General features: G+C 70.2%; 161 protein-coding genes and 2 pseudogenes (1 of these 163 only partly in view). 62 read left to right on the top strand and 101 right to left on the bottom strand.

All coding sequences use genetic code 11. From position 1 onward, the window contains the following. The 4 genes in view from ACFYVR_RS13730 to ACFYVR_RS13745 are tightly spaced (at most 10 nt apart) and all read left to right on the top strand, a layout consistent with a single transcriptional unit that may run on beyond the window. A protein-coding gene (locus tag ACFYVR_RS13730; RefSeq protein ID WP_387473846.1) for an APC family permease crosses the window boundary here: on the top strand, nucleotides 1–86 show its final stretch. It extends 1,366 nt beyond the left edge of the window; the window shows 86 of its 1,452 coding nt (coding positions 1,367–1,452); the start codon falls outside the window, past its left edge; it ends in the stop codon at nucleotides 84–86. Beyond that, the gene (locus tag ACFYVR_RS13735; protein WP_387473849.1) at nucleotides 86–493 is read left to right on the top strand and encodes a hypothetical protein; all 408 of its coding nucleotides are present in this window, start codon (nucleotides 86–88) and stop codon (nucleotides 491–493) included. Before ACFYVR_RS13730 ends, ACFYVR_RS13735 begins: the two co-directional genes overlap by 1 nt. Nucleotide 494: 1 nt before the next feature. After that, nucleotides 495–2,069, top strand: a complete 1,575-nt coding sequence (locus ACFYVR_RS13740) for an MFS transporter (RefSeq protein ID WP_387473852.1) — start codon at nucleotides 495–497, stop codon at nucleotides 2,067–2,069. Between the two features lie 10 nt (nucleotides 2,070–2,079). After that, nucleotides 2,080–3,435: a dipeptidase gene (locus ACFYVR_RS13745; RefSeq protein ID WP_387473855.1), complete on the top strand. Its 1,356-nt coding sequence runs from the start codon at nucleotides 2,080–2,082 to the stop codon at nucleotides 3,433–3,435. 78 nt (nucleotides 3,436–3,513) lie between these two features. Here ACFYVR_RS13745 and ACFYVR_RS13750 read toward each other — a convergent pair whose 3' ends face one another. Further along, complete coding sequence (locus tag ACFYVR_RS13750) at nucleotides 3,514–4,176, bottom strand: DedA family protein (RefSeq protein WP_387473858.1); 663 nt, start codon at nucleotides 4,174–4,176, stop codon at nucleotides 3,514–3,516. A 101-nt stretch (nucleotides 4,177–4,277) separates the two neighbouring features. Between ACFYVR_RS13750 and rfbA the strand changes: the two genes are divergently transcribed. Then, nucleotides 4,278–5,153, top strand: a complete 876-nt coding sequence (gene rfbA / locus ACFYVR_RS13755; RefSeq protein ID WP_387473860.1) for a glucose-1-phosphate thymidylyltransferase RfbA — start codon at nucleotides 4,278–4,280, stop codon at nucleotides 5,151–5,153. Nucleotide 5,154: 1 nt separating this feature from the next. Further along, a complete protein-coding gene (locus tag ACFYVR_RS13760; RefSeq protein WP_387473862.1) occupies nucleotides 5,155–5,736 on the top strand; it encodes a dTDP-4-dehydrorhamnose 3,5-epimerase family protein in 582 nt (193 codons plus the stop codon). Nucleotides 5,737–5,918: 182 nt separating this feature from the next. Here ACFYVR_RS13760 and ACFYVR_RS13765 read toward each other — a convergent pair whose 3' ends face one another. After that, entirely contained in the window at nucleotides 5,919–6,836 is a 918-nt protein-coding gene (locus ACFYVR_RS13765) for a hydroxymethylglutaryl-CoA lyase (RefSeq protein WP_387473865.1), read from the bottom strand. Then, nucleotides 6,833–8,092, bottom strand: coding sequence for a CaiB/BaiF CoA transferase family protein (locus ACFYVR_RS13770; RefSeq protein WP_387473868.1), 1,260 nt, complete (start codon nucleotides 8,090–8,092; stop codon nucleotides 6,833–6,835). The genes ACFYVR_RS13765 and ACFYVR_RS13770 overlap by 4 nt, the downstream gene beginning before the upstream one ends. Before the next feature lie 501 nt (nucleotides 8,093–8,593). Between ACFYVR_RS13770 and ACFYVR_RS13775 the strand changes: the two genes are divergently transcribed. The 6 genes from ACFYVR_RS13775 to ACFYVR_RS13800 all read left to right on the top strand — a co-directional run bounded on the left by ACFYVR_RS13775 (nucleotide 8,594) and on the right by ACFYVR_RS13800 (nucleotide 14,901). Further along, nucleotides 8,594–9,808, top strand: coding sequence for a homogentisate 1,2-dioxygenase (locus tag ACFYVR_RS13775; protein WP_387473871.1), 1,215 nt, complete (start codon nucleotides 8,594–8,596; stop codon nucleotides 9,806–9,808). Beyond that, on the top strand, nucleotides 9,805–10,998 hold the full coding sequence (locus tag ACFYVR_RS13780; RefSeq protein WP_387473874.1) for an alpha/beta hydrolase: 1,194 nt from the start codon (nucleotides 9,805–9,807) through the stop codon (nucleotides 10,996–10,998). The genes ACFYVR_RS13775 and ACFYVR_RS13780 overlap by 4 nt, the downstream gene beginning before the upstream one ends. Continuing rightward, nucleotides 10,995–11,627 (top strand): IclR family transcriptional regulator, encoded by a 633-nt coding sequence (locus ACFYVR_RS13785; protein WP_387473877.1) that lies wholly within the window; start codon nucleotides 10,995–10,997, stop codon nucleotides 11,625–11,627. Before ACFYVR_RS13780 ends, ACFYVR_RS13785 begins: the two co-directional genes overlap by 4 nt. A 119-nt stretch (nucleotides 11,628–11,746) precedes the next feature. Further along, a complete protein-coding gene (locus ACFYVR_RS13790; protein WP_387473880.1) occupies nucleotides 11,747–12,682 on the top strand; it encodes an SDR family NAD(P)-dependent oxidoreductase in 936 nt (311 codons plus the stop codon). Between the two features lies 1 nt (nucleotide 12,683). Continuing rightward, nucleotides 12,684–13,775, top strand: a complete 1,092-nt coding sequence (locus ACFYVR_RS13795; protein ID WP_387473883.1) for a MaoC family dehydratase N-terminal domain-containing protein — start codon at nucleotides 12,684–12,686, stop codon at nucleotides 13,773–13,775. Then, on the top strand, nucleotides 13,768–14,901 hold the full coding sequence (locus ACFYVR_RS13800) for a thiolase family protein (RefSeq protein WP_387473885.1): 1,134 nt from the start codon (nucleotides 13,768–13,770) through the stop codon (nucleotides 14,899–14,901). Before ACFYVR_RS13795 ends, ACFYVR_RS13800 begins: the two co-directional genes overlap by 8 nt. Nucleotides 14,902–14,937: 36 nt before the next feature. Here the strand turns inward: ACFYVR_RS13800 and ACFYVR_RS13805 are convergent, their stop codons facing one another. Together ACFYVR_RS13805 and ACFYVR_RS13810 are read right to left on the bottom strand one after the other, a co-directional pair. Then, on the bottom strand, nucleotides 14,938–15,516 hold the full coding sequence (locus ACFYVR_RS13805) for an alcohol dehydrogenase catalytic domain-containing protein (RefSeq protein ID WP_387473888.1): 579 nt from the start codon (nucleotides 15,514–15,516) through the stop codon (nucleotides 14,938–14,940). Nucleotides 15,517–15,558: 42 nt separating this feature from the next. Further along, complete coding sequence (locus ACFYVR_RS13810; RefSeq protein ID WP_387473891.1) at nucleotides 15,559–16,281, bottom strand: IclR family transcriptional regulator; 723 nt, start codon at nucleotides 16,279–16,281, stop codon at nucleotides 15,559–15,561. 212 nt (nucleotides 16,282–16,493) lie between these two features. On the opposite strand from ACFYVR_RS13810, the gene ACFYVR_RS13815 reads away from it, so the two are divergent. Continuing rightward, complete coding sequence (locus ACFYVR_RS13815) at nucleotides 16,494–18,104, top strand: FAD-dependent oxidoreductase (RefSeq protein WP_387473894.1); 1,611 nt, start codon at nucleotides 16,494–16,496, stop codon at nucleotides 18,102–18,104. Next, nucleotides 18,101–18,298 carry a hypothetical protein gene (locus ACFYVR_RS13820; protein ID WP_387473897.1) on the top strand — a complete coding sequence of 66 codons (198 nt, stop codon included), beginning with the start codon at nucleotides 18,101–18,103 and terminating at the stop codon, nucleotides 18,296–18,298. Before ACFYVR_RS13815 ends, ACFYVR_RS13820 begins: the two co-directional genes overlap by 4 nt. 191 nt (nucleotides 18,299–18,489) lie before the next feature. On the opposite strand, the gene ACFYVR_RS13825 is transcribed toward ACFYVR_RS13820, so the two are convergent. Next, the gene (locus ACFYVR_RS13825; RefSeq protein WP_387473900.1) at nucleotides 18,490–19,395 is read right to left on the bottom strand and encodes an MBL fold metallo-hydrolase; all 906 of its coding nucleotides are present in this window, start codon (nucleotides 19,393–19,395) and stop codon (nucleotides 18,490–18,492) included. Nucleotides 19,396–19,613: 218 nt separating this feature from the next. Between ACFYVR_RS13825 and ACFYVR_RS13830 the strand changes: the two genes are divergently transcribed. Continuing rightward, nucleotides 19,614–20,735, top strand: a complete 1,122-nt coding sequence (locus ACFYVR_RS13830; RefSeq protein ID WP_387473903.1) for a S1C family serine protease — start codon at nucleotides 19,614–19,616, stop codon at nucleotides 20,733–20,735. Nucleotides 20,736–20,764: 29 nt separating this feature from the next. Here the strand turns inward: ACFYVR_RS13830 and ACFYVR_RS13835 are convergent, their stop codons facing one another. Continuing rightward, the gene (locus ACFYVR_RS13835; RefSeq protein WP_387473906.1) at nucleotides 20,765–21,223 is read right to left on the bottom strand and encodes a GtrA family protein; all 459 of its coding nucleotides are present in this window, start codon (nucleotides 21,221–21,223) and stop codon (nucleotides 20,765–20,767) included. A gap of 126 nt (nucleotides 21,224–21,349) precedes the next feature. Here ACFYVR_RS13835 and ACFYVR_RS13840 point away from each other — a divergent pair, with 126 nt between their 5' ends. Further along, nucleotides 21,350–22,798, top strand: coding sequence for an FAD-binding protein (locus tag ACFYVR_RS13840; protein WP_387473908.1), 1,449 nt, complete (start codon nucleotides 21,350–21,352; stop codon nucleotides 22,796–22,798). Further along, the gene (locus tag ACFYVR_RS13845) at nucleotides 22,798–23,559 is read left to right on the top strand and encodes a decaprenylphospho-beta-D-erythro-pentofuranosid-2-ulose 2-reductase (protein WP_387473910.1); all 762 of its coding nucleotides are present in this window, start codon (nucleotides 22,798–22,800) and stop codon (nucleotides 23,557–23,559) included. The genes ACFYVR_RS13840 and ACFYVR_RS13845 overlap by 1 nt, the downstream gene beginning before the upstream one ends. 80 nt (nucleotides 23,560–23,639) lie before the next feature. Here the strand turns inward: ACFYVR_RS13845 and ACFYVR_RS13850 are convergent. The 8 genes and pseudogenes from ACFYVR_RS13850 to ACFYVR_RS13885 all read right to left on the bottom strand — a co-directional run. Next, nucleotides 23,640–23,843 (bottom strand): annotated as a pseudogene (locus tag ACFYVR_RS13850) (LLM class F420-dependent oxidoreductase); the annotation flags it as partial. Between the two features lie 11 nt (nucleotides 23,844–23,854). After that, nucleotides 23,855–24,916: a DUF1214 domain-containing protein gene (locus tag ACFYVR_RS13855; RefSeq protein ID WP_387473913.1), complete on the bottom strand. Its 1,062-nt coding sequence runs from the start codon at nucleotides 24,914–24,916 to the stop codon at nucleotides 23,855–23,857. 26 nt (nucleotides 24,917–24,942) lie between these two features. Continuing rightward, nucleotides 24,943–26,103, bottom strand: coding sequence for a sulfotransferase family protein (locus tag ACFYVR_RS13860; protein ID WP_387473916.1), 1,161 nt, complete (start codon nucleotides 26,101–26,103; stop codon nucleotides 24,943–24,945). A gap of 23 nt (nucleotides 26,104–26,126) precedes the next feature. Next, on the bottom strand, nucleotides 26,127–26,933 hold the full coding sequence (locus ACFYVR_RS13865; protein ID WP_387473919.1) for an SDR family oxidoreductase: 807 nt from the start codon (nucleotides 26,931–26,933) through the stop codon (nucleotides 26,127–26,129). Then, a complete protein-coding gene (locus ACFYVR_RS13870; protein WP_387473921.1) occupies nucleotides 26,930–27,289 on the bottom strand; it encodes a nuclear transport factor 2 family protein in 360 nt (119 codons plus the stop codon). Before ACFYVR_RS13870 ends, ACFYVR_RS13865 begins: the two co-directional genes overlap by 4 nt. 40 nt (nucleotides 27,290–27,329) lie before the next feature. Next, on the bottom strand, nucleotides 27,330–29,231 hold the full coding sequence (gene cysN / locus ACFYVR_RS13875) for a sulfate adenylyltransferase subunit CysN (protein ID WP_387473924.1): 1,902 nt from the start codon (nucleotides 29,229–29,231) through the stop codon (nucleotides 27,330–27,332). Continuing rightward, on the bottom strand, nucleotides 29,231–30,136 hold the full coding sequence (gene cysD, locus ACFYVR_RS13880) for a sulfate adenylyltransferase subunit CysD (RefSeq protein WP_387473931.1): 906 nt from the start codon (nucleotides 30,134–30,136) through the stop codon (nucleotides 29,231–29,233). The genes cysN and cysD overlap by 1 nt, the downstream gene beginning before the upstream one ends. Continuing rightward, nucleotides 30,133–30,924, bottom strand: a complete 792-nt coding sequence (locus ACFYVR_RS13885) for a 3'(2'),5'-bisphosphate nucleotidase CysQ (protein WP_387473934.1) — start codon at nucleotides 30,922–30,924, stop codon at nucleotides 30,133–30,135. Before ACFYVR_RS13885 ends, cysD begins: the two co-directional genes overlap by 4 nt. Nucleotides 30,925–31,036: 112 nt before the next feature. On the opposite strand from ACFYVR_RS13885, the gene ACFYVR_RS13890 reads away from it, so the two are divergent. Beyond that, a complete protein-coding gene (locus ACFYVR_RS13890) occupies nucleotides 31,037–31,663 on the top strand; it encodes a TetR/AcrR family transcriptional regulator (protein WP_387473937.1) in 627 nt (208 codons plus the stop codon). A gap of 163 nt (nucleotides 31,664–31,826) precedes the next feature. Continuing rightward, complete coding sequence (locus ACFYVR_RS13895; protein WP_387474223.1) at nucleotides 31,827–33,662, top strand: galactan 5-O-arabinofuranosyltransferase; 1,836 nt, start codon at nucleotides 31,827–31,829, stop codon at nucleotides 33,660–33,662. A gap of 73 nt (nucleotides 33,663–33,735) precedes the next feature. Here the strand turns inward: ACFYVR_RS13895 and ACFYVR_RS13900 are convergent, their stop codons facing one another. The 6 genes from ACFYVR_RS13900 to map form a co-directional block, all read right to left on the bottom strand. After that, nucleotides 33,736–35,007 (bottom strand): lipase family protein, encoded by a 1,272-nt coding sequence (locus tag ACFYVR_RS13900; protein WP_387474225.1) that lies wholly within the window; start codon nucleotides 35,005–35,007, stop codon nucleotides 33,736–33,738. A 109-nt stretch (nucleotides 35,008–35,116) separates the two neighbouring features. Further along, nucleotides 35,117–35,317 (bottom strand): PspC domain-containing protein, encoded by a 201-nt coding sequence (locus tag ACFYVR_RS13905; RefSeq protein ID WP_387473940.1) that lies wholly within the window; start codon nucleotides 35,315–35,317, stop codon nucleotides 35,117–35,119. A 149-nt stretch (nucleotides 35,318–35,466) separates the two neighbouring features. Beyond that, the gene (locus ACFYVR_RS13910) at nucleotides 35,467–35,895 is read right to left on the bottom strand and encodes a DoxX family protein (protein ID WP_387473942.1); all 429 of its coding nucleotides are present in this window, start codon (nucleotides 35,893–35,895) and stop codon (nucleotides 35,467–35,469) included. A gap of 141 nt (nucleotides 35,896–36,036) precedes the next feature. Continuing rightward, nucleotides 36,037–36,615, bottom strand: coding sequence for a TIGR03086 family metal-binding protein (locus ACFYVR_RS13915; protein ID WP_387473945.1), 579 nt, complete (start codon nucleotides 36,613–36,615; stop codon nucleotides 36,037–36,039). Further along, nucleotides 36,612–37,592, bottom strand: a complete 981-nt coding sequence (locus ACFYVR_RS13920) for a sigma-70 family RNA polymerase sigma factor (RefSeq protein ID WP_387473948.1) — start codon at nucleotides 37,590–37,592, stop codon at nucleotides 36,612–36,614. The genes ACFYVR_RS13915 and ACFYVR_RS13920 overlap by 4 nt, the downstream gene beginning before the upstream one ends. Nucleotides 37,593–37,660: 68 nt before the next feature. Then, the gene (map, locus tag ACFYVR_RS13925) at nucleotides 37,661–38,425 is read right to left on the bottom strand and encodes a type I methionyl aminopeptidase (RefSeq protein ID WP_387473950.1); all 765 of its coding nucleotides are present in this window, start codon (nucleotides 38,423–38,425) and stop codon (nucleotides 37,661–37,663) included. A gap of 46 nt (nucleotides 38,426–38,471) precedes the next feature. On the opposite strand from map, the gene ACFYVR_RS13930 reads away from it, so the two are divergent. Continuing rightward, nucleotides 38,472–38,741 (top strand): helix-turn-helix domain-containing protein, encoded by a 270-nt coding sequence (locus tag ACFYVR_RS13930; RefSeq protein WP_387473952.1) that lies wholly within the window; start codon nucleotides 38,472–38,474, stop codon nucleotides 38,739–38,741. A 6-nt stretch (nucleotides 38,742–38,747) separates the two neighbouring features. On the opposite strand, the gene ACFYVR_RS13935 is transcribed toward ACFYVR_RS13930, so the two are convergent. After that, on the bottom strand, nucleotides 38,748–39,491 hold the full coding sequence (locus ACFYVR_RS13935) for an esterase/lipase family protein (RefSeq protein ID WP_387473954.1): 744 nt from the start codon (nucleotides 39,489–39,491) through the stop codon (nucleotides 38,748–38,750). Between the two features lie 153 nt (nucleotides 39,492–39,644). Between ACFYVR_RS13935 and ACFYVR_RS13940 the strand changes: the two genes are divergently transcribed. Together ACFYVR_RS13940 and ACFYVR_RS13945 are read left to right on the top strand one after the other, a co-directional pair. After that, a complete protein-coding gene (locus tag ACFYVR_RS13940; RefSeq protein WP_387473956.1) occupies nucleotides 39,645–40,040 on the top strand; it encodes a hypothetical protein in 396 nt (131 codons plus the stop codon). 175 nt (nucleotides 40,041–40,215) lie between these two features. Beyond that, on the top strand, nucleotides 40,216–42,150 hold the full coding sequence (locus ACFYVR_RS13945) for a glycosyl transferase (protein WP_387473958.1): 1,935 nt from the start codon (nucleotides 40,216–40,218) through the stop codon (nucleotides 42,148–42,150). A 330-nt stretch (nucleotides 42,151–42,480) separates the two neighbouring features. On the opposite strand, the gene ACFYVR_RS13950 is transcribed toward ACFYVR_RS13945, so the two are convergent. Further along, a complete protein-coding gene (locus ACFYVR_RS13950; RefSeq protein WP_387473960.1) occupies nucleotides 42,481–43,701 on the bottom strand; it encodes a GDSL-type esterase/lipase family protein in 1,221 nt (406 codons plus the stop codon). After that, entirely contained in the window at nucleotides 43,702–44,289 is a 588-nt protein-coding gene (locus ACFYVR_RS13955) for a TetR/AcrR family transcriptional regulator (RefSeq protein ID WP_387473962.1), read from the bottom strand. A gap of 117 nt (nucleotides 44,290–44,406) precedes the next feature. Between ACFYVR_RS13955 and ACFYVR_RS13960 the strand changes: the two genes are divergently transcribed. Together ACFYVR_RS13960 and ACFYVR_RS13965 are read left to right on the top strand one after the other, a co-directional pair. Further along, complete coding sequence (locus ACFYVR_RS13960; RefSeq protein WP_387473964.1) at nucleotides 44,407–47,718, top strand: arabinosyltransferase domain-containing protein; 3,312 nt, start codon at nucleotides 44,407–44,409, stop codon at nucleotides 47,716–47,718. A 58-nt stretch (nucleotides 47,719–47,776) separates the two neighbouring features. Beyond that, on the top strand, nucleotides 47,777–51,070 hold the full coding sequence (locus tag ACFYVR_RS13965; RefSeq protein ID WP_387473966.1) for an arabinosyltransferase domain-containing protein: 3,294 nt from the start codon (nucleotides 47,777–47,779) through the stop codon (nucleotides 51,068–51,070). Nucleotides 51,071–51,274: 204 nt separating this feature from the next. Here the strand turns inward: ACFYVR_RS13965 and ACFYVR_RS13970 are convergent, their stop codons facing one another. From ACFYVR_RS13970 to ACFYVR_RS14035, 14 genes are all read right to left on the bottom strand, one after another. Beyond that, nucleotides 51,275–52,819 (bottom strand): acyl-CoA carboxylase subunit beta, encoded by a 1,545-nt coding sequence (locus ACFYVR_RS13970; protein WP_387473968.1) that lies wholly within the window; start codon nucleotides 52,817–52,819, stop codon nucleotides 51,275–51,277. Beyond that, nucleotides 52,820–57,802: a polyketide synthase Pks13 gene (gene pks13, locus ACFYVR_RS13975; protein WP_387474227.1), complete on the bottom strand. Its 4,983-nt coding sequence runs from the start codon at nucleotides 57,800–57,802 to the stop codon at nucleotides 52,820–52,822. A gap of 66 nt (nucleotides 57,803–57,868) precedes the next feature. After that, nucleotides 57,869–59,755, bottom strand: coding sequence for a long-chain-fatty-acid--AMP ligase FadD32 (gene fadD32, locus ACFYVR_RS13980; RefSeq protein ID WP_387473970.1), 1,887 nt, complete (start codon nucleotides 59,753–59,755; stop codon nucleotides 57,869–57,871). Between the two features lie 171 nt (nucleotides 59,756–59,926). Then, nucleotides 59,927–60,919, bottom strand: a complete 993-nt coding sequence (locus tag ACFYVR_RS13985) for an LLM class F420-dependent oxidoreductase (protein WP_387473972.1) — start codon at nucleotides 60,917–60,919, stop codon at nucleotides 59,927–59,929. A gap of 103 nt (nucleotides 60,920–61,022) precedes the next feature. Continuing rightward, complete coding sequence (locus ACFYVR_RS13990; protein ID WP_387473974.1) at nucleotides 61,023–61,997, bottom strand: cutinase family protein; 975 nt, start codon at nucleotides 61,995–61,997, stop codon at nucleotides 61,023–61,025. Between the two features lie 3 nt (nucleotides 61,998–62,000). Continuing rightward, nucleotides 62,001–62,546 (bottom strand): DUF732 domain-containing protein, encoded by a 546-nt coding sequence (locus tag ACFYVR_RS13995; protein ID WP_387473976.1) that lies wholly within the window; start codon nucleotides 62,544–62,546, stop codon nucleotides 62,001–62,003. A 120-nt stretch (nucleotides 62,547–62,666) separates the two neighbouring features. Continuing rightward, nucleotides 62,667–64,745 carry an alpha/beta hydrolase-fold protein gene (locus ACFYVR_RS14000; protein ID WP_387473978.1) on the bottom strand — a complete coding sequence of 693 codons (2,079 nt, stop codon included), beginning with the start codon at nucleotides 64,743–64,745 and terminating at the stop codon, nucleotides 62,667–62,669. A 252-nt stretch (nucleotides 64,746–64,997) separates the two neighbouring features. Continuing rightward, complete coding sequence (locus ACFYVR_RS14005; protein WP_387473980.1) at nucleotides 64,998–65,993, bottom strand: alpha/beta hydrolase; 996 nt, start codon at nucleotides 65,991–65,993, stop codon at nucleotides 64,998–65,000. A 279-nt stretch (nucleotides 65,994–66,272) separates the two neighbouring features. Further along, nucleotides 66,273–68,198 (bottom strand): flagellar motor control protein ZomB, encoded by a 1,926-nt coding sequence (gene zomB, locus ACFYVR_RS14010; protein ID WP_387473982.1) that lies wholly within the window; start codon nucleotides 68,196–68,198, stop codon nucleotides 66,273–66,275. Continuing rightward, complete coding sequence (locus ACFYVR_RS14015; protein ID WP_387473984.1) at nucleotides 68,176–69,081, bottom strand: decaprenyl-phosphate phosphoribosyltransferase; 906 nt, start codon at nucleotides 69,079–69,081, stop codon at nucleotides 68,176–68,178. The genes zomB and ACFYVR_RS14015 overlap by 23 nt, the downstream gene beginning before the upstream one ends. Next, nucleotides 69,078–69,593: a phosphatase PAP2 family protein gene (locus ACFYVR_RS14020; protein ID WP_387473986.1), complete on the bottom strand. Its 516-nt coding sequence runs from the start codon at nucleotides 69,591–69,593 to the stop codon at nucleotides 69,078–69,080. Before ACFYVR_RS14020 ends, ACFYVR_RS14015 begins: the two co-directional genes overlap by 4 nt. Next, on the bottom strand, nucleotides 69,577–71,496 hold the full coding sequence (locus ACFYVR_RS14025; protein ID WP_387473987.1) for a glycosyltransferase: 1,920 nt from the start codon (nucleotides 71,494–71,496) through the stop codon (nucleotides 69,577–69,579). The genes ACFYVR_RS14020 and ACFYVR_RS14025 overlap by 17 nt, the downstream gene beginning before the upstream one ends. After that, on the bottom strand, nucleotides 71,493–72,713 hold the full coding sequence (glf, locus tag ACFYVR_RS14030) for a UDP-galactopyranose mutase (RefSeq protein WP_387473989.1): 1,221 nt from the start codon (nucleotides 72,711–72,713) through the stop codon (nucleotides 71,493–71,495). Before glf ends, ACFYVR_RS14025 begins: the two co-directional genes overlap by 4 nt. Before the next feature lie 75 nt (nucleotides 72,714–72,788). Then, on the bottom strand, nucleotides 72,789–73,532 hold the full coding sequence (locus ACFYVR_RS14035) for a MerR family transcriptional regulator (RefSeq protein WP_387473991.1): 744 nt from the start codon (nucleotides 73,530–73,532) through the stop codon (nucleotides 72,789–72,791). A gap of 107 nt (nucleotides 73,533–73,639) precedes the next feature. Here ACFYVR_RS14035 and ACFYVR_RS14040 point away from each other — a divergent pair, with 107 nt between their 5' ends. After that, nucleotides 73,640–74,446, top strand: coding sequence for an arylamine N-acetyltransferase (locus ACFYVR_RS14040; protein ID WP_387473992.1), 807 nt, complete (start codon nucleotides 73,640–73,642; stop codon nucleotides 74,444–74,446). Between the two features lie 62 nt (nucleotides 74,447–74,508). After that, the gene (locus ACFYVR_RS14045; RefSeq protein WP_387473994.1) at nucleotides 74,509–75,231 is read left to right on the top strand and encodes a VIT family protein; all 723 of its coding nucleotides are present in this window, start codon (nucleotides 74,509–74,511) and stop codon (nucleotides 75,229–75,231) included. Here ACFYVR_RS14045 and ACFYVR_RS14050 read toward each other — a convergent pair. Together ACFYVR_RS14050 and ACFYVR_RS14055 are read right to left on the bottom strand one after the other, a co-directional pair. Continuing rightward, nucleotides 75,207–75,794, bottom strand: a complete 588-nt coding sequence (locus ACFYVR_RS14050) for a TetR/AcrR family transcriptional regulator (RefSeq protein ID WP_387473996.1) — start codon at nucleotides 75,792–75,794, stop codon at nucleotides 75,207–75,209. The genes ACFYVR_RS14045 and ACFYVR_RS14050 overlap by 25 nt on opposite strands. Continuing rightward, on the bottom strand, nucleotides 75,791–77,026 hold the full coding sequence (locus ACFYVR_RS14055; protein ID WP_387473998.1) for a cytochrome P450: 1,236 nt from the start codon (nucleotides 77,024–77,026) through the stop codon (nucleotides 75,791–75,793). The genes ACFYVR_RS14050 and ACFYVR_RS14055 overlap by 4 nt, the downstream gene beginning before the upstream one ends. A gap of 81 nt (nucleotides 77,027–77,107) precedes the next feature. Between ACFYVR_RS14055 and ACFYVR_RS14060 the strand changes: the two genes are divergently transcribed. Beyond that, a complete protein-coding gene (locus ACFYVR_RS14060) occupies nucleotides 77,108–77,329 on the top strand; it encodes a hypothetical protein (protein WP_387474000.1) in 222 nt (73 codons plus the stop codon). A 207-nt stretch (nucleotides 77,330–77,536) separates the two neighbouring features. Here the strand turns inward: ACFYVR_RS14060 and ACFYVR_RS14065 are convergent, their stop codons facing one another. After that, a complete protein-coding gene (locus ACFYVR_RS14065) occupies nucleotides 77,537–79,048 on the bottom strand; it encodes a SpoIID/LytB domain-containing protein (RefSeq protein WP_387474002.1) in 1,512 nt (503 codons plus the stop codon). 239 nt (nucleotides 79,049–79,287) lie between these two features. On the opposite strand from ACFYVR_RS14065, the gene ACFYVR_RS14070 reads away from it, so the two are divergent. Beyond that, on the top strand, nucleotides 79,288–81,387 hold the full coding sequence (locus ACFYVR_RS14070; RefSeq protein WP_387474004.1) for an N-acetylmuramoyl-L-alanine amidase: 2,100 nt from the start codon (nucleotides 79,288–79,290) through the stop codon (nucleotides 81,385–81,387). Between the two features lie 144 nt (nucleotides 81,388–81,531). Here the strand turns inward: ACFYVR_RS14070 and ACFYVR_RS14075 are convergent, their stop codons facing one another. Both ACFYVR_RS14075 and ACFYVR_RS14080 read right to left on the bottom strand, forming a co-directional pair. Then, nucleotides 81,532–82,371, bottom strand: coding sequence for an HAD family hydrolase (locus tag ACFYVR_RS14075; RefSeq protein WP_387474006.1), 840 nt, complete (start codon nucleotides 82,369–82,371; stop codon nucleotides 81,532–81,534). A gap of 88 nt (nucleotides 82,372–82,459) precedes the next feature. Continuing rightward, entirely contained in the window at nucleotides 82,460–83,131 is a 672-nt protein-coding gene (locus tag ACFYVR_RS14080; protein ID WP_387474008.1) for a TetR/AcrR family transcriptional regulator, read from the bottom strand. A gap of 83 nt (nucleotides 83,132–83,214) precedes the next feature. Here ACFYVR_RS14080 and ACFYVR_RS14085 point away from each other — a divergent pair, with 83 nt between their 5' ends. Further along, a complete protein-coding gene (locus tag ACFYVR_RS14085) occupies nucleotides 83,215–84,375 on the top strand; it encodes an FAD-dependent oxidoreductase (protein ID WP_387474010.1) in 1,161 nt (386 codons plus the stop codon). Nucleotides 84,376–84,380: 5 nt separating this feature from the next. On the opposite strand, the gene ACFYVR_RS14090 is transcribed toward ACFYVR_RS14085, so the two are convergent. Together ACFYVR_RS14090 and ACFYVR_RS14095 are read right to left on the bottom strand one after the other, a co-directional pair. Further along, nucleotides 84,381–85,046 carry a vancomycin high temperature exclusion protein gene (locus tag ACFYVR_RS14090; RefSeq protein ID WP_387474012.1) on the bottom strand — a complete coding sequence of 222 codons (666 nt, stop codon included), beginning with the start codon at nucleotides 85,044–85,046 and terminating at the stop codon, nucleotides 84,381–84,383. Nucleotide 85,047: 1 nt separating this feature from the next. Continuing rightward, a complete protein-coding gene (locus tag ACFYVR_RS14095) occupies nucleotides 85,048–85,800 on the bottom strand; it encodes a lysophospholipid acyltransferase family protein (RefSeq protein ID WP_387474014.1) in 753 nt (250 codons plus the stop codon). Nucleotides 85,801–85,953: 153 nt separating this feature from the next. On the opposite strand from ACFYVR_RS14095, the gene ACFYVR_RS14100 reads away from it, so the two are divergent. Then, nucleotides 85,954–87,501: a Rieske 2Fe-2S domain-containing protein gene (locus ACFYVR_RS14100; protein ID WP_387474016.1), complete on the top strand. Its 1,548-nt coding sequence runs from the start codon at nucleotides 85,954–85,956 to the stop codon at nucleotides 87,499–87,501. Between the two features lie 83 nt (nucleotides 87,502–87,584). Here the strand turns inward: ACFYVR_RS14100 and ACFYVR_RS14105 are convergent, their stop codons facing one another. Next, entirely contained in the window at nucleotides 87,585–89,387 is a 1,803-nt protein-coding gene (locus ACFYVR_RS14105; protein ID WP_387474018.1) for an AMP-dependent synthetase/ligase, read from the bottom strand. Nucleotides 89,388–89,523: 136 nt separating this feature from the next. Here ACFYVR_RS14105 and ACFYVR_RS14110 point away from each other — a divergent pair, with 136 nt between their 5' ends. Next, nucleotides 89,524–90,120 carry a TetR/AcrR family transcriptional regulator gene (locus ACFYVR_RS14110; RefSeq protein WP_387474020.1) on the top strand — a complete coding sequence of 199 codons (597 nt, stop codon included), beginning with the start codon at nucleotides 89,524–89,526 and terminating at the stop codon, nucleotides 90,118–90,120. Between the two features lie 44 nt (nucleotides 90,121–90,164). Here the strand turns inward: ACFYVR_RS14110 and serS are convergent, their stop codons facing one another. Beyond that, nucleotides 90,165–91,424, bottom strand: coding sequence for a serine--tRNA ligase (serS, locus tag ACFYVR_RS14115; protein WP_387474022.1), 1,260 nt, complete (start codon nucleotides 91,422–91,424; stop codon nucleotides 90,165–90,167). 125 nt (nucleotides 91,425–91,549) lie between these two features. Between serS and ACFYVR_RS14120 the strand changes: the two genes are divergently transcribed. Both ACFYVR_RS14120 and ACFYVR_RS14125 read left to right on the top strand, forming a co-directional pair. Next, nucleotides 91,550–92,695, top strand: coding sequence for a septum formation family protein (locus ACFYVR_RS14120; protein WP_387474024.1), 1,146 nt, complete (start codon nucleotides 91,550–91,552; stop codon nucleotides 92,693–92,695). Then, a complete protein-coding gene (locus tag ACFYVR_RS14125; RefSeq protein WP_387474026.1) occupies nucleotides 92,695–93,045 on the top strand; it encodes a metallopeptidase family protein in 351 nt (116 codons plus the stop codon). The genes ACFYVR_RS14120 and ACFYVR_RS14125 overlap by 1 nt, the downstream gene beginning before the upstream one ends. A gap of 1 nt (nucleotide 93,046) precedes the next feature. Here the strand turns inward: ACFYVR_RS14125 and ACFYVR_RS14130 are convergent, their stop codons facing one another. The 3 genes from ACFYVR_RS14130 to ACFYVR_RS14140 form a co-directional block, all read right to left on the bottom strand. Further along, entirely contained in the window at nucleotides 93,047–94,651 is a 1,605-nt protein-coding gene (locus ACFYVR_RS14130; RefSeq protein WP_387474028.1) for a sigma-54-dependent Fis family transcriptional regulator, read from the bottom strand. 93 nt (nucleotides 94,652–94,744) lie between these two features. Next, nucleotides 94,745–96,196 carry an aldehyde dehydrogenase gene (locus tag ACFYVR_RS14135; RefSeq protein ID WP_387474030.1) on the bottom strand — a complete coding sequence of 484 codons (1,452 nt, stop codon included), beginning with the start codon at nucleotides 96,194–96,196 and terminating at the stop codon, nucleotides 94,745–94,747. Between the two features lie 30 nt (nucleotides 96,197–96,226). Next, a complete protein-coding gene (locus tag ACFYVR_RS14140) occupies nucleotides 96,227–97,336 on the bottom strand; it encodes an NDMA-dependent alcohol dehydrogenase (protein ID WP_387474032.1) in 1,110 nt (369 codons plus the stop codon). Between the two features lie 174 nt (nucleotides 97,337–97,510). Here ACFYVR_RS14140 and ACFYVR_RS14145 point away from each other — a divergent pair, with 174 nt between their 5' ends. From ACFYVR_RS14145 to ACFYVR_RS14160, 4 genes are read left to right on the top strand one after another with little or no spacing between them, the layout of a single operon-like run. Further along, entirely contained in the window at nucleotides 97,511–97,819 is a 309-nt protein-coding gene (locus tag ACFYVR_RS14145) for a PE family protein (RefSeq protein WP_387474034.1), read from the top strand. 31 nt (nucleotides 97,820–97,850) lie between these two features. Beyond that, nucleotides 97,851–99,053: a PPE domain-containing protein gene (locus tag ACFYVR_RS14150; RefSeq protein WP_387474035.1), complete on the top strand. Its 1,203-nt coding sequence runs from the start codon at nucleotides 97,851–97,853 to the stop codon at nucleotides 99,051–99,053. Continuing rightward, complete coding sequence (locus ACFYVR_RS14155) at nucleotides 99,050–99,844, top strand: ESX secretion-associated protein EspG (protein ID WP_387474037.1); 795 nt, start codon at nucleotides 99,050–99,052, stop codon at nucleotides 99,842–99,844. Before ACFYVR_RS14150 ends, ACFYVR_RS14155 begins: the two co-directional genes overlap by 4 nt. A 54-nt stretch (nucleotides 99,845–99,898) precedes the next feature. Beyond that, nucleotides 99,899–100,534, top strand: coding sequence for a TetR/AcrR family transcriptional regulator (locus tag ACFYVR_RS14160; protein WP_387474039.1), 636 nt, complete (start codon nucleotides 99,899–99,901; stop codon nucleotides 100,532–100,534). 117 nt (nucleotides 100,535–100,651) lie between these two features. Here the strand turns inward: ACFYVR_RS14160 and ACFYVR_RS14165 are convergent, their stop codons facing one another. Both ACFYVR_RS14165 and ACFYVR_RS14170 read right to left on the bottom strand, forming a co-directional pair. Beyond that, a complete protein-coding gene (locus ACFYVR_RS14165; protein WP_387474041.1) occupies nucleotides 100,652–101,440 on the bottom strand; it encodes an enoyl-CoA hydratase in 789 nt (262 codons plus the stop codon). A gap of 19 nt (nucleotides 101,441–101,459) precedes the next feature. After that, nucleotides 101,460–102,428, bottom strand: a complete 969-nt coding sequence (locus ACFYVR_RS14170) for an NADPH:quinone oxidoreductase family protein (protein WP_387474043.1) — start codon at nucleotides 102,426–102,428, stop codon at nucleotides 101,460–101,462. A gap of 192 nt (nucleotides 102,429–102,620) precedes the next feature. Here ACFYVR_RS14170 and ACFYVR_RS14175 point away from each other — a divergent pair, with 192 nt between their 5' ends. The 7 genes from ACFYVR_RS14175 to ACFYVR_RS14205 all read left to right on the top strand — a co-directional run bounded on the left by ACFYVR_RS14175 (nucleotide 102,621) and on the right by ACFYVR_RS14205 (nucleotide 109,184). Continuing rightward, a complete protein-coding gene (locus ACFYVR_RS14175; RefSeq protein ID WP_387474045.1) occupies nucleotides 102,621–103,424 on the top strand; it encodes a crotonase/enoyl-CoA hydratase family protein in 804 nt (267 codons plus the stop codon). A 112-nt stretch (nucleotides 103,425–103,536) separates the two neighbouring features. Next, nucleotides 103,537–104,730: a thiolase family protein gene (locus ACFYVR_RS14180; protein ID WP_387474047.1), complete on the top strand. Its 1,194-nt coding sequence runs from the start codon at nucleotides 103,537–103,539 to the stop codon at nucleotides 104,728–104,730. Nucleotides 104,731–104,785: 55 nt separating this feature from the next. After that, complete coding sequence (locus tag ACFYVR_RS14185; RefSeq protein WP_387474049.1) at nucleotides 104,786–105,547, top strand: 3-hydroxyacyl-CoA dehydrogenase; 762 nt, start codon at nucleotides 104,786–104,788, stop codon at nucleotides 105,545–105,547. Between the two features lie 25 nt (nucleotides 105,548–105,572). Beyond that, the gene (locus ACFYVR_RS14190) at nucleotides 105,573–106,196 is read left to right on the top strand and encodes a TetR/AcrR family transcriptional regulator (protein WP_387474051.1); all 624 of its coding nucleotides are present in this window, start codon (nucleotides 105,573–105,575) and stop codon (nucleotides 106,194–106,196) included. A gap of 22 nt (nucleotides 106,197–106,218) precedes the next feature. Continuing rightward, nucleotides 106,219–107,214, top strand: a complete 996-nt coding sequence (locus ACFYVR_RS14195) for an NAD(P)H-dependent flavin oxidoreductase (protein WP_387474053.1) — start codon at nucleotides 106,219–106,221, stop codon at nucleotides 107,212–107,214. Nucleotides 107,215–107,234: 20 nt separating this feature from the next. Continuing rightward, nucleotides 107,235–108,392, top strand: a complete 1,158-nt coding sequence (locus ACFYVR_RS14200; RefSeq protein ID WP_387474055.1) for an acyl-CoA dehydrogenase family protein — start codon at nucleotides 107,235–107,237, stop codon at nucleotides 108,390–108,392. Between the two features lie 30 nt (nucleotides 108,393–108,422). Beyond that, on the top strand, nucleotides 108,423–109,184 hold the full coding sequence (locus tag ACFYVR_RS14205) for an SDR family NAD(P)-dependent oxidoreductase (RefSeq protein ID WP_387474057.1): 762 nt from the start codon (nucleotides 108,423–108,425) through the stop codon (nucleotides 109,182–109,184). Between the two features lie 178 nt (nucleotides 109,185–109,362). Here the strand turns inward: ACFYVR_RS14205 and ACFYVR_RS14210 are convergent, their stop codons facing one another. From ACFYVR_RS14210 to ACFYVR_RS14245, 8 genes are all read right to left on the bottom strand, one after another. Continuing rightward, nucleotides 109,363–110,337 (bottom strand): NAD(P)H-dependent flavin oxidoreductase, encoded by a 975-nt coding sequence (locus ACFYVR_RS14210; RefSeq protein WP_387474059.1) that lies wholly within the window; start codon nucleotides 110,335–110,337, stop codon nucleotides 109,363–109,365. A gap of 113 nt (nucleotides 110,338–110,450) precedes the next feature. Continuing rightward, nucleotides 110,451–111,083, bottom strand: a complete 633-nt coding sequence (locus ACFYVR_RS14215; protein WP_387474061.1) for a TetR/AcrR family transcriptional regulator — start codon at nucleotides 111,081–111,083, stop codon at nucleotides 110,451–110,453. Between the two features lie 47 nt (nucleotides 111,084–111,130). Continuing rightward, the gene (locus ACFYVR_RS14220; RefSeq protein WP_387474063.1) at nucleotides 111,131–112,000 is read right to left on the bottom strand and encodes an enoyl-CoA hydratase-related protein; all 870 of its coding nucleotides are present in this window, start codon (nucleotides 111,998–112,000) and stop codon (nucleotides 111,131–111,133) included. Between the two features lie 4 nt (nucleotides 112,001–112,004). Continuing rightward, nucleotides 112,005–113,522 carry a class I adenylate-forming enzyme family protein gene (locus ACFYVR_RS14225; RefSeq protein WP_387474065.1) on the bottom strand — a complete coding sequence of 506 codons (1,518 nt, stop codon included), beginning with the start codon at nucleotides 113,520–113,522 and terminating at the stop codon, nucleotides 112,005–112,007. Nucleotides 113,523–113,551: 29 nt separating this feature from the next. Then, nucleotides 113,552–114,418: an SDR family NAD(P)-dependent oxidoreductase gene (locus tag ACFYVR_RS14230; RefSeq protein WP_387474067.1), complete on the bottom strand. Its 867-nt coding sequence runs from the start codon at nucleotides 114,416–114,418 to the stop codon at nucleotides 113,552–113,554. Between the two features lie 163 nt (nucleotides 114,419–114,581). Then, complete coding sequence (locus ACFYVR_RS14235) at nucleotides 114,582–116,012, bottom strand: MFS transporter (protein ID WP_387474069.1); 1,431 nt, start codon at nucleotides 116,010–116,012, stop codon at nucleotides 114,582–114,584. Continuing rightward, nucleotides 116,009–116,800, bottom strand: coding sequence for an enoyl-CoA hydratase-related protein (locus tag ACFYVR_RS14240; protein WP_387474071.1), 792 nt, complete (start codon nucleotides 116,798–116,800; stop codon nucleotides 116,009–116,011). Before ACFYVR_RS14240 ends, ACFYVR_RS14235 begins: the two co-directional genes overlap by 4 nt. Before the next feature lie 31 nt (nucleotides 116,801–116,831). Further along, complete coding sequence (locus tag ACFYVR_RS14245; RefSeq protein ID WP_387474073.1) at nucleotides 116,832–117,782, bottom strand: PDR/VanB family oxidoreductase; 951 nt, start codon at nucleotides 117,780–117,782, stop codon at nucleotides 116,832–116,834. Between the two features lie 152 nt (nucleotides 117,783–117,934). Between ACFYVR_RS14245 and ACFYVR_RS14250 the strand changes: the two genes are divergently transcribed. From ACFYVR_RS14250 to ACFYVR_RS14260, 3 genes are all read left to right on the top strand, one after another. Further along, nucleotides 117,935–118,717 carry an SDR family NAD(P)-dependent oxidoreductase gene (locus ACFYVR_RS14250; RefSeq protein WP_387474075.1) on the top strand — a complete coding sequence of 261 codons (783 nt, stop codon included), beginning with the start codon at nucleotides 117,935–117,937 and terminating at the stop codon, nucleotides 118,715–118,717. Nucleotides 118,718–118,735: 18 nt separating this feature from the next. Further along, the gene (locus ACFYVR_RS14255) at nucleotides 118,736–119,602 is read left to right on the top strand and encodes an alpha/beta fold hydrolase (protein ID WP_387474077.1); all 867 of its coding nucleotides are present in this window, start codon (nucleotides 118,736–118,738) and stop codon (nucleotides 119,600–119,602) included. 91 nt (nucleotides 119,603–119,693) lie between these two features. After that, entirely contained in the window at nucleotides 119,694–120,335 is a 642-nt protein-coding gene (locus ACFYVR_RS14260; protein WP_387474079.1) for a TetR family transcriptional regulator, read from the top strand. Nucleotides 120,336–120,338: 3 nt separating this feature from the next. Here the strand turns inward: ACFYVR_RS14260 and ACFYVR_RS14265 are convergent, their stop codons facing one another. The 4 genes from ACFYVR_RS14265 to ACFYVR_RS14280 all read right to left on the bottom strand — a co-directional run bounded on the left by ACFYVR_RS14265 (nucleotide 120,339) and on the right by ACFYVR_RS14280 (nucleotide 124,280). Next, complete coding sequence (locus ACFYVR_RS14265; protein WP_387474081.1) at nucleotides 120,339–120,680, bottom strand: antibiotic biosynthesis monooxygenase; 342 nt, start codon at nucleotides 120,678–120,680, stop codon at nucleotides 120,339–120,341. A gap of 125 nt (nucleotides 120,681–120,805) precedes the next feature. Further along, entirely contained in the window at nucleotides 120,806–122,299 is a 1,494-nt protein-coding gene (locus ACFYVR_RS14270; RefSeq protein WP_387474083.1) for an aldehyde dehydrogenase, read from the bottom strand. Nucleotides 122,300–122,309: 10 nt separating this feature from the next. After that, complete coding sequence (locus ACFYVR_RS14275; protein ID WP_387474085.1) at nucleotides 122,310–123,134, bottom strand: mycofactocin-coupled SDR family oxidoreductase; 825 nt, start codon at nucleotides 123,132–123,134, stop codon at nucleotides 122,310–122,312. Nucleotides 123,135–123,266: 132 nt separating this feature from the next. Beyond that, nucleotides 123,267–124,280, bottom strand: coding sequence for a GNAT family N-acetyltransferase (locus ACFYVR_RS14280; RefSeq protein ID WP_387474087.1), 1,014 nt, complete (start codon nucleotides 124,278–124,280; stop codon nucleotides 123,267–123,269). A gap of 190 nt (nucleotides 124,281–124,470) precedes the next feature. Here ACFYVR_RS14280 and ACFYVR_RS14285 point away from each other — a divergent pair, with 190 nt between their 5' ends. Further along, nucleotides 124,471–125,640: an SRPBCC family protein gene (locus ACFYVR_RS14285; protein ID WP_387474089.1), complete on the top strand. Its 1,170-nt coding sequence runs from the start codon at nucleotides 124,471–124,473 to the stop codon at nucleotides 125,638–125,640. 20 nt (nucleotides 125,641–125,660) lie between these two features. Continuing rightward, nucleotides 125,661–126,812: an acyl-CoA dehydrogenase family protein gene (locus ACFYVR_RS14290; protein WP_387474091.1), complete on the top strand. Its 1,152-nt coding sequence runs from the start codon at nucleotides 125,661–125,663 to the stop codon at nucleotides 126,810–126,812. 779 nt (nucleotides 126,813–127,591) lie between these two features. Here ACFYVR_RS14290 and ACFYVR_RS14295 read toward each other — a convergent pair. From ACFYVR_RS14295 to ACFYVR_RS14325, 7 genes and pseudogenes are all read right to left on the bottom strand, one after another. After that, the gene (locus ACFYVR_RS14295; RefSeq protein WP_387474093.1) at nucleotides 127,592–129,238 is read right to left on the bottom strand and encodes an FAD-dependent oxidoreductase; all 1,647 of its coding nucleotides are present in this window, start codon (nucleotides 129,236–129,238) and stop codon (nucleotides 127,592–127,594) included. 286 nt (nucleotides 129,239–129,524) lie between these two features. Continuing rightward, nucleotides 129,525–130,166, bottom strand: a complete 642-nt coding sequence (locus ACFYVR_RS14300) for a TetR/AcrR family transcriptional regulator (RefSeq protein ID WP_387474095.1) — start codon at nucleotides 130,164–130,166, stop codon at nucleotides 129,525–129,527. 15 nt (nucleotides 130,167–130,181) lie between these two features. Then, entirely contained in the window at nucleotides 130,182–130,850 is a 669-nt protein-coding gene (locus ACFYVR_RS14305) for a TetR/AcrR family transcriptional regulator (RefSeq protein WP_387474097.1), read from the bottom strand. A 173-nt stretch (nucleotides 130,851–131,023) separates the two neighbouring features. Continuing rightward, nucleotides 131,024–132,304: a cytochrome P450 gene (locus ACFYVR_RS14310; protein ID WP_387474099.1), complete on the bottom strand. Its 1,281-nt coding sequence runs from the start codon at nucleotides 132,302–132,304 to the stop codon at nucleotides 131,024–131,026. 46 nt (nucleotides 132,305–132,350) lie between these two features. Then, a complete protein-coding gene (locus tag ACFYVR_RS14315; RefSeq protein ID WP_387474101.1) occupies nucleotides 132,351–132,572 on the bottom strand; it encodes a ferredoxin in 222 nt (73 codons plus the stop codon). A 338-nt stretch (nucleotides 132,573–132,910) separates the two neighbouring features. Further along, a pseudogene (locus ACFYVR_RS14320) lies at nucleotides 132,911–133,112 on the bottom strand (rhodanese-like domain-containing protein); the annotation flags it as partial. A 146-nt stretch (nucleotides 133,113–133,258) separates the two neighbouring features. Further along, nucleotides 133,259–133,411 carry a hypothetical protein gene (locus ACFYVR_RS14325; RefSeq protein WP_387474231.1) on the bottom strand — a complete coding sequence of 51 codons (153 nt, stop codon included), beginning with the start codon at nucleotides 133,409–133,411 and terminating at the stop codon, nucleotides 133,259–133,261. Between the two features lie 255 nt (nucleotides 133,412–133,666). Here ACFYVR_RS14325 and ACFYVR_RS14330 point away from each other — a divergent pair, with 255 nt between their 5' ends. Continuing rightward, entirely contained in the window at nucleotides 133,667–135,124 is a 1,458-nt protein-coding gene (locus ACFYVR_RS14330; RefSeq protein WP_387474103.1) for a CHAD domain-containing protein, read from the top strand. A 476-nt stretch (nucleotides 135,125–135,600) separates the two neighbouring features. On the opposite strand, the gene ACFYVR_RS14335 is transcribed toward ACFYVR_RS14330, so the two are convergent. The 10 genes from ACFYVR_RS14335 to ACFYVR_RS14380 form a co-directional block, all read right to left on the bottom strand. After that, nucleotides 135,601–136,962, bottom strand: coding sequence for an MFS transporter (locus ACFYVR_RS14335; RefSeq protein ID WP_387474105.1), 1,362 nt, complete (start codon nucleotides 136,960–136,962; stop codon nucleotides 135,601–135,603). Nucleotides 136,963–137,123: 161 nt separating this feature from the next. Then, nucleotides 137,124–138,383, bottom strand: a complete 1,260-nt coding sequence (locus ACFYVR_RS14340) for a hypothetical protein (protein WP_387474107.1) — start codon at nucleotides 138,381–138,383, stop codon at nucleotides 137,124–137,126. A gap of 106 nt (nucleotides 138,384–138,489) precedes the next feature. Further along, nucleotides 138,490–140,898 (bottom strand): CaiB/BaiF CoA transferase family protein, encoded by a 2,409-nt coding sequence (locus ACFYVR_RS14345; RefSeq protein WP_387474108.1) that lies wholly within the window; start codon nucleotides 140,896–140,898, stop codon nucleotides 138,490–138,492. Nucleotides 140,899–140,924: 26 nt separating this feature from the next. Further along, entirely contained in the window at nucleotides 140,925–142,364 is a 1,440-nt protein-coding gene (locus tag ACFYVR_RS14350) for an aldehyde dehydrogenase (protein WP_387474110.1), read from the bottom strand. Between the two features lie 23 nt (nucleotides 142,365–142,387). After that, complete coding sequence (locus ACFYVR_RS14355) at nucleotides 142,388–143,572, bottom strand: transporter (protein WP_387474112.1); 1,185 nt, start codon at nucleotides 143,570–143,572, stop codon at nucleotides 142,388–142,390. Beyond that, entirely contained in the window at nucleotides 143,569–144,015 is a 447-nt protein-coding gene (locus ACFYVR_RS14360) for a Zn-ribbon domain-containing OB-fold protein (protein WP_387474114.1), read from the bottom strand. The genes ACFYVR_RS14355 and ACFYVR_RS14360 overlap by 4 nt, the downstream gene beginning before the upstream one ends. Further along, nucleotides 144,012–144,326, bottom strand: a complete 315-nt coding sequence (locus ACFYVR_RS14365) for a hypothetical protein (RefSeq protein WP_387474116.1) — start codon at nucleotides 144,324–144,326, stop codon at nucleotides 144,012–144,014. The genes ACFYVR_RS14360 and ACFYVR_RS14365 overlap by 4 nt, the downstream gene beginning before the upstream one ends. A gap of 130 nt (nucleotides 144,327–144,456) precedes the next feature. Then, nucleotides 144,457–146,007: an acetyl-CoA acetyltransferase gene (locus ACFYVR_RS14370; protein ID WP_387474118.1), complete on the bottom strand. Its 1,551-nt coding sequence runs from the start codon at nucleotides 146,005–146,007 to the stop codon at nucleotides 144,457–144,459. Further along, a complete protein-coding gene (locus tag ACFYVR_RS14375; RefSeq protein WP_387474120.1) occupies nucleotides 145,994–147,028 on the bottom strand; it encodes an LLM class F420-dependent oxidoreductase in 1,035 nt (344 codons plus the stop codon). Before ACFYVR_RS14375 ends, ACFYVR_RS14370 begins: the two co-directional genes overlap by 14 nt. Nucleotides 147,029–147,063: 35 nt before the next feature. Beyond that, the gene (locus tag ACFYVR_RS14380) at nucleotides 147,064–147,873 is read right to left on the bottom strand and encodes an enoyl-CoA hydratase-related protein (RefSeq protein ID WP_387474122.1); all 810 of its coding nucleotides are present in this window, start codon (nucleotides 147,871–147,873) and stop codon (nucleotides 147,064–147,066) included. A 121-nt stretch (nucleotides 147,874–147,994) separates the two neighbouring features. Here ACFYVR_RS14380 and ACFYVR_RS14385 point away from each other — a divergent pair, with 121 nt between their 5' ends. After that, on the top strand, nucleotides 147,995–148,819 hold the full coding sequence (locus ACFYVR_RS14385) for a glucose 1-dehydrogenase (RefSeq protein WP_387474124.1): 825 nt from the start codon (nucleotides 147,995–147,997) through the stop codon (nucleotides 148,817–148,819). Nucleotides 148,820–148,846: 27 nt separating this feature from the next. Here the strand turns inward: ACFYVR_RS14385 and eutC are convergent, their stop codons facing one another. The 15 genes from eutC to ACFYVR_RS14460 form a co-directional block, all read right to left on the bottom strand. Further along, complete coding sequence (eutC, locus tag ACFYVR_RS14390; protein ID WP_387474126.1) at nucleotides 148,847–149,632, bottom strand: ethanolamine ammonia-lyase subunit EutC; 786 nt, start codon at nucleotides 149,630–149,632, stop codon at nucleotides 148,847–148,849. A gap of 1 nt (nucleotide 149,633) precedes the next feature. Continuing rightward, a complete protein-coding gene (locus tag ACFYVR_RS14395; RefSeq protein ID WP_387474128.1) occupies nucleotides 149,634–151,046 on the bottom strand; it encodes an ethanolamine ammonia-lyase subunit EutB in 1,413 nt (470 codons plus the stop codon). Beyond that, a complete protein-coding gene (gene eat, locus ACFYVR_RS14400; protein WP_387474130.1) occupies nucleotides 151,043–152,494 on the bottom strand; it encodes an ethanolamine permease in 1,452 nt (483 codons plus the stop codon). Before eat ends, ACFYVR_RS14395 begins: the two co-directional genes overlap by 4 nt. A 290-nt stretch (nucleotides 152,495–152,784) precedes the next feature. Beyond that, on the bottom strand, nucleotides 152,785–153,525 hold the full coding sequence (locus ACFYVR_RS14405; protein ID WP_387474132.1) for an SDR family oxidoreductase: 741 nt from the start codon (nucleotides 153,523–153,525) through the stop codon (nucleotides 152,785–152,787). A 2-nt stretch (nucleotides 153,526–153,527) separates the two neighbouring features. After that, nucleotides 153,528–155,051: a class I adenylate-forming enzyme family protein gene (locus tag ACFYVR_RS14410; protein ID WP_387474134.1), complete on the bottom strand. Its 1,524-nt coding sequence runs from the start codon at nucleotides 155,049–155,051 to the stop codon at nucleotides 153,528–153,530. Between the two features lie 122 nt (nucleotides 155,052–155,173). Then, the gene (locus tag ACFYVR_RS14415; RefSeq protein WP_387474136.1) at nucleotides 155,174–157,294 is read right to left on the bottom strand and encodes a molybdopterin-dependent oxidoreductase; all 2,121 of its coding nucleotides are present in this window, start codon (nucleotides 157,292–157,294) and stop codon (nucleotides 155,174–155,176) included. Further along, entirely contained in the window at nucleotides 157,291–158,910 is a 1,620-nt protein-coding gene (locus tag ACFYVR_RS14420; RefSeq protein ID WP_387474138.1) for an FAD-dependent oxidoreductase, read from the bottom strand. The genes ACFYVR_RS14415 and ACFYVR_RS14420 overlap by 4 nt, the downstream gene beginning before the upstream one ends. Next, nucleotides 158,910–161,150, bottom strand: coding sequence for a molybdopterin-dependent oxidoreductase (locus tag ACFYVR_RS14425; protein ID WP_387474140.1), 2,241 nt, complete (start codon nucleotides 161,148–161,150; stop codon nucleotides 158,910–158,912). Before ACFYVR_RS14425 ends, ACFYVR_RS14420 begins: the two co-directional genes overlap by 1 nt. Next, a complete protein-coding gene (locus ACFYVR_RS14430; protein WP_387474142.1) occupies nucleotides 161,147–163,270 on the bottom strand; it encodes a molybdopterin-dependent oxidoreductase in 2,124 nt (707 codons plus the stop codon). Before ACFYVR_RS14430 ends, ACFYVR_RS14425 begins: the two co-directional genes overlap by 4 nt. 4 nt (nucleotides 163,271–163,274) lie before the next feature. Beyond that, a complete protein-coding gene (locus ACFYVR_RS14435; protein WP_387474144.1) occupies nucleotides 163,275–164,681 on the bottom strand; it encodes an MFS transporter in 1,407 nt (468 codons plus the stop codon). Nucleotides 164,682–164,733: 52 nt separating this feature from the next. Next, the gene (locus ACFYVR_RS14440) at nucleotides 164,734–166,275 is read right to left on the bottom strand and encodes a class I adenylate-forming enzyme family protein (RefSeq protein ID WP_387474146.1); all 1,542 of its coding nucleotides are present in this window, start codon (nucleotides 166,273–166,275) and stop codon (nucleotides 164,734–164,736) included. Between the two features lie 264 nt (nucleotides 166,276–166,539). After that, nucleotides 166,540–167,790 carry a CaiB/BaiF CoA transferase family protein gene (locus ACFYVR_RS14445; RefSeq protein ID WP_387474148.1) on the bottom strand — a complete coding sequence of 417 codons (1,251 nt, stop codon included), beginning with the start codon at nucleotides 167,788–167,790 and terminating at the stop codon, nucleotides 166,540–166,542. Continuing rightward, nucleotides 167,787–168,449 (bottom strand): hotdog fold domain-containing protein, encoded by a 663-nt coding sequence (locus tag ACFYVR_RS14450; RefSeq protein WP_387474150.1) that lies wholly within the window; start codon nucleotides 168,447–168,449, stop codon nucleotides 167,787–167,789. The genes ACFYVR_RS14445 and ACFYVR_RS14450 overlap by 4 nt, the downstream gene beginning before the upstream one ends. Then, nucleotides 168,446–169,204, bottom strand: a complete 759-nt coding sequence (locus ACFYVR_RS14455; protein ID WP_387474152.1) for an enoyl-CoA hydratase/isomerase family protein — start codon at nucleotides 169,202–169,204, stop codon at nucleotides 168,446–168,448. Before ACFYVR_RS14455 ends, ACFYVR_RS14450 begins: the two co-directional genes overlap by 4 nt. 5 nt (nucleotides 169,205–169,209) lie before the next feature. Next, nucleotides 169,210–170,397 carry a Rieske 2Fe-2S domain-containing protein gene (locus ACFYVR_RS14460; RefSeq protein WP_387474154.1) on the bottom strand — a complete coding sequence of 396 codons (1,188 nt, stop codon included), beginning with the start codon at nucleotides 170,395–170,397 and terminating at the stop codon, nucleotides 169,210–169,212. An 86-nt stretch (nucleotides 170,398–170,483) separates the two neighbouring features. Here ACFYVR_RS14460 and ACFYVR_RS14465 point away from each other — a divergent pair, with 86 nt between their 5' ends. After that, nucleotides 170,484–171,080 (top strand): TetR/AcrR family transcriptional regulator, encoded by a 597-nt coding sequence (locus ACFYVR_RS14465; protein ID WP_387474156.1) that lies wholly within the window; start codon nucleotides 170,484–170,486, stop codon nucleotides 171,078–171,080. Between the two features lies 1 nt (nucleotide 171,081). Here ACFYVR_RS14465 and ACFYVR_RS14470 read toward each other — a convergent pair whose 3' ends face one another. From ACFYVR_RS14470 to ACFYVR_RS14485, 4 genes are all read right to left on the bottom strand, one after another. Beyond that, nucleotides 171,082–171,687 carry a TetR/AcrR family transcriptional regulator gene (locus ACFYVR_RS14470; RefSeq protein ID WP_387474158.1) on the bottom strand — a complete coding sequence of 202 codons (606 nt, stop codon included), beginning with the start codon at nucleotides 171,685–171,687 and terminating at the stop codon, nucleotides 171,082–171,084. Nucleotides 171,688–171,711: 24 nt separating this feature from the next. Continuing rightward, nucleotides 171,712–172,383, bottom strand: coding sequence for a histidine phosphatase family protein (locus ACFYVR_RS14475; RefSeq protein WP_387474160.1), 672 nt, complete (start codon nucleotides 172,381–172,383; stop codon nucleotides 171,712–171,714). 1 nt (nucleotide 172,384) lies between these two features. Further along, nucleotides 172,385–173,305 carry a prephenate dehydratase gene (pheA, locus tag ACFYVR_RS14480; protein WP_387474161.1) on the bottom strand — a complete coding sequence of 307 codons (921 nt, stop codon included), beginning with the start codon at nucleotides 173,303–173,305 and terminating at the stop codon, nucleotides 172,385–172,387. 66 nt (nucleotides 173,306–173,371) lie between these two features. Beyond that, the gene (locus ACFYVR_RS14485) at nucleotides 173,372–174,103 is read right to left on the bottom strand and encodes a hypothetical protein (RefSeq protein WP_387474163.1); all 732 of its coding nucleotides are present in this window, start codon (nucleotides 174,101–174,103) and stop codon (nucleotides 173,372–173,374) included. A gap of 118 nt (nucleotides 174,104–174,221) precedes the next feature. On the opposite strand from ACFYVR_RS14485, the gene ACFYVR_RS14490 reads away from it, so the two are divergent. The 7 genes from ACFYVR_RS14490 (at nucleotide 174,222) to ACFYVR_RS14520 (ending at nucleotide 180,774) form a co-directional block, all read left to right on the top strand. Next, the gene (locus ACFYVR_RS14490; protein ID WP_387474165.1) at nucleotides 174,222–174,989 is read left to right on the top strand and encodes a DUF2470 domain-containing protein; all 768 of its coding nucleotides are present in this window, start codon (nucleotides 174,222–174,224) and stop codon (nucleotides 174,987–174,989) included. 74 nt (nucleotides 174,990–175,063) lie between these two features. Beyond that, a complete protein-coding gene (locus ACFYVR_RS14495) occupies nucleotides 175,064–175,759 on the top strand; it encodes a HEAT repeat domain-containing protein (RefSeq protein WP_387474167.1) in 696 nt (231 codons plus the stop codon). A gap of 252 nt (nucleotides 175,760–176,011) precedes the next feature. Continuing rightward, nucleotides 176,012–176,737, top strand: coding sequence for a GAF and ANTAR domain-containing protein (locus ACFYVR_RS14500; protein WP_387474169.1), 726 nt, complete (start codon nucleotides 176,012–176,014; stop codon nucleotides 176,735–176,737). Nucleotides 176,738–176,811: 74 nt separating this feature from the next. Beyond that, nucleotides 176,812–177,570 carry a GAF and ANTAR domain-containing protein gene (locus ACFYVR_RS14505; RefSeq protein WP_387474171.1) on the top strand — a complete coding sequence of 253 codons (759 nt, stop codon included), beginning with the start codon at nucleotides 176,812–176,814 and terminating at the stop codon, nucleotides 177,568–177,570. Between the two features lie 17 nt (nucleotides 177,571–177,587). Next, the gene (locus ACFYVR_RS14510; protein ID WP_387474173.1) at nucleotides 177,588–178,400 is read left to right on the top strand and encodes a CPBP family intramembrane glutamic endopeptidase; all 813 of its coding nucleotides are present in this window, start codon (nucleotides 177,588–177,590) and stop codon (nucleotides 178,398–178,400) included. 17 nt (nucleotides 178,401–178,417) lie between these two features. Further along, nucleotides 178,418–179,830 carry an LCP family protein gene (locus ACFYVR_RS14515; RefSeq protein ID WP_387474175.1) on the top strand — a complete coding sequence of 471 codons (1,413 nt, stop codon included), beginning with the start codon at nucleotides 178,418–178,420 and terminating at the stop codon, nucleotides 179,828–179,830. 377 nt (nucleotides 179,831–180,207) lie between these two features. Continuing rightward, nucleotides 180,208–180,774 (top strand): ferritin, encoded by a 567-nt coding sequence (locus ACFYVR_RS14520; protein WP_387474177.1) that lies wholly within the window; start codon nucleotides 180,208–180,210, stop codon nucleotides 180,772–180,774. A gap of 47 nt (nucleotides 180,775–180,821) precedes the next feature. On the opposite strand, the gene ACFYVR_RS14525 is transcribed toward ACFYVR_RS14520, so the two are convergent. Then, nucleotides 180,822–181,541, bottom strand: coding sequence for a FadR/GntR family transcriptional regulator (locus tag ACFYVR_RS14525; RefSeq protein ID WP_387474179.1), 720 nt, complete (start codon nucleotides 181,539–181,541; stop codon nucleotides 180,822–180,824). Between the two features lie 160 nt (nucleotides 181,542–181,701). Here ACFYVR_RS14525 and ACFYVR_RS14530 point away from each other — a divergent pair, with 160 nt between their 5' ends. From ACFYVR_RS14530 to ACFYVR_RS14540, 3 genes are read left to right on the top strand one after another with little or no spacing between them, the layout of a single operon-like run. Then, nucleotides 181,702–182,457: a (Fe-S)-binding protein gene (locus tag ACFYVR_RS14530; protein WP_387474181.1), complete on the top strand. Its 756-nt coding sequence runs from the start codon at nucleotides 181,702–181,704 to the stop codon at nucleotides 182,455–182,457. Then, nucleotides 182,454–183,968, top strand: a complete 1,515-nt coding sequence (locus ACFYVR_RS14535; RefSeq protein WP_387474183.1) for a LutB/LldF family L-lactate oxidation iron-sulfur protein — start codon at nucleotides 182,454–182,456, stop codon at nucleotides 183,966–183,968. The genes ACFYVR_RS14530 and ACFYVR_RS14535 overlap by 4 nt, the downstream gene beginning before the upstream one ends. Continuing rightward, on the top strand, nucleotides 183,965–184,588 hold the full coding sequence (locus tag ACFYVR_RS14540) for a lactate utilization protein C (RefSeq protein ID WP_387474185.1): 624 nt from the start codon (nucleotides 183,965–183,967) through the stop codon (nucleotides 184,586–184,588). Before ACFYVR_RS14535 ends, ACFYVR_RS14540 begins: the two co-directional genes overlap by 4 nt. Nucleotides 184,589–184,683 lie beyond the last annotated feature (95 nt).

A 184,683-nucleotide genomic window follows, 5' to 3' on the forward strand; every position in this document is an offset into this window, starting at 1 on the left:
TGCTGGGGCTGATCATTCCCCTGGCACTGGTCAAGGCCCGGAAGCCGAGTTGGAAGCTCCCCGCGGACGACACGGAGGTGGCGTGATGCCGAGCAACAAGGTCGTCTACTGGACCGCCGGCGGTCTCCTGGCGGTACTGCTGCTGATCATGGTGCTGTCGTGGGACTACAACCGCGACAACGCCGTCGCCCGGGACAAGGCGAACGAGTTGATCGCCGCCTACGAGGAGGCGGGGCTGCCGACACCGGCGTCCGCGGACCAGGTCGCGCGGGTGCTCGGCGACGACGGCGGCAACGTCTGCGCGACCGCGGGCAGCCGTCAGCAGCTCGGTGAGCTCAAGACCCGGATGGCCGTCGGCGGCGAGTTCTACCAACGCCCCGTCCTGGTCCCGCGCAACACCCTCGAGGGGCTGCGCCTGATCGTGGAGGTCTACTGCCCGGAGAACCTTTCGGTCGTGTCCGAGTTCGTCGACGGCCTCGAGTACTCGGACTGACATGACGAGCCGGGTGAGCGGAGACGTCACGACGTCACGACGGTGGGTGTCGCTGGCGGCGATCTGCACGGCCGCGGGCCTGGTGTGGCTGGCGTTCGCCGACCTCGGGGTGGCCGTCCCGACGATCGCGGACGACCTGAACGCGGACATGTCGGCGTTGGCGTGGGCCAACAACGCGTTCAGTCTCGTCGCGGGCGCCCTGGTGATCGCGGCGGGCAAGTTCGGGGACGTGTTCGGGCGCCGACGGATGCTGCTCCTCGGCATCGTGCTGTTCGCCGCGTTCTCGGTCGTCGCGGCGCTGGCGTCGACCGTGCAGATGTTGGTCGCGGGGCGCGCGCTGATGGGCATCGGTGCGGCACTGATCCTTCCGGCCACCCTCGCGCTCATCCCGCCGCAGTTCTCGGGGAAGGCGCAGCTGACGGCGTTCGGCGTGTGGCAGGCCGTCGCCTGGGGCGGGCAGGCGGTGGCACCGGCGATCGGCGGTGTGATCACCGATACCGTCGGCTGGTCGTGGCTGTTCTGGATCAACGTGCCGCTCAGCCTGGGGGCGTTCGCCGTCGTCCGGGCGTTGACGCCGGAGTCGTCGGACCCGACCGCGTCACGCCGGGTGGACTGGGCCGGACTCGCGACCATCGGACTCGCGGCGTTCGCGCTGCTGTTCGCGCTCACCGACGGACCGAGCGTCGGCTGGTCGTCGCCGCTGGTGATCGGGCTGCTGGTCGCGACCGTGGTGCTCGTGCTCGCGTGGGTGTGGATCGAACGGACGGTGTCCGATCCGCTGGTGGACCTGTCGCTGTTCCGGCTGCGCCCGTACGACGGCGCGCTCACCGCGAATCTCGTGATGAACCTCGCCTACGCGGGCCTGACGTACCTGCTCGTCCTGTGGCTGCAGAACGCCCGCGGCTACAGCGCCGTCGAGGCGGGCATGCTGATGCTGCCGGCGACCATCGGGATCTTCGCGTTCATTCCGCTCGGCAGTCGCCTGGACTCCGCGCGCGGCGGACGTCTGCCGGTGCTGCTCGGCCTGCTCGTGCTCGGTCTCGGATTGTTCGTGTTCACGCCGATGCGCGCCGGCTCGGGGCTGTGGCTGCTGGCCCTCGGCCTGGTCGTGGTGGGCGTCGGCCTGGGCACCCTGTCGACGCCGATCTCCAACACGGCGGTCGGCGACGTGCCCGAGCAGCTCGCAGGCACCGCCGCCGGTGTCTTCAAGATGTCGAGCATGGTCGGCGGTGCGCTCGGCGTCGCCGTGCTGACAGCGCTGGCCCGAGGATTCACCGTCAGCGACAGCCAGGACGCGATCACCGAGGCCGGACTCACCAGCGACGACGTCGCCGCCGCCCAGAGGGCGCTGGTGAACTCCGCGTCGTACGCGGACGCGCTGTCCACGCTGCCGCAGGACCTGCGCGACAAGGTGACGGCCGCCGTCGTCGACGCGTTCTCGTTCGGCGTGGCGCAGGCCGTGCTCGTCACGGGTGTCGTCACGCTGATCGCCGCCGTCGCGGTCGCGTTCGTCTGGCCGCGACAGCACGATGAGGAAACGAGCCGGACCACCCGTTCGGCGGACTCGACACAGTGAGGTGGAACCGATGCCCGACGACGCCCTGCGTGAGCGTGTGCACGAGCTGATGCCGCGTGCGAAGACCGATCTGACGGAGATGGTCTCGTTCCGGTCGGTGCACGACCCCGCACAGTCGCCGCCCGAAGAGTGCGACAAGATGGTCGACTGGCTGCTGGAGGCGTTCAGCGTCGCCGGACTGCAGGACGTCGAAGCGCACGTGACCAGCGACGGCAGCAAGGCGGTGACGGGCCACGCGGAGGGGCCGCCCGACGCACCGACGGTGCTGCTGTACTTCCATCACGACGTCCAACCGCCCCTGAACGACGCGGCCTGGCACTCGCCGGTGTGGACGCTCACCGAACGCGACGGACGCTGGTACGGCCGCGGCGCCGCCGACTGCAAGGGCAACATCGCCGCCCACCTGACGGCCCTGCGCGCGCTGGGCGGCGACCTGCCCGTGAACGTGAAGATCATCGGCGAGGGGTCCGAGGAGCAGGGCACCGGCGGCCTCGAGGACTTCGTCCCGAAGAACGCCGATCTGCTGCGGGCGGACGCGATCGTCGTCGCCGACGCCGGCAACTTCGCGGTGGGCGTGCCGGGCCTGACGACCAGCCTGCGCGGAATCGCGAACGTCGTCGTCACGGTCGAGACGCTGGGCTCGGCGATGCACTCGGGGATGTTCGGCGGCGCCGCGCCCGACGCGCTGGCGGCGCTGATCCACATGCTCGCCACCCTCCGCGACGACGCAGGCAACACCACCGTGCGGGGGCTCGACAACACCGCGACGTGGCCGGGCGTCGACTATCCCGTCGAGCAGTTCCGCACCGACGCGACCGTCCTCGACGGCGTCGACCTGCTCGGCAGCGGCCTGGTGTCCGACATGGTGTGGGCGCGTCCCGCCGTCACCGTCCTCGGGATCGACTGCCCGCCGGTCGTCGGGTCGTCCGCCGCGATCCAGCCGGTCGCGCGGGCCCGGATCAACCTGCGGGTACCGCCGGGATCGGACGCCCGACAGGCGCAGGACGCGCTGATCGCGCACCTCGAGGACGTCGCGCCGTGGCACGTCCGCGTCACCGTCGTCCGGGAGGCGGACGGTCAGCCCTTCATCGGATCCACCAGCGGCGACGCCTACGAGTCGATGGTGTCGTCGATGCGTGACGTGTACGGCAGGGACGTCGTGCTGCAGGGCCAGGGCGGGTCGATCCCCCTGTGCAACGTCTTCGCCGACACCTATCCCGACGCCGAGATCATGCTCATCGGGGTGGAGGAACCGGCGTGCCTCATCCACGCCCCCAACGAGAGCGTCGCCCCGAGCGAGATCGAGCACATGGCACTCGTCGAGGCCACCTTCCTGCGTGACTACTCCCGCCGCCGGTCGGCGTAGGCACCCCGGTCACGACGCGGCGCGTCGGCCACATCAGGACGCGGCGCGTCGGTGTCATCGGGACGCGGCGCGTCGGTGTCATCGGGACGCGGCGTGTCGGCGCGCGGCGGTGATCTTGCGCCACCCGTACAGGCAGACGAGCACCACCAGGGCGACGATCACCACGTACTGGAGCACCGACGCGTACCTCTCCACCTGCGACCAGTTCTCCCCCAGGCAGTACCCCGCCAGGACGAAGATCGAATTCCAGATTCCGCTGCCCAACGCCGTGTACAGCACGAACACGCCCACCGGCATTCGCGCGACACCGGCGGGCACCGAGATCGCGCTGCGCACCAGGGGGACCATGCGCCCGAAGAACACCGCCCTGGTGCCGTGCCGCGCGAACCACTCCTCCCCCTTGCGCAGATCGTCGACGGACACCAGGGGGAGACGGTCGACGATCCGGCGCAGCCGGTCCATGCCGATCGCGCGGGAGATCCAGTAGAGGAGCAGGGCACCTACCACCGAGCCGGCCGTGGTCCATGCGATCGCCTCGATCAGCGACATCGCGCCGCGGGCGGCGGCGAACCCGGCGAGCGGGAGGATCACCTCGCTGGGGATCGGCGGGAAGAGGTTCTCGATCGCGATGGCGATGCCGGCGCCGGGACCGCCGATGGCGTCCATCAGGCCCACCGCCCAGTCGGCGACGGCGTCGAAGAGTCCGCCGGAGGTCGTGTCGGCTGCGAGTGCGTCGGTCACCGCAGCGATCGTACCGACAACTCCGCCCGAACCGGACTATAGGGACATAACGGGAAGGGAGGGCGGCGGACGGGCGGCCGATCCATGGAACACTGCAACCTATGCGCGGAATCATCCTGGCCGGCGGCACGGGCTCACGGCTGCACCCGATCACCCTCGGGGTCAGCAAGCAACTCGTGCCCGTCTACGACAAGCCGATGATCTACTACCCGCTGTCCACGCTGATCCTGGCCGGAATCCGCGACATCCTGGTGATCACGACACCGTGGGACGCCGAGCAGTTCCGGCGCCTGCTCGGCGACGGCGCACAGTTCGGCGTCTCGATCACGTACGCGGTCCAGCCGCAGCCGGACGGCCTGGCGCAGGCGTTCGTGATCGGCGCCGACCACATCGGCAACGACACCGTCGCGCTGGTCCTGGGCGACAACATCTTCTACGGTCCGGGCATCGGAAGCAGACTGAACCGGTTCGAATCCCTCAGCGGCGGAGCGGTGTTCGCGTACCAGGTGTCCGACCCGTCCGCGTACGGCGTGATCGAGTTCGACGCCGACGGCCGCGCCGTGTCGCTCGAGGAGAAGCCCGCGGTGCCGCGGTCGCGGTTCGCGGTGCCCGGACTGTACTTCTACGACAACGACGTGGTGTCGATCGCGCGGGACCTGACGCCGTCCGCGCGTGGCGAGTACGAGATCACCGACGTGAACCTCGCGTACCTGGAGGCGGGGCGACTGCAGGTCGAGGTGCTGCCCCGCGGCACCGCGTGGCTCGACACCGGCACCTTCGACTCGCTGCTCGACGCGTCGAACTACGTCCGCACCATCGAGCAGCGGCAGGGCCTCAAGATCGGGGTGCCCGAGGAGGTGGCGTGGCGGCGCGGGTTCATCGATGACGACGAATTGCGTTCGCGCGCAAACAGTCTGGTCAAGTCCGGGTACGGAGGCTATCTGCTCGGGCTGCTCGAGCGCGGCAAGGACTGGTGACGTGGAGTTTCGTGAACTGAGTATCGCCGGCGCGTGGGAGATCACGCCGCGTCAATTCGGCGACGACCGCGGGGTCTTCCTCGAGTGGTTCAAGGACTCGGCGTTCCGGGAGGCCGCCGGGAAGCCGCTCGATCTGAAGCAGGCGAACTGCTCGGTGTCCGCCGCCGGAGTGCTGCGCGGCGTGCACTTCACCGACAACCCGCCGGGGCAGGCGAAGTACGTCACCTGCGTGCGCGGCGCGTTCCTCGACGTGATCGTCGACCTGCGCGTGGGTTCACCCACGTTCGGGCAGTGGGATTCGGTGCTCCTCGACGACGCGGACCGTCGCGCCGTCTACCTCTCCGAAGGGCTCGGGCATGCGATCCTGTCGCTCGAGGACCACTCGACGGTGATGTACCTGTGCTCGATCGAGTACACGCCGGCCCTCGACCGGGACCTCAGCCCGCTCGACCCCGACCTGGCCATCGACTGGCCCACCCACGGCCGGGACGGGACCCCGCTGACGTACCAACTGTCCGAGAAGGACAGCGCCGCACCGTCGTTGGCGGATCTCCTCGCCGCCGACGTCCTCCCCCGCTTCTGACCCCCTTCCCCCTGCCCCCCTTTTCCGGCTGAAGGCGGCCTTCGTTCGGTTGAACAGGACGAAGGGCGCCTTCAGCCGAAAAGGGGGGCGGGTGGCCGAGGTGCGGCCACACCGGCTGAAGGTGACCTTCGTGCGCGTGAGCCGCACGAAGGGCGCCTTCAGCCGAAAACGAGGGGGGTGGGTCAGGCGGGGCGGGGGCTGGGGACGGGCGGGCCGCCGGCGGCGAGCATGCCGCTGGGGAGTTTCTTGCCGAGGTGTCCGGAGATCAGCCGGGCGGCGTCGAGGGCGCGGTCGATGTCGACGCCGGTGGGGATGCCGCCGTCCTCGAACATGTAGACCAGTTCCTCGGTGGCGATGTTGCCGCTGGCGCCGGGCGCGAAGGGGCAGCCGCCGAGCCCGCCGACGGACGAGTCGAACTGGCGGATTCCGAGCGTGTACGCCGCCCACGCGTTGGCCAGGCCCTGCCCGCGGGTGTTGTGCAGGTGCAGGCCGACGTCGACACCCGGCGCGGCGGCGAGCACTCGTCCCAGCACGTCGGTGACGCGAATCGGGGTAGCGGTGCCGATGGTGTCGGCGACGGCCAGCGCGTCGGCGCCGTCCTCGACTGCGCGACGGGCGATCTCGGCGACCCGCTGCGGCGGCGTCGGGCCGTCGAAGGGGCAGTCGAAGGCGATCGCGACGATCACCTCGAGGTGTCCGCCGGCCTCATGGACGAGTTCGGCGATCGGCGCGATCAGCGCGATCGACTCCTCGCTGCTGCGACCGACGTTGGCCCGGCTGTGCCCGTCGGACGCCGACACGACGTACTCGAGCCGGGTGACGCCGGCGGCCAGTGCACGGCGGACGCCGCCCATGCCCGCGACCAGCGCGGAGAACTCCACGTCGGGCCACCGCTTCAACTGCGCGGCAACGGCTTCCGCGTCGGCGAGCGACGGGATGGCCCGCGGGGACACAAACGAGGTGACCTCGATGCGCCGCACCCCGGTCGCGACCAGGGCATCGATGAACTCGAGCTTGGCATCGGTGCCGATCGGTTCCTCGATCTGCAGTCCGTCCCGCGGCCCGACCTCGCGGATGTCCACTTCCGCAACGAAACTCATGCGATCGTTCCTTCCTCACGCAGGCGGGCGAGGGTGTCGGCGTCGTAGCCGAGGACCTCGCCGAGCACCTCGTCGGTGTGGGTACCGGGCTCGCTCGCCCCGCCGAAGCGGACACTGCCCGCGGTCTCGCTGAGCTTGGGGATGATGCCGACGCCCTTGACCGGCTCGGGGTCGTAGCCCTCGTCACCGGGCGACTTGGACGGGTCGACGTGGTCGACGAACATGTCGCGGGCGTTGAACTGCGGGTCGACCATCACCTCGGCGACGGTGTTCACGGGGCCGGTGACGACCTCGAACTTGTTGAGGATCGCGACGAGGTCCTCCGCGGTGTACTGCGCGGCCCACTCGCCGATCATCTCGTCGAGTTCGTCCTGGCGGTCGCCGCGGGCGTTGTGGTCGGCGAAGCGCGGGTCGGTGCCGAGCTCGGGCTTGCCCATCGCGGCGGCCAGACGCATCCACAGGGTGTCCTGGTTGGCGGCGATGATCACCCACAGCCCGTCCTTGGACTTGTAGATGTTCGACGGTGCGACCCGCTCGAGGCGGGTGCCCGACGGCTGCCGCACGTGCCCGGTCTTGTGGTAGTCGGGCACCGTCGACTCCTGGATGGCCAGCGAGGCCTCGCTCAGCGCGGCGTCGACGACCTGACCGCGGCCGGTGCGCTCGCGGGCGTAGAGGGCGGCGAGCACACCCTGGAAGGCGAACATGCCGCCGAGGCTGTCGCCGAGGGACAGGGCGATGCGCGGCGGGGCCTGGCCGGGGAAGCCGTTGAGGTGCCGCAGGCCGCTGATGCCCTCGGCGACGGACGCGTAGCCGGGACGCACCGAATAGGGACCGGTCTGCCCGTAGCCGGAGACGCGCGCCAGGATCAGGCGCGGGTTCAGCTCGCTCAGCACGTCGTAGCCGATGCCCCACCGCTCGAGGGTGCCGGGGCGGAAGCTCTCCACGACGACGTCGGCGGTGCGGGCGAGCTCGAGGAAGATCTCCTTGCCCGCGTCGGTGCGCAGGTCGAGGCTGATGCAGCGCTTGTTGCGCGCGTGCACTCGCCAGAACAGCTTCTGGCCGCCCTGTCCCCAGTCGCGCAGCGGGTCCGGACGGTCCGGCGCCTCGATCTTGACGACGTCGGCTCCCATGTCGCCGAGCAGACGGCCGCAGTAGGGGCCGGCGATGAGGGTGCCGAGTTCGAGGACCCGCACCCCGTCGAGAGCGCCGCGGGCAGTGCCGGTCTCGTCCGGCGCGATCGGGGAGTTCGTTGTCATCAGGCTTGCCTTCGAGGGTTGGGACGGATTGGGAGGCGGCGAACGCGCGAGCCCACGAGCGTCCGGAGCAGGGCCCGACTGCCACGGTACCGGCTCACGGACGCGTCCGGCCGGATGTGACGCCAGGCTTCGCATTGGCGCTGGTAGAGCGCGTACATTCGGATGCATTCGGTTGTGAGGTGCATCATCACCCGACACAGCCACCGCGGTCAAGGCTTCGGCGTCCGATATCCCACACTGTAAAACCGATATTCGGAAACGACCAGGGACGCGGGCGCGTCGCCCGGCCCGGCACCCGCCGCCGACCGCCGACCCCGACACCGCCCCGCCGACGTGCGCACCACCTGCCGGCAGTCAAGCGACACAGGGCGATTGACCCGACCGTGCCACCCGGCAGCCGCCGCCGACCCGTCCGATAATCACGCTTGATCAATCGATAATCGGACGTTATCGTCCCAATATCGTACGTCTGTCGAATCCGGCCAGAAGGAGACCGTTCCGGTGCCGTACTACCGTCGGCTGGGCGAAGTGCCCGGCTCGCGCCATGTCGCGTTCACGTCGTCCGCGGGCGACCCGTGCTTCGAGGAGTTCATCGGCGAGGAGGGTTTCTCCGGGACCGGCTCGCTGCTCTACCACACCGGTGTCCCGTCCAACCTCGTCGATTCACAGCCGTGGGACCTCGGCAACCAGGGCACCGTCGCGAACGACCCGCTGCGGGCCCGGCACCTGCGCCTGCCCGACCTGTTTCCCGCCGGGCGCACCGGACTCGACGTCGCCCGGGACCGGATCACGGTCCTGGCCAACAGCGACGTGCGTCTCGCCTACGTCGTGGCGGACGCCGAATCCCCGCTGTACTGCAACGCGATCGGCGACGAGGTCGTCTACATCGAGAGCGGCACGGCCCGCCTGGAGACCATCTTCGGCGCGATCGACGTGACGCAGGGCGACAACGTCGTGGTCCCGCGGGCGACGATCCACCGCTGGATCCCGACCTCCGACGAACTGCGCGCCTACATCGTCGAGGCCACCGGCCACGTGCGCCCGCCGTCGCGGTACCTCACCAAGTACGGCCAGTTCCTCGAGGGGTCGCCCCTCAACGAACGGGACATGCGCGGCCCCGAGGCGATCCTGCTCGCCGACGAAGCCGACCGCGACCGCGACACCGACGTCCACGTCAAGCACCGGGCCGGATCCGCGATCGGCGGCAGCGTCGTCACCTACGACCACCACCCGTTCGACGTCGTCGGCTGGGACGGCTGCCTGTACCCGTACGCGTTCAACTACCGCGACTTCGTGCCGGTGACGGGCAAGCTGCTGCAGCCGCCGTCGACGTACCAGATCCTCGAGGGCGACAACTTCGTGATCTGCAACTTCGTGCCACGCAAGCTCGAGTACCACCCGCAGGCACTCACCGTCCCCTACTACCACTCCAACGTCGACTCCGACGAGGTGATGTTCTACTACGCCGGAGAAACCGCCGCCCGCAAGGGAACCGGGATCGGCAACGCCTCGATCACGCTGCACCCCGCGGGATACACGCACGGTCCGACCCGCCAGGCGTACCTCAACTCGGTCGGCGCCGCGGAGAGCAAGGAGATGGCCTTCATGGTCGACACCTTCCGTCCACTCGAGGTCGCCGAGGCAGCACTGGCCTGCGACCAGCCCGAGTACACCTGGACCTGGTCCGGGCGCCACGGCAAGCAGGCCCGGGCATGAGCGCCGTGCGCCGCGAGGCCCTCGTCCTGCACCTGGACGACGCACCGCAGGCGGTGGAGACGTACGGCTTCGCCGGCAGCCAGGGCGTGACCCTGGAAGGCCAGTTGCTGCGTACCGACGACGAGTCGGACACCCTGTTCGTGTTCATGCATCCGACGTCGACGCTGCAGCTGATGCCGATCCCGGAGGCGATGGCGGCGCGCGGTATGCACGTCCTGTGCGCGGCGAGCCGCTACCCGAAGAACGACTCCGCGCTGGTGTTCGAGAAGGTGCTGCTCGACCTCGGCGGCTGGATCCGCTGGGCCCGCGAGCAGGCCGGCTACGCGTCCGTCGTCCTGATGGGCTGGTCCGGCGGCGGCTCGCTGTCGCTGCTCTACCAGGCCGAGGCCGAGGCTCCGACGATCACCCACACCCCGGCAGGCGATCCGGTGAACGTCGCAGGCGCCGGGCTGATCCCGGCCGACGGTGTCGTCTTCATCGCCGCGCACCTCTCCCGCGCCGAGACCCTCACCGAGTGGATGGACCCCTCGGTGATCGACGAGGCCGACCCGTACCGGCGCGACACCGAACTCGACATCTACGCCGCGAACCCGCGGCACCTGCCGCCGTACGACGCGGCGTTCGTCGAGGCGTTCCGGCAGGCGCAGCGCGACCGCAACCACCGGATCACCGCGTGGGTGCGCGAGGAACTCGAGCGACTGCGCGCCGCCGGTGGTCCGGAGATCGAGCGGCCGTTCATCGTGCACCGCACGATGTGCGACGTGCGGTGGCTGGACGCGACGATCGACCCCAACGACCGCAGGCCTGGCTGGTGCTACCTCGGCGACCCGCGCACCGCGAACGCCGGACCGGCCGGATTGGCCCGGTTCTCCACGCTGCGGTCGTGGCTGAGCCAGTGGAGCCTGGCCGACTCGCGGGCCAGGAGCCTGCTGAACGCGCCCCGGATCACCACGACTCCCGTTCTGCAGATCGAGAACTCGGCCGACGACGCGGTGCCCGCCACCCACAACGCGATCGTGCGGGCCGCGCTGGGGACCGCCGACAAGTCCTACGAGCTGATCCCGGGCGCCACCCACTACTACAAGGGCCAGCCCGAGCAGCTGCAGCGGTGCGTCGACACCGTCGAATCCTGGTGTCGGGAGCGGGATCTGCTGCGGTCGTCGATGCGGACCGCCGGCGCGCGAGCGTGAGCACCGAGACCTCCCAGACCCTGAGCCGGGGCCTCGACGTCCTGATGCTGGTCGCCTCGTCCCGGTCCGGCCTGACCCCGACCCAGATCGCGGGCAGCCTCGGTCTGAGCCGCACCATCGTCTACCGGCTCGTCGGCACCCTCGTCGACCATCGGCTGGTGTGCCGGGACGCCGAGGGTGCCCTGTCGATCGGGCTCGGTGCCTACCGGCTGATCGAGAACCTGCACCCCGCGCTGCGGCGGACCACCGAGGGGGTGCTGCAGGCGCTCGCCGACGACGTCGCCGCGACCGCGTACCTCGCGGTGGCGGACGGGCCGGACTCGGTGGCCGTCTCCGTCGTCGAGCCCCGCGACACCACCTTCCACCTCTCCTACCGGGAGGGGACGCGGCATCCGCTGGACCGCGGCGCGATCGGTCGGGCACTGATGGCCGCGGCCCGGGGCGAGCGGGGCATCTTCGAGACCGAGGACGAGCTGATCGCCGGCGCGAGCGGGATCGCCGCCGCGGTCCCCGACCTGCAGGGCCTGCCCTGTTCGGTCGGCATCGTGACGCTCACCGAGATGATGGCGCCCGGCCACCCGAAACGGGTGGCGCGCGCCGTGGACGACCTGCTGGGTCTGCGCGCCTGAGCCGACACACGACGCATCCGTATTTCGGACACCATTGTCCGATCTATCTTGACGGCTGCTCGATTTCAGGAACATAATCGGACGCATTCGACCGATATTCGGAGAAGGGAACTTTTGACATGGCTCGTTTGGACGGCAAGGTCGCCATCGTCACCGGAGCCGGCCGGGGCATCGGCCGCTCCCACGCACTGCTGCTCGCCCGGGAGGGCGCCAAGGTCGTCGTCAACGACCTCGGTGGCGGACTGCACGGCGAGGCCGACAAGGCGATTCCCGCCCAGGAAGTCGTGGCCGAGATCCGCGCCCTCGGCGGCGAGGCGATCCCCAACGACAGCGACATCTCCGACTGGGACGGCGCGCAGCGCCTCCTGCAGGAGACGCTCGACTCGTTCGGCGACGTCGACATCCTGGTCAACAACGCAGGCATCCTCCGCGACCGCATGCTCGCCAACATGAGCATCGAGGAGTGGGACCAGGTCCAGAAGGTGCACCTGCGTGGCCATTTCTGCCCCACCCGCGCCGTCGTCGGACACTGGAAGGCCGCCACGAAAGCCGACCCCGCCGCGCCGCCGAAGCCGCGCGTGCTCATCCACACCTCGTCGGTGTCGGGCCTGTTCGGCAGCCCGGGCCAGGCGAACTACGCCTCCGCGAAGTCCGGCATCGCCACCTTCTCGCACATCTGTCACCTCGAGCTGAACGAGCGGCTGAACGTGCGGTCCTACGCGATCGCACCCGGCGCCCGCACCCGCCTCACCGAGAGCTCCCCGGTCGCTGTCGACATCGTCGCCGCCCCCGACTCCGGATTCGACTACTACAACCCGGACAACGTGAGCCCGTTCGTGGTGTGGCTCGCGACCCCGAACTGCTCGGTACCGTCCGGCTCCACCTACGTCGTCGAGGGCGACGAGGTCACCCGGGTGCAGCCGTGGACCCGCGCCGAGCGGATCACCGCCGGCGGCGCCGCGTGGACCCTCGACGCGCTCGACGCCGCAGGCGCATCTCTGATCGCCGCAGACAAGTCGGGCGCCGACCTGATCGCCGAGACCGTGGGTGTCTGACATGGCAACCGAACTCGGCACGATGACCCTGCGGGACGTCATCCGCTACTCCGGCGCGAGCGGCGACGACAACCCGCTGCACTACGACCCCGAATTCGCCCGCGCCGCAGGGCACGAACGCCTCTTCGCGATGGGCGCTCTCGGCGGCGGCTGGCTGCTGAGCCGGGTGTTCGCGGACGCCGCCGCCGGCGAGGGTGCGCACACCGCCGCGGTCCGCTACCGCGCCGTCGTCCCCATCGGCTCGAAGGTCGCCGCGTCGACCGTCGCCGCCGAGAACCGCCTGACCGGTGAACTCACCGCGGACGGCGTCGTCGCCGTCACCGCCGAGATCACCTCCGGCGCAGACGCTGCCGCAGTGCAGGCCGGAGAGGGCGACGACGACGAGATCACCGCCTCTTTCCTCATCGAAATCGGCGCGGCCCGCTCGTTCGCCCGCGCGGTCCGCTGGCCGCACGACGTCGCCGACGCCGGCGCGGTTCCGCCGACCTTCGTCGGCACGATCACCAGCGTTCTGCCGCAGCCGGATCCGATCGACCGGGTCGGGTTCGACCGCGCCCGCACCCTCCACGGCGAGACCCTGATCACCTACCCGAGGGGCCCGCTGCGCGTCGGCGAGGCCTTCCAGGTCCGCGAGTACGTCACCGGCCGCCGCACCAAGGAATCCGCACGCGGCGCGATGGAGTTCGTCGACGTCGTCGCCGAACTGTCCGACGCGTCCGGCCTGCGCGGCGTGTACCGCAACACCTTCATCCAGATGCCTCCCGTGGCGCCGGTGGCGGAGGCGCAGACGCCGGTGTTCGACCGCGCCACGTTCCGCCTGCAGGGCAGCCGCGACCCGCAGACCGGCGAGGTGTTCCACCCGCCGCGCACGTACAGCGTCGACGGCAGGTTCCGCGAGTGCGAGGACGTCGATCTGCCCGCGGAGGGCGAGTTGTACGCGTTCACCTCGTTCGCCGGCCAGGACTACGGCCAGATCGACCTCGCCGGGGGTGTCCGCATCCAGGCCGCACTCGCCGCCGGGGAACACCGCATCGGCGGCAAGTATCGACTCGACTCCGAAGACGGAGGGAAGTGGTGGTTCGTCCATGCGTGACGTCTATGTGATCGGTGCGGGGATGATCCCCAACGGGCGGTACGCGCCCGGCAGCGCGGCCGAGATGACCCGGAAGGCGGGCAAGGCCGCGCTCGACGACGCCGGGATCGACTTCTCCCAGCTCGACGCCTACATTTCGGCCAGTGCCCATCCGCTGACCCCGCGCGGCGTGTACCTCGCCAAGGAACTCGGGGTCACCGGCCTGGCCGTGATCCACATCGAGCACGCGTCCGCGACCGGCCTGGCCGCGATGCACGAGGCGTGGACGGCGGTCGGGTCCGGCCGGTACGAGGCCGCGCTCGTGGTGGGTGTCGACTGCCCGGAGCGTGAGCAGTCGGTGCTCGAGGTCATCCAGGGCGAGGGCCACCTGCCCCCTCCCGCCATGTTCGCGATGTGGGCGAACCGCCGCATGCACGACCGCGGCACCACGATGGAGGACCTGGCGCGGGTCGCGGCGAAGAACTGGAACTACGCGCGTTCCAACCCCTTCGCGGCACGCCAGGCGAAGGAGGAGGTGACGATCGAGAAGGTGCTGTCCGCCCGGATGGTCGCGCCGCCGCTGACGTCGATGATGTGCACCCCGTGGGGCGAGGGCGCCGCGGCCGCGGTCGTGTGCTCCCCCGAGTTCGCCGAGAAGATCGGGCACACCGGACCGAAGGTCGCCATGCGGTCCTCGCACCTCGAGTCCGAGACCTACAGCCCCGGACACATTTTCGAGGGCGCGATCGTCGGCCCGCCGTCGATGTCGCAGGCCGCGGCCGCCGCCGCATTCGAGCAGTCGGGCTTCGCGCCGTCGGACGTCGACGTGGTGCAGGTGCACGACGCGTTCGCGATCGAGGAGCTGTTCTACTACGAGCTGCTCGGCTTCTGCGCGGAGGGCGACGCCGAGGGACTGCTCGCCAAGGGCGCCTTCGGACCCGGTTCCAAGGCGGCGTTCGGGCTGCCCGAGTTCTCCACCCACGGCGGTCTGATCGCCTCCGGGCATCCCGGCGGCCCGACCGGCCTGGCGCAGGTCCACGAGACGCTGCGTCAGCTCCGCGAGGAGGACCGGCGAATCGGCATGTGCCACATGCTCGGTTCCGGCTCCGTCGCGCTCGCGCAGATCTACGAGCGCATCGCGGCCTGAGCGTGCCGCGCCGCGAGGACGCCGGGGACGCGGAGATCACCGCCTCCCCGGCGTCGCCGTCAGTGCTCGTGGACGATCACGCCGCGCATGATCATCCCGGCCTTCATGTCGTCGTAGCCCTGGTTGACCCTCGTCGAGGGTGTACTCGCGGGACACCAGGGCGTCGAGGTCGAGCTGACCGGACTTGTAGAGGGCCAGCAGTCGCGGAATGTCCACGCGGGGCACGCATTCGCCGTACAGGCTGCCGCGGAGCTGCTTCTGGAACACCGTCACCTCGGCGAGGGGGACCTGCGCGGCGGTGCTCTCCAGCGGGGCGATCGCCGTCAGGACGACCTTGCCGCCCTTGCGGGCCGGCGCGACCATCTGCTGGATCATGTCGCCGTGCGCGACGCCGACCGTGAGGATGACGACGTCCGCCATCACCCGGTGCGTGATGTCGTGCACCAGGGTCGTTGCGGCGTCGATCGATTCGGCGAAGTGCCAGCGGCAGGTGCCGCACGAGGGCATGAAGGTTCCGACGACGTGGTCGCCGACCGCGACGCTCCGGACGCCCGGTCCGACCTTCTCGACGATGCCGGATCCCTCGCGTCCGCCGATGACGGGAAGGTCCGCCATGATTGACACCACGCGACAGGTTTCTACCACCTCACGACACGGTCAGCTCTCGAGCAGCTCCCTGCTGATGGCGTCGGCCGCGCGGACGATCTCCTCGCGCCGGGCCTTGACCTCGGTCATCCGGTCGGTGGGCGTGTACACGGTGAGGCAGGCCACGACACCGTCCACCGAGCGGATCGGCACGGCCAGTCCGGACATGCCTGCGGCCTCCTCGTCGCGGCTCACCGCGAAGCCGAGTCGCCGAATCTTCTTGAGCTCCGGGAGAAGTGGATGATCCGGGTTGTCGAGGACGGCGGACTGCTCGTCGTCGTCGATGTGCGCGAGGATGACCCGACCGCCGACGCTGTCGGTGAGCGGGTAGCGCAGGCCGGGCGGGTACGAGATCTGCACGAAGTGCTCACGGCTCGCGACGCGGTGCATCGACAGCGTCTGCCTGCCGTCGCGCAGGCTCAGCACGACCGTCTCCTGCAGCAGGTCGACGAGCTCGCGCATGTGCGGGTGGGCGGCGTCGCGGACGGCCCACTCCACGTGCTGCGCAAGGGCGAACAGCTTGGGACCGAGCCGGTAGATGCCCTCGTTGCGCTTGACGAATCCGCGCTGCTCGAGGGTGCTGAGCAACCGGTAGGCGACGGTGCGCGACATGTCGAGGTCACGCGCGGCCTCGGCGATCGACAGCGACCCGCGCTGCCCGAGGAACTCGAGCACCTCGAGCGCCTGGTCGGTCGTCTTCGATACCTCTACCACCAGCGTCCCCACTTTCGTCATCCGATTATCGGATACTACCGCGGCCGCCCGGCCGAGCGGATCGACCCTCCAGAACCGTCCGAGTTTCGGACACCAGTATCCGAAACTGCTTGACGAGGTTCCCAACGCGTGCAATATTCGGTCATGCATTACCGATATTCGGATACCCCCACGAGCGCGCGATCCCCGGTCGAGTCACGCTCACAGAACCGACAACCAGCGAAGGGTGCCAGATGTCCACAGCGACAGCCTTCTCCTACTTCGAGCCGACACTGCACCAGAGCAGCGAGCCCCGCGAACTGACCGGTGACACCGCTCCCCACTCCGTCGTCGTGGTCGGCGCCGGCCCGGTCGGCCTCGCCGCGGCACTCGACCTCGCGCAGCGCGGCGTCAAGGTCACCGTCGTCGAGCAGGACGACAAGGTGTCCCTCGGCAGCCGCGCCGTCGCCCTCTCCTACCGCAGCCAGGAGATCCTCGCGCGCCTCGGGCTCATCGACCGCTTCCTCGACGCCGGCCTCGACTGGGAGTCGGGCCGCAGCTTCTACCGCGACACCGAGATCTGCAACTTCGCGATCCCGCAGACCTCCGACGCCCAGTACCCGGCGCTGCTCAACCTGCAGCAGCCGTTCATCGAGACGTACCTCCTCGAACCGTGCCTCGCGCACCCGCTGATCGAGGTCCGCTGGTCCACCACCTTCGTCGACATCGACAACCGCGAGGACGGCGCCACCCTTACCGTGGAGAGCCCCTACGGCACCTACGACCTGCACGCCGACTGGGTCGTCGCGTCCGACGGCGCCCGCAGCGAGGTCCGCAAGAAGGTCGGCACCCACCTCGAGGGCACCACCTACAGCAACATGTTCGTGATCGTGGACCTGCGGCTGAAGCGGGACCGGCCCACCGAACGCCTGTGCTGGTTCGACCCGCCGGCGTTCCCCGGCAGCACCGTCCTCCTGCACAAGCAGCCCCACGACATCTGGCGCGTCGACTACCAGATCTCCGCGGACGTCGACCCCGACGAGGCCGTCAAACCCGAGACCGTCATCCCGAAGGTCCGCCAGCACCTCGACTGGATCGGCGAGGAGGCGGACTGGGAAATCGAGTGGATCAGCCTCTACCGCGCCCACGCGCTGTCGCTGCCCCGCTACCGCGAGCGTCGCGTCCTGTTCGTCGGTGACGCCGCGCACCTGCTGCCGATCTTCGGTGTCCGCGGCCTCAACAGCGGCCTGGTCGACGTCGCCAACCTCACCTGGAAGCTCGCCGCCGTGGCGGGCGGCGACGCCGACGCCACCCTGCTCGACACGTTCGACGTCGAGCAGCACGACGTGTGGGCGCAGAACCGCGACATCGCGCACCTGAGCACCCTGTTCATGACGCCCGGCACGTACGGCACCGTCCTCGTCCGCGACGCCGCCCTCGACCTCGCGCTCGTCGACGAGAACTTCCGTGCCCTCGCCGACCCCCGCTACTCGACGCCGCTCGACTACCGCGTCGGCCCGATGATGCTCCCCGACCGCGGCGACTGGGACGGCGGCGTCGTCAGCGGCGGCCTGCTGCCGAACAAGCCCGTCACCACCGCGGACGACACCGTGTTCCTCAACGACGCCACCGGCCCCGGCTGGGCGTTGCTGTCCTTCGACGCCGAGGACGCGGACACCGGCATCGCCGGGCTCGCGCACGTCACCGCCGTCTCCGACTCCGAGCTCGGCCGCCTCCTCGACGCCCGCCCCGGCTCGGCGTACCTGATCCGCCCCGACCGCCACGTGCTCACCCGCTGGCGCGAGTGGACACCCGCCGACGTCCGGACCGTCATCGACCAGTTCACCAAGGGAGAGATCCGATGAGCAGCATCACCACCGAGGACCTCGAGCGCGCGTGGGTCGGGCTCGGCGAACGCGTCGACCGCGCCGGCGACACCGCGGCACCCGCCTTCCTGACCCGGCTCACCCTCCTGCTCGCCGCCGAACTCGGCGACACCGAACGCTTCCTCGCCCTCGCCGACAAGGCACTCGCCGCGGGACGTGACGCGGACAACTGAAAACTCGTGCCCGCCGCCGGGAACAACCCGGCGACGGGCACCGTTGTAGAACGTGACGGCGTCCGGACATCCCCGGGTACCACATCAAAACAGTCGCTTCGAGCGACCACTTGCCGAGAGGCGAATGGCGGGCGTCGTCACTCGAAGCCGCCGGTACGTCCTGTGCCGGCGGCTTCACCTTGTCCGAGACGTCAGCGCCCGGCGGCAGCCTGCGCGAGGTCGACCTCCGGAGCACCCCCGGGCAGGAAGCACACCTCGTCACCGTCGACCGACAGACGGCCGTAGTGCGGGGCAGGGAAGTGCGCGGGAAAGAGGAACGCGTCCGCGTCCAGCGCGCGCCGCACCAGATCCCGTCGCGTGGCGATCGCAGTTGCGAGATCGTCACACCCCGGCAGATGAAGCTCGGGGCGGGTCAGCTGGACCGGATGATGGAAGGCATCGCCACTGAAGTAGCCGACGACTCCGTCGGACTCGAGACGCATCAGGGCATGGCCCACGGTGTGGCCGGGTGCAGATTCGATGGTCAGGCCCGGAGACACGACATACGGCGTGGACACGATCCTGGCCTGGCCCGATTCGACGACGGGGCGCACACACTCGTCGAAGGTGTTGGGATTGTGATCGTTGGGATGCACGTCCGATCCCGACGTGTCCCACCGCCGGTACTCCTCGTCGACGAACAGATACGTCGCGTTGGGGAAGGTCGGCACCCAGACCCCGTCGACCTGCATCGTGTTCCAGCCGCAGTGATCGTGGTGCAAATGGGTGCAGAACACGATGTCGACGTCCTCGGCAGACACGCCCACGTCGGCGAGTCGCTCGAGGTACGGCACGTCCAGTCCGTCGAACTGGGGTCCTCGCCCGACACGGGCATTGCCGGTACAGGTGTCGACGAGCACGGTCAGGCGATCGATTCTCAGCACCCAGGTGTGAAACGAGAGCAGAAAGGAGTTCGCCTCCTTGTCGAGGAAGCCCGCGGGGAGCTGAGCGATACGACGATCGAGGAGCTCGCCGTCGTCAGTGATGAGACCGAGGGGCAGCGGTAGCGACTGCTCCGCCACTCGGTCGACCCGGGCATTCCCCAACCTGATCGTCACAGTGAAACCACCTGTCAGCAGAAGCGAGGCGCACAGAAAGGTTCGGTGGGATCCGTGGATCCCGGGGCGGCCGCCCAGCCAGACCCTACCCGACCCGCTGCCGCGACCAGGGAGGTCGACGCACTGCTCATTGCTCGTCCGAACCGGCACCCCCGACGACATTCGACGCAGTACGGTCGGTTCACACCAGTGCGCAGATTCGAGCGGATGCAGGGTCAATGGACAGCAGCACGCGGGCCCGACGCGGGTCATCATGCCGGCTCCTGCGCGCGATGCTGCTGCTCGTCGCCGTCGTCGCGCTGCTGCTCGCCGGCAACCGCCTCGCACACGAGCCGGTGCCCTCCGACGTTCCCGTGACCGTCGCAGCTCCGCAGACCTCGCCGCCCGTCCCCCTCGATCCGGCGACGCTCGAGGCCACACTGATCCCGAGCATCGTCACGCTCACCGCGAGCGCCGGCCCCCTGACCACGGCCGGCACCGGCATCGTGCTCAGCGCAGACGGGCTGGTCCTGACGAACCACCACGTGATCGACGGCGCCACCGACGTCGACGCGGTCACGTTGGCCACCGGCGCCGACTACGACACCGAAGTCCTCGGCTACGACCGGTTCCGGGACGTCGCGGTGCTGCGCCTGATCGGCGCCGACTCCCTCCCCGTCGCTCCCCTCGGCCGGTCCGCCGACCTCGCGCTGCGCGACCCCGTCACCGCGATCGGCAACGCCGACGGCCGCGGGGTGGCGGTGTCGGCGAGGGGCGTAGTCACCGCACTGAACGAGTCGGTGGTCGCCCGCAACAGCTCCGACGGCAGCCGCAACCGGCTCACCGGCATGATCGAGGTGGACGCCGACATCCGGCCCGGCGACTCCGGAGGTCCGCTCGTCAACGCGTACGGCCTGGTCGTCGGCGTCAGCACAGCAGGCAACACCGGGATGCGGCCCGACCCCAGCGAGCAGGCCGCCGGCGAGCCGGTCCCGATCGAGTCGTACGCGGTGCCCATCGACGACGCCGTCGCGATCGCCGACCAGATCCGCGGCGGACGGGGATCGGAGACCGTGCACATCGGGCCGACACCGCTGCTCGGGGTCGCCGTCACCGACCTCGGGCAGGACCAGGCCGGTGCCCGGGTCGTCGCGGTCGGCGCGGGCAGCCCCGCCGAGCAGGCCGGGGTCGTGCACGGCGACGTGATCGTCAGCTGGAACGACACCCCGATCCGCTCCCAGTCCGACCTGACCGTCGAGATGGCCCGCCGCCAACCGGGCGACCGCGTCGAGATCGGCTGGATCGACGCCGCCGGGACACGGCGCACCGCGTCACTCGTCCTGGCGACCGGGACGCCCTGAGCTCGGCGGCCGGTCTTGTCCGGAAAACCTCAGCGGATCTTGAAGATGACCGCCCGCTGCACGATGAAGTTGATCACGGTCGCGGTGCCCTGCGCGACGCAGAACGCCAGCGGCACCTTCCACCAGTGGTCGGGCAACACGTGGAACAGGATCTGGTTCAACCCGACCTGCACGGCGAACGTCACCCCGTAGAGGACGACGACCGCGACGAACCGGGCCCGGCTCGGCTCGGCCTGGAACGTCCACCGGCGGTTGATCAGGTACGCCGTCGTGGTGCCGGCGATGAAGCTGATCGACTTGGCAACCGCCACCGGCAGTCCGGCGAACAGCCCGATCACGTAGAGACCGAAGTCGACGATCGCGGACAGGCCGCCGGTCACCGCGAACCGGAAGATCTGGGTCACCAGGCCGACGCCGGGAGCGCCCGTCTCGTCCTGCAGCGGCAGGTCCACGGCGGTGGGCAGGTGCGGTTCGGGGGTTTCGGGCACCCGTCGAGGGTAGGCGACGGAACCGGCGCGCTGTCGCCGAGTGTGCAGGCGTCGGCGCGACGGCCGGGCGGCTCGGACGGAAACTGCACGCTCGGCGACGGCCCCGCGCGGGTAACCTCTCAGGCGATGTCCACGACAGCAGATGAGGCCCCGGCTCCCGCGACGCCGCGGCCTCTGACCACCCAGACCCGAACCCTCACCGGGTGGGGGCGCACCGCGCCGACCACCGCAGAGGTGCTCTCCACTCCCGACGTCGAGGTGATCGCGTCCGCGGTCGCCCAGGTCGCCGAGAAGAACGAGGGCAAGCCATCGCACCTGCGCCGGGGCGTCATCGCCCGCGGCCTCGGCCGTTCCTACGGCGACCCGGCCCAGAACGCGGGCGGCCTGGTCATCGACATGAATGCTCTGAACAGGATCCACCGGATCGACCGGGAGACCGGGCTCGTCGAGGTCGACGCCGGCGTGAACCTGGACCAGTTGATGAAGGCGGCCCTGCCGTTCGGCCTCTGGGTTCCCGTCCTGCCCGGCACCCGGCAGGTCACCATCGGCGGCGCGATCGGCTCCGACATCCACGGCAAGAACCACCACAGCGCCGGCAGCTTCGGCAACCACGTGGTGTCGCTGGACCTGCTGACCGCGGACGGCAAGGTCCGTACGCTGACCCCGAAGGGCGGCAGGCAGGACCCCAAGGGCGCGCTGTTCTGGGCGACGGTCGGCGGTATGGGCCTGACCGGCATCATCCTCAAGGCCACGATCAAGATGACGCCGACCGAGACGGCGTACTTCATCGCCGACAGCGTCCGCACCACGAGCCTCGACGAGACCATCGCACTGCACAGTGACGGCTCCGAGGAGAACTACGACTACTCGTCGGCGTGGTTCGACGCGATCTCCGCTCCGCCGAAGCTCGGCCGCGCCGCCGTCTCCCGCGGATCGCTCGCGACGCTCGACCAGCTGCCCGCGAAGCTGCAGAAGGATCCGCTGCGGTTCAGCGCACCGACGCTGATGACGTTCCCCGACATCTTCCCGAACGGTCTCGCCAACAAGTTCGACTTCTCGATCGTCGGCGAGCTGTACTACCGGAAGACGAAGAACGCCACCGGGCAGATCCAGAACCTGACGGCCTTCTACCACCCCCTCGACCTGTTCGGGGAGTGGAACCGCGCCTACGGTTCGAAGGGCTTCCTGCAGTACCAGTTCGTGGTTCCGCCGGAGGCCGTCGACGAATTCAAGAAGATCATCGCCGACATCCAGCGGTCCGGGCACTACTCGTTCCTCAACGTGTTCAAGCTGTTCGGCGAGGGCAATCAGGCGCCGCTGAGCTTCCCGATGCGCGGCTGGAACGTCTGCGTCGACTTCCCGATCAAGGCCGGCCTGAACGAGTTCGTCACCGAACTCGACAAACGGGTCCTCGAATTCGGCGGACGGTTGTACACCGCGAAGGACTCGCGCACCACCGCCGAGACCTTCCACGCGATGTACCCGCGGATCGACGAGTGGATCGCCACCCGCAAGAAATACGACCCCACAGGCGTTTTCGCCTCAGACATGTCCCGACGGCTGGAGCTGAACTGATGATCAACGCGGTGGGCAACCCCCAGACGCTGCTGCTGCTCGGCGGCACCTCCGAGATCGGCCTGGCCATCTGCGAGGAGTACCTGCGCAAGTCCCCGATGCGGGTGATCCTCGCCGCGCTGCCGGGTGATCCGCTGCGCGAGAAGGCCACCCAGCAGATGAAGAATGCCGGCGCCACCGAGGTCGACATCGTCGACTTCGACGCACTCGACACCGAGTCGCACCCGAAGGTGATCGACGAGGCGTGGGCCAAGTCGGACGTCGACGTCGCGATCGTCGCGTTCGCCCTCGACGCCGACGCCGAGGAGCTGTGGCAGAACCAGCGCAAGGCGGTGCTGGTGGCGAACGTGAACTACACCGCGTCCGTCTCGGTCGGCGTCCTGATCGGCGAGAAGATGAAGGCGCAGGGCTTCGGCCGGATCATCGCGATGTCGTCGGTGGCGGGTGAGCGCGTCAAGCGGGCCAACTTCGTCTACGGCTCCACCAAGGCCGGCCTCGACGGCTTCTACCTGGGTCTCGGCGAGGCGCTGGCACCGTTCGGCCCCAAGGTCACCGTCGTGCGCCCCGGCATGGTGCGCACCCAGTTCAGCGCGCACGTCAAGGAAGCACCGCTGACGGTGAACAAGGAGGATGTCGCCAAGCTGGCGGTCGCTGCGTCCGACAAGGGCAAGGAGATCGTCTGGACTCCGGGTCCGTGGCGCTTCGTGATGATGGCGCTGCGGCACGTCCCCCGGGCGATCTTCCGCAAGCTGCCGATCTAGTACATCGCACACGAGAACGGGAGTTCACGGCACCCGCCGTGAACTCCCGTTCTGCTGTGTCAGACGGCCGTGCGGTCGTCTGCGATGAACGGGTCCGGCATCGGTGTCTCCGGCGCCCACATCCGTTTGCCGTCGGGCGAGTACGGATAGTCCGCCGGCACCGTCTCCGGGTGGAACACCGAGTCGGGCAGGGCGATCGAGTCGAAACCGACTTCTTCGGCGACCTGGGCCAGCTCGCAGAGATCCCCGGCGTCGATCGTCGCCGCCGCAAGGGACCACCTCACCGGAACACCGGTCACAGTGTCACGACCCGCCCGGTCGGGATCGGGTGCGAGTCCGCCTTGATCCACCGCATCGCCCACGTCCCCTCGGCGTGACCGTCGGTGCTGATCCAGTTCCCGTAACCGGGATCCTTCGCGGACACCACGATGGTCAGCGTCCCGTCCTCGTCCAGCTTCGCGGTGTGATTGTTGAGGTAGACGTTCGCCCGGTGGTAGTCGAGCGACTCCACCCAGAAGTTCTGCAGCACGAAGTTGTAGTACTCACAGTTCGGCACCTCGGTCTCGATCACCCACGCCTCGTTCGCGGCGAGCTTCCAGTAGCCGTGGAAGTAGAAGATCGTCGGGTCGCCGCCGGCGTCCTGGAACTGCTGCTGGCCACGGTCGAAGATCTCGTTGGGCTGCGGCTGGAAGTCGCGGGACCACTCGAGGAACGTGGCGGCCGAGCCCTTCAGCATGCCGATCGCCCGGTCCAGCCGCCGGCCCAGCTCGTCCTCGGTCAGCGGAACGAATTCGCCGTCTGGGTCGAGGCATTCGATGGACAGGTCCGCGGGGACCTCGGAGCGGCGGTCCGCGTAGGTCTGCCGGACGGAGATCAGGTTGCTGTCCGGCGCGAGGGGCAACCAGGCGCCCTCGGCGGGACGGTCGACGCTCGCGATGAACGAGAACCGGCCGTGTTCATCGCATTCGAGGTCGTGGATGTGCAGGTCGCCGGTCTGCAGCATGGTGCCGTCGATGTGGTAGCGGTTGACCCGCGAGCCGAAGGTGATCAGCGGGATAGTGCCCCGCGTGCCGGTGATCCGGTAGGTGTACTTCCCGGAGATGTTGGCGCGCATGTAGATGTTGTCCGGATTGTCCGCACCGATCTTCGTCATCATGTTCGGGTTCGGCGCCGACGTGAACTGCGGCCACCGCGGATCGGTGTACTCGACACAGTTGATCGTCGAGTACCGCAGCAGACGCGACAGGTACCGCACGCCCTCCGCCTGCGTCAGCGGATCCTGCGGAACGATGGGGTCCGACAGGATCTTCCCGACGTCGAGCAGGTCGGCGCAGAACTTTTCCCAGGTGGCGTTCATGGTGAATTCCTATCCAGGTGAGGGGGTCAGGTGGTGGCGAACTTGGCGTCGACCTCGGCCGCGGTGATGCCGAAATCTTCGAGCGAGTAGGTGTGCGACGGGCGACGGTGGTCGGCCAGGCTGGCCTCGTGAGCACCGCCGACCGCGCGGCGTGCCGCGTCGGAGAACGGCAGGGCGAACCGGTCGTAGACCTTCTCGACCGTGCCGATCGGGTCGGCCACGAAGTCCCGGTAGTCGACGTCGATGAACTGCTCCGGGCTGTAACGTGCCCGGGCGTCCTGGAAGTTCGCGTTCCCGCGCGCCCACAGATCCAGCTGGGTCCGTCCGATGGCCGTGCGGTCGAACGCCTTCGACATGTCGTGCCCGCCCTGCTCGGCCAGGCTGAAGGTCGACGCCATCGAGGTGTGCGGGTCACGGAAGGTACGGACGAACAACGCGTCCGGGAAGACCTTCATGATCTCGTCGATCGCGAAGACGTGGCTCGGGCTCTTCAGAACCCAGCGGCGATCACGATCGTTCACACCGATCAACTGCAGGTTCCTCCGGTACCGGGCATAGGTGTCGGTCCAGTCCTGCTCCTCCAGCCACCGCGTGTAGCTCGGCACGTACGCGACGGTCTCGAACGCGGTCGAACGCATCGTCTGCTGCAGCAGACGCCAGCACTCCTCGACCTCCTCGGCGCCCAGGAAGTGCACCTTCATCAGGTCCGCCTCGTTCGCCTGGCGAGCGCGGTAGAAGGCGTCGGAACGGAGGAAATCGTCGTTTTCCGACCATGTTTCACGGGCGGGACGGGGCTGCGGCGCCTCGGCCAGCCACATCTCGACGCCCTGGTGCCCCGGGTCGGCACTGAGGAGGCGATGCAGCGCGGTGGTACCCGTACGGGTCAGTCCGCACATGAAGATCGGTCGCTCGATCGGAACGTCGGCGTGCTCCGGGTGGCGGGCGAACCCGGCCTCGCTGATCAGACGGCCGGCCAGTGCACCCGTGATCATCTTCTCGGCGAGCACCTTCCCGTCCGGCGTCAGGTCGGCTTCCCGCTCGAAGGCGTCGAGCAGAACCGTCAGGCCCTCGATGTAGTCGTCCCCACCGAAGTCGTCGAGGCCGGTCCGTTCACGGGCGATCCGCTGCAGGACCTCGATCGACCCCACGCCGTCGTACTGCCGCTGAGTGTCGTACTGCACTGTCATCTGTACTTCCTTGTCTGAGTGGATCAGTGGTGGGCGTGACCGCAGTTGACGTCCAGGCACTGGCCGGTGATCGCCCGCGCGAGGTCGGAGGCGAGGAACAGCACCGCGTTCGCGATGTCGTCGGGTTCGGGCAGCCGGCGCAGGTCGGTGCCTGCCGCGATCTCGGCGTAGATCTCGGCCGGGTCGACGCCACGCTGCTCGGCCTGCTTCTCGACCATCCTCTTGACCCGATCCGCCCAGATATATCCGGGTGCAACGGAATTGACGCGCACTCCCATCGGCCCCAGCTCGACGGAGAGGCTGCGGGCGAGGGCCAGCAACCCGGCCTTCATCACCCGGTAGGCCCCGAAGTTCGGCAGCTGGTTCCGCAGCACCATCGAGTTGATCATCACGACCGACCCCTGGGACTTCTCGAGCGCGGGAGCCAGTTTCCGGGTCAGGTTGAGCGAAGCCAGCAGGTTGATGTCCAGGCCCTGACGGACCGATTCGAACTCGGCGTCGAGCAGCCGCTCGTGCGGTGGCTGCACGAACGCGTTGTGCACCACCGCGTCGACCGCTCCGAACTCGGCCAGCGCCGACTCGGCGAGATTCGTCACCGACGCGTCGTCGGTGAGGTCGGTCGGCACGGACACCGCGGTACCGCCCAGTTCGCGGATCTCCTCGGCGACCTCCGTCAGCCGCGACTCGGTCCGCGCGGCCAGGACGATCCGGGCACCGGCCAGCGCGCCGCGCACAGCCACCGAACGCCCCAGCCCCGTCCCGACACCGGAGACGACCACGACCTTGCCATCCAGCATCGCCGGCATCACCGGCTGCAACCTCGACGTCATACCTGTGCCTGGGGGTCCAGAACGACGCTCAGCGAGACGATCTTGCCGTCCTCACCGAACTCGAACAGGTCGGTGGACAGGAAGTCGGGCATGCCCTCGCGTTGCACGCGGAGCTGCATCGCCGCGAACCGGCCGGTGACGGTGATCGGCGAGTACCGGCTCACCGTGAACGTCACCTTCGCGTTCTCGGTGGCGAAGGCCCGGATCTCGTCGACACCGGTGTAGGTCCGCATGCCCAGCGGCTCGTGCTGGACCGCGTCCGCTGCAAACAGCGACATCAGTCGACCGACGTCGTGATCACCGAGATACTTGACGTACGAATCGATCACCGAACAGATTTCGTCTCGGGTGGGCACAGGGAACGCTCCTCGGGTGTGGTTGGTGGAACGGGCCGGGTCAGGCGATGACGCCGCGGCTGCGGAGCTTCTCGACAACCTGAACTGCGGCCTCCGCGGGAGTCGTCACGGTCGTGTCGACTCGCAGCGCGGGGTTCTCCGGCGACTCGTACGGGGAATCGATGCCGGTGAAGTTCGTCAGATCACCCCGGCGCGCCTTCTTGTAGAGCCCCTTCGGATCCCGCGACTCGGCGACGTCGATCGGCGTGTCGACGAATACCTCGCAGAAGCGGTCCTCGCCGATCAGCTCGCGGGCCGCGTCACGCTCGGCCCGGAAGGGAGAGATGAACGACGCCAGCACGATCAGGCCGGCATCGGCCATCAGCCGGGCCACCTCGGTGACCCGCCGGATGTTCTCCACCCGGTCGGCCTCGGTGAACCCGAGGTCTCGGTTCAGACCGTGACGGACGTTGTCGCCGTCGAGCAGATAGGTGTGGCAACCGCTCGCGTGCAACTGCCGCTCGAGCTCGTTCGCGATGGTCGACTTCCCGGACCCGGACAGACCCGTGAACCACAGCACCTGCGGCCGGTGACCGTTCAGGACCGCCCGGGACTCGGCGTTCACGTCCACGGCCTGCCAGTGGATGTTGTCCGACCGGCGCAGCGAGTGCGCGATCATGCCCGCACCGACCGTGGTGTTGGTCAGCCGGTCGATCAGGATGAACCCGCCCGTGTCACGGTTGTCGGCGTAGGCGTCGAACGGGACCGGCCGGTCGAAGCTGATGTTGCACACGCCGATCTCGTTGAGCGCCAGCGCGACAGTCGCCGTCTGCTCGAGAGTGTTGACGTTGACCTTGTACTTGGGCCGGGTGATCCGCGCCTGCACCGTCATCGTCCCGATCTGGCACACGTACGGGCGCTCGGGCAGCATCTCGTGCTCACCCATCCACACCAGCTGCGCCTCGAACTGGTCGGCCACCCCGGGCAGGGCGTCCGCGGCGGCGAGCACGTCGCCGCGGCTGATGTCGATCTCGTCGGCCAGGGTGATCGTCACCGACCGGCCCGCGACGGCCTCGTCCAGGTCGCCGTCCATCGCGACGATCCGCTCGACAGTGGACTCCGTCCCGCTGGGTAGCACCCGAACCCGGTCACCCGGCCGCACCGTGCCTCCGACGACCTGGCCGGAGAATCCCCGGAAGTCGAGGTCCGGGCGGTTCACCCACTGCACCGGCATCCGGAACGGCCCGGTGCGGAGATCATCGTCGATCTCGACGGTTTCGAGGTGCTCGATCAGCGACGGACCTCGGTACCAGGGCGTGTTCGGGCTGCGCTCGGTGAGGTTGTCACCCATGTACGCGGACATCGGAATCGGCACGACACTCGCCAACCCGATCTCCGCCGCGAAACCCGTGTACTCGTCGACGATCTGCTCGAACACCTCCTGCGAGTAGTCGACGAGATCGAGCTTGTTCACCGCGAGCACCACGTGCCGGATCCCGAGCAACGACACCAGATACGAGTGCCGGCGAGTCTGGGTCAGCACGCCCTTGCGGGCGTCGACCAGAATCACCGCCAGATCCGCGGTCGACGCACCGGTGACCATGTTGCGGGTGTACTGCTCGTGGCCCGGGGTGTCGGCGACGACGAACTTGCGCCGCTCGGTGGTGAAGTAGCGGTAGGCGACGTCGATCGTGATGCCCTGCTCCCGCTCGGCCGCGAGACCGTCCACGAGGAGCGCGAAGTCGAGACCCTCGCCCTGGGTTCCGACCTTCTTCGAGTCGCTCTCGAGCGCACTGAGTTGGTCCTCGAAGACCAGTTTCGACTCGTACAGCAGCCGCCCGATCAGGGTGGACTTGCCGTCGTCGACGCTGCCGCAGGTGATGAACCGCAGCATGGATTTGGTGGCGTGCCGCTCGAGGTACTGCTCGATGTCGTCGGCGATCAGGTTGGACGAGTGGACCATCAGAAGTACCCTTCCTGCTTCTTCTTCTCCATCGACGCGCTGCTGTCGTGGTCGATCACCCGGCCCTGACGCTCCGACGTCGTGGTCAGCAACATCTCCTGGATGACCTCGGTCAGGGTCGCGGCCGTGGACTCGACCGCACCGGTCAGCGGATAGCAGCCGAGGGTGCGGAACCGGACGCTCCTGAGTTCGGGAACCTCCCCGGGCCGCAACGGCATCCGGTCGTCGTCGACCATGATCAGGGTGCCGTCCCGCTCGACGACCGGCCGCTCGGCGGCGAAGTAGAGCGGCACGATCGGGATGTTCTCCTGCCGGATGTACTCCCACACGTCCAGTTCGGTCCAGTTCGACAGCGGGAACACCCGCAGCGTCTCGCCGGGCGACCGCCGGACGTTGTACATGTGCCACAGTTCGGGTCGCTGCCGCTTGGGGTCCCAGCGGTGCTCGGCCGAGCGGACCGAGAAGACGCGTTCCTTGGCGCGGGACTTCTCCTCGTCGCGCCGCGCACCACCGAAGGCGGTGTCGAACCGGTGCAGGTCGACGGCCTGCTTGAGGCCCTCGGTCTTCCACATGTCGGTGTGCGTCGACGACCCGTGTGTGAACGGGTTGATCCCCTTCTCCACACACTCGGGGTTCTGGTACACCAGCAGATCGAAATCCCCTGCGGCAGCGGACTCGTCACGAAGTCTGTACATCTCCCGGAACTTCCACGTGGTGTCGACGTGCAGCAGCGGGAACGGCAACCGCGAGGGGAAGAACGCCTTGCGGGCAAGGTGCAGCATCACCGCACTGTCCTTGCCGACCGAGTACAGCATCACGGGGTTCTCACTCCCCGCGACTGCCTCCCTCATGATGTGGATGCTCTCGGCCTCGAGTCTCTCGAGGTGGGTCAGCGCACGTGTCATCGCGCAAGTACCTCCAGTGCTGTGCCGGCCAACTCCGGGCGGCAGATCAACAGATCGGGCAACCAGGGGTTCTCCTGGTTGTAGACGGGTTCGGAACCGTCGATTCGCGAAACATGCAGTCCCGCAGCACGGGCCACGGCGGCCGGAGCCGCCGAGTCCCACTCGTACTGACCACCCGCATGGGCGTAGATGTCCACCTCACCGCGGACCACCGCCATCGCCTTCGCGCCGGCGGAACCCATCTCGACCAGTTCGGCGCCCAGGGCGGTGGCCATCGCCATCACCGGCTCCGGTCGGCGGGTGCGGCTGACCACCACCTTCGGCGACCCGCGCAGCGGGGCCGGCCGGATGGGTGTGTCACCGGTCGAACAGGTGACGCCGAGTGCGGGTATGGCGACGGCACCGACCGTCAGCCGTCCGTGCTCGACAAGTGCGACGTGCACGGCCCAGTCGGTGCGTCCCATTTCCCCGAACTCGCGGGTGCCGTCGAGAGGGTCGACGATCCAGATCCGATCGGCGTCGAGGCGGGCCCGGTCGTCGGCACCCTCCTCGGAGAGCACCGCGTCGTCCGGGAAGCGCTCCGCGAGGGCGGCGACGATGAACTCGTGGCTCAGCCGGTCTCCGGCGGCCTTGATCCGTGTCGGGTCCGCGTCCGGTTCGGCCAGCCCGGCCCGGTGCGTGAGGAGAAGTCGTCCTGCCTCCGTGGCGATTTCGACAGCGGCGCGGCCGTCCGGATGCGGCCCGATCCCGGAATCTGATGCGGTCGGGGTCACGGCACGAGTGGTCATGCGAGTGACTGTAACCACAGAATGAACATTGTTCAATACTAGATCGAACAATGTTCATTCTTGGTCGGACGTTCGATGCCCGACCCCCCGAGCCGGTCGGTACGGTGATTCGGTGAGCGAATCGAACGGAGGGTCGATCTACGGCGACGCCGAAGCTCGGCGACGCCGAACGCTGGACGCCGCCGCGGCGCTGCTGGCGGAGGGCGGCTACTCGGCGTTGACGATCCGTTCGGTCGCCAAACGCGCCGGCACGAGCACCGGACTCATCTACCAGTACTTCGCGGACAAGCAGGACATCTTCATGGCGCTGCTCGACGAGGCCATCGTGGAGTCGACGGAACGCGTCGCCGCACTGCCACGAGACGGCGGGGTCACGGCGCTACTCGCCGCGATCATCGACGATTCGGCCCGGCGGTGGGGCCGGGTCGGGCGCATGTCCGCGATCTGGCGTGACGCCGAGGGCAACGCCGACTCGGATCGCGAGTCGCTCCACGAGGTCCACCGGGTGGCCACCCTCTACGACGCGGAAGTCCTGCGCGCGGTGACCGAGGCAGCCGAGGAGGAGGGGCGGATCCTGCTCGGCGACGACGCCGTCCTCCCCTTCCTCCTGTCCGGACTGCAGGGCGTGGCCGCCACCATCGCCAACAACTGGGCGGCTCACCTCGACCAGTCCGAGCTCGTCTCGTTCTCGGCGGCGGCACTCACCCGCGCGATCACGCGAACCGAGCCGCCCTCCTGACCAAGGCAGCTTCGCCGCCTGTGCGCGTTTCCGGTAGCCGGGGCTACCGGAAACGCGCACAGGCGCGTAGCGCCTAGACTCCGGTTTCGTGACGCCGACCGCCAGCACCACCCCGCCCGACCTCGTCCAGCCCTCCCGCCGGGCGGTCGGCACGCTCGTCGAGATGGTGCTCGCCGTGGCCGTCGCGGCCGTGGTCGCGGCCGTCGGGCTGGTCGCGTTCTCGGTCGTGGACTGGCCGGCGTTCAACTCCTCCAACGTCACCCGCTCGCTGACCACCGTCGGTCAGGTGCTGACGCTGGCGTTGCTCGCACTGTCGGTGTGGCTGATCCGGTCCCGCCGCGCACCGATCGTCGCGAAACTGGTGTCGTGGGTGGGCTTGTCCGGGTTCGTCACCGTCACCCTCGGCATGCCGCTGGCCGCGACCAAGCTGTACCTGCACGGCGTCTCCGTGGATCAGGAGTTCCGCACCGAGTTCCTGACCCGGATGACGGACACCGCCCGCCTCGACGACATGACGTACGCGGACCTGCCGTCCTTCTACCCGGCCGGCTGGTTCTGGGTCGGCGGACGGGTCGCCAATCTCCTCGGCATGGCCGGGTGGGAGACGTTCAAACCGTATGCGATCGCCTCGATCGCGGTCGCCGCCGTCGTGGCGCTCGTGTTGTGGTCCAAACTGATTCGCGCCGACCTCGCCGTGCTCGCGGCCGCCGCCGCCACCGCGATCACCGTCGCATACGCCAGTCCCGAGGCCTACAGCGCGGTGCTCGTCGTGTTGCTGCCGCCCGCGTTGATCCTGGCGTGGGGCGCGCTGTACCGCCCGGCGGGCGCCGGAGGCTGGGGCGCGGTCGTCGGGACCGGCCTGTTCCTCGGACTGGCCGCCACCTTCTACACGCTCTACCTCGGCTACGCGGCGTTCGCGGTGGCGCTGATGGCGCTCGTCTCGGCGGCGTTCGCGGTGCGCGCGAACGGGATCCGCGCGGTGTGGGACCCCGTGCGTCGACTCGTGACGATCGCGGTGATCGCCGGCCTGATCGCGTTGACCGTGTGGACACCGTTCCTGCTCGAGTTGCGAACCCGGTCGCTCGCCGGGTCCGGCACCGCCACCCACTACCTCCCGGAAGCCGGAGCGACGCTGCCACTTCCGATGTTCGACGCGTCCCTCGTCGGCCTGCTGTGCCTGCTGGGAACGGTGTGGCTGATCGCGCGGGCGGCCTCGTCCCGGCGGGCCCAGGCACTCGGCATCGGGGTGGTCGCCGTGTACCTGTGGTCGCTGCTGTCGATGGCCTTCACCGCGGTCGGGACCACCCTGCTCTCGTTCCGTCTCGAGCCGGTGCTCCTGGTGTTGCTCGGTGCGGCAGGCGTCTTCGGTTTCGTCGAGTTCACGCACTGGCTGATCCTCGCCACCAGCGGCAACCCGCGGATCAGGGTGGCGGCGATCGCGATCGGCGCGCTGGGCGCGATCGCGTTCGCCCAGTCCGTCCCCCACTACCTGGCGCCGGAGATCACCCTCGCCTACACCGACACCGACGGCGACGGCGTCCGCGCCGACCAGCGTCCCCCGGGCGCGGCTGCGTACTACTCCCAGGTGGACGAGGCGATCACCGCGCAGCGCCCCGGACCGCGGTCGGACACCGTCGTCCTCACCGCGGACACCGGGTTCCTGTCCTTCTACCCGTACTTCGGTTTCCAGGCGTTGACGTCGCACTACGCGAACCCGCTGGCCCAGTTCGAGGAACGCGCCGCCGCGATCGGACGCTGGACGGAGTCCGAGACGCCGGACGAGCTGATCGCCGCGATGGACGAGTCCCCCTGGCGGGCACCGGATGTGTTCGTGTTCCGGTCGAGCGACGACGGCTACACGCTGCGCCTGGCCGAGGACGTGTACCCCAACGACCCCAACGTCCGCCGCTACACCGTCACCTTCGACAAGGCACTGTTCGACGACCCGCGGTTCGTGGTCACCGAGGTCGGGCCGTTCACCGTCGTCACACGCAAGTAGTGCGCTTCGCGCAGTGGTGCACTTTCGGACGTCCGAGCATCCGAAAGTGCACCACTGCGCGGAGCGCATCCCATCAGTCGGCCAGCCGGTCGAGAAGCCACGTCACCGCGCTGTCCATGCCGTAGCCGTCGATCAGGAGCGGACCGAAGTGGTTGAGCAGGGTCGCGCCGGGGAGGATCGGCGGAAGTTCGTTGGTCCGGAACGTGACCGCCGCACCGCGATCGGACCAGTCGGTGGCCAACTGCCGGGCCTGGCCGTAGGGGACCGTGTCGTCGTTGAGTCCGCTGGTGATCAGGACGGGACTGGTCGGGGTCAGGCGTCCGATCCGCTGCTCGTCGAGCACCGCGACGACCTCCGGGATCTCCCGCATGTGGTCGAGGATCGGCCGGCCGTCGACGGTGAGGGTGCTGGTGCGCAGGAACGGGTGCTTGACGATGACGTCGCCGACGCACGCGTCACTCAGCTCGTCGAGCAGCGCCCGGCCCGTCGGGCTGGCGATCTCGTCGACGTACTGCGCCAACCCGGGGTTCCGTTCGACGAACCCGTTGATCGCGAAACCGATGACCCCGCCGATCAGCGTCCCGTCGACCCGTTCGAGGACCTTGGTGAGGTCTGCTGTCGGCCCACCCGCCCAGGTGCCCTTCAGATTGAGCTCCGGCGCATAGGTCGGTTGCAGTTCGGCCGCGGCCGCGGTCGCACCACCGCCCTGGGAATAGCCCCAGAACACCAGCGGGGCGTCCGGGTCGCCGCTCAGGTTGCCCGCGGCCCGGGCCGCGTCGAGAACACCGTGTGCCGACTCGACCCGGTTGACGTAGGTGTGGATGCCGGGGGTGCCGAGCCCGATGTGGTCGGTGACGAACACCCTGGCACCGGCCGCGGACCAGGCTGCCGCGGCGATCGCTTCCTGATTCGCCGAAAGGGACAGCTTGACGGGGTCGGCATACATTCCGGTGGAGAACGCGACGGACATCGCGCACTGGTCGCCCTGCCCGGCGGTGCCCGGCGCGATCACCACGGTGGGCCGCTCACCGGGGCCCTGCCACGGGTGGGTGGCGTCGAGGTACGTGCCGCTCACCGCGACCGGCGCTCCGTCCTGAGTCCGGGAGGTGTAGAGCACCTGACTGCCCGCCACCGGCCAGCCGCCGTCCGCGCCGGGCACCGTCGCGAACACCGGTAGCGGCTGCTGCCGGATCACGGCGCCGGGCGTGGAATCGAACCGGGCCGGCGGCTGATAGAAACTGCTCACCGGCTCGGCTGCTGCAACGGCGCCGCCGCCGACCACCCCACCCAGGCAGGCGACCGCGACCGCCGCCACCAGGCTGAGCCGCCCCGCCTTCTCGACCATCGTCACGTGTTCCCCTCCGTCGGGTGAATCCGGTGGTGACGGCCAGAACCGTCCCACTCGACTTACCGGAGAGTAACAAATATGTGTGGTCGCGCTCACACATTCACTTTCAGGCCGGCAGGAGCATCCACAGAGCCAGGTAGACGAGAATCGCGGTGCCGCCGGTGACGAAGGCGGCGACGACGGCACCGGCACGCACCAGGTTCGCGTCGATGCCGAAGTACTCCGCGATGCCGCCGCACACTCCGCCGAGCATGCGTTGGGTCGTGGAACGGGCGAGGGGCTTGGGGGTGTCGCTCTCGAATGTCATGCACCGAGCCTGCCGCTCGCACCAGCCCACGCACATCAGGTGTTGCCCTGATCTCCACCCCGATCTTTCACCGACGCCCCCGTGGCCGAAGGCCACCTTCGTGCGGTTGATCCGCGTGAAGGTGGCCTTCAGCCCGAGGGGGCGAGCGGTCAGCGGTGGACGAACGGCATGACCTCGCGGGCCTCGGCGTCGCGCAGCAACAGTCCGCCCCAGACGAAGATCCCGACGTACACGGGGAACAGAGTGGTGCCGACCAGCGGCTGCTCGGTGAGCATGTTGGCCGCGACGGCGCCGCCGAGGTAGCCGGTGATCAACACCGCCCCGAGGATCGACGTCATCGGAATCAGGTACAGCGCCAGGCAGATCAGCAGGACGACGCCCATCACGTACGGCGCGTGATCCGGAAAACCGTACTCGGCCATGGAGTCCTTGACCTGCTGGGTGTTCGCGAGGTGGATGACGACGTCGAAGAGCAGGAACGCCACCACCAGTCCGGTGACGACGAGTCCGGCGACGCGGGACTTCGACGACACCGGGGCGGCGGCGGACGCGGTGGAGGTGATCGGGGTGGCGGTCATGGCCGGCTCCTGGGGTTCGGGGTTTCACGCGGTGCGCGTGAAGCCGTTGCCCAGGTAGACGGGACGTGGTCGCGGAACTCATCGCCCCCGCAGAAAAGTGTGGGATTCCTCCCGCATTCCGGGAGGAATCCCACAGTGTCGTCAGCGGCCGAGGAACGCCAGCAGCCGCTCGTGCGGACCCGCACCCGCCGCCACCGGACGCGCCGCGCCGAACCGCGCGGGACGATCGGCGTCGGTCACGAAAATGCCTGCACAGAAGAGGAGTTCACGCGCGAGACCGGGCGGGATCGGAGCCGCGGGACCCAGCGTCCGCGCCACGTCCCAGCCGTGCACCGCGACCTCGAGCGCACCGGCGGCGGCCGCGACGTCGGACGGCAGTGGCGCGTCGCCGACACGGATCGCACCCCGATCGCCGGCACTCACCCACGACCGGACCATCCGGCAGGCCCGATTCCGCAGCACACCAACGGGATCCACCGACCCGGCGGGAACCGCGACGGGGTGCAGGACCACGGCACGATCCAGCACCGCCTCCTCGAGTACCGTCAGCGATTCGTCCATGTGCGACAGCAACTGCCGCAGGTTCCACTCGGAGCAGGGCGTCGGACGCGACAGGTCCTCGGCGGTGACCAGACCCAGGGCCGCGTCCGTGTACCGAACCGCCGACCCGAGCAGTGCGACCGGGTCCGCGAGCGGGCGGGCGACCCGGTCGGCCGTCATGACGGAAGCGCTTCCGGCAGGCCGAACTTCGTGAACAGCGACAGGTCGAAGAAGACGGTGACGTGACCGATGCCGGACGGGCCGAGCGAGACGACCTGCAGCTGGAACGCCCGGTGGACGCCGTCCTCGCCGAGCATGTACAGCCCGAACGCGGGCTGCCCGTTGGACATCGTCGGCAGCAATCGCATGTCGCCGGAACTGCTTGCGGGACAGTTGTTCTCGATGAGGGCGCGGATCGCGTCCGGGCCCTGGTACCAGCCCTCGAAGGGCGGCATCTCCCACACCGCGTCCTGCGTGAACAGTTCCGTCAGCGCGGCCATGTCGTAGTTCTCGAACGCCGCCATGTACCTGTCGAGCAGGGCGCGCTGTTCCGGACGGACCGGTTCGACGATGGCGTCCTCGGTGGGCGCGGCCTGCGCGATCTGCGCCCGCGCCCGCTGCAACGCACTGTTGACCGCGGCGGTGCTGGTGTCGAGCAGGTCCGCGACGTCGGCGGCCGGCCACGCCAGCACCTCGCGCAGAATCAGCACCGCCCGCTGCTTCGGCGGCAGGAACTGCAGCGCCGCGATCAGCGCCAGCCTCAGGCTCTCCCGGGAGGTCGCGACCGTCGCCGGGTCCGCGGCGGCGGTGCCGAGCATCTCGTCGGGGATCGGCTCGAGCCACGGCACCTCGTCGCGGGTGACGAGGTCGGCCGCCGGGTCGGAGCTCGGCGCCCCGAGGCCGGTCGGCAGTGGACGCCTGCCCCGGCTCTCGAGCGCGGTCAGGCAGGTGGTGGTCGCGATCCGGTACAGCCAGGTGCGCAGCGAGGAGCGGCCCTCGAACCGGTCGTACGCCCGCCACGCCTTGAGGTACGTCTCCTGCACGAGGTCCTCCGCCTCGTGCACCGACCCCGACATCCGGTAGCAGTGCGCGAGCAGCTCGCGCCGGTACTGCTCCGCCTGCGGGGTGAACTCGTCCCGTACTGCGCTCTCGGCCATGCGTGTCACCCTTCCGTCTACGGCTCTCGGAGTACAGACTCCCCGCCGGACGGGAACTCATCGCGCGCTCACGCGGCGGTCAGCACCACCGGCCCGGCCTCGGTGATCGCGACGGTGTGCTCGGCGTGCGCGGCGCGGGTGCCGTCGAGGGTGCGCAGCGTCCACCCGTCCCGGTCGTGCCGGTAGTCGTCGCCGCCGCGGATCAGCATCGGCTCGATCGCGAGCACCAGCCCGGCACGCAGGCGCATGCCCCGGCCGGCGCGGCCCTCGTTCGGCACGTCGGGGTCCTCGTGCATCGCGCGGCCGATGCCGTGACCACCGTGGTCGGCGAGCAGTCCGTGGCCGCGGGAGCGGGTGAAGGAGCCGATCGCGGCGGCGATGTCGCCGAGCCGGTTTCCGACCCGGGCCGCGGCGACGCCCCGCGCCAGCGCCTCCTCGGTGTCCGCGATCAGGCTCAGGTCCTGCGGGTCGGCGGCACCGACGACGAAGCTGATCGCGGAGTCGCCGCACCAGCCGTCGAGGTAGGCACCGCAGTCGATGCTGACGAGGTCGCCGTCGGCGAGCGCCTGGCCGGTCGGGATGCCGTGCACGACGGCGTCGTTGACGCTCGCGCAGATGACGCCGGGGAACGGGGTGGGCGCCCAGTCCGGCTGGTAGCCGAGGAACGCGGGCGTGGCACCGGCGTCGGAGATGACGGCGGCCGCCGCGGCGTCGAGCTCGCGCAGCGTCACCCCGACCCTGGCGGCGGCGCGGGCCGCGGCCAGTGCGTTCGCGACGACCCGGCCCGCCTCGCGCATCGCGTCGATCTCCCCCGCCGTCTTCAACTCGACCACCACAACCTCCCGGCACGAATAACAATACCGGTATTACTATAGGGGAATGGTGCGCGTGCCGCTGACGGCGGAGGAGATCGAACGGGGCAGGCTGCTCGGCGGGCTGCTGCGGACCGCTCGCGGCGAGCGGAGCATGGTCGACGTCGCCGCCGAGGCAGACATCTCCGTCGAGACCCTCCGCAAGATCGAGACCGGACGCATCGCGACACCGGCGTTCTTCACCGTGTCGGCGCTGGCCCAGGCGCTCGGACTGTCCCTCGACCGCATCGCGGCCGTGCTGACCGAACCACCGGCCCGCCGGGACGTCGCGTCCTGACCGCCGTCAGCGTCCGTTCGGGAACAGCGTCTCCTCAGCGGTGAACGCGCCGTCCGGATCGTCGACGAACTCGCCGTCGCAGTGCCCCGCGAGCGCGGCCGACACCTGCGCCCACACGTGCACGTTGACGGGTTCGAGGGTGTGGTCGGTGCCGCCGTCGACGGCGGTCGGGGTCGGGGTCATCCGGCACTGGCCGCCGTCGAGCCGGCCGTCCACCCACTCCCGCTCGCTGCGGATGGAGTAGTAGGCCACGTCGCCGGGGGTGTCGTCACCGACGTTCAGGCCGGCCATGAAATCGGTTCCGGGACACACCTCCGCGCCGTTGGGTTGTCCGCACGCGCCCGGCGAGCCGTACTGCGGCGTCCCGAACGCGACATAGGTGTCGACCCGGTCGGCGCCACCGAGGTGCTTGACGTAGTGCCGGGCGCTCACCCCGCCGATGCTGTGCCCGATGAGCGCGATCTCCGCGTCGGGGTGGGCGGCGAGCGCCGCGTCGACCGCCGCTCCGATCGCGTGGGCGTCGGCGTCGATGTCGAATCCCGGCAGGTCCAGCGCCTGCGCCCGGTAGCCCTGGAGGCGCAGCGACTCGACGAGCGGCAGGTACGGCAGGGCGCCGAGGTACTGGCCGGGGACGACGAACGCGATCCGCTCCCGCACCTCGGGTGCCGGGGCGGCGGTGGCGACGTGAGCGCCCGCCGTCGACGCGAGTACCGCACTGAGGGCGGTGACGAGGATTCGTCTCGGAATCATGCGCCGCACCCTACAACGAAGGGTTGACTTACCTGAGGGTTACGAAATCGCAATGAGCTCGGCAAACCCCCACCACGGAAACCCCTCCTCGCCGCGCGGTCCCGACGGAGAATGAGCGAACCGGACCAACCCGGCACTCGGAAGGGGACAGCCATGACCGAACCGTCGGTCAAGCGAGAAGTTGCGGCGGGTACCTCCATCGGCGCCGCCGTCATCCTGGTGACCGTCGGTGTCATCCAGTTGTTCCAGGGCATCGCCGCGGTCGCCGAGGACGAGGTGTTCGTCGTCGGCGTCGAGTACGTCTACAAGTTCGACCTGACCACCTGGGGCTGGATCCACATCGTGCTCGGCGTGATCGTGATCCTCGTCGGTCTCGCACTGTTCACCGGCGCCGGATGGGCGCGAGTGTCCGCGATCGTCATCGCAGCGCTGTCGATCCTGGCCAACTTCATGTGGCTGCCGTACTACCCGTGGTGGTCGATCCTGATCATCGCCCTCGACGTCGTGGTGATCTGGGCGGTGTCGACCTGGCAGCCGTACCGCGCCTGACCACGGGGAAAGCCCGGAACCACCCCATCGGCCGACGGCCACACCGCCCCGCGCGGTGTGGCCGTCGTCGGTGGGCACGTGGTCCGCCCGCAGGCGGTTCCCAGCCGCGATCGGTACCGTCATCCGATGGCGCCCGGCGCCCGACGAGTGTGGAACCGAACGACGGGAACGGTGAATGGGAGTACCAGCGGACGCAACGTCGACGCCCGTCGGCGGTGCCGACACTCGAATCAGCGGCGGTGCCGACACTCGAATCAGCGGCGGTGCCGACACTCGAATCAGCGGCGGTGCCGACACTCGAATCAGCGGCGGTGTCGACACTCGAATCAGTGGCGGTGCCGACACGGTCGTTCTGCCGGTCGCCGAGCGGCGGCCTGCCGCCGCGACCCGTGTCCGTCGACGCCTGCGCCCGTCGCGGTCCGACACCGCAGCGGCCTTCGTCTTCACCGTCGTCGCCGTCTACGTCATGGGAAACCAGTGGCGGCTGCCCGCGTCCGGGTACCTGACCGGCAGCGGCCAGGACCAGCGGATGTGGGAGTGGTTCTTCGCGCTCGCCGCCCGGTCGATCACCCATCTCGACAATCCGCTGGGCACGCTGCTGCAGAACTATCCGCAGGGCGTCAACCTGATGGCGAACACCGCGATGTTCGGGGTCAGCGTCCCGTTGGCGCCGATCACCCTGCTCTTCGGCCCGACCGTCACGTGGACATTCGTCCTCACGTTCGGCCTCGCCTCCACCGCGTTCTCCTGGTACTGGTTCCTGGGTCGGTACGCCGTGCAGTCGCGGGTTTCCGCTGCGGTCGGCGGCCTGCTCTGCGGGTTCGCGCCGGCACTGATCTCCCACGCCAACGGCCACCCCAATTTCGTTGTGCTGCCGTTGCTACCGGTGATCCTCGCGTGCGTGATCCGGCTCTCCCGCGGCGCGGGCACACGCACCGCGGTGGTGCTCGGCCTGCTCGTCGCGCTGCAGATCGCCCTCGGTGAGGAGCCGCTGCTGATCACCGCCGTGACGTTCGCGGTGTTCACCCTGGTGTTCTTCGCCTTCCGGCCCCGGTTCGCGGTGACCGCGATCCGGAACGCCACCGGGCCGCTGCTGCTCGCCGCCGTCATCGCGGTGGTGCTCACCGCCGGTCCGCTGTGGTGGCAGTTCTTCGGTCCGCAGAGCTACCGCTTCATCGACCACGGCCCGATGGGCAACGACCTCAAGGCGCTGACGCAGTTCCCGCGTCAGTCCCTGGGGGGTCGTCTCACTCCCGGCCAGGACGTCGCGATCAACGCGACCGAGGAGAACTCGTACTTCGGCTGGCCCCTGCTGGTGGTCACCCTGGCGGGTGCGATCTGGCTGCGCCGCGTGGCCGTCGCGCGCGCCGCCGCCGTGACGATCGTCGTGATGTGCGTGGTGTCGCTGGGCGCCGAACTGACCATCGGCCGCGAGGCGACGGGCATCGAGCTGCCGTGGTCGTGGCTCGAACGGCTGCCCCTGTTCGAATCGGTGCTCGAGACGCGGTTCGCGATGGGCGCGATCCCCGCGATCGCGCTGCTGGTGGCGCTCGCCCTGGACCGGGCGCTGCGCGAGAAGGTCACGCTCATCCCCTGGACGGTGGCGCTGGCGCTGGCGCTGGTTCCGCTCACCCCGCTGCCGCTCAACGCGGTCCAGCGCGCCCCGGCACCGGACTTCTTCGCCGACGGGACGTGGCGTCGGTACGTCGACGACGGCTCCCTCGTCACGGTCCCCCTCCCCCGCCCCGAGGACGCGCGGGCGCTGACGTGGCAGGTCGAGTCCGACTTCGGATTCCCGCTCGCCGGAGGCTATTTCGTCGGCCCGGTCGGCCCCGAGAAGAAGGCGAAGTACGGGCCCGAGGACCGGCCGACCGCGCAGCTGCTGGGGAAGACGCAGCAGACCGGTGTCGTGCCCGAGGTGACCGACGCGATGCGCGCGCAGGCCCTCGCCGATCTGAACTACTGGCGGGCGGACGTCCTGGTGCTTCCCCGGGACGCCAACGAGCGGGCACTGCGGCTGACGGTCGACGCCCTGCTCGGCACACCCGGACACCGCGTCGACGACGTGTGGGTCTGGGACGTGCGCACTCTCGTGGGGGCAGGCTCCTAGGAGGCGGCGACAGGGGGACGGCACAGGGGCATGGGGGATGTTCGGCTCGCCCCTACCCGGTCCCTAACCTGCGCCCGTCCCCTGGCGGGTGGTGGGCCCGGCCCTGTCGAATGGCATCCGGCACCCACCGGATGCCGGAACCACGCGGCCCTCATCTCCCTTTTCGCCGAACTCCTCGGCCCCGGCTTCGGCAGCACCGCCGAGGGCGGCGAGGGTGAGGGTGGATTCACCCTCGAATCCTGACCCCGGCGGGCGCCGTCCCCTCGGCGGCGCCCGTTTCCGACCCGCCCGCCGGCAGTGCGTCCCCTCCCGCACCGCCGGCGGATCCGGTCATCGCGCCGACGACATCGGAGTGTCGGACGTCCGCTCTCCGCCGCGACCGGGCATCCGACGGCCGAACGGGCCCTCCGGCCCGAACGCGTACTGCGCGAACCGTTCCCCGACCAGGCGGTGAGTGGCCTCGTCGGGGTGCAGCAGGTCGGGCAGCGGCAGCAGGGCGGAGTCGCTCTCCCCGTAGAGGTCTCGCCCGTCCAGCAGGTGCAGGTGCGGATCGTCCCCGGCCCGCTGGGCGATGACGGCCGCGAGCTCTGCCCGGATGACCTCGAGCGTGAGCTTGCCCGCCGCCCGCTCCGCCGGGTCTCCCGCCGATCGGTACCGGATCACACCGTCACGGAGCGCATCGAGATCGAAAATGCTTGGCCCTGGCGATGTTTCGTGGATACCGCAGTACAGAGGCGAGATCACGACCAGCGGGGTCTCCGGGTGGCCGTCCCGGATGGTGTCCAGGAACCCGTGCACGGCGGGACGGAACGCCCGCAGCCGCATGAGATCCGTGTTGACCAGGTTGATGCCGATCTTGAGGCTGATCAGATCGGCCCGCGCATCGCGAATCACCCGCGCGGCGAACGGGTCGAGCAGCATGCTGCCGCCGAACCCGAGGTTCACCAGGTCCACACCACCGGCGGACGCACCGATCGCGGGCCAGATGCCGGTCGGCCTGACTGCGTTGGAGCCCTGACTGATCGAGCTGCCGTGGTGCAGCCACACCGTCCGCTCACGCCACGGCTCCACCGGCGCGTCGGTGCGCAGGGCGACCAGTTGGGTTCTCTCGTTGTGCGGAAGCCAGATCTCGATGTCCTTCTCCCGCTCGGGGAGATCGGTGAAGCGGAGCGTCGTCGCCTCACCCGGCCGCGTCGTGGAGGTCCCCGTCGCCAGATCGATCGTCTGCACGTCGCCGCCGGTCGCGACGGCCTGCGCGGTGGGTGCCCCGTCGACGAGCAGGTCGTAGACGCCGTCGGTGCGGCGCGGGAATCCCGGATAGGTCGCCTTGGTCGGCAGGACGTCGAGTTCGACCACCGTGGCCCGGGACCGGAACGCCACCCGCACACCGGAGGGCTGCGACTCGGACACCGCCAGTTGCGGGTCCGGACACTGGGCGCGCGCCCAGGCCGGGAGCCGGTGCGGCAGCACCCCGCGGCCGGTGTCCTCGAGGTCCATGGCGCCGCGCACGACGGCGGCCGTGAGGGGCGTGGCGGTCAGGTCGTCACGCATTCAGGAGTCACTTTCGTCGGTGGTGGACGCGCCGGAGCGGAGCATCCGGTCGAGTGCGTTCAGGGCCCACGACCAGCTCTCGTCGCTGCCCGGGGAGCTGTGGTCGAATCCGCCGGCCGCCTCGAGGTTCACGAAACCGCTCACCACACTGCCGATCAGCCGCACGGCGTGCGTCTGGTCGGAGCCGGCGAGGTCGTAGCCCCGCAGGATCGCCCGCATCATCTCGCCGAGGCGTCGGCCGTCGCTCGCCTCGACTGCGGCCGGGTCGAGGCGGAGCTGCGTGGCGGCGAATCGACCGGGATGTCGGCGGGCATAGTCGCGGTGGGCGTTCGCGAGCGCGACGAGTGCCTCCCGGCCGGCCCTGCCGGCGAGGGCGTCGGCACTCCGCTCGGCCAGTTCGCCGAGCGCGAGGAGCGCGATCTTGGTCCGCAGGTCGTCCGAGCCGCCGAGGTGGGAGTACAGACTGGCGGCCTTCACGTCGAATCGGCGCGCCAACGCCGACACGGTGACCCGGTCGAAACCGATCTCGTCGGCCAGATCGGCGCCCGCACGGACCAGCCGCTGCTCGGAGAGACCCGCCCGCGCCATGCCACCACCCCTGAACTCTGTCTCGATTTTCCTACATATCGTAGGAAGTAGCCTAACTGCAGCAGCCCTTGGCTGCATTCCCGGGACCGCCCCGCGCATCCCATACGATCGGTGCTTGTGCCTGCCGAGTCCGACGCCCCCGTTGTCCAGTCCGCACCGTCGGCCCCCGACACGTCGGCCCCGCACACGTCGGCAGCGCCGGCTCCCGATCGGTCCGCGTCACGCACCGCGCGCCTGATCGCCGTCGTCACCGGACTCCTCGGCTTCCTCCTCGCCGTCGCGACCCCGCTGCTGCCGGTCGCGCAGCAGGCCGCGTCGGTCTCGTGGCCGCAGAACGGCACCCTCGCCGGCGTCGAGGCGCCGTTGGTGACGTACGAGCCGCTCACCCTCGACATCCGCATTCCCTGCGCGGTCCTCGCCGACCTGGACGGGGCGGGAGGCGGCACCGACGCGGACAACGTGCTGTCCACGGTTCCCTCGGACGCCCCCGACGCCGACGCCGTCGGACTGTCCGTCACCGTCGCGCCGGACGCCGACCGCACCGTCTCCGTCGAACTGCGCGGCGCCCGCCTCGTCGCGGCACCGCTCGCCGACCTGACCGGGTGCACCGCCCTGACCGTCCACTCGGACGCCGACCACACCACCGCCGAGTTCGCCGGCCTGACCGCGACCGACGAGCCGGTCACGGCCGAGGTGCTCGGCGACCAGCGTCCGCAGATGGTCGGCTTCTTCACCGACCTCACCGGACCGGCACCGGACGGGATGCAGGTCCACGCCGACATCGACTCGCGCTTCTCGTCGAGTCCGACGACCTTCAAACTGCTCGCGATGATCGTCGGGGCGCTCGCCACGCTGGTCTCGCTCGCAGCGCTGCACCGCCTCGACCTGCGCGACGGCCGCCGGGCCCGCCACTTCCTGCCCCGGCACTGGCTGCGGCTGCGCGGCGTCGACGCCGTCGTGATCGGCACGCTGGTCGTCTGGCACTTCATCGGCGCGAACACCTCCGACGACGGCTACCTGCTGACGATGGCGCGGGCGTCGGAGCACTCCGGCTACATGGCCAACTACTACCGCTGGTTCGGGGTGTCGGAGGCCCCGTTCGGCTGGTACTACGACGTCCTGGCGGCCATGGCGAAGGTCGGCACCGCCAGCACCTGGATGCGCCTGCCCACGCTGATCGCCGCGATCCTGTGCTGGCTGGTGATCAGCCGCGAGGTGATCCCCCGCCTCGGGCGGGCGGTGCGCCGAAACCGGATCGCCGTCTGGACCGCCGGCCTGGTGTTCCTCTCCTTCTGGCTCCCGTACGACAACGGACTGCGTCCGGAGCCGGTGATCGCGCTCGGCGCCCTCCTCACCTGGTGCTCGATCGAACGGGCCATCGCCACCGGACGCATGCTGCCCGCCGCGATCGGTGTGCTGATCGCCGCGTTCTCGCTCGCCGCCGGACCCACCGGCGTCATCGCCGTCGCGGCGCTGATCGTCAGCCTGCGACCCCTGGTGAAACTGGTCGTCACCCGCGCCCGCGACGTCGGGGTCGCCGCGCTGTTGGCACCGATCCTCGCGGCAGGCACCGTCGTCCTGATCGCGATCTTCGCCGACCAGACCCTCGCGACGGTGCTCGAGGCCGTGGAGGTGCGCACCGCGATCGGCCCGAACGTCTCCTGGTTCGGCGAGTACCAGCGCTACGAGGCGCTGCTCAACGTCTCCCCCGACGGGTCGCTCGCCCGCCGGTTCGGCGTCTTCACGATGGTGCTGTGCCTGATCGTGTGCGCGATGCTGCTATTGCGCGGCCGGGGGCGGATCCCCGGCGCCGCCGCCGGACCGTCGCGCCGCATCCTCGGCATCGTCTTCGTCTCCCTGCTGCTGATGATGACGACGCCGACGAAGTGGACCCACCACTTCGGTGTGTACGCCGGTCTCGCGGGGTCCATCGCCGCGGTCACCGCGGTCGGCATCGCCGCCGCGACGGCCCGGTCGCGGCGCAACCGCGCGCTGTTCGCGTCCGGGGTGCTGTTCCTGCTCGCGTTGGCGTTCACCGGCTCCAACGGCTGGTGGTACGTCTCGAGCTACGGGGTGCCCTGGTGGGACAAGGCCCCCTCGATCAGCGGCAAACCCTTCTCGACCGCGTTCCTGGCGCTGAGCCTGCTGGTGCTGCTCTACGCCGGCTGGCAGCACCTGCGCGAACCGTACCGGGAGCCCGAACAGCCGATCAGCGGCCGGCTCCGCACACTGGTCGCGTCGCCGCTGACGCTCGCGGCCGCGTTCATCGTGCTCGTCGAGGTGCTGTCGCTGGCGAAGGCCGCCGTCGGGCAGTACCCGGCGTACTCGGTGGCGCGGTCCAACCTCGACACCCTCACCGGGGACACCTGTGCGCTCGCGAACGACGTCCTGATCGAACCCGACGCGAACGCCGGGATGCTCACCCCCCTGGCCTCCGGTCCCGACCCGCTCGGCGCGGGCGAGAACGTCGGGTTCACGCCCAACGGCGTGCCCGTCGACCTGACCGCCGACGAGGAGATCACGACCACCGGCGGCGCCAACACCGTCGACTCCCAGTCGACCACCACAGCCACCGCGAGCACCTCGGCGGGCACCGGCGGCGGCACCGGCACCACCGGCGTCAACGGCAGCTCCGTCGCCCTGCCCTACGGGCTGGACCCGGCCACCACCCCGGTCCTCGGCAGCTTCGGCGCCGCCGAGCCGGCACACCTGACCACCGGCTGGTACGCCTTGCCTCAGCGCAGCGACGCCACCCCGCTGCTGGTGATCACCGCCGCGGGCCGCATCCGTTACGTCGACCCGGACGGCATCGTCACCGCCGGACAGGACCTGCGTGTCGAGTACGGGACCCGGGCGGCGAACGGCGAGGTCGAGGTCCGCGGCTCCGTCGCGCCGATCGACATCGGGCCGTCCCCGTCGTGGCGGAACCTGCGGGTGCCCACCGACCTGATCCCCGCCGACGCCGACGCCGTCCGGCTCGTCGCCGACGACCACGACCTCACCCCGAAGCAGTGGCTCGCCGTCACCCCGCCGCGACTGCCACAGACTCAGACACTGCAGGACGTCGTCGGGTCGCAGGCACCGGTGCTGCTGGACTGGTCCGTCGGCCTGTCCTTCCCGTGCCAGCGTCCCTTCGACCACCGGTACGGCGTCGCGGAGGTGCCGGAGTACCGGATTCTGCCCGACCGGGTCGGCGCCGACTCCACGAACGCGTGGCAGGACAGCTTCGGCGGCGGCCCGCTCGGCTGGGTCGACCTGCTGCTCACCGCGCAGACCATGCCCAGCTACCTCGACCACGACTGGGACCGGGACTGGGGATCGCTCGAGCGGTACACGCCGCGGGACGAAACCGCCACGACGGCCGCGGTCGGCGTCGAGACCGTGACCCGATCCGGGCTGTGGTCACCGGGGCCGATCGCCGCCCGCTGAGGCCTGCATTCCCGACGCGGTGCCGGTCACTCAGACTGCTCGCATACCATCGTCAATCGTGTCCGACGCCCTGACAGCCACCGCACCAGCCACCGCCGAACCGGAACCGGTCGATCTGCGGGCTCGGTACCGGACCGCGCGGCTGGTCGCGATCGTCACCGGTCTGCTCGGGTTCCTGCTCGCGATCGCCACCCCGCTGCTGCCGATCACGCAGACCACGGCGAGCCTGAGCTGGCCGCAGTCCGGGGGTGTCGCGGACGTCGAGGCACCGCTCGTCGCGCAGGTGCCGATCGACCTGCAGGCCACCATCCCGTGTCGCCTGGTCGGCGAGCTGCCCGCGTCCGGCGGGCTGCTGCTCGCGACCGCGCCGCCGCAGGGCACCGGCGCCCCGCTCAACGCGATGTTCGTCCGCGTCACCGACTCCAGCGTCGACGTCCTCGACCGCAACGTCGTGGTCGCGTCCGCACCGCGTGACGAGGTCGAGGCCGGCGGTTGCTCGGCGATCACCATCGTCTCCGACATCGACCGGACCACCGCCACGTTCGAGGGCCTGTCCGTGGACGGCGCTCCCGTCGACGGCACACTGACCGGCGACCTGCGACCCCAGGTCGTCGGCGTGTTCACCGACCTCGACGCCGACCCGACCGGTGAACTGTCGCTGACCGCGAACATCGACTCCCGGTTCTCGTCGTCGCCGACCCTGCTGAAGCTGACGGCGATGGTGCTGGCCGCCCTGATGACGATCAGTTCCCTGGTCGCGCTGCACCGTCTCGACGGCATCGACGGCCGCACCCACCGCCGGTTCTTCCCGTCGCACTGGTGGCGGGTGCGTCCCCTGGACGGACTCGTCGTCGGCGTCCTCGTGCTGTGGCACTTCGTCGGCGCCAACACCTCCGACGACGGGTACCTGCTGACGATGGCCCGGGTGTCCGAGGTCTCCGGTTACATGGCCAACTACTTCCGCTGGTTCGGTGTCCCGGAGGCGCCGTTCGGGTGGTACTACGACGTCCTCGCCGCCCTCGCGAAGGTCTCCACCGCGAGCCCGTGGATGCGGCTCCCCGCGCTGATCGCCGGCATCCTGTGCTGGCTGGTGATCAGCCGCGAGGTGATCCCGCGGCTCGGCCGCGCGGTCCGGCTGAACCAGGCCGCGGTGTGGACGGGCGCGCTGGTGTTCCTCGCCTTCTGGCTGCCCTACAACAACGGCCTGCGGCCCGAACCGATCGTCGCGCTCGGCGCGCTGCTGACGTGGTGCTCCGTCGAACGCGCCATCGCCACCGGACGCCTCCTGCCCGCCGCCGCGGCGATCATGATCGCCGCGTTCTCGCTCGGGGCCGCCCCGACCGGACTGATGTGCGTGGCCGCCCTCCTCGCCGGTGCCCGGCCGATGATCCGGATCGTCGTCCGCAGGCACCGCGCCGTCGGCACCCTGCCCCTGGTCGCGCCACTGCTCGCCTCCGGCGCGATCGTGCTGGTCGCGGTGTTCGCCGACCAGACGCTCGCCGGTGTCCGCGAGGCCACCCGGGTGCGCACCCTGATCGGCCCGAACATGCACTGGTACGAGGAGTTCCTCCGCTACTACTACCTGTTCGTGCAGACCGTCGACGGGTCCGTCGCCCGCCGGTTCGCGTTCCTGGTGATGGTGCTGTGTCTGTTCACCACCCTGTTCGTCCTGCTGCGCCGCAAGCGGGTGCCCGGCGCCGCCGTCGGCCCGTCGTGGCGTCTGCTCGGCGTGGTCTTCGGCACCGTCTTCTTCATGATGTTCAACCCGACCAAGTGGACCCACCACTTCGGTGCGTACGCGGGCATCGCCGGATCCCTCGCCGCGCTGACCGCCGTCGCGGTGTCGGCGACCGCACTGCGGTCGCGGCGCAACCGCACCATGTTCGCCGCCGGACTCCTGCTCGTCCTGGCCTTCTCGTTCTCCGGAATCAACGGCTGGTGGTACGTCTCGAGCTACGGCATCCCGTGGTTCGACAAGACCATCTCCCTGGCCGGCATCCAGGTCAACACGGTGATGCTCGCGCTGTTCCTGGTCGCCGTCGTCCTCGTCGGCTGGCAGTTCTTCCGCGAGGACTTCATCGGCAAGGAGATCACGGCGTCCGGCCCCCGAGGTCGACGCATCAAGGCCCTCGCCGCGATGCCGCTGACCGTCGTCGCGGCGATGATGGTGCTGTTCGAGGTGCTGTCCCTGGTCAAGGGCGCCGTCTCGCAGTACCCGGCGTACTCGCTGGCCCGCTCCAACGTCGACGCCGTCACCGGATCCCCGTGCGGCCTCGCCGACGACGTGCTCGCCGAAACCGACGTGAACGCCGGACGGCTCCAGCCGATCGCCACCCCCGGAGCCGATCCGGCCGACCCGCTCGCCGGAGTCGACGCCACCGGGTTCAGCCCGAACGGCGTCCCCTCCGACCTGTCCGCCGACTACACCGAGATCAAACCGGGCCAGGCGAACACCGACAGCCAGTCCATCGGATCGTCCTTCGCGACCGGAGCCGACGCGGGCACCGAGGGCGGCACCGGCGACCTCGGCGTCAACGGCTCGACCGTGAAGCTGCCGTTCGGCCTCGACCCGGCCACCACCCCCGTCCTCGGCAGCTACCAGGAGGGCGTGCAGGAGCCCGCGCTGCTGACGTCGAGCTGGTACCAGCTGCCTGCGCGCAGTGACCAGACCCCGCTCGTGGTGATCTCCGCCGCCGGCCGCATCTGGTCGGAGAGCAAGGACGGCGAGGTCACCTACGGGCAGTCCCTGCGCCTCGAGTACGGCCGGCGTGCCGCCGACGGCACCGTCACCCTCCTCGGCAGCTACCTGCCCAAGGACATCGGCCCCGCACCGTCGTGGCGGAACCTGCGAATCCCGCTCGACGAACTGCCCGACGGCGTCGACGCCGTCCGGGTCACCGCCAACGACCCGAACCTCACCGGCGACCAGTGGCTGGCGTTCACCCCGCCGCGGGTGCCGCAGCTGCAGACCCTCAACGACTACGTCGGCTCCGAGCAGCCCGTTCTGCTGGACTGGGCCGTCGGCCTGCAGTTCCCCTGCCAGCGTCCGTTCGACCACCGGTACGGGGTCGCCGAGGTCCCCGGCTACCGCATCCTGCCCGACCGCCCGCTGGCCGTCAGCTCCACCGACACCTGGCAGGCCGCCGAGAACGGCGGACCCCTCGGCTGGACCGAGATGCTGGCCGAATCCTCCACCGTCCCGACCTATCTGCGCGACGACTGGGGTCGCGACTGGGGCGCCCTGGAGCGGTACACCCCCTACTACCCCGACGCCACCGCCGCGACCGTCGACACCACCGAGGTCACCCGCTCCGGCCTGTGGAGCCCCGGCATGATGCGCGTCTACCCGTAGCCGCCCACCCCTCCTCCGGCTGAAGGGCACCTTCGTACGGTTCATCCGTACGAAGGCGCCCTTCAGCCGTCGAACGCACCGCGAGCCGAACACCTACCGCGAGCCCCACCGCGAGCCGAACACCTACCGCGCACCGAATGGCTGAAGGGCACCCTCATGCGGTTCAACCGCATGAAGGTGCCCTTCAGCCGGAGTGAGCGGCCGTCAGAACGGCAGCAGGTGATGCTTGCGGGGGTTCTGGTAGACCGTCTTGTCGCGCAGGAGGGTCAGCGCCTTGCGGATCTCGAGGCGGGTCGTCGACGGGTCGATGACGGCGTCGATGTAGCCGCGCTCGGCCGCGATGTAGGGCGTCGCGACGTGTTCGTTGTAGAAGTTGATCAGCTCCCGGCGCACGGCCGCGGCGTTCTCACCGGCCGCCTCGATCTGCCTGCGACCGATGATGTTGACCGCGCCCTCGGCACCCATGACGGCGATGCGGGCGGTGGGCCACGCCAGGTTCACGTCGGCCCCGAGCTGCTTGGACCCCATCACCGCGTAGCCGCCGCCGTACGACTTGCGCACCACGACAGTGACCTTCGGGACCGTCGCCTCGACGTACGAGAACAGGAACCGGCCGCCGCGCTTGATGACGCCGATCTTCTCCTGCTCGACGCCGACGAGGAAGCCGGGGGTGTCGACGACGAACACCAACGGGAGGTTGTATGCGTTGCAGATGCGGACGAAGTGCGCGGCCTTGTCCGACGCCGCGGCGTCCAGCGCACCGGACAGGTGCAGCGGCTGGTTCGCGACCACACCGACGGGACGACCGTCGACGCGCGCGAACCCGGTGATGACGTTCTGCGCGGTCTGGCTGCGGACCTCGTGGAAGTCGCCGTCGTCGAAGATCTTGAGCAGGATGTCGTGCATGTCGTAGCCGGCGTTGTCGGCGTCGGGCATGAACGTGTCGAGTTCGAGGTCGTCGGGTGTGATCTCCGGTTCGAGGCCGGGATTGATGATCGGCGGCGTCTCGGTGCAGCTCGAGGGCATGTAGCTCAGGTACTGCCGCACCCACTCGAACGCGGCCTTCTCGTCCGGTGCGACGTGGTGGATGTTGCCGTACTCGACCTGGTTGCGGGCGCCGCCGAGTTCGTCGAGGCTCACGTCCTCACCGGTGACGGACTTGATAACGTCCGGGCCGGTGACGAACATGTACGACTCCTCGGTCGCGACCACGACGTCGGTGTTGATCGGGGCGTAGACGGCACCGCCCGCGTTCTTGCCGAGGATGACCGAGATCTGTGGGCACATGCCCGACAGCGGCTCCTGCCGACGACCCATCTCCGCGTACCAGGCGAGGGACGTGACGGCGTCCTGGATGCGGGCGCCCGCGGACTCGTTGATGCCGACGACGGGGCAGCCGATCTTGATGGCCAGGTCTCCGATGGCCGCGACCTTGCGGCCGAAGATCTCGCCGGCTGCGCCGCCGAAGACGGTCTGGTCGTGCGCGAACACGCACACGGGACGGCCGTCGACGAGGCCGTGGCCGGTGACGACGCCGTCGCCGTACGGGTTCGACGGGTCACCGGGCTGACGCGCGAGTTGACCGGTCTCGACGAAGGTGCCGGGGTCGAGCAGCATGTCGATGCGCTCGCGCGGCGTCGGCAGGCCCTTCTCCTTGCGACGCGCGATTGCCTTCGGGTTGCCGGGGGCTTTCGCCGCCTCCAGCTTCTCCTTGAGGTCCGCCAGCTTGTCCGCGGTGGTGCTGCTCACTCAGTTGCTCCGGTTCTCGGCCTCGATGGCGGCCAGCTTCTCGGTCAGGTCGGCCCCCACCTTCGCGATGTACGGTTCGTCGACGACCTGGATGTGGTCGCCGCCGACGTGGATGATCTCGAGGTTCGCCACGGCCTTCCCCCAGCCGCCGTCGGGCGCGCGTGTCGCGAACGCGGGTTCGAGCGCGATCGCGTCGTCGTGGTACTTGTCGGCCATGTACAGCACGACGTCGCCGTCGTAGCTGTCGACCTTCGCGGTCTGCAGTGCCCGGTTGTCGAGCCAGGACGTGCGCTGGTGCTCGATGATTCCGCCGGGGATCTGCGCACCGCTGACCTTGAGCAGATCCATCAGGATGGTGATCTGCTCCTCGTCGGTCGCGGCGGCCGCCAGCCGGTCGTAGGGCAGCGGGGCGTCGACGTTGTAGGTCTTCTTCGCGAATGCCGCGTACCGCTGCCAGCGCTTCTTGATCTCGTCGGGGGTGTCCTCGACCTCTTCGCCCGCCATGACGGTGTCGATCAGGCCGACGATCCGGACGTCCTTGCCCTCCGCACGCAGCAGCTTGGCCACCGCGTAGGAGAGGACGCCGCCGAGCGACCATCCGTACAGCACGTACGGGCCGTCGCCCTGGATCTCCTTGATCAGCGGCAGGTACTCGCGGGCGCGGACCTCGATCGGTCCCTCGGTGCGCTCGAAACCGTACATCGGGGTGCCCGCCGGCAGTCGGCGCAGCAGCGGCTCGTAGGCGACCGTCGATCCACCGGCCGGGTGGAACACGAAAACCGGTACGGCGGAGGATCCTTCGGGACGAGCGCGCAGGGCACGCACCAGACCCTCGATCTTGCCCGCATCCTCGAGGTGCGGACGTACCCGTTCCGCGAGCTGCTCGATCGTCTCCGAGTCGAGAACGTCGTCGAAGGTGATCTCGCCGCCCGCCCGCTCGGTCAGCCGGGCCGCGAGCTTCTCGGCCGTGTCGTCGTCGAGGACGGGCAGGATGGTGAAGATGCCCTTCGCGGACTTCCCGGTCACCACCGCCCAGGTCGCGAACGCGAGCCGCTCGGCGGCGTCGCGCGGCGGGACGTTGATCTCCCCGTCAGAGGATCCCTCGTCGCCCTCGACGAGGAGGCGTTCGGCTTCCGCGACCGGGCTGGTGGTCTCCCCGTCGAGCGTGGAATCGACTGCAGCGGAAGGCTTCTCGACCTCGGCGCCCTCGGCCCGCTGGGCCGCCTCCTTCTCGGCGCGCTGCTGCGCGGCGAGCGCCTCGACCTCTTCCCGGTTCTCGATCGCGTAGCGCAGGTACTTCTCGACCTCGCGCAGGTTCGCGTCCCGCACGGCCTGCAACTGCAGCTGCGGGATGTCGAACTCGTACTCGACGCGGTTCTTGATCCGCACCGCCATCAGCGAGTCGAGTCCCAGTTCGATCAGCGGGATCTCGGCGGGCAGGTCCTCGGGTGCGTAGCCCATCGACTCGGCGACGATCAGCGCGAGCCGGTCCTCCATCGTCTGGGTGCCGTTCGGATCCCACTTGTCGCCGAAGGATTCGACGACCTCGGGCAGCTCCTCCATCGGCGAGCTGGAACGCGTGACCGGCTCGGCGACAACGAGTTCCGGCAACGCCTCGCCGGACGACACGACCGCGTCGAGCAGCAGCGTGAACGTGCCGAGCTGCGGCCCGTTCCCCGTTGCCGCAGGCTTCGAGTGCACCTGCAGCGCACCGCCACCGGGGTGCGGGGCGAGGGTGGTGGTCAGTGTTCCCGACTTCGGGAGGTCGCCGTGGGCGATCGCCGCGGTCAGGGTCACGTCCGAGAGCACCTGCGCGGCAGCGGAAGTCGCGAGCCCGTTCAGGTCGGTGACGGCCGACGCCGCGACCTCCCACACGTGCCTGCCGTCGGGCAGCGCCACGTGCGCGCCGGGCGCCCGGGTCGCACCGGACGCCGAAACCTGGATGTCGAGCCAGTGCTCCTTGCGCTGGAACGCGGTGCGCGGCGGGTTCGCATAGCCGCCCGCGGGCAGCACCGAGGACAGGTCCACCGGCTGACCGTGCACGTACAGCTGCGCGAGCGCGGTGAGGACGCCGACCTCCTCGTCCTCCTTGCGCTTGAGGGTCGGGATCAGCTGCGCGTCGTGGACGCCCGCGTCGAAGACGGTGGCGGCCACCGACATCAGCGTCGCGGGGTTCGGTGCCAGCTCGACGAACGTGGTGTGGCCGGCGTCGACGGCCATGCGCACCGCGTTGGTGAAGTAGACGCTGTGCCGCATCCCCTTGGTCCAGTACTCGACCGGGTGGATCGGTTCGTGACCCGCGCGGTAGAAGGTCTCCTTGTCGACCGACGAGTACAGCCCGACCTTCAGTGTGTGCGGCTCGATGCCCGCCAGCTCCGCGGCGAATTCGCCGAGGATCGGATCGACCTGCGAGGTGTGGCTCGCGCCCTTGGTCTGCAGGATGCGACCGAGCTTCTCCTCCGCCTCGGCGCGCGCGACGATCGCCTCGACCTCGGGCTGCGGCCCGCCGATGACGGTGTGCGTCGGTGCCGCGTACACGCAGACCTCGAGGTGCGGGAAGTCGCCGAGGACGGACTCGATCTCGGCGGCCGAGTACTCGACGAGCGCCATGAGCCGGATGTCGTCGCCGGACAGGGTCGCCTCGGCCTCCCCCATCAGCCGCGAGCGGGCGGTGATGACCCGGACGGCGTCCTCGAGTGAGAGACCACCGGTGACGTACGCCGCGGCGGCCTCGCCCATCGAGTGGCCGACGGCGGCCGACGGCTCGGCGCCGTGGTGGCGCAGCAGCGCGGCCAGGCCGATCTGGATGGTGAAGATGCCGACCTGCGAGGTCTCGACGTCGTAGTCGATCGAGTCGTCGACGAACTTCTCGGCCATCTTGTAGCCGGACTCGTACTCGATCAGCTCGTCGACCTCGTCGACGGCGGCCCGGAACACCGCGTTGTTCAGGTACAGCTGCTTGGCCATCTTGCGATGCTGCGAGCCGAAACCGGAGAACACCCACACAGGGCCCTTCGCGGCGGGCGCGTCGGCGGAGAACACGCCGGGGCCGGGCTTGCCGGCGGCGACCGCACGCAGTCCGGCGATCGCCTCGGCGTGCGTGGACGCGACGACGACCGCGCGGGACCGGCCGTGGTTGCGCCGCGCGAGGGTGCGGGCCAGGTCGGTCAGCGGGGTGACGCTGCCCACCTCGGTCTCGAGCCAGTCCGCGAGGTCGGACGCGGCGCGACGGCGGCGCGACGGCATCGACGCCGACACGGGCAGCAGCACCGGCAGCTCGGGGAGGGTTTCGACGCCCATCGACTCCGCGGCGTCGGCGAGCATGACCGCGGAATCGGCCTCGATGTCGGGCAGCTCCGACGACCGTGAGTCGTTGTGGTCCGTGTCCGGGCCGGAAGGACTCACGGGGGTGTACTCGCGCACCACGACGTGGGCGTTGGTGCCGCCGAAGCCGAAGCCGGAGACACCGGCGACGGCGCGGCCGGTGTACCGCGGCCAGTCGGCGGCCTCGGGGATCACCTGCAGGCGGGCGCCGTCGAAGTCGATGTACGGATTGGGGCCCGCGTAGTTCAGCGACGGCGGGAGCTTGTCCTCCTGCATCGCCAGCACGACCTTGATCAGCCCGGCGGCTCCGGCCGCGGACTCGAGGTGGCCGAAGTTCGTCTTCGCCGAGCCGAGCAGGGCCGGCTTGTCGGCGTCACGGCCGCGGCCCACGACGCGGCCGAGGGCGTCCGCCTCGATCGGGTCGCCGAGGATGGTGCCGGTGCCGTGCGCCTCGATGTAGTCCACGCCGGACGGCGCGATGCCCGCGTCCCGGTAGGCGCTGCGCAGCACGTCCGCCTGCGCGTCCGGGTTCGGCGCGGCGAGCCCGTTGGAGCGGCCGTCCTGGTTGACGGCGGAGCCGGCGATGACGGCGAGGATCGTGTCGCCGTCGCGTTCGGCGTCCTCGAGCCGCTTGAGCACGACGAGGCCGCCGCCCTCGGCACGGACGATGCCGTTGGCGTCGGAGGAGAAGGCCTTGATCCGGCCGTCGCCGGTGAGGACGCCGGTCTCGTCGAACCCGAGGGTCGCGGCCGGGGCGACGAGCATGTTGACGCCGCCGGCCAGCGCGAGATCGGATTCGCCGGTGCGCAGCGACCGCACCGCCTGGTGCACCGCGACCAGCGACGACGAGCACGCGGTGTCCATCGCGACGGACGGGCCGCGGAAGTCGTAGAAGTACGAGACCCGGTTCGCGACGATCGACGACGAGGTGCCGGTGATCGCGTACGGGTGGGCGTGCACCGGGTCGCTGACGGCGAGCAGCTGGTAGTCGTTCGTGGACGTGCCGATGAAGACACCGACCTGTTCGCCCTTGAGCTCGTTGGCCGGGATCCGGGCGTGCTCGAGCGCCTCCCAGGTCAGTTCCAGCGCCAGTCGCTGCTGCGGGTCGACGTTGCGGACCTCGAGCGGCGACATCGCGAAGAACTCGGCGTCGAAGCCCTTGACGTCGTCGAGGTAGCCGCCCTTGGTGTTGGCCTTGTCGATGGCCGCGGCGATCTGCGGGTCGGACCTGAACTCGGCCCAGCGACCCTCGGGCAGGTCGGTGACGGCGTCACGGCCCTCGATCAGCAGGCGCCACATCTCGTCGGGCGTGTGCCCGGTGCCGGGGAAGCGCGACGACAGGCCGACGACGGCGATGTCGTGGGACTGCGAAGTGTCCTTGACCGCGTAGTAGGCGGCGTCGTCACTCGCGGCCGGGGCCTCCGGCTCGCCCTCGACGATGCGCGTGGCCAGCGAGGCGATCGTCGGGTGCTGGTAGGCGACGGTCGCGGGCAGCGTGACCCCGACCAGGTCCTCGATCTCGCCGGACAGGGCGACGGCGTCCCGGGAGGACAGCCCGAACTCCTCCATCGGGCGGTCGTCCGAAATGGACTCCACCGGTTGCCCGGTGGCCTCGGCAACCCAGTTGCGCAACCATTCGCGCAGCTGCGCGACCGTCATCTCTGTCTCAGCCATCAATCCATCACGCTACTCGTCGTCGCAGGGCTCGTCGGGGACGCTGTCAACTCAGACGCTGTCCGGGAACGCGGTCTGCTGGTGGCCGCCGCGCAGGGTGCCCTCGATGTACGCCGCCTTGCAGGCGCGTCGCGCGATCTTGCCGCTCGACGTGCGGGGAATCGATCCCGCGGGGACCAGCAGGATGTCGCGGGCGGTGACGCCGTGGCGGGTGGAGATCGCGGCCCGGACCGCGTCCGCGATCGGCTGCGGATCGGCCTTGCCCGCGCCGGGGGCACGCTCGCCGACCACGACCAGCTGCTCGGACGCGTCGTCCGCGTCGAAGGTCAGGCCGGTCACACCGGACTCGAAGACCTCCTTCGGCAGCTGGTTGGCGGGCACCGCGAACGCCGCGACGAACCCGGGACGCAGCGCCGCGCTGGCCTCCTGTGCGGAGTATTCGAGGTCCTGCGGGTAGTGGTTACGGCCGTCGACGATCACCAGGTCCTTGACGCGTCCGGTGATGTACAGCTCGCCGTCCACGTAGACGCCGTAGTCGCCGGTGCGCATCCACTTGGCGTCGTCGGGGGCACCGTCGGCCTTGCTGCCCTCGGCCAACCGCGAGGCGAGGCGGTTGTGGAACGTCTGCTCGGTCTCCTCGCGGCGACCCCAGTAACCCTGGCCCATGTTGTTGCCGTGCAGCCAGATCTCCCCGACGTGCTCGTCGGGGACCTCGGCGCCGGTGTCCGGGTCGACGATCGCGGCCCACTGGCTGCGGGCGACGTGCCCGCAGGACACCTGCGCGATGGCGCCGGGCGCGTCCTGCGCGACCTTGACCATCCGGCCCTGGTTCAGCTGGTCGCGGTCGACGTGGATGACCCGCGCCTCGTCGGACTGGTCGGTTGTCGACACGAACAGGGTCGCCTCGGCCATGCCGTACGACGGCTTGATCGCGGTCTTCGGCAGGCCGTACGGCGCGAAGGCCTCGTTGAACTTGCGCATCGACGCGGTGGTGACCGGCTCGCTGCCGTTGATCAGGCCGATGACGTTCGACAGGTCGAGCGTCTCGCCGCTCTTCGGCAACCCGCGCGCGGCGGCGTGCTCGAACGCGAAGTTCGGGGCGGCGGCGAAGGTGCCTGCGCCGTCCGAGACCGCCGCCAGCTCCTTGATCCACCGGTACGGACGCGCCACGAACGCGCGCGGGCTCATGATGGTGATGTACTTGCCGCCCAGCGCGGGCAGGATCACCGTGAGCAGGCCCATGTCGTGGAACAGCGGCAACCAGGTGACGCCGCGGGAGTCGGTGGTCAGTCCGATCGCGTCGACCATCTGCAGCGCGTTGGTGCCGACCGCGCGGTGGGTGATCTCGACGCCCGCCGGGGTACGGGTGGAACCGGACGTGTACTGCAGGTACGCGATGTCGTCGAGCGCGGGCGCCGGGTTGACCCAGGTCTCGCCGACGGTGTCGGGGATCGCGTCGACCGCGATGATGCGGGGACGCTGCGAGGCGGGCAGCGATCGGAACAGCTGCCGCACGCCGGCGGCCGACTCGGTGGCGGTGAGGATCGCGGCCGGTTCGCAGTCGCCGAGGACGGCGTGCAGGCGGTCCGTGTGGCCCGGCTCGTCCGGATCGAACAGCGGGACGGCGATCGTGCCGGCGTGGATGGCGGCGAAGAAGGAGATGACGTAGTCGAGGCCCTGCGGTGCGAGGACGGCGACGCGGTCGCCGGGCTTGGTCACCTGCTGGAGGCGGGCGGCGACGGCCCGCAGCCGGACACCGAACTCCGTCCAGTTCAGCTCGTGGACCTCGCCGTCGCGTTCGCGGGAGTAGTCGATGTAGCGGTATGCCAGCTCGTCGGAGTTCTCCCGAGTGTGCTGCTCGACGTAGTCGACGAGGGTGCTGCCCGGCATCAGTGTGATGTGGCCGGACTCGTCGACGTACTCATCGAAGTTCTTCATACCTTCTCCTCCAAGGCAGCCTGCCGGTACCAGGATCGTGCACCGACGGACCTCATCCCCTGCGACCGCGGGGGATCGCACAAACAATGTCTAGTAGCAATACTCAGGTCTCGTCTTGGTAACGGACCTCTTCGCACCCCAAACCATCAGAATGTTACTAGGCCATCCGGGTCATTCACCCTTCAGCTGTGCCACGACCGGCGCGAACGCCTCCATCTGTGTCGGGAAGATACCGACGTACGACATCGAGGTCCGAGCGCGAACTGCCCTTATCTGATCGGCGATTTCCTCGTGGGTACCGATCGCGAGGTACGGGGATTCGAGGATGTCCTGCACGGTCAGTGTGACATCCGCCTCGATGTTCGGGGGATACCCGTTCGCGAGCGCCGCCAGCGCCATCTCCGCCATCGCCTCGCGGTCCTCGGTCGGCATGACGGTGGTGATCGTCCAGTTCAGCTCGATGTCGTCGAATCGGTCACCGGCCGCCTCCCGGATCCGCTCCACCCGCTCGGCGGTCGCCTCGAGGGTGATGCCGGAGAGCAGCATCTTGCCCTCCTTGTTGGACGGCGACGCGACGGAGATGATGTCGGCGTAGCGGGCGGCCAGCGCGAGCATCCTCGGTCCGCCGCCACCGACCGCGATCGGCGGCCTCGGGCCCTGCCGGGGCCGAGGGCTGCCCTTGAGTCCGTTGACCTGGTAGTGCTCCCCCGTGAACGTGCACTCCTGTCCGCGCAGCAGCGTGTCCAGGATCTGGAGGGATTCCTCGAGCTTGGCGATGCGGACGCCCGGACGCTCGTACTCGATCCCCGCCTTGTCGAACTCGTCCTTGAGCCAACCGGCCCCGATACCGAGCTCGAGGCGACCACCCGAGAGCACGTCGATGGTCGCGGCGTCCTTGGCCAGAACCGCAGGATGCCGAAAGCCGTTGGCCAACACCGCCGTACCGAGCCTGATCTTGTCCGTCGCGACGGCGAGCGCGCCCAGCGCCGCGATCGGGCCCACCTGGTTGCCCAGGTGGTCGGGAATCATGAACGTGTCGTATCCGAGTTCCTCGGCCTTCTGCGCCAGCTTCACGAATCGCCGGGCGCCACCCTCCTCGGCGTTGCCCTCACCACCGGCGGCGAACCGGAACTTGCGCGGCGCGGTGGCGTCGGCGGAACTCATCGATCATTTCTCCTGAAACTGGGCTCGGCTGTCCGGCAGGTGGCCGGGGGAACTCTATCCGGAACGTGCAGTCACTCCCTATTCGTACGCAGAGCGGAAAGTGCTACTCGTGCGCGGGAGTGGGAGCGGATCGGACCTTGTCGGCGGCCCAGTTTGTCATCCACTGAGTCGCAGTGGTGCCGTTTTCATCCACCCCGAAGCTGTTGTACAGAGCATGCACAGGGTTGTTCACGTACCCGAGAAGTCGGGACAGACTGGCGGTCCAGTTGCCCGGTGCGAACGCACCGTCGGGGGCGTCGCAGATGCCGTCGGTCGGGGCGCAGATCTGCACGGCCCGGTCGGCGAGCGTGCCGAACCCGCCCGGCCGCGCGCCGGTCATGGTGATCCCCGGCAGCTTGATCCCGGCCAACGCGACCTCCGCGCCGACCCCGCCCACCGGCGGGCCGATCGTCGGCGCGGCCGCCGGATCACGTCGACCGTCCGCGATCACACCGACGCCGAGCACCAGATCCTCCGGAACCGGCCCGGTGCCCGCGCCGATGCTCGCCGCGACGTCGCCGGCGATGACCGCGCCCTGGGAGAACCCGGTGAGCACGAAACTCGTCAGCGGACACTCGGCGTGCATCGACGCCATCACCTCGGTGGCCTTCGCGGTGCCCTCCCCACGGCTGACGTTGTAGGAGGCCTGCCCGTCCGGCGGAATCGCGATCGGATTCGAGAACTGCGCCACGTAGGGCACCGTGTACACCTGCGCGCGCTGCGGGTCGAACTCGGCCTGCAGCGGCCTCGTGATGTTCAACATCAGCGAGTTCGGGTTCGCGGTCGGGTTGAACGGATCGTCACCCGCGCTCGACTCCCACGTCCCCGGGATCGCGATCACCTGCACATCGGGACAGCTCGCCGGTTGCGCGGACGGCCGCTCCGGCGCGGGCGGCGTGACCGGCGGCTTGGGCACCCGGCCCGCCAGCAGATACCACGCCACCAGCGCGACGAGCGCCACCACGAGGACGACGATCAGCACGATCAGCATTCGCAGCAGGCGACTACGGCCCCGGCGGGCCTTGCGGGCGGACGACATCGACTACGAGCAGTAGGTCGACGTGGCAGCGTCGATGTACACCTGCGCGTGCATCACCGCGTCCGCCTCGGACGGGGTCCCGCCGGTCAGTCCGGCCTCGACCCCCGCCATCCCGGTCACGTACGCCAGGATCTCCGCGTCGGCGACGTTGCTCTGCTTCGCGGCACAGATGTAGTTCGCGGTCGAGATGGCGATGTTGCCGTTGTCCGCGTAGGTGACTCCGTGCTCCTCCAACTCCGCCAGGAAAGCCCGTCCGCGGTCGTCGATCGGCGGAACCTCCGTGGGACCGGGGAACCCGCTCGGGACCGGCTCCGGGGTCTCCGGCGGCGCGGTCGCCGCGACGGAGGGTGTCGTGTAGGCGGGCACCTCGATGCCGGTGGCCAGCGGCGGCACGGTCGGAGACCCGGATCCGGCGGCGGTGGTCAGTGTCGGCGTGCTCGACGCGGTCGAGTCGTCGCTGCCACAGCCCGCGAGGACGCCGACCGACACGGCCGCGAACGACGCGACGGCCAACGCCTTCACGAGCGGGGTACGGGAGGGAAAGAGCATCTACACAGTCCTGTCCGGTGGTCGGCGGGCCCGGCCGCCGCTCCTGGGTGATCGCTGTCGAGGGTACCGACGCGGGCGGGCCGGGTTCGTCGTCGAACCCGGCCCGCCCACGCCGATCCGCTAGTGGATCTCGGCGTTACCGTTGTTCACCGTGATGTTGCCGAACTGGAAGTTCTGCTGGACACCACCGGCGATGGGGAATTCGTCACCGACCGGGTAGCCGAGCCGGCCGCCTTCCCAGCCCTGGCTGCCCCAGGCGTCGAAGATCGGTCCGTTCTTCACCGACCAGGCCCCGCTGAGCACGCTCCAGTAGATGTTGCCGTTCTCGAACACGTTGAACCGGCCGCCGTCGCGGAGCGGGCCCTGCTCACTGCTCTTCGGGAACCCGAGCCAGCTGTTCTCGTAGCCCATCTGGCCGTACTTCTGCATGATCAGACCCTGGACACCATTCGCGCCGGTGGTCGGGCTCCAGTAGATCGCGCCGATCTCGAAGCCCTGCACCGCGCCGTCCTTGTCCGGCGTGTCCGTCTCGTCGCCGACCGGGTAGCCGAGCGGGCCGGTCTCCCAGCCCTGCGACGCCCACAGATCACGGATCGCGCCGCGCACCGAGTGCGCGCCGGTCTGCGGGGTCCAGTAGATCGAGCCGCCCTGGAAGTGGTTGGCGCGACCACGGCCGTCCGGGGTGCCGAACTCGCTGGTGGTCGGGAGGCCGAGCGGGCCGGCGGGGCCGCCCATCGCCTGGTACTCGCCACCGATCATGCCGGTGACGACCTGCGCGCCGGTGCCGCCGGACCAGAAGATCCGGCCGTTGCGGAAGTCCTGCGCGAGTCCACCCGCGACGCCGTACTCACCGGTGACGCAGCCGCCGAGCCACGGGTTCGCGTTCGCCAGCGCGCCGATGTCGCCGCCGAGGCCGCAGGCCGGGGCGCTGGCCGCGACACCGAGTGCGTTCGCGACCTGCGGCCACGCCTGGTGCATCTCGAACTGCCAGTACGGCCAGGAGTGGGTTCCCGACGGTCGGTAGTTGACCTGCGCGGGGATACCGAGCTGGTTCAGCTTGGTGGCGAACGACTGCGACGTCAGCCGCGACAGGATCTCGAGGCCCATGCCCGCGTAGTTGGTGGACACACCCGGGATGCCGGATGGCTGGTCGTACGGACCGGTCATGCCGCTGCCGCTCGAGATGTACAGGCTGGTTCCCTTGAGGTTCTCGGCCTGGATGTAGGGGTCGTGTTCCTTCCACAGCGGATTGGTCGGCGCGCCCCACATCTTGCTGACGTTGTATCCGCCCGCATCCTGCATCGCGAACTGCAGCGCCTGCGGCATGCCCAACGACGTCGTGCTCAGGTACCCCGAGAACGAGCCCGCGAACTTGAAGAAGCCGGGGTTGCGGGCGGCGAGGAACATCGCCGAGGTGCCGCCCATCGACAGGCCGATCACGCCGCGGGTGTCGGTGGTGCGCATGCTTTTCTGCAGGACCGGCGGCAGTTCCTTCGTCAGGAACGTCTCCAGTTGGTAGAACTTGCCGTTGTCGGGCTCGAGCCAGTCGGAGTAGAAGCTGGACTGGCCGCCGACCGGCAGGATCACGTTGACGTTCTTGTCGGCGTAGAAGTTCACCGCGTCCGTCTCGATCGTCCAGCCGCTCTCGTCGTCGCGAGCACGCAGGCCGTCGAGCATGTACAGCGCCGGGAACGTGGCGTCGGGCTTGGCGTTCCAGTCGCGCGCCAGCAGGATCTGCACCTGGAACGGCGCACCCATCGCGGCCGAGTCGACCCAGAGCGCGACGCGTCGGTCGGTGATCCACTCGACCTTCGAGACTCCCGGGATCGTTCGGCTCGGCGCGGCCTCGGACCGTGCGGAGATGACCGGGGCCGGCGCGGCGACCGTGGTCGTCGGGGCGACGGTCGTCGTCGTGGTCGGTGCGGTCGTGGTGGTCGGGGCGACGGTGGTCGTGGTCGGCGCCGCGGACTTCGTGGTCGTGGTGGCCGACTTCTGGACCGGCGCGATCGTCTCCGGGGCCGGGGAGGTCGTCGTCGTGGCGGTCGGGGTCGTCGTGGTCGGTTGTGCCGCTGCCACACCGACGGTCGTCAGTCCGGCGGCGGCGGGCAGGACGAGAGCGGCGGCCACCAGCGCCAGCGCACGGCCGCGTCGGTCACTCCGGTGGGAGCGCAGCCCCAACTTTCTCGACGATGGTCGCATTGACGGTGACTCGCTTTCTGGTGTGGCCGGTCTCGGTGAACCCGGCGTGTCTTCGTGGTCCCCGACTCGCACGCCTATGCGTTGTGACGCATGAACACTCGTGTGTCCATTTCTACACGTCGGGGCAGGTGTGACGGATGTGACGCGCGGCACCTTCTGATGCTTTGTTACGTTCACGTGCTCGAACGACGGATGCCGCCCCGCGCGTCTGCGCGGGGCGGCATCCGAGTGATCAGTCGGCAGGCAATCCGGTCACCAGGCGTTCAGGGTGTCCAGGATCTGGGTCCGGGCGTTGAACAGTTCCGCCGACCAGTACGGCCACGAATGGGTGCCGTTGGACGGGAAGCTGTAGGTGGCATCGATGCCCAGGGTGGCCATCCGCACCTGGAAGGCGCGGGTGTTGACCAGGGCGAGGGCCTCGAGCCCCATCGCGTTGCTGGTGTTGTAGAAGTCGATCGGCTTGCGCGGCTGGTCGAACGGGCCGGGCAGACCGCTCGCGGCGGAGATGTACAGCGACAGCCCCTCGAGCTTCGGCGCGAACACGAACGGGTCGTTGCGCAGCCATGCCTTGCTCCACGGCGGGCCCCACATCGCGTCCACGTTGAAGCGGCCCGCGTCGAGCATCGCGACGCGAATCGCCTCACGCATGCCCGGCGCGGAGATGTTCAGGTAACCCGACAGCGAACCCGCGAACTTGAACTGGTCCCGGTGGTAGGCAGCCAGGGTCAGGGCCGCCGAACCGCCCATCGACAGACCGAGCACACCGTTGTTGGTGCGCGACACGCCGCGGGTCGCGAGGTAGTCGGGGAGTTCCTTGGTCAGGAAGGTCTCCCACCGGTACGTGACGTCCTGGCCGTTGAAGTTCGACGGGGACATCCAGTCGCTGTAGAAGGAGGATTCGCCACCGACCGGCATCACCAGGGTGACGTTGTCGTTGGCGTACTGCTCGAGTGCGTTGGTCTCGAAGGACCACGCGTTGCGGTCGTCACGGGCACGCAGGCCGTCCAGCAGGTAGAGCGCGGCGCCACCACCACGCGCGGCCCACTGGATCTGGACCTTGATCGGACCCATGGAGGAGGGCACCATCACTTCTTCGTAGCCACCCGACGGCGCGCGGTGCGCGATCGGTGCGGCGCCGGCGACGGCGGTACCCGCAATACCAGCGGTGACGGGCAGCACGAGCGCTGCGGCCGAGAGGCCGAGGAGGCGTCGTTTGAGGTTCTGGAACCTCGGTCTGCCTAAACGCATGAATATTGCTCTCTTTCTTTCCTGCGGTGCCCGCCGAAGCGGCCCGGAAGTCTGGCCAGAAGGCCACGGCCCTGCCGATCCCACGCACGCGTGATCGGCAGTGGAACTGAGGGTCACACTGCGCTCGCTGGACTGTATGCGACCGCATTGGCTCTGACAACCGGTGCCCCGGCCCCCGATCTTCTTGATGCGAGGCTCGGTACCGAGGCGAACACACCCGTTTATCGTCGCCCGTACAACAGCGTTACTGGACTGTGACATTTGCCGCGCTCAGCCCTTCTACCTGGGCTGTTCCGGCGGCATCTGCAGACCGCAGCGCTGGATCTCGTAGGCGGGCACCCGATCGATCCGGTAGCCGGCGTAGTGGAACGCCCGCTTGAGGTTGCGGATGAACAGCGGCCGGGTGAGCTCCGCCCGCGAGGACGCCAGCAACTCCTGGGTGTCCGGACACGTCAGGGCCACCTCCGCCTGCGCGACCCAGTCCTCGTCGAGGTACCACGGCATCCACGGATGCTGGTCGACCATGCCGGTGTCGGCGATCACCCAGTCCGGGTAGAGGGCCTTGTCGTGTCCGATCCGGCCGTCCCCGAGCCGCTCGGTGTGCGCGGCGAGCGGGTACGCCAACCCCATCTGATCGATCACCTTCACGTCGAGACCGACGTTCATGCTCGTCATGCCGAGGTTCAGGAAATACACCGTGTGACCCGCACCGCCGTCGGGTATCGGCAGCGGGGGCGGAACCAGATCCCAGTAGGTGAAGTACGCGGCGGGCAGCAGCAGGCCGCCGTCCGGGTTGTCGGCGATCGTCTGCACCATCGCCCGCATCCGCGGGTAGTCGAGGTAGTCCTCGGCGCGGATCGGGTGGGCGTGACCGGTGCCCTGCACGTAGAAGTTGCGTTCGTCGACGATGCCGGACTTGCCGACGACCGTCCCGTTGGGCATGCCCTGCGCCGTGGACGCCGCGACCGCCCACACCACCGTCGCCAACCAGACCAGCGAACCCACAGCGAAAAGCGTGGTCGCCGGCGTCCGGCCCCACTGGTCGCGGCGCGGGACCCGAACCGGCAGCACCGCGATCGGCAGCATCAGGCAGAAGAGCACCGGGAGCAGAACCCGGCCGTGCATGAAGTCGCCACCGACGCGGACGGAATAGAGCCCGAGCAGCAGGCCGGTGCCGACGAAGAGGACGACGACGGCCGCGGGCGTGTGCAGTCGGGCCAGCCCCGTCGCACCCGCACGGGCCCCGGGCAGCCCGAGTCCGGAGCGGCGGTAGGCGAGCCAGCCGGCGTAGCCGCCGGCGAGGGCGAGGGGCAGCAGCAGCCAGTACGGCCCGACGAGGTTCCACAGATACGTCAGGCCCTGCGACCACTTCGCGCCGCCCGCGTCCTTGGACACCGCGGTGTTCGGGTAGGGCAACCCGTAGTACCCCATCCGCCAGATCTGGTAGCCGACCGGCACGGCGCCCGCGACGACGGCGATCGCGGCGCGGAGCTTCCAACTGCCGGGCACCAGGAAGATCAGCAGCAGCACCAACGCGCCCGGCACCGCCATCTCCGGACGGACCAGCGGGCCCAGCCCGGCGATGAACGCCAGCACCAGCACCCGGGTCGTGGTCGGGGTGCGCTGGGCCCACTGCACGAGCAGCAGCCACAGCAGCGCGAGCCAGAAGATGACCAGGCAGCTCTCGAGGCCGGACGTGGCGAAGTCGCGCGCCGGCGGCACCGCGATGTACGCGAGGACGCCGGCAGGCAGCAGCAGCGTCCCGGCGAGGCGCCCGCGACCCGCTCCCCGCCAGAGCGCGCCGGCCCCGAGCATCGCGAGGACCACCGCGGAGACCGACAACACCAGGGCCAGGGTCAGGACGACGTACTCGAGCCGGATCTGCGTCACCCAGCCGAAGGCGTAGACCAGGTAGGTCCACAGGGTGCTGGTGTTCGCCTCCACGCGCTCCCCCGCGTTGAAGACCGGCCCGTTGCCCGCGAGCAGATTGCGGACCGTGCGCAGCACGATCAGGCCGTCGTCGGCGATCCACCGCCGTTCCCAGGCGCCCCACAGGAACAGGGCTGCGGTGACCACGATGCCCCCGAGGTACACCCACCGGGTCAGGGGCGGCGCGACCGACTCGCGGGACTCCGCGGGCCGCCCGCCGTCGGCGGTGCGGGGCTCCCCGCTGCGGGTCGCGTCAGGCGATGTAGACAGCGACACCCACAACTCCGATCCACGCGACCGCGAGGACTTGGAGCACGCGGTCCCGGAATGCGATCTCCTCGGGTTCGCCGGCCTCGCCGCCGTCGATGTCGACGGCGTAGCGCAGGATCGCGATGGTGAACGGGATCATCGAGATGGCGAACCAGTTCGACCCCGTCTCCTGGTCACGCTCGAACGCCCACAGTCCGTAGCAGATGACCACGGCCGTCGCGGCCAGCGTCCACACGAACCGCAGGTAGGTGGAGGTGTAGTACTCGAGCGACTTGCGGATCTTGGCGCCGGTCGCCTCGGCGAGCGAGAGCTCGGCGTACCGCTTGCCCGCCGCCATGAACAGCGACCCGAAGGCCATGATCAGCAGGAACCACTGCGACAGCGGGATGTCGGCGGCGACACCGCCGGCGATGGCCCGGATCAGGAACCCGGACGAGACGATGCAGATGTCGAGGACGGCCTGGTGCTTGAGACCGAAGCAGTAGGCGAGCTGGATCCCGATGTACACGGCCATCACGACCGCGAGCTGCCAGTTCGCGAGGAACGACAGCAGGATCGAGCCGCTCAGCAGAGCGACCGCCATGCCGTAGGCCATGTTGACGGGCAGCACCCCGGCGGCGATCGGGCGGAACCGCTTGGTCGGGTGCTGGCGGTCCGCCTCGACGTCCATCGCGTCGTTGACGAGGTAGATGCCCGACGCGGCCATGCAGAACACCACGAACGCCAGCGCGACCGGCACCAGGACGTCGGGTTCGGTCACCGAGCCCGCGGCCAGCGGGGCGGCGAGCACGAGGACGTTCTTCACCCACTGACGCGGGCGCATCGCCTTGACGATCCCGGCCGGCAGCGACTTGGGGGGTCCGGCGACCTCGGCGGGGTGCTCGCTCATTTCTCTCCAAACTTCCGTTCGGCACGCAGCACCACTGCGGCCGAGGCTGCTCCCAGGGCGGACCCGGCGAGCACGTCGGTCGGGTAGTGCACACCGAGCACGAGCCGCGAGAGCAGCATCGGGGGCACCAGCACCGCGGGCAAGGGTAGCCCGGTGAGCCGACCGAGCAGCACCGCGGCGGCGGTGGTGGAGGTCGCATGCGAGGACGGAAAGCTCAGCTTGCTCGGCGTCGACACGTTGACCTGCACGGACGGGTCGTTCGGCCGGGGCCGGCGCACGACCCGCTTGATGACGATCGACGCGGCGTGCGCGCCGACGGCACCGACGGCGACTCCGAGCCACTGGCGTCGGCGGGGTCGGTCGAGCGCGGCCCCGACACCGGCGACGGCGATCCAGCCGAGGGCGTGCTCACCGAAGTGGGACATGCCGCGCGCGGCACTGACGACCTCGGGATGCGCACCGATCGTCGACTGGACCCGGTTGAGAACCTTGACCTCAGATGCCGAAGACACGCTCCCACCTCTCCTTGCTGGTCAGCGACGGCACCGCGGCGGCGTACTCGTCCTTCAGTTCCGGGAAGCGGCGGGCCAGTTCGCGGCGCAACCGCAGCGCCTCCTTCAGCAGGCCCCACGCCTGCCGCGGGTCACGCTTGCGGTAGACGACGCCGCGTCCGTCGGCGGTGGTGACGGTGACGCCGTCGACCTGCGACAGCAGGTACCAGCGGGCGTCGAGGGTGGGCACGTTCAGCTGGGGGCGCTCGTGGTGCTCCTCGTGCGCGGGCCGCGCGTTGTGGACCAGGCCCTTGCCGAGCCGGACGAGCTTCGCGAGCGGGTTGCCCGGTGCGCCGACCGCCCCGACGCCGGCACCCGAGGGCAGCGGCAGCTCCGTCGACGACGGCAGCACCACCGCGTCCGGGTACTCGCGACGCAGCGCGTGGACCTCGCCGAGAGCGGTGGGGAGCAGGTCGAAGATGTGCTCGGGCCCGCCGAGGAAGTCGCGGATCGCCTGGTTCTGGATGGCAACGGTGGAGTACTCGAGGCACAGCAGGTGCTTGAGCGTCGCCTTGACGGTGTTGACGACGAGACCGCGGCCGTTGCCGGGCATGTGCAGGGACGCGACGACGAGGCGGTTGCGCAGGTGGAAGTACGCCTGCCAGTCGATGGCGTCGTCCTTGTCCGACCACGCCATGTGCCAGATCGCGGCGCCGGGCATCGTCACGGTCGGATAGCCGGCCGCGCGGGCCCGCAGACCGTACTCGGCGTCGTCCCACTTGATGAACAGCGGCAGCGGCTGCCCGATCTCCTCCGCGACGACACGCGGGATCATGCACATCCACCAGCCGTTGAAGTCGACGTCGATGCGCCGGTGCAGCAGCTTCGAGTTCTCCCGGTCGCTGAGCGGGAACCGGGAGAAGTCGTGGTCGTACTCGACGTTCGGCGCGGCCGACCACATGAAGATCGACCGGTCGACGACCTCGCCCATCGTGTGCAGGTGGCTGCGTTCCTGCAGGTTCAGCATCTGACCGCCGACGAGCATCGGCGACTTCGCGAACCGGGCCATGGCCAGCGCGCGCAGGATCGAGTCGGGCTCGATCTCGATGTCGTCGTCCATGAACAGGATGTGTTCACAGGAGGTGGTCTTCAGCGCCTCGTACATGACGCGGCTGTAGCCGCCGGAGCCGCCGAGGTTGGGCTGGTCGTGGATGGCGAGCCGGTCCCCGAGGACGGCGGCGGCCTCGGCGAACCCGGGCTCGTCGCGCACCTTGCGGGTGCCCTGGTCGGGGATGATCACGGCGTCGATCACGCCCAGCACCAGGGGGTCGGAGCCGAGGGCGGCCAGCGCCTTGACGCAGTCGGTGGGCCGGTTGAAGGTCGGGATGCCGATGGCGACGCGTCCGGCGCCGGGGGCCTCGATCGGCGCGTACCAGCCGGCCGCGACGAGCTCGACGTCGGTGTCGGTGGTGACGTCGAACCAGATCCAGCCGCCGTCCTCGAACGGCGCCAGTTCCACCTCGAACTCGACGGTGGTGGAGCCATCCGCCCCGCGGAACTCCTGGCCCTGCACATGGATTCGGGAGGAGTCCGCCTTCGAGCGGTACACGTCGACCCGTCCGTGGCCGGTCAGCTCGAGCCGCAGCACCACCGAGGTGAGCACGCTCCAGCGTCGCCAGTAGCTGGCCGGGAAGGCGTTGAAGTAACTGCACATCGACACCTCGGACTCTGCCCCGAGGGCGAGCGAGGTCCGCGACAGCGAATGCGCGCGACGGGAGTTGGTCGGCGACTCCTCGAGGTAGAGGGTGCGCACGTCGAGCGGCTCACCGGGCCGCGGCAGGATCACCCGCTGCAGCAGCGCCTTGCCGAGAAGTTCCCGGTCGTCGAACAGGGTGTCCTGCTCCAGCAGGTGCTTCGGGGTCATTCGTCGTTCCCGCCGCCGAGGGGTGCGCCGGACTCGAGGTGCGGGCGCAGGGTGTTGTCGAACATGCTCAGCGCGCTGGCGATCGCCATGTGCATGTCCAGGTACTGGTAGGTGCCCAGCCGACCACCGAAGAGCACCTTCGCGTCCACGGTCTCCGCCTTGGCCCGCGCCCGGTACGCCTCGAGCTTCGTGCGGTCCTCGGGTGTGTTGATCGGGTAGTACGGCTCGTCGGTGGACTCGGCGAACCGGGAGAACTCCCGCATGATCACCGTCTTGTCGGCCGGGTACGTACGCTCGGGGTGGAAGTGCCGGAACTCGTGGATGCGGGTGTAGGGAACGTCCGCGTCGTTGTAGTTCATCACCGGCGTGCCCTGGAAGTCGCCGGTCGGCAGCACCTCGGTCTCGAAATCGAGGGTGCGCCAGCCGAGTTCGCCGTCCGCGTAGTCGAAGTACCGGTCCAGCGGTCCCGTGTAGACGACGGGGGCGTCGGGACTGGCCGCGCGCAGCTCGTCGCGGACGTCGAACCAGTCCGTGTTCAGCCGCACCTCGATGTTGTCGTCCTTCGCCATGCTCTCGAGCCACGCGGTGTAGCCGGCGACGGGCAGACCCTCGTAGGTGTCGTTGAAGTAGCGGTTGTCGAAGGTGTACCGGACGGGCAGGCGGGTGATGTTGCCCGCGGGCAGGTTCTTGGGGTCCGTCTGCCACTGCTTGGCCGTGTAGTCGCGGACGAACGCCTCGTAGAGGGGCCGGCCGATCAGCGAGATCGCCTTCTCCTCGAGGTTGCTCGCGTCCTTGGTGTCGATCTCGGCGGCCTGCTCGGCGATCAGCGCGCGCGCCTCGTCGGGGGTGAAGTACTTGCCGAAGAACTGCGACACCAGCCCGAGGCCCATCGGGAACTGGTAGGCCTGGCCCTGGTGCATCGCGAAGACGCGGTGCTGGTAGCCGGTGAAGTCGGTGAACTGGTTGACGTAGTCCCAGACGCGCTTGTTCGAGGTGTGGAACAGGTGCGCCCCGTACCGGTGGACCTCGATGCCGGTCTCGGGTTCGGCCTCCGAGTACGCGTTGCCGCCGATGTGGTGTCTGCGGTCGAGGACCAGCACCCTCTTCCCCAGCTGCGTTGCGGCTCGTTCCGCAACGGTCAGTCCGAAGAATCCGGATCCGACGATGATCAGGTCGTACTGGCCGGTGGTCGCGGAGCCTGGGGATACGGAGGTCACGGGCAACCAGGGTATCGGACGGAGGCGGCTGCGCCGCCTGTGAGTGCTTTTGGTAGCCGGGACCACCAGAAACGCTCACAGGGCACGCAGCGCCGCCCGGACGAACTCGGCACCGGCGCGTCCGCCGTAGTTGGCGGCGAACCGCTCGTCCTCGACATACATGTCGGCGAGGCCGAGGATGTACTCCCGGTTCGGCTCGCCGCCGTACCCGGGCGTCCCGGGGACGGAAGCCAGCCACTCGACGTGCCTGCGGGCCAGATCCCGGGCCTGCGGGCCGGCGGGGTCGATCCCGGCCTCGGCGGCCGCCGTCCAGTCCGCGGCCAGCCGGGCGGCTCGCTGCTTCCAGTCGCCGCGCTCGGTGTCGGACATCGACGTCCACCAGCGGTCGCCGTCGGCGTAGGCCTGCTCGCCCCACCGCTGCTCGACCTCGTCCCGGTATCGGGTGTGATCGAAACCGTCGAACATCTCCTCAGCCATCAGAGGCTCTCCTCTCTCCGTCTTTTCCAAGGTGGTGCGCACCGACGCGATCTGCCTGCCGATGCGTTCTCGCTGCTGTTCGAGAAGCTCCAGATGGGTGCGCAGCGCGGTGGCCGGGTCCCGCTGCCCGTCCAGGACCTCCGCGATCGCGGACAGTCCCAGCCCGAGGTCGCGCAGCAGGAGGATCCGCTGCAGCCGGACCAGGGCGTCCTCGTCGTAGTAGCGGTACCCGTTGGTGCCGATCCGGCTCGGTGCGAGCAGGCCGCGGTCCCCGTAGTGCCGCAGGGTGCGGCTGGTGACACCTGCCGCCCTGGCCAGGTCCTGGATCGACCATTCGCGCATGACACCAGCGTGCCGGTTGACGCTGCGTCAATGTCAACCGTGAGTCCTTCCGGTCCGCCACCGGGCCGAAAGGACTCACGGGCGGCGGAGCCGCCTAGCCTGACCGAGTGACCTTCGACCTCGACGCGTACCTCTCCCGGATCGGCTTCGACGGACCGCGCACCCCGACCCGGGAGACCCTCGACGCGATCGCCGCCCGGCACACCACCGCGATCCCGTTCGAGAACCTCGACCCCTTCCGGGGTGTCCCGAACCGCCTGGACATCGAGTCGCTGCAGCGCAAACTCGTGCACGGCGGCCGCGGCGGCTACTGCTTCGAACACGGGTTGCTGCTGCGGGCCGCGCTTCTCGACCTCGGTTTCACCGTCACCCCGCTCGCCGGCCGGGTGCTGTGGGGCGGGGACGTGACGGCGATCACGGCCCGCACCCACATGCTGCTGCTGGTCGACCTCGACGACGAGCGCCGCGTGATCGACACCGGCTTCGGCGGGATGACGCTGACCGGGACGCTGCGGCTCGAGCGGGACACCGAGCAGCCGACCCCACTCGAACCGTTCCGGCTGGTCGACGTGGGCGGCGACTGGGCGATGCAGGCACTCGTCGGCAGCGAGTGGCGCACCACGTACCGGTTCGACCTGCACCCGCAGTACCCGGTCGACTACGAGCCCACCAACTGGTACCTGTCGACATGGCCGCAGTCGAGGTTCGTCACGTCGCTGATGGCGGCGCGCGCGACCGCGGATCGGCGCTTCGCGCTCGCCGGGCGCCGGCTGTCGGTGCATCACTCCGACGGGACGTCGGAGCGTCGGGTGATCACCGACATCGACGAGTTCCGGACGGTTCTCGAACGGGACTTCCTGATCGACACCTCCGGCCTCGACGGACTCGACGCGGCGTTCGACCGCCTCGACTAGCCAGGTTCGGCAAGCCTTCCATTGCTGGTGCGGACCGTTTCGCGGCGGTTAGCGTCGACGGTATGGAATCGATTGAGCGCCAACAGCGAGACGACGCGGCACCGCCCGGCCAGGGCCTCAACGCGAAGCTGAACTGGCTGCGCGCCGGCGTCCTCGGCGCGAACGACGGCATCGTCTCGACGGCGGGCCTGGTGGTCGGTGTCGCGGCCGCGACCGTGGACCGCGGCCCGATCCTGACGGCGGGTGTCGCCGGTCTCGCCGCCGGGGCGGTGTCGATGGCGCTCGGCGAGTACGTGTCGGTGAGCACCCAACGCGACTCGGAGCGTGCGCTTCTCGCGAAGGAACGCCGGGAACTGCGCGAGGTGCCCGACGCCGAATTGCAGGAGCTGGCGGACCTGTACGAGGCGAAGGGCCTGTCCCCCACCACCGCTCGCCAGGTCGCGGTGGAACTGACCGAGCACGACGCGTTCGCGGCGCACGCGGAGGCCGAACTCGGTATCGACCCGGACGACCTGACGAATCCGTGGCAGGCGGCGGGATCGTCGGCGGTGTCGTTCACGATCGGCGCGCTGCTGCCGCTGATCGCGATTCTGGCCACGCCGCCGCACATCCGGATCCCGGTGACGTTCGTGGCGGTGCTGGTGGCACTCGCGCTGACCGGCAGCATCAGCGCGCGGCTCGGCGGTTCGAGCCGGGTGCGGGCGGTGTCCCGGGTGGTCCTCGGTGGTGCGGTCGCGATGGCGGTCACGTACGTGATCGGTCAGGCGTTCGGCACGGTCGTCTGACCGGGGACGAGCGCGGGCACCACGAACTGTTCGACCATCGTGCGCTCGTCGTCGGCGTCCGCGCCGGGGACGGTGAGCAGGGACACGATCACCCGCACCACCCAGCGCGCCTGCCGCGACAGTGCCGCGCGGTCGACGCCGGCACCGCCCACCCCCGCGAGGAACGCCGCGCCCAGCACCTCGATCACCTCCGAGGTGCCGGCCAGTTCGGACGCGATCCCGGCGTCGCCGACCTCGAACCACGCTGCGAGGGTATGTGTTTCGCGCACCCGCCGGACGGACGCGAGGATCGCCTCGGTGACCCGCTGCGCCGGGTCGGCGATCGTCGCGACCTCGGCGGCCACCTGCTCGCCGACCCGGCGCGCCTCGCGGTGCACGAACGCGCGATGCAACGCGCCGCGGCCGTCGAAGTACCGGTACAGCGTCGCCCGCGAGCACCCGGCCGCCTTCGCGACGTCCGCCATGCCGGTGGTGGCGACGCCGCGCCGGGCGAACAGGTCCGCGGCGGCGTCGAGGATCTTCTCGGCCGCCGCCTCGGACCTCTCGTCCCGCAGCCAGTTCACGACCGCACCCGGAACGGGACGTGCGTGGGTCGGCGTACGTAATTACCTGCGGCATACGTGATCCCGTCGACATCGACCTCGAAGTCGGGACAGCGGGCGAGCAGTTCCTCGAGTGCGACGCGGGCCTGCATCCGGGCGGCCGCGGCGCCGAGGCAGTGGTGTCCGCCGTGACTGAACGTCATGATCTGCCGGGGCGCGCGCAGCACGTCCAGCTCTTCCGCGTCGGATCCGTACATGTGCGGGTCCCGGTTGGCGGAACCGTAGACCAGCAACACCTTTCGTCCCGCCGGGATCGTCACGTCGTGCAGCGTGACGTCACGCGTGGTGGTGCGGGCCAGTCCCTGCACCGGCGAGGTGAGACGCAGCAGTTCGTCGACGGCGTCGGGAATCCGGGACGGGTCCGCGAGCAGCAGCGCGCGCTGGTCCCGGCGCAGGGTGAGCAGCGCGGACGATCCGCCGAGCATGCCGGTGGTGGTGTCGTTGCCGCCGGTGACCATCGTGAACGCGAATCCGAGGATCGAGAGCATGCCTGCGATGTCGCCGTCCGCGCCCATTCCCGACGCGACGAGGTGCGAGACGGTGTCGTCGCCGAGGTCGCCGGTCGCGGCCTCGACGCGTCGCCGCGCGACGAGCTCGCCGAAGTAGCCCATGAGCTCGCCGACCGCGGTCGCGGCCTCGAGCGGATCACCGGTCGCGTTCGCGGCGACGATGGCGTCGGTCCAGCCGTCGAACCGTCCCCGATCCTCCTCGGGAACCCCCAGATAGTGCGCGACCACCATGCTCGGCAGCGGCTTGAACAGGTCGGTGACGATGTCGCCCTCGCCGGCCGAGCGCAATCCCTCGATGCGCTCGACGACGAACGCGCGGACGGCGGGTTCGACGGCCTCCACCTGGCGCGGCGTGAACCCGCGGGCGACGAGTTTGCGGAAGTCGGTGTGCTGCGGCGGATCCTGCATCACGAGTGGCGGGTTGTCGCGCAGGCCGATCTTGTCGAGTTCGCCGTAACTGGTGGTCAGCCCGTCCGCGGACGAGAACGTCACGTGGTCGCGGGCGGCGGCGAACACGTCGGCGTGCCGGGTCAGGACCCAGTAGTCGTCGTGCGGCGCCGACGCGGGCACCACGCGGTGCACGGGGTCGTCGTCGCGCAGCCGGGCGTACATGCCGAACGGATCGCGCCAGGTCTCCCCCGAGGGCGGCACGTAGGCCGCCTTACCGGACATTGTCGTCGTCATGTTTCGAGAATGAGACAGATTCATCAATGTGTCAATATCCGGCGGGTGTAGCCTCGGCTCACCGCCGACAGGAGGCCGACGATGAGCGCCACCCGCAAGCAGAAGGTCCTGACCCAGTTGGAGTTGATGATCGAATCGACCAACCCCGACTTCGCGCCACCCGCACCCGACGAGGACTCCCGGAAAGCCGCCCCCGAACCCGGCCACGAACGCCTCGTCGAGCTGCATCGCCTGGTGATCGAGGCGGGCGACGACGACCCGATCGTCGACGAGGCCGCCGCGGAGATCGACCTCCCCGACTGACCGGCCGACACGGATGCCCGGTCAGCCGACCAGCGTTCGACAGACAGCCGTCTCGAAGTCGAGGTAGCCACCGGGTGACACGGCGTCCGCGAACGGCCGGATCGCGTCCCAGTCGTCGACCGGCGCCCCCGCACGTTCCGCGGGTCGAGTCCCGAGAGCATGCCCCGAGGCCAGCGGTCCGCGGGGGTCGGGAGAACACCCGAGCTGTCAGCCGGCGCTTCCTGTGGGCAGTTCGGAGATCACGACGCTGGCGTCGATCACCTGCGCGCCGAGCGTCGGCGTCCACACGATCGCGCCGCCCTCGAACATCCGGAACTTCCCGGCCTCGTCGGGCATCGCCATCTCGGGTCCGATCGGCTCGCCGAGCGGCCCGGCGGCGCCACCGATCTCGGCGTACTTCTTCTCGATCTCGGTCGGCGGGACGGCCGCGTTCGGTTCGGCGAGCGTGTCGGGGGCAGGGCTCGGGCCCACGCCGGCGACGAGGCCCTCGGTGACAGTGAACCAGTCGGACTTGAGCCCGAGCCTGGTTCGCGCCTCCATGCCGGAAACCCTTGCGGTGCCGCCGGATCCGACGACCTCCAGTTCCGCGATGCGGCCGCCGTCGGCACCGAGGTTGTTGCGTTCGACCACGGCGATCGACGTCAGGTCGCCCACACCGAACGCCTTCGCGATCTCCCCGGCGGTGAGGGTCTGCGTCCAGTCGTGGTTCGGCGAGAGCGCGTCACCCAGGTCCTCGACCGCGGGGAAGACTCCACCGGCGGTGTATCCACCTGTGGAGGAGGAGAACTCGGTCGACACGGGCTGCCCGTCGCGGGTCACCACCTTGCCCGCCGTGGTGCGCACGGCCTCGGTGGTACGCGGATCCTCCTTGGCGGACCCCCCGTACACCTGGCAGTCCTGGGTATCACAGGTTTCCGCGTAGGGGTACCGGTGTTCGGTCGCGGCGTAGGAGCGGGCGGCGATCGCCTGCGCGCGCAGCGCTTCGGCACCGCCGGTGTCGGCCCAGTCGGCCTTCGACTCGACCGGCACGACCCCGAGGAGGTAGTCCTCGATGTCGAGATGGTTCAGAACCCGCGGTTCGAGGCCGTCGAGCGCGACACCGAGCGACCCTCGGAAGGTGTTGCCGCCGCATAGTTTCAGGTGTTCGCTCACCGGCCGGTCCGGTGACAGGTCGATCGGATCGACCCACGGGTGGTCGGTCGTGGCCTGCCACAGCACGGCACCGTCGCAGCCGTCGGTGACGACCACCGCCGCGCCGCCGCCCGGGGTCGCGGTCAGGTGCACGCCCTCGCCGGGAGCCACGTCGCGACCGGCGACGCTGGCCCCGGCGTCGGAGGTCACGTTCAGCCCCTGACCGTCGAGCCCGACGAGCCGGACGCCGATGCGGGTCTCGTCGAGCTGGCCCAGTTCGGTACCGCCGTAGTAGTAGCCGACGATGCGTTCGGCGGACCAGCCCTCGTTCTTCGCGTAGCCGTAGGCGCCCCACTGACCCATGCCGCGCCCGTGGCCGTTCCCGTGTCCGGAAAGGGTGAAGGGGGTGTCCGCGGCGACGACCGGCGCCACGCCGGGCCGCGTGAAGTCGATGGCGGACACGCCGACGGCGGCGCCGACGACCAGGACCGGGGCGACGCCGAGCGCCAGTGCGCGCCGGGGCAGCGACGCGCGTCCACCACGTTCGGTTCGACCTCGCAGAACGGTCGTGCGACGGAGTTTCGCCATGGTCCGGTCTCCTGTCGGCGGTTGCGTGCGGCCGCCGGGCGGCGCAGTCGCCCGCCGGGGCCTCGAAGCAAAGTCTCAATCTAAAGTTGAGGCTTAGGTTAGTCTGTGGCTAGTGTGGCAAGAGTGATCGGCATTGGCAACATCTGTCACACACGTAACACCAGCATCGCAGCTCGTCGGGGGAAGCCGGCTCGGAGGGCTGTGCACCGCACACGTCAGTAGCAACCGAGGGAGCAGCTGTGCCGCACCGTCGACCGAAACCGTCGATCGTCCTTGGGACGGTGGCCGCCGTCGCCATCGCGACCCCGTTCGCGGTCTGGGGCGTCACGAGCACCTCCGGGATCCGCTCGACCTCCGACTCGTCCACCGTTGCCATCCCGACCCAGATCGCCGAGATCGCCCTCACCCAGGTGCCCGACATCGTCATCCCGATCCGCGACCTGACGGGCCTCGACCTCCCGGACCTGCGGCTGTCCGACCTGCGAAAGCTGCCGGTACCCACGGAAATCCCTGTCCCCCAGGGCCTTCCCCTTCCGGAGGGCATCACCCTTCCGGAGACGATCACGCTGCCGACGGGACTGTTGCCGGCGGCGACCGGCGACGTCGCGCAGCCCGTCGCCCCGTCGACCGCGGCACCCGCCGTCCCGGACCCGGAGACCGAGCTCGGCGCCGCGGTCAAGGAGATCACCCGCGATACCCCGTTCAGCATGATCGCGCTGACCTCCGATCTCGGCGCGACCGCCGCGAAGGTCCGCGCCAAGCTCGCGGACGGATCGTGGGGTCCGTGGTTCACCACCGAGCAGCTCGACTCCCGCAGGGACGACCAGACCGCCCCGGGCGGCAAGACCGGAACGGAACCGATCTACGTCGGCGACACCACCGCCGTGCAGGTGCTGGTGACGCAGGCCGCCGACGCGGTCGCCGGACTCGCGGACGCCGCTCCGGCACTGCCGAACGTGCTCACCCCGACCGACCCGGCGCAAGCCCCCATCCCGTTCGCGCCCGCCGCCGTCAGCACCCCGCTGCGCGGCCAGGACACGGTGCAGCAGCTGGCCGACGCCGTCAGCGCGGTGCTCATCGCGCCGGGATCCGGCGGCTCGGACGGCGCGCTCGCCGACATCGCCACTCCGATCGGCGGCAACGGACCGAACGTGATCACCCGCGCCCAGTGGGGCGCCGACGAGTCGATCCGCTGCCAGAGCCCCACCTACGACGACATGCTCGGCGGCGCGACCGTGCACCACACCGCGGGCAGCAACGACTACACCCGCGCCGAGTCGGCGGGGATCGTCCGCGCGATCTACGCCTACCACGCGCAGACGCTCGGCTGGTGCGACATCGGGTACAACGCCCTCGTCGACAAGTACGGCCAGATCTTCGAGGGCCGCGCGGGCGGCCTGGACCGCAACGTGCAGGGCGCGCACGCCGGCGGGTTCAACGAGAACACCTTCGGCATCGCGATGATGGGCGACTTCTCCACCGTCTCGCCGCCGCAGGCGACGGTCGACGCCGTCGGCAAGTTCCTCGGCTGGCGGCTCGCCAAGGCCGGGCTCGACCCGACCGGCTACACCACGATGTACTCGGAGGGCACCGAGTTCACCGCGTACCCGCAGGGTGCGGCCGTGGACCTGCCGATCATCTTCGCGCACCGCGACGTCGGGCTCACCAGCTGCCCAGGCGACGCCGGCTACGCGAAGATGGACCAGATCCGCTCGATCGCCAAGGCGAACTACGGCGGGTCGGCGAGCGTGGACAGCTCGAACGGCACCGTGGCCGCGGCGCCGCAGGCCCCGGCGACCACCGCGGCGCCGGCCCCCGCGAACACCGGCGAAGCCGTCGGCGCGCTGGTGACGCAGCTGCTGAAGATGACCGACCAGTCCCCCCTCGCCCAGAAGTGGCTTGCGGAGGGCGGCGAGACGGGCCGGCTCGGTGCGGCGCTGTCCGGTGAGCTGCCCGCGAAGGCGGGCAACCTGATCGCGAAGTTCGTCAACGGCGCGATCGCCACCTCCCCGAACGGCGGGGTGTGGACGGTGCTCGGCTCGATCTACGACGCGTGGGAGGCGAGCGGCCTCGACGCCGGCGTGTTGGGGCTGCCGATCAGTGACGAGTACTCGGTGCCGGACGGCATGCGCGCCGACTTCGAGCAGGGTTCGCTGATCTTCAACGAACTCACCGGCGTGGTGACGACGGTGCTGAAGACGTACGCCGACACCTACGCGCAGACGTACCAGGATCTCGCCCCGGCCGATGCCGCCGCCCCGGTGAACCCGGCCCCGGCCGACCAGCAGGCACCGGCCCCGGCCGAGGCCCTCGTCCCGGCTCCGGCGCCCGCCGGCTGACACCACCTTCACCGGGCCCGGCCCTCTCCCGGCCCTCCCCCCTTTCGGGCTGAAGGCGGCCTTCGTGCGGCTACACCGCACGAAGGCCGCCTTCAGCCGTTGGAGGGGACTCGACGCCGGGGGGAGCACGGCGCGGCGCAGGTGTCAGTTCCACCACCGTTCGAGGATCCGCGCCACCCCGTTGTCGGTGTTCGACGCAGTGACCTCGTCGGCGGCGGCGATCGCGTCGTCGTGTGCGTTCGCGACGGCGACACCGTGCCGCGCCATCGTCAGCATCGGGACGTCGTTGGGCATGTCCCCGAACGCGAGGATCGCCGGGTCCACGAAGCCGAGATGTTCCGCGAGCGCCCGCAGCCCGGATGCCTTCGTCACGCCCGGCGCCGCGATCTCGATCAGTCCGTTGTTGGTCGAGAACGTCAGGTCGACGCGGTCTCCGACGAGGGGGGCGAGCCGGTCGATCATGTGCGAGCTCGCGATGCCGGGCAGTCGGATCAGCAGCTTGACCGCCGGATGGCCGAGCACTTCCTCCGCGGACACCTCGGTGGTGTCCGGGTTGAGCCAGGCGTGCTCGTAACCGGGGGCGCTGACGAACTGCGGGGTGGCGGCGTCGTAGGCACTGACCCCGACCCGTTCGGCGGCGAGTCCGCACCCCGGCAGTGCCTCCTCGGCCAGTGCGGCCACCCAGTCCAGCGTCTCGGTGGACAGGGTGACGGAGCCCAGTACCCGGTCGGCGCCGCTGTCGTAGAGGACGGCGCCGTTCGCGCACACGGCGAGTGGTGCGTAGCCGAGTCCGTCGACGACCGGAGCGATCCACCGTGGGGGCCGCCCGGTGGCCAGCACGAACCGCGCACCGTCCGAGACGGCCGCCTGCACGGCGGCGCGGGTGCGGGCACTGACCTTCTCGTCGTCGTCGATCAAGGTTCCGTCGACGTCGCTGGCGATCAGGTCGGGCTTGGCGTGGCGGTGATCCTGCACTGCACCCATCTTGCCGCACCGGGTGCGAGCCCGCCCGACGCACCGCCGCGGGCACCGCAATCGCGTTGCGGGACGGAATGATTCCCCGAGCGGCGCCCTATCGGACGGCGGCGATGCCGTCGAGGATGAGGTCGACGCCGGCGAGGAACTGTTCACGGTCGTCGTGGTCGCGCAACTGCGTCGCCACCCGACGCACGAACGGGTACCTCGCGGCGTCGAGTTGCGTCCATCGCTCGGCGACGGTGGCGAGGAAGGCCGATCGATCCGTCTCGCGCGGGAGAAGTCGCGCGCCGGCGGCGTACTGTCCGGCGAGGCCGAGGAGGTAGCTCACGAGCGCGGACGCCGCGTCGAACTGCGCGCCCTCGGGGACGCCGAGCGCGCGCAGTGGCCGGCCGACGGCTTCGAAGATCTGCACGATCGCGGACTGCCAGGGCTCGCGGGTGAGTTGGGTGCCCACCCACGGGTGCGCGTCGATGGCGTCGAACGCTCCCGAGGCGACGGCGCGGATCGACTCCCGGGGCCCGGCCTCCTCCGGGATCGCCGTCAGGACGCGGGCGATGACGCCGTCGGCGGCCGCGGCGAGCAGCTCGTCCTTGTTGGCGACGTGCCAGTAGATCGCCCCGCTCCCGGTTTCCAGGTGAGCCGCGAGTGCGCGGAAGGTCAGGGCCTTCTCCCCGTCGGTGTCGAGGATCTCGATCGCCGCTCCGACGATCCGTTCCTTCGAGAGCGCGTCCGTCCGGCGTTCGGTCCGCTGGGGTCTGATGGCCATGCGCTCCATCTTGACACTACTGGAACGTTGTTCCAACATGGGTTGTGGAACATCGTTCCATTCCCAGACGAAAGGAGCCCCTCATGACGACACCGGTCACGATCATCGGCGCGGGCCTCGGCGGCCTCACCCTCGCCCGCGTCCTCCACGTCCACGGCATCCCCACGACGGTCTACGAGGCGGATCCGTCGGCGGACGCCCGCACACAGGGCGGCCAACTCGACATTCACGAGCACGTCGGGCAGGTCGCCCTCGCCGCGGCCGGCCTCACCGACGAGTTCCGCGCGATCGTCCACGCGGGCGGCGAGGCGTCGCGCGTGCTCGACCGCCACGCCACCGTGCTGTTCGAGGAACTCGACGGCGGCGCGGGTGGGCGTCCCGAGGTGCTCCGCGGAGATCTGCGTCGGATCCTGCTCGACTCCCTGCCCGACGGGACCGTCGAGTGGGGACGCAGGGTCACCGGGGTCGCCTCGCTCGGGGACGGAGGCGATGGCCGACATGCGGGTCGAGCACGGCACGTGCTGACCTTCGCGGACGGCGCCGACGTGACCACCGGCCTTCTCGTCGGCGCCGACGGCGCCTGGTCCAGGATCCGGCCACTGCTCTCCGACGCGACACCCGAGTACGCGGGCACCACGTTCGTCGAGACGTATCTGTACGACGTCGACGAGCGGCATGCCGCGGCGGCCGCGGCGGTGGGCAGCGGCGCCCTGTACGCGCTCTCCCCGGGCCAGGCGATCCAGGCGCACCGCGAGGCGCACGGCGTCCTGCACACCTACGTCGCGCTGAGCAGGCCCGAGGAGTGGGTCGCGAGCATCGACTTCACCGACGCCACCACCGCGACCGCCCGTGTCGCGGCCGAGTTCGAGGGGTGGGCACCGGAGCTCACCGCACTGATCACCGACGGGGACACCCCGCCGATCGCGCGCCCGATCCACACCCTCCCCGACGGACACCGATGGGACCGGGTACCCGGAGTGACACTCGTCGGTGACGCCGCGCACCTGATGCCGCCGGCCGGTGACGGCGCGAACCTGGCGATGCTCGACGGCGCCGAACTCGCGCAGGCGATCGCCGCGCACCCCGACGACATCGAAGCCGCACTGACCGCCTACGAAGCGGCACTGTTCCCCCGCAGCGAGGCAGCCGCCGCCGACTCACGCGAGATTCACGAGCTCCTCCTCGGCGACCGCGCACCGTTCGGCTTCGTCGACTTCTTCACCGGCACCCGCGCGGACGCCTGACCCGCTCACCTCGACGCCAGCACCCGCTCGAGCGCGTCGGTCGGCGGGGTCTGCACCTTCGGCGCCCGGTCCGAGAGCATGTCGAGGACGGCCTTCGGGCGGGCGAGCCACTCGCGGGCGGTGTTGCGGGCGATGGTGATCGTGCGGCAGTCGCAGTCGCCGCGCACCCCGTCCGCGTCGATGCCCGCATGCCGGCACAGCGCCACCGCCCGGGTGACGTGCGGATCCTGGCTCACGATCAGCGCCCGGCGCACACCGAACGTCCGGGCGGCCCGCACACAGGTGTCGTAGGTGTCGAGGCCGTAGTCGTCGCCGACGATCAGGTCGCGGTCGATCCCCCGGTCCACCAGGTACTGCGTCATCGCGGCGATCTCGTTCCCCGAGGTCCCGTTGGCGTCGCCGGAGACGAGCACCGCTCCGGCCTTGCCTGTCCTCACCAGTTCGGCACCCACGTCGAGCCGGCCGGCCAGGAACGACATCGGAGCCCCGTCCCGGACCTTCGCCCCGAGCACGATCACCACCGGAGCCTCCGGCGCGTCGGCGACGTCGTGCACCCGGCCCGCGGCGGCCGACGCGACGACGGCCATCGACCCGACCGCGACGAGCACGCCCGCAGCGAGGGCGGCCGCGCCGGCGATCCCCAGCCGGCGGACCGTCCGCCTCACCGGCACGTCAGGCGTCGCCACCCGCTGCCCGGCGGGCCGCCTTGGCCTGCGCCTCCTCGGCGTCCATCCGGTTGGCCTCCTCGAGCGTCGGCGCGCCGCCGCCGAGCCGTGCGGGCACCCAGTACGCGCCCGCGGGATGCTCGTAGCCGTCCTGCAGCGCGTGCAGCATGGTCTCCATCGCCGTGTGCACCTTCGCGGTCAGCGCCTCCGCGGGCTCGACCGGCGCGATGGGGGCTCCGACGGCCATCGAGATCGGGGTGTTGGTGCGTCCCAGTCGTTTCGGATGGCCTTTCGTCCACACCCGCTGCGATCCCCAGATCACCATCGGGATGATCGGTACGTCCGCCTCGATCGCCATCCGGGCCGCGCCGGACTTGAAGTCCTTGATCTCGAAGCTGCGGCTGATCGTCGCCTCCGGGAACACCCCGATCAGCTCTCCGGCCCGCAAGGCGTCGACGGCGGCGTGGTACGAGTCGGCACCTGCCGCACGATCGACGGGGATGTGCCGCATGGTCCGCATCATCGGTCCGGAGATCTTGTTGTCGAAGACCTCCTTCTTCGCCATGAACCGCACGTAGCGCTTCACGTCGCGCACCGGGATCCCCGCATACGTGAAGTCCATGTACCCGGTGTGGTTGATCGCGATGACCGCACCGCCCGACGCGGGGATGTGTTCGGAACCGCTGATGGTGAACTTCAGGCCCTCCGCGAAGAACAGCGTGCGGGCGACACCGATGATCGTTCTGTAGAAGGGTTCCACGCGGGCCAGCCTAGTGTGCGCACGCCCACAGCGCTCCGCCGATCGCGGTAGGTGACCTTCGTCCCGATCCGGACACCTGCCCCGCGCTGCCCGGGACGGTTTGCCCGACCGCCTACCCTGGTAGGCGTCGCACCACCGTAGGAGGCAGCACAAGTGCAGGTCACGAGCGTCGGACACGCCGGATTCCACATCAAGACCGAGGCGGGGTCCATCCTCTGCGACCCGTGGGTGAACCCGGCGTACTTCGCCTCGTGGTTCCCCTTCCCCGACAACACTGGCCTCGACTGGGACGCCCTCGGCGACGTCGACTACCTGTACGTCTCGCATCTGCACAAGGACCACTTCGACCCGCAGACGCTCACCGAGTACGTCAACAAGGACGCGACGGTGCTGCTGCCCGACTACCCGGTGCCGGACCTGCGCCGCGAGCTCGAGAAGCTCGGCTTCACGAAGTTCTTCGAGACCGAGGACTCCGTCAAGCACACCCTGACGGGCCCCCAGGGCGATCTGGACGTGATGATCGTCGCGCTGCGCGCCCCCGCGGACGGCCCGATCGGCGACTCCGGGCTGATCGTCTCCGACGGCGAGACCACCTGCTTCAACATGAACGACGCCCGCCCGGTCGACATGGACGTGCTGCACGACGCGTTCGGGAAGATCGACATCCACCTGCTGCAGTACTCGGGCGCGATCTGGTACCCGATGGTCTACGACATCCCGACGGGCACCAAACGCAACTTCGGCAAGCAGAAGCGTCAGCGCGGCATGGACCGCTGCCGCAGCTACATCGACCAGGTCGACGCCACCTGGGTGGTCCCGTCCGCCGGCCCGCCGGTGTTCCTCGACGACGCGCTGCGCGACCTCAACGACGACCACGACGATCCGGGCAACATCTTCCCCGACCAGATCGTCTTCCTCGAGCAGATGCGCATCCACGGCAACGACGGCGGACTGCTGATGATCCCCGGCTCCGTCGTCGACATCCACGGCGCCGACGCGACGCTGAGCCACCCGATCCCGGACGCCGACGTCGAGAAGATCTTCTCCGACAAGGCCGCCTACATCGAGGACATGGCGCAACGGATGGCACCGGTCATCGCGGCGGAGAAGGCGTCGTGGGCGACGGCCGAGGGCGAGCCGCTGCTCGGGCCGCTGAAGGCGAAGTTCGAGCCGATCATGGCGCAGTCGGACCTGATCTGCGACGGCATCGGCTACCCCGTCGGCCTGGTGATGGGCGACGAGACCGTCGTCCTCGATTTCCCGAAGCGCGTCGTGCGTGAGCCGATCGAGGGAGAAGGCAAGTACCGCTACGGTTTCCGCATCGCACCGGAGCTGGTGCGCACGGTGCTGCGCGACGACGAGCCGGACTGGGTGAACACCATCTTCCTGTCCACCCGCTTCCAGGCGTGGCGGATCGGCGGCTACAACGAATTCCTCTACACCTTCTTCAAGTGCCTGACCGACGAGCGGATCGCCTACGCGGACGGCTGGTTCGCCGAGGCACACGACGACTCCGCGTCGATCGAGGTGGGCGGCTTCGAGATCCAGCGCCGCTGCCCGCACCTGAAGGCGGACCTGTCCAAGTTCGGCGTCGTCGACGGCACCACACTGACGTGCAACCTGCACGGCTGGCAGTGGGACCTCGAGTCCGGCCGCTGCAAGACGTCGAAGGGCCACGAGCTGCGCACCGCGAAGCTCTGACCCGCCCCGGCTGAAGGCCACCTTCGTGCGATCAGACGAGACGAAGGCCACCTTCAGCCGGGGCAGAGCGTGGGGGGGTGGCGTCAGGCGGGGGCGCCGACCTCGTAGAGTGCGTCGACTTCGGCGGCGTGCCGCTCGAGTACGACGGCCCGTTTGAGCGACAACTTCGGCGTCAGCTCGCCGGTCTCCTGGGTCCAGTCGACGGCGAGGATCCGGACCTTCTTGATCTGCTCGGCCGAGGAGACGGCGGCGTTGGTTTCGGCGACGGCGGCGTCGATCTCGGCCACCAGGCCGGGGTGCCCGACGAGCTCGGCGAGCGGGACGTCGGCGGCGACGCCGTTGCGGACGCGCCACCCCGGCAGCGCCTCCGGGTCGAGGGTGATCAGCGCGGCGACGAACGGCCGCGCATCGCCGACGACCATGCACTGGCCGATCAGTGGGTGCGCCCGCAGCGCGTCCTCGGGGCCGGCCGGTGAGACGTTCTTCCCGGCCGCGGTCACGATGATCTCCTTCTTCCGGCCGGTGATCGTGACGTAGCCGTCGGCGTCCAGGGCGCCGAGGTCGCCGGTGTGGAACCAGCCGTTCTCGAACGCCTCGTCCGTGGCGTACCGATTGTGCCAGTACCCACCGAACACCACCGGCCCCCGGACCAGCAGTTCACCGTCATCCGCGATCCGGACCGCGTGCCCGTCCAACGGCCGGCCGACGCTGCCCACCCGCTGGTGTGTGGTGGTGTTCACGGTGATCGCGGCGGTGGTCTCGGTGAGGCCGTAGCCCTCGTGGATCGGCACTCCGACACCCCGGAAAAAATGCCCGAGGCGGGCGCCGAGCGGCCCGCCGCCCGAGACCGCACGCTCACACCGGCCGCCGAGCGCGGCCCGCAGCTTCGAGTACACGAGCCGGTCGAACACGGCGTGCTCGACGCGCAGCAGCAGCCCCGGGCCGCCGGTGTCCTGCGCGCGGCTCCACTCGATCGCGGCGGCCGCGGCCCGGTCGAAGATCGCGCCCTTGCCCGCGTCGACCGCCTTCTGCCGCGCACCGTTGTAGACCTTCTCGAACACGCGCGGCACCGACAGCACGAAATCCGGTGCGTAGGAGTCGAACTGGTCGGCGAGGGTTGCCCAGTCGGCGGTGTGCGCCACGGTGACCTTCGCGTCGAACGCACCGACGGAGATGGCGCGGGCGAACACGTGGGCCAGCGGCAGGAACATGAGCGTGCGTTTGCCTTCGGCGAGCGCATTCCCGAGTGCGGCCCGGGCCGCGGCCGACTCGGCGTACAGGTTGCCGTGCGTGAGCACGACGCCCTTGGGCCGTCCGGTGGTGCCGGAGGTGTAGATGAGCGTGGCGGGCGACTCGGCCCCCACCCCGGGCCGTCGGGCGTGCAGCAGGGCGTCGTCGACGGTCGCACCGCGGCGGGCCAGTTCGCCGCACGCCCCGGCGTCGATCTGCAGGGCTTCGCGCAGATCCGGTGCCTGTGCCGCCACGTCCCGGACCCGCTCCGCGTGCCCGGACGTCTCCACGATCAGCATCACGGCAGCGGAGTCCTCGAGGATCCACTTCGCTTGCGCAGCAGCGGAACTCTCGTAGATCGCGACGGTGCAGGCGCCCGCGGTCCAGATCGCGTAGTCGAGCACCACCCACTCGTAACGGGTGGCCGACATGATCGCGACCCGGTCCCCCGGTTCCACACCGGAGGCGATCAACCCCTTGGCGACGGCCCTCACCGTCCCGGCGAACTCCGCTGCCGTCACATCGGTCCACTCGTCGGCGGCCGGGATCTGGAACGGCACGAAGGACGGCGACCGTTCTGCGTGCCGGAACACGGTGTCCGCCATCGACACATCCGACGGAATCGTGAATGTCGCCGGCATCTCGAAATCCCGCATGTCCCTCGCTCCCGGTCCGTGTCAGCCACCCAAACTAGAGACTCTCTCTAGAGAGTTTCTTCATTACGAGCCAGACTGTCAACCATTGCGGCGGACATGAGATCCTGACCGGAGGAGCACTCACGGGAGGCAGACGGTGGGCCAGAGCCGCGGACGCGAAACCGCGCGCCGTCTACTCGACGGCGCGCTGGAGGTGTACGCGCGGACCGGCCCCGCCGGGTTCACCATGACCGCCGTCACCGAGGCCACCGGGGTCAGCGTCGGCAGCCTGTACCACCACTTCGGCAGCTTCGACGGGCTGGCCGCGGCACTGTACAGCCGCTGCATGGACGAACTACTCGGCTCGTTGATCGCCGCGCTGCACCGCAGCCGCACCGCTCGCACCGGCACCCGGGCGATGGTGGTCGCCTATCTGCGGTGGGTGGCCGAACACCGCGCCGAGGCACATTTCATCCATGCGTCGGCCTATGCGAGCTTCCTGCCCTCACACGCCGAGACCATCGCGGCCGCGAAGGCTCCGCGGATGGCGGCGATGCTGGCGTGGCTGCGTCCACACGTCGAGGCCGGACGGGTCGTCGACCTGCCCGCCCCCCTGATCGAGATGCTGGTGATCGGGCCCGTCGCCGAGACCAGCCGCCGGTGGCTCTCCGGGGCACCCGGTATCGACCTGGACCAGGCGGTCCGTCTGCTCCCCGAGCGGGTGTGGCAATCCGTGCGCGGCACACACGGCTGACCTCCGCCCGGTCCGGCCCACACGCGGCGACGAAGCGCCTCGGGTCACGCCGGGCGCAGCACATCCGTCCCCACGAAGGGCTGCAGCGCGGCGGGGACGCGGACGGAGCCGTCGGCCTGCTGGTGGTTCTCCAGGATCGCCACGATCCAGCGGGTGGTGGCGAGGGTGCCGTTGAGGGTCGCGGCGATCTGGGGCTTGCCGTTCTCGTCCCGGTACCGCACCGAGAGCCGGCGGGCCTGGAAGGTGGTGCAGTTGGAGGTGGACGACAGTTCCCGGTAGGCCTGCTGGGTGGGCACCCAGGCCTCGCAGTCGAACTTGCGGGCCGCCGACGAGCCGAGGTCGCCGCCGGCGACGTCGATGACCCGGTAGGGCACCTCGATGGCGGCGAGCATTTCCCGCTCCCAGGCGAGCAGCCGCTGGTGTTCGGCGTCCGCGTCCTCGGGCTTGCAGTAGGTGAACATCTCCACCTTGTCGAACTGGTGGACGCGGATGATGCCGCGGGTGTCCTTGCCGTAGCTGCCTGCCTCGCGGCGGAAGCACGACGACCAGCCCGCGTACCGCTTGGGTCCGTCGCCGAGGTCGAGGATCTCGCCGGAGTGGTAGCCGGCGAGCGGGACCTCGGAGGTACCGACGAGATACAGGTCGTCCTGCTCGAGGTGGTACACCTCCTCGGAGTGCTGACCGAGGAAGCCGGTCCCCTGCATGATCTCGGGGCGGACCAGCACCGGCGGGATCATCATCGTGAACCCGTTCGCCACCGCCTTCTGCGCGGCGAGTTGCAGCATGCCGAGCTGCAGCAGCGCGCCGTGGCCGGTGAGGAAGTAGAAGCGGGCGCCGGACACCTTGGCGCCGCGTTCCATGTCGAGCAGGCCGAGCGACTCTCCGAGCTCGAGGTGGTCCTTCGGCTCGAAGTCGAACGTCGGCAGCTCGCCGACCGTCTCGAGGGTGACGAAGTCGTCCTCGCCACCGGCGGGAGCGCCCTCCTGGACGATGTTGGAGATCGCGCGGTGCGCGGCCGCCAACGCGGCGTCGGCCTCATGCTGCGCGGCCTCGGCGTCCTTGACCTGCTGGGCGAGTTCCTTCGCGCCGGCGAGCAGCGCGGGCCGCTCCTCCTTCGGCGCCTGTCCGACCTTCTTGCCGAGGGCCTTCTGTTCGGCGCGCAGGTTGTCGCCGGCGAGGACGGCTGCGCGGCGGGACTCGTCGGCCGTGAGGAGGGAGTCGACCAGTGCGGGATCCTCGCCCCGCATTCGCTGCGACTCACGGACGGCGTCGGGGTTTTCCCGCAGGAACTTGAGGTCAATCACGACCGAAACCCTACTTGGTCGCCCGGTTGGCGGAGGTGCGCGGCGTCGCCGGACGTCGACGACGCCCCGTTTCGCTTTCGGTGTGTCCGCGGTCGGAGCTCCCACGGCAGGCATGATGGAAGGTGATGTCCGACGAACGCAGCGCAGCCAACGACGACCAGAGCCCCGCACCCGCGGACACCCCGCGGGGCGGCCGGGGTGCGGACGCGTCCGCCTCCGGTTGGGCCATCGCCGAACACTGGACCGGCGGCAGGCACCTGTCGGCGAAGGTCACCCGGAGGAGCCTGGTCGCGGTGGCTGTCGGCGCGGTGATCGCCGCGATCGCGACGGTGGTGATCTCCGGCGGCTTACAGGGTGGTGAGGAGCTGGCCACCGGGCCGAAGAGCAGTGGTCCTCACGCGACCGGCGCGGTCGCCGGGACCGCGTTCGGGACCGCCGCCGCGGGCGACTGCCTGTCGTGGACGGAGCAGGACGCCAGCGACCTGTCGAAGGTGTCGTGCACCGACGAGCACCTGTTCGAGGTGGCGTCGGAGGTGGACCTGAGCGTGTTCCCCGGTGCGGAGTTCGGGCCGGGGTCCCGGTTCCCGAGTGTGCTGCGGTTCTCGCAGCTGCGGGACGAGCACTGCACCCCCGCGGTGACCGAGTACCTGGACGACCACTTCGACCCGCACGGCAAGTTCAGCGTCGGCCTGATCAATCCCGGCGAGGCCGGATGGGCCGCCGGGGAGCGGACGATCCGGTGCGGGCTGCAGCGGTCCAGCACCACCGGGACGGTGCTCGCGGTCACCGGTCCGGTGCAGGGTCAGGACCAGTCGAAGGTGTGGGACGCGGGGACCTGCATCGGCATCAACCAGAACGTGCCGAGCGATCCGGTGGACTGTTCGCAGGCGCACGCGTTCGAGGTCATCTCGGTCGTCGACCTGGGCGCGAAGTTCACCGGTGGCTTCCCGGCGGTGGCCGACCAGGACGGCTATCTGGAGGAGACCTGCACGCAGGCGGCGAACGAGTACCTCGGTTCTCCGGACGCGCTGCGGAACAAGACCCTCACCCTGTTCTGGGACAACATGGAACTGAGCAGCTGGCTGGCGGGTAGCCGCCTGGTGAACTGTTCCGTCGGCAAGGAACTCGACGGCGGCGGATTCGCCCCGATCGTCGGCTCCGCGAAGGGCGACATCCTCATCAACGGTGCACCGCCCGTCCCTCCGCCGCCGCTGCCCGAGGGCCGGTCGGTCCCGACGCCGCTGCCGGGCGCGGCGCCGCTGGAGAACTGATGGCAGTGGTGATGACGGAGGCGCGGTTCGACGAACTGGTCTCCGAGGCTCTCGACCTGATTCCACCGCAGCTCGCGCGGGCCATCGACAACGTGGTCGTGCTCGTCGACAGCCGCGACCCCGACGATCCGGGGCTGCTCGGGCTGTACCACGGCATCGCGCTGACCGAACGCGACAGCCACTACGGCGGTTCGCTGCCCGACACCATCACGATCTACCGCGAGGCGATCCTCGAGATGTGCGAGGACGAGGACCACGTCGTCGAGGAGGTCGCGATCACCGTCATCCACGAGATCGCGCACTACTTCGGCATCGAGGAGGACCGGCTCCACGAGCTCGGCTGGGGCTGAATCAGCCTGCAGCGGAGACGATCCCGTAGGAGCGGATCGCCCGGTAGAGGGTGGTCCGGCTGATCCCGAGCTGCTGCGCGGCGGCCTTCTTGTTCCCGCCCGTGTCCCGCAGCGCCCTGACGACGGCGTCCCGCTCGGCCTGCTCGAGCGGGGTCAGCCGCCGGGTCAGGCGTCCCCGGAGCGATTCGGGCAGGTCCGCGACGGTGATGTCGCCGGCCCCGCGGGACTCGGCCGCCGTCCGCACCACCGTGACCAGTTCGGGCAGGTTGCCGGGCCACTGCTGCCCGGCCAGCGCCTCGAGCGCCGCGGGGGTGAAGCGGACGCGCTCCGCCAGGCCCGACTCGGCGAGGATCGAGCGGACGAGGGCGGGAATCTCGGCGCGACGCTGCCGCAGGGGCGCCACCTCGTGACGCTGCCCGCAGTGGGCGACCAGGGCGGCCTGCTCGGGCGAGAGCCGGTCGACGGGCCCGCTGGTGAGCACGACGCGGGGACGCGCCGACCGCAGCAGCGTCGCCGTCCGGCGGGCGACCGCGGCGGGCAGCAGGTCGACGGACTCGATCACCACGCAGCCCGGTTCGGTGAGCGCCTCGCGCAGCCGTGCGGTCCACTCCTGCGCGTCGGGGTCGGTGACGTCGGTGGCGTCGAACCAGATGCTCGTCTCGCCGGCGACGGACCGGGCGGTGCCGGTGCGTCCCGATCCCGGTTCCCCCGCGACCAGCACGGCCCGCGCGGGAGCGGGCGGGGCGAGGACCGGACGCGCACCCGGTGCGTCACCGAACACGAACAGCGCCGCACCGCTGCCGACCACGCGGCGGACGGATGCGGGCAGGGTACGTCCGACGGTCAACGGGACCTGGTGGATCACCTCGCGGTCGATCGGGGCCTCGACCGCCAGGGCGCGCAGCAGCACGTGGTCGGCGGGCGAGAACATCTGGGCCGCAGCGGTGTTGGCGAGCAGGATGTCGTCGCCGATCGCGATCACCGGCCGGGTGCGGGCACGGGCGGTGGCGTCCTGGAACGACGCGAAGACCCGCTGTTCCGCCTGCCGCGCCTCCTCGAGGAGCCGCTCGCCGATCTGCCGCGCGGACCGCGTCACGAACGGCGCGAGCAGCGGGCTGTCATCCTCGCTCAGGCAGGTGATGTCGAGGACGCCCTCGACCCGGCGCGTCACCGGGTGCACCACCGGCTGGCCGTAGCAACTGAACTTCTTCAGCTCCTCGATGTAGTGCTCCTCACCGCGCACGGCGAGGCCGCGGCGCAGTTCGAACGCCGTCGCGATCGAGTTGGTCCCGGTGGTCTCCTCGAGGAACAACCGGCCCAACGTGGTGCCGACCCGCTCGAGTTTCGGTCGCAGCGCGCGTTCGCCGTACCGGACGTCGACGAGGCGCGCGTTGCGATCGGCGAAGATGACCGCGAAGCCGGTGCCGTCGAGTTCGCCGGCCATCTCGTCGAGGATCGGGGTCGCGGCGACCATCAGCCTGCTGCGCCGATCGACCTCCTCGATCGCGGCGTCGTCCACCGACGCTCCCGGGAACAGTCCACTCATCGCGACGCGCTGCCACGACTGCGCGATGAGCGGCCGCGCCGATTCGTCGGGTTCGGTCATGTCGGGGCTTCTTTCGAAGTGGGTGACATCCGTGATGACAGTACGTCGGGCGGGGCCCGGCCGACAGCGGCCGGGCCCGCCTCAGGCCTGTCCCTACCCGAGGTAGACGGACTTGAGCTGCTGGTAGTTGACCAGTGCCTCGGGCCCGAGCTCCCGGCCGATGCCGCTCGCCTTCACGCCACCGAACGGCGCGGTCGGCTCCGGAAGATAGGTGTTGACGCCGATCGTCCCGGTCTGGACCCGCTTGGCGAGCGCGAGCCCGCGATCGGGGTCGCTCGTCCACACCGTGCCCCCGAGCCCGTAGTCGGAGTCGTTGGCGATCCGCACGGCCTCGTCGTCGTCGGTGTACGGGATGACCGACAGCACGGGACCGAAGATCTCCTCCTGCGCGATGGTGTGGTTGTTGTCGACGTCCGCGAAGATCGTCGGCTCGACGAACCAGCCCCGGTCCAGGCCGGCGGGGCGGCCGCCGCCGATCGTGACGCGCGCGCCGTCGCCCTTGCCCTTGGCGATGTACCGCTCCACCCGGTCCCGCTGCGCGGCGGTGGCCATCGGGCCGATCTGCGTCGACTCGTCGAGTGCGTCACCGACGGTCAATGCGCCCGCGAAATCGGTGAACAGGTCGACGATCTCGCGGTAACGGGCCCGCGGTGCCAGCACCCGCGTACCGAGGAAGCAGGTCTGTCCGTTGTTGAGAAGGGTTGCGGTGAAGAGTTTCTCGGCCACCGACTTCAGGTCGAGGTTCGCGTCGTCGAGGACGATCGCCGCCGACTTGCCGCCCAGTTCGAGGGTCACCGGCCGCAGCAACCGACCACACACCTCGCCGATGGACCGGCCCGCCGCGGTGGACCCGGTGAAGCTGATCTTGTCGACGTCCGGGTGCGCGACGAGGTACGCACCGACGTCCCGGCCGGCGGGCACGATGTTGACCACTCCGGCCGGAATCCCGGCCTCGGCAACGGCTTCCGCGAGCAGGTAGCTGTCGAGGACGGTTTCGGGGGACGGTTTGATCACCAGCGTGCAGCCGGCGGCCAGCGCCGGCGCGTACTTGAACGCCGCCAGGGTCTGCGGGAAGTTCCACGGCACGATCGCGCCGACGACGCCGATCGGTTCGCGCCGGACCAGGGTGTCGCCGCCGAACAGCCCGGGCCGGGTCTCCTCGGACGCGGACTCGCGCGTCAGACCGGCGTAGTAGCGCAGCAGCACCACCGGGAAGCTTCCCTCGAGCTGCCGAGCCACGGCGACGGGCATGCCGTTCTGCGCGCTGACGCGTGTGGCGACGTCCTCGGCGCGGCGTTCGAGCACGTCCGCGAGCCGGTCCAGGGCGCTCGCCCGGTCGGCGGGCGACCAGTGCGCCCACCCGGCCGGGTCGTCGAACGCGCGCCGCGCCGCCGCGACCGCCGCGTCGACGTCGGCCTCCTGCGCCTCGGGCACCGACCCGATCGGTTCCTCGGTGCTGGCGGAGACCGCGGTGATCCGGGCGTCCGAGCTGGGCCGCACCCAGTCGCCGCCGATGAACAGGGAGTCGTACCGAATGTCGTCCATGAATTCCTCCGGTGAGGGTGAGGGTGAGGGTCAGAAGGTGATGACGCCGCGCAGGTTCCGGCCCTCGCGCATGTCGCGGTAGCCGTCGTTGATCTCGTCGAGCTTGTAGGTGCGGGTCGCGAGCTCGTCGAGTTCGAGGTCGCCGCTGCGGTACAGGTTCAGCAGTTTCGGGATGTGCAGCCGCGGGTTCGCGCTGCCGAACAGCGACCCGACGACCCGCTTCTCGGCGAGGACGAGGTCGAGGGCGCTCATCGAGACGGTGTCCTCGGTGGCGCGGTGCAGGTTCGTCACCACCACGGTGCCGCGCTTGCCGGTCATCGCGAGGCTCGCCGCGATCTGGTCGCCCTCGCCGACGCCGGTGGTGTTGACGACGACGTTGGCGCCGCGTCCGTACGTCAGGTCGGTGACGAGCGCGAGCGCCTCCGCGCTGGTCGCGACGGCGTGGGTGGCGCCGAGTTCGAGCGCCTTGGTCCGCTTGAACTCGACCGGGTCGACGGCGACGACGTACTGGGATCCGGCCAGCGCCGCGCCCTGGACGGCGTTGATGCCGATGCCGCCGACCCCGACGACGACCGAGGTGTCGCCGGCCTTGACGCCGCCCGCGAACACCGCGGACCCCCACCCGGTGACGACTCCGCAGCCGAGCAGGCACGCCTTGTCCAGGGGGATGTCGTCGTCGATCCTGATGCAGTTGGCCTCGCTGACGACGGTGTGCTGGGCGAAGGTGCCGAGCAGGCACATCAGCCCGAGGTCCTGCCCGCGGGCGTGGTGGCGGGCGGTGTGGTCGGAGATCTGGGTGCCGTCACCGAGGTACTGGCCGAGTTCGCACAGGTTCTGCATGCCCGCCGAACACGCCGAGCAGCGGCCGCAGGCCGGGATGAACCCGAAGATGACGCGGTCGCCGGGTGCCAGGTCCTGCACGCCCGGCCCGACCTCGACGACGGTGCCCGCGCCCTCGTGGCCGCCGATCATCGGCAGCGGCCAGGGCAGGTCGCCGGTGAGCACGTGTTCGTCCGAGTGGCACAGGCCGCTGCCGCCCAACTCGACCAGCACCTCGCCGTGGCACGGCGGGTCGAGCTCGATCTCCTCCACGCTCCACGGTCCGCCCCGCTCCCACAAGATCGCCGCCTGGGTCTTCACTCGCCTCTCCCTTCTGTAACGGGCATCACACTCGCCCGTGGTCGGATCGAGCTTCACAGCCGGCGAGGGGCCGCGGGTGTTCCGTTTGTGGACACGGTCGGAACCGTCCGGGCACCTCCCGCGTCCAACCCGGAGACGACAATCACCCGACGCGCCCCGAGGAGGCCGACGCCCATGCCCGGACACGTGTTCGTCTCGCCCGACGCCCTGAACGCCGCGGCCACCCAGCTCGAGGCCCTGGCCGGCCGCCTGCAGGCCACCGTGGGGGCCAACGGTCCCGCGCTGCACATGGCGCCGGCCGGCACCGAGGAGGTGTCGGTGCAGGCCGCGGCGTACTTCAACGGTGTCGCCGACAGCTTCCTGTCCGCGGCGGCGGCGGGGGTCGCCGAACTCGTCGACGCCGCCGCGGTGCTGCGCGCCCAGGCCGCGGAGTACGCGGCGCTCGACGACGGATTCGGCGCCGCGCTCGGCGCAGGTATGTGACCGGAACCGACACGACCGAAGGAGCTCGACCATGACCGTGGGATTCACCGGCGTCATCTGGTTTCCGCGGGGCGCCACCTGGAACTCGACCGCCCTGAACGCCGGTGTCGGGCCGGTCGGGTTCTCGGCCGCGAGCGCGGCGTGGACCGCGATCGCGGCGGGTCTGGCCGACGCCACCGCCGCCGTCACGAAGGTGACGGCCGACCTGGCGGCCGGGTGGGAAGGCGTCGCGTCCGACGCCGCGCTGGCGAAACTGGCCCCGTTCCAGGTGTGGACGCAGCGGGCGACCGCGACGGCCACCACGACCGCGGCGAAGGCGGCCGCCGAGGCCGCGGCGCACACCGTCGCGCGGACCGCAATGCCGAGCGCAGCGGAGATCGCCGCGGTCAAGGCCTCGAAGGTGGCGGCACACACGGTGGGCGGCTCGCTGGCGGGTGTGGGGGCGGTCGCCGAGGCCGCGGACCGCGCGCTCGACGTGCGGGCCGCGCTGGTGATGGAGGCGTACGAGTCGGCGTCGAGCATCGTCGCGGTACCACAGCACTTCACGGCTCCACCACCGTTGGCGAGCGGCGGCGCGGCGCCGACGACGCCCCCGCCGCCCGTGCCGCCGGGCAGGGGCCTGCTCGACTTCGCCGTCCACCCCGCGCAGGCCGCGCACGCCGCGCTCGGTGCGGTGCTCGCCGGGGCTCAGGACCCGACGGTGGTCGCGGCGGCGTCGCAGGCGGGCACGCTCGCCGGGACCGGGGTCACGGCGGTCGCGGGCACGGCGGCGATGCTTTCCCCGGCGGCGTCGGCGTTGAGGGAGCACGTGCTCGGCGGCGGCGCTGTGCTCGGCGCGGATCCGGTGGCGGGTGCGCGTGACGTGCGGGTGCCGGGCGGCGGGGCCGCGTCCGGGCGGGCGGTGGTCGGTGCCGCGGGGTACGGCGCAGCCGGGGCGTCCGGGCCCGCACGCGTCACCCTGCCCGACGGATGGGGCGGCATCCCGGGCGGCGGCGCGGCGTCCGGCGGGCGCGGCGCCCCGGTCGACGGCCTCCCGTCGGGTGCGGAACCGGCCGCGGCCGAGCCGGGCGCACGGACCACACCGGCCGGCGGGGCACCGATGGCGGCCGGTCGCGGACCGGACACCGACGAGGACGAACACCGAACTCCCGGCTACCTGCGAAAATTCGAGCACTTCGAGGACGGACGCGTCGTGATCCCGTCCGTCATCGGCGCCGATCCGGCGGACCGATGACCGCGCCCGAGGGCCACCGCCTGCAGGGGGTTCCGCTGAGCGCGGACGAGCTGGATCTGCTGATGCATCTGATGTCGGTCGACGAGCTGCCGGTGGTGCTGGCCGCGAGCCCACGGTTCGATTCCGCGGATGCCCGCGATATCGCGTTCGACCGGGCGCGGGCGTCGCTCGGTGCCCGCGGCCTCCTGCCCGGCGGCCACCCGCGCCCCGACCTCGCCGACCGACTGTCCGTGCTGGCGCGGCCGGCCGTCGAACTGGCACTGCGCTGGTACACCGGATCGGGCGCCGTGTCCCGCATGTGCCTGGCGCACACGCCCGGCACCACGGTGGTCGCGCTGCGCGGCCCGGGCACGTACACGCTCACCGAGGTCGACCGGGCGGATCCCCATCTGGTGTCGGACGTGCTCGGCCCCGGAACCGGGACCGACGTCGGAACGGTCCGCGCACCCACCACGTCACTGGTCGAGGCGCTGACCGACTGCACGGATCCGGCCGCGACGGCGCGGCGCCTGCGGGCGTTGGGCGTCGGTGACGCGGACGCCGACCGGCTCGCGTACGCCCTGTCCCGCTGCCACGCCCACGCCGAGATCGTCGCAATCACGCACGGCGACGGGATCAGTCGGACCCACGGGCCGGTGACGGTGTTCGACACCCCCGAGGGCCGGATCGTGGGGACGTCGAGCGTCGCCCCCGACGGCGCCCGGTGGTCCACGCTCGGTCCCGGCGGGGACGCGCGCGTCCGGCAGGCGGTGCGGGAGTTGCTGGCGGCCACCGGGATCGCACCGCACTGACCGCCCGGTACCCTGTCCAGTGACATTCTGGCGAGCGAGACGTTTGGTAGGGCAATGGGTAATCCCGTCGACGAACCGGTTGACGACGAGATCGGCATCGACTGGCGTCGGCTCGAGGACGTGGAGCTCACCCCGATCCTGGCCGCGTCACTCGACGCGTTCTACGAGTTGGGTTACCACGGAACGACCGTGCGCGAAGTGGCCCGCCGCGTCGGCGTGACCGTGCCCGCGCTGTACTACCACCACGACAGCAAGGAAGGGCTGCTGATCGCGCTGCTCGAGCTGTCCACGGCGGACGTCCTCACACGGGCGAACGCCGCGGACCGCGACGGCGGCGACGATCCGCTCCGGCGGCTCGCGAACGTCATCGAGGCGATCGTCCTGCGGATGACGAACCGCGCCCGCCTCGCGTCGCTCGAGGGCGAGGTGCGGTACCTGAGCGACGAGAACCGGCAGCGTTACCGGGCGGTGCGCAAGGGCGTCGAGGAGGTCGTCCTGCGGGTCGTCCAGGCCGGCGCGGCGAGCGGGGACTTCACGGTCGAGGACCCCGCCGAGACCACCCGCGCCCTGCTCGGCATGTGCCAGTCCATCCCGCGCTGGTACCACGCGGAGGGCACCCTCTCGCCGGAGGAGGTCGCGGCGAAGTACGTCGCCATCGCCATGAAAACCGTTGGGGTCCAGCCGAAGTAACCCGGCCTCCCCCCCTTTTCGGCTGAAGGTGGCCTTCGTGCGGTCTGACCGCACGAAGGTCACATTCAGCCGCGGGAGGGTGGGGCGGGCGTCAGGCTCGGGAGGGTGGGGCGGGTGTCAGGCTCGGCCGAACTGCGCGGAGCGCTTCTCGAGGAACGCCGCGACGCCTTCCGCGAAGTCGGCGGAGGCGAGCAGTTCGAGCTGGCCGGCGCGCTCGCGGGCGAACGCCGGGTCGAGCTGGCCGAGAGTCGCGTCGTTGATCGCGGACTTGGTGGCGGCGAAGGCATCCGACGGTCCGGCGGCGAGGCGACCGACCAGCGCGGCGACCTCGTCGGCGAAGGCGTCGTCGGCGTGGACCTGCGCGATCAGACCGGCCGCGAGCGCCTCGGTGGCGGGCAGGCGCTCGGCGAGCAGTGCCATCTTCAGTGCGCGGGCGCGGCCGATCGACGCGGCGACCAGTGCGGTCGCCCCACCGTCCGGCATCAGCCCGACCTTGGTGAACGCGAGCAGGAAGTAGCTCGATTCGGTGGCGACCGTGAGGTCCGCACCGAGCGCGAGGGAGACGCCGACGCCGGCGGCCGGTCCGTTGACGGCGGCGATCACCGGACGCGGGAACGCGCGCATGGTTCCGACGAGGCGGTTGGCGGCGTCGATGGTGGACGCGTCCGCGGGTCCGGTCGACTCTGCCTTCTCCTTGCTCGCGGACAGGTCTGCGCCGGTGCAGAAGGCCCGGCCGGTGCCGGACAGCACGGCCACGCGGACCGCGCGGTCCCCGGCGTGCTTGTCGAGGGCCTCCGCGACCGAGTCGAGGGTCTCGGTCGTCACCGCGTTGAGCCGCTCGGGGCGGTTGAGGGTGATGCGCAGGACGCCGTCGGTCAGGTCGACGAGAACGTCGTGGTTGCTCATGATTGTCCTTCTCCAGGTGTCAGGGGCGGAACGTGAGGGCCACTTTTCCTGTGGCGCTCCGGGATTCGAGGCTGCGCAGGGCGTCGGCCGCCTGCTCCAGCGGGTACGAGGTGGGCTCGGCGACCTGCAGGGCGCCGGACGTGAGCAGCGGTTCGAGCTCGGCCCACTGCCGCGCGGGGTAACCGGGGTTCTCGCGGACGAACTCGCCCCACCCGGCGCCGACCACCGAGATGTTCTCGAGCAGAAGACGATTGACCTTGACGGTCGGGATCTCACCGCCGGTGAACCCGAGGACGACGTGCCGGCCACCCGAGGCGAGGCTGCGCAGACTGTCGAGGAACCGGTCACCGCCGACCGGATCGAGGACGATGTCGACGCCGCGGCCGCCCGTCAGGCCCGCGACGGCGTCCTTGAACCCGGCGGCGAGGACGGTGTGGGTGGCGCGGTTGGCCTTGGCGACCGCCGCCTTCTCCTCGGTGCTGACCACTGCGACGGTCTCGAGGCCGAGCGCCGCCGCGACCTGCAGCGATGCGGTCCCGAGGCCACCGGCGGCGCCGTGTACGAGCACGGTCTCGCCGGCGCGGTACCGGGCCCGCTCCGTGAGCGCGAAGTGGGCGGTGAGGTAGTTCATCAGGAAGCCGGCGCCCGCGGCCAGGGTGACCGTGTCGGGCAGCGCGAACACGGTCGACGCAGGCACCGTGACGGTCTGCTGCCACGAGCCGCCGAGTGCCAGGACCGCCACCCGGTCACCGGCCCGGAAACCGCTGTCGGCGGGCGCTTCCCGGACGATGCCCGCGCCCTCGACGCCGGGCACGAAGGGCGTCGGGCGGACGACCTGGTAGCAACCGGAGGTCTGCAGCAGGTCGGGGAAGGAGACGCCCGCCGCCTCCAGGTCGACGACCACCGCGCCGGCCGGATCCGGCTCGGGGATGTCCACCGCCCGCACACCGTCCGGTCCGATCGCTTCGACCACCTGCACTGCCCGCATGCCGTCTCCCCGTGTCGCTGGGTGGCCGCACGTCGCGACCGGATTCATCAGTACCAGACCGCCCTGAACGGTCGCTAGCTAAAACAATCGTTGACCCTGGCCCGGACGCCGTGATAAGCATCTTAGCGATCGTTAAATAATCACGACGATCACGCACGATGTGCAGTCACCCCGATACCCGAGGAGCACCCCATGGCCGACGAGTCGACCACCGCGCCCGAGCCGGCCGCGCTGTACGAGCGCCGCGGCAACGCCGCGCTCATCACCCTGAACCGCCCGCGCGCGATGAACGCGGTCAACAGCGAGCTGTCCACGGCGGTCGGCAACTTCCTCGAGCAGGCCGACGCCGACGACGAGGTGCGGGTCATCGTGATCACCGGCTCCGGTCGCGCGTTCTGCGCGGGCGCCGATCTCAAGGCGCTCGGCTCCGGCCAGTCCCTCTTCGCGGACGGTCACCCGGAGTGGGGCTTCGCCGGCTTCGCCCAGCACTGGGTGAACAAGCCGACCATCGCGGCGGTCAACGGCTTCGCCCTGGGTGGCGGCACCGAACTGGTCCTCGCCGCCGACCTCGCGGTCGTCGACGAGAACGCCCAGCTGGGCCTGCCCGAAGTCAAGCGCGGCCTGTTCGCCGCGGCCGGCGGTGTCATCCGTCTGCAGCAGCAGATCCCGAAGAAGGTCGCCCTCGAGCTCGCGCTGACCGGTGAACCGATCAGCGCCGCGGAAGGCAAGGAGCTCGGCCTGGTCAACCGCGTCGCCCCCGCGGGCACCGCACTCGAGGTCGCCCTCGAACTGGCCGAGAAGATCGCGGTCAACGCGCCGCTGTCGGTGCGTGAGTCGAAGGCGATGATCCACCGCACCGCGACCGGCGCCGACTGGGAGCCCGGCGTCTGGGACGCCAACAACAAGTCGATGGCCGTCGTCTTCACCAGCGAGGACGCGAAGGAAGGTCCCGCCGCGTTCGCCCAGAAGCGCGAGCCGGTCTGGAAGGGTCGCTGACACCTCCACCGCTTCACCGACCCCACCGATCTCGGTCCGGTGCCGTGTCCACCCCTCCCCGGCATCGGCCGCCCAACCCGATCACCTCGAACGTTCCCGGAAGGAACTCACCATGACCAACGCAGTCATCGTCGACGCCGTCCGCCTCGCGTCCGGCAAGGGCAAGATGGGCGGCGCCCTCTCGGGCACCCACCCGGTCGAGCTGCTCGCCACCGTCCTGCGCTCCATCGTCTCGCGTAACAACCTCGACCCGGCACAGGTCGACGACGTGATCGGCGGCTGTGTCGCCCAGGTCGGTGAGCAGTCGCTGAACATCTCGCGCACCGCGCTGCTGTCGGCCGGCTTCCCGGACTCGGTGCCCGCCACCACCATCGACCGCCAGTGTGGCTCCAGCCAGCAGGCCGCGCACTTCGCCGCGCAGGGCATCATCGCCGGCGCGTACGACATCGTCATCGCCTGCGGTGTCGAGTCGATGAGCCGGATCCCTATGGGCACCGCGACCCTCGGCAAGGACACCGCGGGCCCGGGCATCGCCGCCCGCTACCCGGAGGGCCTGGTCAACCAGGGCATCTCCGCCGAGCTGATCGCCGCGAAGTGGAAGCTGGACCGCGACACCCTCGACGCCTACTCCGCGCAGTCGCACCAGCGCGCCGCTGCGGCGATCGCCGCCGGTGCCTTCGACAACGAGATCGTCCCGATCGACGTCACCAACGCCGCCGGCGAGACGGTCACCCACCTCGTCGACGAGACCGTCCGCGCCGCCACCACCGCCGAGGGCCTCGCCGGCCTGAAGTCGTCCTTCCACACCGACGGCTACGCGGCCCGCTTCCCCGAGGCGGGCTGGCACATCACCCCGGGCAACTCGTCGCCGCTGACCGACGGCGCGTCCGCGGTCCTGATCATGAGCGAGGAGGCCGCCAACAAGCTGGGACTGACGCCGCGGGCGCGGTTCCACTCGTTCTCCGTCGCCGGCGACGACCCGGTCTTCATGCTGACCGCCCCGATCCCGGCCACCCACAAGGTGCTCGCGCGCGCCGGCCTGAGCATCGAGGACATCGACGCGTACGAGGTCAACGAGGCGTTCGCGCCGGTGCCCCTGGCGTGGGCGCACGAGTTCAACGCCGATCCCGCGAAGCTGAACCCGCGCGGCGGCGCGATCGCCCTCGGCCACGCCCTCGGTTCCTCCGGCACCCGCCTGCTGACCACCCTGGTCAACCACCTCGAGGCCACCGGCGGCCGCTACGGCCTGCAGACCATGTGCGAGGGCGCGGGAATGGCCAACGCCACCATCATCGAACGCATCTGACGTACCCTCGCTGCGCGAAAACATCTCTGCACCAAACTGATCCGAAAGGAACCTCATGATCGTCAACGACAGCGTCGCGGTCGTCACCGGTGGCGCCTCGGGCCTCGGCCTCGCCACCACCAAGGCCCTCCTCGCCGACGGCGCGCAGGTCGTCATCATCGACCTGCCGTCCTCGAACGGCGAGACCATCGCCAAGGAGCTCGGCGACCGGGTCCGCTTCGCCGCGGCCGACGTCACCGACGAGTCCGCGGTCGCCGCGGCCCTCGATGTCGCGGAGTCCCTCGGCCCGCTGCGCGTCGCGGTGAACTGCGCCGGTATCGGCAACGCCATCAAGACCGTCAACAAGCAGGGTGCGTTCCCGCTGGACGCCTTCAAGAAGGTCGTCGACGTCAACCTGATCGGCACCTTCAACGTGCTCCGCCTTGCCGCCGAGCGGATCTCGAAGACCGAGCCGATCGACGGCGAGCGCGGCGTCATCATCAACACCGCCTCCGTCGCCGCGTTCGACGGCCAGATCGGCCAGGCCGCGTACTCCGCCTCGAAGGGCGGCGTCGTCGGCATGACCCTGCCGATCGCCCGCGACCTCGCGTCGCTGCTGATCCGCGTCGTCACCATCGCCCCGGGCCTGTTCAAGACCCCGCTGCTGGGCTCGCTGCCCGAGGAGGCCCAGAAGTCCCTCGGTGGCCAGGTGCCGCACCCGTCGCGTCTGGGCGACCCGTCGGAGTACGGCGCCCTGGCAGCGCACATCGTCTCCAACCCGATGCTCAACGGCGAGACCATCCGTCTCGACGGCGCCATCCGCATGGCCCCGCGCTGACGCATTCGTGATCGAGGAGGGGCCGATGCAACCGCCGCAGGAAATCACCGCCGACTGGCGCACCTTCGAGCCGACGGAGCTCGGCCCCATCCTCGACCACGCCCTGGAGGCGTTCGACGAGAACGGCTTCCACGGGACCACGGTCCGTGACCTCGCCCGCCGGGTGGGGGTCACGGTGCCGGCCCTGTACTACCACCACGAGAACAAGGAAGCCGTTCTCATGGCGCTGCTCGACACCGCGGTCCGCAACCTGATCGACCGGTGCGAGGCCGCGGTCGCGGAAGCCGGCGAAGACCCACTGCTCCGCTTCACGAACTTCTACGAGGCCGTGGTGCTGAACATGACGCACCGCGCCCAGCAGTCCGCGCTCGACTCCGAGGTGCGACACCTGTCCCCGGAGAACCGCCGCCGCTACGCGGCAACCCGCAAACGACTCGAACTGATGGCGCTCGACCTCGTGACGGACGGCACCCGGAAGGGCGTCTTCGCCGTCGACGACATCGCCGAGACGGTTCGTGCCCTGCTCGGCATGGCCCAGTCCATCGCCCGCTGGTTCCAGATCGACGGACCCCTGACCCCGGACGAGGTCGCCGACCGCTACACGGCGATCGCGCTGCGGGTCGTCGGTCGCCCCACCGCTTCCCGATAAGCCGTACCGCGAGGAGACTTTCGTGCTGTCCACCGCTTTCACCGAGACGTTCGGCGTCCGCCACCCCATCGTGCAGGGTGGCATGCAGTGGGTCGGCCGCGCCGAACTCGTTGCCGCCGTTGCCAATGCCGGAGCACTCGGCATGATCACGGCACTCACCCAGCCCACCCCGGAGGATCTCGCCAAGGAGATCGCCCGCACCCGTGAGCTGACCGACCAGCCGTTCGGCGTGAACCTGACCATCCTGCCCGCGATCACCCCGCCCCCGTACGAGGAGTACCGGCAGGTCATCATCGACTCCGGCGTCAAGATCGTCGAGACCGCCGGCTCCAACCCCGCACCGCACCTGCCCGACTTCCACGCCGCCGGCGTCAAGGTCCTGCACAAGTGCACCAGCGTCCGGCACGCCGTCAAGGCCCAGGACATCGGCGTCGACGGCATCAGCATCGACGGCTTCGAGTGCGCGGGACATCCCGGTGAGGACGATGTCCCCGGTCTGGTGCTGATCGCCGCCGCGGCCGAGCAGATCTCCATCCCGATGATCGCCTCGGGCGGCTTCGGCGACGGACGCGGCCTGGTCGCCGCGCTCGCGCTCGGCGCGGACGGCATCAACATGGGCACCCGCTTCATGTGCACCGAGGAGTCGCCGATCCACCGCACCATCAAGGAGGCGATCGTCGCCGCGAAGGAGACGGACACCGAGCTGATCTTCCGGTCGCTGCGCAACACCGCCCGGGTGGCCAGCAACTCCGTCAGCCGCGAGGTCGTCGAGATCCTCGCGCGCGGTGGACAGTTCGAGGACGTGCGCGAACTCGTCGCGGGTGCCCGCGGTCGACTCGTGTACGAGAACGGCGACCCGGAGGCCGGCATCTGGACCGTCGGCACCGTGCAGGGCATCATCCACGACATCCCGACCGCGGGTGAACTCGTCGAGCGGATCGTCGCCGACGCCGAGGCGCTGATCTCCGAGCGCCTCACCGGACTGCTCGACCGCGGAACCCAGACCGTCACCGCCTGACCGAAGCGTAGGAGAACACCATGCAGCGCAGACATTTCGACGCCGATCACGAGGACTACCGCGGCACCGTCCGCGAGTTCCTGGCCCGCGAGGTCGAACCCCACTACCTGCAGTGGGAGGAGGACCGGCTGATCGACCGCGCGTCGTACGTCGCCGCGGGCAAGTCCGGCATCCTCGGTCTCGGTGTCCCCGAGGAGTTCGGTGGCTCCGGCGTCACCGACTACCGCTTCCGGCAGGTCGTCACCGAGGAGATCGCCCGCACCGGCACCACCTCGTTCGGGTCCAGCCTCGCCCTGCAGGACGACATCGCGATCCCGTACATCCTGCACCTGGGCACCGCGGAGCAGAAGGACCGCTGGCTGCCGCGGATGGCGGCCGGTGAGCTGATCGGCGCGATCGCCATGACCGAGCCCGGCGCGGGCTCGGATCTGCAGGGCGTCAAGACCACCGCGGTCCGCGACGGCGACGAGTGGGTCATCAACGGCCAGAAGACGTTCATCACCAACGGAATCCACTCCGACCTGGTGATCGTGGTGTGCCGCACCGACCCGAACGCGGGCAGCAAGGGCTTCTCGCTGATCGTCGTCGAGCGCGACACCCCCGGTTTCAGCCGGGGCCGCAAGCTGCACAAGGTCGGCCTCGCCGGCCAGGACACCGCAGAGCTGGTCTTCGAGGACGTGCGGGTGCCCGCGGAGAACCTGCTCGGCACCGAGGGCCGCGGCTTCATCCACCTGATGGAGAACCTGCCCCTCGAGCGCATCGGCATCGCCGTCGGTGCGATCACCGCGGCCCGGGCGGCGTACGAGTGGACGAAGAACTACGCGTTCGAACGCAAGGCGTTCGGAAAGCCGATCGGCGACCTGCAGAACACCCGGTTCGTGCTCGCGGAGATGCTCACCGAGATCGAGGTCACCGAATCGCACGTCGACCGCTGCGTGATCGCCCTGAACGCGGGCGAACTGACGGCCGTCGACGCGTCGAAAGCCAAGTGGTGGGCCACCGAGCTGCAGAAGCGTGTCGTCGACCGCGGCGTCCAGATCCACGGCGGCTACGGCTTCATGATGGAGTACCCGATCGGCCGGGCCTACGTCGACACCCGCATCCAGACGATCTACGGCGGCACCACCGAGGTCATGAAGGAGATCATCGGCCGCGACATCGCCGCCGAGTTCACGTAGGCACACCCGCACTCGCAAAGGACGGCAAGGGTGTTCGATCTGACAGGCAAGCGGGCGCTGGTCACGGGCGGGTCCGCGGGAATCGGCCTCGGCATGGCCCGCGGGCTCGCGAAGGCCGGCGCCGACGTGGCGCTGTGGGGACGCTCCGAGGAGCGGTTGGGGAAGGCGGCCGCGGATCTCGCCGGGCACGGGTCGGGTCGGGTGTTCACCCGGTCCGTCGACGTCGCCGACGAGCAGGCGGTCAAGGACGGAATCGCCGGCGTCACCGAGGAACTCGGGGGTCTCGACGTCCTCGTCGTGAACGCCGGTGTCGGTGTGCCGCTGGCGAAGTTCGTCGACTCGTCCACCGACGACTACCGCAGGGTGCTCGCCACGAACCTCGACGGCGCGTACTTCACGCTCCGCGAGGCGGCCCGGGTGCTGAGCGCGCAGGGCACCGGCGGGTCGGTGATCGTCACGTCGAGTCTCGGCGCGCTGCAGGGCGCCGGGCGCAACCAGGCCTACGCGATGACCAAGGCGGGTGTCCTGGCGATGGCGAACGGCTGCGCGGTGGAGTTGGCACGCGAGGGCATCCGCGTCAACAGCGTCCTGCCCGGCTGGATCGCCACCGACATGACCGGCGGGCTGCAGGAGTGGGAGGCGTTCACCGAGAACGTGATCTCCCGGGTCCCGCTGGGCCGCTGGGGAACCCCCGAGGACTTCGAGGGCATCGCGGTGTACCTGGCCAGCGACGCGGCCCGGTTCCAGACCGGCACCTCGACCCTCATCGACGGCGGTTACTCCATCTTCTGACCCCCGTCACCACCGTACGGCTGAAGGCCACCTTCGTTCGCTTCATGCGCATGAAGGTGGCCTTCAGCCGTGAATCCACTCCGTACGCCCGCTCACCCACCATGCGGCTGAAGGCGCCCTTCGTGCGGTTGGACCGCACGAAGGGCGCCTTCAGCCGGGAAAGGGGCGGGGGCGGGGGTCAGGCGTCGAGCAGGGCGGCCTTCGCGACGGCGTACTCGCTCGACAGGCGCGCGACGAGGTCCGCGGCGGGCACGACGGCGTCAATCGCGCCGACGCCGTGGCCGGCGCCCCAGATGTCGCGCCACGCCTTCGGCTTCGGGGTACCCTCCCCGTCGGCGGTGCCGAAGTCCATCGCGGACGGGTCCGACACCGCGAGGTCGTCGGGGTCGAGGCCGGCCGCGGAAATGCTGCCGCGCAGGTAGTTTCCGTGCACACCCGTGAAGAGGTTGGAGAACACGATGTCGTCGGCCTTCGAGTCGACGACCATCTGCTTGTACCCGTCGACGGCGCCCGCCTCCTCGGTGGCGATGAACGCCGAACCGATGTAGGCGAGGTCGGCGCCCGCGGCCTGTGCGGCGAGAATCGACCGGCCGTGCGCGATGGACCCGGACAGCAGCACCGGGCCGTCGAACCACTGCCGGATCTCCTGCAGCAGCGCGAAGGGCGACTGGGTGCCCGCGTGGCCGCCGGCACCGGCGGAGACGGCGATCAGACCGTCGGCGCCCTTCTCGATCGCCTTGTGGGCGTACAGGTCGTTGATGATGTCGTGGAGCACGATGCCGCCGTAGGAGTGGATCGCGTCGTTGACGTCGGTGCGCGCACCGAGCGAGGTGATCACGATCGGCACCTCGAACTCGACGATCGTCGCGAGGTCCTCCTCGAGGCGGTCGTTGGACTTGTGCACGATCAGGTTCACCGCGAACGGCGCCGACGGCGCGTCGGGGTTGTTGGCGTCGTACTTGGCGAGTTCCTCGGTGATCCGGGTCAGCCACTCCCGCAGCTGCGGCTGCGGCCGCGCGTTGAGCGACGGGAAGGAACCGACGATGCCGGAGGTGCACTGGGCGATGACCAGGTCCGGGTTCGACAGGATGAACATCGGCGAAGCCACGACGGGCAGGCGAAGCCGGTCCTTCAGGATCGAGGGAAGTGCCATGGGGTGCTCCTTACACAGTCGGTCCCAGGAGCATCTCACGGTTACTTAGCGATCGCTAGGGCGGGTCGGGACGGCCGCTTCGTGGCCTTCGTCACACAGCCGGACCGGCGGGATCAGGCACCGTACGCGGCGGCCGCCTCCGGGGTGAGAATGCCCGGGACCAGGAAGTTCGTCAGCATCCGGCGGTGCTCCGGATCCTCGTCCGAGCCGAAGTCCATCCGCCCGACGAGGACGAGTTCCACGAGGGCGATCCACTGGCAGATCTCCGCGTTCGTGCGGTCTGCTCGCACCTCGCCGCGGTCGCGGGCCTCGTCGATGAGCGGACCCCACATCTCCTCCGTCAGCCGCGCGGCCAGGCCGGAGCTGCCGACGAGGGCGGTGGCGAGGTCCATGTGTTCGGGGCTCACGATGAGGCGGACGACGGGATCCTTGCGACCCCGGTCCACCAGGTAGATCAGCCCGTCGACGATCTGGTCGGCGAAGGTGTCGCGGCGGCGCAGAAAGGCCCGTGCCTTCGTGAACAGCCGCCGTGACCGCACCTCGATCAGCGACGTGATGAGGGTGTCGCGGTCGCTGAAGTACCGGTAGACGGTGGGCCGGGAGATGTTGGCTTCCTTGGCGATGTCGTCCATCGTGGTCTTCGCGACCCCGTACCGCTCGAAGGTGCGCTCGGCCGCCTCGAGGATCTGCCCGCGTGCCTCGTCGGGATTCTCGCTGAGGACACTGCCGGTTCGCCGTCGAGCCATGACACCCTTCTCCTGGATCGGGCCGGGCGCCCTACCCCTCGCCGATGTTACCGCCGCGTACCGACGGCGTCGCCGAACAGGTCGGGCACCCCGTCCGAGACCCGGTCCGGGAACACCGGATCCCGCTTCTCCAGGAACGACTCGACGCCCTCGCGGGCATCGCCCGACGTTCCGCGCAGGTAGATCGCGAGGGAATCGGCGCGGTGCGCCTGTTCCGGGCTGTTTGCGCCGAGCATCCGCCACATCAGGTGCCGGGTCAGCGCCACCGACACCGGCGCCGTCCCGGTGACCATCTCGCGGGCGATCTCGACGGCCCGCTCCAGCACCCGATCCGCGGGCACGACCTCACTGACCAGGCCGTGTTCGAGCGCCTCGGCCACCGGAACCATCCGCCCGCCCAGGGTCCAGCGCAGGGCGGTCGAGATCCCGACGACCCGCGGCAGGAACCACGACGAGCACGCCTCGGGGACGATGCCCCGCTTGGTGAACACGAAACCGAATCGGGCGGTGTCCGATGCGATCCGCACGTCCGCGGGCAGCGTCATGGTCACGCCGACGCCCGCGGCGGGACCGTTGATCGCGGCGATCACCGGTTTGGTGGAGCGGTAGAACCGCAACGCGACCAGTCCGCCCTTGTCGGCGGGTGCACCGCCGGTCTCCGGGTCGTCGCCGAGGACGAACGTGTCCCCGCCGCCGCCGAGATCCGCACCGGCACAGAACGCCCGGCCGGTGCCCGTCAGCACGATCGCGCGGATCGAGTCGTCCGCGTCGCACTCGTCCATCACCTCGAGGAGGCGTTCGCACATCGTGTCGGTGAACGCGTTCAGCCGGTCGGGCCGGTGCAGGCGCACCACCGCGATCTCGCCGTCCCGTTCGACAACCACCGAATCGTCTGCCACGACACCTCCATCACTCATCGGTTCACCGAACTTTCGTGAAACGCTCTGCCACGTCACGATACTCGGAGCGGATCGCGGTCTTCGACAACTTCCCGCTGGGAAGTCGGGGCAACGGTTCGTCGCGGATCACGACGTACCGGGGCACCTTGTAGTCGGCGACCACACGGTCGCAGTGTTCGACGATCGCGGCGGCGTCGACGTCTCCACTGATCGTGACGATCGCGGCCGGGGTCTCGCCGAAACGCTCGTCGGCGGCGGCGATCACCGCGACCTCCTCGACACCGTCGATGTCGGCGATGACCCGCTCGATCTCGACCGGCGAGATGTTGATGCCGCCGGTGATGATGAGGTCCTTCATCCGATCGACGAACTTGACCCGCCCGCCGTCGTCGAGGGTGCCGAGGTCGCCGCTGTGCAGCCAGCCGTCCCGCAGCGCCTGCGCGGTGGACTCCTCGTCGTTCCAGTAGCCCGGGGTCACGCCGGGGCCGCGGAGCACGATCTCGCCCTCCTCTCCGGGGTCTGCGTCGGTGCCGTCGGGGCGAACGACCTTGATTTCGGTGAAGATCGAGCCGGTTCCGCACGTGTCGGGGTGCGTGAACGCCTCCGCCCGCGTGGTGGCGGTGGCGACCCCGCCGGCCTCGGTCATCCCGTAGATCTGCCGCAGCGCAACGCCCTTGTCGGCCCACGCCTTCAGCAGCGCGGGCGCGACTGCGGCACCGCCGACGATCGCGGTGCGCAGCGACGACATGTCGGCGGCCTCGAATTCGGGAGTGCGGGAGATGGCCTCGAACACCAGCGGCACCCCGAACAGCGCGTTGACGCGATGCTCGCCGAGCAGTGCCGCGGCCCGGCCCGGCTTCAGCTCCTTCTCGATCACCAGCGTGTTGCCGAGCACCACCGACATCACCAGCCCCCACACCAGTCCCGGCGTGAACACCAGCGGAAGCAGCAGCAGCGCAGTCGAACCCGGACGCAGTCCCTCCTCGGTGAGGCTGGCCTCGAAGACGATGTTGAGCAGCGTCCGGTTGGTGCAGACGACACCCTTCGACAGACCGGTCGACCCGCTGGTGAACAGGATGGCGACCGGGTCCTCGTAGCCGCGGTCGACCCGGAAGTCGTCGCGGTCGCCGCCCTGCAGTCCGGCGAAGTCGTCGAAGGAGAACGTGCGGAACTCGGCACCGAGGGCCCGGGTCTGCTGGATCTGCTCGGCGAACTCGGCCGGGGCGATGGTCGCCACCGCACCCGCGTCGTCGAGCACCTTGCGCAGCTCGGCCGGCTTGAGCCGCGGATTCAGCGGCACCAGAACGGCACCCGCCTCGAGCACACCGAGCGCGAGCACCGGCCAGGTGATCGAGTTGGGCCCGAGGACGCCGACCCGTTCCCCCGGCGCGATCCCGGCGTCGACGATCCGCCGCGCCACCCGGCTCGACCAGTCCCGCAGTTCCCGGTAGGTCAACGTCTCGTCGCCGACGATCAGCGCCCGCTGATCGCCCTTGGTCTCGGCCCACCAGTGCAGTGCCGATCCGATCGTCGCAGCCATGTCGTCCTTCTCCAGTCGAAATCGTCGGGCTAGGAACCGGCGGTCGGGTTCAGGTCCTCCTCGAACCACATCCCGACCCGGGCGAGGGTGCCGCCGTCGGTGGTCGGCAGCGTGACGCCGGAGATGTAGGCGGAGTCGTCGGAGACGAGGAACAGTGCGGCCTTGGCGTTGTCCATCAGTGACGGCGGACGGTTCAGCTTCAGCGGGATCGGCGAGACGATCGGATCCCACGGGCCGGCGACCTCCTCGTAGGACTGCCCGACGACGGGGGTGCCCGCGGGCGCGAGGAAGTTCGGCGACATGCCGTGGGTGGGGGCGATGGCGTTGACGCGGATGCCGTCGCGGCCGAGGTCGAGGCTCAGGCCCCGCACCAGGCCGTTGACGCCGGCCTTCGTCGCGGAGTACAGCGCGATGCTGTGGTACGCGGCGAGCGACGCCGCGGAGGAGGTGGCGAGGATGACGCCGCCGCCGTTGGCGCGCAGTGCCGGCACGGCGGCCTGGGCGGAGTAGATCACGCCGCTGAGGTTGACGCCAAGCACGTGGTGCCAGTCGTCCTCGGTGAGGTCCTCGAACGCGACCTGTTCGCCGCCGGCGACCGACGGCACGCCGCCGCGCGAGACGACGCCGGCGTTGGCGAACATGATGTCGAGCTTGCCGAACTCGTCGACGGTGCGGGCGACGGCCTCGACCATCTGTGCCTTGTCGCTGACGTCGGCGACGATGTCGATCGCGGTGCCGCCCCGCTCCTGCACGAGCTTGACGGTGCCGGCCGCACGCTCGGGATCGATGTCGACGACCGCGATCTTCGCGCCTTCGGAGGCGAACAGCTGGGAGGACTGCCGTCCGAGTCCCGAGCCGCCGCCGGTGATGATCGCGACCTTGTCGTTGAGTTTCATGTGGGCTCCTCGGGTCCGACGAGTGGTGGCGCCGGTCTTCCGGCGTCCGGAATGACCATGAAAGAATTTGGCGTGCACCGGATTCGGTGAACAGCGTCGCTTCCCGGGGATCGACCTCCGGCGCGTCGAGACCCACGCTACGCCCCGAGCTGTGAGACGTCAATCAAATTTTGTTCTTTGACATGCGGTGGGTCGACATCCCGACCACACCCGCACCCGCGGCCGCCGCCGCCCCGATCCAGAACGCGAGGACGTAGGCCGATTCGGAGGCGACGTCGGTACCCGGCACCGTCGTCGCGGCGAGCAGCGACGCGATCGTCGCGCTGGCCAGCGAGCTGCCGAAGATGCGCGCGATCGCGTTCACGCCGTTCACGACGGCGGTGTCGGCGGCGGGCACCGCACCCACGAGCAGCGACGGCAGCGCGGCGTAGGCACCGCTCACGAAGACGTTGACCACCACCGCCGCCACCACCATCTGCCAGGGCTTGTCGTGCGCGACGATCAGGACACCGAAACCGGCAACGCCGACCGCACACATCGCCGTCAGCACCCGGTCGGCGCGGAACCGGTGGATCAGCCGGCCGCTCACCGCCGCGGACAGCACACCCGCGACCGACCCCGGCAGCAGGAACAGCAGGCTCGCCTCGAGCACGGTGACACCGAACCCGTACCCCCCGAGGTCCGCGTCAACCTGCACGAACTGCGCGATCCCGAGGAACTGGACGTACATGGCGGCGCCGACCAGCACCGCCGCCACGTGCGCGGGGGTGACGGCCCATCCGATCAGCGACGGCGGCGGAACCAGCGGTGTGGCGCACTGCTTTTCGTGTCGATACCACCCGAGCAGGCAGCCGAGACCGCCGACCGCCGACAGGAGCGCAGGTGCGATCCCCCACCGGTCGCCCTCCGCGATCGCGAGCAGCACCGCGCAGAGCCCGACCGCGAGCAGCACCGCGCCCATGGCGTCGAACCGTCCGCCGTCCAGCTCCGACCGCCCGGTGCCGGGGATCGCCAGCCAGGTGACGACGAGGGCAATCAGGCTGAGCGCCAACAGCATCCAGAAGACCCGACGGTATTCGCCGCCGCCGGCGACCAGCACGCCGGCCGCGACCATGCCGACGCCGCCCCCGGCCGCCATGATGCCGGACATCAGCCCGATGGCGTGGGCGAGCCGTCGTTCGTCGAGGATCGCGCGCACCACCGCCACCCCGACCGGGAACAGCGCGAACGCTGTGCCCTGCAGCACCCGACCGGCGATCAGCAGCGGCAGGGACGGTGCCAGCACGCACAGAACCGAGCCGATGACCACCACGACGAGCGTGCCGATCAGTACCGGGCGGCCCCCGCGCTGGTCGGCGAGCCGGCCGAGCACCGGGGTGGTCACCGCGGCCGCGAGCAGGTTCGCGGTGAGCACCCAGCCGACCGCGGTCGGACCGATGTCGAGTTGGCGCGCCATGGTCGGGATCACCGGGACCACAGCGGCCTGCAGGATCGCCAGGGTCATCATCGAGAAGCACAGCGCGGCAACGACTCGTCCGCCGCGGACTCGGGCGGCGGCGGCGGGACGGACGTCGGTACGCGCGTCCGCGGTCACCGCCCCGTCCACTGGGGGGTGCGTTCGGCCGCGAACGCCCGCGGCCCCTCCTTCGCGTCCTCACTGGTCATCACGATCCGGGTGGCGTCGCGGTTTATCGCCCAGTCCTCCTGCGCCCATCCGGTGTTCGCGGCGGCGCTCTCGTGCATCACCCGCTTGCTCTGCTGCACGGCGATCGGGGCGTTCGCGGCGATCGTCCCGGCGAGCTCGAGGGCCGCGGCCAGCGCGGTGCCCGCCGGGGCGACCGCGTTGACCAGGCCCAACTCGTAGGCGCGCGCCGCGGACACCGGGCGTCCGGTCAGCGCGATCTCGGCGGCGACCTTCGGCGGCACCTGCCGGTGGATGCGCAGGACGCCACCGGCAGCGGCGATGAGGCCGCGGGTGACCTCGGGCAGACCGAGTGACGCCCGCTCGTCGATGACGGCGAGGTCCGCGGACAGGACGATCTCGGTGCCACCGCCGAGCGCGAAACCGTTCACCGCGGCGATCACCGGTTTCGGGATCCAGTGCCGGACGATGCCGGCGAAGTCGCGGTCGCGGTGCTCGGGGTCGTAGACGCCTCGGCCCGCGGCGATCTCCTTCAGGTCCGCGCCGGCGCAGAAGGCCCGGCCCGCACCGGTGATGACGACGACCCTCACCTCCGGGTCGGCGGCGGCGCGTTCCAGCGCGGCTCCGGCGGCCGCCGACAGCGCGGCGTCGACGGCGTTGAGCACGTCGGGCCGGTTCAGCGTCACGATCGCGACATGGTCACGCACCTCGTACAGGGCGGCCGGCTCGGTCACGGTCACAGAGGTCTCCTCACGGGGCGGGGACGACGATCTACAGGTCGAGGACGAGCCGGGGCGTGCAGCTGCGGGAGACGCAGATCATCATCGCGTCGTTCGCGGCCTGCTCGTCGTCGGTGAGGACGGAGTCGCGGTGGTCGGGCCGGCCGGCGAGCACGGCGACCTCGCAGGTCCCGCAGGTGCCCTCCCGGCAGGAGAAGTCGACGTCGACGCCGCTGCGCTGCAGTGCGTCGATGATGGACTCCGACTCCGCCACCTCGACGACGCCGCCGCTGCGCCCGAGCTCCACTTCGAAGGCACCGTCCTCGGTTTCGCCGATGTCCTTGGGCGCGAACCGCTCCACGTGCAGCGTGACGTGATCGCGTTCCCGGCAGGCGGATTCGATCGCCTGCAGCAGCGGCTCGGGGCCGCAGCAGTACACCGCGGTGCCCGGCGCGGCCGCGTCCAGGGCGGTGGCCAGGTCGAGGATGCCGTACTCGTCCTGGGGGCGCAGCAGAACCCGATCGGGGTGCGCGGCGGTCAGGTCGTCGGCGAAGGCCATGCTCGCGCGGGTGCGACCGCCGTACAGCAGCTGCCACGCCGCGCTGCGCTCGTCGACGCGGTGCAGCATCGGGCGGAGCGGGGTGATGCCGATGCCACCGGCGACGAAGAGGTACGAGGGCGCCTCGGCGAGCGCGAAGTGGTTGCGGGGACCGCCGGTCTCGATGAGGTCGCCGACCTCGAGCTTGTCGTGCACGTACGCCGAACCGCCGCGTCCGTTCGGCTCGCGCAGCACACCGACGGTCAGCGAGGTCGTGTCGCCGGGGTCGCCGCACAGCGAGTACTGGCGGGTGACCTCGCCGAGGACGAGGTCGAGGTGGGCGCCGGGCTCCCAGGCTGGCACCTCGCCGCCGTCCGGGTCCGTCAGTGTCACGAGCACGACCCCGTCCGCCGCCGGCTCCTTGGCGCTCACCCGCATTCGCCGGATTGTCTGGTTGTCGGTCATCGGCTGTGTCCACTTCACTCGATCCATACTTGACTAAATCTTATGCAATTAGATTAATTGGACGCAAGGGCGACGTAGAGGGCACTTGCCCAGGGCCACATCGTGGGTCTAAATCTATAGTTGTTAGCCGCATGACCGACAGGAGCACACACATGGACGCACCTTCCTCCCCGGGATCGGTGCTCGACCTGTTCCGCCTGACCGGATCCGTCGCGGTCGTGACCGGGGCGGGCAGCGGCCTCGGCGCGGGTTTCGCCCGGGCCCTGGCCGAGGCCGGAGCCGACGTGGTGGTCGCGGCCCGGCGCCGCGACCGGCTCGAGCAGGTCGCGGAGACGGTGACGGCCGTGGGGCGGCGCTGCCTGGTCGTACCCACCGACGTCACCGACCCGGACCAGTGCGACGCCCTGGCGAACGCGACGATGGCGGAGTTCGGCCGCCTCGACGTCCTGGTGAACAACGCCGGTGTCACGCACGCGGCGCCCGCAACCCGTGAACGCCCCGAGGACTACCGGAACGTGCTCGAGGTCAACCTCTTCGGCGCCTACTGGACCGCGCAGGCGTGCGCCCGGGTTATGCGTCCCGGCGCGAGCATCGTCAACGTGGCCAGTATGCTCGGCCTGGTGAAGTCGATACTGCCGCAGGCCGCGTACGCGTCCAGCAAGGCCGGCCTGATCGGGCTCACCCGCGACCTGTCGAATCAGTGGTCCGGACGAAAGGGCATCCGGGTCAACGCGATCGCCCCCGGCTTCGTGGAGACCGACATGATCGACGAGATGCCCGCACAGACGCTGGCCCGGTTCGTCGGCGAGTCCTCACTCGGCCGCGCCGCCACCCAGCGCGAGATCGACGCCGCGGTGGTGTTCCTGGCCAGCCCCGCCGCGGGGTACGTCACCGGCTCGACCCTGGCGGTCGACGGCGGCACGTCCGGCCACTGACCACGAGGAAGGCCCACCATGACCGACACCACCACTGCCGTCCGGCTGCAGGGCGACGGCGTCACCCTGGTCGCGGACCGCTGGGACCCCGTCGACCGTCCCGCACTGGGCACCGTGCTGCTCCTGCACGGCGGCGGTCAGACCCGCCACTCGTGGCAGCGCACCGGGAAACGGCTCGCCGACCACGGCTGGAGCGCACTGGCCGTCGACGCCCGCGGGCACGGGGACAGCGACTGGGCCGACGACGGCGACTACGCGATCGCCGCGCACGCCCGCGACCTCGTCGCCGTGGCGACGAAGCTGGACACTCCCCCGGTACTGGTGGGCGCCTCGTTGGGCGGCATGGCCTCGCTGCTCGCGCAGGGCTCCAATCCGGGACTCGCCCGGGCGCTCGTCCTGGTCGACATCACCCCGCGGGCGGAGCCGGAAGGCATCACGAAGATCACCACCTTCATGCGCGACGGCCTGGCCGGCTTCGACACCCTCGAGGACGCCGCCGCAGCCGTGGCGGCCTACAACCCGCACCGCAAGCGGCCTCCGCGGGCGGACGGGCTGCGCAAGAACCTGCGAGAGCGGGACGGCCGGTGGTACTGGCACTGGGATCCGCGGATGCTCGGCGACCGCGTGAACAGTCCGGAGCAGGCCGGTGTCCGCGAGGAGCAGGCGCGCGCCGCCGCGCAGGCCGTCACCGTCCCGACCCTGCTGATCCGCGGCGCTCAGTCCGACGTGGTCAGTCCCGAGGGCGCCCGCGACCTCCTCGAGCTGATCCCGGGGTCTCGGCTGGTCGACGTCGGCGGTGCCGGGCACATGGTCAGCGGCGACGACAACGACGTGCTCAGCGAAGGTCTGCTCGAGTTCCTCGATCGCGACGTCCCGGCGTGGTGAGTCGACGGTCGGGGCAGCCGGCCGACCACCCGTTACGATCAGGGCGACCGGCCAGGTGCGCCGCCTGGCGGCGCCGAGTGGAAAGCACGAGATGCCCCGACCGTCGAAACCGCTGATCAGCCGCGCCTCCGCGGTCGCGGCGTCCATCGAGATCATCGACACCGAAGGGCTCGAGGCGTTCAGCCTGCCGCGGCTGGCCAAGCATCTCGGCGTCCGGGCACCCTCGCTCTACCACCACTTCTCCGACAAGTCGGAGATTCTCTCGGCGGTCGCGCGGCAGATCGCCGGCGCCGGCTCGATTCCGCGGCGCAAGCCGGGGCCGGACTGGCCGGAGTACTTCGTGTCGATCGCGATGGGCTTCCGGCAGTCGATCCTGCGGCACCGCAACGCGGCGCCGATCCTGCTGCAGTACCTGCCGCGCGACCTGCTCATCGGCACCTACGAGGAGACGGCCCGGTTCCTCGAGGCGTCCGGGGTCCCCGCCCGACTGCACGTGCAGATCCTCGACGGCATGGAACGACTCTCGCTCGGCGCGGCCCTCACCGAGGCGATGCGCGGGCCGAGCACCCGCACCACGATCTTCCCGAACGTCGACCCGGAGTCGCAGCCCACCCTGGCCCGCGCACTCGAGGAGAACGAGCTCACGTCGAAGAAGCTGTACGAGGAGATGGTCCGCAGCTTCCTGTTCGGCGTCATGCGCGACGAAGCCGGATCGGACACCAGGACGGCCTGACGGTCAGGGGCGTTCGAACAGGTCCACGGCCGTGGTGACGCGGTCGTTCGGCAGTTCCTCGGCGATGTTCTCACCGGTGCGCAGCCAACCGCCGCGCAGCGCGGAGCGCAGCCAGTTGTCCAGGGCGACCCGGGTTTCGAAGCGCAGCACGATGACGCAGACGTCCGAGGTGCTGCTCTCCTTGAGCCAGCCGCCACCGAGGAAGCCGGGGAAGATCCGGGCGAGGCCGAGGCCGCTCTGAATCCAGTCGGCGAACTCGTCGTCCCGCCCGGGCCGGATCCGACGCACGATGGTGGTGGTCACGTTCGCGCCGTCGTCGTCGGCCACGCCGCCGGTGTTGGTCACTGTTATCCGCCTCGGCTCCCGCGCACGTCCACGTGTGCGACCACTTCAAAATAGCAGCGCAACGTCCACAGGCGATGCCCCGGAACGAATCTTTTCCGGGGCACCGCCCGTGTCGTCGTGGACGCCTACTGCGCGGGTGCGGGCATGTGCACCGTCTTGGTCTCGAAGAACTCCTCGAGACCCTCGACGCCGCCCTCCCGGCCGAGACCGGACTGCTTGTATCCGCCGAAGGGGATGGTGAAGTCGATGACGGCGCCGTTGACGCTGATCGTCCCGGTCCGGATGCGTTGCGCGAGGGCGTAGCCGCGGTCCAGGTCCTCGGTGTACACGGCGCCGGAGAGTCCGTAGATCGAGTCGTTCGCGATCGCGACCGCGTCGTCCTCGTCGTCGTAGGTGATCAGCGAGATGACGGGGCCGAACACCTCCTCCTGCGCGATCCGCATGTCGTTGCGCACGCCGTCGATCAGCGTGGGGGCGACGAAATAGCCCTGGTCCACGCCCTCCGGCCGGCCGCCGCCCAGGACGACGGTCGCGCCGTCCTCGACCGCGGCGGCGATGTAGCCCTCGACGCGGTCCCGGTGCCGTTCACCGGCGAGGGGGCCGAGGAAGTTGGTGGGCTCCCACGGGTTGCCGATCGGCAGGGAGCCGTACGCGACCTTCAGCGCCTCGAGCACCTCGTCGTGCCGCGTGCGGGAGACCAGGACGCGGGTCAGCGCGATGCACGCCTGCCCGGACTGCATGCAGCCGCCCATCGGCAGCGACTGCAGCACGTGGTCGAGGTCGGCGTCGTCGAGGATGATCGCGGCCGACTTGCCGCCCAGTTCCAGTGACACGCGGGCGATCCGGTCGCTCGCGAGGGAGGCGATGCGGCGGCCGGCGACGGTGGATCCGGTGAACGTGATGTGGTCGACGTCAGGGTTGGTGACCAGGGTCTCGGACACCTCGCGGTCGGCGATCAGGACGCTGACGACCCCCTCGGGGATGCGGCCCTCGGCGACGAGTTCGGCGATGACGTCGGCGAACACGGCCGGCGACAGCGGCGCGTCCGGCGCGCCCTTGAGGATCACCGAGCAGCCCGCGGCGAGCGCAGGCGCGACCTTGAAGGCGATGGTGCCGATCGGACCGTTCCACGGAATGATCGCGGCGACAACGCCGGTCGGCTCCTTGAGGATGCGGGAGACGCCGCCGTCGGCGCGGGTGCGGTCGTCGCGGACCTCGAACGTGCGCGCCTCGGCGGCGACCGCGCGGAACAGACCGGCGGTCATCTGCTGGGTGCCCGCGCTGACGGCGACCGGAATGCCGACCTCGAGGACGCCGATCGTGGTCAGCTCCGAGGTGCGCTGTTCGAGCCGGTTCGCGATCTCGTCGACGACGTCGGCACGTTCGGCCATCGACTTGCCGGCCCAGGCGCCCTCGTCGAAGGACTTCCGCGCCGCGGCGACGGCACGCGCGACGTCTTCCGCTGTGGCACTGCGGATCCGCGCGGCGCGCTGTTCGCTCCACGGGTCGACGAGGTCGATCCACTCGTCGCCGGTCGAGTCGACCCAGCGGCCGCCGATGAAGACCTGCTCGCGGTCGGCGACCGTGGGGGCCGACGCGGTGGTGTCCGTGATGGTCATGTGTGGCCTCTCAGCGGTTGTTGTAGCCGGCGTCGACGGGGAGGGTGACGCCGGTGATGTAGCGCGCCTCGTCGGACGCGAGGAAGACGATGGCGTTGCTGATGTCGACGGCCTCGATCAGCTCGACGGGCATCGGGTTCTTGTAGGCGTCGTCGTTCGCGACCTCGGGGTGCGCATTGACGAACGCGCCGTATTCGGCGTTGGCGACCATCGGGGTGTTGACGCCGGTCGGATGAATGGTGTTGACGCGAATGAAGTTCTTGGCCAACTGCTTCGAGTACAGCCGCATGAGTCCGACGACGCCGTGCTTGGCGGCCGAGTAACCCGCCTGGCCGGGGAAGGTGTTGAGCCCGATGCTGGTCAGCCCTGCCGCGGAGCTGGTGATCGCGACGGATCCGCCCTCGCCGCGCTCGATCATGCCGGGCACCGCAACCTCGAGGACGTGCCAGACGCCGGTGAGCATGGTGTCGACGGCGTCGTGCCATGCCTGCGGCTCGCTGCCCTGGTCGATCACGGGCATGATGCCGGCGTTCGGCACCAGGATGTCGACGTGGCCGAACTGCTCGATGCCCGCGTCGTAGGCGCGCTGGACGTCCTCGCGGTTGCGCACGTCGCCGATCGTGGTGACGATCCGGCCACCGGCGTCCTTCACCAGACGCTCGGTCTCGGCGAGGTCCTCCTCGGTGGCCATCGGGTAGAACACGGACGGGATCTGCGCGCAGATGTCCATGCCGATGATCGCCGCACCCTCCTCGGCGAGGCGGACGGCGTGGGAGCGGCCCTGCCCGCGCGCCACGCCGGTGATGAATGCGACCTTGCCTTCGAGCCTGTTCATGGGATTCCTTCTCTCGCTGACTGTGTCGACCCGGGCCGTCGTCGATCGGGGCGCGATCGGACCGGGGAATCGACCACCGGGTGTCCGGGGAGGTGAGTGCGGGCGGGGATCCCGCGGCCGCTGTGAGTGCCGTCACAAAACGCTACGCGCAACCGTGGCATCCGTCAACGCATTACAGATATCGTCATTCGTCTCATGTGTCATACTGCCGACCTGGTAGCAGGCGTGCGCCTCCGCCTGTTCGAAGGAGAGCAGCCGGCACATCCGCACGGCGCGCTCGTCGTCCGGGTCGATGCGCATCAGCGCGAGCTGGGCACCCGCGTCACGCAGGGCGGCGAGCGCGCACACCAGCAGGGCCGACCCGAGACCCCTGCCCGAGGCGCGATCGGCGACGGCGAGGGCGCCGATCCACGCCGCCCGCAGCTCTTCGTGCTCGTGGAGCGTGGGGTCGAAGCGGACGAAACCCGCCGGCCGACCGTCCACGGAGGCGATCACGGTGGATCCGGAATCTGCTGCGCGCGAGAGTATGTCACGATTCCGGGGCGGCATGGTGGTCGCGGAGAGCACCGCGTCCATCGCGCCGCCGAACTCCTCGACCGAGGCGGGCTCCGCCAGCGCAGCGTCGGTCGGCACGGGGTCGAGCGGCGCGGCCCACGGTCCCGACAGGTGGCGCACCAGCGTCCACTGTCGCCTGACCGCGGGCACGCCGAATCGGGACGTCAACCGCTCGGAGGCGGGATGCGAACCGTAGGCCCACGCCCGCAGCACCCGCGCCCCCGTTCCGGCCCAGCCGCCGTCGCCCGCGGTGTCCAGCCCCAACTCCTCGACCAGAAGCGTGGCGATCCCGCGCGACCGGTAGTCGGGGTCCACGACGAACTGCCCGACGCCGAATCCGTCGGTGTCCACCGCGAGGTGCAGGTAGGCGACCACCACCCACGGCACGTCGGGTCGGGCACTCAGGTCGCGCCGGGCCCGGATCGGCAGGTGCCACACCCGCTGCTCGTCGTCCGAGCGACCGTCGACCGCAGCCGGGTCGACGGCCGAGAATCCCGCCTCGGCGTCGTAGTCGGCAGCCCGGCGCACCAGCCCGAGAACCTCGTCGCGGTCGTCCGCGGTCAGCTCGCCACACCAGCGGTAAGAGATCATCCCTACTCCTCGTCGAGCGGATCTGCCCACAAATCTAACGGCCGTCGGTTTAGGCCGCAAGGGTGCGACCGGAAGCCGAGGGTTTACAACTAAACCTAACTCATTTAGATTTAGCTCATGGATCGGTCGGTCCGGCGTGAGGGCGTCACGGACCGGGGCCGACGTCGCAGACGAGATTGGGAGGAAACCGATGACCGAGGTCGGAGCACCCCGCGAGGAACGCATTCGGCGGGCACTGGACCACCTGCGCAACGACACCACCGACGAGTTCGAACACCTCACCTGGTTCGAGCCGGAGGAATTCACCGATCCGGCCGTCGCCAAGCGCGAACGGGACCTGGTCTTCGGGCGGGTACCCAGCATCGTCGCCCACGGATCGGAGATCCCCAAGGCCGGCGACTTCTTCACACTGCAGCTGCCACGGAACAACGTCATCGTCGTCCGCCAGCGCGACGGCAGCGTCAAGACGCTGGTGAACCTGTGCCGGCACCGCGGCGCCATGGTGGAGAAGGAGGAGAAGGGCCGCTGCCGGCTGTTCTCCTGCCCGTACCACCGGTGGTCGTACGACACGGACGGCAGCCTGCGCACCATCACCCGCGACAACACCTTCGGTGAGGCCGAGCGGGAGAAGATGGGCCTGATCCAGCTGCCGACCGAGGAGCGGCACGGCTTCATCTGGGTGGTCGACGACGCCGACGCCGACATCGACGTGGCCGCGTGGCTGGGCCCCGAGATGGACGCGATCCTCTCGACCTACGACCTGGAGTCGAAGGTCGCGGTCAAGGCCGAGGGCTTCGACGAGCCGGTGAACTGGAAGATCATGCAGGACGCCTTCCTCGACGGCTACCACATCCAGTACGCCCACCCGAACACCGCGGCGAAGCACATCCACACCAACGTGATGGCGTTCGACGACTTCGGCAGGCACTGCCGGTTCATCGCCCTGCGCAAGTCGATCGACCGCTGGATCGAGGAGGATCCCGGCGACCGCAGCCTGGCGAAGGACGTCACCGAGACGCACTTCCTGCTTCCGAACAGCACCCTGCTGCGTCAGCCGGATCACTTCCAGCTCTTGACCTTCCGTCCTCATCCGACAGATCCGCAGCGCAGCCGCATGGAGATGCGGCTGATCGTGCCGAAGGTCGAGGACACCGAGCTGACCGAGGAGAAGTGGACCCGGATCTGGGACAAGAACTGGGAGATCCTCCTCGCCGTGCTGCACGCCGAGGACTTCCCCCTGCTGCGCGACTCGCAGGTGAGCATGAGCAGTGCCAGCGCCGGCCGGATGGTCATCGGCCGAAACGAGGTCGCCAACCAGGTGTTCCGGCGCGAAACCCAGAAACTGTTGAGCGAGAACTGACTTCCGAGGAGTAACAGACCGTGGAGAGCGATCTCTTCGACAACGACCACGAACTGTTCCGCGCCGCGGTGCGCGGATTCGTGGAACGCCACGTGGTACCCAATCTGGAGAAGTGGGACGCGAACCGTCTCATCGACCGCGACACCTGGCTGACCGCCGGCCGCCAGGGCCTGCTCGGGCTGACGGTGCCGGAGGAGTTCGGCGGCCCCGGCGAGACGGACTACCGCTACCGCGTGGTGATCCAGGAGGAGATCGCCCGCGTCGGCGCGTCCGCGCTGCAGTCGGGCTTCTCCACCAACGACGACATCGTGCTGAACTACCTGCTCCGGCACGCCGACGACGACCAGAAGCGCCGCTGGCTACCGGGATTCGTGACGGGCGAGACGATCGGTGCGATCGCGATGAGCGAGCCCGCCGCCGGCAGCGACCTGCGCGCCGTCACCACCACCGCCGTCCGGGACGGCAACGAGTGGGTTCTGAACGGCGCCAAGACGTTCATCACCAGCGGTATCCTCGCCGACCTGGTGGTCGTCTTCGCCAAGACCGACCAGGACGCCGGCTCCAAGGCGTTCAGCCTGTTCGTCGTCGAGGACGGCGCCCCCGGCTTCACCCGCGGCCGCAAACTCGACAAGGTGGGCCTGCACGCCCAGGACACCGCCGAGCTCTTCTTCGACAACGTCCGGATCCCGCAGGAGAACCTCCTCGGGGAACGGGGAGCAGGCTTCGCGTACCTGATGCAGTCGCTGCCCCTCGAACGGCTCGGCATCGGCATCGCCGCGCAGGTCTCCGCCGAGGCGGTGTTCTCCTGGACGATGGACTACGTCCGCGAACGCACCGCGTTCGGCAAGCGGATCGGCGAATTCCAGGGCATGGGCTTCGATCTCGCGAAACTACGCACCGCCGTCGAGGTCTCGCGCGCGTACATCGACCGCTGCATCCGCGAGTACAACCAGGGCACCCTCACGGCCGTGGACGCGTCCAAGGCGAAGCTCTGGGCAACCGAACTGCAGGGGCAGGTCGTCGACGCCGGCGTCCAGTACCACGGCGGCTACGGCTACATGATGGAATACCCCGTCGCCAAGGCCTACCTGGACCACCGGATCCAACGGATCTACGGCGGCACCAACGAGATCATGAAAGAGATCATCCACCGGGACCTGATGAAGGCCTGACCTTCACCCTGTGCGCGTGGTGCCACCGTGGGGCGGATCATCGGATCCGCCCCACGGTCGTGTCCGGAACCGGTCGTCGAACGCCTGCACCTCGCAGCGGGACCGTCTACGCTCGAAACCTATGGATCGTTGGTTAGCGGCGCCATCCCGACCGACCCGAACCGCGCTTCTCGTCGGCACATTCGCCACCGCCGTCCTCGGCGCCGCGCTCATGGAACCGGCCACCGCGGCGGCCGACGAGTACGGCCCCCGCCAGCCGGACCGGGACTCCGCGGTGACGTACTCGGTGCAGCACCCTCGGCCCCTTCCGATCCGGATGAACGACCCCGGATGCCGCCCCGACTCGGCCCACGGTTCCGGTCGATGCGATGTCGTGGATCGCGCCGACCGGAGGTGGCCGTGGACTGGATTCCTTCGGGGGCCTGGGCGTTCGAGGTGAACACGCTCACGAAGCAGTCCACCGTGTACACACCACCCTCCCCCGGTGTCGCCTGGGCCGCGATGGGTTGCGAGGTCGAACTCCACTGCAGCGGAACCACGATCTGTTGTCGGGAACCGTCCGGGCGAGGTTGATGTTGTGCGAGACGATGAGGATCGTCGCTTCGATCTCGGTGTTGATTTCTGACCGACACCTCGATGCCCACCCCTGGTTCCTTCCACCGTGCGACATGCGCGCGTTTCGATTGACCCCGCCGTGCCCCGACCACGGCGGCTTCTTCGACCTGTCCTCCGCGACTCGGGTCGCGGACCGCTCTCGCCGGCTGCACCGGCGAGGTGTGTCAGACCGTTTCCGGCACCCGACGCTGCAACGCAACGTCGACCATGCCGAGCCGATTCACCACCTTGACCCTCGGACGACCCGCGACCCGTCCGGCCTTGCGTTCGTGTGCGTCCAGCCGCTTCCACCCCGCCAGATCGACGCGATCGGCGTGCCGCTGCGCGAGCAGCCGACGGAACGCGCTCAGTTCTTCCTCCACGGACCCGAGTCGACCCGCCGCGAAGTCCGACACCAGCTCTGCGACAGTCTGTTCCGAGCACAGCCGGTTGGACCCGATCACGCCGATGGGGCCACGCTTGAGCCAGCCGGCCGTGTAGACGCCGCGCACGGGGGTCCCTGTCGCTGGATCGTGGACGACGCCGTTGCGGTTCGGCAGCACACCGAGTACGTCGTCGAACGGCACGCCGGGCAGCGGGCGGCCTCGGAAGCCGACCGAACGGAGGACGAGCCCCGCGGTCAGGTCCTCGACCTCGGGGTCTCCACCGAGCGCCGGCCCGGTGACCTCGACCCGCAGGCCGTCCGTCACCGTCGCACCGAGCACCTCGGTCGGCGACCGGAAGAACTGCAGGTGGATCTGCCGGTTGCCCGGCACCGGCCGGGCGTGGTGGTACCGGTCGAGGATGGACGCGCGGATGCGGGTCAACTCGTCGGCGGCGAGCGCGGGATCGAACGGGTGCGACGCCGTCACATCCAGCCCGGGAAGGTTCCCGAGGCCCAGCAGCTCCGGTGTGCTGAACGCCGCGTGCTCCGGGCCACGTCGGCCGAGGACCACCACCTTCCGAATCCTGCTGGCGACCAGCGCCTCCAGGGCGTGCTCGGCGATGTCGGTACCGATCAGGCGGGAGGCGTCGCTCGTCAGGATCCGGGCGACGTCGAGCGCCACGTTCCCGTTGCCCACGACGACGGCGCACTCGCCCGTCAGGTCGAATTTCGCGTCGGCGTGATCGGGATGGCCGTTGTACCAGAGCACGAAGTCGCGCGCGGCGACCGTGCCCGGCAGGTGCTCACCGGGAATGCCGAGCCGCCGGTCCCCCTCGGCACCCGATGCGTAGACCACCGCATGGTGGTGCCGCAGCAGCTCGTCGTGCGTGACGTGCACTCCCACTTCGGTGTTCAGGTGGACGGTGCAGGACTTCCTGCCGAGCGTGCGGGCGAACAGCTTGGCGATCCCCTTGGTGGCAGCGTGGTCGGGTGCCACCCCGTAGCGGACGAGACCGCCCGGCGTGGGCAGCTTCTCGAGGATGGTGACCTCGACGTCGAGCCCCTTCGTCGTGCACAGCGCATCCGCGACGTAGCACGCCGACGGTCCGCTGCCCACGATCGCCACCCGAAGGGTTCCGGGGCTACTCGTCCCGACCGGCGGCGCCTTCTCGTCCGTCGACGTAACCCGAGGCCGGTCGCGGAAGTATGCCGCGTTCATCTCGACGAAAGGTTGTGTCGCGGAGGTGATGTCCTCCGGGGGCACGATCGCGTCCACCGGGCATTCGTCGATGCAGGCGCCGCAGTCGATGCACGTGTCGGGATCGATGAAGAGCATCTCGGTCCGGATGGTCACCCGCTCCTGCGGGGTCGGATGGATGCAGTCGACCGGGCATACCGCGACGCAACTCGCGTCGTTGCAGCACGGTTGGGTCACCACGTGCGCCATGGTCGCTCCTCATCGCTTGTCACCTCGGACCCACGTCTCATTGCTGAATTGACACGCAAGGCGCTTCGGAGGCGAACGCGGAAAACTATGTGGCCGTGAGTGTCACGTGATCGCTGTCCGGGATCCTCAGGCGAGCTGGTTTACAGCTTACAGCTTCTGTCATCTGTTATACGCCATGTGACCCACACCACGCAAGGTGCGGGACGGCCACGTGCCGCATCCGCCGCCTCGACAACAGCAGCCGACCGTACGCCGCATCGAGCGGCGTCGACGGAAAGGGCGAGCGTCAGCCGAACGGAGAAGCCGGGTCTTCGGCGGACGGGTCGGTGACGATTCCGGGCAGCAGAAGCCGGGTCAGGAAGCCGCGCAGGTCTGGGTCGCTCGCAGCACCGAAGTCCATGCGCCCCACCAGAATGAGCTCGACGAGAACGATCCAGTCGGTGATCTCACGGGTCGTCGCCCCGGGCCGGATCTCGCCGCGGTGCCGGGCGGCGTCGATCACCGGCGACCACATCTCGTGCGTCAGATCGGCGGCGAGTTCGGAACTGCCGGCCAGCGGGGCGCCCCACCCCAGGTGCTCCGGACCGACGATCAAGCGGATGAGCGGGTCCTTGCGGCCGAGGTCGACGAGGTGGACGAGGCCCTCGACGAGTTGCTCGGCGACCGTCTCGTAGCGCGTCAGGAACTCGCGGGTCTCGTCGAAGAGCCGTCGCGACCGCACCTCGATGAGTGCCGTGACGAGGGCGTCGCGGTCCCGGAAATACCTGTACAGCGTGGGCCGCGAGACCCCGGCCTCCCGGGCGATGTCGTCCATAGTCGACTTCAGTACCCCGTACCGCTGGAACGTCGATTCCGCGGCGGCGAGGATCTGCCCGCGAGCGACGCTCGCGTCCACACTGAGAACGCCCACCGCGCGTCGTCGCGCCATCTGCATCTCCTCGAATCAGGCCGGATCGTCGACCACGCCGGATGGCCTGCCTGCGCCCGCCTCCGCGCCGGCGAGCACTGTGCCGTCCACGATGGCGGGCAACAGGAATCGCGTCAGCATGCGACGGTGCTCGGGATCGTCCTCGCTACCGAAATCCTTGCGCCCCATGAGAATCAGCTGCACCATCGTGATCCAGTCGCAGATGTCCTCGGTCGTGGTCCCCGGCCGGATCTCGCTCCGCTTACGCGCCTCGTCGATCAGCGGGGACCACATCTCGGTGGTGAGGCGCGCAGCCAGTCCCGAGCTGCCGAGCAGGGCCGTGGCCGTGTCCATGTGCTCGGGGCTGACGATCAGCTGCATGATCGGGTCACGTCGACCGCGGTCCACCAGGAAGACGAGCCCGTCGACGACCTGTTCGCCGAACGTCGGGCGCTGCCGGAGGTAGGCCCGGGCCTTGCCGAACAGCCGACGCGATCGAGCCTCCACCATCGCCGAGAGCACCGCATCACGGTCCCCGAAGTAGCGGTAGATCGTCGGCCTCGACACGCCGACCTCCTGGGCGATGTCGCCCATCGTGGTCTTGACCACTCCGTAGCGCTGGATCACGGCCTCGGCCGCAGTGAGGATCTTGGCCCGCGCATCATCTGCGTCGTCCCCCAGGACGCCGACGCGCCTGCGCGCCATTCGACCCTCCACTTCACCGATCCCACTCGCCATCCGGCCAGAAGAGCCTAACAAGCATTGCCCCTGGTCTCGCCGCGTGGCCTGCCACGGCACGGCTTCTCTCGAGCCGGGGACTCCCGGCGTGACCGCACCCCTGTTCGGTCACGCCGGCAGCAGTGGGATCGCGCGGTCCCTCAGCGCGACGACTCCACATTCCGGACCGGGCGGACCGCCCTCACCCCTTCCGGCGTGAACCGGATCGGGAGACGGACACATCCCCGGACCTGGCTGCCGTGCAGGATCGGCGGGTCCCCGTCGACCAGGCGGTAGTCCGGAATCCGGCGGTGCAGCTCCTCGAGGGCGATCGACAGCTCGATCCGGGCGAGGTGCGAACCCAGGCAACGGTGTGCACCCGACCCGAACGACAGGTGCAGGTTCGGGTGCCGATCGAGCTCGAGCTCGTTCGGATCCTCGAACTCGTCCTCGTCCCGGTTGGCCGAGCACAGCATGAGGATCAGCTGGTCGCCCTCCTTGATGTGCACGCCACCGAGTTCGACGTCCCGCGTCGCACGCCGACCGGGAACGACCGCCGCCTCGATCCGAAGGATCTCCTCGACCGCGCTCGAGACCAGATCGTCGTTGTCGATCAGTTCCGCACGCTGCTGGGGGTTGTTGTACAGGTGGATGATGCTCCAGGCCAGCGAGCCCTGCACGGTGTGCAACCCGGCGATCAGGAGCAGGAAGAACATCCGGTTGAGTTCCTCGTCGGTCAGCAACCGCGTGCCGTCCTCCAGCTCCACCTCGGTATGGATGAGCGTCGAGGTGATGTCGTCACCGGGGTTGGCCCGGCGCTCGTCGACGATCTTCTGGAAGTAGGTGAGCATCCCGAGTCCGGCCTCGGCGCGCGCCTGCATCGACTCTTCCTCGCTGGCACCGGGTTTCCCGGTGAGAACGATGTCCGTCGCCTCGGTGAACATCGGCGCGTCCGCGACCGGCCAGTCCATCAGGGCGAGGAACACCCGCGTCGGCAGCTCGTGTGCGAACTCGCTGATGAACTCCGCCTCGCCCTTCGCAGCGAAGCCGTCGATCAGCTCGCCCACGAGATCGCGGATCTGACCGGCGAGCGCCTTCATGCGGTTCGGCGAGAACAGGGGCTGCAGCGCGAGCCGGTAGCCGGTGTGCTCAGGCGGGTCGAGCTCGATGGGGATGAACTTGCCCATGCCGCCGGGGCCGGTGACGAGGTTGTTCGGGTAGCTCGAGAAGGTCTCCGGGTCCCGGAGAACCTCGTGAATCTCCTTGTAGCGGGTCACGATCCAGTGCCCGCCGTGCGCGGTCGAGTACACGACCGGGCCCTTGCCTGCGAGATCGGCCACTCTCTCCTGAATCGTGTCGACCGGCTGGGTGAGTCCCGGATCGTAGATGTCGAAGTCGACGACGAGATCGGACGGCGCATCGTCCACGGTTGTGGTGGTCATGTCTTTCCTTCCTCGAAAACCTTGAAGTTCTGTCTGTTTCGGAAGATCACACTGGTTCGACGGTGAGCGCCCGCTCCGGGCACACGAGGACCGCGGCCCGGGCCGACTCGACGTCGGCGTCCGTCCCGAGCGGATCGCGGCGGACCACGGGATCCCCCTGGTCGTCGCAGTCGAGTACGTCGGGCGAACGTCCGTAGCAGAGGCCGTGCCCGGCACAGGCGGTGCGGTCGACGGCCAACCGGACTGTCGACGTGCCGTTGGGATTCATCGGAGCTCCTTGCGGGAAGGGAGTGCGTGGCCGGCCGCGGACAACTGCCACCGCGGGCGCTGATGGAACATCGCCCGAGCGGGCGACGACGAAGACCCCGACCGGAAGACGATGCTCCGCCCCCGGCGTGTGATCGACGTTACAGTTACTGACAACTGACGTCAATCGATATTTGTCAGTAGTTCGCAGAGTTGCCTGCCCCAGAACGCACAGAGCTCCCCGGAAGAATGTCGCCCCGGGGAGCTCGGTCGGCTGAAACCGCTGGCTGTCGGCGCATACGACAGTGGGGGCGAACCCTCACGGTCCACCCCCACTGCTGCGTGGTGCAGCCCTTCCGGTCAGCCGACCTCGAGCGGCAACGACTCGTCGGAAACCCACTCGTTCATCGATCGTCGTCACGGCGACGTCGTCGCGGCCCAGTCTGGCGAGCTGGAAGGCGAGGAAGGTCGCCGCGATGCCGCCACCGCAGTAGGTGACCACCGACTTGTCCTCGTCGAGCGCGCCCGCCTCGGCGAACAGCGGCCGCACCAGGTCGAGGCCCCTCGGACCGGATCCGCCCGGTCACAACATGCGAGCTACGGGTCAGGTCAAATCGCCTGATCGGACCACGCGCCCCGGACGCGCGCCGGTGTCCTGCTCCGGACAGGCACGAACCACGCTGTCCGCCAACGAGAATTGCATGCCATTCAGTTCGGTACGAGAGGAAGTCGCCGGACCCCCTGGGACCCGACGGTGTCGCGGATCCCGCTGACGTTCTCGTAGGCCTGCACGACAACCAGCGTCACGACGCCGTCGCTCTCCCGGGAACAGTCGAACAGGTGGAACGGTTCGGTGGTCATCCGGGACCTGATGGAGGTGACTGTCGCGCCGACGGCGCACCGACCAACCCGGGCATCAGCCGATGACCTGGGAGCGGGTTTCGACCGTGACCGGTGTCGGGCAGGAGGCGACGGGTTGCCGGTCCGGTGCGAGCCGATGCTGTTCACGTTGCCGACAGTGTTCGCCCGGTGTCCTTGCGGGGTACCCCAGGAGCGTGCGGACCGCCGGGACGGCCGGCGGCGCGGAAGACCTTGTGGGTGAGGCGGGAGACGATCATGCTCGAGGCGCAGCTGGAGAGAGAAGACAAGTACGAGGTCGACGACGATTTCGCGGTCCCGGACTTCGTGAAGACGCTGCCGGCCGGTGGCCGGGTCGAGCAGGCGACGGCCAACCTGGACAGCGTGTACTACGACACCGACGATCAGGATCTGTTCGGTCAGGGTGTGACGCTGCGCCGACGGTCCGGCGGGACCGACGCCGGTTGGCATCTGAAGGTGCCCGCGGACAAGGCCCGCACCGAGCTCCGGCTTCCCGTCGACGACGCCGACGGGATCCCGGCGGAGTTGACGAATCTGGTCGCGGGCGTGGCCCTGGGCAAACCCCTGCGTCCGGTGGCGACGATCTCGACCGTCCGAGGCACGTACCGCCTCGTCGACGAGCACGGCATCCTGCTGGCCGAGGTGGCCGATGATCGGGTGCAGGCCACCGCGGTCGCGGACAGCGCACGGACCGGTCGGTGGCGTGAGGTCGAGGTCGAGCTGGGAGAGGGCGGCGACGAGAAGCTGCTGAAGCGGATCGGCAAGAGCCTCACCCGTGGCACTGCCCGTCCGTCGGTGTGGGGGTCGAAACTCGGCCGGGCCCTGTCCACCGATCCCGCCCCGGCTGTCATCCGAGCGGACGACACGGGGCGGACGGTGTTGCTCGCCTACCTCGACGCCCAGGTCGAAGCGATCGTCGCCGGTGACGTGTGGCTGCGGCGGGGGCTGGACCCGATCCACTCCACCCGGGTGGGTATTCGGCGGTTCCGCAGCACCCTGAGGGTGTTCCAGGACCTGTTCGATCCCGGTCGGCAGGCGGCGCTCGATGACGAATTGAAGTGGTATGCGGGCATTCTCGGTGAGGTGCGGGACCGGCAGGTGCAGCGGGAACGGTTCGCGGGCGCGGTCGCGGAGCTGCCGGTCGAGCTGCTGATGGGGCCGGTCGCGGCGCGGATCGAGAACGATCTGCTCGCCGAGCAACTGCGGTGTCACGATGCCGTGATGGCCACCCTGGTCAGTGCCCGCTACCGGGAGCTCGTGGCGAGCCTGGCGCGGTGGCGCATCGCACCACCGTTCGCGGACGAGGGTCCGGTGGGCGAGAAGGCGATCACGGGGGCGGCGCGGAAGGCGCGGCGCAAGGCGAAGAAGCGACTGGCCACCGCGGTCGCCACCGCCGACGACGCCCGGCTGCACCGGGCCCGCAAGGCCGCGAAGCGGGCCCGGTACGCCGCCGAGCTCGGGGCACCGGTGATCGGGCGGAAGAACGCGAAGAAGAAGGTGAAGAAGTACAAGAAGATTCAACGGGTGCTCGGTGAACACCAGGACAGCGTGGTGGCCACCGGGACCCTACGCATGCTCGGTGCCCGGGCCGGCAGCACACCGGGGGAGAACGGGTTCGCCTTCGGGCTGCTCTACGCCCTCGAACAACAGAACGCGGAGAACGCCCGCGCCGACGCCGCCCGATTGGTCACCTGACACGATCAGGAACCGGTGCGTCCTGGGTGTCTGTGCGGCCGCTGCGGGAGGCGGGCCGAACGGGCCACCGGTTCAGCGCGGGTTTGCCCCGCGCGCGCCACCCTGGCGAGCTTCGATGGCCTCGACGGATTTGCGGAGTTCCTTCCCGAGGACACGGGTGCCGAACAGTGCGAGCACGGCCGCGAGCAGTCGTCCCCGCAGGTTCTTGCCGTCGCGGCACGCAACGCTGTTGCACTGGCCGACCTGCTGCGCACAAGCGCGTACCCGCCCTGTCCGGGCTGACGACCCACGTGACACTCAGGCAACCTCGAGGACGGTCTCGATCTGACGCGGCGACTGTGGTCATTTCCGGCCGACGGCGCTCCACAGGATGGTGCTATTCACTCCTCGATTCTCTCAACCGAACGGCTGCGCCGGGGACCCGCTCGTTCGGGTCCCCGGCGTCCAGGCGTGGTCGAAGTGCCCATGCGGTGGCGTCAGGCCGGCACCCGCACCTCGTCGCGGCTTCGTGCGTCCTCCGACTCCGCCCGTGTCCGGGACACCGCGGCCGCAACCAGGCCGAGAAGTGCGATGCCGCAGAGCAGCAGGCTCAGCCAGACGGTGGTGTCGTGGAAGGCCAGGGGAACCGCGACCACCGGCACGATCGCGGCGCCGAGCGCGTTGCCGGTCTCCCGGCCGAGGCCGAGGCCGCTGAAGGCGTGCCGGGTCTCGAACAGTTCGGTGACGTACGCGCCCATCGGACCGAAGATCGACGCGACGCCGATCCCGTTGCCCAATGCCAGGACGAGCCAGAACATCGCGGCGGAACCGTGATTGGACAGCAGCCAGAACGCGGGCCACGCGAACGCCGCGCTGTACGCGAAGCCGAACAGGATGATCGGCCGGCGTCCCAGCCGGTCCGACAACCCACCGAACAGCGGGATCAGCAGCGCGTTGGTGACCTGCGCGACGATCAGGCCGATGAGGATGTCCGTTTTGCCCAGCCCCAGCTGGTTCCCGCCGAACGTCCCCATGAACACGATGTAGAAGTAGCCGATGCCGGTCATGCCGATCGCCATCACCATCACCGCGAGCAGCGCCCGGGGCTGCTGGCGGATCACGTCACGCACCGGCGTGCGAGCGGTCTTGCGTGAATCCTCGATCCGCTGGAACTTCGGCGTCTCCGGCAACGATCGCCGCAGCCACAGCCCGTAGGCGAGGATCACACCGCTGAGCAGGAACGGGATTCGCCACCCCCAGTCGAGGAACGCCTCCTTGGACATGATGCTGGACACCAGGAGCAGCGCACTGGTGCCGAGCACACCGCCGAGCGCCGAACCCATGCCGGGCAGCGAACCAAGCAGCCCGCGCTTGCGTTCCGGCGCGAACTCGACGGCGACGAGCGTCGCTCCCCCGTACTCGGCGCTCGCGCCGATCCCCTGCACCATCCGGAGGATCACCAGCAGCAGCGGAGCCAGCCAGCCGATCTGCGCATAACTCGGCAGGAGCCCGACGAGCATGGTCGCGGACCCCATCAACACCAGGGTGAGCACCAGAATCCTCTTGCGGCCGTACCGGTCTCCGAGGCTGCCGAGAACCACACCACCCACCGGACGAACCAGGAAGCCGACCGCGAAGGTGCCCACCGCCTGGAGCGTGCCGAGCAACGGACTCGACCCGCCGAAGAAGACACTGGCGAAGACCACCGAGGCGGCCGAGGCGTAGAGGCTGAAGTCGTAGTACTCGAGCAGTGTTCCGACGAACGCCGCGCGGCTGGCGCGTTTCGACTCGGCGGACGATCTCGTCCCCTCTGCGGGTGGCGACGCCGGTTCGGCGGGTGACGGCTTGGACTCGGTCATGCACACCTCGTCGTGTGTGGGCCGGGCGGAGAGCGCCCGGAGCGGCCTGTGATGCACGACACGCTAACCGATAGTCTTTAGGTTTGTCTACCGAACGGCTCGCTGACCGAAATCGGCCAAATGCATGCATTGACCACGTATTTCGTGTGCAGGCCGGCAATCTAGCCCTGGCAGGCCGGGCTTCCCGGGAACGCGGGCACGCCGAACCGGCACCCGACGTCGGTGACCGCGTTCAGCCGCTCGACGGGGTTCCGGTGCTGCAGGGCGGGCAGCAGCCCGTCCACGAGCAGCGCGGACTTGTTCTCCGGCACCAGGGAATCGGCATCGAGAGTGCCACGGACGCGGGCGAATTCGATGAGCTCGTCGTAGACCGTCGACAGTGCCGCCGCGGTGGTCCGGTCCTCCGGATCGAGCGAGGCGAAGTCGACACCGGTCTCGTATTCGTGACGGACGGCGTGGGGACCCTGATCGCAGGTCGGTGTGTTCAGGTCGATGCGGAACTCCGGCCGCTCCGGTGACGGCGCGGTGACCGTGCCGGCGTCGGTGCACGCGTGGTGGGAAATCCGGTCGGCGAGCGCGTGAATGTAGATGCCGATCCTGGCGTTCCACGACTGCGGCCCCACCCAGGAGTCGAACTGCGACGACAGCACGCCACCGGAGATGACCTGCTGCCCAGTCACATTGGTGAACGGAATGGCGATCGGGGTCTCCACACTGTACGTGCCGTTGATCGGTGTGGGCTGCGGGTCGTCGAAACACTCGGTGCCGGTGGCGTAGTCGCCGGCGGCCGTGCGGTTGGTGAAGCCTCCGGTGCACAGCGGGGCGCCGCTGCCGGGGCCGGCCATCGCCCACGTCCGCACATGGGTGAGCATCACCTCGTGGGCGGGATCGTCCACGTCGGGACGCAACCCGTCGGGCTCGGGGTCGCGTGGCCCGCGCATCGTCGGCAGGAAGTGGAACAGGAACCCGCCCGTCGCGAAATGGGTCCGCACGAGGCCACTGATGTCCGCGGTGGTCAGGGCGGCGGCGTCGGCAACCGGCTCACCGTCGACGTCACGTGGGGCGAAGGTACCGAGGTCGGTCGCCTCGTCGTAGGCCGCGATCCAGTAGGCGTCGCGCTCGGAGAAGCCGACGGTGCGGGCGATGATGTACGTCGAGTCGGAGTGCACGAGGCTGCGCCCGCCGAGGGGCTGACGCAGCGTGTACCCGTAGCGGACGAACGCCTCGAGGCCGCACAGCGCCCCGTTCGGGTCGTCGAGCGGGCACGGAGGCGGCAGGGGTGCGCAGCTGTGCGGTGGCGCGCCGCCGGGCGTGTAGCAGATGTCCTCGGCGAAACCGTGCGCCTGTGGCGGCGCGAGGGCGAACGTCGCGCCGACCAACGTCAGCATCACCGTGGCCAATCTCCGAATGTGTCCATTCATCGACGAGCGCCTCTCCGGTCGCCAGCGTTCGTCCACCGTAACACCGGTGCCACACCGGCGAGGGCGGTTTCCGCAGGTCGTGCCGCTGCACCCGTCGTCCCGCGAGCTACCCGGCCGCCACCTCCCGTGCCAGAGCCGGATCGCCGACGGGCGGTTGCAGCACCCCGGAGCGCACCAGCTCGTCGATCTCGGCGTCGTCGAGGCCGAGGAGTTCGGCGCAGATCTGTCGGGTCTGTTCCCCGGCGAGCGGCGCCTGCAGGGCCGGCGGGTCGGCGATCTCACCGAACACCGCGACGCGGGCGGTGGCGGGCAGGTCCGCCGGCAGCAGCTCGTGCCCGATCGTCGTGTAGGTGCGTCGCGCGGTCAGGTGCGGGTCGGTGAGCAGCTGCGGCAGCCTCAGCATCGCCCCGGCGGGCACACCGGCCGCCTGCAGCGTGGCCGCCGCCTCCTGCGGGTCACGATCGCGCAGCCACCCCGCTACGACGGCGTCCGCCTCGGCGCGGTACGCGATCCGCTGCGGCGCGGTGGCGAACCTGCTGTCCCCCACCAGGTCCGGTCGATCGAGGACGTCGCACAGCGCCGCCCACTCCTCGTCGTCTCGGACGGTGACGACGCACCACTCGTCGTCGCCTGCGCACGGGTACACCCCGCTCGGCGCCGCGTACGGGTCGCTGTTCCCGGGAACGGTGACCGTCCCCGGCCGCAGGCCCTCGGTGACGAGCTGCACCCCGAGCTGCACCAGCGCCGTATCGGCCTGGGCCACTTCGAGGTTGGTGCCGCGACCGGTCCGGCGGCGGTCGACCAGCGCCGCGAGGACAGCGATCGCCGCGACGTGAGCGGCGATGTGGTCCGGGTAGACGGTCTGCCCGTCGCACAGCAGTTCCGCGTTGTCCGGGTACCGCCACAGCGCCGACACCCCGCACGACGCGCGCACCAGGGGGCCGTAGCCGAGCCGGGTGCGCCACGGCCCGGTGCTGCCGAACGAACTGGACTCCGACACCACGATCCGCGGGTTGATCTCCGCGAGGCTCTCGTAGGAGAAGCCCATCGACGCCAGGGTTCCCGGCTTGAAGTTGGCGAGCACGACGTCGGCGTCGGCGACGAGGCGCCGGAACAGATCGGCGCCCTCCGAGCTGCGCAGGTCGATCCCGAGGCTGCGCTTGTTGCGGTGGCCCCACGCGACCGACGCCGCCAGCGCCGCACCGCGTTTGGACTGGCGCAGCCCGTCCGGGAAGTTCGCGTTCTCGATCTTGATCACGTCGGCGCCGTAATCCGCGAACTGGCGGCTGAGCTCGGCACCGAAGACGATCACGCCGAGGTCGAGCACCCGCAGCCCGGCCAGCGGCGTGTCCGACGGGTTCCCCGTAGCGGCGACGGTGTCCCGCGGTGCAAACGTCAGATCGTTGTGCTCGCCGGGTTGCGGTGCCCGCGTGCGGATCCCGGCCCGCTCGCCACCGACGCTGACGTAGCCCGACGGCACCCGGGCCAGCAGGCCGGGCGCGATCTCCGTGTCGACGAGCGAACCGGACTCCGCGAAGTGCTCGGTGCCGAGAACCTCGGACAGGGTGTGGACCCCGCCGACCGGGACGCCCCGGCGCGCGCCCTCCGCCACCAGCTCGGCCTGAGTGTGCGTCGAGAACAGCTCCTCGATCAGGGGATGCAGGATGTCCGCGTCGGCGAACCGGGCAGGGATGGTGTCGTACTTCGGGTCCGCGAACTCCTCCGGCTCGCCGAGCCAGGTGAACATGCCGCGCCACTGCCGCTTGGCGAGCAGACAGATCCGGACGTGGCCGTCCTTGCAGGGGAAGACAGGGTAGAAGTTGGCGGCGTTCGGCCGGCCTCGCGGGAAGTCCTCGGACCGTCCCGCCGCCGCGGATCCCTGGGCCCCGAAGCCCGGGTCGAAGCCGTGCACGATCGCCTCGAACGCGGACAGGTCGACGGTGTCGCCGCGCCCGCTGGCGAGCCGGCGGTGGTACGCCAGCAGCGCGGCCCACGCGACGTGGGCGCCGACGGACTCCTCGACCAGACCGGCCGGAGGCAGCAGCGGCGCGGCGCCGGGCGCCCCGGACCGGGACAGGACGCCGGAGAGTCCGTACAGCACCGGCTCGGTGGCGATCCAGTCCCGGTACGGCCCGGTCCGACCGAAACCGGTGACCGACAGCCACACCAGTTCCGGTGCCACGGCGCGGATCTCGTCCGGACCGACGCCGCGCTCGGCGAGCCACCCGGGCCGGTGCGACTCGATCAGGATGTCCGCCCCGACGGCGAGGTCCCGCAGCCGGGCCCGGCCTGCGTCGGTGTCCAGGTCGAGGGTGATGCCGAGTTTGTTGGCGTTGCGCAGCGCGAACGGGATGCTGACGCCGTCGACGACCGGTTGGGTTGCCCGCGAGCGTGATCCACCGGGGAGTTCGATGCGGATCACCTCGGCGCCGAGGTCGGCGAGGTAGCGGCCACCGGATTCGCCGAGGCCGTCGGTGAGGTCCAGGACGCGGACGCCGTGCAGCGGAAGAGTCATCGACATGCTCCGTTCGAGCGGGGTTTCTAGCGGAAGTAGACGGATTTCGCGCTGTAGTACGGCGCGAGGCCCTCGGGTCCCAGTTCGCGGCCGAGCCCGGACGCCTTGACGCCTCCGAAGGGCGCCGCGAGGTCGAGGAGGTAGTGGTTCACGCCGACCGTGCCGCTGTGGATGCGGTCGGCGATCGCGAGGCCGCGGTCCTCGTCGGTGGTCCACACGGTGCCGCCGAGGCCGTACTCGGAGTCGTTGGCGATCGCGATCGCCTCGTCCTCGTCGCCGTAGGGGGTGATGGTCAGGACCGGGCCGAAGATCTCCTCCTGCGCGATGCGCGCGGCGTTGTCGACACCCTCGAAGACGGTCGGTGCGACGTACCAGCCCGCGGGCTGGTCGGCGGGTGCGCCGCCGCCGGTGGTGACGCGGTACCCGTCGCCACGGCCCGATTCGATGTAGCCGAGCACCCGCTCGCGCTGGGCAGCGCTGACCAGCGGACCGATCTGCGTGGCCCTGTCGAGCGGGTCACCGATCCGCAGGGCGCGCACCGTCTCGGTGACCGCGTCGACGACCTCGGTGTACCGGCTGCGGGGCGCGAGGATCCGGGTGCTGGCGTGGCACGTCTGGCCGTTGTTCACCAGCGACACCTCGAGCAGGTTCGCGGCGAACACGTCGAGGTCGGCGTCCGCCGCGACGATGGCGGCGGACTTGCCGCCCAGTTCCAGGGTGACGGGACGCAGCAGCCGCCCGCAGACCTCGCCGATGGCGCGGCCCGCCGGGGTGGAGCCGGTGAACGCCACCTTGTCCACACCCGGATGCTCCACGAGATACGCACTGACCTCGCGGCCCGCGGGCACCACGTTCAGCACACCGGCCGGCAGCCCCGCCTCGACTGCCGCGTCCGCAAACACGAAGGCGTCCAGCGCGGTTTCCGGCGCCGGCTTGAGCACGACCGTGCACCCGGCGGCGAGCGCGGGCGCGATCTTCATCGCCGCCAGGGACTGCGGGTAGTTCCACGGGGTGATCGCGGCGACGACCCCGACCGGCTCGCGGCGCACCACCGTCCGACCGCCGAGGGCCGTCGGACGTACGTCCTCCGACTCCTGCGAGCGGATCAGGTCGGCGTAGTACTTCAGCATCAGCCCCGGGGCGTAGCCGTTGACGCCGACCGACAGGGCGACGGGCATGCCGTTCTCGCGGCTGGTGAGCACCGCGGTCTGCTTGGCACGCGCCTTCAGTGCGGCCGCGAACCGGTCGAGGTGGTCGGCGCGCTCGGAGGCGCTCAGTGCTCGCCAGGACACCAGGGCCCGGCGGGCGGCCGCGACCGCGGCGTCGACGTCGGCGTTCTGCGCGAGCGCGGTGGTGCCGAGCACCTTCTCGGTCGCGGCCTCGATCACGTCGTAGGTGGAATCGCTTGTCGGGATTACCCACTCGCCGTCGACGAACAGGGTGCGCCGGTCCAGGGTGATGTCCATGTCGGTCCTTGTCGGTGGGTCTTCTACAGGGTGTCTTCGTGGCCGAACAGCGTCGAGCTGACGACCGGCGCCATCGGACCGCCGATGAACAGCGACGTGCGCGCTCCCACAACGGGGTTGGTGGAGGTGCCGCGGATCTGCCGGACCGCCTCGACGGCGAGGCCCATGCCGTTGACGAACGAGTCGGCGATGTTGCCGCCGCTGGTGTTGACGGGCAGCTTGCCGACGCCCGCCGTCAGGTTGTCGACGGTGAGGACCCCACCCGCGGCGGGGCCGGTGGGCACGAGCCCGTGGTCGATGAGGGCCGCGACGGCCGGTCCGCTGAAGTTCTCGTAGACCTGCACGACATCCACGTCGTCCGGGCCGAGACGCGCTGCGGTCCAGAGCCGTTCGGCAACACCGGGGCGTCCCGAACGGCCCGCGAACCCGGCGGTGGTGTAGAGGTCGTCGTTGTCGATGATCGACGAGTAGCCGCCGGGGGCACCCTGCGCGCCGGCGAGCACGTAGGCGGCGTCGGGGCGCATGCTCTTCGCCCGCTCGGCGGAGACCAGGACCAGCGCCACGGCACCGTCGCTCTCCCGCGAGCAGTCGAACAGGTGGAACGGTTCGGTGATCATCCGGGAGGCGTCGTACGTCGCCTCGTCGAGCGGCCTGCCGTAGCCGGCGGCGGTGGGGTTGTTCTGCGCGTGCCGGTACGCGGCGAGCACCAGTGCCCGCATCGCCTCGCGGGGCACCCCGTCGTGCTCGAGCAGCCGCTGCGTGCGCAGGGCACACACCTGTGCGGGCGACCCGACGCCGTGCGCGAGGTAGTGCGGTCCGTAGAAGTACTTGGCGTACCCGAGGCGTCCGGTGTCCTCCTGTGCCATCGAGCGGTAGACGACGACGCACTCCGCCTGGCCCGCGGCGATCGCGACGGAGGCGTTGTTGACGGCGGCGGCGACGGTGCCGCCGCCCCCACCCCACATCATGTTCGACCAGCGCACGTCGTCGACGCCGAGGGCGCCGCCGATGATCGCGCCGTCGTGTCCGCCGCCCGCGTAGGAGACGAAGCCGTCGAGCTCGCGCGGGGAGATGCCCGCGTCGGTGCACGCGGCGACGATGGCCTCGAGCGTCATCCGCAGCTCGCCGTGCGGCGCCTCACCGCGCTTGTAGTGCAACTCGGAGACACCGACGACGGCGGCCGCTCCACGCATCGAGATCCCGGTCATGCCTGTGCTCCTTCGCGTCGACGCCACCGCAGCAGCGGCCATGTCGCGCCCTCGTCGAGTTCGATGTGCCCGACCACCGGGTCGCCGATCCGGATGTCCGTGTCGTCTCCGGTGAGAATGCCGAGGACCCTGCGGTTTCCGGCTCCCGGGAGTTCGACGAGGACCGTGACGTAGGGAACCCGGTCGGCGAGTTCGGTGATGAACGGGTAGTGGCTGCGCGCCCAGCTGTACACGGTGCCGACCGCCTCGACTGTCTCCCATCCGGGGTCGAAGGTGTGGCAGTGGCCGCAGATCCACTGCGGGCCCCAGATCCACTCGGCGCAGCTCCCGCAGCGCTGCAGCCGCAGTTCGCCGGCGAGCAGGCCGTCCCAGTACGGCTGGTCGAGCCCGTCTACGGCTGGGCCCCACGGGAATTCGCGTACAGTTGCAGCGTCGGCGCTCATGCGGACGCCCCGGGCACCGGGAAGTTCTCCAGCGCCGCGGCCTTCCACTGCCCGTCGCGGAGCTCCCAGATCGACCGGAGCCCGATGACACCCTCGGGGGTGTCGTAGACCGTCTCGCCGATCTGCCGGTCGCCCTCGAGACGCACGTCCTTTATCTCGAAGGCGTTGACGGTGCCGCGCGGTACCGAGACTCCGTCGAAGACGGCAGGGATGTTCTCCCGCACCATGTCGGCGATGGCCGCCTTCATGTTTCCGGACACGACGTACCCCACGTGACGCTCGTACAACGTCCGAAAGTCTTCTGCCGACATTCGATTCTCCTTGATCCACGGGCGCCCTGGGCGCCGGCTCGGCGCGCTGCGCCGGTCTGCGATTTACCTTATGCCTTTAGGTATTGGTGCGTCAACGGTCGCGGGCACCTTGGTGGCGTGCGGGTCGGGCTCAGGCGAACCCGAATCCACCGTCCTCGGCGACGACGACGCCCTCCCCCGCCTCCTCGGCGGCCAGCAGGCGCTCCAGTGCCGCGGCGTCCGCGGTGGACGCGAGCGTGCGCCCGCCGTCGGGGGTGCGGGCGGCGAGGAAACCGCGCTCGGGCGCACCCGAGCGGTCGTGCAGCACCGCCCACGACTCGGCCGTCGCCGGCCCCGCGTACGTCGGATGCGCGCGGACGGTCGGCTCGCGGTCGACCGCCGCCTGCACGTCCTCGCGCCGGAACCCGCCGGCGGGCGGCTCCGTGCGGTACACGCCGAAGGCGTGCTTGGTCAGATACCCACTGTTCGCGGTGACGAGGCCGTAGCTGCCCGGCGACTCGCGCAGTCGGGTGGCCATGGTCGCGATGGCGTGGGTGCTGTAGTTGTTCCACGGTCCGCCGGCGAAGGTGAGCCCACCGGTCAGCGTCAGCGGCCTGCCCGGATCGCCGCACGGCAGTCCCAGCTCGTTCGCGGCGACCTGAACCGCAGACGGGAAGCAGGAGTACACGTCGACGTGCACGACGTCGTCCATCCCGATGCCGGCCAGCTCGAGCGCCCGTGCCCCGGCGATGCGGATCGCCGGCGAGCGGTCCAGCGCGCCGCGCTCGGCGATGTCGTAGGTGTCGTGCGATTCGGTGCCGGACTGCGGGAACACCCAGTTCTCCCGCGGGATCCCCAGCCGGGTCGCGACCTCCACGGAGCACAGCAGCAGCGCAGCGCCCTGTTCGACCATGTTGTTCGAGTTCAGCAACTTGGTGTACGGCGAGACGATCCACCGGTTGTCCGCCGAGGGGGTGACGATCTCGTTGGCCGTGTACTCGCGCTGCGTCCAGGCGTGCGGGTTGGTGGCCGCGACCTTGCTGAACCCGGACCACAGCGCGCCGATCGCGTCCCGGTGCTCGGCCACCGTCCGGCCCGCGGCCAGGCGCAGCGCCTGCTCGAACAGCGGGTAGACGTAGGCGGGTCGGTCGAGGCCGGCGCGCATCTCGGTGTCGGACTGCATGGGCACCTCGTCCACGACGATCGGCGCCGTCGGCACCGACTCGTCCTGCACCGTCCAGCCCGGACGAATGCCCTGGGCGCGCAGCTTCATCCGGGTGCGCCACGCCTCGGCCCCGCCGATCAGCACGACGTCGGACCGGCCCGCCGCGATGTCCTCGGCCGCGGCGTTGACGAGCACCTGCGGGGTGCTGCCGCCGCTGCCGGTGTAGGCCGTGTGGCGGGGGGTCGCGCCGATCCGCTCACCGACGAGCGCGCCGGGGTCGCGGTAGCGCCACGACAGCAGGCCGACGATCCGGACCGAGTCGACGAGTTCGAGCAGCCGCGCGCTTCCCGCCTCGTCCGCGGCCCGACGGGCTGCGTCGGCGATCAGGTCCACCGGCTCCCGGCCGCCGTCGCGGTCGTTGATCTGACCTCCGCCGACCAGGATCGGGGTACGTGGGTCCAGCGCCTGTGCGCGAGTTCGGTAGCTCTGACCACCAAACTCGCGCACAGGCCGCGCAGCGGCACTATCGGATGGCATCGAGGATCCTCTCCCTGTTCTCCGGCCGTGGCCATCCCCCGAGGATCAGGGTGGTCAGACAGGTTTTCTTCCAACGATTCTCGATGTCCTCGCAGATCTTGTCCGCGGGGCCGACGAGCGCAACGTCCTCGACCATCGCGGTCGGGACAGCCTGTGCGGCGAGGTCCGCGCGGCCCTTCAGGTACAGGTCCTGGATCTCGGCGCACGCGTCGCCCCAGCCCATCCGGACGAAGACGTCGTTGTGGAAGTTCGCGTCCTTGGCGCCCATCCCGCCGGCATACAGCGCGACGACGGGCTTGAGTCGGGACGCCGCGCGCTCGACGTCGTCGTCCTCGACCAGCCAGCAGACGTTCGCGACCTCGAAGTCGTCGGCGGTGCGGCGGGCGCCCTCGCGGCCGAAGCCCTCGGCGAGCGCGGTCCGGTAGAAGTCGTCGGTCTTCGGCGAGAACCACAGCGGCGTCCAGCCGTCCGCGATCTCCGCGGCCAGTGCCACGTTCTTCGGGCCCTCGGCGCCCATGTAGACGGGGATGTCGCGGCGCAGGGGGTGCACGATCGACTTGAGCGGCTTCCCGAGTCCGGTCCCGCCCCGGTAGGGCAGCTGGTAGTGCCGCCCGTCGAAGGTAACCGGCTCGTCCCGGGCCCACACCGCCCGCATGATCGCAACGTACTCGCGGGTGCGTTCGAGGGGACGCGGATACGGCTGGCCGTACCAGCCCTCGACGACCTGCGGGCCGGACGCCCCGATGCCGAGGATCAACCGGCCGCCGCTGAGGTGGTCGATGGTCTGTGCGGCCATCGCCAAGGCCGTGGGGGTGCGGGCCGACATCTGGCACACCGAGGTGCCGAGCGCGATCGTCGAGGTGCGCGCGCCCCACCACGCCAGGGGGGTCAGGGCGTCGGACCCGTAGGACTCGGCCGTCCAGAAGCTGTCCACTCCGAGGGTCTCGGCCTCGGCGACGGTCTGTTCCATCCGCTTCGGTGGTCCCGAGCCCCAGTACCCGGCCATCACTCCGACCTTCACCGCTGCCACCTTCCTTTCGTCACAGTTGTTGCCCTTCAGTGGTTCTGGTACACCGGGGGCCGCTTCTCGAGGAACGAGTACACGGCTTCGCGGTGGTCCTTGGTCATGGCGGCGAGGATCTGGGTCCGGTTCTCCAGGTCGATCGCGGCGCGCAGGCTCGGGACCTCGAGGTTGGACCACATCACCTCCTTGGTCATCCACACGCCGAACGGGCTGTTGCGCGCGATGCTCTCGGCAGTGTCGAGTGCCGTGTCGAGCAGCCTGTCGGCCGGTTGCACGGACGACACGATGCCGACGCGTTCGCACTCGGCGGCGTCGACGGGGCGTCCGGTGAGGAGAATCTCTGCGGCCCTGGAGAATCCGATCATCCGCGGCAGCAGCCAGCTGACCCCGATGTCGCAGCTGGACTGGCCGCGGTTGATGAACGAGGCGTGCAGCGCGGCGGCGTCGGCCATGACCCGGACGTCGGCCATCAGCGCCAGTGCCATCCCCCCGCCGGCCGCGGCGCCGTTGATCGCGGCGACCACGGGCGGCCGGGCGCCGCGGAACGCCTCGACCAGCGAGGCGATGTGCTGCTGCACCCGCATGCCGGCCTGCGCTCTCCCCTCACCCTCGGCGGCTCCGGGCGGGGTGCCGTAGCCGCGCAGGTCGATGCCCGCGCAGAAGGCGCGCCCGTTGCCGGTGAGCACGATCGCGCGGGTCTCCGAATCGTGCCGGACCTCAGCAAGCACCGCGTGCAGCGCCTCGACGAGCTCGACGTTCATCGCGTTCAGGGCGTCCGCGCGGTTGAGGCGGATCAGCAGGACGCCCGGCCGCGGCCGCTCGGTCAGGATCAGTTCGGACATCCGGGGCCTTCCCTCGTGTGGCTGCGACGGTCTCCGCTTCGGGCTGTGACCGTCGACATATCAGGCTAATGCCTTTAGGTTATATCTCGAGATCGGTCAACGAGGGAAGGGCTGGACACACATGACGGAACTGCACGGCACGGTCGCGGTGGTCACCGGCGGCGCGAGCGGAATCGGGGCCGCGACCTGCGTACTTCTCGCGCAGCGGGGCGCGCGGGTGGTGGTCACCGACATCGACGACGACCGCGGCGAGAAGGTCGCGGCCGCACTCGGCGGCAACGCCGTCTACCTGCACACCGACGTCACCCGGGAGGAGGACGTCGCGGCCGCGGTCCGCACGGCCACCGAGCGCTTCGGGCGTCTCGACGCGATGGTGAACAACGCCGGCCGCGTCGGCGCCTGGACCTACGTCACCGACACCACCGTCGACGAGTGGGACGCCGCCTTCGCGGTGCTGGCGCGCAGTGCTTTCCTCGGCACCAAGCACGCCGCCCGCGTCATGCGCGAGCAGGGCTTCGGCGCCGTCGTCAACGTGTCGTCGGTGGCGGGCGTGCGCACCGGCTTCGGCCCGCACCCGTACGGCGCCGCGAAGGCCGCGGTGCTGCAGATGACCCGCAGCGCGGCACGCGAACTCGCGGAGTACCACGTCCGGGTCAACGCCGTCACTCCCGGCGGGGTCGCGACCCGGATCACCGGCCACGGCGCCGGCCTGGAGGGCGACGCACTGGACGCCAGCGTCGACGAGGTGCGCAGGGGGCTGGCGTCGTTCCAGCCGATCCCCCGCGCGGGCGAGGGCACGGACATCGCCGGCGCCATCGCCTACCTCGTCTCCGACGACGCCACGTTCGTGACGGGGCAGAACATCGTCGTCGACGGCGGCCTCACCCTCGGCAAGGCGTGGCCGCGTAACTACCGCGCCGAGGCCGCCGGAGCCGCGACCGTGTGATCGGCGGCCGGATGACCCGGACCCGAATCACCCACCGGCGGAATCGATCACCCGGTACGTGCGGCCGTCTCCGGTGAGCGCGTCGGCGCGGGAGGTGTCCTTGAGGTCCACCCCCGACCGCCCCAACTGCCAGGCGCCGGCGACGAGTCCGGCCACCACCCGCGCGGCGACGGGGTAGGCGAGGCCGTCGGGTGGGTGGATGTTGGACACGCAGTTGCGGTCGGCGTCGGTGCGTCCCGGGGCGGGCCGATGGGTGAGGTAGACGCCCACGCTGTCCGCGACCGACAGGCCGGGGCGCTCCCCGATCAGGACCAGCACCGTCCGCACGCCCAGCGCCGCGCCGATGTGGTCGCCGAGCGCCACCCGCGCCTGCGTCGCGATCACCGGCGGTGCGATGGTGAAGCGTCCGTCGAACTCGGCGACGAGCGCCGCGAGCAGGGGAACCGCGTGATCGGTGATCGCACGCGGCGAGAGCCCGTCGGCGAGAACGAATCCGATGTCCGCCGTCGTCTCGGGCACGGCCGAGAGGTCGGCGGGCGTCCGCCCGAGGTCCGGTCGGCGCAGGTACTCGCCGCGGTCCGCCGCCCGGCTGGTGACGACCACGGGCCGTCCCAGCCCGACGGACTCGACCCGGTCGACGAGCGGCCCGGTGTCGAGGGGTTGGTGCACGGCGTCGCGCGCGACGGCGTGCGCGGCCCGGAACTCGAGCACCCGCGTCGTCGGCAACGCGTCACCGGAGCGACCCAGCCCGATCCGTGCCTGCGTCGTGGCGCGCAGGTCGTCCCAGAAGTTCTGCAGTGCAGGATCGTCCACGTCACTTCACCCCCGTCAGCGCCCGCAGGGGCGAGGTCGCCGCGTCCACGGGCAGCACGCGGCCCGCGTCGTCCATCAGCCCGAGGCGCCGCAACCAGTCCTCGAACTCGGGCGCCGGACGCAGTCCCAGCACCTGCCGGGCGTAGAGGGCGTCGTGGAACGACAGGCTCTGGTAGCCGAGCATCACGTCGTCCGCGCCGGGCACCGCGATCACGAACGCGGCACCGGCCACGCCGAGCAGGGTCAGCAGGGTGTCCATGTCGTCCTGGTCGGCCTCGGCGTGGTTCGTGTAGCAGACGTCGACCCCCATCGGCAGGCCGAGGAGCTTGCCGCAGAAGTGGTCCTCGAGCCCGGCGCGGATGATCTGCTTGCCGTCGTAGAGGTACTCGGGCCCGATGAACCCGACGACGGTGTTGACCAGCAGCGGTTCGAGGTCGCGGGCGACGGCGTAGGCGCGGGTCTCGAGGGTCTGCTGGTCGACGGGACGGCCCCCGGCGCCGAGGTGCGCTCCGGCGCTCAGCGCGGACCCCTGCCCCGTCTCGAGGTACATCACGTTGTCCCCGACGGTGCCGCGTCCCAGCGACCGTCCCGCTGCGTTGGCCTCCCGCAGCAGCGAGATATCCACGCCGAAGGACGAATTGGCGCCCTGCGTGCCGGCGATCGACTGGAACACCAGATCGACCGGCACCCCCTCGTCGATCAGGCCCATCGTCGTCGTCACGTGCGAGAGCACACACGACTGCGCGGGAATGTCGAACCGCTGCCGGATCTCGTCGAGCAGGTGCAGCAGATCCGCGGTGGCATGCGGCGAATCGGTGGCCGGGTTGATCCCGATCACCGCGTCCCCGCAGCCGAGCAGCAGCCCGTCGAGGGTCGCCGCCGCGATGCCGCGCGGGTCGTCGGTGGGATGGTTCGGCTGCAGACGCGTGGCGAGCCGCCCCGGCAGCCCGAGCGTGGTCCGGAACGCCGCCGTCACCTCCGCGGCCCGCGCGACCGCGACCAGGTCCTGGTTGCGCATGATCTTGCTGACCGCCGCGACCATCTCCGGCGTCAGCCCCGGCGCCACCCGTCGCAGCACCTCGGCCGCGTTCGGCGCCGCCGCGGTGGACAGCAACCAGTCCCGCAGCCCGCCGACCGTCAGATGGGAGATCTGCGCGAACGCGACCCGGTCGTGGGTGTCGACGATCAGCCGTGTCACCTCGTCGTCCTCGTACGGGACGACGAGGTCCTCGAGGAACGTGCCCAGCGGGACGTCCGCGAGCGCCCACTGCGCCGCCGCTCGCTCGGCGTCCGAGGCGGCCGCGCACCCGGCGAGCTCGTCACCGCTGCGCAACGGCGTCGCCTTGGCCATCAGGTCGACGAGCCCGTGGAAGGTGTGGCCGACCCCGGCCACCTGCTGGGTGTAGGTCGTCATTCCAGCTCCTCCTCCGCCTCCGCGAGGGCCGCGAACTCCTCGTCCGGCGAGTTCGCGACGAGATGGTGTCGACTGTAGAGGCCGAAGTAGGCGAGGAACGCGGCGAACGCGCCGAGTGTCCACAGGGCGGCGATCGGATCGACCAGGAACGTCGCGACCACCGCCGCCGCCGCGACGACGAGTGCGAACGACGTGGTGGCGACGCCACCGGGCGTCCGGTACGGCCGGTGCATGCCAGGCTCACGTCGGCGCAGCACGATGTGGCTGACCATCATCAGCACGTAGCTGACCGCCGCCCCGAACACGGCCATGTTCAGCAGCATCGCGCCTTCCCCGGTGAGCGAGAGGGCGAAGCCGATCACGCCCGGGACGATCAGGGCGAGGGTGGGTGCCTTCCGCGAGTTGGTGACCGACAGGTTCTTCGGCAGGTAGCCCGCGCGGGACAGCGCGAACGTCTGCCGGGAGTAGGCGTACATGATCGAGAAGAAGCTGGCGACGAGCCCGGCGAGGCCGATGTAGTTGACCACCTTCGCGGCCGTGCCGTCGCCCAGCGCCTCGACGAGGGGGTTCCCGGACGTCGACAGCGCATCGGCGCCCAACGCGCCGGTGGCCAGGAACAGCACCGTCGCGCCCGTGACCAGCAGCACGAGCATGCTGATGATGATGCCGCGGGGCACGTTCTTCTCGGGCTCCCGCGCTTCCTCGGCGGCGAGCGGGACACCCTCGACCGCCAGGAAGAACCAGATCGCGAACGGGACCGCGGCCCAGATGCCGAACACACCGAACGGCAGGAATTCCGATGCCCCGGCCGCGTCGGTGGGGGCGATGTCGGTGAGATTGCCCGGCTCGAACAGGCCGATCGCGGAGATCGCGAAGACCACCAGCCCGACGAGGGCGATGGCGGTGATCACGAACATCGCCTTGAGGGCCTCCCCCGCGCCGGTCAGGTGGATCCCGATGAAGATCGCGTAGACCGCGAGGTACACCCACCAGCCGTCGGTGATCCCGAACAGGTTCAGGGACTCGACGTAGCCGCCGATGAACGTCGCGATCGCGGCCGGCGCGATCGAGTACTCGATGAGAATGGCGGTGCCGGTGGCGAATCCACCCCACGGACCGAGCGCTCGACGGGCGAACGTGTAACCGCCTCCCGCGGCGGGCAGCGCCGACGACATCTCGGCCATGCCGAGCACCATGGCGAGGTACATGCCGGCGATGACGACAGCGGCGATGAGCAGGCCACCGAACCCGCCCTCCGCGAGACCGTTGTTCCAGCCCGCGTAGTCGCCGGAGATGACGTAGCTGACCCCGAGCCCGGCGAGCAGCAGCCACCCCGCGGAACCCTTTCGCAGGGTCCGCTTTTCGAGGTAGGCGCGGTTCTCGTCGTGGAAGTCGGCGCCGTCGTGGTGTGCGGCGTGGGCGTTCTGCGGACCCTCTACGAGTGACATGCCGCCACCCCGTTCGATGCCGTCCGGCCGGATGGCCTCGCACGGAGAGCCGCTGCACCCGGAATCACCGGGCGGGGATGCACAGTCATCGTCGAACCCCTGTGTCGTGTGTCAGGCAGAAGGCGGTGATGCCTTCGTTGTGATCGACGACACTATTGGGCCCGTCGTTGCAACCACGTTGCGTCCGGGATTCGACCTGCCCGGTCGGCGGGTACGACCAGGCGCCGACCCGCCCGTGAGTCCTTTCGGCCCGCGTGCGGACCACAAGGACTCACGGGCGGCGGAGCCGCCTACACGGGGCCGCCGAGCCAGACGCCGACCTCTTCGCCGGAGACGTGGCGGCCGTCGTCGCTGACGAGGAACGACACCGTCGAGGCGATGGACTCGGCGGGGATCTCGGGCCAGTGCGCGGCGAGCATCTCGACCGCGTTCGCGCCGCCGGAGGCGATGATGTCGGTCTCCACGAAGCCGGGCATCACGGTGTTGACGGTGATGCCGCGGCGCGCGACCTCGAGCGCCATCGAGCGGGTCATGCCGACGAGGCCGGCCTTCGCGGCGGCGTACGCGCTCATGCCGGGGGACGGCCGCCGCCCACCGGACGGGCTGCTGACGAACACGACGCGACCCCACCCGCTGTCGTACATCGCGGGCAGCGCGGCGTGCGTGCAGTAGAAGGCGCCGCTGAGGTTGACGCCGATCACCCGCTCCCAGTCGCCGGGCGACTGCTTGCGCGCCGCGCCCGCGATGTTCATTCCGGCGTTGTTCACCAGTACGGTCGGGGCACCGAGATCGGCGGTGGTCGCGGCGATCAGCTCCTCCGCCTGCGCCGCATCGGACACGTCGGCCCGGACGGCCACGGCCCGGCCCCCGCCGGCGACGATCTTGTCCACCACGCCCTGCGCGTCGGCTGCGCTGGACGAGTAGTTGACCGCGACCGCGAATCCGTCTGCGGCGAGCCGCCGGGAGATCGCGGCGCCGATCCCGCGGCCTCCGCCCGTCACGACCGCCACGCGCTGCTGTGTTTCCGTCATCGTCACCGCACCTTCGGGTAGGTCTGCGGGACATCGGAATACGTCTCGCGCAGCTCTCGTTTGGAGATCTTGCCGCTGGCCATCCGGGGCAGTCCGCCGTCCACGAACACGACGTACCGGGGCACCTTGTAGTCGGCGAGGTTGCTGTTGCAGTGGTCGACGACGTCGGATTCGGTGAGACCCTCGACCTTCTTCACGATCGCGGCGGGGGTCTCACCGAACTTCTCGTCGGGGACGCTGATCACCGCGACCTCCTCGACCCCGGGCAGCCGGTTGATCACCTGCTCGATCTCGGCGGGCGAGATGTTGAGCCCGCCGGAGATGATCATGTCCTTGAGCCGGTCCACGAACGTGAGACAGCCTTCCTCGTCGAGCTTTCCGAGGTCACCCGTGTGCAGCCAGCCGTCGATCAGCGCGGACCTGGTGGCGTCCGCGTTGCGCCAGTAGCCCGGCATCATGCCCGGGCCCCGCAGCAGGATCTGCCCGACTTCGCCGGGCCCGCAGTCGGTTCCGTCGGCGTCGACGACGCGGATCTTGGTGAAGATGCCGCCGAACCCGCACTTGTCGGGGTGCGCGGCCGCCTCGTGACGGGGCATCGCGGTCGCGGACCCGCCGATCTCGGTCTGCCCGTAGATCTGCCGCAGCTGCACGCCGCGGTCGAGCCAGATCCCGACGAGCGCGGACGGCACCCGGGCGCCGCCGACGTGGGCGGTGGTCAGGTGGCTCAGGTCCGCGTCCGCGAAACCGGGCACCCGGGAGATCTGCTCGAACAGGATCGGCGGACCGGTGAGGGTGGTGGCGTGGCGCTCGATCATCACCCGCAGCGCCGACTCCGGGTCGAAGCCGGGCTGCAGCAGCAGGGTGCCGCCGTGCAGCACGGTGCGGGAGATCCCCCAGATGATGCCCGCGGCGGTGAACAACGGCAACACCAGCAGGGGCCGCAGGCCGTTCTGCTCGATCGGTTCCATCAGCGACCACTCGTGCATCTCGCCGGCGATCGTCGCGTGGGTGAAGACGACGCCCTTCGGCTTGCCGGTGGTGCCGCTGGTGAACACGATCGCGGTGGGGTCGGACTGCGCCGTGACAGGCGTGCGGAACGGCGCGTGGGCCGCACCGCGGAGCGGTCGGACGTCCGTCTCGAACTCCGCGACCGCGAAGGTGCCGCGCTCCGTGTGCACCTCGTCGAGCCGCGACCGCAGCGACGCGTCGCAGTAGACGACGGCCGGTTCGCAGTCCTCGACCAGCACGGTCAGTTCACCGGCGAGCATCCGCTGGTTGAACGGTGCCGAGATCGCGCCGACCTTCATTGCCCCGAGCGCGGCGACGCACCACTCCAGGGAGTTGCCACCGAGGTAGCTGACCCGGTCGCCCGCGGTGACGCCGCGCGCCGTGAGGTCGTGGGCGACACCGTCCGCCCAGGTGTCGAGTTCGCGGTAGGTCACCACGTCGCCGGCGAAGTCGATCGCCGGCTGGTCGGGGACGGTCCGCGCCCAGTAGGTGAGTGCGTCGATGACGGTACCGCTCATGGGTTGCCTCCCGGAGGTGTCGGCGCGGCCGGAGTGGATCCGGCCGCCGCCCAGGACGGTGCGGACACCGTGCTCTGGGTCACATCGATAAATCTAAAGACATTCGGTTGCGTTGACAAGGATCAGCGACGAACCACGTCGACGTTGATGCCGGTGAGCTGCGACTGGTTGCTCAGCGGGTCGTAGCCGTCCGCGCCGGTGGGCGCGAGCCGGTTCACGTTCACGCCGGGGTGACGCCGGGCCACGTCGAGTCCACGCGCCGTCCCCTGACCCCAGCCGTGGGTCATCGCCACGACACCCGGCCGGAGTGCATCGTCGTACACCAGCACGGCGTCGACCTCCCCGTACCGGTTACGCACCGTGACGTCGTCGCCCTCGACGAGGCCGCGGCCGCGCGCGTCGTCCGGATTCATCCACAGCGGATTGCCCTGGTGGACGCCCTGTTTGAACACCGGGAGGTTGTGCAGCCAACTGTTGACCATGAAGTTGGTGCGGCGCGTGATCAGCTTCAGTTGGCGGTCGGGCTCCCCGGCGAGGTCCTCGAAGATGCGTTCCGCGGTGTCGTAGGCCAAAGTGAAAAGCGAGGGACAGCAGTCGATCAACCCGTCGTCGTGCTGGACCGCGATGTCGAAGACGTCGGACGGCACGGCCTCCGGCAGCACCGCCGTCTGGCACGGCAGCGCCCGCAACGCCTCGATACTCAGCCCCGACTCCCCCAGCGCCGCGTCGACGGCGGCGAACGGATTCGGCGCCGGATCGTCGAGCAGGGACGGGACGCCCATCTCCTGCTGGATGCGCGACAGGATCCACCAGTCGTCGCGCCGCTCCCCCATCGCCGGGACGACGGCCGGCGTGTACTGCACGTAGGGCTCCATCGCGACGCCCATCGTGTTCAGGAAGTTCACGTCCTCGCGTTCGAGCCAGTCCGTCGCGGGCAGAACGTAGTCCGCGATCTCACCGGTGACGGTGCGGTACAGGTCGACGGTCACGATCAGTTCCAGCGACTGCAGCGCCCGACGCAACCGGTCGTCGCCGCCGACGGACAGCAGCGGGTTGCCCGACACCACGATCAGTGCGCGGATGGGATCGTCCGGGTTCTCGATGAACTCCGGGAGCAGCGCCGCCGGCAGATCGCCGCTGACGGTGCGCATCCGACCGAGCGGCCCGTCGAAGAACGGGTCCTCCCGCTTGCGTTTCGAGTGCTGCACGACGTCGGCGACGCCGCGGGAGTAGATGTTGCCGCCGCGGCGGCCGAGGTTGCCGGAGAACAGGCTGACCATGGTGAGCATCCAGTAGGCCAGCGCGCCCTGACGGCCCTGGTTCACGCCGGTGGCCATGTAGATGCTCGCGCTCGGCGCCGCGCAGAAGTCGTCCGCCACCCGGCGAATCGCGTCGACCGGGACGCCGACGACCCCGGCGACCCGCCCGGGGGGATAACGCCGGACGAAGTCGAGCAGCCCGTCGACGCCCCGTGCGCGCCGTTCGACCGCGGCCCGGTCGTACCCGATCCGGAAGGCGATCTCGTGCAGGACCGCGGCGAGGAAGTAGAAGTCGGTGTCGGGCTTGATCATCAGCACCTCACCGGTCTCCGGCGAGGACGACTCGATGCGCCGCGGGTTGACGAACAGCACGGTCCCGCCGCGCTTGCGGATCGCGCGGATCTTCGCCATCGGATCCGAGATGTGGATCAGCGTCATGTGGGAGACCTGCGGATTGCTGCCGAGGCACAGGAAGTAGTCGGTGTGCAGCAGATCGGGGATCGGGTGCGCCATCGACGCCCCGTAGATCGCCTCGCTGGCAGCGTATTTGGCGGAGGTGTCCTGGGTGCCCGCGCTGAACCGCATACGGGTGTCGAAGCCGCGGGCGATCGTGGCGGCGTTCGCGTAGTAGGCGCCGTTGAAGGCGGACGGGTTGCCCTGGTAGACGGCGAGGGCGTTCCGGCCGTGACGCCTGCGGATGTCGGCGAGGCGCGCGGCGATGTCGCGGGCGGCGGCGTCCCACTCGACCGGCTCGAATACGCCCCGCTCCTCGGTGCGCGGATTGCGGCGCCTCAGCGGCCGATCGAGCCGGTCCGGATCGCGGTGGACCTGCAGGTAGTGCACACCCTTGTGGCAGGAGAACCCCCTGTGCACCGGGTGGTCCCGGTCGGGTTGCAGCCGGAGAACCCGGTCGCCGTCGACCTCCGCGACCAGGCCGCATCCAGGCTCGCAGATGCGGCAGAAGGTGTGGACGCGGCGCGTCACCGGCCCGCCCGGGCAGTCGTCGCGACGTCGAGTGCTGTTGCCGGACGGACGATCTTGACCCGCGGTCGGCCGACCGCGCGGCCCTGCTCGCGCTCGAAGCGGTCGATCGCGCGCCAGTCCGCGCCACCGAGCGAATCGGGCCGGCGGGCGCGCACCAACGCCGTCAACTCGGACGCGGACGCGGACGGCTCGGTGAGCCGACCCGCACGGTGGTCGTCGAGCAGGTTCTCGACGGTCTCGGCGGCGCAGTACCGGTTGGTGCCGATCACCCCGGTCGCGCCGCGCTTGATCCAGCCCGCGACGTAGTGGCCGGTGACGGGGTTCCCGGTGTCCGGCTCCACGACCCGGCCCGCGACGTTGGCGACGGTGCCGGAGTCGTCGTCGAACGGCAGGCCCGTGATCGGCAGCCCGCGGTAGCCGACGGCACGCAGGACCAGCCCGCACTCGATGAGGTCGCCGTCGCCCACCTGCACCGCCTCGGTCCGGTCCGATCCGAGCACCTCCCTCGGGGTGGCGCCGAATCGCAGAACGATCCGCTTGTTGCCCGGGTTCGGCGTCCGGCGGGAGTACTCCGCGAGAATCCTCAACTTGGCCGGGGCGTCCGGGCCCGCCGTCAGGGGTCCGTCGACGAGGACGTCGATGCCGGGCAGCGAGCCGAGCGCGAGCAGTTCCGGCGTGGTGCACGCCGCATGCTCGGGACCACGCCGCCCGAGGACCACCACCTCCTCGATCCGGCTGTCGGCGAGGGCGGCGAGCGCGTGATCGGCGATGTCGGTGCGGCGCAGGGACTCCGGGTCCGAGACCAGGATGCGCGCGACGTCGAGCGCGACGTTGCCGGTGCCGACCACCACCGCGCGCGTCGCGGTCAGGTCGAAGGTGCGGTCGGCGTGGTCGGGGTGACCGTTGTACCAGGCCACGAACTCCCGCGCGGCGTGGCTGCCCGCCAGCTCCTCTCCGGGGATGCCGAGACGCCTGTCCCCGGACGCGCCCGACGCGTGGATCACCGCGTGGTGGTGGGCCGACAGCTCGTCGATCGTGACGTCCCGCCCGACCTCGACACCGAGGTGAAAGGTGAAGCCGTCCCGCCGCGCCGTGCGGTCGAAAACCCGGTCCACCGTCTTCGTGTGCCAGTGGTCCGGCGCGACACCGAACCGGACGAGTCCGCCCGCGACGGGCAGCTTCTCGAACATGGTGATCTCGGCGGCGACGTCACGGCGGGCGAGCAGTGCCTCGGCGGCGTAGAACGCGGACGGTCCGGAGCCGACGATCGCCACCCGCAGCGGCGGCGGGTCCGCGACGCCCGCGGTGGCGACGGCGAGCGGCAGCGGCTGGACGTGCGCACCGGCCGCCGCGGAACGCGGATTCCGTTGGAAGTACTCGGCGTTGATGTCGCGGTACCGCTCGATGTCGGGGACGACGGCGTCGCCGGGGACGATCGCGTCCACCGGGCACACGTCGGAGCAGGCACCGCAGTCGATGCAGGCACCCGGATCGATGTACAGCATCTCGGTGCGCGCGTACTCGCGTTCGGCGGGAGTCGGATGGATGCAGTCGACCGGGCAGACCGCGACACAGGTCGCGTCGTTGCAGCAGTTCTGGGTGACGACGTACGCCATCAGGGATGCTCCTCGCTCGTGCGCGTCACGGTGACCGCGACGCCGTTGAAGATCGGGGACGCCGTGAGCGCCTCGAGGTCGGTGGTGTCGTCGACCAGCGCGTTGTAGTTGCTGCCCGGGACCGACGCCGACCGGGAGGTCCGCAGGCCGGGCCCGTCGTGCCCCCACCCGTGCGGCATGCTCACCACGCCGGAACGCAGCGCGTCGTCGATCCGCAGTTCGGCCGACACCGTCGTGACGCGAGACGCCACCGCCACCCGGTCACCGTCGACGAGGCCGCGCTCCGCGGCGTCGTGCGGGCCCATCAGCAGGGCGGACTGACCGCCGTCCGGCTGCGGCAACGCGTTGTGCAGCCACGAGTTCATGCCGCGCCGCTGACGGCGGTTGATCAGCAACAGATCCGGCGGCGTCCTCGTCAGGCTCGATCGTAGTCGCGGCAGATCCGCGGTGATCATCTCCGGAACGAGGTCGATCCGCCCGTCCGGGGTGCGCAGCACCTCCGGCAGGCGCGGCTCGAGCGGTCCGTGGTCGATGCCGTCCGGGTTGTCCTCGAGCACCGCGAGAGTCAGCCCGCCGGGGTCGAGACCGAAACGGTCCCCGTACGGTCCGCTGCGCAGCCGCAGGTCCAGCAGCCGCTCGGGGCCGCGGCGGCCCGCGGTCGCCTCCGCGGCCCGCTCCGGTTCGCAGCCGGCGAGCTTCGCGGCCCGCCGGGCGGCGACGGCGGCCACCTCGTCGTCGAGTTCTTCGACGGCCCGGTGCGGGGTGCCCTTCGCGATTGCCGCCAGCCTCAACAGGATCTGCCACTCGGCGAGTTCGCCGTCGGCGAGGCCCTGCAGCGGCCGGGTGTAGCGGGCGACGTTCCGGATCTGGAAGTGCGACAACGTCACGTCGTGGTGACCACGGGTGGTGACCGGCGGCGGCGGGAGGATCACGTCCGCGTGCCGGGTGGTCTCGTTGACGTAACAGTCCACCGACACCATGAACTCGAGCGCGCCGAGTGCCTCCTCTATCGCGCCGCTGTTGGGCAGGGACCGTGCGGGGTTCCCCGCGAGGGTGATCAGCGCGCGGGTCCGGCCCGGGCCGGGCGTGAGGATCTCCTCGGCGAAGCACACCGCGGGGAGCTCCCCCATCGCCTCCGGCAGCCCCCGCACCCGCGACCGCCACCGGTCGAACATCAGCGTCGGGGGTCGGGTCACCGGCCAGGTGTTCTGCCCACCCGCCGCCGGCAGCGAGAACATCGCGCCACCGGGACGGTCCAGGTTGCCGGTGACGATCGTCAGCACCTCGACGAGCCAGTTCGCGAGGGTGCCGAATTCCTGCATGCACGTCCCGATCCGCGAATGCGCCACCGCCGCGGACGCTCCCGCGAAGCCGCGGGCGACGGTCCGGATCAGGGCGGCGTCGATGCCGCACGCCTCCGCTACCGCATCCGGGGTGAACTCACGCGCCAGCGCCAACACCTCGTCCAGGCCGTCGACGACGTCCGGCACCCGATCCGGCCGGGCCAGGCCCTCCGCGGCGATCACCGAGAGCACGCCGAGCAGGAACAGCGCGTCGGTGCCGGGGCGGATCGGCACGTGCAGGTCCGCGACCTCGGCGGTGCGGGTGCGCACCGGATCGACGACGACGAGGGTGCCGCCCCGCTCCCGCAGTGCCTGCAGCCGGTGGTGCATGCCGGGCGCGGTGACGGTGCTGCCGTTGGAGACCATCGGATTCGAGCCGAGGATCAGCAGGTGGTCGGTGCGGTCGAGGTCGGGCAGGCTCAATCCCAGCCCGGTGCCGTAGAGCAGCATGTGGGCGAGGTTCTTCGGCCAGGTGTCGACGCTCGCCGGGGAGTAGACGTTCCGGGTGCCGACGGCGCCGATCAGCTCGCCGAGGTAGAAGGTCGCGTCCAGGTGGTGGGCGGCGGGGTTGCCGTGGTAGACCGCGCAACTGCCCGGATCTCCGACGACGAACTCCGGTAGCCGGCGCTCGATCTCGGCGAACGCCTCGTCCCACGTGGCCTCGCGGAAGCCCCCGCCGGGGGTCCGCAGCAGCGGCGTCCGGATCCGGTCCGGATCGCCCTCGATACGCCCGAGACCGAGCCCCTTCGCACAGCTGTGCCCGGCGCTCATCACGTCGTCCGGGTTCGGCGCGACCCGCACGATGGAACGACCGTCGAGCTCGAGAAGCAGCCCGCAGGCCGATTCGCAGAGCGGGCAGATGCGGTGCCCGGTGACGGTTTCGGTGGCGGTGGTCACGCGTCCTCCTCGGGTGCGGGCTCGACGGCGACGGGGACGGCGGTCATCGTCGGCATGGCGTTGATCGACTGCACTCCGTCGCCGGTGCCGGTCAGTGCGTTCACGTTCACCCCGACGCGGTCGCGGGGGTCGGCGCTGCCGAAGCAGTGCGTCATCGACACGGTGCCCCGGGCGAGGGTGCGGTCCGCCCGCGCGGTCGCGCGCAGCCGCCCGGACGCCGACCGCACGGTCACCTGCTGCCCGTCGGAGATCCCGAGGGCGACGAGGTCGTCGGGATGCAGGCTCGCCGGGTTCGTGCCGCCCGGCACCAACCCGGGCACACGGGTTCCGGTGGAGTTCACGGCCTCGCGGATCCGGCGCACCGTCAGACGCAGCGGAAACCGCGGCAGGACAGCCGTGTCCGTCAGCGCCGCACGCAGTTCGGCACGCACATCGGCGGGCATCAGTTCCAGGCGGTGGCCGGCTCCCTCGACTGTCGCGGGACCCACCACGGCGCCCGTGTCACCGGCGAGACGGCCGTGCGGGGCGGCGACGAGGTCGGTGAACGGGACGCGTCCCCGCTCCGTCATCATCGCCAGCATCTGCTCGGACGTCGGCGGCATGGCGGGATCGAGGATGCGGCCGGCGAACTTGACCGGCTGCCCGGACGAGGCGGCGAGGTCGAGGAAGAACCGCCAGTCGTCGACGACACCGGGCGGCGGCTCGATCACCGCGGGGGTGAACTGCGCGAACGGGCGCGGGAAGAACGGCTCCATGATCGCGGTGTGGTCGGCACGTTCGTACATCGTGGTCGGGGCGATCACGTAGTGCGCGAGACGGGCGGTGTCCGACATGCGGGGGTCGACGCACACCAGCAGGTCGAGGGAGCGCAACGCGCGCAACGCCTTCGCGCGTTCCGGCAGGGCAGCGGCCGGGTTGCCGCCCGAGACGATCAGCGCCCGCACCCGGTCGGGGCCCGGTTCGAGGATCTCGTCGGCGAGGACGCCGGACGGCAGTTCGCCGCGCAGCGCCCGCACCCCGGTGCGGCTGCGGAATCCGTGCTCGTAGGCCCGGGACGGCGGGGCGACCTCCGCCCGCGCGGGGACGTGCCGGGTCAGGACGGCGCGGTCGTCGGCCCGCTCCCCCTCGCGCAGGTACCGGCCGCACACCACGTTCAGCGCGGCGACGAGATGCTCCGCGAGGTTCGAGTGCGGGCCCATGCACAGCCCGGTCCCGCTGGTCGCCATCCCCCGGTCGCCACTCGCGAACACCCGTGCCGCGGCGCGGACCCGGTAGGCGGGTACGTCGCAGATCCGCTGCACGACAGTGGGAGTCACGACCGCGACCGCGTCGGCGAGCGCGTCGAGGTCGGCGGCGTACCGACGGCAGAAGTCGGCGTCGTGGAGGTTCTCGGCGAGGACGACGTGGAGCAGGCCGGCGAGCAGCACCGCGTCGGTGCCCGGACGCGGCGCCAGGTGGACGTCCGCCAGGGCCGTGGTCTCGGTGCGCCTCGGGTCGACGACGATCAGCCGCAGCCCACGCTCACGGGCCGCGCGCAGGGTGACGGACGGATTCTGGACCACCGCGCCGTCGCCGTCGCCGCCGTTTCCGGAGACGACCGGGTTGGTGCCCGCCAGCAGCCACACGTCCGCGTCCTCGAACCGCTGCCTGCCCCCGAGGTAGGTGCCCATCCGTTCGGCGACAACCCATTTCGCGGACTGGTCGATCGTCATCGTGGAGAACAGCTTGTGGGAGCCGGTGCCCGTGAACCAGGCGCGTGCCATCGGAGGTGTGAGCGCGGCAAAGTTCTGCTGCGTGCCCATGAACAGCGCGACCGCGTCCGGTCCGTGCCGGTCCACGACGGCGCGCAGCCGGTCCGCGATCTCGGCGACAGCCCGCGCCACCGGCACCGGCTCGTGGGAGCCGGTGCCGGTGCGCCGCAGCGAGGTGGTCAACCGGTCCGGGCCCTGCGCGAGGTCGCCGCCACGGCGGCCCTTCGGGCAGGTGTACCCGCCGGAGATCGGGTGCCGGGCATCGCCGAGCACCCGGGCGATCCGTCCGTCCTCGACGTCGAGCAGGACCCCGCAGGAGGAGGCGCACAGCCGGCAGAAGGACGTGCGGCGGGACGTGACGGATCGCATCGGCTCAGTGCGTCTCGACGACCACGGCCGCCCCGGTGTCCGCCCCAGCCACGGATCGTGCGCGGAGTCGTTCCCGCACGAACAGGACCCCGAGCGTGAGCACCGCGAGTGCCGTGGGCAGGACCATGAGCAGGAAGATCGTCCGGGCGTCCATCCCGGCCGCGATCAGTGCCGCGCCCACTGTCGGGCCGACGATCGATCCGATGCGGCCGATGCCCATGGCCCAGCCGATCCCGGTCGAGCGGGCGGCGACGGGGTAGATCGACGCGGCGATCGCGATGATTCCGGCGGAGCTGCCCGAGATGCCGAATCCGACGATGCAGATCGTGATCAGCAGCAGGGTCGAGCTGCCGAGGGACATCGCGACCGCACCGATGAACAGGGCACCGATCGTGTAGCCGCCCATCACCACGGCGTACGCGGCACGCGATCCGCCGGTGCGGCCCCACGCGGCCGCGACCTTGTCGGTGATGCGTCCCACGGACAGCGCACCGGCCATGCCGCCGAGGTTGAACAGCGCCGCCGCCAGGATCGCGTTGGACGCGCTCTGTCCGGCCTGGCTGAACAGCGACGGCATCCAGCCGAACAGGAAGTAGATCACCAGGAAGTTGACGACGAACACCACCCACAGCAGCACCGTGTCGACGCCGCGGCCCTCCGCGAAGAGCTCGCGCACCGGAGACTTCGTCACCGCGACCGAGTCCTGGGTGAAACGGACCGAGCCGGTCAGGTCCTCCCCCGGCGCGATCGCGGAGAAGATCCGTGCGACGCCCTCGTGGTCCCCGCGCGCCGCGAGGAACTTTCCGGATTCCGGCAGCCACTTCCAGGCGAAGGCCGTGACCACCAGCGGGAGAACGCCGCCGGCAAGGAAGATCGACTCCCACCCGTACGCGGGGATCAGTTGCGCGGCAGCGAGTCCGCCGAGGAAGCCACCGAGGGACATGCCCGCGACGACGATGGTGACCAGGGTGGAACGGCTGCGCGCGGGGCTGTACTCGCTGGTCAGCGCGATCAGGTTCGGGGTGACGCCGCCGAGACCGATGCCGGCGAGAACCCGCAGGACGATGAGCACACCCATCGACGGCGCGAACGCCGACGCGAGCGTGAACACCGAGAACACCACGGTGCACAGCAGGATCACCCGGCGCCGGCCCCACCGGTCGGCGACGGGACCGAACAGCAGGCTGCCCACGACCATGGCGCCGCTGCTGAGCGCCAGCAGCAACCCGAACGAGGCCTTGGACAGTCCCCAGTCCGCGGACAGCGCGGGGATCGCGAATCCGATCAGCTGGGCGTCCATGCCGTCGAGAATCGCGAGCGCCAGACACAGGGCGATGGCGCGTTTCTGGAGGGCCGACACCGGTGCGGTGTCGATGAGGTGGGAGATGTTGACTTCACGAGTTGGGGCCACGACGTGCATTCCTCTCGGGAGGGGGAACTGCAGTGGATGACGACTGGGGCAGTCAGGCGGGGGCGACGGTGCCGTCGACGGCGAGTGCGTCGGCAGGCACCTCGGGGAAGCGTTGACGCAGAGACGGTTTGGCGAGCTTGCCGGAGAAGGTGCGGGGCAGGGGTTCGTCGAGGGCGACGGCGTGCTTGGGGCGCTTGAACTTCGCGAGGTTCTCGCCCGCGATCTCGGCGATGTCGGCGACGATCTCCGCGGCGGGGCGTGCGCTGTGGAACACGACCATCGGCACCTCACCCCACCGGTCGTCCTTGACGCCGATGACGGCGAGGTCGACGAGACCGTCGATGCCGTGCAGCGCCTTCTCGATCTCGGCGGGGTAGACGTTGAGTCCGCCGGAGATCAGCATGTCCTTGCTGCGGTCGACGATCCGCAGGAAGCCGCCCTCGTCCTGCATGCCGAGGTCGCCGGTGCGCAGCCAGCCCTCGACGAGGGTCGCGTCTGTGGCCTCCGGCTTGTTCCAGTACTCGCGCATCACGTGCTCGCCGCGGACCAGGATCTCGCCGACCTCACCGGCCGGGGTGTCGACGCCGGGGTCGCCGATCCGGATGTGGGTGCCGACCAGCGGCAGGCCGGCGAAGCCTGGACGGGACACGGCGTCCTCGTAGGCGAGGGTCGAGACCATGCCGGACGCCTCGGTCAGCCCGTAGCACTGGGTCAGCGGGATGCCGTGCGAGCGGTAGAAGTCGAGCAGGTCCAGGCTGACCGGTGCACCACCCGTCCCCGCGAAGGTGAACTTCGCCAGTGTGCGGGTGCCGAAGTCGGGCAGCATCGTCATCCGCTCCCAGATCACCGGGACGGTGGTGGTGGCGGTGATCTGCTCGCGTTCGAAGGTGTCGAGGGCGATCTCCGGGTCGTACTCGCGCAGCAGGACCATCGTCGCGCCGGGGACGACGACGAGCTGCATGAAGATCGACAGGACCGAGCCGGTGTACACGAGCGGGGCGGAGCACAGTACGCGGTCCCGGGAGGAGAAGCCGAACGTGACCGCTTGCGAGACACCGGGGGTCATCGCGTTGCGGTGGGTGATCAGGGCGCCCTTCTGCACACCGGTGGTGCCGGAGGTGTAGCAGATGAACCCGGGGTCGTCGGCGTCGATGGCGACGACGGGCGCCGTCCCCGGGTCGATCAGCCGCTCGTACGGCGGGTGGGCGCTGCCGCCGATGGAGTACGTCTCGAACTCCACCTGCTCGGCGGCGACCTCGAGCAGCGGCGCGAACGCGTCCTCGACGACCACCACGCGCGGCGTGGAGTCGACGATCATCGGGGCCAGCTCCTTGGCGGTGAGCCGGAAGTTGAGCGGAACGCTGATCGCGCCGAGCTTGAGGGTCGCGAGGATGACGTGGGCGAGCTCGGGGCGGTTGAGCATCATCACCGAGACCCGGTCACCCTTGCGGACGCCACGAGCGGCGAGGCCGCGGGCGAGTGCGTCGGTGATCGCGTCCACCTCGGCCCAGGTCTGCGACGTGTCCCCGAACACGATCGCCTGCTGCTGCGAACGTGTCTTACCCCAGAACCGGGTCAGGTCCGCGAGATTCATCTGTGCTCCTCTTGTCCCGTGCCGGCTCGCCGGCGTGTCAGGTGCGGCGCACCGGCCTTCTCTCCGTCAGCCGGCTCGCCGGTGGTCGGCGTCGACGGGGTGTGACCACCCTCACTTCGTGCCCGTAAACCTAACAGCTGTAGGCACAGTGCGCAATGCCCGATTCGAGACCTTCGACCCCTCGCCCCGAGCCCGGGCAAGGGCACGAAAACGACACCCACACAATCATTTTCGTGTGGGTGTCGTTTGTCGGGCCGGATGCCGTCAGCCGGCGGCCGGTACCTCGCCGCGGGGTGTTCTCGGGTCGGTCGCCGCGGCGATCCGCGCGGGGTCCCACCCGGCCACCGACCGCAGCACCTCCGCGGTGTCCGCGCCGACGACCGGAGGCAGGGCGGGCGCGAACTTCTCGCCCGCGACGCGCACCGGGCTGACCACGAATTCGAGTTCGCCGACCCCCGGGTAGTCCACCCGGTACGTGTTCTCCCGTGCCCGGAAGTGCGGGTCCGCGAGCATGTCGGTCACGCTGTTGACCGGGCCGCCCGCGATGCCGTGCTCGAGGAACACCTGCACCCATTCGGCGCGGGTGCGCTGCGAGAAGATCTCCGTCAGCGCCCGCCACACCAGGTCCGCGCGGGCAGGAGCACCATCGTCGGTGCTGGTGAGGTCGACTCCGATCAGGTCCTCCCGGCCGACCGCGACCAGGAAGTTGTGCCAGAACTTCTCCACGTGCGACCCGAACAGGATCGCCTCGCCGTCGCTGGTGCGGTACGCCTCGAGCCGCGGCCAGTCGGGCAGCCGTCCGTCCGGGAGCCAGCTCGGACGCGGAATCGAGCGATCCCTGTTCAGCTCGGCGTCGACCAGGTCCGGCATCCACGCGGCCGCGACGTCGATGCCGGCGACCTCGACGTGGCAGCCGATGCCGGTGGCCCCGGCCCGGTGCAGTGCGGCGAGCAGGCCCATCGCCCCGTACGCACCGAGGGCGTACATCGCGATCGGCGGGGTGGTGGAACCCGCCATGCCCTCGGTCGGCGGCTCCGCCGGTGTGCTCACCGCACGGATCCCGGCGTAGGCGTCGAACACCGGGCCGCCGGTGCCCAGCACCCGGTAGGGGCCGTCGGTGCCCATGCCGGACACCGTGCACAGCACGATCTTCGGATTCACCTGGCGCAGCTGCTCGTATCCGACACCGAGCCAGTCCAGGTAGCCGCCGCGCATGCCCTCGACGACGGCGTCGCACGAGCGCGCGAGGTCGAGGAAGGCCTGCTTGCCTTCGGGGCTGCGCAGGTCGAGCGCGACGGACTTCTTGCCGCGGTTCCACCGCAGGTGCATGAACGCCGGGCCGTCCGCGTCGCCGATCGCGCGGCTGCCGCCGACGCGGACCGGGTCGCCGAGCGGGCCCGACTCGACCTTGATCACCTCGGCGCCGAGGTCCGCGAGGTGCCCGCCCAGCGAGGCCGGGGCCAGCTGGGCGACCTCGAGGACCCGCACGCCCTCCAGCAGCGAGAACCCGCTCATCGGTCACGTCCTTCCAGGTCTTTCGAGATGTTGTGTGTCTGTTCGGGTTTGAGCTCCACCCACAGTCCGTCGACGTCGGCGACGAGGACGTCGCCGTGGTACATCGCCCCGCGCAGGAACCTCTTGCGCCCCTCCTGCCCGACGAGTTCGGCCGTCACCGTCAACTCGGTGTGCAGCGGCGCGAGGGCACGGAAGTTCACGGTGAGGTACGCGGTACGGCCCCAGGGCCGGCCGGCGCTGTTCGCCAGGCGGGCGAGGAGCTCGTCGAAGATCAGCGGGGTCACGCCGCCGTTCATCGCGTACCGGCCGGAGTGGAACCTTCCGACCGTCACCCGGCCGGTGGCGGTGGTGTCGGTGACGGTGTCGATGTGCAGGACGGGCGCGAGCGCATGCGCCTTTCCCGGTATCTCCCACCGTTTTCCGGCGATCTGGAAGTCCTCGTCGACCTCGTGTGTGCGCATCCGCTGCGCGACCCCCCGCAGTGCGGCCGCGGCCGCCGCGGCGGCCTCCGGGGTGGGGCGGCTCCGCGTCACCGCCTCCTGGACCTCGCGCAGGGCCTCCACGAGGGCGGCGTACTCGTCGTCGGGGTCGACCGTCGGCTGAAAGGGGTCCGGCCAGCTCGGGTTCCAGATGTCGAGGGTGGTGGCGGTGTCGGTCACGACGGATCCCTTCGGCTGCGGGAGAAGAACCCGGAGAACAGGTCGGTGACCGGACGCGGCCGCAATGTCGTTCGGCCGACGGTGTTCTCGCGGTCGTAGCGGGTCCGCAGGTCTCGGCCCGGCCCGTCGAGCAGGAGCGTCTTGATCTCGCGCAGCCCCTCGGCGGGCTGGCCGGCGAGCTCGGTTGCCGCCTCCAGCGCCAGGCCTGCCACGTCCCCGTCGTACCGGCTGAGCAGCCCGATCCGGTGCGCCTCGGCGCCGTCGACCGCGCGCGACGTCATCAGCAGGTCCCGGGCCCGGCCCGCCCCGATCAGGCTGTCCAGCAGCCAGGTCAGGTTCGCGCCGCCGTAGCGGGCGGCGGTCACGGTGAACCTGGTCGCCGGGCCCCCGACGCGCAGGTCGGAGCAGGCGGCGAGGATCGTGCCCGCGCCGTGCGCGGCGCCGGCGACGGCGGCCACGATCGGCTTGGGGAACGTGAGGTACCGCCACAGCAGCTCCTCCCGCTCGAGCATCCCCTCGGTGGCCTCCCCCGGTGACATCGCCGCGAGTTCCGTGAGGTCGTAGCCCGCCGAGAAGGCGTCCGGGCCGGCGCCGGCGACGATCACCGCGCGCACCTCGTCGTCGTGCGCGGCCGCCGCGAGCGCGCCGTCGAGCTCCCGCTGCAGGGCGAGGGAGATCGCGTTGCGCACCTGCGGGCGGTTCAGCGTCAACCGGAGCACGCCCGGCGCGGGCCGCTCCCGGACCAGGTCGGTCATCGTTGTTACCGTGCCGCGACGGGCTCGGCCGACGCGCGCTCGCGTTCGAGCGCCGCGACGTCGTTCGCGACCATGTTGTGGAAGAGCTGACCGGGCAACTCGTTTCGGCCGTAGATCAGTTCCTCGACCTGGCCGTGGGCGGCGTTGTCGGTGATGGTCTTGGTGACGAACCAGTCCTCGGCGTGCAGGGTCTCCATCAGCAGTTCCCAGTTCTTCTCCAGGATCCGCTCCTCGCGCGGGGTCTCCGGCTTCTTCGGGGACAGCAGCCGGATCGTGCAGTAGGAGACGTTCGGGTCGTCCTTGTCCGGGACGATGGTCCAGATCTCGAAGTGGTTCGGCTCGGTGACCAGCATGGTGCCGGGGTAGACGGTGTAGTTCGCGAGCGAGTAGTCGCGGACGTCGAAGCTGTCCGGATCGGCGTCGCGGACCTCGGTGATCGCCTTGCGCGCCACCACGAGTCGCCACGAGCGGTCCACGACGTCCAGTGCGGTGATGTTGCCCTCGAGGTAGTTGCACACGGTCTTGGTGTGCAGCTGGCAGAGGTGGTACGAGTCCTGCACGCCGTCGACGGCGATCTTCCAGTTCATGTCCAGCTTCCAGGTCTCCTTGCGCACCTGGAAGGAGTCGGCCATGCCGGTGTCGGCGACCTCGGCGTCGTGCTTGGCGCCGAGCACGGTCGCGATGTCGAGGTCGGCGCCGACGGTGGGCACCACCCAGACCAGACCGTGCCGGACCTCGCACGGGAACTCCACCAGCCCGTACTCGCCGCGGTCCATGCCGTCGAAGCCCTCGGCGTGCGGAAGTCCGCGCAGCGCACCGTCCTTGCCGTACGACCAGTTGTGGTACGGGCAGGCGAAGACGCGCTTGCAGCCCGACTCCCCGAACTCGACCTTCGCCCCGCGGTGCCGGCACACGTTGGAGAAGGCCTTGACGCTGCCGTCGTTCTGCTTGACGACGAGCAGCGAGGTGCCGATGAGCTCGGTGGTCAGGAAGTCGCCGGACTTCTGCAGCTCGTCGACGTGGGCCACGATGTGCGGGAATCGCCGCACGACGTCGCGTTCCTTGGCCGCCAGATCGGGGTCGTTGAAGACCGAGAACGGCACGCGGAGCAGGTCGTCCGCGTAGTCGGTGGTGTCGTTGTCCACGTGGGCGATGAGCCGCTGCGTGAGCCTGATCTTCTCGTCGCGCTCCATGGATCGAGGGTGACACACGAGACAATCAATGTCTAGCGTCTTATCTAATTCCTTTCGGTTGATCACGGGATTGATACGGTTCTCCAGTGGCAGCACGCACCGGTACGGAGACACAGTCGGACGCCCGCGCGACCATCCTGGCGGCGGCCGAGGAGTGTTTCGCGCGCTTCGGCATCGCCAAGACGACGATGGAGGACGTCGCCAGGGCCGCGTCGATGTCACGCGCGACGGTCTACCGCTACTTCGCGGACCGGGAGTCGTTGATCGCCGAATCGGTGGTCCGGCGCGCCCGCGCGAACATGGGCCGCGCCCGCGCGTACATCACCCGCTGGCCGACCGTCGAGGACCGCATCGTCGAGGGCATCTGCCAGGACATCCGCAAGGGCCACCTGGACCCGATGGTGAACCGTCTCGTCTCCCCCGAGTCCATGGCGCTGTCGATCCGGCTGCTCAGCGAGTCCGGTCGCGCGATCGAACTGACCCACGAACTGTGGGGACCGATCCTCGCCGACGAACAGGCCGCAGGCACCATCCGCGCCGACCTCGACCTGCGCCTGGTCTCCGAGTGGATCTCCGAACTCGAGATCATGTACATCAGCCAGTACGGCACCGACGACAGCGCCCTCGACCGGGTCCGCGAGAAGCTCCGCACCTTCGTCGTCCCGGCCCTGCTCCCCCGCTGACTCACCCCGCCCAGGCGGCGAGCTTCGCCTCGATCCCCGTCACGAACAGCTCGAAGGCGCGGTCGACGCGGCCGCGGTCACCGGTCGCGAGCAGGTCGAGGGACAGGCCGCGCACCTGCGCGAGGATCAGCGTCGCCTGGGACGGCACCTCGTCCTCCGGGCACCCCGCGGCGCGCAGTCCGGACTCGAGGACGGCGAGCCACTGCCCGACGAAGTTCTCCAGGAAGCGCGCGTTCTCGGCCGGATGCAGCAGCGCCCGGACGTAGACCTCGAGCAGCACCCGGAAGCGCGAGAGCTCGCCCTCCGCCATTCGCAGCGCCCACCACGCCCGGATCGACTCGGCTGGGTTGTCGAGGTTTTCGAACACGCCCGGGTCGGGCATCGACTCGCCGCGCATGCTCTCGACGACCTCGGCGAGGAGGTTGTCCTTGCTGCCGAAGTGGTGCAGCAGCGAGGCGTGCGAGACGCCGATCTGCTTGGCGAGCGGCCGCATCGACAGATCGGTGACGCCGTTCGCGATCACGTACTCGGTGACGGCCCCCAGCAACTCCTCGCGGCGGCCCGCGTAGCGCAGCGAGCGCCTGTCCACCCCCTCGGTCCCGGTCACCGCTACAGCGTAGGCGGACGCGCCTCAGCCCATCGGGTCGTCGACGACGTCGACCGGCGGCGCGGTGAACGGCGGCAGCAGCGCACCCCACCGCACACAGGTCCACCCGCCGCCCACGGTCGGGACGAGCTCGACGGTCTGCGTGTTGTCCAGGTGCGTGTCCGCCGAGAACCGGCCGTCCAGGCCCGCCAGGTAGCTCGCGACCAGCCGGATCGCCGCCCCGTGACTGACCACCAGCACGTCACCCGTGTCGTCCGCCGGCGTCCCGTCCAGGTACTGCGCGCGCAGCGACTCGACCACCGGCAGGTACCTCTCGAGCACGTCCTCGCCGGACTCACCGCCGGGAATCCGCTCGCCGAGTTCACCGACGTGCCACGAGTGGAACACCTTCGCGAACAACTCGTGCGACGCCCGGTCCGAGCGGTCCTCCAGATCGCCGGCCTGCGCCTCGTGGATACCCTCGCGCACCTCGACCACGATCCCCGAGGCACGCTCGATGTACCCGGCGGTCTGGCGGGCACGCAGGGCCTCCGACGCCACCACGACCTTCGGGGCGCCGGCCAGCGACGACCCGTACGCCTGCGCCTGCCCCTCACCGGTCGGCGTCAGGCGCGCGCCGGGCAACCGGGTGTCCAGCTTTCGGGCGACGTTCGCCTCCGTCTGACCGTGCCGGACCAGAATCAGCTTGCCCGCCAAGTCAGTTCGCTCCTTCACTGTCGCCGGCGATGATCCGTCTCAGCCATGCACTCGCCTCGTCGTCCGACGGGGGACGCCGCCCGCCCGGGGTGGCCGTCGGCCACGACCCGAGGAACCGCACGGTGTGTTTGCGATGCAGGGCCTTGAGCGCCTCGGCCACCGCGGAATCCTCGACGTGGCCGCTGCAGTCGAGGTAGAAGCGGTAGGTGCCGAACTCGACGCGCGTGGGCCGAGACTCGATTCGGGTGAGATCGATTCCGCGCGTGGAGAATTCCTCCATCGCACTGACCAGGGACCCGGGTTCGTGGCTGAGCTGCATCACCACCGAGGTGCGGTCGGAGCCCGTCGCGGCGGGCACCGGACCGGGCCGGGTGACCAGCACGAAACGGGTTCGCGCGCCGGGGAAGTCCGCCACCCCGCCGGCAAGGACGTCGAGACCGAGACGCTCACCGGCGAGCGCGGTCGACACCGCAGCGTCCGCTGCTCCGGCCGCCACGTCCTCGGCGGCTCCGGCGTTGGAGGACGCGGACTCGACGCGGGCGCCCGGCAGGTGGCTCTCGATCCACATCCGCACCTGCGCCAACGCCACCGGATACGCCCGGACGGTGCGCACCGCGTCGAGGGTGGTCCCGGGCCGGGCGACGATCGTGAAGCTCACGTCGAGTTCGGTCTCGGCGACGATCTGCAGACGGTCGCCGAGGGCGAGCGCGTCCAGGGTCGGCGGCACGGGCCCCTCGACGGAGCTCTCGATCGGCACCACCGCGCCCTCGACGGAGCCGTCCCGGACCAGTTCGAGCGCCGCGGGCGGGCTGGCCGCAGCCACCCGCTCGACCCGACCGTCGAAGGCGCCGGACGCCTCGAGGCGGTCCAACGCCATCTCGGTGAAGGTTCCGGTCGGTCCGAAGTAGGCGATGCGAGGCACCCGCTCAGATTACGCGGGCCGCGCACCCGCCCGACGTCGCCGCGGCCGTGTCGTGGCGGCGCGCCGTCAGCGGCGGCCGAGGTCGGCGGTGATGCCGAGGTCGCGCAGGTGGGCCGAGGTCGCGGCGCCGCCGGGGACCGCGATCGCGACGAGTACCTCGCGGACCGCCTCCGCGGCGGCGGCGCTGAGGCCGGCGATCGGGGCGGGGTCCGCGGCCAGGTAGGCGGCGGTGATGTCGTCTCCCCGCAGCGACGCGACGGTCGCGGCGAGGATCGCGATCACCTCCTCGCCGGTGCGGGCGTGCGCGACGAACCCGGCGTCGGAGTGGGCGAGCACGGCGAGGAAGTCCGCGACGTCGGCCGCGTCCGCGTCCGCGGCGAGCACGGGATGGGCTCCGACCTCGGCGATCCGGGCGGCCGCGTCGGCGGCCCAGCCACGCCCGGCGGCGCCGGGGTCGACGCGCACGGCGAGGCGGGCGGGCAGCGCGAGCGGGTCCCCCTGCGCGAGGGCGAGCGCGTCGTCGAGCTGGTCGAGCGGGCAGTCCACCTCGATGCGGGCCAACTCGGGGACGTTCGCGGGCAGCGCGTCGGGCGCCACGTCGAGCCGCAGCCACAGCGGTCCGTCGGCGGCGTCGACACCGGCGAGAGCGGTCGCCGCCAGCAGCGGCGCCCCGAACATCGTGTCCCGGTCGCGGGCCCGGAGCGCGTCCGCGTCGGCGCAGATCTCGGCGAGCAGACCGGCGAACGGGGGCTGCGATTCGCGGGGGGACGGCGGTTCGAGGTTGAGCAGGGTGGCCACCGGTCAACGGTAATCCTGCGCGGAACCCTTGCGCGGCCCGGGGCCCTCATCTAACTTAGGCATGGCTAACCTACTGTGACCGGCACCGCATCCCCCGCCGCGGAAAAAGGAGCTCCCCATGACCGCTTCGACCACGCTCGGCCCCACCACCGCCGAACGCGTCCGCACCGCGTGCGCCCGCGCCCAGCAGGCCGTCCTTGCCGTCGACGGCAGCGACCCGGTCGCCGTCGCGGTCCACCACCTGCGCTCGTGCGGAGACGTCGTCGTCGCCGTCCCCGCCCACGCCACCATCACCGCCCTCGCCTGGCAGGCCGGCCGCGGCGGACTGCCCGCCGTCCTCGAACTGACCGACCACGCGCCGCTCGCACTCCGCGAGCCCGTCCGGTCGCTGGTGTGGCTGCGCGGCAGCCTGCACGCCGTCCCGACCGAAGCCACCCGCGCGCTGGCCGCCGCCGTCGCCGACGAGCACCCGAACCCGGCACTGCTCGACGTCGGCCACTCCACCACCCTGCTGCGCCTGGTCCTCGACTCCGCCGTCGTCGCCGACAGCCACGGCGCCGAACCGGTCCCGCTCCCTGACCTTCTCGGCGCCGCCCCCGACCCGTTCTGGGCCGTCGAGGACGACTGGATCACCCACCTCGAGGCCGACCACGCCGACATCGTCGACCAACTGGCCCAACGACTTCCGCGGGGCCTGCAGACCGGGCAGGTGCGTCCGCTCGGCATCGACCGCTACGGCGTGCGACTGCGCGTCGAGTCCGCGTCCGGCGACAGCGACGTCCGACTGCCCTTCGCGGACCCCGTCGACGACCCCGCCTCCCTCAACCGCGCGCTGCGCGTCCTCGTCGGCTGCCCGTTCCTCAACGGCCTGCGCTCACGCCGCTGACCCGGCGCGTCCCCGGCTACGCGTGCGACGCTGGGCCCGGCAACGAACGCCGGACCGACGGACGGGGACGACACATGATCTCGGACGAACGCGCCGCGCTCGACGCACTCGACGAGGGCGCGATCCCGCAGTACCTCGACGCCCATTCGCATCTGCCGGGTCCACGTGCCAACCTCGCGCTCGTCGGCGCCCTCACCGACGTCGCCCCGCCCGAGCTGGCGTTCGCCCTCGCCGACGATCCCGACGAGTTCCGTCGACTCTGCGGCACCGCCGCCCTCGGCCGCCTGCTGACGGGCGACGACGGCACGGCCCTCGCGGTGGTCGAATCCCGCGCGGCCGAGGGCTTCTGGCGGGTCCGCGAGGGCGCAGCGATGGCGCTGCAACGCCTCGGCGACGACGACCCCGCGGCACTGCGGCGCGTCGTCTCGGAGTGGTCCGCGCACCCCGATCCCCTCGTCGCGCGCGCGGCGGTCGCGGGCATCTGCGAGCCGCGCCTGCTCGCGGACGCGCAGACCGCGCTCGCCGCCCTCGACGCGTGCGCGGCCGCGACGGACGTCCTGCGCCGCGTCCCCGCGCAGCGTCGGCGCGAACCCGATGTCCGAACGCTGCGCAAGGGACTCGGCTACTGCTGGAGCGTCGCCGTCGCCGGTGACCCCGACACCGGGCTGCCCCGGTTCGCCGCCCTCTCCGACGACCCCGATCCCGACGTGCGGTGGATCGTCCGGGAGAACCGCCGCAAGGCACGGCTGCGACGCCTGCTGCCGGACTGACCGCCCGCGGACGCCGCGGCCCGGCGAAAGGCACTGCGCACCAGGTACACACATCGGCAGTGGTGCGAGTGGCGCCGCACCCGAAGGGCCGGGGCCGTCACCGGAGTGGCCGTTCTTCAGGTGGGCGCTGCGGCGGCTATCGTCGTTTCCGCGAGGCAGATCCGGGGTATGTCCCGGGGCACGATGCAAACAGAGGAGGAGTAGCGCGATGCCGGTCGTTGCGCCGTATCCCTGTCGCCCTGGGTCACCGCCATGAGTGACCAGGGCGCGGATCCGGTCGACACGATCAGGGCTTCGCTGCTGCAGGCGCTGCGATCCCACCGGGATCCGCTGGAGGCGCTGGTGCGCACCTGCCAGGCGTCCCTCGAGGTGCTGGCGGCGGACGGGATGTCGGTCGCGGTGGCGACGGGTTCCGGATATCCCCAGACCGTGTTCGCCAGCGACGAGACGGTCGAACGGATCGAGTCGCTGCAATTCACCCTCGGCGTGGGCCCGTGCATCGAGTCCATCGCCGAGCGCGGTCCCGTCCTGGTGCCCGACCTCGCCGAATCATCCGACAGGTGGCCGGTTCTCGTCAGCGAGCTCGCGACGCTCCCCGTCGGGGCGATCTTCGCGTTCCCGCTCCAGGCCGGCTCGATCGCGCTCGGTTCGCTGAACCTGTACCGCAATGCGCCCGGGTTTCTCGACACCACGGAGCTGGCGAGGGCCCTGCGGATCGGCGACGTGATCACCATCGCGCTGCTCGGCCTGGCCGCGGTCGAGCACGACGCCGAACTCGACCGCCGGCTCGCCCACGCTCCGCACAACTCGGACGTGGTGCACCAGGCCACGGGCATGCTGGTGTCCCACTACCAGATTCCGGCGAGTGCGGCACTGGTGCGACTGCGGGCGTACGCGTTCGCGTCCGGGCGGCTCGTCGAGGAGGTCGCCCGCCTCCTCACCACCCGACAACTCCGACTCGAGGACATCGACGCATGAGTACCGGCGGCATCCCCATACGGGGCACAGGCGACTACGCTGGAACACAACGGACCGACAGGCAGGAGATGCTGGTGCCGTCGAGTACCGATCGCGAATCGGAGTTGTTGCAGGCGTTGGTCGAACTGGCCGACACGCTGGTCGACGACTACGACATCGCCGACCTCCTGCACATGCTGGTCATTCGCTGTGTCGACCTCACCGGCGCGGTCGCGGCCGGCCTGATGCTCGCCAATCAGCGCGGCGGCCTCCAGGTACTCGCGTCCTCCACCGAACAGACCCGGCTGCTGGAACTGTTCCAGCTGCAGGTGGACGAGGGCCCGTGTCTGGAGGCCTTCGGCAGCGGCGAGACGGTGATCGTCGAGGACCTCTCCACCGAGGCGCAGCGCTGGCCCCGGTTCACCCCCGAGGCACTCGCGCAGGGATTCCGGTCGGTGCAGGCGCTGCCGCTGCGGCTACGGAAGCAGACGATCGGCGCCCTGAACCTGTTCGGCGATCAGGTCGGCGTCCTCGCCCCACACGACCTGAAGCTCGCACGCGCCCTCGCGGACACCGCGACGATCGGCATCCTGCACGAGCGCGCCATCCGGCGGGCCGAGGTGCTGACCGAGCAGCTGCAGACCGCGTTGAACAACCGGATCACGATCGAGCAGGCCAAGGGCATCATCGCGCACGCGGGCGACCTCGAGATGGGGCAGGCGTTCGAGGTGCTCCGCGACCACAGTCGCCGCACCAACACCCGCCTGTCGGCCATCGCCCACGACCTCGTCACCGGCACGATCCGGGCAGCGGACCTCCTGTCCGGGAGCACGTCCTCCCCCGGGACGCCCTGACGGCTACCGTCGCCGGTGTGACCCGACTCGACCACTGGCTCCGGCCCTCGCCACCCCCGCCGACCGAACCGCCACTCGATGCGCGGGAGCGGCGCGCACTGTGGGTCGAGGTCACGATCGTCCTGCTCGTCACGTTCGGGCTGAGCGGGCTGTCCGGCGTCCTGTCGCTGATCGAGACCGCGATGGCGCCGGGCCAGCTGTCCGACCAGACGGTGGCGCTGAACACCTCACGGTCCAGCGTCGGCTGGATCGACCTGGCGCGGCAGCTTCTCGGGATCCTGCGGCTGTGCGCGTGGGCGGCGCTCGGGTTGTACCTGCTGTGGCGCAGCGGTCTGGGCCCCGAGAAGATCGGCCTCGGCCGCCACCCCCGCTGGCGCCGCGACCTGCTGCCCGGGGTCGGGTTGGCCGCGCTGATCGGGCTGCCGGGGCTGGTGCTGTACCTCGTCGCGACCGCCGTCGGCGCGAATCTCACCGTGGTCCCGAGCACCGTCGACGACCACTGGTGGCGCCTGCCCGCCCTGGTGCTGTGGGCGCTGGCGAACTCCGCCGCCGAGGAAGTGCTCGTGGTCGCGTACCTGATCTCGCGGCTGCGCCGCCTCGGCTGGGGCGAGAACGCCGCGCTCGCCGCGTCCGCGCTCCTGCGCGGCAGCTACCACCTCTACCAGGGCCTCGGCGGGGGGCTCGGCAACGTCGTGATGGGGCTCGTGTTCGGCCGGTACTGGCAGCGGACCGGCAAACTCTGGCCGCTGGTCGTCGCGCACTGGCTGATCGACGCGGTCGCGTTCGTCGGATACACCCTGCTGCGGGGCCACGTCTCCTGGCTGCCCTGACCAGTACAGTTTCTGGAGTGAACGGCGACGACCCCCGGTACCGAGACCCCCGTGACCCCGCGGCGGGCCGCGGCGCCGATCCCCGGCGGTCGCCGTACCCCGCTCAGACCCCGGGTGGACGGGTGCCGCCGACTCAGTACCCACCGCGACGTCAGGTCCCGCCGCAGCAGCGGCCCCCGCAGCGCGGCGGCGCTCCGGTCGATCCGCGCCGCGCCGCGCCGCCGAACCCGGAGGGGACGCAGGTCATCCGCCGCGACGGGCGGTCCCCGGCGCCGGAACGCGCGTGGTCGAGGCAACCGGAGGCGTCCCCGCTCGCGCAGCGTTCCGCCGCGCCCCGGCAGGCCCCGCCGGGAGCATCCGGGTACGCGCCCACGCAGACCCCGCAGCCGCACACGGAACGAGCGCGTCCCCGCTCGGCGCCCCCGGCGCCGCCGCGAACGACACGTCCCCCGGCAGCCCCACCCGCCGAACCGCCTCGGCCGCGACGCCGGGCGCACTGGGGTCGCCGGATCGGGCTGATCGTCCTCGCGGTGCTGGTGTTCACAGTCGGGGCGGTGGTCTACCTGGACCGCTCCCTGAACCGGGTCGACGCACTCGCCGACTACCCCGACCGGATCGCGGACACGCCGGGCACGAACTGGCTGCTCGTCGGGTCCGACAGCCGCACCGGCCTGACGGCCGAGCAGGAGCAGGAACTCGCGACGGGCGGCGAACTCGACTCACAGCGCACCGACACGATCATGATCGTGCACATCCCGAAGAGCGGCGCCGCGACGATGGTGTCCATTCCTCGCGACTCGTACGTCCCGATCCCCGGCTACGGCCGCGACAAGATCAACTCGTCGTTTGCACTCGGCGGCCCGCAACTCCTGGTGCAGACGGTCGAGGAGGCGACGGGCCTGCGGATGGACCACTACGCGGAGATCGGGTTCGGCGGCTTCGCCGGCATCGTCGACGCGGTCGGCGGCGTGCACCTGTGCGTGCCGTACCCGATCGACGACCCGCTCGCGGGCGTCAACCTGCAGGCGGGATGCCAGGACCTCACCGGTGCCGAGTCGCTCGGCTTCGTCCGCAGTCGTGCCACCGCGCTGGCCGATCTGGATCGGATGAACAACCAGCGCCTGTTCATGTCCGCGATGCTGGCGAAGGCCACCAGCGTCAGCACCCTCGTCAACCCGTTCCGGCTGTGGCCCATGGTGACCAACGCGGCGAGCAGCCTGCAGGTCGACGAGGGCGATCACCTGTGGAACCTCGGCGGACTGGCGTGGGCGATGCGGGGCGACCCGGTGACCACGACCGTCCCCGTCGGGGGTTTCGAGGACGTCGACGGCTCCGGCAACGTGCTGCTGTGGGACCGGGAGAACGCGTCCCGGTTCTTCGAGGCCCTCGCCTCCGACGAGCCGGTCCCCGCGGACCTGCTGACGAACTGACGGACCGGACGCCGACCACCTTCCTCCGTCCGTGACAGTCCGTAACACACACTTTCCGGGCAGGGTCGTCACCCCCGGGGCGGGGGCTCGCCGGCGCGGCGCATGGTGACGTCCGTCGCACCATCCGGAAACCGTTGCGTCCCGGCTCGTTCCGGCTCCATGCCCTCCACCCGTGCGGCCGACGAGCAGCCGAATGGCGAAAATCGTTCCAGGACAACATGATCGAACCTTCGTCGACCCCTCCCGCACCGATGAGGACCGCCACGGAGCGGCGCTTCCGGACCGGAATCGAAGGACGACCTCACTTAGGACACACTGCCCTCAATAAGGGTCCGCTTGGATGCGAACCCCCTCTGACCAGCGCTATCGTCCCCGTCATGAGCGCACCGGAGGACATCAACCAGACGAAGTTCCATGCCCTTCTCCACGATCAGATCCGCCACGAGTTCAACGCGTCGCACCAGTACCTGGCGATCGCGGTCTACTTCGACAACGCCGACCTCCCCCAGCTGGCGAAGCACTTCTACGCGCAGTCGGTCGAGGAACGCAACCACGCGATGATGATGGTCCAGTACTTCCTCGACCGGGACATCGCTGTCGATCTGAGTGGAGTCGATCCGGTGCTCTCCCACTTCGAGAGCCCCCGCGAACCGCTCGCTCTCGCGCTCGCACAGGAGAAGACCGTCACCGAGCAGATCGTCCGGTTGGCGAGCACCGCCCGCGAGGAGGGCGACTACCTCGGCGAGCAGTTCATGCAGTGGTTCCTCAAGGAGCAGGTCGAGGAGGTCGCGTCGATGAACACCCTGCTGACCATCGCCGACCGCGCGGGCCTCAACCTGTTCGACCTGGAGAACTTCGTCGCCCGCGAGATCGGTGCCGCGGACGCGTTGGGTGCCGCAGCCAAGTCGACCGGCACGCCCGCCGTCGCCGGTGGCGCACTCTAGGTGGCTCCGCCGCCTGTGCGTGCGCGTGGTGGCCAGGGCTACCGAGGTCACGCACAGGGGCTGATTCCCTCGTAGTAGCCGCGGATGTGGTCGAGGATCCGACGCTCCGCCAGTTGCGGGTCACCGGCCTCGACGGCCTCGATCAGGCCGCGATGCTCGTGACGGAGACGGGCGCAGGTCGTCGGCCACCGGGCGGCGTCGACGCCGCCGACCACGTACGCCTCGATCGACTCCCGCAGGCCCGCCATCATCGCGGCGACCACCTGGTTCCCGGCCGCGTCGGCGAGGGTGACGTGGAACTGCGCGTCGAGAATCAGGAACTCGGACGCGGACAGCGCGCCGTCGTCCATCGAGTCCAACAACTCCACGGCGGCGTCGAGGCCCGGGGCCGGCCGCCGCGCGGCGAGGGTCCGCACCACCTCGGATTCGAGAACGAGACGGGTCTGCACCACGTCGGACACCGGAAAGCCCTGCGCGGCAACCTGCATGCGCATCAGCATCGACATGCCCCCGGTCGGCCGCGCGACGATCATCGCGCCCGCGTTGGGGCCCGAGCCGGTCTGGGCGCGCAGCAGGCCCAGCGCCTCCATCACCCGCAGTGCCTCCCGCACCGACGATCGTCCGACGCCCAGTTCCGCGGCGAGCGCGCGTTCGCCCGGCAGGCGTTGCCCCGGGCGGACCTCCCCCGCGACGAGCATCTGTTCGAGCCGGGCGAGTACCTGCTCCCATGCGCGGGTGCCGGACTGCGGGGACGACTGATCGGACATGGGGACCGAGCCTAGGTGGTGACGGGTGTGCCGTGTGGTCTGACCACAGCACCGTACCCGAGGCCCCGCACCGATGTCGAGACTCGGATCCCGGTCTTGCCACACCACCCCGACCGTGGGTTAGTGTGGTCTGACCACACCGACGACCGCGGAGATCCACATGCGTATCGCGCTGTTCGCCACCTGCCTCGGGGACACCCTATTCCCGGACGCCGTCAAGGCCACCGCCCGCCTGCTCACCCGGCTCGGGCACGACGTCGTCTTCCCGCCCGGCCAGACCTGTTGCGGCCAGATGCACGTCAACACCGGCTACCAGCCCGACGCGCTGCCGCTGGTCGCGAACTACGCCGACGAGTTCGGCGATCCGTCGATCGACGTGGTCGTCGCACCGTCCGGGTCGTGCGTGGGCTCGATCCGGCACCAGCACGAGATCGTCGCGTCCCGCTACGGCAGCCCCGCGTTGCGCGAGCGCGTCGACACGGTGAAGACGAAGACGTACGAACTGTCCGAACTGCTCGTCGACGTCCTCGGTGTGACCGATGTCGGGGCGTGGTTCCCACACCGCGTCACGTACCACCCCACCTGTCACTCCCTCCGGATGCTCCGGGTCGACGACAAACCCCTCCGGCTGCTGCGCGCGGTCCGCGACATCGACCTGGTCGAGCTCCCCGAGGCCGACTCCTGCTGCGGATTCGGCGGCACCTTCGCGATCAAGAACGCCGAGACGTCGACCGCGATGCTCGCGGACAAGATCCGCAACGTCGCGGGCACCGGGGCCGACTCCCTGTGCGCCGGTGACTCGTCCTGCCTGATGCACATCGGCGGCGGCATGTCCCGGCTTCAGATGGGGACCCGCACAATTCATCTCGCCGAGATCCTGGCGTCCACCGAGCCCGCCCTGGAGGTCTCCGCATGAGCTCCGTGAGCCTGGGTCTGCCCGCCGTTCCGCCGCGCGCACCGCAGGGTGTCGGGTTCCTGCGCGGCACCGAGACGTTCCCGAAGGCGGCGCACCACGAACTCGCCAACGCCCAGCTGCGCCGCAACATCGGCAAGGCCACGCACACGATCCGCGCCAAACGACTGCGCGTGACGGGTGAACTCCCCGACTGGGAGGCCTTGCGCGACAGCGGTTCCGCCATCAAAACCGAGGCGATGAACCGGCTTCCGGAACTGCTCGAGCAGCTCGAGGAGGCGGTCACCGCCCGCGGCGGTGTCGTGCACTGGGCGGCGGACGCCACCGAGGCCAACGCCATCGTCACCGACCTGGTCCGTGCGACCGGCTCCACCGAGGTCATCAAGGTCAAGTCGATGGCCACGCAGGAGATCGAACTCAACGAGCACCTCGAGTCCCACGGCATCACCGCCTACGAAACGGATCTCGCCGAACTGATCGTGCAGCTCGGCCACGACAAGCCGTCGCACATCCTGGTGCCCGCGATCCACCGCAACCGCTCGGAGATCCGCGAGATCTTCCTGCGGGAGATGCGCGGCGTCGACCCCGACCTCGACGACAACCCGGCGCACCTCGCCGCGGCGGCCCGGAAGTTCCTGCGCCACAAGTTCATGACCGTCCCCGTGGCGGTGTCCGGCGCGAACTTCGGCATCGCCGAGACCGGCACCCTCGGCGTCGTGGAGTCCGAGGGCAACGGACGCATGTGCCTGACGATGCCGCAGACGCTGATCACCGTGATGGGCATCGAGAAGGTCCTGCCCCGGTTCGCGGACCTCGAGGTGTTCCTGCAGCTGCTGCCGCGGTCGTCGACCGGGGAACGGATGAACCCGTACACCTCGATGTGGACCGGCGTCACCCCCGGCGACGGGCCGCAGGAGTTCCACCTGGTGCTGCTCGACAACGGCCGCACCGCCGCCCTCGCCGACGAGATCGGACGGCAGGCGCTGCACTGCATCCGCTGCTCGGCGTGCCTGAACGTGTGCCCGGTCTACGAGCGCACCGGCGGGCACGCCTACGGCTCCACGTACCCGGGGCCGATCGGTGCGGTGCTCACACCGCAACTGGCCGGGATGGACGCCGACGACGACCCCAATGCGACGCTGCCGTTCGCGTCGAGCCTGTGCGGCGCCTGCTTCGACGCCTGCCCGGTCAAGATCGACATCCCGTCACTGCTGGTCGAACTGCGTCACCAGAAGGTCGAGAAGGCCGGACTGACGGCCGAGCGGGTCGCGATGAAGGCGGCGTCGGTGGCGATGACGTCGGCCACGCGATTCACCCTGGCGCAGAAGGCCGCCGGGCTGGGCCGGCTCGCGGCGGGCCGAAAGGGGAAGATCTCCACGCTGCCGCCACCGCTGAACGGCTGGACCGCCGCCCGCGACATCCCGGCACCGCCGAAGCAGACGTTCCGGCAGTGGTGGGACTCGGACGAAGGCCGGGCGGCACTGGACGCGGCACGGGAAGAGGGACGCAGATGAGTTCGCGGGAGACGATCCTGTCGCGGATCCGGGACGCGCAGACGCTGGCACCGCCTGCGCCGCAAGAGATTCCCCGCGACTACCGGACCGGCCGGGTGATGCCGGACGCCGAACGCGTGGACCTGCTCGTCGACCGGCTCGTCGACTACAAGGCCACGGTGCACCGGTGCGCGCCGGACGACCTCCCGGCCACCGTGGCCCGGGTGCTCGGCGACATCGGCGCCCGCCGTGTCGGTGTTCCCGCGGGACTGGACGATTCGTGGCTGTCGGGGTTCGCCGGCGAGGTCGTGGTGGACTCGGCCGACATCCCGGCGCCGCGGTTGGCGGAGCTGGACGCCGTCGTCACGGCGTCGACCGTCACCTGCGCCGAAACCGGCACCATCTTCCTCGACGGCAGCGCCGACCAAGGGCGACGGGCGCTCACCCTGGTCCCGGACGTGCACGTGTGCGTCGTCTCCGTCGACACCGTCGAGGTCGGGGTGCCCGAGGCCCTTGCGCGCCTCGTCCCGGACCGGCCGACCACCCTGATCAGCGGACCGTCGGCGACCTCCGACATCGAACTCGAACGGGTCGAGGGCGTGCACGGCCCCCGCAACCTGCACGTCGTCATAGTGCGCTGAAGGCGCAGTGGTGGGGGGGGGGGGGGGGCCGGGGGGGGGGGGGGGGCGCGGCGCCGCGCCGGCGGGGGGGGGGGGGGAGGGCGGTCGGGGGAGGG

Origin of the sequence: Rhodococcus sp. NPDC003318 (assembly GCF_042879035.1) — a bacterium.
Taxonomy (GTDB): Bacteria; Actinomycetota; Actinomycetes; order Mycobacteriales; family Mycobacteriaceae; genus Rhodococcus_G.

Coding starts and splice junctions, on each gene's coding strand:
- ACFYVR_RS13735 (WP_387473849.1), top strand. CDS start 86: ATGCCGAGCAACAAGGTCGTCTACTGGACCGCCGGCGGTCTCCTGGCG.
- ACFYVR_RS13740 (WP_387473852.1), top strand. CDS start 495: ATGACGAGCCGGGTGAGCGGAGACGTCACGACGTCACGACGGTGGGTG.
- ACFYVR_RS13745 (WP_387473855.1), top strand. CDS start 2,080: ATGCCCGACGACGCCCTGCGTGAGCGTGTGCACGAGCTGATGCCGCGT.
- rfbA (WP_387473860.1), top strand. CDS start 4,278: ATGCGCGGAATCATCCTGGCCGGCGGCACGGGCTCACGGCTGCACCCG.
- ACFYVR_RS13765 (WP_387473865.1), bottom strand. CDS start 6,836: ATGAGTTTCGTTGCGGAAGTGGACATCCGCGAGGTCGGGCCGCGGGAC.
- ACFYVR_RS13770 (WP_387473868.1), bottom strand. CDS start 8,092: ATGACAACGAACTCCCCGATCGCGCCGGACGAGACCGGCACTGCCCGC.
- ACFYVR_RS13780 (WP_387473874.1), top strand. CDS start 9,805: ATGAGCGCCGTGCGCCGCGAGGCCCTCGTCCTGCACCTGGACGACGCA.
- ACFYVR_RS13790 (WP_387473880.1), top strand. CDS start 11,747: ATGGCTCGTTTGGACGGCAAGGTCGCCATCGTCACCGGAGCCGGCCGG.
- ACFYVR_RS13795 (WP_387473883.1), top strand. CDS start 12,684: ATGGCAACCGAACTCGGCACGATGACCCTGCGGGACGTCATCCGCTAC.
- ACFYVR_RS13800 (WP_387473885.1), top strand. CDS start 13,768: ATGCGTGACGTCTATGTGATCGGTGCGGGGATGATCCCCAACGGGCGG.
- ACFYVR_RS13805 (WP_387473888.1), bottom strand. CDS start 15,516: ATGGCGGACCTTCCCGTCATCGGCGGACGCGAGGGATCCGGCATCGTC.
- ACFYVR_RS13810 (WP_387473891.1), bottom strand. CDS start 16,281: ATGACGAAAGTGGGGACGCTGGTGGTAGAGGTATCGAAGACGACCGAC.
- ACFYVR_RS13815 (WP_387473894.1), top strand. CDS start 16,494: ATGTCCACAGCGACAGCCTTCTCCTACTTCGAGCCGACACTGCACCAG.
- ACFYVR_RS13820 (WP_387473897.1), top strand. CDS start 18,101: ATGAGCAGCATCACCACCGAGGACCTCGAGCGCGCGTGGGTCGGGCTC.
- ACFYVR_RS13830 (WP_387473903.1), top strand. CDS start 19,614: ATGGACAGCAGCACGCGGGCCCGACGCGGGTCATCATGCCGGCTCCTG.
- ACFYVR_RS13840 (WP_387473908.1), top strand. CDS start 21,350: ATGTCCACGACAGCAGATGAGGCCCCGGCTCCCGCGACGCCGCGGCCT.
- ACFYVR_RS13845 (WP_387473910.1), top strand. CDS start 22,798: ATGATCAACGCGGTGGGCAACCCCCAGACGCTGCTGCTGCTCGGCGGC.
- ACFYVR_RS13855 (WP_387473913.1), bottom strand. CDS start 24,916: ATGAACGCCACCTGGGAAAAGTTCTGCGCCGACCTGCTCGACGTCGGG.
- ACFYVR_RS13860 (WP_387473916.1), bottom strand. CDS start 26,103: ATGACAGTGCAGTACGACACTCAGCGGCAGTACGACGGCGTGGGGTCG.
- ACFYVR_RS13865 (WP_387473919.1), bottom strand. CDS start 26,933: ATGACGTCGAGGTTGCAGCCGGTGATGCCGGCGATGCTGGATGGCAAG.
- cysN (WP_387473924.1), bottom strand. CDS start 29,231: ATGGTCCACTCGTCCAACCTGATCGCCGACGACATCGAGCAGTACCTC.
- cysD (WP_387473931.1), bottom strand. CDS start 30,136: ATGACACGTGCGCTGACCCACCTCGAGAGACTCGAGGCCGAGAGCATC.
- ACFYVR_RS13885 (WP_387473934.1), bottom strand. CDS start 30,924: ATGACCACTCGTGCCGTGACCCCGACCGCATCAGATTCCGGGATCGGG.
- ACFYVR_RS13895 (WP_387474223.1), top strand. CDS start 31,827: ATGGTGCTCGCCGTGGCCGTCGCGGCCGTGGTCGCGGCCGTCGGGCTG.
- ACFYVR_RS13900 (WP_387474225.1), bottom strand. CDS start 35,007: ATGGTCGAGAAGGCGGGGCGGCTCAGCCTGGTGGCGGCGGTCGCGGTC.
- ACFYVR_RS13905 (WP_387473940.1), bottom strand. CDS start 35,317: ATGACATTCGAGAGCGACACCCCCAAGCCCCTCGCCCGTTCCACGACC.
- ACFYVR_RS13910 (WP_387473942.1), bottom strand. CDS start 35,895: ATGACCGCCACCCCGATCACCTCCACCGCGTCCGCCGCCGCCCCGGTG.
- ACFYVR_RS13915 (WP_387473945.1), bottom strand. CDS start 36,615: ATGACGGCCGACCGGGTCGCCCGCCCGCTCGCGGACCCGGTCGCACTG.
- ACFYVR_RS13920 (WP_387473948.1), bottom strand. CDS start 37,592: ATGGCCGAGAGCGCAGTACGGGACGAGTTCACCCCGCAGGCGGAGCAG.
- ACFYVR_RS13930 (WP_387473952.1), top strand. CDS start 38,472: ATGGTGCGCGTGCCGCTGACGGCGGAGGAGATCGAACGGGGCAGGCTG.
- ACFYVR_RS13935 (WP_387473954.1), bottom strand. CDS start 39,491: ATGATTCCGAGACGAATCCTCGTCACCGCCCTCAGTGCGGTACTCGCG.
- ACFYVR_RS13940 (WP_387473956.1), top strand. CDS start 39,645: ATGACCGAACCGTCGGTCAAGCGAGAAGTTGCGGCGGGTACCTCCATC.
- ACFYVR_RS13945 (WP_387473958.1), top strand. CDS start 40,216: ATGGGAGTACCAGCGGACGCAACGTCGACGCCCGTCGGCGGTGCCGAC.
- ACFYVR_RS13950 (WP_387473960.1), bottom strand. CDS start 43,701: ATGCGTGACGACCTGACCGCCACGCCCCTCACGGCCGCCGTCGTGCGC.
- ACFYVR_RS13955 (WP_387473962.1), bottom strand. CDS start 44,289: ATGGCGCGGGCGGGTCTCTCCGAGCAGCGGCTGGTCCGTGCGGGCGCC.
- pks13 (WP_387474227.1), bottom strand. CDS start 57,802: ATGACGGTCGCGCAGCTGCGCGAATGGTTGCGCAACTGGGTTGCCGAG.
- fadD32 (WP_387473970.1), bottom strand. CDS start 59,755: ATGAAGAACTTCGATGAGTACGTCGACGAGTCCGGCCACATCACACTG.
- ACFYVR_RS13985 (WP_387473972.1), bottom strand. CDS start 60,919: ATGAGTTCCGCCGACGCCACCGCGCCGCGCAAGTTCCGGTTCGCCGCC.
- ACFYVR_RS13990 (WP_387473974.1), bottom strand. CDS start 61,997: ATGTCGTCCGCCCGCAAGGCCCGCCGGGGCCGTAGTCGCCTGCTGCGA.
- ACFYVR_RS13995 (WP_387473976.1), bottom strand. CDS start 62,546: ATGCTCTTTCCCTCCCGTACCCCGCTCGTGAAGGCGTTGGCCGTCGCG.
- ACFYVR_RS14000 (WP_387473978.1), bottom strand. CDS start 64,745: ATGCGACCATCGTCGAGAAAGTTGGGGCTGCGCTCCCACCGGAGTGAC.
- ACFYVR_RS14005 (WP_387473980.1), bottom strand. CDS start 65,993: ATGCGTTTAGGCAGACCGAGGTTCCAGAACCTCAAACGACGCCTCCTC.
- ACFYVR_RS14015 (WP_387473984.1), bottom strand. CDS start 69,081: ATGAGCGAGCACCCCGCCGAGGTCGCCGGACCCCCCAAGTCGCTGCCG.
- ACFYVR_RS14025 (WP_387473987.1), bottom strand. CDS start 71,496: ATGACCCCGAAGCACCTGCTGGAGCAGGACACCCTGTTCGACGACCGG.
- ACFYVR_RS14035 (WP_387473991.1), bottom strand. CDS start 73,532: ATGCGCGAATGGTCGATCCAGGACCTGGCCAGGGCGGCAGGTGTCACC.
- ACFYVR_RS14045 (WP_387473994.1), top strand. CDS start 74,509: ATGGAATCGATTGAGCGCCAACAGCGAGACGACGCGGCACCGCCCGGC.
- ACFYVR_RS14055 (WP_387473998.1), bottom strand. CDS start 77,026: ATGACGACGACAATGTCCGGTAAGGCGGCCTACGTGCCGCCCTCGGGG.
- ACFYVR_RS14060 (WP_387474000.1), top strand. CDS start 77,108: ATGAGCGCCACCCGCAAGCAGAAGGTCCTGACCCAGTTGGAGTTGATG.
- ACFYVR_RS14065 (WP_387474002.1), bottom strand. CDS start 79,048: ATGGCGAAACTCCGTCGCACGACCGTTCTGCGAGGTCGAACCGAACGT.
- ACFYVR_RS14075 (WP_387474006.1), bottom strand. CDS start 82,371: ATGGGTGCAGTGCAGGATCACCGCCACGCCAAGCCCGACCTGATCGCC.
- ACFYVR_RS14080 (WP_387474008.1), bottom strand. CDS start 83,131: ATGGCCATCAGACCCCAGCGGACCGAACGCCGGACGGACGCGCTCTCG.
- ACFYVR_RS14085 (WP_387474010.1), top strand. CDS start 83,215: ATGACGACACCGGTCACGATCATCGGCGCGGGCCTCGGCGGCCTCACC.
- ACFYVR_RS14105 (WP_387474018.1), bottom strand. CDS start 89,387: ATGCGGGATTTCGAGATGCCGGCGACATTCACGATTCCGTCGGATGTG.
- ACFYVR_RS14120 (WP_387474024.1), top strand. CDS start 91,550: ATGTCCGACGAACGCAGCGCAGCCAACGACGACCAGAGCCCCGCACCC.
- ACFYVR_RS14125 (WP_387474026.1), top strand. CDS start 92,695: ATGGCAGTGGTGATGACGGAGGCGCGGTTCGACGAACTGGTCTCCGAG.
- ACFYVR_RS14130 (WP_387474028.1), bottom strand. CDS start 94,651: ATGACCGAACCCGACGAATCGGCGCGGCCGCTCATCGCGCAGTCGTGG.
- ACFYVR_RS14135 (WP_387474030.1), bottom strand. CDS start 96,196: ATGGACGACATTCGGTACGACTCCCTGTTCATCGGCGGCGACTGGGTG.
- ACFYVR_RS14145 (WP_387474034.1), top strand. CDS start 97,511: ATGCCCGGACACGTGTTCGTCTCGCCCGACGCCCTGAACGCCGCGGCC.
- ACFYVR_RS14150 (WP_387474035.1), top strand. CDS start 97,851: ATGACCGTGGGATTCACCGGCGTCATCTGGTTTCCGCGGGGCGCCACC.
- ACFYVR_RS14155 (WP_387474037.1), top strand. CDS start 99,050: ATGACCGCGCCCGAGGGCCACCGCCTGCAGGGGGTTCCGCTGAGCGCG.
- ACFYVR_RS14160 (WP_387474039.1), top strand. CDS start 99,899: ATGGGTAATCCCGTCGACGAACCGGTTGACGACGAGATCGGCATCGAC.
- ACFYVR_RS14165 (WP_387474041.1), bottom strand. CDS start 101,440: ATGAGCAACCACGACGTTCTCGTCGACCTGACCGACGGCGTCCTGCGC.
- ACFYVR_RS14170 (WP_387474043.1), bottom strand. CDS start 102,428: ATGCGGGCAGTGCAGGTGGTCGAAGCGATCGGACCGGACGGTGTGCGG.
- ACFYVR_RS14175 (WP_387474045.1), top strand. CDS start 102,621: ATGGCCGACGAGTCGACCACCGCGCCCGAGCCGGCCGCGCTGTACGAG.
- ACFYVR_RS14180 (WP_387474047.1), top strand. CDS start 103,537: ATGACCAACGCAGTCATCGTCGACGCCGTCCGCCTCGCGTCCGGCAAG.
- ACFYVR_RS14185 (WP_387474049.1), top strand. CDS start 104,786: ATGATCGTCAACGACAGCGTCGCGGTCGTCACCGGTGGCGCCTCGGGC.
- ACFYVR_RS14190 (WP_387474051.1), top strand. CDS start 105,573: ATGCAACCGCCGCAGGAAATCACCGCCGACTGGCGCACCTTCGAGCCG.
- ACFYVR_RS14200 (WP_387474055.1), top strand. CDS start 107,235: ATGCAGCGCAGACATTTCGACGCCGATCACGAGGACTACCGCGGCACC.
- ACFYVR_RS14210 (WP_387474059.1), bottom strand. CDS start 110,337: ATGGCACTTCCCTCGATCCTGAAGGACCGGCTTCGCCTGCCCGTCGTG.
- ACFYVR_RS14215 (WP_387474061.1), bottom strand. CDS start 111,083: ATGGCTCGACGGCGAACCGGCAGTGTCCTCAGCGAGAATCCCGACGAG.
- ACFYVR_RS14220 (WP_387474063.1), bottom strand. CDS start 112,000: ATGAGTGATGGAGGTGTCGTGGCAGACGATTCGGTGGTTGTCGAACGG.
- ACFYVR_RS14225 (WP_387474065.1), bottom strand. CDS start 113,522: ATGGCTGCGACGATCGGATCGGCACTGCACTGGTGGGCCGAGACCAAG.
- ACFYVR_RS14230 (WP_387474067.1), bottom strand. CDS start 114,418: ATGAAACTCAACGACAAGGTCGCGATCATCACCGGCGGCGGCTCGGGA.
- ACFYVR_RS14245 (WP_387474073.1), bottom strand. CDS start 117,782: ATGACCGACAACCAGACAATCCGGCGAATGCGGGTGAGCGCCAAGGAG.
- ACFYVR_RS14250 (WP_387474075.1), top strand. CDS start 117,935: ATGGACGCACCTTCCTCCCCGGGATCGGTGCTCGACCTGTTCCGCCTG.
- ACFYVR_RS14255 (WP_387474077.1), top strand. CDS start 118,736: ATGACCGACACCACCACTGCCGTCCGGCTGCAGGGCGACGGCGTCACC.
- ACFYVR_RS14260 (WP_387474079.1), top strand. CDS start 119,694: ATGCCCCGACCGTCGAAACCGCTGATCAGCCGCGCCTCCGCGGTCGCG.
- ACFYVR_RS14270 (WP_387474083.1), bottom strand. CDS start 122,299: ATGACCATCACGGACACCACCGCGTCGGCCCCCACGGTCGCCGACCGC.
- ACFYVR_RS14275 (WP_387474085.1), bottom strand. CDS start 123,134: ATGAACAGGCTCGAAGGCAAGGTCGCATTCATCACCGGCGTGGCGCGC.
- ACFYVR_RS14280 (WP_387474087.1), bottom strand. CDS start 124,280: ATGATCTCTTACCGCTGGTGTGGCGAGCTGACCGCGGACGACCGCGAC.
- ACFYVR_RS14285 (WP_387474089.1), top strand. CDS start 124,471: ATGACCGAGGTCGGAGCACCCCGCGAGGAACGCATTCGGCGGGCACTG.
- ACFYVR_RS14295 (WP_387474093.1), bottom strand. CDS start 129,238: ATGGCGCACGTGGTGACCCAACCGTGCTGCAACGACGCGAGTTGCGTC.
- ACFYVR_RS14300 (WP_387474095.1), bottom strand. CDS start 130,166: ATGGCGCGACGACGCGCGGTGGGCGTTCTCAGTGTGGACGCGAGCGTC.
- ACFYVR_RS14305 (WP_387474097.1), bottom strand. CDS start 130,850: ATGGCGCGCAGGCGCGTCGGCGTCCTGGGGGACGACGCAGATGATGCG.
- ACFYVR_RS14310 (WP_387474099.1), bottom strand. CDS start 132,304: ATGACCACCACAACCGTGGACGATGCGCCGTCCGATCTCGTCGTCGAC.
- ACFYVR_RS14315 (WP_387474101.1), bottom strand. CDS start 132,572: ATGAATCCCAACGGCACGTCGACAGTCCGGTTGGCCGTCGACCGCACC.
- ACFYVR_RS14325 (WP_387474231.1), bottom strand. CDS start 133,411: ATGACCACCGAACCGTTCCACCTGTTCGACTGTTCCCGGGAGAGCGAC.
- ACFYVR_RS14330 (WP_387474103.1), top strand. CDS start 133,667: ATGCTCGAGGCGCAGCTGGAGAGAGAAGACAAGTACGAGGTCGACGAC.
- ACFYVR_RS14335 (WP_387474105.1), bottom strand. CDS start 136,962: ATGACCGAGTCCAAGCCGTCACCCGCCGAACCGGCGTCGCCACCCGCA.
- ACFYVR_RS14340 (WP_387474107.1), bottom strand. CDS start 138,383: ATGAATGGACACATTCGGAGATTGGCCACGGTGATGCTGACGTTGGTC.
- ACFYVR_RS14345 (WP_387474108.1), bottom strand. CDS start 140,898: ATGACTCTTCCGCTGCACGGCGTCCGCGTCCTGGACCTCACCGACGGC.
- ACFYVR_RS14350 (WP_387474110.1), bottom strand. CDS start 142,364: ATGGACATCACCCTGGACCGGCGCACCCTGTTCGTCGACGGCGAGTGG.
- ACFYVR_RS14355 (WP_387474112.1), bottom strand. CDS start 143,572: ATGACCGGGATCTCGATGCGTGGAGCGGCCGCCGTCGTCGGTGTCTCC.
- ACFYVR_RS14360 (WP_387474114.1), bottom strand. CDS start 144,015: ATGAGCGCCGACGCTGCAACTGTACGCGAATTCCCGTGGGGCCCAGCC.
- ACFYVR_RS14365 (WP_387474116.1), bottom strand. CDS start 144,326: ATGTCGGCAGAAGACTTTCGGACGTTGTACGAGCGTCACGTGGGGTAC.
- ACFYVR_RS14370 (WP_387474118.1), bottom strand. CDS start 146,007: ATGCCATCCGATAGTGCCGCTGCGCGGCCTGTGCGCGAGTTTGGTGGT.
- ACFYVR_RS14380 (WP_387474122.1), bottom strand. CDS start 147,873: ATGTCCGAACTGATCCTGACCGAGCGGCCGCGGCCGGGCGTCCTGCTG.
- ACFYVR_RS14385 (WP_387474124.1), top strand. CDS start 147,995: ATGACGGAACTGCACGGCACGGTCGCGGTGGTCACCGGCGGCGCGAGC.
- ACFYVR_RS14395 (WP_387474128.1), bottom strand. CDS start 151,046: ATGACGACCTACACCCAGCAGGTGGCCGGGGTCGGCCACACCTTCCAC.
- eat (WP_387474130.1), bottom strand. CDS start 152,494: ATGTCACTCGTAGAGGGTCCGCAGAACGCCCACGCCGCACACCACGAC.
- ACFYVR_RS14405 (WP_387474132.1), bottom strand. CDS start 153,525: ATGACGGAAACACAGCAGCGCGTGGCGGTCGTGACGGGCGGAGGCCGC.
- ACFYVR_RS14410 (WP_387474134.1), bottom strand. CDS start 155,051: ATGAGCGGTACCGTCATCGACGCACTCACCTACTGGGCGCGGACCGTC.
- ACFYVR_RS14420 (WP_387474138.1), bottom strand. CDS start 158,910: ATGGCGTACGTCGTCACCCAGAACTGCTGCAACGACGCGACCTGTGTC.
- ACFYVR_RS14430 (WP_387474142.1), bottom strand. CDS start 163,270: ATGCGATCCGTCACGTCCCGCCGCACGTCCTTCTGCCGGCTGTGCGCC.
- ACFYVR_RS14440 (WP_387474146.1), bottom strand. CDS start 166,275: ATGAATCTCGCGGACCTGACCCGGTTCTGGGGTAAGACACGTTCGCAG.
- ACFYVR_RS14445 (WP_387474148.1), bottom strand. CDS start 167,790: ATGAGCGGGTTCTCGCTGCTGGAGGGCGTGCGGGTCCTCGAGGTCGCC.
- ACFYVR_RS14455 (WP_387474152.1), bottom strand. CDS start 169,204: ATGACCGACCTGGTCCGGGAGCGGCCCGCGCCGGGCGTGCTCCGGTTG.
- ACFYVR_RS14460 (WP_387474154.1), bottom strand. CDS start 170,397: ATGGAGCGCGACGAGAAGATCAGGCTCACGCAGCGGCTCATCGCCCAC.
- ACFYVR_RS14490 (WP_387474165.1), top strand. CDS start 174,222: ATGACCGCTTCGACCACGCTCGGCCCCACCACCGCCGAACGCGTCCGC.
- ACFYVR_RS14495 (WP_387474167.1), top strand. CDS start 175,064: ATGATCTCGGACGAACGCGCCGCGCTCGACGCACTCGACGAGGGCGCG.
- ACFYVR_RS14500 (WP_387474169.1), top strand. CDS start 176,012: ATGAGTGACCAGGGCGCGGATCCGGTCGACACGATCAGGGCTTCGCTG.
- ACFYVR_RS14520 (WP_387474177.1), top strand. CDS start 180,208: ATGAGCGCACCGGAGGACATCAACCAGACGAAGTTCCATGCCCTTCTC.
- ACFYVR_RS14525 (WP_387474179.1), bottom strand. CDS start 181,541: ATGTCCGATCAGTCGTCCCCGCAGTCCGGCACCCGCGCATGGGAGCAG.
- ACFYVR_RS14530 (WP_387474181.1), top strand. CDS start 181,702: ATGCGTATCGCGCTGTTCGCCACCTGCCTCGGGGACACCCTATTCCCG.
- ACFYVR_RS14535 (WP_387474183.1), top strand. CDS start 182,454: ATGAGCTCCGTGAGCCTGGGTCTGCCCGCCGTTCCGCCGCGCGCACCG.
- ACFYVR_RS14540 (WP_387474185.1), top strand. CDS start 183,965: ATGAGTTCGCGGGAGACGATCCTGTCGCGGATCCGGGACGCGCAGACG.